The organism is Sphingobacterium siyangense, from assembly GCF_023277505.1.
GTDB classification, from domain to species: domain Bacteria; phylum Bacteroidota; class Bacteroidia; order Sphingobacteriales; family Sphingobacteriaceae; genus Sphingobacterium; species Sphingobacterium siyangense.
Genome location: NZ_CP080574.1, coordinates 6167499 through 6398184 on the forward strand (window position 1 = coordinate 6167499; position 230686 = coordinate 6398184).

General features: G+C 40.3%; 190 protein-coding genes and 2 tRNA genes (2 of these 192 only partly in view). 72 read left to right on the forward strand and 120 right to left on the reverse strand.

Going from position 1 to position 230686, the window contains the following annotated elements; genetic code table 11:
* Positions 1-1440: the 3' portion of a RagB/SusD family nutrient uptake outer membrane protein gene (locus K2F45_RS25830; RefSeq protein ID WP_248932685.1), read on the forward strand. It extends 231 nt beyond the left edge of the window; 1440 of the gene's 1671 nt are visible here — the last part of the coding sequence; the start codon falls outside the window, past its left edge; its stop codon occupies positions 1438-1440.
* Positions 1441-1531: 91 nt separating this feature from the next.
* On the opposite strand, the gene K2F45_RS25835 is transcribed toward K2F45_RS25830, so the two are convergent.
* Positions 1532-1726 (reverse strand): hypothetical protein, encoded by a 195-nt coding sequence (locus tag K2F45_RS25835; protein ID WP_248932686.1) that lies wholly within the window; start codon positions 1724-1726, stop codon positions 1532-1534.
* Between the two features lie 105 nt (positions 1727-1831).
* Between K2F45_RS25835 and K2F45_RS25840 the strand changes: the two genes are divergently transcribed.
* The 4 genes from K2F45_RS25840 to lipB all read left to right on the forward strand — a co-directional run bounded on the left by K2F45_RS25840 (position 1832) and on the right by lipB (position 6835).
* Positions 1832-2257, forward strand: coding sequence for a hypothetical protein (locus K2F45_RS25840; protein ID WP_248932687.1), 426 nt, complete (start codon positions 1832-1834; stop codon positions 2255-2257).
* 65 nt (positions 2258-2322) lie between these two features.
* Positions 2323-4428 carry an ATP-dependent DNA helicase RecG gene (gene recG / locus K2F45_RS25845; protein WP_248932688.1) on the forward strand — a complete coding sequence of 702 codons (2106 nt, stop codon included), beginning with the start codon at positions 2323-2325 and terminating at the stop codon, positions 4426-4428.
* A 460-nt stretch (positions 4429-4888) separates the two neighbouring features.
* The gene (gene hflX, locus K2F45_RS25850; RefSeq protein ID WP_075994499.1) at positions 4889-6079 is read left to right on the forward strand and encodes a GTPase HflX; all 1191 of its coding nucleotides are present in this window, start codon (positions 4889-4891) and stop codon (positions 6077-6079) included.
* 60 nt (positions 6080-6139) lie between these two features.
* Positions 6140-6835 carry a lipoyl(octanoyl) transferase LipB gene (gene lipB / locus K2F45_RS25855; RefSeq protein WP_075995011.1) on the forward strand — a complete coding sequence of 232 codons (696 nt, stop codon included), beginning with the start codon at positions 6140-6142 and terminating at the stop codon, positions 6833-6835.
* 182 nt (positions 6836-7017) lie between these two features.
* On the opposite strand, the gene K2F45_RS25860 is transcribed toward lipB, so the two are convergent.
* The 3 genes from K2F45_RS25860 to K2F45_RS25870 form a co-directional block, all read right to left on the reverse strand.
* A complete protein-coding gene (locus tag K2F45_RS25860) occupies positions 7018-8238 on the reverse strand; it encodes an SH3 domain-containing protein (RefSeq protein ID WP_248932689.1) in 1221 nt (406 codons plus the stop codon).
* 217 nt (positions 8239-8455) lie between these two features.
* Positions 8456-8836, reverse strand: coding sequence for a hypothetical protein (locus K2F45_RS25865; RefSeq protein WP_201667079.1), 381 nt, complete (start codon positions 8834-8836; stop codon positions 8456-8458).
* A gap of 34 nt (positions 8837-8870) precedes the next feature.
* Positions 8871-9284 carry a hypothetical protein gene (locus tag K2F45_RS25870; RefSeq protein ID WP_075994502.1) on the reverse strand — a complete coding sequence of 138 codons (414 nt, stop codon included), beginning with the start codon at positions 9282-9284 and terminating at the stop codon, positions 8871-8873.
* 184 nt (positions 9285-9468) lie between these two features.
* Between K2F45_RS25870 and K2F45_RS25875 the strand changes: the two genes are divergently transcribed.
* A complete protein-coding gene (locus K2F45_RS25875) occupies positions 9469-10740 on the forward strand; it encodes a hypothetical protein (RefSeq protein WP_248932690.1) in 1272 nt (423 codons plus the stop codon).
* A gap of 23 nt (positions 10741-10763) precedes the next feature.
* On the forward strand, positions 10764-12458 hold the full coding sequence (locus K2F45_RS25880; protein WP_248932691.1) for a HEPN domain-containing protein: 1695 nt from the start codon (positions 10764-10766) through the stop codon (positions 12456-12458).
* 43 nt (positions 12459-12501) lie between these two features.
* Here the strand turns inward: K2F45_RS25880 and K2F45_RS25885 are convergent, their stop codons facing one another.
* Positions 12502-13620: an ATP-binding protein gene (locus tag K2F45_RS25885; protein ID WP_248932692.1), complete on the reverse strand. Its 1119-nt coding sequence runs from the start codon at positions 13618-13620 to the stop codon at positions 12502-12504.
* A 353-nt stretch (positions 13621-13973) separates the two neighbouring features.
* Between K2F45_RS25885 and K2F45_RS25890 the strand changes: the two genes are divergently transcribed.
* Together K2F45_RS25890 and K2F45_RS25895 are read left to right on the forward strand one after the other, a co-directional pair.
* Positions 13974-14204, forward strand: coding sequence for a hypothetical protein (locus K2F45_RS25890; RefSeq protein WP_248932693.1), 231 nt, complete (start codon positions 13974-13976; stop codon positions 14202-14204).
* Between the two features lie 25 nt (positions 14205-14229).
* Positions 14230-14778, forward strand: a complete 549-nt coding sequence (locus K2F45_RS25895; protein WP_075994505.1) for a YcxB family protein — start codon at positions 14230-14232, stop codon at positions 14776-14778.
* 19 nt (positions 14779-14797) lie between these two features.
* On the opposite strand, the gene K2F45_RS25900 is transcribed toward K2F45_RS25895, so the two are convergent.
* Together K2F45_RS25900 and K2F45_RS25905 are read right to left on the reverse strand one after the other, a co-directional pair.
* Positions 14798-15436, reverse strand: coding sequence for an NAD-dependent epimerase/dehydratase family protein (locus K2F45_RS25900; RefSeq protein ID WP_248932694.1), 639 nt, complete (start codon positions 15434-15436; stop codon positions 14798-14800).
* A gap of 75 nt (positions 15437-15511) precedes the next feature.
* Positions 15512-17089 (reverse strand): Na+/H+ antiporter, encoded by a 1578-nt coding sequence (locus K2F45_RS25905; RefSeq protein WP_248932695.1) that lies wholly within the window; start codon positions 17087-17089, stop codon positions 15512-15514.
* Positions 17090-17262: 173 nt separating this feature from the next.
* On the opposite strand from K2F45_RS25905, the gene K2F45_RS25910 reads away from it, so the two are divergent.
* Together K2F45_RS25910 and K2F45_RS25915 are read left to right on the forward strand one after the other, a co-directional pair.
* Positions 17263-17634, forward strand: a complete 372-nt coding sequence (locus K2F45_RS25910; protein ID WP_248932696.1) for a hypothetical protein — start codon at positions 17263-17265, stop codon at positions 17632-17634.
* Between the two features lie 2 nt (positions 17635-17636).
* On the forward strand, positions 17637-19052 hold the full coding sequence (locus K2F45_RS25915) for an aminotransferase-like domain-containing protein (protein WP_248932697.1): 1416 nt from the start codon (positions 17637-17639) through the stop codon (positions 19050-19052).
* 232 nt (positions 19053-19284) lie between these two features.
* Here the strand turns inward: K2F45_RS25915 and K2F45_RS25920 are convergent, their stop codons facing one another.
* The 7 genes from K2F45_RS25920 to K2F45_RS25950 form a co-directional block, all read right to left on the reverse strand.
* Complete coding sequence (locus K2F45_RS25920) at positions 19285-20928, reverse strand: PepSY-associated TM helix domain-containing protein (RefSeq protein ID WP_248932698.1); 1644 nt, start codon at positions 20926-20928, stop codon at positions 19285-19287.
* Positions 20929-20934: 6 nt separating this feature from the next.
* On the reverse strand, positions 20935-21213 hold the full coding sequence (locus K2F45_RS25925; protein ID WP_145330364.1) for a hypothetical protein: 279 nt from the start codon (positions 21211-21213) through the stop codon (positions 20935-20937).
* A gap of 10 nt (positions 21214-21223) precedes the next feature.
* The gene (locus K2F45_RS25930) at positions 21224-21556 is read right to left on the reverse strand and encodes a hypothetical protein (RefSeq protein WP_075994512.1); all 333 of its coding nucleotides are present in this window, start codon (positions 21554-21556) and stop codon (positions 21224-21226) included.
* Positions 21557-21585: 29 nt separating this feature from the next.
* Entirely contained in the window at positions 21586-24000 is a 2415-nt protein-coding gene (locus tag K2F45_RS25935) for a TonB-dependent siderophore receptor (RefSeq protein WP_248932699.1), read from the reverse strand.
* 115 nt (positions 24001-24115) lie between these two features.
* Entirely contained in the window at positions 24116-24832 is a 717-nt protein-coding gene (locus K2F45_RS25940) for a DUF4198 domain-containing protein (RefSeq protein WP_248932700.1), read from the reverse strand.
* Between the two features lie 387 nt (positions 24833-25219).
* Positions 25220-26032 (reverse strand): MBL fold metallo-hydrolase, encoded by an 813-nt coding sequence (locus K2F45_RS25945; RefSeq protein WP_075994515.1) that lies wholly within the window; start codon positions 26030-26032, stop codon positions 25220-25222.
* Positions 26033-26108: 76 nt separating this feature from the next.
* A complete protein-coding gene (locus tag K2F45_RS25950) occupies positions 26109-27536 on the reverse strand; it encodes an L-serine ammonia-lyase (protein ID WP_075994516.1) in 1428 nt (475 codons plus the stop codon).
* A gap of 215 nt (positions 27537-27751) precedes the next feature.
* On the opposite strand from K2F45_RS25950, the gene K2F45_RS25955 reads away from it, so the two are divergent.
* Positions 27752-29299: a glycoside hydrolase family 10-like protein gene (locus K2F45_RS25955; protein WP_088163243.1), complete on the forward strand. Its 1548-nt coding sequence runs from the start codon at positions 27752-27754 to the stop codon at positions 29297-29299.
* A 95-nt stretch (positions 29300-29394) separates the two neighbouring features.
* Here the strand turns inward: K2F45_RS25955 and K2F45_RS25960 are convergent, their stop codons facing one another.
* Both K2F45_RS25960 and K2F45_RS25965 read right to left on the reverse strand, forming a co-directional pair.
* Positions 29395-31101, reverse strand: a complete 1707-nt coding sequence (locus tag K2F45_RS25960) for a glycoside hydrolase family 3 protein (protein ID WP_248932701.1) — start codon at positions 31099-31101, stop codon at positions 29395-29397.
* A gap of 497 nt (positions 31102-31598) precedes the next feature.
* Positions 31599-32141 carry a TetR/AcrR family transcriptional regulator gene (locus K2F45_RS25965; protein WP_075994519.1) on the reverse strand — a complete coding sequence of 181 codons (543 nt, stop codon included), beginning with the start codon at positions 32139-32141 and terminating at the stop codon, positions 31599-31601.
* Between the two features lie 218 nt (positions 32142-32359).
* On the opposite strand from K2F45_RS25965, the gene K2F45_RS25970 reads away from it, so the two are divergent.
* Complete coding sequence (locus tag K2F45_RS25970; protein WP_248932702.1) at positions 32360-35098, forward strand: outer membrane beta-barrel protein; 2739 nt, start codon at positions 32360-32362, stop codon at positions 35096-35098.
* A gap of 36 nt (positions 35099-35134) precedes the next feature.
* On the opposite strand, the gene K2F45_RS25975 is transcribed toward K2F45_RS25970, so the two are convergent.
* Both K2F45_RS25975 and K2F45_RS25980 read right to left on the reverse strand, forming a co-directional pair.
* Complete coding sequence (locus K2F45_RS25975; protein WP_075994521.1) at positions 35135-35809, reverse strand: response regulator transcription factor; 675 nt, start codon at positions 35807-35809, stop codon at positions 35135-35137.
* 121 nt (positions 35810-35930) lie between these two features.
* Complete coding sequence (locus tag K2F45_RS25980; RefSeq protein ID WP_075994522.1) at positions 35931-37367, reverse strand: sensor histidine kinase; 1437 nt, start codon at positions 37365-37367, stop codon at positions 35931-35933.
* A 119-nt stretch (positions 37368-37486) separates the two neighbouring features.
* Here K2F45_RS25980 and K2F45_RS25985 point away from each other — a divergent pair, with 119 nt between their 5' ends.
* Both K2F45_RS25985 and K2F45_RS25990 read left to right on the forward strand, forming a co-directional pair.
* Entirely contained in the window at positions 37487-38854 is a 1368-nt protein-coding gene (locus K2F45_RS25985) for a DUF4270 family protein (protein ID WP_075994523.1), read from the forward strand.
* A gap of 3 nt (positions 38855-38857) precedes the next feature.
* A complete protein-coding gene (locus K2F45_RS25990; RefSeq protein ID WP_075994524.1) occupies positions 38858-39880 on the forward strand; it encodes a Kelch repeat-containing protein in 1023 nt (340 codons plus the stop codon).
* Positions 39881-40356: 476 nt separating this feature from the next.
* Here the strand turns inward: K2F45_RS25990 and K2F45_RS25995 are convergent, their stop codons facing one another.
* From K2F45_RS25995 to dnaG, 3 genes are read right to left on the reverse strand one after another with little or no spacing between them, the layout of a single operon-like run.
* Positions 40357-41385 (reverse strand): glutaminyl-peptide cyclotransferase, encoded by a 1029-nt coding sequence (locus tag K2F45_RS25995; RefSeq protein WP_248932703.1) that lies wholly within the window; start codon positions 41383-41385, stop codon positions 40357-40359.
* A gap of 30 nt (positions 41386-41415) precedes the next feature.
* Entirely contained in the window at positions 41416-41772 is a 357-nt protein-coding gene (locus tag K2F45_RS26000; RefSeq protein ID WP_075994526.1) for a YraN family protein, read from the reverse strand.
* 8 nt (positions 41773-41780) lie between these two features.
* Positions 41781-43784: a DNA primase gene (dnaG, locus tag K2F45_RS26005; protein WP_075994527.1), complete on the reverse strand. Its 2004-nt coding sequence runs from the start codon at positions 43782-43784 to the stop codon at positions 41781-41783.
* Between the two features lie 80 nt (positions 43785-43864).
* Between dnaG and K2F45_RS26010 the strand changes: the two genes are divergently transcribed.
* On the forward strand, positions 43865-44338 hold the full coding sequence (locus tag K2F45_RS26010) for a UDP binding domain-containing protein (RefSeq protein WP_232475637.1): 474 nt from the start codon (positions 43865-43867) through the stop codon (positions 44336-44338).
* A 139-nt stretch (positions 44339-44477) separates the two neighbouring features.
* Here the strand turns inward: K2F45_RS26010 and K2F45_RS26015 are convergent, their stop codons facing one another.
* Both K2F45_RS26015 and K2F45_RS26020 read right to left on the reverse strand, forming a co-directional pair.
* Complete coding sequence (locus K2F45_RS26015; RefSeq protein ID WP_228280105.1) at positions 44478-44669, reverse strand: hypothetical protein; 192 nt, start codon at positions 44667-44669, stop codon at positions 44478-44480.
* A 256-nt stretch (positions 44670-44925) separates the two neighbouring features.
* Entirely contained in the window at positions 44926-47037 is a 2112-nt protein-coding gene (locus K2F45_RS26020; protein WP_075994529.1) for a M3 family metallopeptidase, read from the reverse strand.
* 170 nt (positions 47038-47207) lie between these two features.
* On the opposite strand from K2F45_RS26020, the gene K2F45_RS26025 reads away from it, so the two are divergent.
* Positions 47208-48284, forward strand: a complete 1077-nt coding sequence (locus tag K2F45_RS26025; protein WP_075994530.1) for a DUF4407 domain-containing protein — start codon at positions 47208-47210, stop codon at positions 48282-48284.
* A gap of 90 nt (positions 48285-48374) precedes the next feature.
* On the opposite strand, the gene K2F45_RS26030 is transcribed toward K2F45_RS26025, so the two are convergent.
* On the reverse strand, positions 48375-49697 hold the full coding sequence (locus K2F45_RS26030; protein WP_075994531.1) for a DNA recombination protein RmuC: 1323 nt from the start codon (positions 49695-49697) through the stop codon (positions 48375-48377).
* A 205-nt stretch (positions 49698-49902) separates the two neighbouring features.
* Positions 49903-51090, reverse strand: coding sequence for a formimidoylglutamase (locus tag K2F45_RS26035; protein ID WP_075994532.1), 1188 nt, complete (start codon positions 51088-51090; stop codon positions 49903-49905).
* Positions 51091-51279: 189 nt separating this feature from the next.
* Here K2F45_RS26035 and K2F45_RS26040 point away from each other — a divergent pair, with 189 nt between their 5' ends.
* From K2F45_RS26040 to K2F45_RS26060, 5 genes are all read left to right on the forward strand, one after another.
* On the forward strand, positions 51280-52251 hold the full coding sequence (locus K2F45_RS26040) for an NAD-dependent epimerase/dehydratase family protein (protein WP_075994533.1): 972 nt from the start codon (positions 51280-51282) through the stop codon (positions 52249-52251).
* Between the two features lie 109 nt (positions 52252-52360).
* On the forward strand, positions 52361-53653 hold the full coding sequence (locus K2F45_RS26045; protein WP_075994534.1) for an HAD-IB family phosphatase: 1293 nt from the start codon (positions 52361-52363) through the stop codon (positions 53651-53653).
* Between the two features lie 137 nt (positions 53654-53790).
* Positions 53791-54375 carry a hypothetical protein gene (locus K2F45_RS26050; protein ID WP_075994535.1) on the forward strand — a complete coding sequence of 195 codons (585 nt, stop codon included), beginning with the start codon at positions 53791-53793 and terminating at the stop codon, positions 54373-54375.
* A 292-nt stretch (positions 54376-54667) separates the two neighbouring features.
* A complete protein-coding gene (mfd, locus tag K2F45_RS26055; protein WP_248932704.1) occupies positions 54668-58003 on the forward strand; it encodes a transcription-repair coupling factor in 3336 nt (1111 codons plus the stop codon).
* Positions 58004-58204: 201 nt separating this feature from the next.
* Positions 58205-59395, forward strand: a complete 1191-nt coding sequence (locus tag K2F45_RS26060) for a trans-sulfuration enzyme family protein (protein WP_075994537.1) — start codon at positions 58205-58207, stop codon at positions 59393-59395.
* An 89-nt stretch (positions 59396-59484) separates the two neighbouring features.
* On the opposite strand, the gene galK is transcribed toward K2F45_RS26060, so the two are convergent.
* From galK to K2F45_RS26085, 5 genes are all read right to left on the reverse strand, one after another.
* Complete coding sequence (gene galK, locus K2F45_RS26065) at positions 59485-60636, reverse strand: galactokinase (RefSeq protein ID WP_075994538.1); 1152 nt, start codon at positions 60634-60636, stop codon at positions 59485-59487.
* Between the two features lies 1 nt (position 60637).
* On the reverse strand, positions 60638-61687 hold the full coding sequence (locus K2F45_RS26070; protein WP_075994539.1) for a UDP-glucose--hexose-1-phosphate uridylyltransferase: 1050 nt from the start codon (positions 61685-61687) through the stop codon (positions 60638-60640).
* Between the two features lie 68 nt (positions 61688-61755).
* Complete coding sequence (locus K2F45_RS26075) at positions 61756-63030, reverse strand: metallophosphoesterase (protein WP_075994540.1); 1275 nt, start codon at positions 63028-63030, stop codon at positions 61756-61758.
* 12 nt (positions 63031-63042) lie between these two features.
* The gene (gene hemH, locus K2F45_RS26080; protein WP_075994541.1) at positions 63043-64077 is read right to left on the reverse strand and encodes a ferrochelatase; all 1035 of its coding nucleotides are present in this window, start codon (positions 64075-64077) and stop codon (positions 63043-63045) included.
* Between the two features lie 81 nt (positions 64078-64158).
* The gene (locus K2F45_RS26085) at positions 64159-65007 is read right to left on the reverse strand and encodes a 4-hydroxy-3-methylbut-2-enyl diphosphate reductase (protein ID WP_075994542.1); all 849 of its coding nucleotides are present in this window, start codon (positions 65005-65007) and stop codon (positions 64159-64161) included.
* Positions 65008-65292: 285 nt separating this feature from the next.
* Here K2F45_RS26085 and K2F45_RS26090 point away from each other — a divergent pair, with 285 nt between their 5' ends.
* Entirely contained in the window at positions 65293-65712 is a 420-nt protein-coding gene (locus K2F45_RS26090; RefSeq protein WP_075994543.1) for a nucleoside-diphosphate kinase, read from the forward strand.
* A 140-nt stretch (positions 65713-65852) separates the two neighbouring features.
* Here K2F45_RS26090 and ybeY read toward each other — a convergent pair whose 3' ends face one another.
* Positions 65853-66281: an rRNA maturation RNase YbeY gene (gene ybeY, locus K2F45_RS26095; protein WP_075994544.1), complete on the reverse strand. Its 429-nt coding sequence runs from the start codon at positions 66279-66281 to the stop codon at positions 65853-65855.
* 48 nt (positions 66282-66329) lie between these two features.
* Positions 66330-66743: a Holliday junction resolvase RuvX gene (gene ruvX, locus K2F45_RS26100; protein WP_070561409.1), complete on the reverse strand. Its 414-nt coding sequence runs from the start codon at positions 66741-66743 to the stop codon at positions 66330-66332.
* 321 nt (positions 66744-67064) lie between these two features.
* Here ruvX and def point away from each other — a divergent pair, with 321 nt between their 5' ends.
* The gene (def, locus tag K2F45_RS26105) at positions 67065-68291 is read left to right on the forward strand and encodes a peptide deformylase (RefSeq protein WP_248932705.1); all 1227 of its coding nucleotides are present in this window, start codon (positions 67065-67067) and stop codon (positions 68289-68291) included.
* Positions 68292-68418: 127 nt separating this feature from the next.
* Here the strand turns inward: def and K2F45_RS26110 are convergent, their stop codons facing one another.
* Entirely contained in the window at positions 68419-69408 is a 990-nt protein-coding gene (locus tag K2F45_RS26110) for an aspartate-semialdehyde dehydrogenase (RefSeq protein ID WP_088163260.1), read from the reverse strand.
* Between the two features lie 576 nt (positions 69409-69984).
* Between K2F45_RS26110 and K2F45_RS26115 the strand changes: the two genes are divergently transcribed.
* The 10 genes from K2F45_RS26115 to trhO all read left to right on the forward strand — a co-directional run bounded on the left by K2F45_RS26115 (position 69985) and on the right by trhO (position 79414).
* Positions 69985-70932, forward strand: coding sequence for an NAD-dependent epimerase/dehydratase family protein (locus tag K2F45_RS26115; RefSeq protein WP_248932706.1), 948 nt, complete (start codon positions 69985-69987; stop codon positions 70930-70932).
* 2 nt (positions 70933-70934) lie between these two features.
* On the forward strand, positions 70935-71660 hold the full coding sequence (locus K2F45_RS26120; protein ID WP_075994546.1) for a YebC/PmpR family DNA-binding transcriptional regulator: 726 nt from the start codon (positions 70935-70937) through the stop codon (positions 71658-71660).
* A 119-nt stretch (positions 71661-71779) separates the two neighbouring features.
* On the forward strand, positions 71780-73273 hold the full coding sequence (locus K2F45_RS26125) for a hypothetical protein (protein WP_248932707.1): 1494 nt from the start codon (positions 71780-71782) through the stop codon (positions 73271-73273).
* 64 nt (positions 73274-73337) lie between these two features.
* Positions 73338-74081, forward strand: coding sequence for a DeoR/GlpR family DNA-binding transcription regulator (locus tag K2F45_RS26130; RefSeq protein ID WP_046673148.1), 744 nt, complete (start codon positions 73338-73340; stop codon positions 74079-74081).
* Between the two features lie 23 nt (positions 74082-74104).
* Positions 74105-75565 carry a lipopolysaccharide biosynthesis protein gene (locus tag K2F45_RS26135; RefSeq protein WP_075990238.1) on the forward strand — a complete coding sequence of 487 codons (1461 nt, stop codon included), beginning with the start codon at positions 74105-74107 and terminating at the stop codon, positions 75563-75565.
* Positions 75566-76438, forward strand: a complete 873-nt coding sequence (locus K2F45_RS26140; protein WP_075990239.1) for a glycosyltransferase family 2 protein — start codon at positions 75566-75568, stop codon at positions 76436-76438.
* Between the two features lie 3 nt (positions 76439-76441).
* Positions 76442-77356 (forward strand): glycosyltransferase, encoded by a 915-nt coding sequence (locus K2F45_RS26145; protein ID WP_075990240.1) that lies wholly within the window; start codon positions 76442-76444, stop codon positions 77354-77356.
* Positions 77357-77361: 5 nt separating this feature from the next.
* Positions 77362-78117 carry a glycosyltransferase family 2 protein gene (locus K2F45_RS26150; protein WP_075990241.1) on the forward strand — a complete coding sequence of 252 codons (756 nt, stop codon included), beginning with the start codon at positions 77362-77364 and terminating at the stop codon, positions 78115-78117.
* Entirely contained in the window at positions 78117-78332 is a 216-nt protein-coding gene (locus tag K2F45_RS26155; protein ID WP_046673143.1) for a DUF3820 family protein, read from the forward strand. The genes K2F45_RS26150 and K2F45_RS26155 overlap by 1 nt, the downstream gene beginning before the upstream one ends.
* Before the next feature lie 95 nt (positions 78333-78427).
* Complete coding sequence (trhO, locus tag K2F45_RS26160; RefSeq protein WP_075994548.1) at positions 78428-79414, forward strand: oxygen-dependent tRNA uridine(34) hydroxylase TrhO; 987 nt, start codon at positions 78428-78430, stop codon at positions 79412-79414.
* 117 nt (positions 79415-79531) lie between these two features.
* Here the strand turns inward: trhO and K2F45_RS26165 are convergent, their stop codons facing one another.
* From K2F45_RS26165 to trmB, 5 genes are all read right to left on the reverse strand, one after another.
* Complete coding sequence (locus K2F45_RS26165) at positions 79532-80227, reverse strand: DUF937 domain-containing protein (protein WP_075990242.1); 696 nt, start codon at positions 80225-80227, stop codon at positions 79532-79534.
* Between the two features lie 122 nt (positions 80228-80349).
* A complete protein-coding gene (locus K2F45_RS26170) occupies positions 80350-81876 on the reverse strand; it encodes a DUF5689 domain-containing protein (protein WP_075990243.1) in 1527 nt (508 codons plus the stop codon).
* A gap of 28 nt (positions 81877-81904) precedes the next feature.
* Positions 81905-83449 carry a SusD/RagB family nutrient-binding outer membrane lipoprotein gene (locus K2F45_RS26175; RefSeq protein WP_075990244.1) on the reverse strand — a complete coding sequence of 515 codons (1545 nt, stop codon included), beginning with the start codon at positions 83447-83449 and terminating at the stop codon, positions 81905-81907.
* Positions 83450-83461: 12 nt separating this feature from the next.
* Positions 83462-86728: a SusC/RagA family TonB-linked outer membrane protein gene (locus K2F45_RS26180; RefSeq protein WP_248932708.1), complete on the reverse strand. Its 3267-nt coding sequence runs from the start codon at positions 86726-86728 to the stop codon at positions 83462-83464.
* A gap of 633 nt (positions 86729-87361) precedes the next feature.
* Positions 87362-88018 carry a tRNA (guanosine(46)-N7)-methyltransferase TrmB gene (trmB, locus tag K2F45_RS26185; RefSeq protein WP_075990245.1) on the reverse strand — a complete coding sequence of 219 codons (657 nt, stop codon included), beginning with the start codon at positions 88016-88018 and terminating at the stop codon, positions 87362-87364.
* Positions 88019-88219: 201 nt separating this feature from the next.
* On the opposite strand from trmB, the gene fcl reads away from it, so the two are divergent.
* Positions 88220-89161, forward strand: a complete 942-nt coding sequence (fcl, locus tag K2F45_RS26190) for a GDP-L-fucose synthase (RefSeq protein WP_075990246.1) — start codon at positions 88220-88222, stop codon at positions 89159-89161.
* Positions 89162-89177: 16 nt separating this feature from the next.
* Here the strand turns inward: fcl and K2F45_RS26195 are convergent, their stop codons facing one another.
* The 3 genes from K2F45_RS26195 to K2F45_RS26205 form a co-directional block, all read right to left on the reverse strand.
* Positions 89178-89678, reverse strand: coding sequence for a hypothetical protein (locus tag K2F45_RS26195; RefSeq protein ID WP_075990247.1), 501 nt, complete (start codon positions 89676-89678; stop codon positions 89178-89180).
* Positions 89671-90087, reverse strand: coding sequence for a hypothetical protein (locus K2F45_RS26200; RefSeq protein WP_075990248.1), 417 nt, complete (start codon positions 90085-90087; stop codon positions 89671-89673). The genes K2F45_RS26195 and K2F45_RS26200 overlap by 8 nt, the downstream gene beginning before the upstream one ends.
* Positions 90088-90267: 180 nt before the next feature.
* Positions 90268-90537, reverse strand: a complete 270-nt coding sequence (locus K2F45_RS26205) for a YtxH domain-containing protein (protein ID WP_075990249.1) — start codon at positions 90535-90537, stop codon at positions 90268-90270.
* A gap of 234 nt (positions 90538-90771) precedes the next feature.
* Here K2F45_RS26205 and K2F45_RS26210 point away from each other — a divergent pair, with 234 nt between their 5' ends.
* A complete protein-coding gene (locus K2F45_RS26210; protein WP_075990250.1) occupies positions 90772-92316 on the forward strand; it encodes a YifB family Mg chelatase-like AAA ATPase in 1545 nt (514 codons plus the stop codon).
* Here K2F45_RS26210 and K2F45_RS26215 read toward each other — a convergent pair.
* From K2F45_RS26215 to rsfS, 4 genes are read right to left on the reverse strand one after another with little or no spacing between them, the layout of a single operon-like run.
* Positions 92313-92936 (reverse strand): rhomboid family intramembrane serine protease, encoded by a 624-nt coding sequence (locus K2F45_RS26215; RefSeq protein WP_075990251.1) that lies wholly within the window; start codon positions 92934-92936, stop codon positions 92313-92315. The two genes, K2F45_RS26210 and K2F45_RS26215, sit on opposite strands and share 4 nt — an antisense overlap.
* An 8-nt stretch (positions 92937-92944) precedes the next feature.
* Positions 92945-93592, reverse strand: coding sequence for a LutC/YkgG family protein (locus K2F45_RS26220; protein ID WP_248932709.1), 648 nt, complete (start codon positions 93590-93592; stop codon positions 92945-92947).
* 55 nt (positions 93593-93647) lie between these two features.
* Positions 93648-95729: an ATP-dependent zinc metalloprotease FtsH gene (gene ftsH / locus K2F45_RS26225; RefSeq protein ID WP_248932710.1), complete on the reverse strand. Its 2082-nt coding sequence runs from the start codon at positions 95727-95729 to the stop codon at positions 93648-93650.
* Positions 95730-95775: 46 nt separating this feature from the next.
* Positions 95776-96150, reverse strand: a complete 375-nt coding sequence (gene rsfS, locus K2F45_RS26230) for a ribosome silencing factor (protein WP_046673130.1) — start codon at positions 96148-96150, stop codon at positions 95776-95778.
* Between the two features lie 47 nt (positions 96151-96197).
* Here rsfS and K2F45_RS26235 point away from each other — a divergent pair, with 47 nt between their 5' ends.
* The 4 genes from K2F45_RS26235 (at position 96198) to pfkA (ending at position 100538) form a co-directional block, all read left to right on the forward strand.
* On the forward strand, positions 96198-96968 hold the full coding sequence (locus K2F45_RS26235; protein WP_157625806.1) for a biotin--[acetyl-CoA-carboxylase] ligase: 771 nt from the start codon (positions 96198-96200) through the stop codon (positions 96966-96968).
* 156 nt (positions 96969-97124) lie between these two features.
* Positions 97125-97574, forward strand: coding sequence for a protein-disulfide reductase DsbD domain-containing protein (locus K2F45_RS26240; RefSeq protein WP_075990253.1), 450 nt, complete (start codon positions 97125-97127; stop codon positions 97572-97574).
* An 86-nt stretch (positions 97575-97660) separates the two neighbouring features.
* A complete protein-coding gene (locus K2F45_RS26245) occupies positions 97661-99367 on the forward strand; it encodes a protein-disulfide reductase DsbD family protein (RefSeq protein WP_075990254.1) in 1707 nt (568 codons plus the stop codon).
* Between the two features lie 196 nt (positions 99368-99563).
* A complete protein-coding gene (gene pfkA, locus K2F45_RS26250; protein ID WP_075990255.1) occupies positions 99564-100538 on the forward strand; it encodes a 6-phosphofructokinase in 975 nt (324 codons plus the stop codon).
* Between the two features lie 167 nt (positions 100539-100705).
* On the opposite strand, the gene K2F45_RS26255 is transcribed toward pfkA, so the two are convergent.
* From K2F45_RS26255 to K2F45_RS26275, 5 genes are all read right to left on the reverse strand, one after another.
* Positions 100706-101152: a hypothetical protein gene (locus K2F45_RS26255; RefSeq protein ID WP_075990256.1), complete on the reverse strand. Its 447-nt coding sequence runs from the start codon at positions 101150-101152 to the stop codon at positions 100706-100708.
* Positions 101153-101459: 307 nt separating this feature from the next.
* The gene (locus tag K2F45_RS26260) at positions 101460-102599 is read right to left on the reverse strand and encodes a TlpA disulfide reductase family protein (RefSeq protein WP_075990257.1); all 1140 of its coding nucleotides are present in this window, start codon (positions 102597-102599) and stop codon (positions 101460-101462) included.
* A 74-nt stretch (positions 102600-102673) separates the two neighbouring features.
* Positions 102674-103438, reverse strand: a complete 765-nt coding sequence (locus tag K2F45_RS26265) for a TPM domain-containing protein (RefSeq protein ID WP_216640472.1) — start codon at positions 103436-103438, stop codon at positions 102674-102676.
* Between the two features lie 202 nt (positions 103439-103640).
* Positions 103641-104069, reverse strand: coding sequence for a TPM domain-containing protein (locus K2F45_RS26270; protein WP_075990259.1), 429 nt, complete (start codon positions 104067-104069; stop codon positions 103641-103643).
* A gap of 155 nt (positions 104070-104224) precedes the next feature.
* The gene (locus K2F45_RS26275; protein ID WP_046673163.1) at positions 104225-104803 is read right to left on the reverse strand and encodes a LemA family protein; all 579 of its coding nucleotides are present in this window, start codon (positions 104801-104803) and stop codon (positions 104225-104227) included.
* Between the two features lie 165 nt (positions 104804-104968).
* Between K2F45_RS26275 and K2F45_RS26280 the strand changes: the two genes are divergently transcribed.
* Positions 104969-106513, forward strand: a complete 1545-nt coding sequence (locus K2F45_RS26280; RefSeq protein WP_075990260.1) for an NAD(P)/FAD-dependent oxidoreductase — start codon at positions 104969-104971, stop codon at positions 106511-106513.
* Positions 106514-106572: 59 nt separating this feature from the next.
* Positions 106573-106645 (forward strand) — tRNA-Gly (locus K2F45_RS26285).
* Positions 106646-106977: 332 nt separating this feature from the next.
* Here the strand turns inward: K2F45_RS26285 and sufD are convergent.
* From sufD to sufB, 3 genes are all read right to left on the reverse strand, one after another.
* Positions 106978-108285, reverse strand: a complete 1308-nt coding sequence (gene sufD / locus K2F45_RS26290) for a Fe-S cluster assembly protein SufD (protein WP_075990261.1) — start codon at positions 108283-108285, stop codon at positions 106978-106980.
* Positions 108286-108344: 59 nt separating this feature from the next.
* Positions 108345-109103, reverse strand: coding sequence for a Fe-S cluster assembly ATPase SufC (sufC, locus tag K2F45_RS26295; protein WP_046673119.1), 759 nt, complete (start codon positions 109101-109103; stop codon positions 108345-108347).
* Positions 109104-109165: 62 nt separating this feature from the next.
* Positions 109166-110617 (reverse strand): Fe-S cluster assembly protein SufB, encoded by a 1452-nt coding sequence (gene sufB / locus K2F45_RS26300; RefSeq protein ID WP_075990262.1) that lies wholly within the window; start codon positions 110615-110617, stop codon positions 109166-109168.
* A gap of 332 nt (positions 110618-110949) precedes the next feature.
* On the opposite strand from sufB, the gene K2F45_RS26305 reads away from it, so the two are divergent.
* Positions 110950-111420, forward strand: coding sequence for an Lrp/AsnC family transcriptional regulator (locus tag K2F45_RS26305; RefSeq protein ID WP_046673117.1), 471 nt, complete (start codon positions 110950-110952; stop codon positions 111418-111420).
* A 121-nt stretch (positions 111421-111541) separates the two neighbouring features.
* Here the strand turns inward: K2F45_RS26305 and ung are convergent, their stop codons facing one another.
* Entirely contained in the window at positions 111542-112216 is a 675-nt protein-coding gene (gene ung / locus K2F45_RS26310) for a uracil-DNA glycosylase (RefSeq protein WP_075994550.1), read from the reverse strand.
* 223 nt (positions 112217-112439) lie between these two features.
* On the opposite strand from ung, the gene K2F45_RS26315 reads away from it, so the two are divergent.
* Entirely contained in the window at positions 112440-112979 is a 540-nt protein-coding gene (locus K2F45_RS26315) for a tetratricopeptide repeat protein (RefSeq protein WP_075990263.1), read from the forward strand.
* A 63-nt stretch (positions 112980-113042) separates the two neighbouring features.
* On the opposite strand, the gene K2F45_RS26320 is transcribed toward K2F45_RS26315, so the two are convergent.
* Together K2F45_RS26320 and K2F45_RS26325 are read right to left on the reverse strand one after the other, a co-directional pair.
* Complete coding sequence (locus K2F45_RS26320; protein ID WP_075990264.1) at positions 113043-113507, reverse strand: hypothetical protein; 465 nt, start codon at positions 113505-113507, stop codon at positions 113043-113045.
* Between the two features lie 67 nt (positions 113508-113574).
* Positions 113575-114057, reverse strand: coding sequence for a DUF4293 domain-containing protein (locus tag K2F45_RS26325; RefSeq protein ID WP_248932711.1), 483 nt, complete (start codon positions 114055-114057; stop codon positions 113575-113577).
* A 193-nt stretch (positions 114058-114250) separates the two neighbouring features.
* On the opposite strand from K2F45_RS26325, the gene K2F45_RS26330 reads away from it, so the two are divergent.
* On the forward strand, positions 114251-114772 hold the full coding sequence (locus K2F45_RS26330; RefSeq protein WP_075990266.1) for a PglD-related sugar-binding protein: 522 nt from the start codon (positions 114251-114253) through the stop codon (positions 114770-114772).
* On the opposite strand, the gene K2F45_RS26335 is transcribed toward K2F45_RS26330, so the two are convergent.
* From K2F45_RS26335 to K2F45_RS26345, 3 genes are all read right to left on the reverse strand, one after another.
* On the reverse strand, positions 114773-116536 hold the full coding sequence (locus K2F45_RS26335) for an ABC transporter ATP-binding protein (protein ID WP_075990267.1): 1764 nt from the start codon (positions 116534-116536) through the stop codon (positions 114773-114775).
* Positions 116537-116560: 24 nt separating this feature from the next.
* The gene (truA, locus tag K2F45_RS26340; RefSeq protein ID WP_088163283.1) at positions 116561-117316 is read right to left on the reverse strand and encodes a tRNA pseudouridine(38-40) synthase TruA; all 756 of its coding nucleotides are present in this window, start codon (positions 117314-117316) and stop codon (positions 116561-116563) included.
* A gap of 330 nt (positions 117317-117646) precedes the next feature.
* The gene (locus K2F45_RS26345; RefSeq protein ID WP_075990269.1) at positions 117647-118948 is read right to left on the reverse strand and encodes a UDP-N-acetylmuramoyl-tripeptide--D-alanyl-D-alanine ligase; all 1302 of its coding nucleotides are present in this window, start codon (positions 118946-118948) and stop codon (positions 117647-117649) included.
* 314 nt (positions 118949-119262) lie between these two features.
* Here K2F45_RS26345 and K2F45_RS26350 point away from each other — a divergent pair, with 314 nt between their 5' ends.
* The 11 genes from K2F45_RS26350 to K2F45_RS26400 all read left to right on the forward strand — a co-directional run bounded on the left by K2F45_RS26350 (position 119263) and on the right by K2F45_RS26400 (position 134471).
* Positions 119263-120228 (forward strand): pectinesterase family protein, encoded by a 966-nt coding sequence (locus K2F45_RS26350; RefSeq protein ID WP_075990270.1) that lies wholly within the window; start codon positions 119263-119265, stop codon positions 120226-120228.
* 101 nt (positions 120229-120329) lie between these two features.
* Entirely contained in the window at positions 120330-122000 is a 1671-nt protein-coding gene (locus tag K2F45_RS26355) for a glycoside hydrolase family 28 protein (protein ID WP_075990271.1), read from the forward strand.
* Between the two features lie 7 nt (positions 122001-122007).
* Positions 122008-123924 carry a glycoside hydrolase family 88 protein gene (locus K2F45_RS26360; RefSeq protein ID WP_145328780.1) on the forward strand — a complete coding sequence of 639 codons (1917 nt, stop codon included), beginning with the start codon at positions 122008-122010 and terminating at the stop codon, positions 123922-123924.
* A 5-nt stretch (positions 123925-123929) separates the two neighbouring features.
* A complete protein-coding gene (gene pelA, locus K2F45_RS26365) occupies positions 123930-124967 on the forward strand; it encodes a pectate lyase (RefSeq protein ID WP_075994551.1) in 1038 nt (345 codons plus the stop codon).
* A gap of 12 nt (positions 124968-124979) precedes the next feature.
* Entirely contained in the window at positions 124980-126497 is a 1518-nt protein-coding gene (locus tag K2F45_RS26370; RefSeq protein WP_075990273.1) for a tagaturonate reductase, read from the forward strand.
* 12 nt (positions 126498-126509) lie between these two features.
* Positions 126510-128156, forward strand: a complete 1647-nt coding sequence (locus K2F45_RS26375; RefSeq protein ID WP_075990274.1) for a UxaA family hydrolase — start codon at positions 126510-126512, stop codon at positions 128154-128156.
* A gap of 14 nt (positions 128157-128170) precedes the next feature.
* Positions 128171-129571 (forward strand): glucuronate isomerase, encoded by a 1401-nt coding sequence (gene uxaC / locus K2F45_RS26380; RefSeq protein WP_075990275.1) that lies wholly within the window; start codon positions 128171-128173, stop codon positions 129569-129571.
* A gap of 5 nt (positions 129572-129576) precedes the next feature.
* Entirely contained in the window at positions 129577-130602 is a 1026-nt protein-coding gene (locus tag K2F45_RS26385; RefSeq protein WP_237241886.1) for a sugar kinase, read from the forward strand.
* The gene (locus K2F45_RS26390; RefSeq protein WP_075990277.1) at positions 130599-131243 is read left to right on the forward strand and encodes a bifunctional 4-hydroxy-2-oxoglutarate aldolase/2-dehydro-3-deoxy-phosphogluconate aldolase; all 645 of its coding nucleotides are present in this window, start codon (positions 130599-130601) and stop codon (positions 131241-131243) included. The genes K2F45_RS26385 and K2F45_RS26390 overlap by 4 nt, the downstream gene beginning before the upstream one ends.
* A gap of 100 nt (positions 131244-131343) precedes the next feature.
* A complete protein-coding gene (locus tag K2F45_RS26395; protein ID WP_420833015.1) occupies positions 131344-132780 on the forward strand; it encodes an MFS transporter in 1437 nt (478 codons plus the stop codon).
* A 71-nt stretch (positions 132781-132851) separates the two neighbouring features.
* On the forward strand, positions 132852-134471 hold the full coding sequence (locus K2F45_RS26400; RefSeq protein ID WP_075990278.1) for an NADP-dependent glyceraldehyde-3-phosphate dehydrogenase: 1620 nt from the start codon (positions 132852-132854) through the stop codon (positions 134469-134471).
* A 211-nt stretch (positions 134472-134682) separates the two neighbouring features.
* Here K2F45_RS26400 and K2F45_RS26405 read toward each other — a convergent pair whose 3' ends face one another.
* From K2F45_RS26405 to K2F45_RS26420, 4 genes are all read right to left on the reverse strand, one after another.
* Complete coding sequence (locus K2F45_RS26405; RefSeq protein ID WP_075990279.1) at positions 134683-135450, reverse strand: rhamnogalacturonan acetylesterase; 768 nt, start codon at positions 135448-135450, stop codon at positions 134683-134685.
* A gap of 68 nt (positions 135451-135518) precedes the next feature.
* Entirely contained in the window at positions 135519-137075 is a 1557-nt protein-coding gene (locus tag K2F45_RS26410; protein WP_083663416.1) for a DUF4957 domain-containing protein, read from the reverse strand.
* Positions 137076-137090: 15 nt separating this feature from the next.
* Positions 137091-138872 (reverse strand): RagB/SusD family nutrient uptake outer membrane protein, encoded by a 1782-nt coding sequence (locus tag K2F45_RS26415; protein ID WP_088163293.1) that lies wholly within the window; start codon positions 138870-138872, stop codon positions 137091-137093.
* Between the two features lie 4 nt (positions 138873-138876).
* Positions 138877-142071: a SusC/RagA family TonB-linked outer membrane protein gene (locus K2F45_RS26420; protein WP_075990282.1), complete on the reverse strand. Its 3195-nt coding sequence runs from the start codon at positions 142069-142071 to the stop codon at positions 138877-138879.
* Positions 142072-142289: 218 nt separating this feature from the next.
* Here K2F45_RS26420 and K2F45_RS26425 point away from each other — a divergent pair, with 218 nt between their 5' ends.
* Positions 142290-143300, forward strand: coding sequence for a LacI family DNA-binding transcriptional regulator (locus K2F45_RS26425; RefSeq protein WP_248932712.1), 1011 nt, complete (start codon positions 142290-142292; stop codon positions 143298-143300).
* A gap of 60 nt (positions 143301-143360) precedes the next feature.
* Here the strand turns inward: K2F45_RS26425 and K2F45_RS26430 are convergent, their stop codons facing one another.
* From K2F45_RS26430 to K2F45_RS26440, 3 genes are all read right to left on the reverse strand, one after another.
* Complete coding sequence (locus K2F45_RS26430) at positions 143361-145769, reverse strand: TonB-dependent receptor domain-containing protein (protein ID WP_248932713.1); 2409 nt, start codon at positions 145767-145769, stop codon at positions 143361-143363.
* 137 nt (positions 145770-145906) lie between these two features.
* Positions 145907-147577, reverse strand: a complete 1671-nt coding sequence (locus K2F45_RS26435) for a PspC domain-containing protein (RefSeq protein WP_248932714.1) — start codon at positions 147575-147577, stop codon at positions 145907-145909.
* Complete coding sequence (locus tag K2F45_RS26440; protein ID WP_046673104.1) at positions 147570-147941, reverse strand: PadR family transcriptional regulator; 372 nt, start codon at positions 147939-147941, stop codon at positions 147570-147572. Before K2F45_RS26440 ends, K2F45_RS26435 begins: the two co-directional genes overlap by 8 nt.
* A 154-nt stretch (positions 147942-148095) precedes the next feature.
* On the opposite strand from K2F45_RS26440, the gene K2F45_RS26445 reads away from it, so the two are divergent.
* The gene (locus K2F45_RS26445; RefSeq protein WP_083663417.1) at positions 148096-148479 is read left to right on the forward strand and encodes a VanZ family protein; all 384 of its coding nucleotides are present in this window, start codon (positions 148096-148098) and stop codon (positions 148477-148479) included.
* Between the two features lie 164 nt (positions 148480-148643).
* On the opposite strand, the gene K2F45_RS26450 is transcribed toward K2F45_RS26445, so the two are convergent.
* The 6 genes from K2F45_RS26450 to K2F45_RS26475 all read right to left on the reverse strand — a co-directional run bounded on the left by K2F45_RS26450 (position 148644) and on the right by K2F45_RS26475 (position 155711).
* A complete protein-coding gene (locus K2F45_RS26450; protein WP_201669756.1) occupies positions 148644-149342 on the reverse strand; it encodes a ComF family protein in 699 nt (232 codons plus the stop codon).
* Between the two features lie 41 nt (positions 149343-149383).
* Positions 149384-150454 carry a dual-specificity RNA methyltransferase RlmN gene (rlmN, locus tag K2F45_RS26455; protein WP_157625808.1) on the reverse strand — a complete coding sequence of 357 codons (1071 nt, stop codon included), beginning with the start codon at positions 150452-150454 and terminating at the stop codon, positions 149384-149386.
* Between the two features lie 104 nt (positions 150455-150558).
* On the reverse strand, positions 150559-151140 hold the full coding sequence (locus K2F45_RS26460; RefSeq protein WP_075990285.1) for a MiaE family protein: 582 nt from the start codon (positions 151138-151140) through the stop codon (positions 150559-150561).
* Positions 151141-151211: 71 nt separating this feature from the next.
* Positions 151212-152252 carry an Atu2307/SP_0267 family LLM class monooxygenase gene (locus K2F45_RS26465; protein WP_248932715.1) on the reverse strand — a complete coding sequence of 347 codons (1041 nt, stop codon included), beginning with the start codon at positions 152250-152252 and terminating at the stop codon, positions 151212-151214.
* A gap of 174 nt (positions 152253-152426) precedes the next feature.
* Positions 152427-153095: an AcvB/VirJ family lysyl-phosphatidylglycerol hydrolase gene (locus K2F45_RS26470; RefSeq protein WP_075990287.1), complete on the reverse strand. Its 669-nt coding sequence runs from the start codon at positions 153093-153095 to the stop codon at positions 152427-152429.
* A 21-nt stretch (positions 153096-153116) separates the two neighbouring features.
* A complete protein-coding gene (locus tag K2F45_RS26475; protein WP_075990288.1) occupies positions 153117-155711 on the reverse strand; it encodes a phosphatidylglycerol lysyltransferase domain-containing protein in 2595 nt (864 codons plus the stop codon).
* Positions 155712-155836: 125 nt separating this feature from the next.
* On the opposite strand from K2F45_RS26475, the gene K2F45_RS26480 reads away from it, so the two are divergent.
* Positions 155837-157072, forward strand: coding sequence for a glycosyltransferase (locus K2F45_RS26480; RefSeq protein ID WP_075990289.1), 1236 nt, complete (start codon positions 155837-155839; stop codon positions 157070-157072).
* Between the two features lie 4 nt (positions 157073-157076).
* Here the strand turns inward: K2F45_RS26480 and K2F45_RS26485 are convergent, their stop codons facing one another.
* On the reverse strand, positions 157077-158177 hold the full coding sequence (locus K2F45_RS26485; protein ID WP_172840622.1) for an MBL fold metallo-hydrolase: 1101 nt from the start codon (positions 158175-158177) through the stop codon (positions 157077-157079).
* Positions 158178-158185: 8 nt separating this feature from the next.
* Positions 158186-158722, reverse strand: coding sequence for a dCTP deaminase (dcd, locus tag K2F45_RS26490; RefSeq protein WP_046673098.1), 537 nt, complete (start codon positions 158720-158722; stop codon positions 158186-158188).
* 119 nt (positions 158723-158841) lie between these two features.
* On the opposite strand from dcd, the gene K2F45_RS26495 reads away from it, so the two are divergent.
* Both K2F45_RS26495 and K2F45_RS26500 read left to right on the forward strand, forming a co-directional pair.
* Positions 158842-159483: a 4'-phosphopantetheinyl transferase family protein gene (locus K2F45_RS26495; protein ID WP_070561499.1), complete on the forward strand. Its 642-nt coding sequence runs from the start codon at positions 158842-158844 to the stop codon at positions 159481-159483.
* Between the two features lie 110 nt (positions 159484-159593).
* Positions 159594-159665, forward strand: a tRNA-Glu gene (locus K2F45_RS26500).
* A 105-nt stretch (positions 159666-159770) separates the two neighbouring features.
* On the opposite strand, the gene K2F45_RS26505 is transcribed toward K2F45_RS26500, so the two are convergent.
* The 5 genes from K2F45_RS26505 to K2F45_RS26525 form a co-directional block, all read right to left on the reverse strand.
* Positions 159771-161117: an ankyrin repeat domain-containing protein gene (locus tag K2F45_RS26505; RefSeq protein WP_075990291.1), complete on the reverse strand. Its 1347-nt coding sequence runs from the start codon at positions 161115-161117 to the stop codon at positions 159771-159773.
* A 19-nt stretch (positions 161118-161136) separates the two neighbouring features.
* Positions 161137-162333, reverse strand: coding sequence for an ankyrin repeat domain-containing protein (locus tag K2F45_RS26510; protein WP_075990292.1), 1197 nt, complete (start codon positions 162331-162333; stop codon positions 161137-161139).
* Positions 162334-162661: 328 nt separating this feature from the next.
* Positions 162662-165445: a sugar-binding domain-containing protein gene (locus tag K2F45_RS26515; RefSeq protein WP_248932716.1), complete on the reverse strand. Its 2784-nt coding sequence runs from the start codon at positions 165443-165445 to the stop codon at positions 162662-162664.
* Between the two features lie 6 nt (positions 165446-165451).
* A complete protein-coding gene (locus K2F45_RS26520; RefSeq protein WP_248932717.1) occupies positions 165452-168820 on the reverse strand; it encodes a tetratricopeptide repeat protein in 3369 nt (1122 codons plus the stop codon).
* Between the two features lie 54 nt (positions 168821-168874).
* Positions 168875-170251, reverse strand: coding sequence for a sugar porter family MFS transporter (locus K2F45_RS26525; RefSeq protein ID WP_248932718.1), 1377 nt, complete (start codon positions 170249-170251; stop codon positions 168875-168877).
* 129 nt (positions 170252-170380) lie between these two features.
* Here K2F45_RS26525 and K2F45_RS26530 point away from each other — a divergent pair, with 129 nt between their 5' ends.
* Positions 170381-171274, forward strand: coding sequence for an AraC family transcriptional regulator (locus tag K2F45_RS26530; protein ID WP_248932719.1), 894 nt, complete (start codon positions 170381-170383; stop codon positions 171272-171274).
* A 179-nt stretch (positions 171275-171453) separates the two neighbouring features.
* On the opposite strand, the gene K2F45_RS26535 is transcribed toward K2F45_RS26530, so the two are convergent.
* The 24 genes from K2F45_RS26535 to K2F45_RS26650 form a co-directional block, all read right to left on the reverse strand.
* The gene (locus tag K2F45_RS26535) at positions 171454-172233 is read right to left on the reverse strand and encodes an enoyl-CoA hydratase/isomerase family protein (RefSeq protein WP_248932720.1); all 780 of its coding nucleotides are present in this window, start codon (positions 172231-172233) and stop codon (positions 171454-171456) included.
* Between the two features lie 5 nt (positions 172234-172238).
* Entirely contained in the window at positions 172239-174779 is a 2541-nt protein-coding gene (locus K2F45_RS26540) for a DUF5686 family protein (RefSeq protein WP_248932721.1), read from the reverse strand.
* A gap of 126 nt (positions 174780-174905) precedes the next feature.
* The gene (locus K2F45_RS26545; protein ID WP_075990299.1) at positions 174906-176282 is read right to left on the reverse strand and encodes an NADH-quinone oxidoreductase subunit N; all 1377 of its coding nucleotides are present in this window, start codon (positions 176280-176282) and stop codon (positions 174906-174908) included.
* A gap of 17 nt (positions 176283-176299) precedes the next feature.
* Positions 176300-177742, reverse strand: a complete 1443-nt coding sequence (locus K2F45_RS26550) for a complex I subunit 4 family protein (protein WP_075990300.1) — start codon at positions 177740-177742, stop codon at positions 176300-176302.
* Between the two features lie 14 nt (positions 177743-177756).
* The gene (gene nuoL / locus K2F45_RS26555) at positions 177757-179679 is read right to left on the reverse strand and encodes an NADH-quinone oxidoreductase subunit L (RefSeq protein WP_248932722.1); all 1923 of its coding nucleotides are present in this window, start codon (positions 179677-179679) and stop codon (positions 177757-177759) included.
* Between the two features lie 19 nt (positions 179680-179698).
* Entirely contained in the window at positions 179699-180028 is a 330-nt protein-coding gene (gene nuoK, locus K2F45_RS26560; protein WP_046673084.1) for an NADH-quinone oxidoreductase subunit NuoK, read from the reverse strand.
* Positions 180028-180525, reverse strand: a complete 498-nt coding sequence (locus tag K2F45_RS26565) for an NADH-quinone oxidoreductase subunit J family protein (RefSeq protein WP_046673083.1) — start codon at positions 180523-180525, stop codon at positions 180028-180030. The genes nuoK and K2F45_RS26565 overlap by 1 nt, the downstream gene beginning before the upstream one ends.
* Positions 180526-180536: 11 nt before the next feature.
* Positions 180537-181046, reverse strand: coding sequence for a NuoI/complex I 23 kDa subunit family protein (locus tag K2F45_RS26570; RefSeq protein ID WP_070560982.1), 510 nt, complete (start codon positions 181044-181046; stop codon positions 180537-180539).
* A gap of 13 nt (positions 181047-181059) precedes the next feature.
* Positions 181060-182100 carry an NADH-quinone oxidoreductase subunit NuoH gene (gene nuoH / locus K2F45_RS26575; RefSeq protein WP_248932723.1) on the reverse strand — a complete coding sequence of 347 codons (1041 nt, stop codon included), beginning with the start codon at positions 182098-182100 and terminating at the stop codon, positions 181060-181062.
* Between the two features lie 8 nt (positions 182101-182108).
* Positions 182109-183128: an NADH-quinone oxidoreductase subunit G gene (locus tag K2F45_RS26580; protein ID WP_075990303.1), complete on the reverse strand. Its 1020-nt coding sequence runs from the start codon at positions 183126-183128 to the stop codon at positions 182109-182111.
* 30 nt (positions 183129-183158) lie between these two features.
* Positions 183159-184514 carry an NADH-quinone oxidoreductase subunit NuoF gene (gene nuoF / locus K2F45_RS26585; RefSeq protein WP_075990304.1) on the reverse strand — a complete coding sequence of 452 codons (1356 nt, stop codon included), beginning with the start codon at positions 184512-184514 and terminating at the stop codon, positions 183159-183161.
* 1 nt (position 184515) lies between these two features.
* Positions 184516-185037 (reverse strand): NADH-quinone oxidoreductase subunit NuoE family protein, encoded by a 522-nt coding sequence (locus K2F45_RS26590; RefSeq protein WP_075990305.1) that lies wholly within the window; start codon positions 185035-185037, stop codon positions 184516-184518.
* A complete protein-coding gene (locus K2F45_RS26595) occupies positions 185030-186265 on the reverse strand; it encodes an NADH-quinone oxidoreductase subunit D (protein ID WP_075990306.1) in 1236 nt (411 codons plus the stop codon). The genes K2F45_RS26590 and K2F45_RS26595 overlap by 8 nt, the downstream gene beginning before the upstream one ends.
* A gap of 10 nt (positions 186266-186275) precedes the next feature.
* Complete coding sequence (locus K2F45_RS26600; RefSeq protein ID WP_075990307.1) at positions 186276-186773, reverse strand: NADH-quinone oxidoreductase subunit C; 498 nt, start codon at positions 186771-186773, stop codon at positions 186276-186278.
* Entirely contained in the window at positions 186774-187325 is a 552-nt protein-coding gene (locus tag K2F45_RS26605) for an NADH-quinone oxidoreductase subunit B (RefSeq protein ID WP_075990308.1), read from the reverse strand.
* A gap of 60 nt (positions 187326-187385) precedes the next feature.
* On the reverse strand, positions 187386-187760 hold the full coding sequence (locus K2F45_RS26610) for an NADH-quinone oxidoreductase subunit A (RefSeq protein WP_075990309.1): 375 nt from the start codon (positions 187758-187760) through the stop codon (positions 187386-187388).
* A 119-nt stretch (positions 187761-187879) separates the two neighbouring features.
* A complete protein-coding gene (locus K2F45_RS26615) occupies positions 187880-189679 on the reverse strand; it encodes a tetratricopeptide repeat protein (protein WP_075990310.1) in 1800 nt (599 codons plus the stop codon).
* A 25-nt stretch (positions 189680-189704) separates the two neighbouring features.
* Entirely contained in the window at positions 189705-190631 is a 927-nt protein-coding gene (locus K2F45_RS26620) for a PstS family phosphate ABC transporter substrate-binding protein (RefSeq protein ID WP_237241893.1), read from the reverse strand.
* A 330-nt stretch (positions 190632-190961) separates the two neighbouring features.
* A complete protein-coding gene (locus K2F45_RS26625; protein ID WP_075990313.1) occupies positions 190962-191849 on the reverse strand; it encodes an energy transducer TonB in 888 nt (295 codons plus the stop codon).
* A 31-nt stretch (positions 191850-191880) separates the two neighbouring features.
* On the reverse strand, positions 191881-192438 hold the full coding sequence (locus K2F45_RS26630) for an ExbD/TolR family protein (protein ID WP_075990314.1): 558 nt from the start codon (positions 192436-192438) through the stop codon (positions 191881-191883).
* Between the two features lie 24 nt (positions 192439-192462).
* The gene (locus K2F45_RS26635) at positions 192463-193125 is read right to left on the reverse strand and encodes an ExbD/TolR family protein (protein WP_075990315.1); all 663 of its coding nucleotides are present in this window, start codon (positions 193123-193125) and stop codon (positions 192463-192465) included.
* 101 nt (positions 193126-193226) lie between these two features.
* Entirely contained in the window at positions 193227-194051 is an 825-nt protein-coding gene (locus tag K2F45_RS26640) for a MotA/TolQ/ExbB proton channel family protein (protein WP_075990316.1), read from the reverse strand.
* Positions 194052-194484: 433 nt separating this feature from the next.
* Positions 194485-194835 (reverse strand): translation initiation factor, encoded by a 351-nt coding sequence (locus K2F45_RS26645; protein ID WP_075990317.1) that lies wholly within the window; start codon positions 194833-194835, stop codon positions 194485-194487.
* A gap of 4 nt (positions 194836-194839) precedes the next feature.
* Positions 194840-195718, reverse strand: coding sequence for a diacylglycerol/lipid kinase family protein (locus tag K2F45_RS26650; RefSeq protein ID WP_075990318.1), 879 nt, complete (start codon positions 195716-195718; stop codon positions 194840-194842).
* A 304-nt stretch (positions 195719-196022) separates the two neighbouring features.
* Between K2F45_RS26650 and metK the strand changes: the two genes are divergently transcribed.
* Both metK and K2F45_RS26660 read left to right on the forward strand, forming a co-directional pair.
* Positions 196023-197276 carry a methionine adenosyltransferase gene (metK, locus tag K2F45_RS26655; RefSeq protein WP_075990319.1) on the forward strand — a complete coding sequence of 418 codons (1254 nt, stop codon included), beginning with the start codon at positions 196023-196025 and terminating at the stop codon, positions 197274-197276.
* Between the two features lie 172 nt (positions 197277-197448).
* Complete coding sequence (locus tag K2F45_RS26660) at positions 197449-197853, forward strand: Dabb family protein (RefSeq protein ID WP_075990320.1); 405 nt, start codon at positions 197449-197451, stop codon at positions 197851-197853.
* On the opposite strand, the gene K2F45_RS26665 is transcribed toward K2F45_RS26660, so the two are convergent.
* The 6 genes from K2F45_RS26665 to K2F45_RS26690 are packed head-to-tail and all read right to left on the reverse strand — an operon-like array spanning position 197846 to position 204085.
* Positions 197846-199174, reverse strand: coding sequence for a DUF58 domain-containing protein (locus K2F45_RS26665; protein WP_075990321.1), 1329 nt, complete (start codon positions 199172-199174; stop codon positions 197846-197848). The genes K2F45_RS26660 and K2F45_RS26665 overlap by 8 nt on opposite strands.
* Positions 199174-200163: an AAA family ATPase gene (locus K2F45_RS26670; protein ID WP_075990322.1), complete on the reverse strand. Its 990-nt coding sequence runs from the start codon at positions 200161-200163 to the stop codon at positions 199174-199176. Before K2F45_RS26670 ends, K2F45_RS26665 begins: the two co-directional genes overlap by 1 nt.
* Positions 200160-201353 carry a DUF4350 domain-containing protein gene (locus K2F45_RS26675; RefSeq protein ID WP_075990323.1) on the reverse strand — a complete coding sequence of 398 codons (1194 nt, stop codon included), beginning with the start codon at positions 201351-201353 and terminating at the stop codon, positions 200160-200162. The genes K2F45_RS26670 and K2F45_RS26675 overlap by 4 nt, the downstream gene beginning before the upstream one ends.
* Complete coding sequence (locus tag K2F45_RS26680) at positions 201350-202228, reverse strand: DUF4129 domain-containing protein (protein ID WP_075990324.1); 879 nt, start codon at positions 202226-202228, stop codon at positions 201350-201352. Before K2F45_RS26680 ends, K2F45_RS26675 begins: the two co-directional genes overlap by 4 nt.
* Positions 202221-203132: a hypothetical protein gene (locus tag K2F45_RS26685; RefSeq protein WP_075990325.1), complete on the reverse strand. Its 912-nt coding sequence runs from the start codon at positions 203130-203132 to the stop codon at positions 202221-202223. The genes K2F45_RS26680 and K2F45_RS26685 overlap by 8 nt, the downstream gene beginning before the upstream one ends.
* Positions 203123-204085: a stage II sporulation protein M gene (locus K2F45_RS26690; RefSeq protein ID WP_075994555.1), complete on the reverse strand. Its 963-nt coding sequence runs from the start codon at positions 204083-204085 to the stop codon at positions 203123-203125. The genes K2F45_RS26685 and K2F45_RS26690 overlap by 10 nt, the downstream gene beginning before the upstream one ends.
* 114 nt (positions 204086-204199) lie before the next feature.
* On the opposite strand from K2F45_RS26690, the gene K2F45_RS26695 reads away from it, so the two are divergent.
* Positions 204200-204931, forward strand: a complete 732-nt coding sequence (locus K2F45_RS26695; RefSeq protein ID WP_075990326.1) for an RDD family protein — start codon at positions 204200-204202, stop codon at positions 204929-204931.
* 225 nt (positions 204932-205156) lie between these two features.
* Here the strand turns inward: K2F45_RS26695 and K2F45_RS26700 are convergent, their stop codons facing one another.
* From K2F45_RS26700 to K2F45_RS26720, 5 genes are all read right to left on the reverse strand, one after another.
* On the reverse strand, positions 205157-206137 hold the full coding sequence (locus tag K2F45_RS26700; RefSeq protein ID WP_157698357.1) for an IS3 family transposase: 981 nt from the start codon (positions 206135-206137) through the stop codon (positions 205157-205159).
* Complete coding sequence (locus K2F45_RS26705) at positions 206134-206511, reverse strand: hypothetical protein (RefSeq protein ID WP_075993755.1); 378 nt, start codon at positions 206509-206511, stop codon at positions 206134-206136. The genes K2F45_RS26700 and K2F45_RS26705 overlap by 4 nt, the downstream gene beginning before the upstream one ends.
* A gap of 191 nt (positions 206512-206702) precedes the next feature.
* Complete coding sequence (gene fabD / locus K2F45_RS26710) at positions 206703-207593, reverse strand: ACP S-malonyltransferase (protein WP_120335223.1); 891 nt, start codon at positions 207591-207593, stop codon at positions 206703-206705.
* Positions 207594-207813: 220 nt separating this feature from the next.
* Positions 207814-209043 (reverse strand): M16 family metallopeptidase, encoded by a 1230-nt coding sequence (locus tag K2F45_RS26715; RefSeq protein ID WP_248932724.1) that lies wholly within the window; start codon positions 209041-209043, stop codon positions 207814-207816.
* Between the two features lie 227 nt (positions 209044-209270).
* Positions 209271-212108, reverse strand: a complete 2838-nt coding sequence (locus tag K2F45_RS26720; RefSeq protein ID WP_157625812.1) for an outer membrane beta-barrel protein — start codon at positions 212106-212108, stop codon at positions 209271-209273.
* Positions 212109-212377: 269 nt separating this feature from the next.
* On the opposite strand from K2F45_RS26720, the gene K2F45_RS26725 reads away from it, so the two are divergent.
* Complete coding sequence (locus K2F45_RS26725; protein WP_248932725.1) at positions 212378-212974, forward strand: ribonuclease HII; 597 nt, start codon at positions 212378-212380, stop codon at positions 212972-212974.
* A 29-nt stretch (positions 212975-213003) separates the two neighbouring features.
* Here the strand turns inward: K2F45_RS26725 and K2F45_RS26730 are convergent, their stop codons facing one another.
* From K2F45_RS26730 to K2F45_RS26750, 5 genes are all read right to left on the reverse strand, one after another.
* Positions 213004-215484: a YfhO family protein gene (locus K2F45_RS26730; protein ID WP_075990331.1), complete on the reverse strand. Its 2481-nt coding sequence runs from the start codon at positions 215482-215484 to the stop codon at positions 213004-213006.
* A 322-nt stretch (positions 215485-215806) separates the two neighbouring features.
* Positions 215807-216127, reverse strand: coding sequence for a YbjQ family protein (locus tag K2F45_RS26735; protein WP_046673052.1), 321 nt, complete (start codon positions 216125-216127; stop codon positions 215807-215809).
* Between the two features lie 3 nt (positions 216128-216130).
* A complete protein-coding gene (locus tag K2F45_RS26740) occupies positions 216131-216817 on the reverse strand; it encodes a potassium channel family protein (RefSeq protein ID WP_075990332.1) in 687 nt (228 codons plus the stop codon).
* Positions 216818-216927: 110 nt separating this feature from the next.
* Positions 216928-218718 (reverse strand): TrkH family potassium uptake protein, encoded by a 1791-nt coding sequence (locus K2F45_RS26745; protein WP_237241896.1) that lies wholly within the window; start codon positions 218716-218718, stop codon positions 216928-216930.
* A gap of 178 nt (positions 218719-218896) precedes the next feature.
* Complete coding sequence (locus tag K2F45_RS26750) at positions 218897-220792, reverse strand: AsmA family protein (RefSeq protein WP_075990333.1); 1896 nt, start codon at positions 220790-220792, stop codon at positions 218897-218899.
* Between the two features lie 95 nt (positions 220793-220887).
* Here K2F45_RS26750 and K2F45_RS26755 point away from each other — a divergent pair, with 95 nt between their 5' ends.
* Together K2F45_RS26755 and K2F45_RS26760 are read left to right on the forward strand one after the other, a co-directional pair.
* Positions 220888-221925: a hypothetical protein gene (locus K2F45_RS26755; protein WP_075990334.1), complete on the forward strand. Its 1038-nt coding sequence runs from the start codon at positions 220888-220890 to the stop codon at positions 221923-221925.
* A complete protein-coding gene (locus tag K2F45_RS26760) occupies positions 221885-224338 on the forward strand; it encodes a hypothetical protein (RefSeq protein ID WP_248932726.1) in 2454 nt (817 codons plus the stop codon). The genes K2F45_RS26755 and K2F45_RS26760 overlap by 41 nt, the downstream gene beginning before the upstream one ends.
* 89 nt (positions 224339-224427) lie before the next feature.
* Here the strand turns inward: K2F45_RS26760 and rsgA are convergent, their stop codons facing one another.
* On the reverse strand, positions 224428-225348 hold the full coding sequence (gene rsgA / locus K2F45_RS26765; protein WP_075994557.1) for a ribosome small subunit-dependent GTPase A: 921 nt from the start codon (positions 225346-225348) through the stop codon (positions 224428-224430).
* 106 nt (positions 225349-225454) lie between these two features.
* Here rsgA and polA point away from each other — a divergent pair, with 106 nt between their 5' ends.
* The 4 genes from polA to K2F45_RS26785 all read left to right on the forward strand — a co-directional run.
* A complete protein-coding gene (polA, locus tag K2F45_RS26770; protein ID WP_248932727.1) occupies positions 225455-228256 on the forward strand; it encodes a DNA polymerase I in 2802 nt (933 codons plus the stop codon).
* A 4-nt stretch (positions 228257-228260) separates the two neighbouring features.
* A complete protein-coding gene (locus K2F45_RS26775) occupies positions 228261-229391 on the forward strand; it encodes a toxin-antitoxin system YwqK family antitoxin (protein ID WP_075990336.1) in 1131 nt (376 codons plus the stop codon).
* 24 nt (positions 229392-229415) lie between these two features.
* On the forward strand, positions 229416-230069 hold the full coding sequence (locus tag K2F45_RS26780; RefSeq protein WP_075990337.1) for a phosphatidylserine decarboxylase family protein: 654 nt from the start codon (positions 229416-229418) through the stop codon (positions 230067-230069).
* Positions 230070-230132: 63 nt separating this feature from the next.
* Positions 230133-230686: the 5' portion of a sensor histidine kinase gene (locus K2F45_RS26785; protein WP_075990338.1), read on the forward strand. 484 nt of this gene lie beyond the right edge of the window; 554 of the gene's 1038 nt are visible here — the first part of the coding sequence; its start codon is at positions 230133-230135; its stop codon lies beyond the right edge, outside the window.

Sequence of the window (230686 nt, forward strand, 5' to 3'; positions counted from 1 at the left end):
CAGAATCTGAACGCGGATGTATTTTCAGGTTTCTTCATGTCTCCTACGCCTTTTAATAGTGGACAGAACAACCTGAATTATGCCATGGTGAACGGCTGGAATGGAGAACCGTTTAAAGTACTCTATCTGAATGTCATCAAATCCATTGAAAAATTAAAAAGCAATGGACTTGCAGAAACCTATCCTGCATTATGGGGTTCGGCTTTGGTAATCAAAGTAGAAGCTGCCAGCCGGGTGACAGATATCTATGGTCCTATCCCATATAGTAAAGTAGGCACCTCCAATACTGTTCCATACGACAAACAATCCGATGTATATGCTGCTTTCTTCAAAGAGCTTGATGAGGCTGTAACAGCATTGAAATCGTACAAAGCAGATAGTCCAATGGCTGCCAAAATTGACCAGATCGATCTTGTATTTCCGAATACAGATAATCAGGTCAGATTTAAAAATTGGTTGAAAATTGCCAATTCATTGCGCCTTCGTTTAGCGATGCGTTTGGTTAAAATCGATGCAACGTTAGCGAAAACACAGGCTGAGAAAGCATTGGATCCGGCAAATGGTGGTGTCTTGGAAAGCAATAGCGAAAACTTCAAGATCACTGTACCTGCAGATGGAACCTACAGCAATCCACTTTGGTTTATTTCCAAAAACTGGGCCGATACCCGCATCAATGCGACGCTTTCGTCTTATATGACAGGATTGAATGACCCGCGTATCTCCAAATACATGGCACCTGTCATTAAAGATGCAACCACAACAGCTTTCGCCGGTAAATACATTGGAATCCGTACGGGTGCTGATGGTATCGAAAAGGATAAATACCAAAAACTATCCGCTTTGAATACCGAAGGTACAACGCCTACTTTCGTAGCGACAACAGCACCGATATTAATGACTGCTGCTGAGGTTTACTTCCTACGTGCCGAAGCGGCATTGAGAGGTTGGAACAATGCTGGCGGAACAGCGCAATCACTTTATGAAAAAGGAGTGGAAACTTCCTTTACGCAATGGGGTGTAACTTCTGGTTTAAGCACTTACCTAAATGATAATACAAGTAAGGCAGCAGCTTACGAGGATCCGTTCAATGCGAAGAATAATGCAGAATCACCAAGTGCTCTTACAATCAAATGGAATGAGGGCGCTACCAACGAAGAAAAATTGGAACGTATTATCACACAAAAATGGTTGGCGATCTTCCCTGAAGGACAAGAGGCTTGGAGTGAATTCCGCCGTACAGGATATCCACGTCTATTCCCAGTTGTTGTCAACAATAGCGGTGGACTGATCGATACTAAAATACAGATCCGCCGTTTACCGTTCCCACAAAATGAATACAATACAAATGCAGCCGAAGTACAATCTGCAATCTCCTTGTTGGGCGGACCTGACAACGGCGGTACCAGACTTTGGTGGGATGTAAATAAGGGTAATTTCTAATCGAGAAATGATCCGAAATAAATCTTAAACGGGGCTGTCCAAAACGATTGGACAGCCCTGTTTTTATGCAATTAATATCTATCCTCCAGCTTTAACCAAGTCTCTTCTCTTCTCTTCTCTTCTCTTCTCTTCTCTTCTCTTCTCTTCTCTTCTCTTCTCTTCTCTTCTCTTCTCTTCTCTTCTCTTCTCTTCTCTTCTCTTCTCTTCTCTTCTCTTCTCTTCTCTTCTCTTCTCTTCTCTTCTCTTCTCTTCTCTTCTCTTCTCTTCTCTTCTCTTCTCTTCTCACGGCTACTGCGACATACTCCAAGTTCGCTTAACAAAAACTTAATAGAGACCTCCTGTAGCAAAGATCAAAAATTACCCGTTTAGTTAAAAAACCAAGAAGAATATTATGAAAAATCTTTCCATTTTGGGTATAACCACCCTCTTAGCATGTTCCATGTTATTTGTTGTCTGTAAATCGGAATCACATTTAGAAAACCCCTACAAGGACAAAACGGAAAAGGAACTTGAGTCGCTTTCCAATGAGAAGTACAGCAAAATCGTTGCCTTTGCTAGCCCAAAATCATGTACTGACGCTACAGAATGGGAAATGATGGAAATACGGACAATCTGCGGAATAAGTTACCTCCCCTACCACAAATCCGTAGACAAAACAAAATTGCAGAATATGATCAATGACAACAACAAACTGATGGAAATATACCAGCCTATGATGGCTCCCCGAATAAATTGTATACCTTATCGCAAACCATTGAGCGTGATCTGTAAAGAAGGAAAAGCAGACATTAACTATGAAGAACCTGCTTCAAAATAGTTATACCAAGCCAATAAACGGCTCCACAAACGCATAAATTTTCGTAATTTAGCCATTCAAGAAGAATGGCTGAATTAAGTTTAATTACCCCCATAGAATACCTCAAAGGTGTAGGTCCACAAAAAGCAGATGTACTCAAAAAAGAGCTACAGGTGTTTACCATTGGTGATCTATTGACACAGTATCCTTTCCGTTATATCGACCGTACGGAGTTTCATAAAATCCGGAAACTTCATCCTGATATGATGGCTGCACAGGTTCTGGGCCGTCTGGTTTCTTTACAGCTCGTGGGCGAGAAGAAAACGAAACGTCTTGTCGGTTCTTTCAAAGATGAAACCGGCTCCATGGAGCTTGTCTGGTTTCAGTCTATTCCATGGCTTCAAAAATCATTGAAAGTTGGTTCGGCCTATATTATTTATGGCAAGCCAAGCGAATTCAATGGTCAGCTATCCATTACCCATCCCGAAATGGATCTGTATAATCCGCAGGTAAAACAGATCGGCAATATGAGTTTACAGCCGGTTTATTCATCAACAGAGAAACTCAAAAAGTTCAATCTGGATACCAAAGGAATCCAACGCTTACAACAGACTGCATTGGAAACCGTATTTCGCACTATAGGCGAATCCCTTCCTCAGGATGTTCTCACTAAACATGGCCTGATATCGCGACAGCAGGCTTTCGCATCCATACATTTTCCAAGCGATCAAAAGGAGCTTAATCAAGCCATCAAACGCATCAAGTTTGAAGAACTATTCTTTATACAACTCAAGCTGCTCAACAACAAACAGCTCAATACCCAGAAGTTTAGAGGCCAGCGCTTCAATAAAGTCGGTGAAAAATTCAACACATTCTTTAATGAGCGCCTTCCGTTCCCGTTGACAGGAGCACAGAAGCGCGTTGTGAAGGAAATCCGTATCGATACCAATACAGGCGCGCAGATGAACCGTCTGGTGCAGGGTGATGTTGGCTCCGGCAAAACAGTTGTTGCCCTCATGAGTATGCTACTCGCTGTCGACAATGGATTTCAGGCCTGCATGATGGCACCAACAGAAATCCTGGCGACACAGCACTATCATGGACTCAAGCAGCTCGTGGGCGATGACATCGTCAACATCAAGCTACTTACAGGCTCCACAAGCACGAAGGAACGTCGCTTGATCCACCAGGCACTGGAAGATGGCAGCCTGGATATTTTAATTGGCACCCATGCCCTGATCGAGGATAAGGTGCAGTTCAAAAACCTGGGCTTTGTCGTTATTGACGAACAGCATCGCTTTGGCGTAGAACAACGGGCCAAACTTTGGCGAAAGAATGTCATTCCACCGCATATGTTAGTCATGACAGCCACACCTATTCCACGCACACTAGCGATGACCATGTACGGCGACTTGGACATCTCCGTGATAGACGAATTACCTGCTGGGCGTAAACCAATCAAGACTGTTCACTTTTTTGAAAGTTCGCGTTTGCGGATGTTTGGTTTTATGCGCGAGGAGATCGCCAAAGGCAGGCAGGTCTACTTGGTATATCCCCTTATCAAGGAAAGCGAAAAACTGGATCTGATTTATTTAGAAGCAGGCCTTGAGAACTTGCAACGCGAATTTCCACTACCACAATACAAGATCAGTATTGTTCACGGCAAGATGCCCGTAAAAGATAAAGACTTTGAGATGCAACGATTTGTCAAACATGAAACGCAGATTATGGTTGCCACCACCGTTATCGAGGTTGGAGTTAATGTTCCCAATGCCTCGGTCATGGTCATTGAAAATTCCGAACGTTTTGGATTATCCCAGCTGCACCAATTGCGTGGCCGCGTAGGCCGTGGTGCCGAACAGTCTTTCTGTATCCTGATGTCGGGCAATAAGCTGAGCAAAGAAGGACGATTAAGGCTGGATACAATGGTGCGTACCAATGACGGGTTTGAGATTGCGGAAGTCGACCTACAGCTACGTGGTCCGGGCGACATATCAGGCACGCAACAGTCGGGTGTACTTGACCTCAAGATGGCGAACCTAGCGACAGATCAGGCATTGCTTACCGAATGCCGTAACACCGTCATTGCTATCTTCAAAGAAGACCCAACACTACAAAGTGAAAAGAATCATTTGCTGCGAAGCTTCCTGGCAAGAAAATCCGATGGCATTGCCTGGGATAAGATTTCTTAACCGCATGTCATTTTCGAAATAAAAAACGGGGTCAGCAAATCAATCGACAACGTGTTTAAGGGAATAAACAGAGCGCGTTGGAATCTAAAGGCCGCTCTTCAACATAAATAGGATGCGAATTGTTTTTAATTAGCGCTTGAAGACAATTTATCTTTTTTGTAAATAAAACCAAATTTATTTACTTTTGCATCATTATGAACATGATATAGAAAAATATCCCTTCTTTTACTAGGCAAAAGATGGCGACCGAACGCTTACATATTTTGAGTTGCCCTGGTAAGCAAATCACAGGAAATTTATTGGTTAATGGAGAATTATGTCATAATCGGCATCCAAAAACCGGGCTTGCGAGCTCATTGAAAATAATTAAAAAGTGAATGTATAACAAGAGGTAGACACTAGCGCACATTGCAAAGCTTAATGACCTGCCGACTTCACTTGAAAGACTTAATAGTACAAAATGGCCAGATTTAAAATACACGATACAGCTATAAAACCCGAAACAGCCGTCTTGGTGAGTGTCATCACGCCAAGTGTGACGGAGACAAAAGCAAAGGAATACTTGGAGGAACTTGAATTTCTTGTGCAGACTGCCGGTGGCGAGACCAAAGGTATGTTTACACAGAAACTGGGCTTCCCCGATCGCGCTACATTTGTCGGTAGTGGAAAGCTGGAAGAAATAAAAGCATACGTCGAAGCCGAGGAAATCGACATCGTTGTTTTCGACGATGAGCTTTCACCTTCGCAGTTGCGCAATATTGAAAAAGAACTGAAACGCAAGATATTGGACCGCTCCAATCTCATCCTGGACATCTTTGCCCGTCATGCCAAAACAGCACAGGCGAAGACACAGGTGGAATTGGCACAGCTGCAATATCTTTTACCTCGTTTGACCCGTATGTGGACCCACTTGGAACGTCAGCGCGGGGGTATTGGTATGCGTGGTCCGGGTGAGTCACAGATCGAGACCGATAGACGGATCATCCTGGACAAAATTTCCTTGTTCAAAGAACGCCTAAAAGCAATCGACAAGCAAAACGAGACGCAACGAAAAAACCGTGGCGAGATGATCCGTGTAGCTTTGGTAGGTTATACCAATGTCGGAAAATCGACGATCATGAATATGATCTCCAAGTCTGATGTACTGATCGAGAATAAACTTTTCGCTACATTGGATACGACAGTACGTAAAGTTGTTATCGACAACCTTCCTTTTTTGCTTTCAGATACCGTTGGTTTTATCCGCAAACTGCCGCATCACTTGGTGGAATGTTTCAAATCCACATTGGATGAAGTTCGGGAAGCCGATGTCCTGATCCACGTGGTAGACATCTCGCATCCGAATTTTGAAGATCATATCCAGGCGGTAAACGAAACATTGAAGGACCTTAAAGCGCTGGACAAACCGGTGATTACGGTATTTAACAAAATTGACCTTTATAAACCAGCCGTCGAAGAAGGACACGATGGCGAGGAGATCGAGGTAACGTTGGATGATTTCCGTAATTCCTGGATGGCAAAAAATTCAGATCCCGCAATCTTTCTGTCAGCAACAAATAAAACGAATATCGAAGAGTTCAAACAAAAACTTTACGATATCATTGTGAAGATGCACAATGAACGTTATCCATACAATAACTTATTGTATTAATTTTGACAAACAATGCTGTGAATGGACCTTATGTCCATTCACAGCTTAAAAAAACACGAAATGAACAAAGAGGTGCAGTTTCAAGATTGGGGTCTTGTCGATTACCAAGAAGCCTGGGACAGACAAGAATCCATCTTTAAGGGAGTACTGGACATTAAGCACGACAATAGGGTCAACGCGACAGCAACCAGTACCCCGAATTACTTGATCTTTACAGCACATCCCCATGTTTATACCTTGGGGAAAAGCGGGCACGAAGAATACTTGCTGTTAGATGAAAAAGGGCTCGAAGAGAAAGAGGCCAAATTCTACAAGATCAACCGGGGTGGCGACATTACCTATCACGGTCCGGGACAGATTGTCGGTTACCCGATCCTGGATCTCGACAACTTCTTTACCGATATACATCTTTATCTGCGTACACTGGAAGAGGCCATCATACTAACCTGCGCTGATTTCGGTATCGAAGCCGGGAGATATCCCGGGTTTACCGGTGTATGGATAGAGCCCGATAAACCGACCGCACGCAAAATCTGTGCGATGGGGGTTCGCGCTTCACGCTGGGTGACCATGCATGGTTTTGCATTCAATGTCAACACAGACCTCGACTATTTTGGCAATATCATTCCTTGCGGTATCGACGATAAAGATGTAACGTCTTTAAAGCGGGAACTTGGCAAAGAAGTCGATATGGAAGACGTGAAAGAAAAATTGAAAGGACATATTGCAAAACTCTTTGAAATGCAAGTAGTCTAATTTAAGAATTCAATAACATCCAAAGGTCCTTTGAAAGCGGAGTTTTAATTCCCCTTCAAAGGGCCTTGTTTTTTGAGCATCCCTGTTCCTACTCGTTAATAAAATCCTTGCTAACATCACAAACGAACGATATTTTCAAACGCTTGGAAGTCTATACATGAACCCGACACAATTTCGGAGCATTAACAATAATACATGCACTCATAGCTGAACAGTTTCCCATCAACAAATCTGAAAATAAATAACCCGGCATCGCTATTTTGAATATAGTACGTATGTGGTGTTGAAATCCAATCTGCCGAAAGCAGTTCACCAAAGTGGTTTACAAAGTCTTTTTCTGCGTAATTGGCATCCATTCGCTCGTTGCCCATGACAATGTTTTCGCCATCACTAAAAAACAGCTTATACATCGTACCGACCACTTTCCCCTTATAGTTTTCTTCGAAGGCAACGATCATATTCGGCGTTTTATAGTAGTACCGCGGCTCCCAGCCACATTCGGGCATATCGGGGATTTCGGAAACCCGTTGTAAAGCGAGTTGCTTCATCTGCGCATCCGTAATTTTACCGTCCGATAACGACACTCCTTTCCATTCGAAATGGAAATTCAGCGCTTTCAGTTTCTTGGCATAGACTTCGGACTGGAGCTCATTTTGGAATTTATTGGCCAAAAGTAATTCAAAGTCTATATCAACTTTGGGATCTACTATTCCCGTTTGGGCATAGGATTCCTTCCAATAGGTAAGGGCTTGTTTTAATTTGGGATACTTGGTCCAACCGATCTCACGCAGGCGGCCAACTGCTGCCAGCTCTTTCTCCTGGTCCTTTCCTTTTACGGCCAGATATTCTTTTAGCACCTTGTCGTATGTTAGTTCAGACCCCAAAAATTTCATCTGAATATACTCCGGACTTTCATGAAAGTGGTCTCCGATGTAGACCCATCCATCTGTGTAGAGCGGCACATAGTCGATACATACCATTTCATTGAGCCCTGCCCTACGCACAGCGGCACTTGTTGTATTAGGAGCCTTACGCACGCGCAATTGTGACACCTGCACATAGAAATGTGGGCATTGGGCATCTGTTGTTCCACGATAGAAATATTGCTTTGGCTCGCCGGCGGATCTTTTTCCGGACATTGCACTTTTCAAGGGCTGACGGTCAATATAGCCGATATCCCCATTACTCACCTGCACCTTATACTGTGTAGTGGTGGAATCTAGCAGGTAGACAGGAGCCTCGGTCGGGAAAACTCCCAAGAGGTCTTTACTGTTTCCTGCTTCACGGTAAAGGTGCCCCCATGTTGAGGTATACATTGGCCGTTGACCCGCTGGCTGTGCCACTGCATGATGCACAAAACAAGCTAAAAGCAGACAGCATATAACAAATACTTTTTTCGACATAAAATTAATTCTTTAAATACAGGACTAGTGGCCGCTCCATTGCGATCAACCGCAGGGAACGAGACATCTATAAATGCAACAGAAACTCTTACTGGCTGCCGGCCAAACACGCACCGTTGCAATAACGAAATTAAAACAAAAAAGAGGCCAATGAAATCACCGGAATCAGGTATTTTTTGAGGAGGAGATTATTTGGTTTCTAAACTACGCGATATGCCTATTTGCGCTGCAATAAACTCACCTGTCCTTCCAATGACTGGATTGTTTTTTCCTGTGCCTTGACCGTTTGCTCTAAGGCATTGACCAGCTGCCTATAAATTCCGAGGCCTTCGGCAGTGGCAGGAGCTGTTTCGGCAGGTGGAGCACTTACCACATTCCTCTCATCCTTCCGCATCATAGTCCCTTCCCCCATGAGTAACCAAGCTGGACTAATATCGGGATGTTTGGACAGTATAGCTACCATTGCATCCGAGCTGAGTGCAGTATTTTTCTGCCCTCCCTTAAAGTTTGCATAGGAAAGTTGCACATCTTTGAAAAATTCGGTTTTGCTGATCCCTTTGGTTTCAGCAATAAGCAGCACACGTTCCTTTACATTCACCTATAGGTCCCTTTTAAAAATCGTCGATTATTTACTAATTCTTTAAGGATTCGATCTCCCGCTCCAATGAAGACAATAATCTCTCCAAAGACATAATTGTCTTCTCTTGAGATTTAATCGTGATATTTTGTGAAGCTATAACCTGTCTCAAACTATTGATTACAGAGTTCGTAATTCCCTCCAATTCGGGAGTTAAATAAGTTTCCTCTTCTTCTTTTAATACGAGCTTAGGCTTTAGCATCTCGCCTTCACCTTTTAGTAACCACTCGGAAGAATATTGCGGATATTTTTCAACAAGATTTATTAGCCATTTAGATTGTATATCAGTTCCATTGGCAAGCGCACGAGTAAAAACCCCTTTACTGGCCCCTATTGTAGCTTCAAAAGCTGAAACACTCATCCCCTCCCTATCCGCAACAATCTTAATTCTCTTCAAAACAGAACTCATTACCGAAAATTTTAATATAAAATATTTGTTTTACCGAAAAATAGTTCTTAATTTAGTGTCAACGAAGACAATTATAAACTACTTTACAAACCAAAAAATTTATGAAACCAACAAGGCTTTAGATCAGTGCACAGATCGGTATATGCCCAAGTAGCAGTTTCATCAACTAAAAAAATATAATCTGATGAAAAATACGCAAAAGAAACTAAAAGCGAAACATTTTCGCTATTTAACCCAAGAATACATCGATGACCCGATGAAGTATCTTATAGAGTTTTTTGAAAGCGAAACATCCATACCTGACTGGTTAGCAGACCTAAATATGCTAATCAACGCGGCTTCAAACGCAAAGATGAACCCACCGCGTTCCTCTATCGGATATCTTACCAAAAAATTAATTGAACAGGTAGAATTGGCATATGTCATTTTTAGGAAATGTAACCTAAAAACAATAGAACAACCCCTGAAGTTCAACAAAGGCGTTTCAGACCACTGGAGTCAGCTATTAGCAACAGGCTCATCGGCACGTAATATTGATACTGCAGCAGACAGCATTAGCCGTTTTTTTTCATATGAGTCTTTACAACAATGGTACGACATTCTTGATGATTTATGGATAAGTTTAGGAGACAGAGATAACGGCTTTTTAGGCAATAACGGTCATGAAATACTTGCTGTAAAAGAATTCTTACTGTGTCTAGCGGCTTCTCTCGGAAAGATCTATGAAAATAAAATACTTCCAGACTATGTTAAAGAAAATCAAGAAGACATTGCAGATGAGCAGCGCCAACCCCAGCAATCTTTGGACGAAACAGAAGACGAAATACTTCACCCAAAAAAACGCATCATATCGCCTGAATGGCTTGCTTCCCAATCTTATTCCATCTCAGCATTAAAAGATTTCTTTGATAGAGACGATCTAAATGGCTGGCGAGAAGATATCCGATATTGGTACCAAACGGTCATCGACGAAAAAGAATTCTGGTCTGCTGATCATGAAAACAGTAAATTTTCGGGGGCAAATCTACTCTTTAACTATGCCTGTCTTTACGCCTTATTGGAGATGTTATCCAATAAATCTGAGGAATCCTCTAATCTACCAATCGGTATGGACAATTCATTTTCGATATTGCCCGAATGCCAATCAGTTTTGATTAGGCATGCAAAAGCGGAGATTATACTTTATTATGTATCGAATGAAGAACTAGACAATCCATTGTCAGCACTATTGGCAACAGTTAAAACATACGATCAACAAGAATGGAATGAAATCTTGTATGAATGGATCAACTATGGCCTCGCCAAAAACCGATATACCGGCGCCTATTCAGACTACAGTACACGAATTTACCAGACTATGATCAAAATAATAGAACTCGCCTATTTAACAGCTTTTTCTGAAGAGATAGAATCTCTCAATCAAAAACAAACAGCTCTTCTAGAAACAGAAATATAAAGCCCATTTATTCAATCCATATTATGAACACCGATATTAACCCTATTATCGAGGCAATCCTTCGTGCCGTTGCTGTCGATGAAATCTACCATTGGACTTTTGACCACGATAGTAAAAAGTATCAGATGCTACAGATTAATATAGCATCAAATACAGGAATGCGACATTCGGATCCCCGTAGCCTGATTAACAAAATCGTCAAAAACCGCCCATCAGACTTATATATCAAAGTGTGCCTTACGCACGAAGCACAAAAACAACTGGATCTCGGACAGGCTCGCACTTATCTTATCTACCAGCCTGAAAATCGCGTTTATCAAAATCCGGTGCAAGAAATCCCACTGATCTTTCCGAATTATACAGCTATGGAGATTATCGAAAAAACACGAACATATATCGATAAGGAAAAGGGCAAGATTCGATCTTTTATAGATGGCTACAATTTCTATTTCGAGCATAAAAATTATGCACACGCAGCCTTTATGCTACATCAGGCCATCGAACTATCCTTGAAAACCGCAGAACATATCCTTTTAAATGATGATCGAAAATCACATTCGCTTACAGGTAGTATGGGCTACCTTAAAACTTTTGACTCCAAACTGGCGAGACTAATCGACAACAAAGAAGAAAAACAAGCCTTAGCTAAAATCGATGAAGCTTATATTGGTTATCGTTATAATCAAGACTATTTTATCGATGAAGCTGTATTAGAAACAGGCTATCAAATTTTAATAAACACGTTAAACTGGATCTACGATTATTCCAATCTTTTATTCGAAGAAATTAAGTCAAAACTTAACCCAGTCCCAGCAGCTAACAACGAAGTCGAAAATTGCAAAAATAACAATGAAATATACAAACAAAACTATTGTAACGCCAATTATCGAGACCTCATTTTAAATGCTATAGAGCGCTATTGCACTCCTGCGCTGGTAGTATGTTTCGGTTATGATTCTGATCATCACAACTATCAGAATGCGCTCCGAAGAGCAAAAAATGATTGTATCACGCATGCCTACTATATTTTTGTCGCTTATGATATTTTAAGCGCCGAGATCAATAATATAACGCAGCTCATAACGGATTTGCTCCCCAACAATGTATCGCTTACGCTCGCCCCTGAAAACACCACCACTTTCAGCAAACAGCTTTCAAAGGGTCATCCCTTTTTTCTTTCGCTCCTGAAAGCTGGTGACATCTGGTTTCAGAATCCATCAATAGCAAATATCGATCTGGAAAGTATCGTTGCCCCACAGCTTAATCTGGATTATGTACATCAACAGTGGAAGACACGCTATAATAATGCGCGCACATTATATTTACCCTACGAGGAAGACTGGTCGTCAATAAGCATCGAGGCCTCATATTATATGCTATCGCAAGCGTTGGAGCAGGCTTGTCTCGGGGTAATCAATTCCGTCATCCAATACAAACCGCAACGTGTCAACCTGACTTTTCTAATGACACTCTGCAAATTGATAGTCCCTGATGCCTACGCAACATTCTGCCTTGACCATGAGGAACATTTCGCCGCTTTTAAGAATATTACGGAAGCACAGCAGGAATTTAGACATAATGCAAATTACAAAGGAGATCCACTAACAATCATAGAATTGCAACAACGCACAAAAACATTTATCGAAAAATGCAACAATGAGATGGAAATCTATTTTGAGAAAATTTACAGCCAACAGCTGCTCGAACAAGTTGAATAAAAGAGATTAAAACAGAAGCCTGAGCACCATGATTCAAATGCTATCAAAGACCAATAAACGTTCTAAAATTATCCCTTGAGATTACCTGAACATCTGCACTATATGCTTCTACAAAATTTGATGGTATTTTTGCTTTCGCCTTAGGATTCCATTTAAATTCGTAGCCAGTTATTTTACCATCCGCTTCTTCTACGTAATCAATTTCTTGCTGCTGTTTTGTTCGCCAAAAGTACTTATTAACAAAATGCCGGCTATAACTGTTATTTTTTAAGCGTTCTGAAATCAAAAAGTTCTCCCAAAGGGCACCCACATCATCTCTTAATTCAATTGGATTAAAGTTTTGTATCACAGCATTGCGGATTCCGTTGTCATAAAAATATATCTTTCGATTTGTCTTTATTTCATTACGCAGGTTTCGGCTAAAGGATGTCAGGGGAAATATAATGTAAGAAATTTCCAAGAGATGGATATAATTAGACACGGTGTTTTTATCAACTCCTGTCAGCTGGGCAATTTCATTATAACTAACTTCAGATCCGATTTGAAAAGCCAAAGCTTGAAGGATTTTTTCGAGAACTTCTGGCTTTTTTATATTCGCCAAGGCTAAAATATCCCGATATAAATAACTTTGAGAAATCTCATTGAGGACTTCCCGCTCTTCACCGCGGCTAGTTATCGATTCTGGGTAAAATCCATAAACCAATCTAGTTTCCAAATCGCCTGCAGCATTAAGAAAACCAGTATTATTCTCATATTCGGCATAGGAAATAGGAAATAGATTGAACTCTCTCTTACGTCCTGTCAATGGTTCATGTGTATGCGTTTTCAGCTCAAGAGCCGAGGATCCGCTTAGAATAAGCTGCACATCTTTAAATTGATCGTGTATAATTTTTGCCGTTAAACCAATATTTTCGATGCGCTGTGCTTCATCAATAAATACCACTTTAGCTTGACCAATAATTGTTTCAATCTCTTTTGTATTAGGGTTATTTAGATAAGTCCTTATCAAGGGATCATCTCCATCCAAAAACAAATAATCGTCACCAGAGAGTATCTCTTTGATCAGTGTAGTTTTACCTACTTGCCGCGGACCAATTAATAGGATAGTTTTTCCTTTAAAAAGTGCTTGCTCCAAATTATTTTTGATTAATCGCTGTATCATAACCCATTTTATATTCACCAAAAATAATGCTTTTTGGTGAGTATATTCACCAAAAAGCATTACTTTTGGTGAATTGAAATTTTATAAAACTTTTTTTATAAAATCTAATATTGCTTTAAATGCGATTGAAGCCACAAAAAATCCATCAGTTGCAGCCTTTAAGAACTCCGCTAACATTTATCGAAAAGTGTAACAGCGAAATGGAAATCTATTTTGAAAAAATTTACAGCCAAACGCTAGTCAAACAAGTTGAATAGAAAGCATATTACAAAGTAACAAAGCCAATTACAATTATGTCAAATAATTTGCAAATAATCGGAATAATTCCGGTTATTATATAAATATTTAACAAAATGGATATTAAACAGGCTTTAGAAAATTACGCAGAAATACCTATTACGCGACAAATAGCCTTGTCCATTCTTAAGGATTACAAGCGCCCCAACGACAAAATAAATACAGTGAATATGCATAGTGTGAAAGAAGATATTGTAAGATTTATTCCCGATCATACTGTTCTCGATATCTGGAGTCAGGAGTATTTTTCAAAATTAATTCAATACCTCAAATTTGACAGGGCCTAATCCAAAAATTTGATATTTTTATCTTATGAAAGAACTGAAACTAACACTTTCCGAACAAGATCAATTGGAAGCCATACTTTTTAGCATGTCCAAATCTCCACAGATCATCAAAGCCCGTAAAAATGCCCGCTTACTTTTCTTGTTGTTGATGCTGATCCTCGCAGTTCCTTTCTTTTATTATGAAAAATTTCTGGCAATTCTAATTATCCTTGTCGGCCTACTCGCGTTCCTATTTTTTCAAAAATACCTGGGAATATACTATAAGAGATACGGCACCAGATATGTCAGGAGCCAAGAGTTCAAAAACCGCATCGACCTTGTCCATACCATCACTTTTGAAGATGATCATCTGGAAATCAAAAGTGATCAAATGGAAGCTAAATATCAATTCAACCAATTTGAATATATAACGGAAACGTCCTCGGCTTTTTTTATAAAATTAAAAATGGCTGACCAATTATTTTTTCCAAAAAATCAACTATCAGAAATCGCTGAATTCAACGTTTTCCTGCAGCAACTTTGTCAGCGTCTTCAAATAGACTATCGGGAAGAACTAAACTGGAAATGGGCATAACCATAACATCCCGAACGGTTTAAGCCAAAGCGCGAATATCTTTAACCTCCAATATATTCTTAACACCATCTCTTTCCACTGCATGTATCATCGCCCTTCCGACCTCATGCAAGGATAGTACTGCCGAAGGGGCAAAAAACTTGATGATTTTGGCCACAAAAGCAAAGGGATTGGCATGCTTTTGCCCTGCAACAGTCGTCATTGCCCCCGGTCTAAAGTTATACTCCTTTTTGAACGGTAATTTGGCCAGATCATTCTCTGTCTTACCCTTAACCCTAGCCCACATCACCTTGCCTTGCTCCGTGCTATCGGTGCTTCCTCCGGACACATAAATAAAATTGATCTCCGGATTAATTTCCAGCAGGGACTTTGCAAAAGCTAGTGTCGTATCATACGTAATATAACGGTACTTGTCTTCTTTCATTCCTACAGAACTTACACCTGCACAGTAAAAGCAGGCATCATATCCTGCAATCGCATCTCTAAATAGCGAAAGTTTAGTAAAGTCTTCAACCAAAAGTTCCTTCAATTTAGGATGTTGAATTGCCGCGGTACGACGCGAAATGCTCAGCACAGCTGTTACCTTTTCGTTTTGGAGGCATTCCAGCAAAACGCCTTCGCCAACCATTCCGGTGGCTCCTGTTATGATTACTTTCATATTTTATCGTGGCTCCTTTGGAGCCTTTTGTTATACAAGTATTATTCTCGTCGGTCGCTTTACACAACTACATGGTTAGATCCGCCGCAATCGCTCTTCTTCCAAGTCGAGTTGATATAACTGCGAACGAACAATCCCCTCATCAATGGTCGACTCACAGTTTAGCTTCTGAAGATACTCCCGTTGCACATCCAAAAGCTCCATAAATATCACTTTCGTTTTTTCGTTCATCCAGGAATCATCCGCCGCATTCACCTTTTCCTCCCAATGTTTCAAAATACGGTCCATAACATCGCGATTATGCAGCTCTTTCTCATGTTTATCTTTTAGAAATTGGTAAACGTGATGTTTTAACCCTTGCTTCATGCGAGTACGAACCAGCTCTTCGGGCTCTTCTTCAAAAGTTTCAAACAGCCTGGTCCTTTTGATCAAGTAGGGCAAGGTAAGTCCTTGTATCAAGAGCGTGGATAAGATCACCACAAAGGTGATAAATAAGATCAGGTTTCGCTGCGGAACAGCCATACCGTTCATAACAACAGGAATAGATAATGCTGCTGCCAGTGATACAACCCCGCGCATGCCGGTCCAGCCCAACAAAAGGGGTATTAGAAAACGCTGTTTAGGGGACCTTGACCTTGGCGCGACAGCAGGACGGAAAATTAGGGTAGCAATCATTGCCGCATACGAGCTGATGATACGGGCAAGAATCAATACTGCCGTTACCAAAAGACCGTACCCTATAGCTTCCCGCAGCGAAGTTCCATTGGATCGCAGACCGTCTACAATCTCCGGAAGATCCAATCCAATAATAAAAAATACAATACCATTTAAGATAAATACAAAGCTCTCCCAGACACTCAGACCACGTACCCGACTCGTACTATTGAGAAATGTCAACCGCTGACCGGACATCAAAAGGCCTCCAGCAACAACAGCCAACACACCTGAACTATGGAATTGCTCCGCAATCCAATACATAAAGTAGGGTTCAATCAAGGTAAGTGCAATGTCCGACGGTGCATCGGTCGGCAGGCGTTTGTGTGCCTGTATAAAGAACCAACCCAATAATAAGCCAATACCCACGCCACCGACAAGCATCCAGATAAAGGATACCGCTGCTTGTCCCCATATAAATTGCCCCGTCCCAACGGCAATAAGGGCAAAACGGACAATGATCAAGGAAGAAGCATCATTTAATAGACTTTCGCCTTCCAAGATAGCAGAAGTGGCTTTGGGAACTTTAACAAATTTCATAATTGCCCCCGTACTGACGGCATCCGGCGGTGACACAATGCCCCCCAACAGAAAACCCAGTGCTAGTGTAAACCCCGGTATATAATAATTGGCAACCACCGCAACGGAAAGTGCGGTAAAGAATACAACCAAGAAGGCAAAACTCCCTATAATACGCCACCATTTCTTCATCTCCTTAAACGAAATAGACCAAGAGGCCTCGCAGAGCAGTGGTGGTAGAAAAATGAGGAAGATGACATCCGGATCAATCGTCACTACGGGCAAAGTGGGAATAAAACTGATCAATAGCCCCGCCAGAACTAAGAGAATGGGATAGGCTATCCGTAGTTTGGTGGCCCACATTTCGATCAATACGATGATCGCGATCATCGCAATAAATAAAGGAAACAAGCTATGCATACGAGTTCATAATTTATGGATCCAGAGATATCCTTTTCCTAGTGTAAAGATCTCAAATGGAAATTAAAAAAACTCATGGTCATCTTATTTTTTTCTGTACCCTTATTTTAACAGCACTCTGTACCTAAACAGCATCCTGTACCCTTCTTAAATTAGCAAAAAGATTTATTCTTATGGCGACAACTGCAAATCAACCGTATCTGATCAGACAAGTGGATCTTTCTGATTTAGCGCTTATCAAAGAAATACTCAACAAAAAACAACTGGATACAGACTCCATAGGCATGCCTTTTATGGCACTCGATCAATGTAATCAATTAACAGCTTTTTCGTCCGTAACGATCTGCAAAAAAAATCTGTTATCGATCGAAATTACTTATGAAGCGCCTATTTCGGACACGCTCTTCAAAGTATTTACGGACAAAGCACAATCCTTCTTCGAGCACCAGTTGATTGATCTATTTGGTTCGGAAGAAATGCTCAGAAAAGGAATCCATCGATATAACAACTGGTTAAATCAAAACAGAAACAGTAAATTAGCATAAGCATGGAGCAGCAACTGTTATATAAGAAAATAGCCAATATTGTTGAGAGCCAGATCAAAAATGGCTCTTTGGTCTATGGAGATCGTTTACCCTCTGTCCGGAGTGCTCAGAAGCTATACAATGTAAGTTTAAATACAGCAAAAAGCGCCTATATGGAATTAGAGAGTAGATCTCTCATTGAGTCACGACCAAAATCAGGCTATTTCGTTAGTCGGTCGGGGCTTCGTCGGATGGCTATTCCGTCTATTTCCACGTTTAAAATCGACGAAAAGAAACAAGATCCTGCAGCATTGATCGATAAAGTTTTTCACTCCCTGGAAGACAAGGAAATTACACGCTTTTCACTGGGTTTACCCAGTGCATCATTACTTCCGATTCAGAAACTCAATAGATGCATTATAGAGTCGGTTCATGAACTGCATGATTACGGTGATCAATACGGACAGGTACAGGGAAGTCCAAGCTTACGGAAAGAAATTGCCAAATGGTCACTGGTACTTGAAGGAAAAATAAGTGATGAGGATCTTATTATCACCTCGGGAGCCATGAATGCGATCTACAGCTGCCTTCGGGCTGTCACTAAGCCCGGCGACACCATCGCGGTGGAAAGCCCCCTTTATTTTGGTTTTATTCAGGCCTTTCAACTACTGGGGCTCAAAACCATCGAGATCCCGACCCACCCTATTACGGGAATTGAATTAGATGCCCTGAAAAAAGTTATTCATAAAATTGATGTCTGTTGCTTCGTTACCAACTTTAGCAATCCACTGGGCGCGCTCATGCCCGAGGAGCATAAAAAGGAACTGGTCAAACTGCTCGCACACCACCATATTCCATTGATTGAAGACGACCTGTATGGAAACATCTATTTCGGTTCGTCACGGCCCAAGCCATGCAAATATTTTGATGAAGAGGGACTGGTGATGTGGTGCGGATCATTTACCAAAGTGTTGGCGCCAAGTTTTCGAATCGGATGGGTTGAGCCCGGGCAATACAAGGATAAAATCCTAAAACAAAAACTCATACAGACGATTTCGCAGCCCGCAATTTACCAGGAAGCCATTGCCAAGTTCCTACAGATCGGACGTTATGACCACCACCTCAATAGTTTAAGGCAAAAGTTGCACAGCAATTATATCAATTTCAGAAACAGCATTGAGGCCCATTTTCCAGAAAACACAAAAATGTCACAGCCTGAGGGTGGGTTTGTACTTTGGCTAGAGATGGACCCTAAAATAGACTCGACCCTGCTCTACGATTATGCCCTTAGGCAAAAGTTGAGTTTTGCTCCAGGAAGGATGTTTACGCAGCATGATCAGTTTAAGAACTGTATTCGGCTCAACTATGCCGTGGACTGGAACGAAAAGACTGCACAGGATCTGATGCGCCTTGGGCGATTTTTCAAAGCCGTACGCTAAGAAAGCCGTACTCCAAGTAAATCAATCCCAGTCTATTTCATCAACCTGAATGGGAGGAGGAATATCATTGGGGACCTTCTTTGGAAAAATTACCACTTTTCCATCAAGGATCAACATGGCATCAAAGATTTTTCCCAAGCCTTACCCTATAAACGTTCCAAGGGCACCTTGTGGGCGCCCTTGGAATTAAGAAACGAAGTATACTTACTTCGCAGAGAGAAAAGAATCTTTGTTAACGAATAGTCTCAAAGAATTTTTTAGTCTTGTTAAACGCGATTACACCAATAATACCGATCATAAGCCATAGAAAGTCGACGACAAAAATATCCCGCTGTCCATTGCGAAATGTATCCCAAATCCAGTTACCAGTTATAAATCCATTGACAAGCGGAATAAAAAATGCCAATATACTGCCAACCAGCAATGTCTCACGATTGGTTCTTCGGATGCTTCTCCTGATAATATAATACAGTGAAAATACGAGCCAACTATAGAAATACACACGGTAAATAAAATCCTGATTAACCTCTGGGCTCAATTTAATGGCAATAAAAGTCAATGCTGTGACAGGCAGCATCGTCAGACATATTGCCGTGAAGATATTGGCCGCCCAGAAATTGAATTTTCGCTTTCGTGGAATTACGTTGTTTTTGTCACGTGCTACCAGCCAGATTAATATACCAGAGATAATGACCAAACAGCCCATAACTCCTAAAATAAAGTATACCATCTTAAGCGGATAACCGCCATAATCACCGTAATGCAGGCGGTATAAAAGACTGCGGACACCATCGGCATAAGTAGCATCACTGATCGGGGATTTTTCGGCCACAATTTTATTGTCGATAGCTCTCACAGACAATATACCGGATCCAGCAAAGCTCTTATTAAACTGCGGATCCAGCTCCATGACAACATGCATATTGGAATCTGCATAGTTTTTGATCGTAATGCGCTGAAAATCGGATTCAGGCCATTTATATTTTGCCAGATCCAAAAATGGAGCAATCTTAATGTCTGCTTTTAAAGGTTTGTAGGTATAAGGAAAATCGGTCTCGGCACTAACCCCCATCTCCTGATACATTTTTTGTTGATCACCATCATACAACAACTTGCTCAGCGGCAAAGCCAGGACAGAATTAATGATCAAAAACGTACCTGTTACCGCAAAGATAAATTGAAACGGAAAACCGATAACACCCAATGCCGTATGCATATCGGTCCATACCGTTTTCCATTTACTGAACGGTCGGAACACGAAGAAATTTGAGACGATCTTGTCCCAATGCAGCAATAATCCTGTAATAAGAGCAAATAGGAAAATAAAAGCGGTAATTCCAGCAATAAGATAACCAAAGGGAGCTATACCTACCCTAATGGGTACCTGATTGAGCTGAGCCATGAAGTGTAAGCGGAACAGAAATTCGCCCATATCGTAATTTTGCGTATAGTCACCTGACTTCTTATTTGCAAAATTATAGGTAAAGTTCTTTGAATCATCATCTCCACCTCTTCTGCGGCCCTTCTGTTTTGCTGCTTTCTGTTCAGGCGTTACCTTTGCTAGATTTTCTTTGTTGAGGATGCTATCGTTAGATGCACTCAAGCCCACATAGGCTGAGGTCCCTTCCCGGTGCATATAAAACGTGATATCGCGTCCATGCAAATTTGTTTGTCCTTTGAGTGAATCGAGCAAACGATCAAAGTTTTGGTGATCTTCGCGATAGGTCTTATAGGACGTATTATTCTGCCAGGCAGCGATTTCATTCCTAAAAAATGCAAATGATCCCGCAAAAAATATCACATACAGGATGGCGCAAATAATAATGCCACTAATGGTATGCGTATTGAAATAGATATTATAATTTCGGTTATTCATGGTCAATTACATTTTGAAAAAATAAGGCAGCGAAAAAACTGCAGCCAAGAGTAAGTATAGTCCCCATATTTTCCATCCGTTCTTTGCAAGGAAAGCAAACAGTAAGAGTACTGCCCATAGGAGATAGCCCGTGAAGCAAGCCGTGACAACAACATCCTTTTTCTCAAAAATATGTGTGACCAAGACGTGAAAAGAGAGCATGACAACATAACCACCGATAAATCCGGCTGTAATTTTCAGAAATCGCTGAAAGGGCGTACTGAGGTATTTTTTATTAGCAGGCATATTTAATCGGTTAGGAAATCAATAATTCAACACAAAGGCTAAATACATACAATCCCACAATTGGGTATAATTTGAAATAGCGATAAGGATTCAATAGCACCACGAGACACATCATGCACATGAAATAGGCGAAAAATGCAAAAAAGCCCGCGCCAAATCCTTGCATATAGAGAACAGTGCCAAATGGAAAGAGCAGCAGCAATATGCTCAAAGTGCGCACAAACTTAGTTTGTGCGCACAGTTTTTCCAGCCATTGTGGCCTAGGGCCAAATTTCACCTTTTTGCTCGTGTTGTAAAAAAGGTATGCTCCAAAGAGTATAACGATTAGTAATGTACTATACATCGATTCTATAATTTATCGAGATCGTTTATTTAAAACTTATAGGTAACCCCCATACGGAAATTACGTCTAGCTTCTACGATATAGGTGTAATAACTAACACTTTCTGTAACACTCGCATTTTTTGCAGTTGTCGAACCTGAGGTCAGCAACTTCCTGTTATCTAACAAGTTATTTACCATCACAGAAATACTATATTTCCCACTTTGATAGCTGATTCCACCATCCGTTCTTATATAATTCTTAAAGTTACTTTCTTTTGTCGTACCAATAGCACGATCGAACATTCCCTGAACGCTACCTGTTAGCCCCAGTCCTTTCAATGGTCCCTGCTGCAAACGGTAGGTTAACCAAGCATTTGCAGTGTGTTTCGCTGTATTCGGTGTGATATTTCCGATATTTTCTTCTTTTCCATCTTTCGATATTTTGGAATCTGTCAATGCATAGTTGGCATTAACATTTAATCCCTTGACAATTTCACCCGTAATATCGAACTCTATCCCCTTACTTGTCGTTTCGCCAAGGGCGATTTTAAAGAAACTATTACCACCTGCAATTGGATGGTCCAGATCATCTGTTAAAGCATTCTTACGTTTGATCTGGTATGCACTCAACGTAGAAATCCATTTTCCATTACCCCACTCTTTCTTAATACCTGCCTCTAGATCATTACCTCTGACGGGCTTAAAAGCATTTCCTTCCCAATCGGTACCAGCCTGCGGAACAAAAGACTGGTCAAATAATCCATACACACTTGTTGATTTGTCTATGGAATAACTTAATCCAACACGTGGTGTAAATGCTTTATCCGTCCGATCCGCTACAGCCGTTTTCCCTACAGTTTGGGCTATTGTATAACGTAAGCCTAAAGACAAACGTAGTTTTTCTTCCAAAAATGCCATTTCATCATGTACATACAAAGACGAATACGATACCGAGTTAACATAATTTTGTCCCCCTGCCCTTACTTTAATACTTTTGGATCTGTCGGGATTAGGTATTGCCGCTTCCGCGATTCCATAAACAGGATTATAGACATTCAATGGTTTTGTGACCAATGTATCTTTTGCCAGTGCCGAAAAATCACCCCAGAATTTTTTAGTACCAAAGTCAGCACCAGCCAAAATACGATGACGAACGCTACCGGTATATTCTTCTCCTGTAAACGAGAATTGGCCAAATTTGTTTTCCCCTGCTTCATCAGCCATATTATAGGTTCGAGACATGTCACCGTTGGCACGCATCGCACCCACCCACGAACTGGTAGCGATCATTTTAAAATTAAAATAAGCAAGCTGCCCATGGAAATTCCATTTAGAATTTAGTTTTCGATCAAAATATACGTATGCACTATGATCTTTGATTTTATTTGGCGCAAATGAAGGATCTCCTGCAAAAAAATCATTTGAAATACCTGGATCGGCGAATCCTTTTGGCGAAAATGCATAATTACCATTTGACAAGTAGGTAGAACCTTGATAGGTATATTCAAATGTCAATGAAGTTAATGAATCCATCTTGTAAGTCACGACAGGAGCAATCACAATACGGTCACTATAGTTATATTTTGTATAGAAATCCTTCTGTTGACCAGCTACATTCAGACGGTAAAGTAGCTTTCCATCTTTCCGCAATTTACCATCTAAATCAAGAGCAGCACGATACGTACTAAAACTACCTGTATTCAGCGTCACAGATCCCTTGGTATTTCCTGTCGGTTTTTTAGTTACGACATTATAAAACCCGCCAGGTTCACCGTTTGCAAGCATAAAACCCGCAGGCCCCTTTACAAACTCGATCCGCTCAATCATACTCGCGTCTTCGGCTGTAGGTCCCCAAGAAGCTTCGATATTCATCCCGTTACGGAATGCTGGGATCTTAGAGCCACGCATACGTATATTGGCATATTGGTTGTCCCAATGGCCTTGACGTGTAGCCCCGCTAATATTACGCGTAATACCATCCACAATATCAAAAACTTGCTGATCGGCCATTAAATCAGAAGAAATAACCTGTATATTTTGAGGTAACTCTAAGATTGGTGTTTTAAGACGTAACGATCCGGAGATACTGTCAAACTTATAATGCTCATAGTATTTACCATAAACCGCAACTTCGTCGATGGCCTGCGATTGGTCTTTTACGATGATGGGCCCAAGGTTTGTCACCTCATCTTTTGCATTCACCTCCATCGTATGCTTACTATAACCAATCGCCTTAATCTCAATATGATAAGTTTTGGATGAAAGCTTATGAAAAGCGAAATGCCCCTCATTATCGGTACTGGTGGTCGTACCCGTGTTGGTTAATTTTACTGTCGCCCCTGTGATCGGTTCAGATTTTTCATTGATAAGAATTCCCTCAATTATTTTGTTCGTCTGTGCCTGTGCAACAGAGAAAACCGAACTAATCATAGGAATAGCCAGAAAGGATAAAGTTTTATTCATGAATGTAGTGTGGTAGATGTTTTTTATAGTAGATATTCTTTTTTTGCAAGGATCCATTGGTGTTTCCATCGTTTCAGATGGACCCTTTACTATTTTGTCTGCGCTGTATCTGCAGTTATTTGATGGTAATAAAAGTTGTACTTCCCTGCCATGCCGAAGCATAGGGTTTTCCTTCATGTTCACCTGCTGTCTCAGCAAACGTACTTGCTTCCAAAACGTATGGCCCCGACCAAATTGCATCAAATTTCAGGATACCATTCTCGTCCGCAACAAACTCTTTTCCCCAACCAGTAGCCGAAAAAACAGAAACTTTGGCCTGAGGCACAACTTTGCCAAAGCTGGTGATCTTTGCTTGTACGCTTTGTCCTTTTTTTGCGTTAGCCGCACCAAGCAACTCAATCTGCAATGGGCTTTTTACGGCCGTATAATCAAGTGTTGCAGACTTTCCTACGACAACAGGTACTAAGGAAGAAAATTCATACTTCGTTTTGCCGCCGAGATCTTTAGGTGCTTTAACTATTGACAGGAAATAGGTTCCTGCTGCTGTAGGTTGAAATGAACCGCTAAAGTGATCACCTTTATTCGTCAACTGAATCTTGACAGGCTCCTTTCCAGGGGCATGCAACATTAATGAGAAGTCCTTCACGTCGGAGTACCATTTGTCGATCTGATCTCTTTCATTCGTTGCAAACTCACCGTAATATACCTTGACTTCATGGGATTGGTTTAACGTCCCATAAGAAGATGATTCAATCCAAAGGGCATGTGCATGACTGGTATGACTACACAGTAATACCGCAAGAAATGTAAAAAATGAAATTAAAATTTTCATAATATGTTGATTGATGTTTAGTTTTCTTCAACTTATTATGGGAGAATTTGCTGGTTTAAGCGAGCTCTACAACGAATAAAACAATAAAATTCGTTATCTTGCAAGTTCTTCCATATCGTATATCGGGAGTAACTGACACAGCGTGCTGTTTCAGTCACCTACATTCAGTTGCCGCTGTATGTAGATTTACGCCATGTGATAGATTGCCGTCTATTACATGGTGTTTTTGTTTCTCTTTGTCCAAGTAAGCATACCATGAGTTATTTAGACTGATTAAAAACAAAGCAAATATAATAGGAAATCTTTTTAAATCAACTAATTTTTTTATTTTACAGTATTCTTACGCTTTAGTTGAAGACATAAAACGAACAAAAAGAGCATTTTAAACTAGGAAGAGAGTGCAGAAGGAATTGAAAAAGCTGTTACATGATTCTCTAGCACAACTTTCAGGTCGAATAATTCTGTTTCCTGATAGCGTGTTGCTACATGAAGCTGGATACGTTCGCAGTGTGGTTCGAAAGTTTGCTGCACCAGATCGACCGTATTATTCTCACCGGAGAGGTGAGTTAAGATAAGATGTTTAAGGCGATCGGTTTTATAAGCGTTAAACAGTTCGACGGCAACACGATTTGAAAGGTGTCCCCAACCACTGCTGATCCGGTTTTTCAGAAAATACGAATAGCGTCCTGTACGCAACATCTCCTCATCGTAATTTGATTCCAGAAGCAATACATCCGAATGCTGAATAACATGCTGTACATTTTCACAAGGCCGTCCTATATCCGTCAATACCCCGATATTGTATGTTCCATCTGAAACAAGGAAACTACAGGGTTCTTTGGCATCGTGATATTTGGGAATACCATACACCTTGAGACCTCCAATTTCAACGACTTCGTCCGGAGAGATTATATGGACCAAATGGGATGGAAGATGCAATCGGGTACCATCGTAACTCCCCTTGGTGATATAAACCGGTAGATTATATTTTTTGGCAAATACTGATAGGCCTCTGATATGATCAGAATGTTCATGGGTAATGAAAATTGCTTTGATCTGAGTCGGTAAAAGCCCCAGATTGTACATCCGAAGGTGTATATGTTTGCTGTTGATTCCAGCATCTATCAAAATAGCAGAATCATCTTTAGCCACATAATAACAGTTTCCATTACTTCCGGAGGCGATTGCACAATATTTCATTCGTTTACGCTATTTATAAGAATATATCTATTTTACCGCGTCAAAGATACGAAAAACGAGAAAACTCAGACAGTCATTAACATTCCGGCAAACTCAATGGAATATTGACGGCAAGTCCACCGTCTGCTGTTTCTTTATATTTAGCATTCATATCCAAAGCGGTCTCCCACATCGTCTTAACCACAGTATCCAGGCTCACTTTTGCCTTATCTGGGTTCGATTGCAGTGCTAACTGCGCAGCAGTAATTGCCTTAATGGCTCCCATAGTATTACGCTCAATACATGGAATCTGAACCAATCCACCAATTGGATCACATGTTAATCCAAGATGATGTTCCATCGCAATCTCGGCAGCCATCAGAACCTGACGCTGCGATCCACCCAACACTTCTGTCAGCGCTCCGGCAGCCATCGCTGAGGAAACGCCAATCTCCGCTTGACAGCCACCCATTGCAGCAGAGATCGTTGCATTTTTCTTAAAGATCGAACCGATTTCAGATGCTGTAAGAATAAATTGGATAATTTTGTTCTCACGCATTCCGTCGTGGAAAGTAATATAATATTGCAATACAGCCGGGATAACGCCCGAAGCTCCATTGGTAGGCGCTGTAACCACGCGTCCGAAAGAGGCGTTTTCTTCATTTACGGCAAGTGCAAAACAACTTACCCAATCAAGAATATATTGGAAGTTTTGGCCGCCCTCACGAATGGCCGCTATCCAGGACTCGTAATCTTGATAACTGCGTCCCTGCATTAATTTCTTATTTAGTTTGGCTGCTCTACGTTCAACATTTAAGCCCCCAGGTAATGTTCCGCCTGTATGACAGCCCCGGTAGATACATTCGTGTATTGTTTTATAAATATTCAATACGCCTGCTACGGTTTCACTTTCTTCACGCCATGCACATTCATTTTCAAGGACCAGCTCAGAGATTTTCAGCCCTGTTTTCATCGTCCAATGCAAGAGTTCGTGTGCAGTATCCACAGGGAATGGAAGATCTACTTCAGACAGGACGCTTTCCGTATCATTTTCTTGGACCACAAAACCGCCACCTATAGAATAATAAGTTTCGGTAATCGCCCTACCACTGGATAGGAAGGCCTGAAAGGTAACGGCATTGGGATGAAAAGGTAAGCTTTCGGCATATAGAAACAGGAGGTCTTCCTGGTAAGAAAAAGGAATCGTCCGTTCGCCAGCGACTTCCAGTTCACCGACCGCCTTGATATGTTCGACTTTGGGTGTCACTCTATTGACATCAAAGGTAACCGGATCATCTCCACTTAGCCCCAGTAGAACAGCAATATCAGTACCGTGCCCGGCACCGGTTTTTGCCAAAGAACCATATAGCAGAATTTTGACTTGTTCGACTTCATGCAATAGGCCTTTTGACTTGAGCACAGCGGTAAATTGCTGGGCTGCACGCCAAGGTCCTAAGGTATGCGAACTCGAGGGGCCGATACCAATCTTAAACATGTCAAAAACGGATATTTGTTCTTTGCTCATAATCTTTTTTATTGCGGTTAGCTGATCAAGCTATTGCTTTTGTGAAAACCGCATCTAAATTAGTACAAATAAAGTACAATGTTACCTGTATTTGCATTATTATCAATTTGAAAACCAAGCTCAGGTTCTTTTAACAAGTATCCAACAAACATCTTACATTTTTTAGGGAAAAAGTAAGAAATGCTTCCCTATCTTTGTTGGCTATAATTTATAGAATGACGGGAAAAACATATTTATATTCTTTTTTTACCATTGTTATCTGTTTATTTTCGATTAGAACGTATTCCCAACAACTACCTAAGCGGGAGTTTCGTGGAGTGTGGGTTGCAACCATAGGTAATATAGACTGGCCCTCTGTCAAAGCGGGCAATAATGTCGCACTGCAAAAACAGGAGTTTATTGATTTACTGGACCAACACCGCAGCGCGGGGCTGAATGCGATTATTTTGCAGGTGCGTCCTGCTGCCGATGCTTTCTATGCAAAGGGCAGAGAACCCTGGAGTAGATACCTGACCGGAAAACAAGGCCTGCCTCCGTCACCATTTTATGACCCCCTGGAATTTGCGATCACCGAGGCCCACAAAAGAGGGATGGAGCTACATGCCTGGTTCAATCCGTATCGCGCATCAACAACATTAAATCCGGCCCATTTTTCGGATGACCATATTACCAAGCGCCACCCAGAATGGTTCTTCACCTATGCTGGCAAGAAGCTTTTCAACCCAGGTATTCCGGAAGTGCGTAAATATATCATTGATGTGATTATGGATGTAGTCAAAAACTACGATGTAGATGGTATTCATTTCGATGATTACTTTTACCCCTATCCTGATAGTAGAAATACACCGGTACCGGATCAGATTACCTTTGGTCAATATAACAACGGAATCGAGAAAATTGACGACTGGCGACGCAACAATGTCAACGTACTGGTACACGATCTTGGTGTTGCCATCAAAAAGATAAAACCTTATGTAAAATATGGCATTAGCCCCTGTGGCGTATGGGACAACAAAGAAAATAATTCTGCTGGCTCAGATACCCGTGGGCTGAGTGCTTACCGTGAACTATATGCTGATGGTGTAAAATGGATGCAGGAAGGCTGGATAGACTACATCAATCCCCAGATCTACTTTCCTTTCAAAAATCGTGCTGCAGCATATGAGATCTTAGTTGACTGGTGGCAGAAACACACCTATGGCCGTCACTTTTATGTGGGGCATGGGGCTTATCGTGTTACAGAAAATAAAATCGGCTGGACAGACCGCAGCCAAATTCCCAGACAGGTACGCCACTTAAGAGAGGAGCACGACGTGGAAGGAAGTATTTATTTCAGTTCCAAATCACTCACGGACAATCTTGTTGGACTGCAGGATTCCATGCGAAATGACCTATATCGTACACCAGCTTTACCCCCTACAATGCCGTGGTTAGATAGTATCCCACCCAATGCACCTTTCGGTCTTCTGGTTAAAAATTCGGCCAATGGTAAAATGAACACCTTATTTTGGCAAAAACCAGATTTGGCCACTGATGGGGAGTCTGCTTATGGCTACGTGGTCTATCGGTTCAATCTCGATGAAAAAGTGAACATTAAGGATCCTGGAAAAATCATCTTTATCACCTTTGATGGCGATAAGCTTCAATATACGGATGACGATATCAAGCAGCATCAACAGTACAAATATGTCGTTACAGCTATTGATCGCATGAAAAATGAAAGTAAGCCATCAGATAGCAGGAGTGCTAACGAAGAAATTTAGAATTTGACAAAAAAATGCCTCTTCCTAAATGGCTTTGCTAATGCAATGGGACCATTTTCGGAAGAGGCATCCTGTTTGTGTGATTTTATAATACGTTATTTCCCCTGTCCGTATTTAAATTTTTTGTTGATCGTAACCGGAAGTTTTCCTTTCGGCGTATTTTGCCCCAAAATCGTTTTTACTGCTGCTTTCTGCATGAAGGCATCATTTTGATAAGCCAGCAAAATTGTCTTTGCTTTTTTCGTCGCCTCAAAACCATCCAAAGCATAGGCATTGGTAAATAAGGTCAAGATCGATTTTTTCGCAAATTTCTTCATCAAGCTCTGAACATCTTTATTCAATACCATGGTCGGACGTGGACGAAGTCTCGTGTCATGCACGGCGATAATAAATTGTTTATTTTTCTTGATTTCTTTGGTAATACGTTTAATATCATCCTTACTCATGCTGTCTGTGACGAAATACTGTGTTTCATTGGTCAGCGCACTCGCTAATTCATTCTGGAAAGTCTGATTAGCCGTAATTCCGATATTGATAATAGCGGTAGGTAAATCCTTTTTGAATGATTTTATTTTTTCGGTAGAATTTAATGCTGTGATCGCTGCATTTGACAGTTCGTCAATGAGCTGAACCGCTGAGGCACGATGTAAATCATTGTATAGATTCTGTTGTGCTGTGGCCTGATATTTATCTAAACCAAGCCATAATTTGGCGGCCAGCACTCTTTTAACACGCGCATCAATATCTGCCTGTGCTATGCGTCCCTCTTCAATGGCTTTTAGGATCAAGTCGATCGCACGTTTGCTATTCTCCGATACTTCAAGTAAGTCATGTCCTGCGATAATCGCCTGTACGTCGGCTTCTCCATTTGGGAAAAACTTCTTTACGCCTTTCATATCCATTGCATCGGTGACTGCTAGCCCTTTAAAGCCAAGTTCGTTACGTAAAAGGTCCGTAACGACCTTTTTAGAGATGGAAGATGGCATATTAGGTGTATCGTCCAAACTCGGGATATTCATGTGCGCCACCATAACAGCAGGTGCTCCAGCTTTAATAAGTTCTTTGAACGGATACATTTCCAGGGTATCTAAGCGTTTTTTGTCAAAAGGAAGTTGTGGCAAATCATAATGAGAATCCACATCTGTATCTCCATGACCCGGAAAGTGTTTAATGGAAGCTAATATACCGCCATCCACCATACCGTCCATATACGCTTTTGCTTTCTGGGTTACATTATATTTATTATCACCAAAGGAACGGATACCAATTACCGGATTTTTAGGGTTATTGTTGATATCCACATCGGGTGCAAAATTGAAATGCATACCTATACGTTGGAAATCTAAGGCAACCTCACGTCCCATGCGATAGATCAACTGATTATCTTGGACGGCTCCTAAAGTCATCTGATAAGGAAAGGACAATGTTGAATCCGGCATACGCATACCTAATCCCCACTCGCCATCAAAAGTCATCATCAAAGGTACTTTGGACAGGGATTGATAGCGATTGAACATATCGACATGACGTACGGGACCGCCCTGAAAAACAACTAGACCACCCAAATGTTCGTCCTGTATCACCTGAGCTACCGAGTCAATATACTTCTGCCCTAGATTGGTGTGTGCTCTAACCAAAAATAACTGAGCGACTTTTTCTTTTGGCGTCAAGGTATTGAATACCGCATCGACCCATTCATGCTGCGAGTTGATGTATTTCACAAAATCTTTTTTGTCCTGAGCTTTCAAAAAAGAAATTGTTCCGACTAATGCCAATATTCCCAGACCGAGTTTTTTGAACATAAATTAGTTTGTATAATGTATTTAAAATAGAACCACTAAGAACGTTATTATTTTGGATAATATGAAATTGTTTTTGCAACAATTTCATATAAACATGCATAAAACAGCATTTCAATACAACGCACAAGGGGTACTGAAGACTTGTATATTTGAGAAAATAAACTTGCGACCCTAGAGATCTATTGTTTTACATCAAGCGAGGTAAACCGGGGTAGCAAGCCAGGGACTCTTTCAATGTTTGTTCGGTGCTTCTTCGGTACTTGTTCGGAGCTCCTTCGGTGCTGCTTCGGTGCTGCTTCGGTTGCAACCGAAGAAAATACGACTAAGTACCGTTTTATCTTCGCAGAAATAACGTCTTATCGCCGAAGTTGGTATCCACTATGAACAGCTTATTTTGCGACCTATAACGTGTCTATCAGGCCACATTTACTTTCATGAGCAGCGATACATTAAGACCAAAACAGGTTGCAGGAAATAGAATAATTTAAGCATGAACTCTAAATCAGATGATACTTTTTCTCGAGAAAGAGTGTCAACTCCATGGTATTTTCGAGTTCTCCAATGGCCTCTTTTTTCCATAGGGTATCTATGATCAGCAATAAGAATTCTGTCTCAAACTCAGGACTCTCATAGCCCAGCTCTTTAAAAGCACGATGAATAATAGGCTGAACAGGTTTCATAAATTGTTCATGCTGCTGTTTGGAAAACGGGTGATGAGACAAACGCTCCTGCAATCTCCAGAATATGGGTTCTGCACTGACCAACTTGCCCGGGAGGTTTATCATCGTGCGCAGAAATTCCTTTGGTTCACGATAGGTCATCATACCACGGTGATGTGTAAGGACCTTACGATAACCTGATTTAATCAAATAAACCAACAGTGCGTCTTTATTCCCAAAATGTTTAAAGATTAATGCTTCGGAGACTCCTGCATTTTGGGCAATCGTTTTGGTAGAGGTATTCGTATAGCCTTGATCTGAAAAAAGCAACAATGCTTCTTTCATAATACGCTCTTTTCTACTCAAAACACTTTCTTTCATCTTTTATTTTTTTAATCTATATCCGTATATCACTAGATCGTTATACAGATTTGTTCAGTTGATTTTATAATTCTACTGCAAATATATCTAATCTTTCCATTCACTTGGGGTTATTGTAACTAAAATGATAATAATTCGTAACAAATAGTGCCATATTTTTGGGAAATAAAATTATATAACCGTCAACAATACATTAAAACACATTTGTACCTCGACCGATGAAGACCAAACTTTGGACCATTTTGATCTTTTCTATCTGCTTATTATTGGGTACAAACGGGCAAGCCCAACAGTATATTACGGGCAAGTTGCTCGATAATACGACTTCGCAGCCTATCAGAGGTGCAAGCATCACCATTATCGCGGTAAAAGATTCCAGTAAAGTACAGGTTCCTACAGATATTTTGGGCAGGTTCAGCAGTAGCACACTTCCCAATGGAGATTATCTGGTCAGTACACAGCCGATGGGCTACAGCATGGATCTTCGGCGTGTAAAACTAATCGGCCAAACGATCGATCTAACGTTCAAACTCACTAATGCCGAAATTGTACTGGATGAAATTAACATTTCTTCGAGCAGTATACAGGTTAAAGGGGATACACTTGAATTTGACACCAAGAAATATGTCACACAGGATTTTGCAGATGCCGACGAATTGGTCAAACAGATTCCCGGTGTTGAAATTGATGACGATGGCAATGTAAAAGCACAGGGAGAACCTGTCAATAAGATTATTATTGACGGTAGGGAGTTTTTTAGCACCGATCCGAAGGTTGCCTTAAAAAACCTTCCGGCCGATGTGATTGCTAAGATCCAGATTATCGATGACAAAACTGAGCAGGCCAAATTTAGTGGTTTTGACGATGGAAAACGTATGAAAGTGATCAATATCGTCACCAAGCCCGAGAAAAGAAAATCATATTTTGGCAAGCTCTCTGGAGGAGTGAGTCCCGACCAGAAATATGCTATAAATACCCAGGTGACCAAAATGAATCCCAAACGTCAGTATGCTATCGACATCAATACCAACAATGTCAATCAGCCCAACGGCTTTGCTCCACGTGGAAACACAAGAGGACGTACCGGACAGGGAGTGACAACTCGCTTCAACGCCGGGTTCAACTATTTGGATCGTTTTTTCGATGACCGAATGGATTTCAATGCGAATTACACGTACAACTACACGGACAATAATATCCTCAGCCAAAGTAAAACAGAATATACGGCAGGCAACCGGGCCAACCAAATCAACAATCAGGATCAATTAAACAGCACTTACAGCAACAATCATGCACTCTCTATCCGCGCAAACTGGAGGATAGATTCTATTCAAAAACTTGACTTTCAACCTAATTTTTCCTATCAGAATAATGACAGGAATACAAGTTCTACAGGCAATACGTTATTAAATCTTACAGAAATACTTAATAGCTCTGATCGTAGGAACAACAGTTTTGGAGAAAATTTCAACTGGGGAGGAGACCTCACTTACATGCGGAGACTCAACAAACCGGGGCGCACGATCAGTTTTAATTTCAATGGTTCATTTAACAGCAACAAGAGCCATGCTGAAAATTTTGCACTGAATTCCTATTATAAAGACGGGCTATTTAACCGGGTCGATACCGTCAACAACAGGAATTACTCCATTGGTGATAATAATGGTTTTCGCTCAAAGATAGCTTATACCGAGATGTTCGGTACGTATTCACGGCTGCAAGGGAATTATACTTTTCGGAATACTGCGCGCTACTCGGACCGCAAGACCTATGAATTTCTGGTCGAAACAGGTCAGCTAGGTGAATTAAAAAACCGTCTTTCCAATGAATTTCGTAATGATTTTGTTTACCATAGCGGTGGAGTATCCTACTTATTTAACAAAAAAGACAGTATAAGATTTCAGATTGGCTTAGATTATCAGACGGCTTCCCAAGTCAATGATAAATTGTTTCCCATTACACTGACCACAAAAAGCCACTTCAATAGTTTGCTGCCCAATCTAAACTTCCAGTATAATTTCAATAAAGACACGCGGGTTGAGTTTCGGTATAATGCAAAGACGAACACTCCTTCTATCGAGCAATTACAGGATTTTATAGACAATCAAAACCCACTACGCATTAGCTCGGGGAATCCGGATCTAAAGCAAGAATATGACCACAACCTTGTGGTACAATTTAGATCAATCAATAAAGGTTCGGGCAGAAGTTTTACCTCCGACTTTACAGCAGATTTTATTGAGCATAAAATCTCCAATACCATTTTCACCACAGATTCAGCCTTTACGATCACAGCGGATGTTATACTCGGGCCGGGGGGGCAATACATCAGGCCTGAAAATTTCAATGGTGTCTATAACCTCAAATGGCAAAATAGCCTTGGATACCGCTTTGAACCATTGAAACTTAATTTCAACCTAAACAATAACCTCTATTTCAACCAGAATTACACCTTATTGAATCTCGAAAAGGTCAATGCGCAAACCTACGGCCTAAGTCAACGGGTCGGTGTAAACACGGCATTTAGCAAGGATATCATCATCGGATTGGATTACAATGGAAACATCGCCTTTTCCAAGAACTCCGCAAGCGAGAAATCGAATTATTCGGTCTATAAACATACCATTGGCAATTCCATTGCATTGACCTTGTTAAAAACATGGACGCTCAATTCAACATTCAACTACCTTTACAATGGCAGCATTCTGAATTCACCAAGTACAACAAGTTTGTTATGGAATGTCTCTATAGGCAAGAAATTGTTCAAGCGTAGGAATGCCGAAATCAATCTCACGGTTTTTGATCTATTTAATGACAATAAAAACATCAATCAGCAGGTCAGTGATCTTTGGGTACGAGTTTCGCAATCCAACGCCATAACGCGCTATGCCATATTAAGTTTTACCTACCATATCCGGGGACTTGGCGGAAAAGGAGAAATGAAAACCCGTCGTTAATATGCACCATCATCGCCAATCCACGTGGAACACCTCTCAATCGACGGTAAGCATGTAGCCCACTCCTCTGACATTGATAATCTTGATGCGATCATCCTGACTGAGGTATTTCCGGATACGGCTGATGAACACATCCAGACTCCGTCCCGTGAAATACTTATCATGGCTCCAATAGGCTCGCATGATATCCTCCCGCGGTATGACTTTATCTTTTTGTTCATACAGTTTCCGCAGCAGTTCACTTTCGCGGAAAGACAGCTTAAGTACCTCACCCTGATAAGTCAACTGATGTTTTAAGCTATCGAGGCTATAGTCTCCTATCATCAGCTTTTGGCCGAATAACATCTTAGGACTATTTTTCAACAAGGATTCTATCCGCACAACGAGCTCTTCAATCTTAAACGGCTTTTTGACATAATCGTCCCCGCCCAAACGAAATCCCCTCACAACATCCTCTGTCTGCACTTTGGCTGTCAAGAAGATAATGGGCACCTGCGTATCTGATTCGCGTATTTTTGTCGCCAATGTAAAGCCATCCATGACGGGCATCATGACATCGACGACCAAAATATCTGGCCGAGCCGCTGTAAATGCTTCCAAAGCTTCGTGACCATTACTGCAATGGGTAACATGAAATCCATTAGCTTCCAGGCTATCGGCAACGATCATTCCGAGACTTGGCTCGTCTTCTACATATAAAATTTCAATCATAGGGTTGTCATTCAATCAAAATATATTTCGGCCTTGTTTCAAAGACATCTTTCGGATAAATCAGCCTATTTACTGCGCTATAAAAAGCCCTATTTCCGCTCAGAAAAATAAATAATGCTGTTTATTCGTACGGTAATCGGATATTAAAGGTACTTCCTTTTTCCAGTTCACTATCGACGGTAATCTTGCCATCGTGCCTCTTTACCACCTGCTTGACATAAGCAAGCCCCAAACCAAAGCCCTTTACATCGTGCAGATTACCCGAAGGAACCCGAAAGAACATATCAAAAATCTGATTATGGTATTCTGAAGGAATTCCCTTACCATTATCTGTAATACGAATATGGACATTTTCTTTCATTTCCTTTACTTCCACTTCAATATAAACCTGCTGTCCAGCGTATTTTATCGCATTTTCCAACAAATTATTGATCACATTCTTTAGATGGGCTTCGTCGCCATTGATCCTTATTTCACTTGGAACAGCAATAAGCTTAAAGTCCACTTGCTTAATTTTATTCAGCTGAGCAACTTCAATGGCTCCCTTCACCATGGCGACAAGATCGAAGTCAGTACGTTGCAAAACAATGCCCCTTGTTGCATCGATATCCATTTGAAGTACTTTTTCAATCATATTGGATAGATGTTCCAGTTCTTTTTTGGAGATATTCAGATAGCGATTCATCTTTTCCCTATCATCCTGTACACCATACAACTGTATCGCTTCTATGGCTGCCATGACTGTAGATACCGGTGTTTTGAGTTCATGTGTCATGTTATCAACGAAGTTCTTACGCAGCTCGGCCATCTTATTTTGGTTGAGAATGGTTTTCATCAAATAGAAGAACGTCCCGAGCAGCAGTCCAATCAAGAGCAGTGAGATGAGCAGCTGCCAGCTTAAGCTATACAGCAGATACTTCCAATCCTCCTGAAACTTGATCACAAGAAATTCATTTTTTAATGGGTTGACCATCATGGGCCTTGTCCAAGCAAGATTTGCTTCGCGGTACTTACGGCGCGCATCTTTGATTTGATCGTGTGGAATCGTGACAATAGCCATTTCAAATGGTACTGAAATGCTCTTATTGTTCAGGGATTCTTTAAACTTTCTTTCGATTAAATTCAGGTTGGCTTTGTTCATCTCAAAGTCGCGGAACAGAAAGGGCGGAACAATTGCGCCTTGCCCTTCCCGGTCTTTGGGAAACATTTTCTCCCGTCTGTTGTGGATCTCGCGATCAAATCGCTCTGTTTTAGGCCGTTCGGTATTTACACGTTGTAAAGCCTTATCCAATTCAGCAGCGGGCACTAAAGCCGAGAGCTCCCGTTTTACATCTTGGAGGAGGCGATTCCGGTCCGCTTCTGGCCCATCTAACTGCCGATCACCATTGCGCGCTTGGTATGCCTCCTGGACCGCATTGAAGAGCGAACGCTCAGCGGTAGAAAGAAACAGGTCGCGGCGATTTGTGTAACTTCCATAAAGCCAAATCCCCAGTACAACAGTAATTCCTGCCCCTATTAAAACGATCAAACTGATCAGTAATTTAAATCTTCTACCCATAACTAAAACAAATTTAAATTACTAGATTTGCAATCGCTGTGGTAATTAACCATATTTAACAAAATATAACACTGATTAACAGTTCGCATTGATTACTTTTGCACTATTCAAAAATTAATATGATTAAAGACTTTAAGAGACGTAGTATTCAACTTTTACTTCCACTTTTTACATTGGCCGCTTTTGTTGGTTGTAATAAAGACATTTCGCTCTCATTGGATAGTTCAAGAGATGAAACAATCGGTTTAGTACCAATTGATACGGTTTCCGCCAAAGTTTCGACTTATCAATTGGACGATATTCCGACTTCCTCTACTGGAACAATGCTCGTTGGAAAGAACAGCAATGCTGTTACGGGTAGTATGAAGTCTACCGCTTATATGCGTCTTGGAGTGGGAACGATAAGTAATGCTTCTATTCCAGATGACGCTACCTTGGATTCTGTGACCTTGGTATTAACACCTAACAAATACTCTTACGGCGACACAACGAAAGTACAAAAGATATCGGTACACCGTGTTACGGAAGAAATTACGCAAACACAGATTGATTTAACCAAACCAGTTGATGAACGTCCTGTTTTTGTCACTTCAGCGGCAATCTTCAGTAAGCAAAAGTTTGCCTATGAAAATACGCCACTGGCAGAACTATCCTTTAAACCACGTATACAATCAGCAGATTCATTATTCTTTAGATTCAACAGTACCATTAGCAATGAGCTGTTTACGATGATCAAAAATAATGACAACCGGATTCAGAACAGCACAAGCTTTCAGGAGTATTTCAAAGGATTGGCACTTGTTCCTGACAACGGAAACACGGCTTTGATCGGTTTTAAAGACACCGTATTTCTACAAGTTCACTATTCATTCCTGAATAATGAAGGAACGAAATCTGTTGGTAAGCAATATTTTTCCATTGATAACAAGGCCTATCAGTACAATCAAATTGAAGCAGATCGCTCTGCAACAAAGTTTGCGCCAATGAGTTTAAAAAATCCTCAAATTGCGAGTCAACAAACTGATGGAAATGTGTTTTTAGAGGGCTCAACGGGTGTTGTAGCAAAAATTGAATTCCCAACGTTATTAGAATTGGTTAACAATCCATCAATTGCGATTAATAAGGCTGAACTTGTCATTGAAGTCCCTAATGGAGCTTCCAGCATTTTTGATCAGCCTCAGAGTTTGGTCTTAATGGTGGCAAGTAATAATGGAAATCCGATTAGTTTGGTAACTTCACCTTATTCGACAACAACACAACAAGCAACATTAGTGCGAGGAAATGATTTTGGTTCGAATGGAACATATACTTTCAATCTGATTGAATATTTAACAAAAATTAAAACAACAGCATACAATAATACTTCATTATATCTATCTTTACCGACATCGGGTTTGTTTTCAACTGGAAATAGGTTAATATTGGCAAAAGATAATGAGAATGATCCGAAAATTAAATTAAACATCCTTTATACTAAATTTCAATAATTTATGAACAAGAAAAATTGGCTACTCGTTTTATTAGCTTTTGTATTTACAGTTACAACTTTCTCTTCTTGTAAAAAAAGTGACGACAGCGAAGACAAATCAGACGAATGGTTTGCAAAAGCTGCTTTTAAAGGCCCACAAACTTCATCTGCTGCTAGCTTTTTGATAAATAATGTTGCGTATGTTACTACTGGTCTAGCAAGTAATGCTGGTGGTAAGCCATTTCGTGTGAAAGACACGTATGCATATGACGCAGCATCAGATACATGGGCTGAAAAAGCGCCTTTCACAGGTGTTGAGAGAAACGGTGCCATCGGTTTTTCCATTGGTAATATCGGTTATGTTGGTGGTGGAAATGACGGAACAAACAACCTAACAGATTTCTACAAATTTGATCCTACAGCTAATGACGGAAAAGGTGCTTGGTCAAGCATTGCTCCACTTCCTATTGCTTTGTCTAATGCAGTAGCTTTTACTTTAAATGGCGCTGCTTATGTTGGAACAGGTGAAACTGTCGTTAGTGGTGGAACAACAAATACAAATGAGTTCTACAAATATGATCCAGCTGCTAATACTTGGCAAGCAATCAGTGATGCTCCATTTTCAGCGAAAAGAAAAGCAGCTTTCTCTTTTGTTGTCAATAATGTAGCCTATGTAGGTGGTGGTATCTCTAACGGTTCTTACCCAAAAGATTTCTATAAATTTGATGGTAGCAAATGGACTAAATTGAACGATCTAAATAGAGCAGATGATTCATATACTTACGATTTGACTCGTTCAAATGCTTCTGCTTTCGCAATCAATGGTACTCCATTCGTTGTTGGCGGTTACAAAAATGCCGTAATCAACAGCACATGGAAATATAATATTTCTGGTGACTACTGGACAAATGACAACGGCGCTTTCGCTGGTTCAGCACGCCAAGATGCTGTTGGTTTCGCTGTAGGAAACAACGGTTACATCACTACTGGACTTAATGGTTCATCTCGTTTTGACGATACTTGGATGTTTACTCCGATTTATTAATCGAAATAAAATCAATATAAAGAAAGGAATGGAGTTTCAAACTTCATTCCTTTTTTTTGCTTCAAATATTTTGTTTCTATTGGTTAAAAAAGATTTCTAGCTCCCTTTTATGGCTGTCCGCTATATCGAAATAAGTCATCAATAATAGCATACATCCAGCTACTATTTACTAATATAGGGCAACTCTCTTGTTTTTCATTAATTGAGGCGCACCTGACGAGAGATCTGCTCGTCATAATGTTTCTCTCCATGCAGTTTTAAAAGCTTCCGATACAGTTTTAAAGCGATCTGTCTCTGCCCCGGGCCGCCATTATAAAAAAGCTGGAATTGAAAGCCTCACACGATAATATCCATACTTTAAAGAAGAATGGGGGCAATAAAAAAAACCTTGTCAGATAATTCTGACAAGGTTTCCATTTTCTTCGAATGTGCAATACTGTCTGCCTCACAAAGGAGGATCAAGATTTGAAGTTCATTTATTTTTCAACTGTCTTGATCTCGAATAATGTATTCCATAACTTCCCTGTTATAAAGAGACGCTTTCCAACTTGGTCGTAAGCAATTCCATTCAATTCATTGTCATAAGCGGAAGTATGCTCATAGATACCCACAAGATTAATCCGTCCTTCTACCGCTCCTGTTTGCGGATTGATTATAACAATAACATCTTTTTGATAGACATTTGCGTAGACTTTGCCGTCTATATATTCCAGTTCATTAAGTTCATCCACTGGTCCAGCTTCATCGTAAACTCCGATAGCGTTTAGCTCCTTACCGGTCGTTGCATCTAAAAAGAACAATTTATTGGATCCATCAGACTTTATCAAATGCTGCCCGTCGTAGGTCAAGCCCCACCCCTCTTTGCTATTTTCATATTTAAAGGAACTTTCCTTTACAAAAGAGTTTTTATCAAAGACATATCCTTCTCCCTGTTGCCACGTTAACATAAATAATTTATTACCTACCAATGTCATTCCTTCGGCAAAAGTCTTTTCATCAAATTTGATTTCCTTGAGTACTTTACCTGTTTTTAGGTCGACCTTTCTCAAGTTTGACTCACCATAACGGCCATTAGATTCGTAGAGAATGCCATCAGCAAACTGTAGCCCTTGTGTAAAAGCAGTCGTATCGTGCGGGTATTTGTTGACAACCTCAAAACCATAGTTCTTCGCATTTTCAGGTACAACATAAAATGTACTTGAAACAGAATCGGGTTTTCCAGCATTGTATACCAAGGCGGAAATATTGCGTGTGCCATAAGCCATGTCTTTGGTATCTACTGTAATTGCCGTAGTATCAGTTGATGAACCCACATGTTTATCATCGACAAAATAAGCCACAGAGTCCATTGATACTGATTCAAATTTCAATTTCAACTGGACTTGAGCACCTTTTAAAACAGCTTGATTTGCTCCAGGGGATGCAAATTCCAAACTTGATTTTTTTGACTTACAAGAAGCAAAAGCTAGCGCTGCAATTGCCATAAAATAAGTGATTTTTCTCATCTATGTATAATTATTTATAAGTACGTATCCTTAGCTATCCCAAAATGCATCTTTGATATGGGTGAGTACTGTTTTGGGGGATCTTGTTATTGCGACAACATCAAATCTGACTTCACCGACATAACCTGTTTTAAGGATATAAGCCTGTGCTGCACGAATTAGCAATCGCTGTTTTTTGCGATCTACAAATTCGTAGGGTTCGCCGAAATCCGTTCCCGACCGTGTTTTTACTTCAACGAATACCAAGGTATCCCTGTCCACGACAATCAAATCTACTTCTAAATTCTTAAATCGCCAATTTCTTAACACTATTTTATAGCCTTGCTCCACGAGGTATTCCATGGCCATTTGCTCACCCCATTCGCCCGTTTCAAGATGCTTGGCCATATCAAGTATTACTTAACAATCGTATTTCCCAGAAAGCCTCCCAAGAGCCGTTCGGCTTCTTTAAGTTTCTGATATTTAAAAATAAGGACTTCTAGGTTTGCCACATCTTGTTCATGTTTCATTTCTTCACGAATATGATGCATTTCTGCCTCAATCTTACGCTTCTTGATCCGATAGATCGCTGTAACAACAAGTTGTTTTAAATGCTCATATTCTTGCGTTACATAAATTTTACGCTTATCGTCATTCCAATTTTCGCTGAGCGAATATTTGCTGGCAACACTATTAATCGCCAAATCGGATATTGTTGTATCCGAATTCGAATAAAACTGCTTGGCATCTGGAATTTCGTAATTTTCTGCAGCATCTCTATAGACTTTTAAAATATAGGCCGCAGCTTTATCCTTAAATTCGATGTCGCTGATATTTCCCAGTAGCAGTCCTGCAACGGGAATATCCCCATCACCTTCCCAGGTTGCCAGATAATCCCCATAGTTGATTAGAATACGGACAATCTCTCGTTCCTGAAGAATTTCCGAAGTCAGTTGTACCGGTTGTTCGACATTCTCCATAGGAGCTACTCCCCCTCTTTCATCATCTGTCATGAAGAAATCCGGGGGTGGACCATCCATCCCAAAAGGTGGCATCCCTGCATTAGGCGGCGGGCTCTGCGGTTTACGAGCGGCATCCTTATCGGCCTTCTTTGCTCTATTGAGCCTAATCTTGTTGAGTTCTGCCAATAAAATACGCTCTTCGATATCCAAAAGGCTGCTACATTCCCGGATAAAAACAGAAACCTTAATTTCATCGGGAATCAATGCAATACTCTCGACGACATCACGGATTACCGAAGCCCTTTTTATTGGATCGTTATTGGCATCGCGAAGCAGAATATTCGTTTTGTAGAAAATAAAGTCCTGCTGATTGGATTTGACATAATCTTTAAAAGCCGTGGCACCAAACTTTTGAACATAAGAGTCGGGGTCATTACCGTCGGGAAAAAGCAGCACTTTAACGTTTAAGCCTTCTTCGAGCAGCATATCTGTACCGCGTAGGGAGGCTTTGATACCTGCTTCATCCCCATCATAAAGTATGGTCACATTCTTTGTAAATCTGGAAATAAGCTTGATCTGACCTGTTGTCAAAGACGTTCCCGAGGAGGAAACAACATTTTCGACTCCAGCTTGATGTACCGAAAGAACATCGGCATAGCCCTCTACCAAGTAGCAATTATCCTCTTCCATAATTGCTTTTTTTGCAAAATTCAATCCATACAGCACATCGGATTTATGGTAGATTTCGCTTTCGGGAGAGTTTACATATTTGGCGACCTTTTTATCCGTCTTTAGTGTCCGACCACCAAAGCCAATTACACGCCCTGTCAGGTTATGAATCGGAAACATGACCCGGCCACGGAAACGATCATATAAAGATTTATCATCACGTTCAATAGCCAAACCACTTGCAGCCAAATAATCTGGGTGAAAACCAGCTACCTGTGCTTTATCGACCAATGCAGTCCATTCTTCAGGCGAATAGCCCAATTCAAATTTTTTGATGATATCTTCTCGGTAGCCACGCTCCTTGAAATAGTTGAGTCCGATGACCTGACCCATTTCAGTTTTCCAGAGTTGTTCGGCAAAGAATTTACTGGCCCAAGCACTCAGGACATATAGACTTTCCCGTTTATCCTGCGCAGCAAGCTGGGCCGGTGAACGCTCGATTTCTTCAATTTGAATCGAATATTTATCGGCTAAATAACGGATCGCTTCCGGGTAAGAGAACTTTTCCAGTTCCATGACGAATTTAAGGGAATCTCCACCAACACCACAACCAAAACACTTATAGATACCCTTTGCAACTGAAACGTGGAAGGAGGGCGTCTTTTCATGGTGAAAAGGACAATTTCCAATCAGAGAAGTTCCCCGTTTCTTTAAATCAACGAAGTCCCCCACCACCTCTTCTATCCGTGCTGTTTCCAGTACTTTATCAATAACTTCCTGCTTTATCAAACCGTTTCTTTTTTAATGTAAAATTAGAATAAATCTTTTGTATCTCCACTACGAAATGGTATTGGGATCAAGTGATTTTGATGAATGATTATCAAAAACAGCGATTTGCAGATAACATTATCCAAACATTGTATAATACTGTATCGGGCAAAAAGATTGCATTCTTAGGCTGGGCATTCAAAAAAGACACCAATGATACGCGTGAATCTGCAGCGATTTATGTTGCAGATTATCTATTGAGTGAACAAGCTGAAATCACGGTCTATGACCCCAAAGTGTCTGCTGAACGCATCTATGCCGACCTAGATTATCTGAATACGCGCTCTTCGGAAGAAAACCGAGCTTTGGTAAAGGTTGTCAATACCGCCTATGAGGCTTGCAATGATGCACATGCAATTGCAGTATTGACTGAATGGGATGAATTTAAGCATTATGATTGGGCCAAAATTAAGGAGCATATGAAAAAACCTGCATTTGTGTTCGATGGCCGTAAACTATTGAACCGTAAGGAACTTGAAGACCTTGATTTTAAATATTACGCGATAGGCGAGTAATCAATATATAGCTAAAAAGAACCCTCAGCATATAGTCGCATAAGTGTATGCGACTATAACTGAGGGTTTTGTTTGTGCCTGTTGTCAACGCGTAAGGAAAGAGAGATGAAACACAAGCGATGCAACAGGACTTTTTATCTTAATTATTCAGCATTCCATAAAACTCATTCATGTAATAAGATTCTTGGAGTGCATCCCTGAAATTCTGCCATTGTTCTTCATCAAATGAAAATACGATATCTGGATAAGGTGTTTTCATAATCAACCGAAATTCACCATCTGGGAATGTGCTAAAAAAGAGCTCATCACCATTACTTTTCGTAATATTCAAGAAATCGAAGAATTTATTCCTCGTAAATGTCAGTACAAAACTTTGTTGCCAGATATAATATGTTTGACACTTATGGCAAACACTAATATGGGTATCTCCTCTTTGGCTTAGAATTTTTGTGTCACACATACTACCTACATTTATTTAGACTCATTATAAATAATATTCAAATGTAAGAATAGTTTTTAGAATAACAAGTACCTGAACAAAAAAAAGGCGATATATTTCTATATCGCCTTTTTTTAATTAGAGAGCATTAGTTCAAACCTCTCTTTTTCAATAGATATTTTGGATCTGGATCTGCACCTCTAAATGTACGGTACATTTTAGCAGGATCATCAGTACCTCCTTTTTCAAGGATATTTTTACGGAAAGAATCCGCTGTCACTTGATCATACAATGATTTTTCCTTGAAAGCTGCGAAGGCATCTGAATCCAATACTTCAGACCAGATATAGGCATAATAACCTGCAGAATATCCACCAGCGAAGATATGTTGAAAATATGTACTTCTATAGCGCGGAATAATAGCATCAATAATACCTATCTTTTTCATTGCTGTTTTTTCAAAGCCATTAATGTCTTTTGAAATTTCTTTTGTGGTAGCATGATAATCCATGTCTAACAACGCGGCAGAAAGGTATTCAACCGTTGCAAATCCTTGATCAAAGGTACCGGCCTTTTCCATTTTTTGAATCAATGAATCTGGCATTGCTTCTTTGGTCTTATAATGCTTAGCATATGTTCTTAACACCTCTGGATCTGCTGCCCAATTTTCCATCACTTGTGAAGGTAGTTCAACAAAGTCACGGGGTACAGAAGTTCCGGCCATAGAGCGGTATCTCACATTGGAAAGAAGACCATGCAGAGCATGTCCAAACTCATGGAATAAAGTAGTCGCTTCATCAAATGTCAACAAGGCAGGATTTTTTCCCACTGGTTTTGTGAAATTGCATACGATGGAAATTACTGGTGCAACACGTTTGCCATCTTTTGTCGACTGGTTACGGTAAGAAGTCATCCAGGCTCCCCCTCGTTTTGACTCACGTGGGAAGAAATCGGCATATAGCAGACCTAAATGTGAACCGTCTTTGTCTTTAACTTCATACACTTCCACATCTTTATGGTAAGTTGGTACATTGTTTAAGGCTACGAACGTCAAACCATATAATTTATTGGCTACAGCAAACGCACCTTCACGAACTGCAGGAAGACTCAAATAAGGTTTAATTTCGTCCTCATTCAATGCGAAACGTTTTTTGCGAATAATTTCTGTATAATATCTCCAATCGTAAGGGGCCACAGCAAAATTACCTCCTTCAGCCTTTATTTCCTTTGCTATATCTGCTTCTTCACCCTTTGCTTTAGCGAGTGCTGGAGTCCAAAGTTTATTTAACAGTGCATAGACATTGGTCGGATTCTTCGCCATTGATTCCTCTAGTACATAGGCCGCATGTGAAGAATAACCCAATAATTTTGCTTTTTGAAGGCGTAGGTTTACAATTTTTTGAATGATCGCCTTGTTATCGTTGGTGTTATCTTGATTACCGCGTAGCTGATAAGCCTCCCAAAGTTGCTTTCTCAGTTCACGATTTTTTGCATATTGAAGAAAGGGCATAATGGAAGGATTCTGTAAAGTAAACACCCACTTATCCTTCTTTCCTTTTGCTATGGCTTCTTCAGCTGCTGCCGTTTTCAACGATTCAGGCAAGCCTTCCAATTGGCTAGCAGAATCAACGACCAGTGTATAAGCATTGGTTTCAGCAAGCAAATTTTGTCCGAATTGCGTTGTTAATGTTGAAAGCTCAGCATTAATTTTTTTCATTTTTTCCTTATCAGCATCCTTTAAATTCGCTCCGGAACGTACAAAACTCTTATAGGTTTCCTCCAACAGTTTATTGTCCTGTTCGTCTAATCCAAGTGTATTTCGACTGCTCCAAACTGTTTTGATACGGTCAAATAGTTTGGTATTCATCGAAATTTCATCAGAATGACTCGATAAGATGGGAGCCAAATCTTTTGCTATCGCCTGAATACTGTCATTTGTATTGGCACTATTTAGATTATAAAATACAGTAGATACATTCTTCAATAATCCACCTGCATTTTCCAGGGCGACTATCGTATTTTGAAATGTTGCTTTATCCGAATTGTTGACTATCGTGTCAATTTCCAAATTGTGTACTTTTATCGCTTCATCAAAAGCTGGCCTAAAATGCTCTGTTTTAATCTTGTCAAAAGGTGGTACATTAAATGGGGTTTCGTAAGCCAATAAAAGAGGATTATCTGTCATCACTTTTTTTTCCTCACAACCAACAAATGCAGTTGCCACTATCGCAAAAAATGGCAAAAGTTGTCTTTTCTTCATATTATCTGATTATTCCTGATTTTTTTCAAAGATAATAAAATTAGGCAAATGGTCCGCCTTCTTGGAAAGGGGTTGCAGAGGAACATAAAAACAGTCATCGTATTGTAAAACAAAAACTTATTCATAAACCTTGTTAAAAATAATCTGTCAATTTGGGTAAAAATATTTTAATGAGCGATATTAACCGTTTCTTTTGGAGATGTGCGGGGGTACATCAAGAAACTCTTGAAAAATATCCGGAAGAGCATAGTAAGTACACAGCCATAGGTGCTACTATTTTTTTTACGGGATTGTTTGCCAGCCTTTCGGGTGGCTATGCCATGTATTTCGTATTTAGTGGAGGGGCATTTGACTGGCTTTTGGCCATTGTATTTGGCATCATTTGGGGTTTAGCGATATTCAATATGGATCGCTATATTGTACTCAGTATAAATAAATCAAAAAGCGGCCTTATGCAGCTTATGCAGGCTCTTCCTCGAATTTTATTGGCAATTTTGATTGGTTTGGTTATCTCTAGGCCGTTGGAGTTAAAAATCTTCGATAAAGAGATTCGAGAAAACCTCCGTGTACGTTTTCTCGCAGATCAACGCGCTAAAATCGACACGCTCAACAGTACGTTCAATAAGAAATATGCCAATGAAGTTTCGCTTTTAAAAGCGATTACGGTCGAACGTGATTCATTAGAAGCCAGTATTAAAAATGACCGTACAAAATTGAATTACGAGATATTCGGTAACAAAACAACTGAAACATCCGGTGTCATGGGATATGGCCCTTATGCCAAAATGAAAGAAGAAGAGCTGAAGAAAAAAGAGGGCTATTTGGACACTTTACGGAACAAGATAACGACCCAACAAAACGCAATACGTCAGAAACAGAAATTTGAAGGGATATTGGACCAAAAAGTCTTATCCAACGCTTCTTTGGACAGCGCTGTCAATGTCGCTGGTTTTGCAGACCGCAACTCTGCTCTGGGCAATCTAAGGTACGATGCCAATGGAAAGGTCAACGAATCCAATGCAAATGCTGTGTTTTTTATTGCGCTGCTTTTTGTCTTCCTCGAATGTCTTCCGGTAATCGTCAAGCTCTTGGCAGGAAAGGATCCTTATGACAACGAAGTCCAAAACCAAAGGACTATTCATGATTACGAATCAGACAGCAATGTCACTGTTCAAAAAGAAGCTGTAGATCGTTTAAAGGATACGTATGTGGATGTTTCCATCAATAAGCGGATGAAAGAGCTTTAGCAAAACTTTTAGCATAAGTTAGCAGAACAGGCTTTGCTTTGCACGGTTAAAAATTAAAAACGGGCTTACCTTTCGGCAAGCCCGTTTTTGTTAATCTTCCGCATCTAAAAATTTGGAATCGATCTGTTTATTTGCTTTGGCTCCTAAACGTTTTAATTTCTCCACTTTTCCGATAACGTTCCCAGCGCCTGTAGAGAGCTTTTTAGTTGCATCTTCATGGCTTTTTAATGCGCGCTCCAATTGATTTTGCACCTGTTCCATATCGTTCAGAAAGCTCACAAACTTATCGTAAAGGCTCCCCGCTTCTTTCGCTATTTCAATTACATTCCTGGTCTGACGTTCCTGCTTCCAGATACTGGCGATAGTACGCAATGTCGCCAACAATGTCGAAGGGCTAACGATTACAACCTTACGATCCCAAGCATCGCTGAATAGATCCGGTTTTTCAGCGACGGACATACTCAATGCAGATTCGATCGGCATAAACAGCAATACAAATTCTGGCGATTCTATACCATATAACTCGTGATAGTTTTTTGCGGAAAGTTCTTTCACGTGATTTTCCACAGACTGTACATGTTGTTTTGCGAAAATTGCGCGGTCCTCATCCGTCTCAGCATTGACCCAACGTTCGTAGGCAATCAGCGAAACTTTTGAATCTACAATCAGATGTTTATCTTCAGGAAGGTCGATAATCGCGTCGGGTTGCATTCTTCTTCCTTCGGCATCCATCAGAGAGACCTGTAATCTAAATTCGCGATCGCGCATAAGTCCCGAACGCTCTAAAACCCGCTCTAAAATTACCTCGCCCCAATTGCCCTGCTTTTTGGTATCCCCTTTTAATGCCTTGGTTAAGCTATTGGCTTCGTCTTTAATTTTAAGACTCTGTTCGACCAGCTGAAGGACAACTCCCTTTAAAGAATTTCTTTCCGCGGCCTCTTGATTGTAATTTTTATCGACTTTCTCTTCAAACAATTTGATTTTTTCCTTCAATGGATCCAAGATCAAGCCCAGGGAACGATGATTGGTCTCTGTAAACTTTTGTGTCTTCTCTTCCAATATTTTATTGGCAATAACCTGAAACTCATTGTTGAATTGTCGTTTAATCTCTGCGATTTCATTCTTCTGTTCCTGAAATTTATCGAGCTGCGCCTCATAAAAAGAACGTGTACTCTCTAAAGACCGCTCTGCGACCAGAAGATTCTCCCGTTCCTTATCCAATTCATTTTTTAGCATAAGACGTTCTTCCAGCAAACTTTGTTCCCGCTGTTGCGATCTAGCAAGCTCAATTTTTAGTGTTTCAACCTCTTTACTGTACGCAGGACCGGTACTGGTATCGGTATTCTTTTTTAGTACCAATACGATCAAAATGACCAATAACAATACGATTCCCGCAAAGAAAAATATTTCCATGATTTGTATTTTCTGAAGATGGTGTATGCTTACCTGAGCAGGTCTATTTTGCCATCACTGCATTTAACTAAACCTATAACGTCTCAATCTTAATGAATCGGCACCACTAAAAAACAGATAACTCCAATCTGTTATCAGTTTGCACGATGTATTACACACTTCTCTATGGTAAGGCGTAATACCAATGTCCCCACTTAGTGGTACATTATTGTAACTTTTGGTGTGTTTTCCACCATAGATCAGGCATTTCACCTGAAATAGCCAATTGGTAGTCTTCATAACGGCAAGGAACGAGGTAATAGCGTTCATTGACTGATTTAGATCCAAAATAAGGCACTTGAATCCACCAGCGGTCTGATTTTTTACTTTTCACAAAGACCAATTCATGCTCTTCATTTTCCAGTGTCGTGCGATAAATGATATAAGATGATTTGGGGTACAGTGGCGTATCTTGTTTGCGGTTATAGTAACCATCAATAAAGCACCAGATCATTTGGGAGACCAACATAGCCGTCTGCTCCATTGGATCAAATGTTGGATTGAATTCATAAAAACCGATGGAAGAACATTTATCCGACATCCCGGCATAGCGGGCGAGTTGACAAGCTTCATCGCCAAATAAACCATTGGGCATTGCATTGGCATTTCCAGGTGCTTCAGAGGCCCGAATGGCTCCTATGTCAAAACTAATTAAATCCGCTGCTCGGATCAAAGGCTCTGATTGGTCCATTTTACCGGCAATCATACCGACTCGTGTTGCATTAAAAAATAGTTTATCATACATATTGATAGACTCTTTACTTACGAGATAGGTTTGATAGGCTATGGCATTTAAATTGAATAAATAGTCCGGCTGGTGCAAGATAATATGGTTCACATAAGATCGGGAATTCAGGCTTACATTTTCAGCATTTTCCTCATCAAGGTCAAAACGAGCATCTATAATTGCCAGCTCTATCTTTCGCTCTAAGTTTTGATACCCCAAATATTGTGCATAGGTAAGGTCCTGTCCACCACCAATGATAATCGGAAGAATATTTTCTTTGACCAGTTCTTCTACGACAGATTTTAAAGCGATATAGGTATCTTGAATTGTATTACCGGCTTTGATATTTCCCAAATCAACGATATTCATCTTATAATCGCCCTGATATAGCGCATAGAGATGTTTTCGTACTGCATCCGGCGCCTTATCCGTTCCGTTATTATTCATGGATGCACGGTCTTCCTCCACACCGACAATAGCCAATTGAGGCTGTTTATCCACTTCCCAGCTCGGAAAATCTATTTCATAGGCTTGAATAATGTTCCCTAGTTGAGAACTCAAGAACCCATGCTCAGGAGCAAAACCTGTAATTGAAATCGGGCTAAAGAATACGGACAGTGATGACATAAGCTATAATTTGTAAAATTTCCTATTTGTTCTGAAAACGACTGTTTTAATTGGACTGAAAGAATCTACCTTGGCTTTCATGGCGTTTGATACCCGCGAAAGCATGAAGGTTTTCAGGATGCAATTCACACAAATATCCATTTATTAACTAACTTTTGAAAACATTATTTTTAACAGTATCTTTATCAAGTGATATTAATAACTGGAGGAACAGGTTTTTTAGGGTCTACACTAATCAGACAGTTGATAGACCAAGGAATTGACGTCATTGCCATCAAAAGAGCTCAATCGACTATTCCGGCCTCGTTGTTATCGTCTTCGTTGGTCCAATGGATCGACGCTGATATCAACAATTATTTTGAATTAGAAGATGCTCTTGATGGGGTTACTAAAGTATTCCATTGTGCAGCATTGGTTTCCTACCAAAAGAAAGACGCTAAGGCACTCTTTAAAGTGAACGTGGAAGGAACGACAAATCTGGTCAATCTTTGCCTTGAAAAGGGCATTCGCCTACTTCATGTCAGCTCGATCGCAGCTTTAGGGACAAATCGAGACAACCTTCCGGTATCCGAGAAAGACCATTGGGAACACAATTCATTGACATCGAACTATTCGTTATCAAAATATCAGGCGGAGATGGAGGTCTGGCGTGGCATTACCGAAGGTTTAAGTGCAGTTATTGTCAACCCCTCAGTAATTTTAGGTGCTTCGGCAAAAGAGAAAGGCTCTGGAGCTATTTTTTCGATGATCAATAAAGGTCTACGATTTTACCCGAAAGGAAGTGTCGGCGTTGTTGATGTTGAAGATGTAGCTGCGATCATGATTCAATTGATGGGAAGAGATGATATCACGGCTGAGCGCTATATCATCAATCATCTCAATATAAGCAACAAGGATTTGTTGAGCGTGGCGAGTGTATTAATGAACAAGCCTGAACCGACAATCGAAGTTTCCGAAACCTTACTCCAAATTGCCTCTACTGTTTCCAGCATGCTTTCCGTATTTAAAAAATCGGATACGACATTGACAAAGGAAACAGCGGCAGCTTCAAGTGCCAAATTGCAGTATTCCAACGCTAAAATCCAGGAACTTCTAAACCACAGTTATCGACCTTTGGAACAAACGCTAAAGGAAATTGCCGATTTATATAACAAACAGTAAAACTATAACATAACAAACAACCAAACCTTGAAACCGTCGGAAACCTACCGATATCGGAGATCAGCATTCAGCGTTATTGCTCACGATCGTTTCATAAAAAAATAACAAGATGAAAAACTATTACATCATTGATTTTGATAGTACATTTACGCAAGTAGAGGCACTTGATGAACTTGCAAGGATCTCCCTTGAGGACCATCCGGATCGCGAATCTATCTATCACGAAATTGAGCGGTACACCAATCTTGCCATGGAGGGTAAACTATCTTTCCGTGAGGCTTTGGCTGGTCGCGTAAAACTCTTAAATGCCAATAAATCTCATCTGGATAAACTTGTTTCACATCTTAAGAAAAAGGTTTCAACCTCTTTTTCCCGAAATCGTGAATTTTTCAAGAAACACGCCGACACCGCATGGATTGTTTCAGGAGGTTTTAAGGAGTTTATTACTCCTGTTGTTACACCATATCATATCAAGACTGAAAATATCTATGCCAATACATTCAGATTTGATGAAGAAGGTAATATCATCGGTTTTGATGAAGAGAATCCTTTATCAAATGAAGGTGGAAAAGTGCAATTATTAAAACAATTAAATATTGAAGGAAGACTGTTTGGCATTGGTGACGGTTATTCAGATTTTCAACTGAAAGAATCGGGATTGATTGAAAAATTCTTTGCATTTACAGAGAATATCCAACGTAAAAGTGTCACTGAGAAAGCAGACTTCATCACACCTAGTTTTGATGAGTTTTTATATGTAAATGATCTGCCCCGTGCAATATCCTATCCTAAAAACCGTATCCTTTGTTTGATCGTGGGTGATGTACCAGAAATAGCGGCTCATATCTTAAAAAGAGACGGTTTTTCTATCCGCACAAAAGACACCTTCGAAGAAAAGTATGTGAAAGATGTAGGGATGCTTCTATTGGGGGACAATATCGATATCAGTGATGAACAACTGCAACATGCTGACAAATTAAAAACGATCGGATATTTGGGTGATATCAGAGGCCATATCAATAAGGATATCTGCAATGCTAAAGGTATTGTCGTTTTCGATGATAAGAAAAATAAAAAGAAAAATTCCGAGTTTATACCTCGGCGGATGGCCGATTTTATCAACAATGGTGATACTTATTTAAGTCGCAACTTCCCAAATCTGATTTTACCAAAAGTAAAACAGGTAACGAGATTATTGCATATCCACCAAAACGTTCCCGGAATTATGGCGCAGATCAATAAGGTCTATGCCCAAAATAACATCAATATTGTTGCCCAATTTCTAATGACAAAAAGTGATATTGGCTATGCGGTAACAGATATACAAGGTGAATATGATAAAGATCTATTGAAACAACTCAAACAGATCGACAATACAATTAAGTTCAGAATATTGTATTAATAGCAAACAGTCGTAAATATGGGCGGCAGCTATTGCCTGCTTAAATTCCGGCTTATAAAACGAGAAATTTAGTCAGGCACACCGAAAGTGTGCCTGACTTTTCGCTCAACAACTCTTTTTACACTAAAACATAGATTATGTCCTTACATCAAGATGCCGAATTAAAGAAAGCTGTCCTTGACCTACCTCAGAAGGAAAAAGACAAACTCCTTGTACGCCTGATAAGCAAGGACAAAATGCTGATCAAACAATTACATTTCCAATTACTGGAAAATGCGGACGATTTAGAGGAACGTATTGAAAAACTACGAAAGCAACTGGCGCAATTGTTCGATATTGGTTTAAGTCAAATTGGCAATACGCCACAACACAGTCATTTTATTGCACTTAGCAAGCTTGTGAAACAAGCAAGCGGTTTAGTGAATGAACACGAAAAAGTCACCAAGGACAAAATCAGTGAAGTAGAATTTAGATGCTATATCCTGAAGAGAACCATTGCTGATTACGACAGGCTTTTCGACTCCTCTTATCAGTCTGCCGCCCACAAATTGCATAAATATATAACAGGGCGCATAAAGCATGCGGTGGGTAAATACAGTAAACTTCATGAGGACTTTCAGTTTGACTATCGGGAAGATTTTCAAAATACACTGGATGCTTTTGGTAATACAACACTTAAAAGCTATATTAGTGAACAGAAGATTGACCTCGACCTAAATTAGTCATGAGAAATAGCAAAAACCGCGTTAAAATTGGATCCTTTCATGTTACAGCTTACGAGCAATATAAATTAATTTACTTGGCCACATTATTGGTGTTGCTCGCTTTTGCCTACACCTTTTACCTCGCGAAATAAACTCCCGCACAGATCAATCTGTTATAGCTTTTGAGTTCTCCAAAGTCATGCCCTTCTTAACGAGGGATTCGGCCATTTTTTTACCAAAAAAATTAGCACTTCATACCCAATACTTGATACTATTTCGTTAAATTCGCAATTATTCGAAATTTTTGCTCGTGGGAATTCAAGAAATATTAGAAAAATACAGCCAAAGCGAATCTGTCCAGTCGCTCACCAAGGCTATACAATCCAAAAACCCAAAGATTCAGCTGAAAGGGCTTATTGGATCTTCGGATGCGTTCATAGCCGTATCTTCTTACAACTTACAGGAACGTCCAATGGTCTTTATTTTACCAACTCATGAAGACGCTTCTTATTTTTTAAGTGATCTGGAAAGCCTGTTGGATAAGCAGGTTCTTTTTTTCCCTTCGTCTTATCGCAAAGCTTTTGATTTTACACAAACTGACTCTGCCAATGTATTGCAACGTGCGGAGACTTTAAGTTCACTCAACCATACTTCGGAATTACCGAAAATGGTTGTGACTTATCCGGAGGCTATTGCTGAGAAAGTGATCAACCGCAACGATCTGGATAAAAATACGTTGGAAATAACAGAAAACACCGCTCTAAGTATTGATTTCATCAACGAATTTTTGATCGAATATGATTTCGAACGTGTAGACTTTGTGTATGAACCGGGGCAATTTGCGATACGCGGTGGCATTGTAGATATCTTCTCTTTTTCGAATGACCTCCCATACCGTATTGAATTCTTTGGCGATGACATCGAAAGCATACGTACATTTGACATTGAGTCCCAGCTGTCTGTCAAAAAAATCCACAAAGTAACCATTGTACCGAATGTCCAAGCGAAATTCCTGACATCCCAACACATTTCCTTATTGGAATATGTAGATCAGGACGCTACGATCTGGATCAAAGACGCTCAATTTACGTTAGATATTGTAAAAGATGGGTTAAAAAAAGCGGAAAAATTATGGGCGGGGCTAACAGATAAGCAGAAAAAGGATAATCCCGAATGGCATAATCCAGCCTATGAGTTTACAGATGAGAAGAATCTCAATGCCTTATTCTTTGAGTTCCCTATCATCGAATTCGGCAAACAGTTCTTTTATAAAGCTGAGGTAACACTCAAGTTCGATATCCACCCGCAACCTTCGTTCAATAAGGATTTTAATCTCTTAATCCATAATTTCAAGGAGAATGAGGGCCAGCGGATCCAGAATCTGATCTTTTCAGATTCAACCAAACAGGTCGAACGTATCTATACGATTCTAGAAGATCTCGATAAATCAGCGACCTTTATTCCAATTCATAAAGCTTTACGCGAAGGTTTTAGAGACGACAGTTTAAAGTTTGCTTGTTATACTGATCACCAAATATTTGACCGCTATTATAAATATAAACGCAAGAAGGCTTACGAGCGCTCGCAGGCAATTACGCTCAAAGATTTACGGGATCTTAAACCTGGTGACTTCATTACCCATATTGACCACGGTGTCGGCCGCTACGGTGGTTTGGAAAAAGTGGACGTCAACGGTAAATCTCAGGAAATGATCCGCCTGATCTATGCAGACAACGATCTTTTGTATGTGAACATCAACTCCTTAAACCGTATCTCCAAATATTCCGGAAAAGAGGGTACTGTTCCCAAAATGAATAAACTGGGTACCGACGCCTGGGACAAACTCAAAAAGACGACCAAGAAAAAAGTTAAGGATATTGCGCGCGACCTGATCATGCTTTATGCCAAACGAAAGGCCCAGCATGGAAATGCGTTCTCACCGGATAGCTACTTACAGAATGAACTGGAGGCCTCCTTTATCTATGAGGATACACCTGATCAGGAAAAGGCTACTGCCGATGTAAAAAAGGATATGGAATCGCCGCATCCGATGGACCGATTGATCTGTGGGGATGTTGGCTTCGGAAAAACGGAGGTTGCCATCCGTGCAGCCTTCAAAGCTGTAGCAGACAGTAAACAAGTTGCTGTCCTGGTACCGACGACAATTCTTGCATTACAGCACTACCGGACATTTTCGGAGCGCCTAAAGGGCCTTCCATGCACGATCGACTATATTAATCGTTTCAAAACGAGCAAACAGATCAAAGATACCTTAGCCAGGCTCGCTGAAGGAAAAATAGACATTATCATTGGCACCCATCGCCTTGTTAGCAAAGATGTCAAGTTCAAAGATCTTGGTCTAATGATCATTGATGAGGAACAAAAGTTTGGGGTTGCAGTAAAGGAAAAATTGAAGGTCATGCGTGCGAATGTAGACTCACTGACATTGACAGCAACGCCAATTCCAAGAACATTGCACTTTTCATTGATGGGCGCCCGCGATCTGAGTATCATCTCGACCCCACCACCCAACCGGCAGCCTGTACAGACCGAACTCCACGTTTTCAATGAAACACTGATCGGAGAGGCCGTCAGTTACGAACTTGATCGTGGTGGACAGGTATTCTTTATCCATAATCGGGTCGCAGATCTTCCGCAGCTGGGCAATTTGATTCGCAAGCTGGTTCCAGGAGCACGGGTCGGTGTTACACATGGCCAATTGGAGGGTGATGAGCTTGAGGATGTGATGCTTAAGTTTATCAATCACGATTTCGATGTCTTAATCGCAACAACAATTATTGAAGCGGGTCTTGATATTCCAAACGCGAATACGATTATTATTAATCATGCACATATGTTCGGACTGAGTGACCTGCACCAAATGCGGGGTCGGGTCGGTCGCTCTAATAAAAAGGCCTTCTGTTATCTACTGAGTCCACCATTGTCGACTTTAACACCGGAAGCCTATAAACGACTTTCTGCGATAGAAGAATTCTCTGAACTCGGCTCTGGATTTAATGTTGCCATGCGCGATTTGGATATACGTGGCTCGGGAAACCTATTAGGTGGCGAACAGTCGGGATTTATTGCCGAGATCGGTTTCGAGATGTATCATAAAATCTTGGACGAAGCTATTCAGGAACTGAAAGAGGATGAGTTTTCAGCAGTATTCGCTGATGAGAAAGAACGAAAATATGTGTCCTTTACACAGATTGACACCGACCTCGAGGTATTGATCCCGGATGAATATGTAACCAATATCACTGAACGATATAATCTGTATACGGAACTCTCTAAATTGGAAAACGAGCAGCAATTGGCAGCGTTTGAAAAAGAACTTGAAGATCGCTTTGGCCCTATCCCACGAGAAGTCTTTGAATTATTCAATACACTCCGTTTACAGTGGTTTGGCAAAACGATCGGATTCGAAAAAATAGCCTATAAAAAGCATACACTGAAAGGTTATTTTGTCAATAACCCCAAGTCGAGCTACTTTGAATCTGATCAATTCGGCCGAGTACTGTCCTTTGTACAAAGCCATCCGGAGATCAGCAACCTCAAAGAAGTCAAAGGCCAGCTTCGTTTAGCATTAAACAATGTGAATACCATTGGATATGCATTGAGCCTGCTGAGAGAAATGTTGTAAGATATATTGATGCATCCGATATAAATAAAATCTACATATTGAGTAGATTTTATTTATATTTGATATACAAGACAAACCTTCTTCGAGCTGTTAGCACCAACAGTGCTTTCAAACGAGCTAAGGGTTCCTTACGATCAAAGATTCGACAAGATCGAGTTATGGATTCTTAAGGCGATACAAGCATCAATCAATATTATTAGTATGGCTACCAATACCGAAACGATACTCGTCCATGAAGGACAGCAATTCAACCAGACATCTGCAGTAACTACTCCAATCTATCAGACATCCACATACATTGCAGATCCTGACCCAACGGAATACATCAAGGCTGCTACCGAACCGAAACACCCTTATTTTTATCATCGCCATGGCAACCCAACGAATAGCCAAGTAGCGTCCATCCTAGCAAAATTGGAAAAAACGGAGGATGCACTTGTATTTGCAACAGGTATGGCAGCGATCAGTACAGCCATATTGGCCATCGTTAAATCGGGCGATCATATTGTCGCCCAACATGCACATTATTCCGGAACAGCTATTTTCTTTAAAGAGTTCCTAACGGATTATGGCATCACGGTTACGGCTGTGGATCAAACAGATGTTTCAGCTTTTGAAAAGGCTATTCAAACAAATACCAAACTGATTTATATAGAGACTCCATCGAATCCAAACCTCAACATTAGCGATTTAAAAGCACTCGGAGAGCTTGCCAGAAAACATGGAATCCAGAGTATGGTCGATAATACATTTGCCTCCCCTATCAACCAAACACCAACAGATTTTGGAATAGACGTCGTTGTCCACAGCGCCACGAAATATTTGGGCGGACACAGCGACCTCACTGCGGGTATCGTCTGCGGTACGCAGCACTATATCGCCAGCGTATGGAAACGATCCGTCGCTTTGGGAGCATCACTTGCACCGCTTGATTCCTGGTTACTATTACGGGGATTGAAAACATTAAGTCTACGCGTCAAACAGATCAATACAAATGCGCTGAAGCTAGCCGAATTTCTGGATCAACATCCAAAAATAAAAAAAGTCAGTTATCCTGGATTACCCAATCACCCACAACATGAGCTCGCGGCCCAACAAATGAACGGTTTCTCCGGTATGCTTTGCATCGATGTCAACGGTAAAGATGAAGAAGAGGCATTTTTAAATGCACAGAAACTCATCAATGGGCTGCATATATTTATCAACGCGGCCAGTTTGGGAGGGGTCGAATCGCTTATTGTACACCCCGCGAGTATGTGGGGCGGTCATCATACGAAGGAACAGAAAGAAGCTTCCGGAATCACGCTAGGCATGTTGCGCATCTCTGTTGGAATCGAACATGCCGATGATCTAATCGCCGACTTAAAACAGGCATTAGACCAGCTTAACTAGGACTTGTGTAGTAAGTAGTTATCAAAAAAGACAAAAAATAAGGGGAATAGCATGAACATGCTATTCCCCTTACTGTACCTACTTTTTTATCAAAGTACGCGGGTACCATCGGCAATCCTGACCTGAATAACCGAAAGTTCTTTATCAAATTTCTGTTTGTATTCTTTTTCGAGTGTTGGTAAAATTGAAGGTAATACACCTTCTTTGACGATATTGATCGTACAGCCACCGAAACCGCCGCCCATCATTCGGGCACCGATCACCTCAGGAAATTGCTTGACATAATCCACTAAATAATCCAGTTCCGGACAACTGACTTCATACACTTTACTTAATCCCTCGTGGCTCTGAAAAATATACTGTCCAAGCTGAACAACATCTCCTGAACGTAGTGCATCACAAGATTTCTCTACACGTTCATTCTCACGGACCACAAAACTAGCTTTCGCATAAATATCGGCATCTTTATCTTTCACCAATTCATCAAGCATCGCTATGGTTACATCACGTAGGTTCTTGACTTCCGGGTATTTTTCCTGTACCCATGCAGACGCCTGTTCGCATTGTTCACGACGTGTATTGTAAGCTGTAGAAGCTAATGAGTGTTTTACGTTTGTATTCAATAACACAACTTCATAACCCTTAAGATCAAGTGGCACATACTCGAAACCCAAAGTACGGCAATCCAGTTTGATGACATTTTTCTCTTTACCAAAGGCTGAAGCAAACTGATCCATAATACCGCACATCACACCAGCATAGGTATGTTCGGCCTTTTGTGCAATCTGTGGAATATCAAGTCGTTCGACCTGTAAATCGAACAGTTCGCTGAGCGCCAAGGTAACGGCACACTCAACGGCCGCTGAAGACGATAATCCGGCCCCCAATGGTACATCGCCATCGATATACAGGTTGAATCCACCTAGCGTTGCCCCACGTTTCTGATACTGATCAACTACACCGAGAATATAGTTTGGCCAATGTTTTTCTGAGATTGCAATATCCGCTAGTTTTACCTCATGATGTTCTTTATAATCTTCCGCATAAAGCACAATGTTATCATCCGATCGCTTACTTACAGCAACGTATATTGCCTTGTCAATTGCAGCAGGCAATACAAATCCATCGTTATAATCCGTATGTTCTCCAATAATATTAATCCGTCCGGGGGAAGTAACGACAAGAGGTTCCTCCTGGTAGAGTTCTTTAAATTTGTTTACAATTGTATCTTTTGTTATCATCTTATTTAGCTTTATAATGTACTGTCGAACAATTTCGCAACTGTTCTGCGGCAACTTCCGGTGTGATATCACGTTGTGGATTTGCTAGCATCTCATAACCTACCATAAACTTTTTAACGGTAGCAGAACGTAACAATGGTGGATAGAAGTGCATATGCCAATGCCACTCTGGATGATCACCATCATTTACCGGGGCCTGATGCATTCCTGCAGAATAGGGAAAGGATGTTTTGAAGAGATTGTCATATCGCGTCGTCAATAACTTGAGGATAGCGGCAAAATCCGTCTTCTCCTTCTCGTCAAACCCGGCAATGTTTTGGATAGATCGTTTGCTGACAATCATCGTTTCGTAAGGCCAGGCAGCCCAAAAAGGGACTAGAGAAACAAAAGAATCATTTTCGTCAATAATGCGTTCCTCTTTTCTCAACTCCGCTTTAACATAGTCTGACAGGATTGTACGTTGATATTTGTTGAAATATTGCTGTTGCTGAACGCATTCTTTTTGGATTTCTACTGGCAAATGATTTTGTGACCAGATCTGTCCGTGGGGATGTGGGTTACTACAGCCCATAATCGCGCCTTTATTTTCGAAAATTTGAATGTATTTAATCCAGTCAACCTTGGAGAGTTCGACAAATTCCTTTTGCCAAAGATCAACCACCGATTTGATTGCGGCCTGATCCATTTCGGGTAGTGTAAGATCGTGGCGTGGTGTGAATGCAATTACCTTACAGATCCCTCTTTCGGTCTCTGCGACAAATAATTCATCCTCATTAAATTCCTGTTGGCTTGTATCTTTTAATAAAGCCGAGAAATCGTTCACGAAGACAAAACTTTCTTTATAATCTGGATTGACATCACCATCTGCTCGTTTATTTGTCGGACACAAATAGCATTGTGGATCATATTCGGGTCTATTATCCCCGGGGAGATCCTCCACTTGCCCTTGCCATGGTCTTTTACTACGATGCGGAGACACAAGTACTTTTTCCCCGGTAAGAATATTAACACGTGTGTGGGGAGAGTCCCCAAAGTTTAAAGTTGATTGCATGTTATGTATAACTGGTGTACAGAATACACAATTATAGCTATATTAACTCAAAAGTCAAAGGGGATTTTTTAGGCTTTAAACTTTGGGTCATGCGCTTTTAGCAATTCGAATATGGTAATTTCAGGCAGAATTCCAACGCGTCCTGGATAACCCAAAAAACCATAGCCGACATTCACATATAATCGTTTGTTCTGTTGTTCACGATATAGCCCTGCCCATTCCTTATAGATATATTGTACTGGACTCCATTGCAACATCTCGGACCTTACGCCAAATTGCATACCGTGGGTATGTCCGGCAAACATCACATCCACGTCGGTATCCAATACCTGAGCCCGCCAATGCGAGGGGTCGTGAGATAACAGCAACTTAACAGGTTGCTCTTCGGTACCCATTAACGCTTTCTTGATATCACCATGTTTCGGAAAACGGCCTGTCCCCCAATTCTGAACCCCGACAATACAAAGCTCTTCACCGTCAACCTTAATCTTACGATTTTCATCCATTAACAGATCCCAGCCCATGATTTTATGAACATCGATCACATCCTTGAGGTTCTTGCGTTTTGCAGGAGAATCTTCTTTACCATAATAATAGTCACCATAGTCGTGGTTACCTAATGTAGAAAACACACCTAAATCAGATTTCACACGAGCAAAAATATCTTGATAGCCGCGCATTTCAGAAGCTTGGGCATTCACAATATCACCGGTAAAAAAAGTCACATCAGCTTTTTCCTTTAAAAGCATATCAATACCACCGTTGACAGCCTTTTTATTGTAGAAAGATCCCGAGTGCACATCTGAAATCTGCGCGATGGTCATTCCATGGAATGCTTTAGGCAAATTTGGCAAATACAAGGGCACTCTCCTTACACGATAGTCATAGGCTCCTGAAATAATACCCCAGCTCAATGGTATCAAGGGTGAGGCACCAACTAGAATACCAGCTTTGGTCAAAAACTCGGATCGGCTAATTCCTTTAACCGGATTTTCCGGTAAAGGGTCTCCGGCATCTTCAACTAAGTCCTCAATAGATCTCTTTTTTGTAAATAGCCGTTTTAACCACACACCTCCGCGCCTGATATCATCAATCAATAAAATCAAAAAGAAAAATATCTTTGATGCGGCAGTCAGAAAAAAGGCGACTAAAATAACCGACCGTACGATTAAAGGAATACTATATTGTGCTGAAATAAAAACTCCAAATAGCAGTAAAACAGAATAAGACCACCAGAGGATGGAAAATACTTTTGTTTTGGGAAATTTGATTTTCGTTGCGCGAAGGGCAAAGAAAATATAAAAATCCAATATGAGTAATACACACGCGTTTATTAACAACATCTTTTACCTATTTTAATTTTTGGCATTGAGTGCCAATTGTTTTAAAGACTCGATCCATTTGGGATCATCATTAAGACTTTCTACCAAACAAACCTCTTCTCCACCTAAGTGCTTAAATTCATTAGCATATTCCACGCCAATTTCATCAATGGTCTCGATACAATCCGCTACAAAAGCAGGACTGAAAATTAATAACTTCTTATAACCTTTCGCGGCAAGGTCGTGCAACAAATCCGAGGTATATGGCTGTATCCAGGGCTCTTTACCTAACCTGGATTGAAAGCAAAGGGAATATTGTTCTTTTTTTAACCCAAGTTTTGCAGCTATCGTCCGTGTTGTTGCATAACATTGCGAGAGATAGCAGTATGAATTGGCTGTTGTTTTACAGGAATCACAGCCTGATTCAGGGCATTTGAGCTGACCTGTCGGATCCACTTTGCCAAGCTGTCGCACAGGAAGGCCATGATAGCTAAAGACAAAATGGTCAAAACTTTCCAAATCGTGCCTGCGGGCGTGATCTGCATAAGTTTCTGCCATCAAATCGTCTGTACAGAAATTGCTTACGAAACTGATTTCTGGCAGATAATTCCATTTGCGGATTAGCTCCATGACACGATCAATGACCGAGCCCGATGTTGCCGAAGCGTACTGTGGAAATAAAGGGATTACGCGAATGGACTCCAAAAATAAGCCTTCCATATTTTTCAATGCAGCCTCAATCGATGGGTTTTGGTAACGCATCGCTAATTCAACATGGTATTCTTCCCCCAATGCTTCTTGAAGCAGATCACGTTGCAAAATACTGTAATGCATCAAAGGTGATCCCGTTTCTTTATCCCAGATCGTTGCGTATACTTTTGCAGATTTGGGAGCACGTGTACGTGCAATAATTCCCTTCACCAATAAGGTTCGTTGAAAATAGGGAATATCAATGACACGTGGATCCATTAAAAACTCCGTTAAATACTTTTTTACATCTGGAGTAGTGGGACTATCAGGTGTACCCAATTGTACTAAAAGAATACCTTTTTTACCTTTATTGCTCATAGCTTACAAAGCTAAGCAAAAAAGAATGCACTCGGGATCTAAACCGCGGAATTATGAAATATCTGTGACGGGTAATTGTGCCTATAATGCTTCTAAACTTGCTTTTACGTCTTTCATCAACCACATTGGCGTAGAAGTAGCGCCACAGATACCAATACGATCGTTTTCAGCAAAGACCGATGCATCTAATTCAGCTGGATCAGAAATAAAATAACTCGCGGGATTGGCGTTTTGACAAACTTCAAACAGCACCTTTCCATTGGAGGATTTCTTGCCCGATACAAAGACTATCTTATCGTATTGTCTGGCAAAAGCGCCAAGATCCTCGTATCGATTGGAAACTTGTCGACAGATGGTATCATTGGCCTTCACTTCATACCCGCGCTTAATCAGTTCGTCTTTGATGGCATAGAATTTATCTACGCTTTTTGTTGTTTGGCTGTATAGGGTAAATGAGGCCGGCAATTCGACTTGATCCAATTCGGCAATATCCTGAAAAACTAAGGCTTCATTATTTGTCTGCCCCTGCAAACCGATCACTTCAGCATGTCCATGCTTACCAAAGATTAGAATTTTCTCCTCTTGATCGAACGAAGTTTTTATACGGTTCTGCAGTTTGAGCACCACTGGACAAGAGGCATCTATCAGGGTAATGTTGTTTTCCAAAGCAACACGATAAGTTTCGGGAGCTTCACCATGAGCACGGATCAATACCTTTTCATTACGCAAGGTCGGCAGAGCGGCATGATCAATAATACGTAAGCCTTTTGCTTTCAATCGAGCAACTTCCTCATCATTATGAACGATATCCCCCAAACAATAAAGATATCCATCCTCCTCCAAGATCTCCTCCGCCATATCAATAGCGTATACCACCCCAAAGCAAAAGCCTGAGTCTTTATCGATGTCTACTGTTAGATTTAATGCCATAATATCACAAAGTTACATATTCGTATTGAACTTAGATCAATTGTTTTTTTACTTTTCTATAAACGGTCGGACACAATGCCCTGTTACATATCTTCAAAAAACATTGGACCAGGAACATAGGGAAACATCTATTTCAGAATAGGCATAGATTTGGGACGAGAAGGCAATAACTTAGCGATAAGGGTTGCATCAGCCAGTTGGCTTATCAATAATTGTGTCTATATGAAGCCTAATGATATTGCATATGAAAAGCAATTTATCTAATTTTGCAAAAAAATTAAAATAATGGCAACTAACAGAACTTTTACGATGATCAAACCTGACGCAGTAGCGAACGGTCACATCGGTGCAATCTTAAACGATATCATTGCTGGTGGTTTTAAAATCATTGCAATGAAATACATCCAACTTTCTCAAGAGACAGCTGGTGCATTTTATGCAGTACACAAAGAGCGTCCTTTCTATGGTGAGTTGGTAAAATTTATGACTTCAGGTCCTATCGTTGCTGCAATCTTGGAAAAAGATAATGCTGTTGAAGATTTCCGTACGTTGATCGGCGCGACTAATCCTGCTGATGCAGCTGAAGGTACAATCCGCAACAAATATGCTAAATCTATTGACGCAAACGCTATCCATGGATCGGATTCAGATGAGAATGCTGCTATCGAAGGAAACTTCTTCTTCTCTCAATTTGAAAGATTCTAGTCGTTAGAAACAACATAAAAAAAGCGCTTTACAAATTGTAAAGCGCTTTTTTTATGTGCCTCCTTCTCACTCTCGAGTAAAATGGAACCCTCAATCGGTTCACCGAACTGTTGGCCTTAATCAGCGTACGATGGAGTATGTTAAAAGTTTCTTTTACCTAGATACTCATCTTCCTTGGCGGTCATCTTGGCTTTATCTGCCGGCTTTTTATCCGGATAGCCGCACAGGTGCATTACACCATGAATGATAACCCGATGAAGCTCATCACGCACATCAACCTTAAATTTCTCGGCATTCTCCTGAATACGTTCCACGCTGATAAAAATATCGCCAGCGATGGTGTCATCATATTCGGAAGAATCAAAGGTAACGATATCAGTGTAGGTATCGTGATTTAAATACTGCTTATTGATTTCTAGTAAGTAAGCATCCGAGCAAAGGATAAAGCTCAATTCGCCCACACGTTTAAATCCTTCGGATTTGATGGCATCAGCAATCCATTGACGAATCTTTCCTTTTTCCTTTAATTTGAAATCCGTATCCTCGGTAAAAAATAATATGCTCTTCATCCTTCTATTTTTTATTCATTTCTGTTTGACTTATCAGTCGATGTGTATCTAAAAATTACGGCTATCCATGTAGCTTTGCAAAATGATCGTTGCAGACACGGTATCAATCAGTCCTTTTTGTTGACGGTCCTTCTTTTTTTTCCCACTTTGTGCAATCGCTGCAGAAGCCATTTTAGAAGTAAAACGCTCATCTATTTCGGCGACAGCAATCGTGGGGTAAGTCTTCTTCAGTTTCCGAATAAAACCGACAACATGCTGTGCGGATTCAGAGTCTGTCCCATCCAGCTGCCGTGGCTTGCCTACAACAAAGGTTTCCACCTGTTCTGTCTGTAAATAATCAGCTAAGTATGTCCAGATATCCTGCGGATGTACTGTCGTCAATGCTGTAGCAATAATTTGCATTGGATCGGTCACCGCAACCCCTATTCGTTTTGTACCGTAATCAAAGGCCATCAATCTCATGGATATATATTTTTCACAAAAATACAAAGTAGTACTGAGTATTACACAGGAAGATTTAATATTTCAATTGGACTCCGCTTTCTAATACATCCTCTTCTCGTTTTTGATTTTTTAATTTTGATCTTTTACCCAAAAAAACTATAACTTTGATAGACTATTTCACAACGACAAGCCAACTTGCTTTTTGAGGCAATAGATCACCGAATTCGATCTGATCATAGCGGGCCAATAGAATTGCCCTATAGGCACATTGATCAAGGCAACACCAAAGGCGATGCAGCATTTGGCTGTACGAAATCGGAAGAATAAATATTTAAACAAATGAAAAAAACACTTATTGCCAGTTTCCTTTTGGCCTTATGCGTAAATACGCATGCTCAAAGTAAATATGAGCAACAAATTACTGCTCTTCGTGAAAAAAAAGCCTCTGAATTGGCGAAAGAACAATATGGTCCATTGAAATCAGATCAAGTAGCCTTTTTGGATTACTTTCCTATAGATGCGGGGTATAAAGTCAACGCCAAAATTGAAGTTTTGTTTAACGAACCGGTATTCCGCATGCCAACCTACGATGGCACAAGCAACGAGTACAAACGTTACGCCATCATAACCTTTACTCTTCATGGAAAACAACATACGTTGAATGTCTACCAAAGTGTCGCATTATTTCAAAATCCTGCATACAAAAACCATTTATTTTTACCATTTTTAGATTTAACAAATGGTCAGGAAAGCTATAGTGGGGGCCGGTATATTGATTTATCTACAGACGACATTAAAGGAAACAATGTTGAGATAGACTTTAACAAAGCCTATAATCCGTATTGCGCTTATAGCAATGGCTACCGTTGCCCAGTCCCACCAGTTGAGAACAATTTAGAAACAAAAATTATGGCCGGAGAAAAAGCATTTCATAAGTCAAAGAATGAAAGACCAGTCAACCTTAATGCAGGACAGGAGTTCAGTGCTGCCGACAAGAAAATCATTTTATCAGGAGATGAAAATGCAATTCTTCGCGTATTGCAAACAACAGACGATAAAGATCTGAAAGTTTTAAAAGCTACAAGCAGTGATGTCAAATACAACGACCCATTGATTGAGTCACTTTCCAAAAGAATGTTCGCGACTGTACGTGATCCCAATCACCCCGGTGTAGGCATCGCAGCGCCACAAATCGGTATAAATAAAAATCTAATCTGGGTACAGCGGTTTGACAAACCAGATCAACCATTTGAATTTTATGTAAATCCTAAAATTCTATGGCGCTCCAAACTGAAACGTAAAGGCGCCGAAGGCTGTCTTTCTATCCCTAATCGTAAAGAGGATGTATTACGGAGTTATGCTATCCGCCTACAATACATCAATAAAGAGGGTAAAGTTATCGAAGAAAATATCGAGGGTTTTACTGCTGTTATTTTTCAGCACGAAACGGATCATCTTTTCGGCATTCTATTCCCAGATCGGCTGGAAGAGCAAAGCAAAGAAGCCTATGCGCCGTTGAATGACAAGATTGAATTTTCTATCCAACCCACAACGTTGACGCCATAATTTCTAGCCCCTGTATCAAGGGCCAAATCATAAGTATATAAATTGTGATTTGATGATAGGACAAAAAGAGCCCCCATGAACGAATTCGTTCATGGGGGCTCAATATTTATTATGGAATCTACTTGAGTTAGATCAATCCTTTTTCGGCCAATAACTCCGCTACCTGAACTGCATTTGTTGCAGCGCCTTTACGTAAGTTATCTGCTACTACCCACATGTTAAGGGTATTTGGTTGAGATTCATCACGACGGATACGTCCTACAAAAACCTCATCTCTGCCGTGCGCATCCTTTGGCATTGGATATTGTAGTGACGCAGGGTCATCAACAACAATACAGCCACTTTGCGCCGCTAAAGCTGCACGTACATCATTCAAATCAAAGTCGTTTTCAAATTCGATATTCAATGATTCAGAGTGTCCTCCCATAACCGGAATACGCACTGTCGTTGCAGTTACTTTAATAGAGTCATCACGCATGATTTTATTTGTTTCCAAAATCATCTTCATTTCCTCTTTCGTGTATCCATTTTCTTGGAAAACATCAATATGCGGAATAACGTTCAAATCAATCTGATAAGGATAAGCTTTTTCACCATCTTTTCCAGCACGCTCATCCATTAACTGGTTAACGGCCTTAACACCAGTACCTGTTACAGATTGGTAGGTAGAAACTACAACACGTTTGATTTTATATTTATCATGTAATGGCTTTAAAGCCACCACCATTTGTATGGTTGAACAATTCGGGTTTGCAATAATTTTGTCTTCAGCAGATAACACATCGCCATTTACTTCTGGAACAACCAACTTTTTCGTTGGGTCCATACGCCATGCCGAAGAATTGTCGATCACTGTAATTCCAGCTTCAGCAAATTTAGGGGCGAATTCTTTCGAGGTATCACCACCCGCAGAAAATAACGCAACATCAGGTTTCAAAGCAATAGCCTCAGATGGTGTAACCACCTTATACTTCTTTCCCTTGAATTCAATTTCCTTACCCTTACTACGCTCTGAAGCTACTGGAATTAATTCTGTTACTGGGAAATTTCGCGCCGCCAACACGGTTAGCATCTCAGTACCCACAAGGCCTGTTGCGCCGACTACTGCCACTTTCATTTTTGTCTGTGTTTAAATTGTGTATATAAAATTGTTATTTGATTTTGTTTTTAGTTGATTCTCGAAGAATGAATTCTTCAAATTTAAAAAATATTCCCTAATTCCACTATTAAAATAACAAAATATTACTCCCTCTGCTAAAAATATCACAACATTAATAATTTTTCCTCCATAATTGCTAAAAAAGGAATCCGTGCATCCCATAACTATTGCTAAAAATCAGGATTAAAGCAATTCAAAAAAAATAAAAATTTTCGCTGCTTATTCAAAAAAAAAGAACAAACGATTGAAACAGTTTAAAATCTCATAAAAACAGTCCCAAGAGTCTAAAAATTAGCATTTTTTCCCTACTTCCTAAAAGGCCACAAAGTTGATAGATACTGAAAAGCCTTTATATTTGCATCATAAACCGCCATGGTTGAAATTTCATTTTTCATTACATGATGAAACGTAAATTATGTCAGGCTAGATCCTATTATATCGATAGGAAGAAACGAACGAAGCGATTCATTTATATTCTTGAGTATAGATCCTCAATATAGTGAAAGCGGGAGCTTCATAAAATAAAACTTACAAATGAAAGAAAGCATTATTATCATTGGTGCAAATGGCCAGATCGGCACAGAATTAGCTATTGCCTTGCGCAAAAAATTTGGTGCAGAGAATGTTGTAACCACTGACATTAGAGAACCGCAGATTAAAAGCCCTGATGAGAATTTCGAAATCGCTAATGTTCTTGACAAAAGTGGACTCGAGACATTATTTCAACAATATAAACCTACTCAAGTATATCTACTAGCTGCCATGCTTTCGGCTACAGGCGAGAAATACCCTGAAAAGGCTTGGGAATTGAATATGAATGGTTTATTGAATGTTCTTGATCTAGCCGTGAACTATAACGTCTCCAAGATATTCTGGCCAAGCTCTATTGCTGTTTTTGGACCACACTCTCCGAAAACAAATACCGAACAATATTGCGTAATGGATCCCAACACGATTTATGGCATCAGCAAACTTGCAGGTGAGCGTCTCATCGAATGGTATCAAGAACACCGTGGCCTGGATATTCGTAGTGTCCGTTATCCGGGCATCATTTCCTGGAAAACTGAACCAGGAGGTGGAACGACAGATTATGCAGTCGATATTTTTTATGAAGCATTGAAAACCGGGACATACGCCTGTTTCTTATCTGAAAACACAGCATTACCCATGTTATATATGGAGGATGCCATCCGTGGTACACTCGAATTAATGGATGCACCGAAGGAAAGCCTAAGCATTCGCCACAGTTATAACCTTGGTGGTATTACATTTACTCCAAAAGAACTTGCACAAGAAATTAAAAAAATTCTTCCTAATTTTGCAATCTCTTACATCGAGAACGATCCAAGACAACAGATTGCTGATTCATGGCCTGCTAGTCTAGATGATTCTTATGCAAGAAAAGACTGGAACTGGACGCCGGAATTTGACATCCAGAAGTTGACAGTCGACATGATTGAAAATCTTAAAAACAAAATATAACAATGGGAAGAGCTTTCGAATTCAGAAAAGAGCGGAAATTCAAACGCTGGGCCAAAATGGCCGTTCAATTTACACGTTTAGGTAAAGAAATCGCCATGGCGGTTAAAGAAAGCGGCCCTCACCCTGAAACTAACTCGAGACTTCGTACAGCAATACACAATGCCAAGGCAGTAAATATGCCCAAGGATCGTATCGAAGCCGCAATCAAACGTGCTTCAGAAAAAGATTCAAAAGGTTACGAAGAGTATGTATACGAAGGCTATGGCCCGCATGGTGTACCTGTTTTAATTGAAACTGCAACAGATAATACCAACCGCACCGTAGGAAACATCCGTAGCTATTTTACAAAAGCAGGTGGTTCATTGGGGAAAACAGGATCATTGGATTTTATTTTCAATCGTAAATCCATTTTCCGTTTTGCTGCAACAGACGAACTGGACCTCGAAGAACTTGAATTAGAGTTGATCGATGGAGGCTTAGAAGAATTGTACGTAGAAGCTGATGAAGAAGGCAATGATATTGCTGTCGTTCAAACTTCCTTCGAAGACTTTGGTAATATGCAAAAATTACTCGAAGAAAAGGGAATTGAAGTAACATCTGCGAAATTGGAACGTATTGCTTTATCGCATTCAGATATCACGGAAGAACAAGCTGCTGATGTCTTGAAGATGATCGATAAAATCGAAGAAGATGACGATGTTCAAGCAGTTTACCATAACATGGCTTAAGCTATTGAACCTATAAAACAATAAAAAAGAGCGCTAGTCGCTCTTTTTTATTTTAGGCCTCCCAGCTGCGTCAGAAAAATTACTACATTTGTAATAGACTATATTAAACTCATAACAGGATGACTTTTGAAGAATTTTTCATAAAAAAGAAAATTGATTTAAAAGCTTTACAAGCTGCAGATGGAACTTTATTTGAAGAGTTCAAAGCACATTATTCTGCTATGGGGGAAAAGAGTTTTGACCACAGCAAAAAGTTTTGGTTCAACAAGCTCCGAAAAAGCTTCCATCTATCAGAGGAGGAAACTGTTATTGCAAAACCTATTGTAAAGCAGGTTATCGCTGATACAGCGTCCGAGACCTCCAGTATTCATACGGCAAAACCAGCAGGCTTTAAACCGCGATTCAAGGCACCTCCTACAGCCGTAGAAGATGAAGTCAAGGCAACATCCAAAAAGGAAATAACTGATTTAGCGGAATCCACTCCTGATTCAATACCCACAGGATTCAAACCAAGGTTCAAAGCTGGTGTAACCAAAGCTCCTGATGTGGCCGCAAGCACATCTGCATCCGACGAAAAGACCGACGAAGCAACAACAGCCGCTCCAAAACCGACGGGCTTCAAACCGAGGTTCAAAGCTGGAGTAACCAAAGCTCCTGACGCAGCCGCAAGCACATCTGCATCCGAAGAAACGACCGACGAGACAACAAACTCCGCTCCAAAACCCACAGGCTTCAAACCGAGGTTCAAAGCTGGAATCACCAAAGCTCCTGACGCAGCGGCAAGCACATCTGTACCAGAAGAAAAAACCGACGAGGCAACAACATCCGCTCCAAAACCCACAGGCTTCAAACCAAGGTTCAAAGCTGGAATCACCAAAGCTCCTGACGCAGCGGCAAGCACATCTGTACCAGAAGAAAAAACCGACGAGGCAACAACATCCGCTCCAAAACCCACAGGCTTCAAACCAAGGTTCAAAGCTGGAATCACCAAAGCTCCTGACGCAGCGGCAAGCACATCTGTACCAGAAGAAAAAACCGACGAGGCAACAACATCCGCTCCAAAACCCACAGGCTTCAAACCAAGGTTCAAAGCTGGCGTAACCAAAACGGAAACTTCTGAACAGGCACAGCTGCCCGATACGAAAGATGAAATTAAGTTAGATACCAGCGTAAAGGCTGAACCTGAAAGCAACAGCACAGAAACACAGGAACCAGCTGCCAGTAAACCCACAGGCTTCAAACCGAGGTTCAAAGCTGGCGTAACCAAAACGGAAACTTCTGAACAGGCACAGCTGCCCGATACGAAAGACGAAATTAAGTTAGATAACAGCGTAAAAGCTGAACCTGAAAACAGCAGCACAGAAACACAGGAACCAGCTGTCAGTAAACCCACAGGCTTCAAACCGAGGTTCAAAGCTGGCGTAACCAAAACGGAAACTTCTGAACAGGCACAGCTGCCCGATACGAAAGACGAAATTAAGTTAGATACCAGCGTAAAGACCGAACCTGAAAACAGCAGTACAGAAACACAGGAACCCGCTGCCAGTAAACCCACGGGCTTCAAACCGAGATTCAAAGCTGGCATAACAAAAATTGACAAAAAGGAAGAATAATTTTCACTACATTTAGACTGATTTTTTTAATTATTTTTAAATTCCGATTAAAAACCAAAGACCAATGTTAAAGGAAGAAAGACAAGCATTCATTATACATCAGATTAACCTACATAACAAAGTTTTATCGTCAGATCTAAGTGTTCAACTGAATGTGTCTGAAGATACAATTAGACGTGACTTAAACGAACTCGCGGAGAATGGAAAAGTTCTAAAAGTCTATGGTGGGGCATTATCAAAATCTTTTCAATTCCCATTTCAGGATGGAAACGTATATGCCAAGGAGGCAAAAAAAGAAATTGCCAAGAAAGCAAGCACTTTAATCTCCAATGGAATGACTGTTTTAGTCGGAGGCGGGACAACCTTAATTGAATTAGCGAGAACAATACCCGATCATCTTCAGTGTACGTTTTTTACTATAAGTCCATTAGTTGCACTAGAATTGGCCGAAAAGCCAAACCTTGAAGTCATTTTAGTTGGCGGAAAACTTTCACGCAATACAAACATCGTTTCCGGAGCCCAAGTCGCTAATGAATTGGCAGATCTTAAGGTCGATCTTTGTTTGTTGGGAACAAATTCTCTTTCAGTAGAAGATGGGGTGACCGATTCAGACTGGGAGGTGGTACAAATCAAACGTGCGATGATTAAATGCTCAAAAAAAGTGGCTATTTTAAGTATTGCTGAGAAACTAAATTCAGTTCAAAAAATGAAAGTTGTGCCGTTACGTGATATTTCTTATTTGATTACCGATGTCAATCCAACTGATGTTTCCCTAAAAGAATTTGCGAATACAATTGCAATACTTTAATATTGCCGCTCATTTAATTTAGCATGTCATCGCAAACGAAAAATGACTCTTTAAAATCAAAAACAACAAAAGGACTGCTATGGGGTGGTATGGCCAGTATCATCCAGCAGTTTTTGGGCTTCGGCTTCGGCATCCTACTAAACCGTAAGCTAACAGCAGAAGATTATGGTTTAGTAGCTATGATCACCATCTTTTCTGTTCTCGCCTCCGCTTTTCAAGAAAGTGGATTTGTGTATGGAATTGTCAATAAAAAAGAAGTTGAACATAAAGATTATAACGCGGTATTCTGGACAAGTGTAGGAATTGGAACATTTATTTATATTGTTTTATTTTTTGCGGCTCCTCTTATCGCCTTATACTATAATCAACCAGTACTTGTAGAACTTAGCAGATTTACTTTTTTATCCTTTTGGCTAGGTAGCTTTGGTATTGCGCACAATGCTTACCTCTTCCGGAATTTAAAAATCAAAGAAAGAGTCATCACAGGCACCTTTGCGCTTATTGCATCAAATATAGTCGGGGTTTATTTAGCCTATAAGGACTACGCCTATTGGGCATACGCGATCCAAATTGTCTCCTATAGTGGTTTCAATATGCTTGGATTCTGGTATTTTTCCAAATTCAGACCTACTTTCCAGTTCGATTTCCGACCTATTCGCGACATTTTAGGATTCAGCAGTAAAATACTAGTCACCAATATTTTCATCAACATCAACAAGAATATATACGCAGCGATCTTAGGCCGGCATTATACCGCTGAAGAACTGGGATATACCGTGAATCCTAATCGTTGGAGCATCATGGCACAGAATATATTGACCAATATGGTCAATAATGTGACACAGCCCATTTTAAAGGAAATAGAAGATGATAAGGATAGACAAATTCGGGTTTTTCGAAAACTAATTTCCTTTACGGCCTTTTTAGCCTTTCCGATGTTATTTGGTTTAACAACTGTAGCACAAGATTTCATTACTATTGCGATCACCGATAAATGGGCACAAAGTGCCATATTTCTTCAAATATTTTGTATTGGCGCTGCATTTGATTCTGTAAGCAATGTTTTTTCCAACCTCATCATTAGCAAGGGAAAACCCGAAGTTTATATGCGGAATATCATCGTGTTTGGTCTGCTCCAAATCGCTATTCTATTCTTCGGCAAATCATTAGGTCTTGAACTACTCATTGGATTAACCTCAGCATTAAATGCCCTCTGGATATTCGTTTGGTATGCTTCCGCTAAACCTTATATGAATTATTCATTTCGTTATCTTCTGGCAGATATTTTTGCTTATGCATTATTGGCAGCTGCCAGTTGTATTGCAGCTCACTATGCCACCGCAGCTATCGCCAACCTCTATCTACGGTTTGCAAGTACAATTGGAGTGGCTGTATGTGCATATATCATTGTCAATAGAATCTTTAAACCCAGCATTTTGTTGGAATTATTCCACTATTTCCTAACAGTTATCCGAAAAAAATAGATGGCCAAGATTCTCACCATAATCGTCTCTTATAATTTTGAGCCTTGGATCCACAAGTGCTTACCCAGTCTATTGGATTCGAGCTACCCCACAGATATTTTAGTTGTCGACAACAATTCGGGAGACAATACCACACAGATCATAAAAGAAACGTATCCGACAATAAGACTAATAGAAAGTTCCGAAAATCTGGGTTTTGGAAAGGCCAACAACATCGGACTTGACATTGTTTTGAAGGAAGAATATGATTATGCATTTTTAGTCAACCAGGATGCCTGGCTGGATCGGGACTGCATCGCCAACTTAGTGAAAGTAAACGCAGACAATATCGGAATTATCTCGCCTATTCACTACGATGGAACCGAAACAACACTGGACCATGGTTTTGCTTTATATACAAAAAATGCTACTAGCGAAAATTCGCATCGCATTTGCTCTTTCGTCAACGCAGCATTTTGGTTTATCCCCAACCCAGTGATCAGAAAAGTCGGTGGTTTCGCGCCGATCTTTTTCCATTATGGAGAAGATAAGGATTATGCCAATCGCATCAAGTACTACGGGTTAAATATCATTCTCGCCGACAGGGCCAAGGCCTATCACGATAGACAACAGCGTAAAACAGACCGAAAAACCTTTCTGAAAAGCGAATTTGTATATCATTTGACAGAGTATTGCAATATCAATTATACCTTTGTAAGATCTTTTTCGATGGCCGTATTGGCGAGTCTGAAAAAAATGGGAGCTTCAATTTTTAAAGGTCATATTTTTGAAGCAAAAAGCTACTTAAACATTGCTTTTAGATTGCTGGGCAAATCGGGAGCAGTTTATCGTACTCGTCTAAGCAACAAAAAAGCATACAACAAAATCTATTGATAAATGAACAATATTGCTCCAGTCATACTTTTTGTGTACAATCGTCCTGATCATACAATAAGAACACTCTCAGCTTTAGAACAGAACAAGCTTGCAGACCAGACTACGCTTTACATTTATTCGGATGCTGCAAAAAACGAAAAATCTGTTCAAGCTGTTATTGAAGTCCGAAAGATTATCAACCAGTCCTGGAACTTTAAAGAAGTTATTATTGTCGAACGAGCAGAAAATTGGGGTTTGGCGGCCAATGTGATCGACGGAGTTACAAAAGTGGTTAATGCACATGGAAAGATTATTGTTTTGGAGGACGATCTGGAAACTGCTGTATTTGCCCTAGATTATTTCAATCAAGCACTGGAGCGCTATAAAGATCAAGATCAGGTGATGGAGATCAGCGGTTATGGTTATCCACTAAAAGATTTAAATAAACTGCCTGAGACCTTCTTTTTTCGGGTCGCCAATAGTTGGGGCTGGGCAACCTGGGACCGCGCCTGGCAACATTTCAATCCGAATATTGATGAACTTGTATCGGATTTTACGGCCGAGCAGATACATCAATTCAGTATAGAGGGAAAAGAAAACTTCTGGAAACAAGTGCAGGAATTTAAGGCCGGAAAGATCAACTCTTGGGCGATACGCTGGTATGCTTCTGTATTCAAAAAAAATGGGTTAGTTTTGTATCCAAGGAATTCGATGACACAGAATATTGGCAACGATGGTTCGGGTACACATACAGCTGCGGAAGCAACTTATCAGGTTACACTAGCAGAAAGCCCTGTACGGTATTTTCCGACGGAAATTTCAGAAAACAAGCAAGCTTATGAGGCCATCAAGTATTTCTATGCACATCGGAAAGGATCTTTATTCAACCGTGGCATCCGATTCCTGAAGAAGAAAATGAATAAATTCAATATATAAACAACATGTCTGCTCATCCCAAATTTTCGATTATAACTGTCGTTTACAACAATGTGCGTGACATAGAACACACCCTGAAATCTGTTGTCAATCAGAGCTATGATCATATAGAGTATATTGTCATTGATGGACAATCAACTGATGGAACATTAGAGATCATCCAAAAATACAGGGATAAAATCACCGTTCTACTCTCCGAAAAGGATAAGGGGATCTATGATGCAATGAATAAGGGATTAGCCTTAGCAACAGGTGATTATGTTCTTTTTCTAAATTCAGGAGATGAGATCTATGATCTCAACAGCATTGAGAATCTTGCCAAACTGAGCGATGACGCGGATATTCTTTACGGCGAAACTATCCTCGTAGATGACAATCGAAATATTATTGGTGAACGGAGGCACAAAGTTCCGGTTCATTTCGACTGGAAAAGCTTTCGATATGGTATGAATATATGCCATCAGGCCATCTATATCAAGCGGGAAATTGCCGAGCCATACGATCTCAATTATAAATTATGTGCTGATATTGACTGGGTTATTCGTTGTGCCAAAAAGGCTAAAAAAACAGTCAATGCACAGCAATATGTAGCCCGGTATCTTGTGGGCGGGATGTCAAAACAAAGACATAAGGAATCCTTGAAAGAGCGCTTCGCTATTTTCAAACACTACTATGGGACCATTCCCAATTTATTCAATCATGGCATCATCGCACTAAAAGCTATTTGGTACCGTCTTAATTATGGAAAACCCCAAGACTAATGTTAAATCCTGAAATCTTAACCGAGCTTGTTACAGTAAAGATGCCCTTTGGTAAATATCAGGGCTACACGTTATGTAACCTTCCTGAACCCTATCTAGTCTGGTATAACCAAAAAGGCTTTCCAAAGGGAAAGCTAGGCCAGCAATTAGCAACACTCTATGAAATAAAGCTTAATGGCTTGGAATACCTGCTCGAACCTTTAAAGAAAAGGTGACGACGGTCATTTTATTCCACTTATTATTTTTTGTAGCTTTGCACTAAATTTATTTTTAGCATTAAACGCCGTTTGCAGCGGTATCAATGAATATCATGACACAATATCAAACTTTGCTGTACTATTGTTACAGCCCTATCGAGGATGCCGAAAAATTTGCATCAGATCACTTAGAATTTTGTAAATCACTGGATCTAGTCGGTCGTATCATCGTAGCTGATGAAGGTCTTAATGGAACTGTTTCAGGTACTGTAGAGGCCTGTAAAAGCTATATGGATGCCATCTATGCTGATGGTCGTTTCGACAAAACAGAGTTCAAAATTGACGCTGTAAATGAACCGTCATTCATTAAAATGCATTGTCGCTATAAAGCCGAAATCGTTCACTCTGGCTTGAGAGATCCAAAAGAAATTGACCCTAACCGGCAAACCGGTGTGCACCTTGAACCGAAAGATTTCTTAGCCATGAAGGACCAAGAGGATGTGGTTGTATTGGATGTACGCTCAAATTACGAGCACAATGTTGGTCATTTTAAAAATGCTGTCACCCTAGATATTGACAATTTCCGCGAGTTCCCTGAGAAAATCAAAGAGCTTGAACAATATAAAGGAAAAAAAATATTGACATACTGCACAGGGGGTATCAAATGTGAGAAGGCATCTGCTCTTTTGTTAAAAGAAGGCTTCGAGGACGTTTATCAATTACATGGCGGAATTATCAAATACGGGAAGGAAGCTGGTGGCGAAGATTTCGAAGGCCAATGCTATGTCTTTGACAATCGTGTTACAGTTGATGTAAACTCTGTCAACCCATCTGTAGTATCGACTTGTTTTAACTGTGGCAAGCAAACCACTAAAATGATCAACTGTGCCAACCCGACTTGTAATGAACATTTCACACAATGTGATGAGTGCGGCTGGGAGATGGACGGATGCTGCTCAACAGCATGTAAAGAAAACCCCAATAAACGTGAATATGACGGAACAGGATATTATGTAAAAGTACCTCAACCCGTCAATATTGACAAAATCAGCAAAAGAAAACATAAAAATTTCCCGCCGAAAGTATCGGTCGAAGATTAATACGAATTGGACAAAAGTGATGAGGTCGGAAGCTACATACTTCCGACCTCATCACTTTTAAGATCTGCGTCATCTTAGCTTAATCCCGTACTAGCTTTTATCAGGACAAATAATAGCTTACTTTCCAAACATACCGGCTATCGAATCAAGAATATTTCCCTTCGCCTGTCCATCGTTATTTTTATCAAAAAAACTACCTGCCAGCCCGCCCAACATGTCCGTAATATTACTCCCTGCTGCTGGCTGCTCTGTTGTTTGGGCCTGTTCTTCTTGGCCACCGCCTAAAAAGGAACCCAAAATACCGCCCAACATACCACCACCAGCATTTTGTGATGTTCCACCACCTAGTACAGAACCGATTAGGTCACCAATCCCCCCGCCACTCGAAGCCTGCTTTTGTTGTCCTAGATACCCCATTACGATTGGAGCAAGTGTGGCCAGTACGCCTGTCACTTGAGAAGAGCTCAAGCCCGCTTTATCCGCAATATTCTGTGTCACGACTTCGGTATTTTGGCCAAACATATGGTTGACAATTTTATTGCCATCTTCAGATCCATTCTGCTCCGCTCCTCCCTGTCCGAATAGATCACCAATTTTATCGAGTATCCCGCTATTGCTATGCTGATCAATAGCATTGTCAATATTTTCTGCCTGCCCTTTGTTTTTCGCATTGTAGTTCAATGCAGCAATCATCAAAGGAACTGCTGCCGCTACAATCCATTTTGCTTTAGATTCACTGACACCAGTAATTTTTGAAATAGTCTCTATCGCTTTAGAGCCTACTCCGCCTGTAACTAAATCTGTTAAGTTCATAAGTCTTCGTTTATAGTTATATAATGAAGATAATAAAAATATGTTTTAGCTTTACCAATTTTTGGAATACGCTATATCCTATATAATAAATAAAGAGGCCTCAGCCCCTTTATTTATACCATCTATTGTTCAATTTTTGTCGAGAACTCATTTTCGATTTCACTCAGTGCAGAAGCCTTGGTCATTTCGATATTATTCTGAGATCGAGCAGATGTCCATCTTGCTAAAGATGTGTTATACACCCCTCCTAAACTGACAAAATAACCTACATCAGCTGTATTATATTTTAAGAAGATATTATTAGTTCCCGCCATAAAAAAAGGTTGCGACTTTAAGGATAGCGGATCAATAACGTCATAAAAATCATTGTTTGTAATACGGTAACCTTTCGTTCCATCTGTCAAGGCACCACCACCAGAGATATACATAACATCCACAGGTTTTGTTGCTTCTGTCACGTCCGTCGTATTAAACACTGCTATACCAAATGCATTACCACTATTAGCCATGAGTCCGCCAGTTTTGGTCCCAATACCATCGAAACCATCCTTAGCAACATAATCATAATTTACGACCCATTTTGCATTCGAAATATCTGTTGAACTCGATCCATTGATCAATTTATATTTTCCGCCTATATAGAAATACTGGCCTTTTGTAACAGTTCCAGAAGTGATATTCAGCTTATAAGTCCGCATTCCTCCAGTAGCCCAGCCTTTCGCAGGAACACCTGTTGGCGTAGAGGCATTTGCATTATTACTAACAATAACAGCATAAGGAGTTTTCGAAAAATCGATATCTTCAATGGCTAAAAGCTGAATATATTCATAATTTCCATCCCCTCCTTTTACATCGCTAGCGAAACCAGAAATAGCTACAGAGGTATGTTCAATCACCGAACTCAATTCCTGAATATCCGATTCTTTACGCAAAACTTCATAGGGAATGAGCTTACCCTCTGAATCTTGTTTGTTAAAGATCACACCAAAATAATTTGCAAGAACACTTAGATTTCTCTTAGCAAACTTTGCCGATGATTTCGTTTCCAAATTTAAATTACCGAACCCATCATTCAGCATTTTCTGGCCCTCTAAAATGTCTCCAGCAGCAGGTAATGGATTAAAACCGCCTTTTACGATTGCAACCAAAGTACTTTCATATTTATCCGGATTTGCCAAAATATCCTTAGCTGTCACGCGATTATTGGGAATTGGTTTATCCGAAGCGATCTTTACGATATTTGATTCCGCGATGTTTTTCAGCTGAAGAATACCATTTTCCCTGGTTAGTTCGCTCCCAACAATATTAATTTCCAACGAATCCCCTATCACGTAATTTTCAGCAGCCTTTCCCAAAGGTATTGTTATACCACGTAGTTGGTTCAGACGTCTACGATCTTGGATTACTAAATATCCCTCCGGAAAGTTTCCCTCCCGATGGTCGGAAACAACGACACCAGCAATTGTTGTAGATCCATCCAGATTATCTTTATTAATTTGTACAGGCTGTCCTTTATAAATGTTCCTGACGTCAAAAACACCAATATATGAACTAACTACGCCCCCAGGATAATTTCCTTCCTTGCTACAAGAAACAAGTGCCAGCGAGCCCATGAATCCTGCTATTATATAAAAAATATATTTTTTCATTATCTACGCATTAAAATTAAGAACCCAATTATGGTCTTTGCCACCAAACTTTTGTATCAATGGCGTCTTTGCCCTGTGTTTGCACAGCCAACTTATAATTAGTTGGATTTGCCGACTGAACATAGATCGGATAATTTAGTCTTGCCGGCATCTCACCATTATTTTTCAAGCCTGTTCCCTTAGGCAATTTCGGATAACCAGTTCTTCTAAATTCAAACCATTGCTGACAATCTACAAACAATAAGGTATAATACTTCTGTAAATGAATCATTTCCATCTTTTTCTCAAAACTGTAGCTGTCATCCCAATTTATATCGCCATTATTTAAGTAATCTTCAACAGACTCGGTATAAGTAGGCAGCCAAGTTGTGATCCCTTTCACCACCCCATCTTTATAAAGATCTCCCGGTTTATCCGTATAGAAACCTTTTAAAGCCAACTCAGCTTTAATAAATTGCACCTCTGCACAGTTCATAATCATACCTGTCAAAGGCTCATTCATCATCGTTCTAACCGCAATATTATTGACGGTTTGGTCATACGAATAAAAGTAAGATTGTTTTTCCCATCCTTCACCAGGAGCATATCCACTTGGGACCCCTACAAAATTTCCACTCACAGGGGCAATACCCAGTCGATTGACACCATTAGAACCGTAAGTAGGAATATTTATACGCGGATCATTCCATGCAACCAAATTATCAATAAAGAAACTCCCTAAAGAAGGTGTTCTAAAATCCTGTGCTCGCACATCCATAAACGGGGAAACAAAAGGTATAGTTCCAGTCCATTTGAGAATTGCAGAATCATCGTTACTCGTCATAATGGGATAAGTCGACACATTATCAACCAATATGTCGGAAATTTTAGCCTTAACAAAGCTAGCAACCTCTGCGTCCTGTTTACCCGAAACTCTTAGCAATAATCTCAAGAATAAAGAGTTGCCAAATTTCCGCCACTTACTTATATTGCCTGCGTAAATAGGATCATATTCTCCTTTAATCCCAGTGTTTTTTGCTAAAAGCGCATTAGCAGAGTCAAGCTGCCTGAAGAGATCCATGTAAATGTCTTTCTGAGCATCGAATTTTGGCTCAAGAATATCATCACTCTGCCCCTTTAATGCTTCACTATAAGGTATATCGCCGTAAGTATCCGTCAATATAGAGAATATCCATGTTTTCATGATCAATGCAATCCCCCGATAGGACGTATTATCATTCATTCCACCATCCGCAAGCTTATAAATTTCGTTAATATTGTTCAGCTCTGGATATAGTGAATTCCAAGGGCCATCTGCAACAGTATTTCTAATATCATAACGAAAAATACGATATTCTCCATCACCAATATTCACGGTAACCTGCATCAATTCATTATTAAATGAACGATTTCGTGACATATTTGAGGCTACTGCATCCCTAAATGCGGCCTGCATAAATTGATAGGGATAGGCATTTATACTATTGTTGGGGTTTGTATTGATTTCCTGGAAGTTCTTATCACAAGAATGCAGTAATACTGTTAAAGAAAGGAAAAGAACACCTAATCCAAGAAGTTTTATAGATGATTTCATAATGAATTAATATTAAAATCCAACGACTAAATTAACACCGTAAGTTCGTGTAGAAGGGAATTGAGCTATTTCAAAGCCCTTCACGATGTCTGTCCCAGATAATGTTCCAAACTCAGGATCAAAGTTTGGCCAATTAGACCAGATGACCAGATTTCGCCCATATACCCCAACAGATGCTTTTTGCAGTTTTAAACGATTGACAAAAGCTTTGGAAAAAGAGTAATCAAATCGGGCTTCTCTAAATTTGATAAAATTTGTGGAAAAGGTACTACCTTCAGCGTTATCCTGTCCATAATGTGAACGGTAGTACTCGTCGATATCCGTCGCAATGACATCATTTTTTCGATAAGTTCCATCTGCATTTTGAACCACACCATTTCCTATAATTCCACTATAACGTCCGGGCAGCGTATTCTTTGTTTTTCCCTGCTCAGCTAATTTGTAATGGGTCAAAGAATGTGAAACACCACCAAATTGCGCATCAAACAACAGGTTCAATCGAAAACCTTTATATTTAAATTCATGACCTAAACTTACTTTTCCTTTTGGAATGGTATTTCCAAGATAGACAACTTCATCAGTCAATAATGCAACACCGGTATTTGCGTCATAAACGATTTGTCCATCTGGCGATCGCTTATAACCAATGCCATACAAATCGCCCATGGATCCACCAACTTTAGCAACAAGCTGTCCTCCGGCAACAGGTCCAGTTTGCAGGATCATTGAAGAATCCGCTAAAGACATAATTTTATTCTGATTCATGGAAAATGTAGCAAAAACCTTCCAGCTGAATCCATCTTTAATCTTGATCGGCATACCATCTACAGCGAGTTCAATTCCTCTATTTCGTACTTCACCGGCATTCACCATCTTATATCTCGCGCCTGTAGATGCATCAACTACGCGTTGTAGTTGCTGATTAGAAGTATTACTTTGATAAACTGCCAAATCAAAACCAAAACGATCTCTAAACATACGAACCTCCGTACCGAATTCGACCGAACGAGTTCGTAAGGGTTGCAAATAGGGATTTACAATAACCGAAGGTATCTGTAAACCACCTGGATACTGTGGCCCTGAAGTTTCATAGGATGCATCAATCATATAAGGCTTATTTCCCCCATTTCCAACACCTGATACGGAGCCTCTCAATTTTGCATAGTTAATAATACGAGGTAATTTCCATACTTCAGAAGCTATAAAACTTGCATTTAGAGAAGGATATGTAAAATAAGTCCTTTTATCTGGAGCAAGCGCCGAAGCCAATGTACTTGCCCAGTCAACCCTATAAGTCCCATCCACAAATAGAAAATTTTTATAGGCAGCAGTAAATAAACCATAAAAACCATTTCGTTGTTCGTGGCTCTTATAGGGTAGGCTAAGCACCTGACCTTTTGCATTCGCCATTGTATAAACACCGGGGTAGGTTAGCGAATCGGCTCGCATTTCATCTTTATTGTAGCGATTATCGTTCGTACTACCACCAACTGTTGCTGAAACCTTCCAATCTTTATTGATTTCTTTATCATATTTCAATAAGAAATCTAAGGTCGTCTCATGGGAAAATATCGACTGTGTACGGTAGCTACCGAAAGGCATTTTTGCTCCAGCATCATAAGGTCGCTTTTGTTCTCTGTTCTCGTAGGCCATATCCATCGAGCTACGCAACATCAAATTCCAATTTTTATTAAACTGATAGCTTGCCTGAACATTCCCTGTGATTCCATGCCTATTCATCCCATTGATAAATTCTCTAGATATCGCGAATGGATTTTCAGGATAAGAAGAAAATGGATATTTAATCTTCTGTCCTTCTGAACCTTGCACCCAATAATCTTTTAACCAATTCATATCCGCATTGGGTTGCCAAAAAATAAACCAATACATTAGCGACTGATTTCCATATCCAGCTCCGGGTAAATTGTCAGACCATTTATTGGTATAATTTACTTTCGCATTAATTTGCAACTTATCGCTGACCTTAGAGTTTACCGACAAAGCAACTGTGTTACGTTTATATCCTGTATTGGGAACGATCCAAGTATTATTGACGTTTGTTGCCGAGAACCGTGCTGATGTCTTATCCGTTCCACCATCGATACTGACTGAATTAGTAAATGTTTTACCAACATCAAAGAAAGTTTTCAAGTTATCATATGGCTGCCAAAGTGTTCGTTCCGTTCCAACTTTCTGTGTAGCGGGGTCATATTGATAGAAATATTGTCCATCAAATTTAGGTCCATAGGCCGAACTAGTTCCAGATGTACTAGCACCATCCTCTGTTGTACCGTAAGAGTAATAATTCGAGCCTGCTAATCCCTGTCCATACTCATATTGCAAGTCAGGCATGCGGTTAATTGCTTCCAATGAAGTATTCGAATTTACCGTAACACCTATTCCCTTTTTCCCTTTTGCTCCAGACTTCGTTGTAATCATAATAGCACCATTTGCCCCACGTTGCCCATACAAAGCTGCCGCACTCGCCCCTTTTAGTACAGTCACATTCTCTATATCCTCCGGATTGATGTCGTCAATTCCCGAACCGTAATCAGCGGGCATATTGTCGGATCCCGTGCCATATGTACTTTCACCCTGATTAGCCGTTCTACGACCGCTACCATCATTTACAACAACTCCATCTACAACAATTAGAGCTCCTTTATCGCCATTAAGATCAGCTTCCCCTCTCAAGATAATCTTGGTCGAACCAGTAGGGCCTGCATTTGAGCGCATGAGATTCAATCCCGCCACTTTTCCTGATAAAGCGTCACTCCAGTTGTTGGAAAGTGCATCGGTTAATTGTTCTCCTTTTACAACAGTAGTCGCGTATCCTAACTCTTTCTCTTGTCGTTTAATCCCCAATGCAGTAACAACGACCTCTTCAAGTGCCTCAGATGTTGGATTTAACCCGATATGTACGTTGGCTTGAGCTACCTCGTAAGTTCTTGTTTGAGCCTCATAACCAATCATCTGAAAGCGAATTTTCCCACCGATTTCGATATCTACTTCAAAATTCCCGTTCCGATCCGTAGAACCTTTCGTCACTCCTCCTGAAAGTATCGATACTGATGCCAGTGGCTCGTTGGTTTTATTATCTACAACTTTTCCTTTAATTTTAATCTTCCCTTGATTAAAATAATGAAAAACGCCGTGGCCCTGTTCTAATGGAACCGCTGCCCCAGCTACATCCATATTGCAGGCAATCAATAATGCTGCAAATAGCACTTTCGAGGAGGAGTGCCGCAGATTAATTTGGATAGGGTTAATACTAAACATAGTTATTGGTGTAAATTGTTAATTTTCAATTTGGCACAAAAATATATCCCTAACAAAAAGTTTGCTTTAACTTAATGTTTTCTTTTTGTTAACAATTATTTCGAATAGTATTTCTTTTCATCACACTATTACGGTTTCAAATTTTAATAAAATGCTTCGAAGTCCACTTTGGCGGGAATTTAACGCATTAGGCACGCTTTAAAGCGATTTCTCCTTGGTTATTTTTTATTTTCAAATCGAAAATAATTAATAATATTTAAAAAACGAAATAAATCGAAATTATTTAAAGTGCATATCAAAATAAAAAAACGAGAGTGAATACATCCTAAAGGACACATAAGAGGGATAGAAAGACCGGCGAACTGAGGGTTATAAGGAAGTTTTAAGCAAATTTATCAGCTCCTTTAAGCAGCCATTTTAGTACTTCATATAGCTACGATAACTATACTACAACAATACGAGAAGCATACGGCAACTTTCCTGTATAACTACGACAAGAATAGATTCCAATAGCCACAGCTGCCAACTAGGCTAAGAATTGAGCGACCAAAGCTTTACCATCAAAGCTCCTGAAGAAAACAAAAGAGCCCAAACTTTCGCTTGAGCTCTTTATTACAATAGAAATGTAGACACTTAGGCCTTCTCGAAACTCCACTTCACATAGTTAATGTTTTTGTCATGTGCCAAATACTTCCTTTCGTAGTATGTTTTAATGGATAAAACGTCATCCACCAAGTCTGAATGGTAAAGATCCGTCGTTTCTTTATATTTTTTCAAATGCTGTAAATCGATCTGCTCCAGTGTGTAAGCATAGAAACCATCGTTATCTGTTTTCAAATTCATCATCCCCTCGGGTTTCATAATGATTTTATAACGATCTAAAAACTTTGGCCCTGTCAATCGTTTCTTTTCACGACTATCTTGCGGTTGCGGATCCGGAAAGGTAATCCAGATTTCATCAATTTCATTTTCAGCAAAATGTTCAAGGATAGTCTCAATTTGTATCCGAAGAAAAGCAACATTCCGAATCCCATCTTCCAAAGCTGTCTTGGCTCCACGCCAAATACGATTACCTTTAAAATCGATACCGATGAAATTTTTCTCCGGAAACAATCTCGCTAGATTAACAGTATACTCACCTTTACCACAAGCAAGCTCCAAAACAACTGGATTATTGTTACCAAATTGCTTCTCAGCCCATTTTCCTTTATATTCTTTGCCTGCGTCGAGTTGGATTACATTTTCAAAAGTAGCAACTTCAGCAAATTTACGTAGTTTGTCCTTTCCCATTTTTTAATAAATATCCCGCAAAAATAACCTTATATTCCCGCTAAAAAAAATAAATCTGAAGGACAGCACCAATACCGCCAATTGCGGAACAGTCCGAAGTCCGATAGCACACACATGAATGAATAAATCGCCCTCTTAAGGGCGATTTATATTGCATATAAAAAGCAATTTATCTAAGTTTGCAGGAATCAATAACTTATCGTGGAGAAAGACGCTAAAATTTACATAGCAGGCCATCGCGGCATGGTCGGATCGGCAATCCATCGCAAATTATCGGAGCTTGGCTACAACAATATTGTCACACGCACATCTTCCGAATTAGATTTGCGCAACCAGCAAGCGGTCGCTGATTTTTTCGATCAGGAAAAACCTGACTATGTTTTCCTAGCCGCAGCCAAAGTTGGAGGGATCATGGCGAACAACACCTATCGCGCAGATTTTATCTACGAGAATATGGCTATACAGAATAACGTCATCAAATCTTCCTACGATAATAAAGTTAAAAAATTAATGTTCTTAGGTTCAAGCTGTATCTATCCAAAAATGGCACCACAGCCTTTGAACGAAGATATGCTACTTACGGGCACACTGGAACCTACAAATGAGCCCTACGCAATCGCTAAAATCGCCGGAATAAAAATGGCAGAAGCTTTTCGGGATCAGTATGGATGCAATTATATCTCCGTTATGCCAACGAATCTTTACGGAATTAACGACAATTACCATCCGCAAAACTCACATGTCTTACCGGCCTTGATCAGAAGATTTCATGAAGCTAAAATCAATCAACTCCCTGAAGTTATTATCTGGGGAACAGGAACCCCCTTACGGGAATTTCTCTTTTCCGATGACCTGGCAGACGCCTGCGTCTTTTTAATGAACAATTATGATGAGAAACAATTTGTCAACATTGGCATTGGCGAAGATCTAAGCATTAAGGAGCTTGCCGAATTGATTAAAGACGTTATAGGCTACAAGGGCACTATTTCCTTCGACAGTTCCAAACCAGATGGAACACCACGAAAACTCATGGATGTCTCAAAACTACATGCACTGGGTTGGAAACATCAAGTTAACCTCCGGGAAGGCATCCAACTAGCTTATGCGGATTTTTTGGAAAAAGAAGCAAACGCTTCCGAATAAATCCAACACGATCGCATTAGTAGGTTTCGCTATAGGAAGGAATTCCGTACTCGTTAACCTCATCCTTGATAACCGCATTTTCAGCTTGGGCAGCTTTATTTTTTTTCTTTTTGGGACGAATAAACTGCGTTAACTTGCTAAGGAGGCCACTGATTTTATCTTGATTGATCTGGCCGACAGCACGCTCTGACAACAGCAACATCAACGCTTTCTTAAAAACACCGGTATTTTTTAGGAACAACCTATTCATAACAAAAGGCACGCCGATACGTAACGTCTTCGTTAGCCAATCGGAATCTGGATTGCTACTTTTAGAGAACAGCTGCTGGACAATATTTACCCCCGGAATGTTGTCTTTTAATGTATTGAAAAAGCGAATTGGGGCCTCTATTTTATTGTTGAGCAAGGTAAATTGAGTCTTAAGATAGACTTCTTGCTCATTCTTAAGGGCTTTCAAACGGGAAATCTCAGCCTTAAGCTCTTGTAGGTTACGTATTTTAGTATGTTTATTATTCATTTGTAGCCCTTTCTCTATCAAGTTTTTCCTTATGTAGATCTTCTTCTTCCTCCTCAATCTCATCGTTCCATTTAGCCAAAAAACGTCGGATAGAAAGATCCATAAATTTGGACTCTAACATCGGCTCAAAAACCCGTATTAAGATAATAATCACCAAGAAAATACCCGCTGTCGCCAAAAAGCCCAAGGAATAACTCCCCAGTAATTCTCCGAGCCAAAAACCCAGTGCCAGGCATAAAAAAAACAGGACAAATAACGTGAATATCAGCTTTGTCGCATCAACCACAAGGCTAGCGATCAATCGAGAAGAACGCTCAATTGTCTTTAATTTGACAAGCTTAAACTGGGAGTCAATGTACTCTTTGGTTTTTTGAAATGTACCGCTAAGTGAAAATTTTTCTTCTTCCATGCATCTTAAAATTATTCAAGCTATTTCAATGTCTAGTTTATAAAACGAATCCTGTTTCGGCTCAACGCCGGCAACTTTAATTCCCTATACTAAAAGAAAGGTGTTATCGTAAAAATCTATCCTAGAAATAGCCTGATGATATGTATCCTACACCAATTATTCATACGAATAATCTGCGAACTATGCATGTTCGATGATATCATCATCTAGCACTTCTTCGGTCTGATTTAATTTTCCTTTTAATGTAGAAACAATTTTCTCTTTAAAATCATTCAATTGATCGAATTGTTCTTCCGCTCTCTCACGAATAGCATCACTCAAATCGCTTAATGAATCATTGATTTTATCTCTCGTATCCGACCCCTTGTCCGGAGCAAATAAAACTCCCAAAGCTGCACCTGCAGCAAGACCCGCTAACAACGCCAAAGCTACTTTACTTGTGTCATTCATTTCTTTTTCGTTTTAAAGTTCTAATTCTATTACGATGATCTAGTCCTCGTTTATAATACAATTAACAGAGCAAATCGTTTGCCAAACGCGGCTTTTAATCCATTATTTACAAGAAACTATATCTTCCAATATAATCATTTTTTGATAAACTTCGATTGACTTTCAATAATTCACCAAACAATTATTAACCCGTTCAGTTTTTTAGTATCTTTAAATCAACCCATTATAAAAATTATGCTAAATAAAACCTATTGCAGTGCTGTCTATGGAATCAATGCCTGCACCATTACCGTTGAGGTAATCGTATCTACAGGCCTACATTATTATATTGTAGGATTGCCGGACAATGCTGTAAAAGAAAGCTTAAGACGTGTCGAAAGTGCCATTACTTCCTGTCAACTTCACATGCCACGTCAAAAGATTGTTGTCAACTTGGCACCTGCAGACCTTCGTAAAGAAGGTTCCAGTTACGACCTATCAATCGCAATCGGCATATTGGCCTCCTCCGGGCAAATGACAAATGAGCTTCTGGCAGATTATCTCATTTTAGGAGAACTATCATTAGACGGAAGCATTAAGCCCATCCGCGGTATTTTACCCATCACCTTACAAGCCCTGAAAGAAGGCTTTAAAGGGCTTATTTTACCACAAGAGAACGCAAAGGAGGCCGCTATTGTCAGGGGTGTCGATGTTATCGGAGTAGAAAATCTCAACCAAGTTGTTGATTTCCTAAATCATAAGCTGAAAATTGAACCAACAAAAGTTGATATTCAAACTTTCTTTCATACCGATACAGCGAATTACGATGTCGATTTCTCGGATGTTCAAGGACAGGAGAATATTAAAAGGGCCCTGGAAATTGCCGCAGCAGGTGGTCATAATCTTATTTTAATAGGTCCCCCCGGCGCAGGAAAGACTATGTTGGCCAAAAGATTACCGACGATACTTCCACCCCTCAACATGACTGAATCATTGGAAACCACCAAAATACACTCTGTATCTGGAAACCTAAAGACCAAGGAGTCTCTCTTGACTATGCGGCCGTTTCGTTCTCCGCATCATACCATATCCGACGTAGCTATGGTAGGTGGGGGCTCCAATCCGCTGCCTGGTGAGATTTCACTAGCACATCATGGCGTACTGTTTTTGGATGAATTACCGGAATTCAAACGGAGTGTACTCGAGGTCATGCGGCAGCCTCTCGAATCGCGACAGATTACCATATCAAGGGCAAAACTTACGGTAGATTATCCTGCGAGTTTCATGCTGGTAGCCGCCATGAACCCCTGTCCCTGTGGCTATTTCAATCATCCCGAAAAGGAATGCATATGTGGCAGCAACACCGTACAACGGTATTTAAGTAAAATATCGGGACCTCTTTTAGACCGCATCGATCTGCATATTGAGGTGACGCCTGTACTATTTGATCAACTGAGCACAACACGTAAAGCCGAGGACAGCCGTGCTGTGCGAAGTCGGGTCATTCAGACACGAGAAATTCAGAAAGAACGGTTTGATTCTTTTCCAGACGTTCATTGTAATGCGCAAATGAGTACACAATTGACCCGAGAAATATGTCAGGTTGATGAGGCCGGAAGGAAATTACTTAAAACAGCTATTGAACGCCTTAGCTTATCTGCGAGAGCATACGATCGAATACTCAAGGTTGCTCGTACAATTGCTGATATGGAGCTGAGCAAAAACATCGAGAACCATCATCTGGCCGAAGCAATCCAGTACAGAAATTTAGACCGGGAAACCTGGGGCGGAAAATTTTAGAACTGAGCCAGACAATGCTTAATAACCCAAGGAAAACAAATAATCGTCAAGATCACACCTGACAATGCACCAAAGAAATGAGCATCGTGATTTATACCATCTTGTGCTTTTTTTGACGCCCACACACAGTAACCTAAAAACAAAAACGCAAACAGGTAAGCAGGCATCGGTATAATCATCATCACACCAATGGTACTCTTCGGATCGAAAAGAATGTAGCTGAACAAGACGGCACAAATTGCACCTGAAGCACCTAAACTATAGTAACCCGGATTATTTTTTTGCTGAATGATCGTGGGAATATCACTCAGAATTAAACTACCGATATAGATCACCGCAAATAAAATATGTCCGTATTGACTTGCTTCTGCAAGTATACGCTCTAAACCAAAAGCAAAATAGTAGAAGGTAAGCATATTAAACAGCAAATGCCCCCAATCTTTATGGACAAAACCACTGGTAAGGATGGTATATACCTTTCGATTACGTGCGATACTATACGGGTGTAACATCAGTTTGCCGTAAAGTTGCTCATGTGAAAATGTATAGATACTGGTAGCGAGTGTAAAAATGAAAATAATACTCGCAACAGGCATTTCTGTTAGATAAAATAATAGCATAGTAGTTCTTAGAATCGATCCTCTAAAAGTAAAACGTAAAGCTCTTTTGGCCCATGTGCTCCCAAAACCAATCTTTTCTCTATATCAGCCGTTCTTGAGGGGCCGGTAATTGTCGAAATCATTGTCGGGATTTCCTGACCGTAACGCTTCTGCATATAGGCTAAAGCATCCCGTAGATCCCAAACCAATTGCGAAGCTTTAGCAATAACAATGTGAATTGGGGGATATATACTCAACCTACGTCCTGAAGCATTTGCATTACTCACCATCACACTGCCATTGCGTGCAACTAATGCTTCACATGATGTAATACTTGCATTTGCTAATTCAAAATCTTCCGCTGTTTTTAAAAAAGGAAAACCATATGGACTGAGCAGATTTTGAACACCTTGTTCCCAAGCGTATATATTTTTAATATTATTCTCCTCAGTCAATGAAATCAAATTTTCAATCAGACCGATCTCGCCATCACAATACAGAAACTTGCCTCCCGCAGCAGTCAATTCGCGAACAAAAACAATATCCACCAACTCATCCTCTTCTTTATAAAGTGGTGTTTCTTTGAAATTGGGATGTGGATTATCGTTTTTCTGTAGTAATGCCTGACGTACCCGTTTTAACATTACCTCCTTCGCTGTTGCGTTCTTCACGTTCATGGCGCAAATATATATAAATGCAGCGCTAGATGACTCTAGCGCTGCAGCATTCAAATTAATTCAAATTATTTGACGGTGTTTCTGAGCTCTGCCCTTCGCTAGATCGCGCTTCGTCCGGGTGAACATCCAACGGTAGATCTGTCTGTGGAACTCCGCCACCATCAGCACCATTCACAAACTCCTCGTAAGTAGTCTTAGTTTCAAATGGGCGTTTACCTAATATCTCTTCCAAGTCTGATTGAAAAAGTATTTCTTTTTCTAATAGCTTTTCTGCTATTTTAATCAAACCTTCACGTTTGTCCAGCAATAACTGTTTCGTACGTGCATAGACATCACTAATTAAGTTGCGAACCTCTGCATCAATCAACTCTGCCGTTTTGTCAGAATATGGTTTTTGGAAAGATGCCTCAGAACTGTCTCGGAAAGAAACATTTCCAACTTTATCATTCATACCATAGATTGCAATCATCGCATAAGAAAGTTGCGTGATACGCTCTAAGTCATTTTGAGCACCTGTTGAAATTCTTCCAAAAGTAATATCCTCAGCGACACGCCCCCCCATAGTCATACATAAACTGTCTATCAGTTGCTCTGTCGTATATAAGAACTGCTCACGGGGAAGATATTGTGCATAACCCAAAGCAGCAACACCGCGAGGTACAATAGATACTTTCACCAAAGGATCGGCGTGTTCTAAAAACCAGCCTGCAATAGCGTGCCCCGCCTCATGATAAGCAACAATACGTTTTTCTTCCGGAGAGATGATTTTATTCTTCTTCTCAAGACCGCCGATCACACGATCAACGGCATCTTGAAAATCCTGCATATCAATCTCTGGTTTATTTTTACGGGCAGCGATAAGCGCTGCTTCGTTACATACGTTGGCAATCTCAGCTCCTGCAAAGCCTGGTGTCTGCGCCGATAATTTCTTTGCATCGACCTCAGCTGATAACTTCAACGGCTTTAGATGTACTTTAAAAATTTGCTCACGGCCAATTAAATCCGGTTTATCAATAGAAATTTGACGGTCAAAACGTCCCGGACGCAACAACGCTGTATCCAGAACATCAATACGGTTAGTAGCCGCTAAAATAATAACGCCCGAATCAGTACCAAAACCATCCATCTCCACCAATAATTGATTCAATGTATTTTCACGTTCGTCATTACCTCCCATCATCGAGTTTTTACCACGAGCACGACCAATAGCGTCAATCTCATCGATAAAAATAATACATGGAGCTTTCTCTTTCGCTTGCTTAAACAAGTCACGAACACGCGATGCACCTACCCCCACAAACATTTCGACAAAGTCAGATCCGGAAAGTGAGAAAAATGGCACTTGGGCCTCTCCGGCTACAGCTTTAGCCAATAAAGTCTTACCTGTTCCCGGAGGCCCTACAAGCAAAGCTCCCTTCGGAATTTTACCCCCTAGATTGGTATACTTACGTGGATTTTTTAAGAAATCCACAATCTCCATAACTTCCTGTTTTGCCTCCTCAAGACCGGCAACATCATTAAATGTGATATTGATCTGCGATTCTTTATCAAACAGCTGAGCCTTTGATTTACCAATATTAAAGATTGCACCGCCGCCGCCGCCAGCACCGCCGCCCATACGACGCATCAAGAAAATCCAGATTGCGGCCAAGACCAACAATGGCAACATAAACGTGATAAACCAACTTGCCCATGGATTAGAACGATCGTCATAAGTTAATTGGACCTTTGGTGTACCAGGCGCCAAATCTGCTTGCGAAGCAGCTAGCTTTTTCTCCAAAACATCAGGAGAGGCATCCTTAAAAATATATTGTGGTCCCTTATCTTCTTGACCGGATAAACTTGGAAGTGGATCAGCAGTTTTTGTAGCATCCTTAAAACTTGGATTATCTTTCCAGCCCTTTTTCAGATACACCTCAACCTCGACAAGATCATTCTTCTTGTAGGCGACAAGGCGCTCAACAGAGCCCGTATTTAACATGCGTGTCTCAAAATCGCTATAGCTAACTTCCTTAGCCGGGTTCTCTCCTATAACATATTGTAAGGCAAAAAAACCTAACAACACGGCAATCATAAGCCACACAAAATTGAATTTTGGTGGTTTTGGGGTCACCTTACTACTCGGGATTTTTTTCATTATATCGTAATTATATTTTCTTTATAAATTATTTTATTGAAGGCAATTAGGCGCTTTGGAAATGCTGTACTTCTGCATCTCCCCATAAATCCTCGATACCATAATGCGCTCTTTTTTCGGTCTTAAAGATATGTACAACCACATCCACAAAATCCAAAATCAACCATTCTCCATTTGATTGTCCTTCTTTATATTGGGGTTCTTGACCAAATGCCTTATAGACTTCTTCTTCGACACTCTTTGCTATCGCATTCACCTGAATGTTAGAATCTGCATGACAAATCACAAAATAATCGGAAACAGAACTGTGAAGATCTCTTAAATCCAAGCGAACGATCTCGTTTGCTTTCTTTTCTTGCATACCGTAAACGATAATTTCTGATAGACGTTGGGACAATTCTGAACTTTTATTTTTACTCATTAAAAAATGTGATAGTTTTGACTTAATATTTATTTAATACTTTCAGTTTGCAAAATAACAATATTTCGGGACTTATCATCGGTCAAAATACAATATATCTTGACAAAGTCGCCTCTACAAACGATTATCTCAGGGAATTATTGTCAAATTTCAAGCCACTAGCTGAGGGGACTGCCATTTTAGCAGAAGAACAATTTCAGGGTAAGGGGCAGCGGGGAAGCTCCTGGGTCAGTGAACCCGGGAAAAACTTAACGACATCGATCCTCTTAAAGCCTCATTTCCTACCAATAGCACAACAATTTGCACTTTCAGCTACTATTGCCGTTGCAACCGTCAATTGGCTGAAAAGCAAAATCGAGCAGCCTGTTGCCGTAAAATGGCCCAATGATATTTACGTCAATTCAAAGAAAATCACAGGCATTTTAATAGAAAATAAATTAAAAGGCAGTAAAATCGACAGCGCTATTATCGGCATCGGTGTAAATATTAATCAAACTAATTTTGACACAGCAACAACAATAACCTCGCTCGCCTGCCTGACCGATCGACAGGATTACAACAGCAAGGCCCTGGCTCAGGAGTTGTTCCAAGTGATCCAACAGGAGTACCTGACCCTTTATAACGAAGGGGCCGAATATCAGTTAAGCCGCTACAACGCCTTATTGTTTTGGAAAGGTGAAGAAAGACCATTCCTTATCGATGGCATCAAGAAAACCGGCATCATTCAACGGGTATCTGGCGAGGGGAAACTATGCGTTCTTCTGGAAGACACCCTTCGCGAATTTGATATCAAAGAAATTACACATCTTATTACCTAATCTTTACAAAAAAGGCAGAGCCCATTTTAGAATTGTCAAACCTTTGTTCTAAATTTGTCAACAGCGTGATTAAACCTTTATTCACACGAAGCATCAAAGAACAATAACACACTGCAATAATTGTAGCGGAAAAGGAAAAGAACAAATTAAATTCGGATGAAAAAGTTAATACTGTTAATGACTGCAGTAATTTTTGCAGTTACGGGAGCATTCGCTCAGATTCACAAACCTGTAAAATGGACTGTGGCCAGCAAAAAGTTAAATAATAAAGAAGCTGTAGTTTATGTAAAAGCTACAATCCAAAATGGATGGCACATTTATTCACAAAATGTGAAAGATGGCGGGCCAATTCCAACTTCTTTCACCTTCGCCAAAGCTGCTGATTATGCACTGGTCGGTAAAACTGCAGAGCCGAAACCAAAAGTAAAACATGAGGATGTATTTAAGATGGATGTTGGTTATTTTACAAACGAGGTAATTTTCCAACAAAAAGTAACTTTAAACAAAGGAACTGCCACCGTTAAAGGTACTGTAGAATGGCAAGCATGTGATGCATCACAATGTCTTCCTCCAGACGAATATGCTTTTGCTGTGACAATCAAATAGTAAAAATGATTCTACACGGATAAATTAATAAGGCGATTCTCATCGCCTTTTTTTATTTTTGACCATAACATCAGAAATTCATACGCATGTTAAAAAACACATTCATTCTACTTTTAATTGCTTTTTTCAGCCTTTCTTTAACTACAGCAACTTTTGCCTCAGCACAAGATAGTTTAACAAGTACAGAAGGGCTTCAATTTGAATCATCACCGGATACAGCTACTGCTGTTGAAGCGGTACCCGAGGATCTAAATTTTACAGCTTCACCTGACACGATGGTTAGTCAAGATAGCAGTAAAATAGTTCCAACTAAGGCAAACGCTTCCTCAGGGAATCAAGAATCAGGGAAAAAATCACTTTGGAGTATCTTTATTGCTGGATTAGTTGGCGGCTTCGCAGCGCTGCTCATGCCTTGTATATTCCCAATGCTCCCACTTACCGTAAGCTATTTTACAAAACAGGCCGGAAGCCGCGCAAGCGGTATCAGCAAGGCACTTCTATATGGTCTCTTCATCATTGTGATCTATGTCGCTTTAGGAATGATTATTACCATTTCGTTTGGTTCGGATGCGTTGAATGCTTTATCGACAAATGGGGTATTTAATTTCCTATTCTTCCTCTTATTGGTTGTTTTTGCCGCGTCCTTTTTTGGTGCTTTTGAAATCACGTTACCAAGTTCTTTCGTCAATAAAATGGATGCCAAATCCGACAAAGGCGGTCTTGTAGGGCTTTTCTTTATGGCATTCAGCCTTTCACTGGTATCTTTTTCCTGTACTGGCCCCATTATTGGCACCTTATTGGTCGAAGCGGCCTCAAAAGGAGAACGCTTAGGTCCAGCAGTCGGGATGCTCGGTTTTTCTATAGCACTAGCAATTCCTTTTGGCTTATTTGCGATGTTCCCTTCGATGTTAAAATCCCTACCAAAATCTGGCGGCTGGCTAAATTCGGTGAAGGTTGTACTTGGCTTCTTAGAGCTCGCACTAGCGCTGAAATTCTTATCAAATGTAGATTTGGCCTACCATTGGAATTGGTTGGATCGAGAAGTGTTCTTATCGTTATGGATTGCCATTTTTAGTATGATGGGCTTATATCTTATTGGAAAGATCAAGTTTTCACATGACAGCGAATTAAAATTCCTCTCTGTACCGAGAACTATTCTCGCTATCATTGTATTTTCCTTCGTTATCTATATGGTACCGGGACTGTGGGGAGCTCCCCTAAAATCGATTTCAGCCTTCTTGCCACCTTCGGCAACACAGGACTTTGACCTGTCGGCAGGAATAGTAGCCGCTCCTTCACACAATGATGGTAAGGTTAAAAAATATGCGGAGATTTTTCACGAACGTGGTACACCAAAAGGATTTGATCCTTATTATGATTATGAAGAGGCTCTCGCAGCTTCAAAAGAACAGAATAAACCGGTATTAATTGATTTTACAGGCTGGAACTGTGTCAATTGTCGAAAAATGGAGGCAAATGTCTGGACTGATCCCGCGGTTGCCAAACTACTGAAGGAAGAATTTATTATGGCCGAATTGTTTGTCGATGATAAAACAGAATTACCGGCAAACGAACAATTCGTTTCAAAATATAGTGGCAAAAAAATCAAAACTATAGGTAATAAAAACAGTGATTTCCAAGCATCAGCTTTCGACAGTAATTCGCAACCGCTCTATGTCATCGTCGATGCATCAGGAACAGTATTGGTTCCAAAAACGGGCGCAAACTATAATGTCGCAGAATATACTGCATTTTTACAGAGCGGAATTGATGCCTTTAAGGCAAAAAAATAGTCTGTATACGCTGGAGATATCCGTCTGGAATGATACATGATAAAAAGCAATTATTAAATTTGCATTATCTTTAGTTCACGCTTAGATGAATTGCACTTAAAAAAGCTATTGCTTGTTCTTAATAGCGTTATCGGCGACTTCCAATAACGGAAATATAATTGTATATACGCTTAAAAATAGCTAAGTTTGAGTACGTATGAGTAACATTAAAAAAATTGCTGTTTTGACATCTGGAGGAGATGCTCCAGGAATGAATGCTGGTATCCGTGCTGTTGTTAGAGCGGGTATCTACAATAATCTTGAAGTATTTGGCGTACGCAGAGGTTATGATGGTCTAGTTAATGGTGAGATTATCCCCATGGATGCTAAATCTGTAGCCAATATCATACAACGTGGTGGTACTATCCTAAAAACAGCCCGTAGCGAGGCCTTCAAAACTATTGAAGGACGTAAACAGGCGTATGAAAATTTACGCAGCCACGGTATTGATGCCATGGTTGTCATCGGTGGCGATGGTACATTTACCGGTGCATCCAAGTTTATAGAAGAATTCGACTTTCCTATCATTGGGCTTCCGGGCACAATTGATAACGATTTGGCCGGCACAGACTTTACGATTGGTTATGATACAGCCATTAATACCGTTATTCAAGCTGTAGACAAAATTCGCGATACTGCTGAGTCTCATGATAGACTTTTTGTGATCGAAGTGATGGGGCGCGACTCCGGTCTTATCGCCGTTCGTTCTGGTATAAGTACCGGTGCTGAGGCAGTTTTGGTTCCTGAGTTCGAGGTAGACTATGATGCGATCATGAAAAGACTTGACAAATCCCGTAAAAATAAATCATCCCGCATTATTATTGTTGCTGAAGGTGACAAAGAAGGCGGCATGGTTGTTTCGGAAAAAATCAAGGAAAATTTTCCGCATTACGATGTTAGATTATCAATTTTAGGACATATTCAACGTGGCGGAAGCCCAACATGCATGGACCGCGTGCTAGCCAGTAGGCTTGGAGTTGCATCCGTAGAGGCTTTACTACAAGGTCGCAGGGGTGAAATGGCCGGACTGATTTGCAGTGAAGTAAGATTCACTCCTTTTAAGAGCGCCATCAAGCATAACGTAAAAATGAATGAAGACCTACTTCGTATCATTGAAATTCTTTCTTTGTAAGTGATATAAGTTATTCTTAACTAACAATAAAAAAGAGTATACATTGTGATGTATACTCTTTTTTTATGCCTTTCATTGCTAGATTGTCCAAACCCTTTAGGCAAAGGCCTGACACCTAAACTATCATGTGACATAAAGCCACAATAGTACCATATCCGGCACAGTTGTTATTTAAGCAAATTATTGAGGTACTCTTCAGATACCGGAGGTAACTGAATGGCTTGGCCTGCTTTCGCCATCGAGTCAGCAAAATGATTCGTGTTGCTGATCGCCTGTTCGTAGGCCTTCACAACCTGTTCCGATAAGTGCAATACCTTAGGATCTTTGAGATCAACACGGTATTGATTATTTTCCAGTGTAACATGCTGATAAAAACGATATGCAGCAGCTTTTAGTTGGCCCAGCTCCTGTTGCGATAACTGATCGATTCTGGCATTAGGCGGCAGCGTGACATCGATAAAAGTCGTGTCTTTAGCCAATTGATCAATAGCATGATCCAAAGGAATGGCATGCAATGCCTCTAGGTTGACAACGGGAATCCCCTTACCCTGATCGCCACTGCAGGAAGCAAGAACCATCCCCAAGAATATGCCCAAAATTACTGTTTTCTTCATCTATATAATTTTTATTGCCACAATTGCTTTAGAAATCCCATTGCTCAACTTGTTTAAACTCAGGATTCATCATCCCCTAGTTGGATTGTACACGAGGATATAGTAGTTCCAAGTGATCATTCGCGATAGCAGCAGGCGAAGTTAGTGAATTCCCTCCACGTTATCACAGCCGCTAGCGCAGTAACGATGAAAGCGCAGGTTGATCAGGACAGCTATTATTAAATAGAAACCCCTAATTGTAGACCCAGCTCACCTGAGTATAACAATTAGGGGTTATTCAAATGCCTAATGGCAGTTATATACCGATTTATTTTAGCAATTCAGCTAACTTAGCCTCCAAAGCCTCACCTCTTAAATTTGATGCTACAATTTTACCTGAAGGATCGATTAAGAAGTTTTGCGGAATACCACGTACTTCGTACAACTTGACCGGAGCCGATTTCCAACCCTGTAGGTCCGAAACGTGTGGCCATTGTTGTAAATTATCATCATGAATAGCTTTCACCCAAGCATCTTTTTTACCCGGATTGTCCAAAGAAACACCAAACACGGTAAATCCTTTGTCTTTGAATTTATTGAAAGCCGCAACGACATTCGGATTTTCGTGGCGACAAGGACCACACCAGCTTGCCCAAAAATCCAATAAAACATATTTACCTCTTAAAGAAGATAGGGAAATATTCTTTCCTGTTGTGTCTGGCAATGTGAAATCAGGCGCTACCGAACCAACAGCAACTGCTTTCAATTTCTGGATACGCTCAGCCAATTCCTTACCTTTTTCAGAATTTTTCAATTCAGGAGACAATTTCTCAAAAGAAGTCACATATTCATTGACGTTCTCACCGCTGACATTCTCAGACAACAAATCCAACGTGTACCAGCTTTTTGGGTTTTTGTTAATAAATTCAGCATCTGCTTTTTCCATTTTTTCGGAAATCTCACCAGCCTGTTTTTGCAAACCTTCGATGAATTTAGGATCCTGTTTTTGAGTCTCCGAAGCCGCATAATATTGTTGGTTCAACGCCTCGAACGCATCTGTATGAGGTTTCACAAAAGCCTTGTATTGCGTCAGATCATCATTGAGCGCTGTACCCGAGACCGTTGCGTCTTTGAACCCTTTGGTTGCATCGACTTTGATAACTCCTTTAGAAAGATACAGCTGTGCTGTTTCAGGCTGCTTTTGACTATTTCTAAGTTCAGCAAAAGATAAGCCTTCCGGTGAATAGATCATCATACCCTTCGTTGGCGAAGCCACCTGTCCGTTGAACTTAAACTCACCTTTTACAACCGTTGCTGAATCTGTCTGGCGAGTTCCATTGGCAGCATATTGCATAAACACTTTCGCTTTGTCCGACGTCGTGTTTACCTTTCCTGTAACCGTGAAGCTTTCTTGTGCCATTAACAAGGCTGGTAAAAAGCTTAAACCCATTAATATTCCCTTTTTCATAATTATATACTTCCCATAAATGTAAAACATTTCCGTTTCACTGTCGTCCTATTTAACATTATTTAGCAAAGTTGTTACCAACGTCCTGAAGCACCGCCACCGCCAAAATCACCGCCACCGAAACCGCCAAAACCGCCACCTGAGCCGCCGCCGAAGCCACCGCCACCACCTCGGCCGCCACCGCCGCCAAGACCATTCAGCAATGTCCACCAAAAGATATCAGAAGCGCCACGTCCATTCATCACACGGCCGCCTCCACCACCTCCACCGCGGCCACCGCGATTGGAGAAAATAACAATCAAGAATATCACAATAATAATGACAAACATCACCGAACCTGATCCCTTTCCTTTCGGTTGTTTTGGATCAGCTTTGTATTCGCCTTTTGTGTAGGAAATTAGGGAACTGGTCGCATCGTCGACTCCTTTGTAGTAATCCCCCTGACGAAAAGCCGGCTTGATATCATTTTCAATAATACGATATGCAATGGCATCGGGGACAGCCCCTTCTATACCATAACCTGTTTGAATAGTTACCGCACGATCTCCCAGCGCTACCAGCAACAGAATACCGTTATTATACTTTTTATTCCCAATACCCCATTTTTTCGCTAAACGGACTGCATAATCAGAAATGTCATAGCCGCCGGTTGAATTCATCATAACCACAGCAATTTGCGTAGATGCGGAATCCTCAAATGCCAATAGCTTCTGCTCCAATAATTGCTTCTGACTTGCTGTCAATGTGTTTGTATAATCATTGACAAGTCTGTTTGATGTTTCTGGGAAATCTTGACCCAATACTGTGGCTATCGACAGCATACAAAGCAACACAGCCATAGCAGGGATTCGAATCCGAGAAAATAATCTCGATACAAATTTCATCCTATTATTCTCTTTTATTCATTTTTATTTGCCTTAAGCAGTCTTCATGCTCCTAATGGCGTTCGGTGAATCCCAAAGTCGGGTTTATCACAATTTTTATCAATCTATTTGCGAGACAGGCGATAGCAGCTCGGGGTTCTTGCTGGTCACTTAACAATTAACGGTCTCCAAAAACAATATCATTTGGAAGCTCATTGATGTCATCGTGTTCACGCGGAAAGAATTTTGCCAATTGTTTACCCGCATGCTCGATCCCTTTGACCAAGCCCTCAACAATGCGATCCACCCGAAACTCCGCCACCATAAGATCTTTGGTACTGTTCCAAAAATCACTTTCTACACGTTGGTGGATTCCCTTATCGCCAATAATGGAAAATTTATGATCCTCAAGCGCGATATAGATAAGAACACCGTTTTTCAACGTGGTCTTATGCATGCCCAATTTGGAAAAATAATGTGTTGCACGATCATGTACCTCGTCGGGGCAATGATTTTCTACCACTACACGAATCTCACCGGAAGTCTCGTTTTCAGCCACATTAATGGCGTGAACGATCTTCTCTTGTTCTTCAGAATTTAATGCCATAGTCTGTATACGTTTGCACTTCAAAACCAGATTACCAGACGGTTATTCCAGACTCAAAGTATCTAAAACTAGTTAAAACACGATAAAAAAATGGATGATGTGCTTCTACGAAAGCCGCATCATCCATCGTCCTGTTCATTACTAACAATTTACTATTAGAATGATACCGTTGGCGCTTTATCCGAACCCGGGGCTGCAGTAAATGTACCTTTCGCCTTAAATCCGAACATACCCGCCATTAAATTATTCGGGAAGCTACGTACGGTGGTATTGTATTGCTGTACCGCTTCATTGTAAGATCTACGTTCTGTTGAAATACGATTTTCAGTACCTTCCAACTGTGCCTGTAATTCCAAAAAGTTCTGATTTGCCTTCAAATCAGGATAAGCTTCAACCGACGCTAAAAGACGACTCAACGAACCGCTGAATTCATCCTGAACTTTTTGAAACTTGGCAATATTCTCCTCAGACAAATCATCGGCATTAATCGTTACCGAAGTTGCCTTAGCTCTTGCCTCTACAACGGCTGTCAATGTACTTTCTTCGTGCTTTGCCGCTCCTTTTACCGTATTAACCAAATTTGGAACTAGATCCGCACGACGTTGATACGCATTTTCAACTTGTGCCCATTTTCCTTTAACATTCTCATCTTGTGAGACCATCGTATTGTAGCCACAGGAGTTTAATGATACTAATGCAAATAAACCACATAGGGCGACCAAAAATCTTTTAATTTTCATTGTTCAAAGAATTAAATACTATTCAAATTATACGGTTACACTATCAAAGCATATACCAAGCTCTCACTAAGATAAGAATATTTTTATTTCCAAATCTCCAAATAGCCAATAATCATTAACTTTGTCTCGGTTTTGGGATAAAAACCCAGCCCTCATACTATGCAAAAAGAAATCGAAATTGCGATACTTCCAGAAAGGATCGAGGACGAACAGTACATTATACAGCAGGGCATAAAAGCTTTACGCGTTCAACCCCAGCAAATCAAAGGTTATAAAATCCGGAAACGTTCAATTGATGCCCGAAGCAAGCAGGTGGTCTACCGGGCAAGGGTTATCTACTATATCGATGAACTGCCTGTTCCTGAAATCTACGAAAATAATTTCAAGTCTGTCAAAGACGGCAAATCCGTTATTATTATTGGAGCAGGCCCTGCCGGCATATTTGCGGCTATTCGCTGCATTGAGCGTGGGCTCAAACCAATTGTAATCGAACGCGGTAAAAAGGTCCAAGACCGTAGGCGCGATCTCGCAAAGCTGAACCGGGAAGGCATCGTAAATCCCGAATCAAACTACTGTTTTGGTGAAGGTGGGGCCGGAACTTACTCCGATGGGAAACTATATACACGTTCCAATAAAAGAGGTGATGTAGACAAAGTGCTCAATCTTTTTGTCTCCCATGGTGCTACGACAGATATTCTAGTCAATGCACGGCCACATATTGGCACAAATAAACTACCGCATATTATTGAAGCAATGCGTGAGAGTGTTATTGAATTTGGCGGCGAATTTCATTTTGATCAACGTGTCGACGACATTTTAGAATCTTTCGGTCATGTGCGCGGTGTCAAGTTAGCCAGCGGCGAAGAATTTAAGGCCGATCACGTCATCGTAGCAACAGGACACTCTGCACGGGACATTTTTGAGCTTTTTCACCGTAATAACTGGCTGATCGAAGCCAAAGCCTTTGCATTGGGTGTGCGCATCGAACATCCGCAGTCAATCATTGATCAGGCGCAATACCATTGTCAGGTTAGAAGCGAGCATTTACCCCCTGCATATTATAGTTTGGTTGAGCAGGTTAATGACCGTGGGGTATTTTCATTCTGCATGTGCCCAGGTGGCGTTATCGCTCCCTGTGCAACAGATTTAGATGAAATCGTTGTCAACGGATGGTCCCCATCCAAACGAAATAATCCGCACGCCAATTCAGGTACCGTTATTCAGATTAACCTTGAGGACGTTGCCAATGCACATAAGGATCCTTTTGCATTACTTAATTTTCAGAAAGAGATCGAGCGAAAGGCTTTTGCCGTAGGTGGCGGTAAACTTGTTGCTCCCGCACAACGTATGATCGACTTTGTCGAAGGGCGTGTATCGATGGATCTGCCAGAAAACTCCTACAAGCCCGGAACAGCCTCTGCAGATCTCACCGAAGTGCTACCTGCTTTTGTTCACGAAGCATTACGCGGTGCACTGCCAATCTTTGGCAAAAAGATGAAAGGGTATTATACCAATGAAGCCATTTTGGTTGGTGTAGAATCACGCACATCTTCACCTATTCGGATTCCTAGAAATAAAGAAGATTTACAACACCCTCAGGTCAAAGGACTTTACCCTTGTGGTGAGGGTGCAGGTTATGCCGGAGGCATCATTTCAGCGGCTATAGACGGTATTAATTGTGTTGATGCGATCAATTTAAGTTAACATTTTTTGTTTTTTCTCTTGCAGAATACGAATAAATGCCTTACTTTTGTAGCATCAACGCGAAAGTAGCTCAGTTGGTAGAGCACAACCTTGCCAAGGTTGGGGTCGCGAGTTCGAATCTCGTCTTTCGCTCTAAAAAAGCTTCCAAAATTTGGAAGCTTTTTCTGTTTGATAGTACTACCCTTTCTTTTTTTCCAGCCTCCTAATTGGACCATCGAAAAAAGATAATACCCAATATACTAATATAAAGAGGCCCTCCTATCTATTTATCGATAGAGGCTTAACAAGAAAAAAGCGAACACGCTATAAAACCCAAGGTTTATAAGCGTAAATTGTATATAAAGACAAGTACATGGTCGTACAAAACCACAGAAAGATACCACAGATCCAATTGTTTCTATAAAAAATGGCGTTTACCGATACGGTAAACGCCATTTTTTATAGCTATATAATCCTAAATGGATTTAATTTGTTCTTAGGCTTTCTTCCACAAGTTCTTCAACATATTTGCGAACAACCTCATTAGAGAAACGTGTAGTTACGTCAAATGCAAATGCATGTACCAACAGGATACGGGCAGATTCTTCACCAATTCCTCTTGCTCTCAAATAAAATAAGGCCTCATTATCAAACTGACCGATGGTACATCCGTGTGAACATTTTACGTCATCTGCAAAGATCTCCAGTTGCGGTTTGGTATAAACCGCCGAATTGTCTGACATCAACATATTATTGTTCTGCTGAAAAGCATTTGTTTTTTGAGCATCCTCACGCACAAAGATTTTTCCATTGAAAACTGCAACGGATTTGTCCTGTGTAATATTTTTATACCATTCGTAAGACTCACAATGTGGCTTAAGGTGGTCTACGATGGTATGATTATCGACCAATTGATCACCTGCAGTTAAATTGATTCCATATAAATGGCTCTCCACATGCGCTGCATCCAAGCGAACATTGATATTGTTACGGATAAACGAGGCGCCAGGAAAATTACAGTTGTAATTATTATAAAGGCTATCTTTTTCTTGGTATACCTCTGTATGATTAAAGTAACGACTTACAGATTCTGCGAGCTGCAAATAATAATGTTGTACTTTAGCGTTCTCTTTGACGATAATCTCAGAGACCTTATTGTGCACATTATTTGCGGTACCTTCTGCAGTGATAAAGCTTTCGATCAATTCAAGTTCTGCATTTGGCTCGACAACGATCAAATTACGTGTTTGTGCAAAGAAATCCTCTTTTCCTGTAGCGACATGAATAATCTGTATTGGTTTATCAAGTACAACTCCCTTTTTCAAATGGATAAAAACACCATTTGTAAAAGCAGCCGTATTCAATGCGACCATAATATTGTCTGACTTGTCCGCATATTTAGCAAAATGGCTCTCAAATGCAGGCTCTGAAGTGGCTTCATCCATTGGAATAACCGACAGTCCCTTCACATTTTCTAATTCACTTACCGCCAACACATACTGACCGTTCACCAAGATAATGCGGTAAGCATCCAACTGAGGAATCTCCCCTGCACTAAAGTCTAAGCCTTCGATATCCACATCGACATCAAGCGCATAAGGCTTATTGATAATACTGTGGATGTTTGTATATTTCCATTCTTCATTCTTAACGGTGGGAAAGCCTGCTGCTTCGAAACGTTCGAATGCAAGTTGGCGGGCCTCCACGAAAAACGAAGGTTCGTCTGAAACGCCTTGCTCTTTGAAAGCTCCCAACACTTGTTGAAGTAATGATTCTGAAACTAATGTACTCATGTTATTTTTTAATCAAATCGCCAAAATTCTCTTCCAATCCTATTTACTCAGGTAAAAGATTAGGCGTTTTGTGTATCATATTCTTTTAACCAATCGTATCCTTTTTCCTCGAGCTCCAAAGCCAATTCTTTAGGTCCCGATTTCACGATACGGCCATTGTACAATACGTGAACAAAATCTGGAACGATATAATCCAACAAACGTTGGTAGTGTGTAATAACAATAAAAGCATTGTCTTTAGAGCGCAATTGATTCACGCCATTTGCAACGATACGAAGGGCATCGATATCCAAACCAGAATCTGTCTCATCCAAAATAGATAATTTCGGATTCAACATCGCTAATTGAAAAATTTCGTTACGCTTTTTCTCACCACCGGAAAATCCTTCATTTAAAGAGCGGTTAGCCAAATTAGCCGAAAATTCAACCAATTTTTGCTTATCTTTTACCATTTGTAAAAACTCCTTCGCTTCCATTGGAGGAAGGCCTTTATACTCACGAATATCATTTACAGCTGTTTTCAAGAAATTGATATTCGATACGCCCGGAATTTCAACAGGATATTGAAAAGCCAAAAACAGCCCTTCACGTGCACGGTCCTCAGGTGAAAGATCCAATAAATCTACACCGTCCAATAGTGCAGAACCTTCACTTACTTCATAGGATTCACGTCCGGCCAATACATTACCCAATGTACTTTTACCAGCACCATTTGGTCCCATAATCGCATGAACTTCTCCAGCTTTTACTTCTAGGTTTAACCCTTTTAATATTTGTTTGTCTTCTACAGACGCATGTAAATTTTTAATGCTTAACATTTTATTCGTATTGAGTATGGTGTAATGTAGCATCATAAACTACATTCCCAATGATTTTTTATCTATCCTACTGAACCTTCTAATGAAATTGCCAATAATTTTTGAGCCTCTACAGCAAACTCCATTGGCAATTGATTTAATACTTCCTTTGCATACCCGTTGACAATTAAACCAACAGCTTTCTCAGAATCGATACCACGTTGATTCAAATAGAATACTTGGTCTTCACCGATTTTGGAAGTAGTCGCCTCATGCTCTAATTTGGCTGTCTTATTTCTATTTTCGATATAAGGGAATGTATGTGCCCCACATTTATCACCGATCAATAAGGAGTCACATTGGGTAAAGTTACGTGAGTTGTCTGCATTTGGGCCGATTTTCACTAAACCTCTATAACTGTTGTGGCTCTTACCGGCAGAAATACCTTTAGAAATAATTTTAGATTTCGTGTTTTTACCCAAATGAACCATCTTCGTTCCTGTATCAGCTACCTGATAATTACGTGTCATGGCCACAGAGTAAAACTCGCCAATAGAGTTATCACCCTTTAAAATCACACCAGGGTATTTCCATGTAATTGCAGAACCAGTTTCTACCTGTGTCCAGGAGATTTTACTGTTATCACCTTTACAGATTCCACGCTTGGTTACAAAGTTATAAATACCACCTTTTCCATCTTTATCACCAGGGTACCAGTTTTGCACGGTAGAATATTTAATATCAGCATCGCGTTCGGCAATCAATTCTACTACCGCAGCATGCAGCTGGTTTTCATCACGCATAGGTGCAGTACATCCCTCCAAATAAGAAACATAAGCTCCCTCATCTGCAATGATCAACGTGCGTTCAAATTGTCCGGTATTCTGTGCATTGATACGGAAGTAGGTAGATAATTCCATTGGACATCTAACACCTTTTGGAACATAAACAAAGGATCCATCCGAAAATACTGCAGAATTCAACGCTGCATAAATGTTATCCGTCTGTGGAACCACTGTACCCAAATATTTTTTCACCAGGTCAGGATGCTCTTGCACGGCCTCACCAAATGAACAGAAAATAACACCTTGTTCTTTTAATTTCTCACGAAACGTTGTTTTGACAGATACCGAGTCAAAGACAGCATCTACCGCCACAACTCCTGCCAATACTTTTTGCTCATCCAAAGGAATCCCCAGTTTTTCAAAGGTAGCAATCAACTCAGGGTCAACCTCATCCATCGAATTAAGCTGTGGTTTTGCTTTTGGGGCTGCATAATAGGAAATCTCTTGAAAATCAATTTCAGGAGCTTTGAAATTCTGCCAAGTAGGCATTCTTAACGTCAAGAAATGACGGAAAGCTTTTAATCTCCATTCCAATAGCCATTCAGGTTCATTCTTTTTTGCCGAAATAAAACGAACCGTATCCTCAGTAAGGCCTTTGGCTGCAATTTCCATTTCGATATCTGTCGTGAACCCGTATTTATATTCTTCGAGCTCCAGCTCTTTTAACAAATCGTCGTCTTTAGTACTCATATTGCGCTCTCACGGTTTAACTAATTTGGGAGGGCTTCACCTCCGCACCTATCGAACTGCAAAGTTACAATTTCAAAGCCAATAAAACAGCATTTAATAGCACCTTACAAAGGCATTTTTAATAAAAAAATGACATTTATCACTCCATTTCATTAAAATGAGCACATTTCAATCGATTATGACAGTCAAATGATTTTACATCGATTAAAATTATAACTAAACACATACAGTATAACTAAAATCTATTAATCATCAATAATTTTGTATATTTTTAAATTTCCAAATATAATTTTGTATATTTACAAATACTATTGATTATTAAGACTTAAGATATGCCCTTTGCACCGGATAAAACAGATTTAAAAATTCTTAAACTATTACAAGAGAATGGTCGTATAACTAATTTGCAACTCGCATCTAGCATCGGACTATCTCCCGCACCAACTTTAGAGCGTGTACGAAAACTGGAAAACTCTGGCTTCATCAAAAGTTACCATGCTTTTGTAGACGAGGAGAAACTGGGACTTGGAATCAAATCGTTTATCCAGATCTCACTCGATTTCCATACACATAACGCTATCCCTGAGTTTGTTGCTGCTGTCAAAATGATACCCGAGGTAACCGAATGCCACCACGTTACAGGCAATTGTGATTTCATCCTCAAGGTTTACGTAAAAGATATTAAAGCTTATGAAGGTGTCATCATGGAAAAAATCTCCAAAATACCTTTTGTAAAGACATTCCAAACCATGATGATTATGTCAACCAGCAAAAAAGAACCAATTATTCCTTTAGAATATTAGGTAGAATATTAAACGAAGGAATAAGTCGATCAAAAATATCATTACCGGAATCTCGCTTTTGGACGCATTTGCTCCATGCGACGATCACCGGCAATGATGTTTATTTAACGCAAGACAAAACTTAAACCAGGCGCCAATCAATTGGGGCTTTACCGTGTTCCATCAAATATTGGTTTGCACGTGAAAAATGCTTACTACCAAAAAAACCACGATAGACAGATAACGGTGATGGATGAACCGCCGTTAGCACAAGATGCTTCTTCGCATCGATGAGCACACTTTTCTTTTGGGCATAACTTCCCCACAACAGAAATACGACATGTTCACAACGCTCCGAAATGGCATGAATAATACTATCTGTAAAAATCTCCCAACCTTTCTTCTGATGGGAGCCTGCCAGATGCGCCTGCACTGTCAATGTCGCATTTAACAACAGTACACCCTGTTTGGCCCAATAGGTCAAATCGCCAGCACGCGGCTCAACAAAACCGGGTATATCGTCTTGCAATTCCTTAAAGATATTTTTTAAGGATGGCGGCAAAGCAATCCCTTCTGGCACAGAGAAAGACAAGCCGTGCGCCTGCCCATCATTATGGTAAGGATCCTGCCCTAAGATAACTACTTTTACCTGGTCCAATGGCGTCAGCTTAAAAGCATTCATCACCAGATCTGCCGGTGGAAACACTTTCGTTTTCTGACGCTCTTCTTGCACAAAAGTAGACAGCTGTTTCATATAAGGCTGACCAAACAAAGGCTTTAGCACAGGAGCCCAAGAATCATCGTATTGCTTTTCCATACCCCAAACATAAATAAAGTTGCATATAAAGGCAAATTTATCCACATAAGCTCTTCTTAAGGGACTACAGCAAAAAAACACGAGCACATCTTGTTTATCCATATTCTCTTCAGGGGGAAAAACACATTTTTACAAAATAACCACCTGAACGAGTTGCTTAAACGATGAAATTAACGGATATTTGCAGAATTAAATTGAATACAAATATTTTAAACAAAGATTTATGTCAAATCTCGTTAGAATCATTATTTGCAGTGCATTGCTGATCGGAACAGTTGCCTTATTCTGGACTGGAAATTGGGGATGGGGAATCTTAGGTATCCTGATCACGATCTTAGGCTTTGTTACTGTATTTTTCCACGAATATATGCTGATTGCGCAATGGTATATGCGTAAACAAAATATGGCCGCAGCTGAAAAATGGCTACGTAAAATCACCAACTACGAAAAGCAATTGATCCCACAACAGCACGGTTACTACAATATGCTGATCGGACTGATCGAATCACAACGCGCACCTATGCAATCCGAAAAATATTTTAAGAAGGCATTGGCGTTGGGCTTACATATGGATCATAATATCGCTTTAGCAAAATTAAGCCTGGCAGGTGTAGCAATGGCAAAACGCAACAAGCGTGAAGCCGAAAAACTACTTCAAGAAGCGAAAAAAGCAGATAAAAACAAATTATTGGCCGATCAGATCAAAATGATGAAAGACCAAATGGGTATGATGGACAAACAGCAGATCAGATACAATCGATAATATTGAATAATCAAAAAAGCTTCAAAGTATAACTTTGAAGCTTTTTTGCTCAAGAGCCAAAATCTATTTCTTTAATGGAATAGAAACTTCCAAAAACTCCCCCTCTTCCGTGCTACTCTCAAACACCAGTTTAATCAGATCCGGCTTATCCGTTTTCTTCCAATCCTTAACAATGACCTGTATATCCACAGGCTTATCTTCTTCTAGCAAATAGTGCAGATAATTCTGCTTATCTTCAAATTTAACCAAAACATTTCCCATCTGAATCGTTGAAAAGAAATGGGGTTGTTTCTTCTGATCCAACACTTGCGTGGAAAAGGTGTTCATTTTATATTCTCGTGGATCGGTACTATAAGATATCGCAAACAAATTGATCACCAGTTCATTCTTACCCTCATCGAAGTGAAATTCCCGCACATCGAATTGAATATCGTCAAAAACCAGCAATGAATCTGCCGACTGAGCCTTTACAAGCCCACCTCCAAGAAAGAGGATCAAGACAACAACATATCTAAAAAAAACATTCATATCATATTATATTTAAAAAAGCCACGATCTTCGTGGCTTTAACTCGTATTATTTTATTGTCTTAAAATTATGCTCGCAATCGATCGGCAGATCGGATCAACTTTTCATCTTTACGTACTCCACCCATCGCTAACGCACAGAAAATAATCGAAATTGGCAACAAAAAGAAACCTACCCCGATATTCCCGGCACCTAAAAACTGGCTCACGGTGGCAAGATGAGTACTTGCAGACGAGTATAACCAGATTGCAAATAAGATGATCGCCACAATCTCCACCCATATAAGCAAAAGTTGAACTTTACGCTTTTTAAATTTAAATATCGTAAATAGCGGAAGTCCTCCCAATAACACGGTCACCACGGTCTGGAAAATATAACCAAATCCCCCCTCATGTACAGACTGGCCAGCAGCAACACTATACACACCAGTCACCTTCACATTCTTTCCTAAACCCACTAAATCGCTATAATTAACATAGGGAAATAGAAACAAGCCAAATATGACTAATCCTGCTATCAGCAAATAAACAGTTTGGATACGTTGAATCATAGTTTAATTTTTGTATATCAACAAACTTAGATAAATTGATTTTCATATGCAATATAATTGCGACCGAAAAAACAACCAACCCTACAGCTCTATAAACACCAAAACAATCAAACCTGACATTTTGTTGTATTTTTTTACATCATATCAAAGGGCTTCTTTTTAGAAAGCTTTATCTTTGCGAAAAAAAAATACCATGTTATACATATATGGAGCAACCGCTCATGCTAAAACTGCGGTAGATGTAGCAGAAGATTTAGCGATTGAAATTGGTGGTCTTATCGACAAATCGCTACTAATTGAAGATGTATTTGATTATGAGGTTCAACTTCATCATGAATCAAAAGGCACGGAAGAAAATTTCTTTGTCGCAGTCAAGAATCCTGGTCTTCGCCAAAGAATTGTGTCAGAAAACGCAAACTGGAACTTCCAGACCCTCATCCATCCTAAAGCCTACGTATCAAAAAGAGCCGAAATTGGTGAAGGCACCATTATTCTCCCAGGCGCTTCGATCGCTCCAGATGTACAAATAGGCAACCACTGCGTTATTGCCGGTTCCGCCGTTATCGAAAGCAACACCATTATTGAAGATTTTGTCAACATCGGCCCAAATGTCTCAATCGGAGCAAACGTTCTAGTCGGTCGAGGTTCAGAAATTAAAGCAAATACACGTATCGAAGACGAAGAAACTATCCCCAAAGAGAGTATTATCGCTTAATTAAATCCCTGCGGAATGAAACTGTAAGTCGTATAGTTTTTTATAATAACCATCGAAAGATAGCAATTCCTGATGCGTTCCGATTTCCTTGATTTCGCCTTTATCCAACACAATAATCTTGTCCGCCTTCTGAATGGTGGACAAGCGGTGGGCAATAACAATCGATGTTCTTCCTTTCATGAGGTTATCAATTGCATGTTGGATCATTTCTTCCGTTTCGGTATCAACAGAAGAAGTCGCTTCGTCCAAAATAAGAATCCGAGGATCGTGTACCAAAGCCCGTATAAAAGAAATCAATTGTGCCTGCCCCGCAGATAAAGTTGCTCCCCGCTCTTTCACATCATAATCATAGCCCCCAGGAAGTCGCATAATAAAATCATGCGCACCCACCTCCTTTGCTGCTTCGATCACCTGCTCTCTAGATATTGCAGGATCACCTAATGTAATGTTATTGATAACACTATCCGAAAAGAGAAATACATCCTGCAATACCGTCGAAATGGTATTTCTCAGATAATCAAGATCATAATCCCGGATATTACGGCCATCCAGTAGAATTTCGCCCTTATTGATTTCATAAAACCGGCTTAGAATATTGATGGTAGAAGATTTTCCAGCACCAGTAGCCCCAACTAAAGCTAAGGTCTCGCCCGGATTAACATTGAAGTTAACATCTTTCAGAACCCAGTTTTCCTCATTATAAGCAAACCAAACATCGCGAAAAGCAATCTCTCCTTTGATATGTGCGGGTTTCAACGTCCCCAAATTAGGCGTCTTTTCATCGGTATCCAAGACTTCAAAAATACGTTCAGCGCTCACCATGCCCATTTGAAGTGTATTGAACTTGTCAATAAGTTCCCGAATGGGCCTAAAGATCATATTGATATACATGATGAAGGCCACAACTACACCCGGAGAGATCACATCACCCATAATTTGTTTGGAACCAAACCACACCAATAATCCCAAAGCAATGGCCATGATAATTTCCAAAACAGGAAAAAAGATAGAGAAGTACCAATTGGTTCGAATATGTGCATTGCGATGTTGCGCATTAATTTCTTTAAACTTATCCATTTCCTGCTTTTCACGCGCAAAATATTGGATAATCCCGACTCCCGTAATGTGTTCCTGCAAAAAGGTATTTAAATTGGAAACCCATTTCCTCACATCAATAAAAGCAGATTTCATCGCCTCTTTAAACACATAAGTTGCTGCCACCATCAAAGGCATGGGAATTAAAACAATCAATGTTAGCTTCCAATCGGAGTAAAACATCACAACCAGAATAACGACCAGCTGCAATAAATCACCGATAATCTGGATCAAGCCCTCAGAGAAAATATTGGAAAGAGTCTCCAGATCAGAAATGGTACGTGTAATCAGTTTTCCCAATGCCGTACGATCAAAATACTTGAGCCGGAGTTGAACAATGTGGTTAAATACCTGAATCCGGATATCGCGAATGACCGACTGCCCCAAGGTATTTGTCATTAAGGTATGGTAATAACGAATCAAGGTCTGCAGGATAACCAATGCCAACATCGCTATCAGCATGAGGGACAACCCATTGGTATCGAAGTTTAAAATATAGTTATCTAATGTATGCTGAATTAGCATAGGCAAAGCGGGCGCCACAGCGGCCAACAATATCGTTAGAACGACCGATATCCAAAATGACACATGGTAGGGCCGCATATAGCGACTCATGCGTTTCACTAAATTGATATCGTAGGTTTTACCAGTTATTTTATCTTGACTCACGTTAAATTCTATATCTATTAAATTCTATATATAAGGATATGCTACTTCTGTTAAATATAAACCATGTGCGGGAACAGAAACACCCGCTTTTCCGCGGCTTTTACTTTGAATAACATCTTGCATAAATGAAACCGGCTTGCCTTTTATCCCTATTTCCAACGATGTCCCTACAATGGCACGCACCATATTGCGCAAAAAACGATCTGCAGTTATGTGAAAAACCAGATGCTGCTCAGTATGCCATACCCACTCAGCTCTACGAATATCGCAAATATTTGTAAACACCTGCGTATGAGACTTACTAAAGCATTCGAAATCTTGTTTACCCAATAAAAATTGTGCAGCTTCATTCATCTTTTCAACATCCGGACGATCGCGCATAAAACATGAATAGGGATAGATAAAAGGATCTTTATGAAAATGAAGATGGTATTCATATGATCTTTGCGTTGCATCGAAGCGAGCATGTGCTTCGGGCTCCACTTCGATCAAGCGCTTTACGGCCACATCAAAGGGCAATAAGGCATTGAGCGAATGAATGAAACGATCAGCTTTTTGTAGAATACCCACGGGGGCTGCATCGAAATGTGCATACAATTGCTTGGCATGAACACCCGTATCTGTACGGCCAGCTCCAGTTGTTTCAATCGGCTCCCGCAACAGGGTTTCAAGCGCTTTATTCAGCACTTCCTGCACGGAAATTGCATTATTCTGAATTTGCCAACCATGATAAGCCTGTCCAAAATAGGCTATTTCTAAAAAAAAACGTCTTTTATCCATTATATGGAACAAAGGTACGTTTTCCAAATGAGCATCATTTCTCTATAGAACGAATTTCCTCATTTTACTCATTATTTAATCCTTACATGACAAAACTGTTTGTTTTGCACTTCCTTTTCACTCAAATCTGCCTGATGGGTAATTTGGTATTCAGCGGCACCAAAGCCACAGTAAACACCTACTATCTTCGCCCTGCGACCACGGTAAGTCCACCGTGAGTCCACGTTGAGTCCACCTATTTAAGTACATTCAATGCGGGAGCACCATGGTCGCAATATGGTCGCACCCCGAACTTATCCCCTCGTTGTGCATAACACAAAGCTAAAAAGGCTAGAGTAAATCGACCAGATTTTCAAAAGCCATGCCGCGTGAAGCTTTCAATAAAACTGTGGCATCAGTTATCGGCTTTTTGCTGATTGCTTGTTTTGCTTCGGCAGTAGTTTCATAAAACTCTCCACCTTCATACCGATGTGCGAAAAATTCTTTGCCGACAAAAATCTTGCGATCTGCAGGAATAGCTCTTACGTTTTCAACAATTTTTTTATGCTCTTCAAAGGATTCGGCTCCCAATTCAAACATATCACCCAATACAATAGCCTTCTTATCCGCTTCAATAATCCGGATATTATCCAGTGCAGCAGCCATGCTTGTTGCATTGGCATTATAATAATCGCAGATCAGCGTATTGTGGGCCGTTTTCATAATCTGCGAGCGATTATTTGTGGGTGTATAGCCTTCAATGCCCCGATTGATCGCTGCAGAAGAAATGCCAAAATGCAGACCCACTGCAATTGCCGCAAGAAAGTTTTCGGTATTATAAGAGCCTGTTAACTGCGTATCAACTACATAAGATTCGGTCGCCTCCTTCTTTTGCCACTCGATCTGCAAAAGGGGATTTGCTTTAAGAAGCTTTCCAATCACGTCATTATCTTCCGAAAAACCATAAGTAACAATGTTAGCGATCTGGCGAGCGGAAGCCATCTCTTTGAGGTGTGGGTTATCGGCCTGCAAAAATAATACACCTTGATGGTCCTGCAGCCAATCGTATAGCTCACCTTTGGTTTTCTTCACTCCTTCAAAAGATCCAAAACCTTCTAGATGTGCTTTACCAACGTTAGAAATCAAACCATGTGTCGGTTCGGCAATCCCACACAAAAAAGCAATTTCTTCCAGATGGTTTGCCCCCATTTCGATGATTGCCAGCTCAATGGAATCATCTATTGCCAATAATGTTAAGGGAACACCAATATGATTATTCAAATTTCCTTTCGTCGCGTATGCTTTATATTTCTGTGAAACAACGGCATACAGCAATTCCTTCGTAGTCGTTTTTCCATTTGTACCTGTCACACCAATAATTGGTATGTGCAACTGATGTCTGTGGTAATTTGCGAGTTGCTGTAGTGCTTTTAAAACATCATCAACAAGAATATACGCATCTCCTTTTCGGTAGGTCTCTTCATCAATAACAACATATTTAGCGCCCATTTCAAGCGCTTTCTCGGCGAAAGCATTTCCATTGAAATTAGCACCTTTTAAGGCGAAAAAAATACTATCCCTTTCTATTTTACGTGTATCAGTTGTAATATTCGGATACTGTTTATAAATCTGATAGAGTGATTGGATGTCCATGTTGAGAAATTTGTTGAACAAACTTAGAGAAATTGCTTTTTATATGCAATACAATTGAACTCCATATAGACAATTTAGCCCCTTAATCGTTCTGAACATCCTTTTGTGGCTATACAAGCTCAATCAAAGATATCCAAAACACGCAATATTTCAAGATACAAGTGCGCGCTTCATGCCATGGTAGCATGCTAGAATTGTCTTTTCAATCGGTTCACGCAAACGTGACCGATAACGTTTGCGCATTTATTTTGGTGGATTTCCTTTAAGGAAGGCTTTAATATTGGTAATTTCATTGACCAATTAAACAATTTGGAATGCGAACGATCATACTTTCCCTTTTTTTAATTCCTTTTTTTCTTTTTGCTACGGAAGTAAAGAGCTATGATTTTGTCGTGGCCAAAGATGGTACGGGAAATTTCACGACAATTCAAGATGCCATTCATGCTGTCCCAGATTTTCGAAAAAAGGAAACGAAAATATATATCAAAAACGGGACATATCGCGAAAAAATCATCCTCCCGGGGAGCAAGCAGTTTGTTACATTAGTCGGTGAAGATAAATTTAAAACGATTATCAGTTATGACGATTATGCGCAAAAGAAAAATCGTTTTGGTGAGGAAATGGGTACTTCTGGCTCAGCAAGTTTTTATTGCTATGGGGACGATTTTACGGCCATAAACCTTTCTTTCGAAAATGGATCCGGCCCGGTGGGCCAGGCAGTGGCGGCATGGATCTCCGGAGACCGTAATTTGTTTCTCAATTGTCGCTTCTTAGGATTTCAAGACACCTTATACACTTTCGGGAAGGGAACAAGACAGCTTTATTACCAATGCTATATCGAAGGTACTGTAGATTTTATCTTTGGCGGGTCCACGGCCTGGTTTGAAAATTGTGAACTGCACTGCAAAAACAAGGGCTATATTACCGCAGCATCTACGCCCGAACAGGTAGATTTTGGCTATATCTTTAACAACTGCAACATCACGGGAAATAAAGACACAAAGACGTTCTACCTTGGACGCCCTTGGCGACCTTATGCCAAAGTAATTTTCATGCATTGTAATCTTCCCCAATTTATTGACGATAAAGGTTGGCACAACTGGGGCAAAGAGTCAAATGAGAAAACAGCTTATTTCGCAGAATATAAAAACAAAGGCGCAGGCTCAGTGTCACAAAATCGTGTCAAATGGAGTCGCCTATTAACAGATCGAGAGGCCGATAGCCTTAATTTTCAACGTGTATTCAAGGATTGGGTACCAACGCTTACATTTGATCGATAAGTCATGACCGGTAACGATTGCATAAGTTTTTCATCCAAGTTAGGGACAAAGAATGTACAATTGCTTTTACAAATAACCATTTTTAAACCAAAATGTAAAAAATGAATTCGTTTAAAAAGCACTATTCACGTACATTGAAATCCGCTCTTGCATTGCTTCTCGTGCTACCACAGCTGTGTATAGCCCAAGAGCCTGCCCGTCCTATCGTACAACAGGTCGAATTTAAGAAAGACACGTTAAATATCGGCAATTACGGCGCGAAAGGTGACGGTCAATTTCTTAATACGGCTTCAATCAATCAAACTATCCGTAGATGTAGCGAAACTGGTGGCGGTGTTGTACTAATTCCCGCTGGAATTTGGTTGACAGGACCTATTGAAATGCAGAGCAATGTAAACCTGCACCTCAAACGAGATGCCGTACTGCTTTTCACCAAGGACTTCGATCAATATAAGCTTGTTGAATCTAATTGGGAAGGTGAGCCGGCCTGGCGCAATCAAAATCCGATATCGGGCAAGAACCTATATAATATCGCAATTACGGGCGATGGCATTATTGATGGCAATGGAGATGCCTGGAGGATGGTTAAAAAGAACAAACTAACCGCATCGCAATGGAAAAATCTCGTTGCATCGGGTGGCACTGTCGACACCACCAATGAGATCTGGTACCCCTCCGCAAGTTCGCTGAAAGGTTCGCAAGAAAAGAAAGCTGGGGTTATTCGTCCCGGCACAACAATCGATGATTTCAAAGATGTCAAGGATTTTTTAAGACCCAATCTTTTGGTATTCACAGACTGTAAAAAAGTATTGTTAGAAGGAGTAACGATACAAAACTCACCGGCATGGAATATACACCCTTTACTATGTGAAGACCTAACCTTACGCAAGCTCTCGGTTCGTAACCCCTGGTATGGCCAAAATGGCGATGGTGTAGATGTGGAGTCTTGCAAAAATGTCCTCATAGAAGACTGTACATTTGATGTTGGCGATGACGGCATATGCATTAAGTCTGGACGTGATAAAGCTGGGCGTGACCGTGGCAGGCCAACCGAAAATGTCATTATTCGCAATAACGTTGTGTATCATGCACATGGCGGATTTGTAATCGGAAGCGAGATGAGTGGTGGTGCCCGTAATATTTGGGTGGAAGATTGCTCGTTTATTGGGACTGATATCGGACTTCGCTTCAAAACGACAAGAGGTCGTGGAGGAGTTGTAGAAAACATCTTCATCAACAATATCAATATGGTTGATATCCCAGGCGAAGCGATTCTATTTGACATGTATTATGCGGCTGTAGATCCGGTTCCATTGGCAGGAGAAAAGAGGTCTGCTGTAAAAACAGTCACGCTTCCGGTTACAGAAGAAACACCGCAATTCAAAAACTTTTATATCAAAAATATCGCAGCGAAAGGAGCATCAAAAGGAATTTTCTTACGCGGTCTCCCCGAAATGCATATTCAGCAGATCTGGATAGAAAATGCAACCTTGGAGGCCAATAAAGGCATAGAAATCATTGAAGCTTCTCAGGTCAATCTGAAAAATATCACTTTAAAAACGACAGAAAATAATCCGTTGATCGCCATAAGTAATAGCACTGCGATAAATCTAGATCATATCCAAGCATTAGAAGCTCCTGAACTATATATCGAGGTCGCGGGTGAGAAAAGCAGTAATATCCATCTTTCGAAATCCAACACAAGAACTGCCAAGACTGTCAGTCAGTTTACAGCCGGAAGTACGGACAAATCCTTAACAATCAAAAATTAGGCCCCTGATGAGAAAGTTATTTTTAATTCTTTTAAACCTTACAGCACTTGTTCCATTTTCAGGGTTTGGCCAACAAAAGCCTTTTTCCGAACAAATGGCCAACACTGTACTTGAACAGCTCTATCCGGATTCATTATTCAACAGGACCGACAAATTTCCAAAATGGTCATACGATATGGGGGTTATTTTTGAAGGCCTGACAGATGTATGGCGCAATACTGCAGATGCCGATTATTTTAACTATATGCAATCGCGCATGGATGCCTACCTCAGCATTCCGGATTCAATTAAGAACTATCATGCGCAGGATTTTAATATTGACAATATTAAAAATGGTACCACCCTATTAACACTTTACAAAGTAACCGGTAAAGAAAAATATCTGAAGGCCTGCCACCAATTATATGCACAGCTTCAAAAGCATCCGCGCACACATGAAGGTGGATTTTGGCATAAGAAAATTTATCCTTACCAAATGTGGCTAGATGGCTTATATATGGGCCAGCCTTTCTATGCGGAATATGCTAGCCTGATGAATATTCCTGCCGCCTTTGACGATATCGCCAACCAGTTTAGCTACATGGAAAAAAATGCCCGTGACGCGAAAACAGGCCTGCTGTATCATGGCTGGGATGAATCAAAAAAGGAACGCTGGTCGGACCCCAAAACAGGCCTATCGCCACACTTTTGGGCTAGGGGTATGGGTTGGTATGTCATGGCGCTTGTTGATGTATTGGACTATTTCCCAGCGGAGCATCCTCGTAGACAAGAACTCATTGCAATCTTAAACAGAACGTTATCGGCAGTCGTCAAGTACCAAGATGGCAAAACCGGCGTTTGGTATGACATTGTGGACCTGGGTACAAGAAAAGGAAATTACCTGGAATCTTCGGCCTCCAGTATGTTTGTATTTGCATTGGCAAAATCATTACGCAAAGGTTATATCCCGGCTTCATTTCAGCAAAATCTGGATCGGGGCTACCAAGGGCTTGTAAAAGAATTCATCACCCCTGCTGGAGAAAACCGTGTCAATCTCACAAAGACTGTCCAAGTTTCCGGTCTAGGCGGAAAACAATATCGCGATGGTAGTTTCGAATATTACATGAGTGAACCCGTTATTACCAATGATCCCAAGGGAGTCGGTGCTTTTATCCTAGCGGCGTCCGAAGTTGAATTTGGAAAGGAACAAAAAGGAAAAAAAAGACGCACGGTTACATTGGACAATTATTTCAATAACGAATATAAAAAGACTGCATCGGGGGAAATTAAACCCTACCACTATCTTTGGGATGGTGACGACAACAACGGATTTTCCCTATTGGGTAGGGTATTTGAAAAAAATGGCGGTCAATTAAACACATTACGGACAGCACCTACAGTACAGAATCTCTCAAAATCCAACGTCTACATCATCGTAGACCCCGACACGGAGAAAGAAACTGAGCATCCGCATTTTATGAATGAAACCGACGCCCAACAAATTACGCAATGGGTTAAACAGGGCGGAGTACTCGTTCTTTTATTAAATGATAGCGGTAACTGCGAAATCAGCAAATTCAATACCCTCGCACGAAAATTTGGCATCACATTCCATGAGGATAGTCGCAACCGGGTGAAAGGAAATGACTTTCAGACGGGCGCAATTGCTATTCCAAAAGGTAATGCCGTATTTCCGAATACGGCCCAAATATATATCAAGGAAATCTCAACATTACAGGTAAACGCTCCCGCCCAAGCATTGATTCAAGATCATGGGGATACCATCATTGCTACGGCAAAATATGGAAAAGGTACTGTATTTGCCATTGGAGATCCTTGGTTATATAATGAATATACCGATGGAAGAAAGCTCCCTAAGGAATATGAAAACTTTACTGCAGCGAATGATTTAGTGCAATGGTTATTCAAACAGATCAACAACTAGAGACCATGAGAAAGACAATTATGCTGAGTTTCATCGCGGTATCAGTGTTTCATCATTACTGTATTGGACAGACCGTGCCCACCAAAGATTCATTAGCCGAAAAGATGCTTCAGTACCAGCTATCAAATGGAGCATGGCCCAAGCAGTTGTTCGACAAAAGTGTGGTCGATTACAGACTTCCATTAACAAAAGAGCTGTTGCAAAAGGTCAAGAAAACAGCTATTGATCATGCCACACTCGACAACAGTGCAACAACCCGGGAAATAACTGGATTGGTCAAGGCTTTTAAGCTTACTCAGAATAAGGCTTATTTGACTGCCGCAGAAAAAGGTATTGCCTATATTTTATCGGCTCAATATGAGAATGGCGGATTTCCACAGTACTACCCAAATAAATCACTCTATAGAGCTGAGATAACCTACAACGATAATGCAATGATCAATGCATTACTGGTGCTTTACAAAGTCGCCAATAAGCAAGACGGATTTGAGGCTATCAATCCCATATTTGTGTCAAAAGCACAAAAAGCAGTAGAAAAGGGCATAGCCTGTATCCTGAAAACACAGGTCATGCAAGACGGAAAAAGGAGTATCTGGGCTGCGCAATACGATCAGAACACGTTAAAGCCCGCTCAGGCAAGAAAGTTTGAACCTGCCGCATTAAGCACAAGTGAATCTGTTGCCATCGTCCGCTTTCTCATGCTGCAGCCTGCAACGGCTGAAATTAAGCAAGCCATCGAAGATGCAGTACACTGGTTTGAGCAACATGATATCGAAGGTTACCGCTTCGACCGTGTACAAGATAAGCTGACTGGAAAATATCAACGGCAGCTTGTCGCCGATGGGACTTCCACGATTTGGGCGCGATTTTATAATCTCGAAGACAACCGTCCTTTGTTTGGAGATCGGGACGACACAATCAAATACAACTTTGAGGAGGTTTCAGAGGAGCGTAGAAATGGCTATGCCTGGTTCGGCAACTGGCCGGAAAAGCTGATCCAAAAGGAGTATCCAAAGTGGAAAAAACAATACAAAATTCAATAATAAAACGAGCAGATGTTACTGACACAACATACTATACAAACGATGAGCACTGACCTGGTGAATAAACCGACGGCAGCGTCCTTCGCATATCCAGAAAAGATTCTTCAATTTGGCACCGGTGTATTACTCAGAGGCCTCCCGGATTATTTTGTCCATAAAGCAAATCAACAAAACCTGTTTTGCGGCAGAATACTGGTTGTAAAGTCAACAAGCTCGGGCGGTGCTGATGCCTTCGAACAACAGGACAACCTATACACATTATCCATTAAAGGTATAGAAGACGGTGAAGAGATTTCACAATATGAAATCAATAATTCGATTTCCCGTGTATTGGCGGCCAACCAACATTGGTCAGAAATATTAAAAAGCGCCGAAAATCCGGATCTTGAAATTGTCTTCTCCAACACCACCGAAGTCGGCATTGTTATGAGTGAAGACCGCATCAGTGACGCACCACCGGCTTCTTTCCCGGGTAAACTTTTGGCTATTCTCTATCGGAGATTTGTTTACTTCAATGCGGATAAAAACAAGGGCTTAACCGTCGTCCCTAGCGAATTGATTACCGACAATGGAACGAAACTGAAATCAATCATCACAGCCTTGGCTAAGCTGAATGAGCTTCCAGAAGAGTTTATGGACTGGCTTGATACCGCCAATGATTTTTGTAACACGCTAGTCGATCGTATCGTTCCCGGAGCATTGCCGCTAGCGGAATACACGAAAACCTGCGCTTTACTGGGCTACGAAGATCAATTGATGATTATGGCCGAACCCTTTCGCTTATGGGCGATAGAAGCGACTTCTGAACGTATACAACAACGCCTGTCCTTTGCATTGGCAGACCCGAATGTCATGTTGGTTCCATCAATTGAAAAGTATAAGGAAATCAAACTAAGGCTGCTCAATGGAACGCATACTTTAAGTTGTGCCCTTGCCCTTCTTGCGGGCTTCGAAACTGTAAAGGAGGCCATGCAAAATGCTGCATTCAATCAATTTATACGTCTTTTAATGCAGGATGAAATTGGTCCCGCCATTTTAAGCGACACTATTTCAGTCGCGGACATCAACGATTTTTCATCCAAAGTCATCGATCGCTTTGCCAATCCGCATCTGGAACATAAATGGGAATCCATTGCTTTAAATTATAGCTCAAAAATGGCAATGCGCAATATTCCCTTGCTAAAAAAATGGTATACAACACAGCACGAAGCTCCACAACTCTTCGCACTTGGATTTGCGGCTTATCTCTATCTACTAAAATCCACGCTGAACGGTGCTCAGTATGAGCAATTGATTAATGGACGAACAGTTGTGCTTCAGGATGAGTCTGCACCAATATTACATACCGCTTGGTGCAATCCAGATACACTCGTCCATACCGTGCTTTCAGCTACGGATTTATGGGGGACCAATTTAACGGAGTTCCCTCATTTTGAAGAAACAGTCAACCAAAAATTGCAACAGATCATTGAAAAAGGGGCATTAAAGGCACTCGAAATTTCATCAGTTCTTGACAATAAAAAAGTATAAATAGCGCTACAGATGAAAAACAACGTATTAAAGATACATCCCAAAGACAATGTTTTAGTCGCCTTACAAGATCTCAAAAAAGGTGATGCAATTTCTTTTGAGGGTATACAATATATTCTACAGGAAGATATTCCGGCCAAGCATAAATTTTTTATGCAGGATATGCACTTTGGTGACGAAATCTATATGTATGGGGTTCTCGTGGGAAAAGCACAATTTGATATCCCACAGGGAAGCATCATGAATACCGACAACACCAAACATGCAGCTGAACCTTACCATTTTCGGCCTTCACATTATCACTGGGAAAAGCCTGACGTTTCAAAGTTTGAAGGAAGAACTTTCAATGGTTACCTCCGTCCGGACGGTCGTGTAGGCACCGCAAATTACTGGTTATTTATCCCAACCGTTTTCTGCGAAAACCGAAATCTTGATGTTATCAAAGAGGCATTATACAATGAGCTTGGTTATTCAGTCTCTGGAAAATACAAGAATTTCACCCATCAGCTGTTAAAAGCCTATGAAAAGGGAGAAACACTGGATATGACTTCTCTCGGGCAGCTAAACACAATTACGGAGCAATCGGATCGTGTATTCAGAAACGTAGATGGGATCAAATTTTTAAACCATCAGGGGGGCTGTGGTGGAATCCGACAAGATGCTGCCATCTTGAGTAAGTTACTTGCCGCTTATGCCGACCATCCGAATGTCGCCGGTATTACGGTATTGAGTCTGGGCTGCCAAAATTTGCAGCTGAACGATCTCGTCAACGACATTAAGCTGCGTAATCCAGGATTTGACAAACCATTGTACTTATTTGAACAGCAACAATCAAAAAGTGAGGAGCAACTGCTGAAAGAGGCGATACTACAGACTTTTGTGGGGCTGACAGAAATTAATAAACTTGGAAGACAGCCGGTACCATTGAGCAAATTAACCTTGGGGGTAAAATGCGGTGGTAGTGATGGATTCAGTGGTATTTCGGCCAATCCGGCTGTTGGTTATACGGCCGATCTTCTGGTTGCCCTTGGTGGAAAAGTACTGTTGGCTGAATTTCCAGAATTATGTGGTGCCGAGCAAAACTTAATAGACCGCACCATCGATCCGAAGGCTGCCAATAAATTCATTGACCTGATGACCGCCTATAGCAATGCTGCCGAGGCTGTTGGTTCGGGTTTTTATATGAATCCATCTCCAGGCAATATTCGTGATGGACTTATCACTGATGCGATAAAAAGCAATGGTGCCGCGAAAAAGGGAGGAACCTCCCCTGTTGTTGATGTTTTGGACTACACCGAGGAAGCAACAAAACCCGGTCTTAATTTGGTCTGTACCCCCGGAAATGATGTGGAAGCGACCACAGGGAAAGCTGCTGCAGGCGCAACACTTATCTTATTCACAACGGGTTTAGGTACGCCTACAGGCAACCCTATTTGCCCAGTTATCAAAGTAGCAACGAATAATGTCCTAGCAACCAGAATGGCCGACATTATCGATATCAATACCGGCCCTATTATAGACGGTGAGAAATCGATTCAAACCATGGGCGAAGACATTTTAGAATATTGTATCAAAGCAGCTAGTGGTGAAATAGCACCTAAGGCTGTTCAATTAAACCAAGACGATTTCATACCTTGGAAAAGAGGTGTGAGTTTATAAAAATAGAATATTGTATGAAAGCTTTTTTAGACGACAACTTTTTATTAAACACAAAAACAGCAGAACAGCTGTATCACAGCTATTCAAAGCATTTGCCGATCATTGATTATCATAATCACTTGATTCCTGAACAAATCGCTAATAATGTAAAATTCGACAATATTAGTCAAGTGTGGTTACATGGCGATCATTACAAATGGCGGGCCATGCGGACCAATGGTGTCAATGAGCGTTACATTACAGGTGATGCTTCCGATGAGGAAAAATTTATCAAGTGGGCAGAAACTGTTCCTTATACACTACGCAACCCATTACATCACTGGACACACCTCGAATTGCAGCGGTATTTTGGTATCACAGATTTGTTGTCCCCCAAGACAGCTGCCAAGATATACGCCGACACAGGTGCCTTATTACAACAAGATAGCCATTCGGTACGCGGGTTACTGAAAGTGATGAACGTTGAAGTGGTTTGTACCACAGACGATCCTATTGATAACCTCGAGTTTCATCAACAATTTGCAAAGGAAAAAGAATCGTTCAAGATGCTTCCCGCCTTTCGTCCGGATAAAGCGATGAACTCAGATGATATTATTGCATTAAATCAATATATCGATAAACTGGAAGCAGTCAGCGACATGCAGATCAATAGTCTTGGAGATTACTTAAATGCGTTAAAAACAAGACATGATTTCTTCGCTGCCAACGGATGTAAAGTATCGGATCACGGCCTGGAGCAAATCTATGCCGAAGATTATACCGAACAGGAAATCGTGACGATCTTTGAGAAGATTCGTACAAAAAAGGAAATCTCTCCGACCGAAAATCTGAAATTCAAATCTGCGATGTTGATTTATTTTGCAGAATGGGACCATGAAAAAGGCTGGGTTCAACAATATCACTTAGGAGCATTGCGCAACAACAATGCCCGTATGCATCGTTTGATCGGACCTGATACTGGTTGGGATTCGATCGGAGATTTTAGTCAGGCACGTGCATTGTCAAAATTTTTGAATAAATTAGACAATCAAGATAAGCTAACCAAGACCATCTTGTATAATCTCAATCCTGCCGACAATGAACTTATTGCAACCATGATCGGGAATTTCAACGATGGATCAATTAAGGGAAAAATTCAGTTTGGCTCGGCTTGGTGGTTTCTAGACCAAAAAGACGGCATGACAAAACAAATCAACACACTGTCAAATATGGGTTTATTGAGCCGTCTCGTTGGTATGTTGACAGATTCTAGAAGCTTTCTTTCATTTCCAAGGCATGAATATTTCAGAAGATTGTTGTGCGACATCTTCGGACAGGACATTGAAAAGGGAGAGATACCACATGATATCGAATGGGTAGGGAAAATCATAACAGATATCAGCTATAATAACGCAAAAGAATATTTTGAATTTTAATGAACATGCAGGGTAAAGTTTTAAGCTTTGGAGAATTGTTGTTGCGGATCTGCCCCGACATCGAACAAGATTGGATTGAACAACATCAGTTGCCTTTTTACGTCGGCGGGGCCGAGCTGAATGTAGCCACAGCCTTGGCATTGTGGAATGTACCATCATCCTACTTATCTGCAATTCCTCAAAATGCCATCTGTGAAGGTATTGATAGCTACCTGAACCGCAGAAATATAGACACATCAGCGATGCAGTGGACTGGCGAGAGATTGGGTATTTACTATTTGCCAAAAGGAAAAGATCTAAAAAATGCAGGTGTCATTTATGACCGTGCGAACTCCTCCTTTGCAAACCTCAAAGTAGGTAGCATTGACTGGGAAGAGGTCTTTGTCGATGTTAAGTGGTTTCATTTTTCAGCCATCTGTCCTGCAATTAGTCAAGATATTGCTGACCTATGCCTGGAAGCTGTTAAAAAAGCACAAGAGAAGGCAATCTTTGTATCATTGGACCTTAATTACCGCGCTAAACTGTGGAAATATGGAAAGACACCAAAAGAGATTATGCCCGAAATTGCCAAGTATTGTAATTTAATCATGGGGAATATCTGGGCTGCACACCAAATGCTCGGCACACAGCTAGATGATAAGTTCCTAACTTCTTCTTCCGGGTATCAGGAAGAAGATTTACTGGCACAGGCAGATCGTACAAGTAAAGAGATCATTTCCGTGAATCCGATTTGTCAATATGTGGCCAACACCTTTCGTTTTGACTATCAAAGCAAAGGGATCAAGTATTATACCACACTATTTGACAAAGACAGCCTGATTAAATCAACGGAATATACAGCCGAAGAAATTTTGGATAAGGTAGGTAGTGGAGATTGCTTTATGGCAGGGCTGATTTATGGCTTATACTCCAACCTTTCTCCGCAGGAGACCTTAGCGTTTGCAACACTTGCCGCATTCGATAAACTATTCATCGCGAGCGATGCGACAACAAGTACAGTGGAAGACATAAAAAATAGAATGATAGCATGAATTTGAAAGAGATTGTATTAGAGAAAATTATAGCGCAAGGGACACTTCCTTTGTTTTTCCACCACGATAAAGCCGAAAGTATCGAGATTCTGCGAACCCTATATCAGGCAGGTATACGTGTTTTTGAATTTACAAATCGAGGCCCCGAAGCATTGGATGTTTTTGAAAGTTTAGTTGCTGCAAGAAACCTCGACATGCCTGACCTTTATTTAGGTATTGGCACCATCAAGTCAGTTGACGAAGCCCAACAATTTCTACAGATTGGAGCAGATTTTATTGTTTCTCCTATTGTAAATCCGCTAGTCGGTTCCCTTGTACATGAACAGCATAAGCTATGGATTCCGGGCTGTATGACCCCCACAGAAATCTATACCGCACAACAGCAAGAGGCCGCACTTATCAAATTGTTTCCTGCAAATATACTAGGCCCTGCCTTTATGTCGTCGATACGCGAGCTCTTTAAAGGGCAGAAATTTATGCCGACGGGGGGCGTAGAAATCGAAATGGAGAATTTAAAAGCATGGTTCAAATCGGGGGTTTGCGCAGTAGGCATGGGCAGCAAGTTAATTGATCCCAAAGACACAAGCAATTTATTTGAAAACACTAAAAAAGCACTTGAATTTGTCTCAAAAGCACGGTAAAGGTCTTTATATCGTGACTTCAGAAAGATCATACTGAAGAACACTTAATTGACAACAGGCAACAGACACGTATACTAAAAAATAAACTATTAAACCCATTATGATTAACACGGAGAAAAAGGGTAATTACCGTTGGGTGATATGCTCGCTACTATTTTTTGCTACCACAATCAATTACCTGGATCGACAGGTGCTGTCCTTAACCTGGAAAGACTTTATTAGTCCTGAATTTCATTGGACAAATACAGACTATGGCAACATCACCGCATTATTTTCGATCTTTTATGCCATCAGTATGCTTTTTGCAGGTCGCTTTGTGGATTGGATGGATACCAAAAAAGGCTTTTTATGGGCGATCGGAATCTGGTCTATTGGCGCGATATTACATGCATTCTGTGGTATAGCCACTTCAGGTATCGTTGCCGGTGAATGGTTTGTTGGTTTCGAAGGGGCAAAAGAGGCAATTTCTCATGTTAACAACGTGGGTTTAGTAATGAGTGTTAGCGTCAATCTATTTATTTTTGCTCGCTTCGTTTTGGCTGTCGGCGAGGCTGGTAACTTCCCTGCCGCGATTAAAGCTACGGCAGAGTATTTCCCAAAGAAAGACCGTGCCCTATCTACCAGTATTTTCAATTCAGGAGCAACCATTGGAGCATTAGCCGCCCCATTGACCATCCCCGTCATCGCAGCACACTGGGGCTGGGAGATGTCCTTTATCATTATCGGTGCTCTAGGATTTGTTTGGATGGGCTTTTGGATTTTTCTTTATAAAAAGCCACACGAAAACCCGAAAGTAAATGCCGCTGAATTGGCTTACATTCATCAAGATGATCATGAAACAGAACAAACCGGAGTAACCAAACAACCGCGAACTACCATATCGGAATGTTTAAAATACAAGCAAACGTGGGCTTTCGTATTTGGTAAATTCATGACTGATGGTGTTTGGTGGTTCTTCTTATTTTGGATGCCGGCCTATCTCTCTGCTGTATACGATATCAAATCATCAGATACCGAAGGGCAATTGGCTATCTTCGTTTTATATGCCATTACCATGTTGTCTATTTATGGCGGGTGGCTACCAACCTATTTTGTTGACAAAAAAGGAATGAATGCTTATGAGGGCCGTATGAAAGCAATGTTGTTATTTGCTTTTGTACCCTTGGTTGTACTTCTCGCCCAACCCCTAGGTCATATTTCCTATTGGATACCTGTCATTTTGATCGGTTTTGCCGGAGCTGCACACCAATCTTGGTCTGCAAATATTTTTTCGACTATTGGTGATTCTTTTCCCAAACGTGCCATTGCGACTGTTACAGGAATCGGAGGACTTGCAGGGGGGGTAGGAGCCTTTATCATCAACAAAACGTCCGGGTGGTTATTTGATTATGCAAAAGAAACTCAGCTGGTCTTTATGGGCTTTAAAGGAGAAGAGGCGGGATACTTCATTATCTTTTCTTTCTGTGCCATAGCATATTTAATTGCATGGGTTGTAATGAAAACACTAGTACCTAAACTTATTTTAATAAAAAATTAACATATATTGCAAAATTTACAGTATATTAGCAATATCTTTATAAATATCAATCTAAACCATTTTTAAAAACAATGAGCTTAAACTTAGAAAGTATTTTCTACGAGGAGAAAGACATTCCCGCAGAATTTACACTAGACGAACAGGTCGATCAAAGAGAGTTCCTTTCCAATGGAGAAATGATTTCTTGGACGGGTCAAGTAAACGAGGTTTTTTCACCAATCTGTGTGAAGACTAAGGATGGCTTGAAACGTAAGCGCATCGGTAGCTTTCCTGTTTGTACTGAAAAAGAGTCCATGGAAGCCTTGGAAGCTGCTGTAAAAGCATACGACAATGGCCGTGGAGAATGGCCGACAATGAGCGTTGCCGATCGTATTACGTGTGTCGAAAATTTCACACAAAAGATGATCGCCAAAAAGGACATTGTTGTCAAGCTTATTATGTGGGAAATTGGCAAATCCTACGCAGACTCCGTAAAAGAGTTTGATCGCACTGTAGAATACATCTATGCAACGATCGATGCATTGAAAGATATAGACCGCGATTCTTCACGTTTTCAAATCGAACAAGGTATCGTCGCCCAAATCAGAAGATCTCCATTAGGCGTAGTCCTTTGTATGGGACCATTCAACTATCCATTGAATGAGACATTCACGACATTGATTCCAGCGTTGATCATGGGAAATACCATGTTATTCAAACCACCTAAACATGGTACTTTATTACATTATCCTTTATTAGAAGCTTTTAGAACCAGCTTCCCTAAGGGTGTTGTCAATACAATCTATGGTCGTGGCAATAAGATTGTTCCTAGCCTAATGCAATCGGGAAAGATCAATGTCTTGACGTTAATTGGTTCAAGCCGCGTTGCTGATGAACTTAAAAAATTGCATCCAAAAGTGAATCGTCTTCGCGCTATTCTTGGCTTGGACGCAAAAAATGCAGCAATTATAACAAAAGACGCAGATTTGAACCTCGCAGTTTCTGAAACTGTATTGGGATCACTTTCTTTCAATGGTCAACGTTGTACAGCATTAAAAATTATCTATGTACACCGCAGCTTGGCACAAGAGTTCCTGAAACGCCTCTCTGCCGAAGTCGCCAAATTGAAATATGGAATGCCTTGGGAAAAAGGGGTGTCTTTGACGCCACTTCCAGAAGTCAATAAACCTGCTTATTTGACTGAATGCATTGAAGATGCAAAAGCATATGGTGCAAAAGTAGTCAATGAGAATGGTGGTCAAGTTGCAGAATCGTTCTTCTACCCTGCAATTGTTTATCCTGTCAATTCACAGATGAAACTTTACAGAGAGGAACAATTTGGTCCAGTTATCCCAGTCGTTCCTTTTGATGACCTTGAAGAACCTATCGAGTACTTAATCGGATCTTCGCACGGACAACAAGTAAGTATTTTTAGTAATAATGCAGCGGTTGTTTCATCACTTATTGATCCACTGGTCAATCAAGTGAGCCGTGTAAACATCAATTGTCAATGCCAACGCGGCCCAGATACTTTCCCTTTCACAGGTAGAAAGGACAGTGCTGAAGGAACCTTGTCAGTAGTCGATGCTTTACGGTCATTCTCTATACGTTCTCTAGTGGCTACAAAATTCACAGAGGAAAACAAGAAATTGTTAAATGAAATCGTGAGTGAAAATGAATCAAATTTCTTAAGCACGAAATATATTTTCTAGTATACGGCTGATATCAAAAAGCGACATCGAAATAATCGATGTCGCTTTTTTTCTGAAAGTGTCTGATTGTATTGGCTAGAAAGAACCTTCAGTTCGCTTTCATTGCGGTTGGTATCGGCGAAATCATGAAGGCTTTCTATGAAAATCCCTTCCCCAGTCAATCAAATTGATTTGAGTTTACAATTCTTTCTGATTTTATACCGTCTTAAAGTTACTTCAGCACCAGATTATTCTGAATAGTTAACTGCAACTCGCGAATGCCCTCGGCAACAAGCTTTGCCACTTCACTTGCCCCGAAAGTATTCAGATGTGTATCATCTTTCTTTCCCTGCGGATAGTTCCGATCTCCGCTTTCTACATGCAAAAACAATTTTTTACTTCCTTCGTCGCCATAAGACTGTACAAGTTTTGTCGTCTTATCCTCCATATCAATATAGGCTGTTTGCGTATCTGCAGCCACCTTACGGATAATAGCCGGATATTCGCCATGTGTTTTAATGAGCAGGCCATTTTCAAATTTACGTCGTGCGATAGGTGTCAAAAGAATCGGAATTCCTCCCTTTTCTCGCGTTTGCTTGATATAAAAGATCAAATTCTGCTCAAACTCTTCCAAAGAAGTGCCTACATTGGGCTTATCGACTTTTTCGTCATTATGTCCAAACTGGATGAAAACATAATCTCCGCGACGGAGGTTTTCAAAAATAGGTTCCCAATGATTAACAATGCTCCCGTCTTTGCCTATATCTTGTTTAAAGGATTTAGAACTGCGGCCATTTAATGCACGATTGTCGACCTTCACCTGCTGGTCAAACAGCTTAGCAAAAGCCATTCCCCAGCCAGTTTCTGGAAAGGTGCGTTTGTCCTTATTTGCAGCTGTTGAATCGCCAATTATATAAATTGTGAGGGTTTGTTCTTGCTGTAAAGCAAGAAGGAAAATTACCATCACAAAGCCTGAAACAAGTATACTAATTTTTTTCATTGAACTTATAAGAAAGACACACGCCTTCTTAATTAAGCAGAAGGCGTGCGGTAATAACATAAAACATACTATTGACCCCATCTTGGATCACCAATACCATTATCCTTTAATGTTTGGTTTGTTAGTGTAAAGTCTCCTTTGGGGGCATCCTTGAATCCAGGATCCAATAGTGTATAGCCATTAGCACTAACATCATTTTTCACTCCAGAGGCAGAACTGTTATAGAAGTTTACCGCATCAAAGTAATTATTACTTTTGAGTTCGACCAGATTAGTTGCAGACTGATTAGCGGTCATTGCCAGTGATTTCACAATTAAATTTTTAGCGAATGTAATTTCATTCTTCGCTAAACGCACATAGAAGAAACGTTTAGTAGCATCTTGTATGACATTGTAAAAGGTATTATTATTCACTTTGATGATGCTTGTAATAGCCGGATAAGCTGCGGATCCACCTGCGTCCATCCGGATAAATTCCCGGTTCAAGACAGCATTGGAAACTGTATTATTTGTAAATTCAAAAATCCTCGCAATAGCTTTTCTAAAATCAATAAACTCATTTCCATTACCGACGATATTGTCAAAAATATTATTACTCATGCTTACGCTCTCTACCGAAGCATCGAAACTGCCATAAATAATCCCTTTCGGGTAGTTCATCAGCTTACTATCTTCTAGGCGAATACTTCCGAAAGCACCTGCCTGCAATGTAATGACACAGTTTCCCCCCGACTTATTTTCTCCATCAAGTATAAGATCTTTTAATGATAGTGATGCGCCCTTATCCAAATTAAAATAAGCAGATTTTACCAACGGGCGATCGGCGGGTTTCGCACCTTTGATAGCTATCGCTTTATCGATCAGTACATCAGCAGTGAGCGAATAGGTTCCTGGCATTAATGCGAGTACATCCCCTGCTTTGGCAGTTCCGATTACAGCAACGAGATCATCTGTGGGCTGCACAACAACTGCATCCCCCAAGTCAATCAATGTCGTGAATGTCGCTGATCCGCGGATCTTGTTTCCTTTCAATAGTGTCGCGGTGTAGGTTGTTTCTCCTACCAGACCTGTGACTGTTGCTTCCCCTGCAGCAATCTCTTGCGGTGTCACGGGATGGATAATATTCCCTGGGTTAATCGCGATGGCTGTCGCCTCTTCACCTGCGGTCCAATTTAGCAGAACAGAAGTTGCCTGGATTCCCTCCGGGCTAACAGGTTTCATAATCTGTTCTTCGTTGGTCTTAAAGGTAATGGTACTCCATTTGGAATCAGCCACCCCAGTTCCTACAGCCTTGATACGGGCAGAATAGTTTGTTGCTCCATCCAATCCAATAATCGTATAGGGAATCTGATCATTTGTGATCTCTTCAATTATCCTGACAGGACTCCCTTCAAAATTGAGTTCGCCATTAGCAAACAGTTCTATTGTATAACCTTTCGCTTCGGCATTTTTCTTCCAGGTCAATTGAACTCCTGTTTGATTAACGATTCGTGCGCTCACTCCTGTAGGAGAAAAATAACGGTCTGTCGTCAGTTCTGTTAGTTCTTTTACACGATCATCAGAACAGCTTATATTTGCGAATATAAGCCCAAGACCGAGATATAGCAATATATTGATTCTTTTCATTCTTATGCTTATTTTCTATTGAAAACTAAAACCATTATTATTCAACTTACCGTTGCTATTATCCAAAAAATACTGCCAAATAGGCCAAAATTGCTGTGTATTGGGATCGCGGAGGTATAAAGCATCCCAGAAGGTTGCCTGATCACTACTTGCTGCCATCGTCCATTTTTTTGAGGAAGTATATCCTGCCGCAGCGCCCACTGCATCTGTGTCGCCAAAATTTAAGCCATATATTTCCACTTTTTCACCATCAGCTGCTGTCTTGTAGTAGATATTGGCAGGCAATGCCGCATATTTACCCTGTCTATTCTCCAGCTGCTGTAACTTTTGTTTAGCTTCAGCCAACTTGACCCCTAGAAGATTCCAGCGGATCAAATCACCCTTACGCAACATTTCTCCCGTAAACTCCAATGCACGTTCGTTGACGAGGGCATGAAAGAAAACATCCTTACTTGTGGTGATTTGCTGCATATAAGCCGTTACTTTCTCCGGATTGTTTGGATAAGCCCGTTCACGGATCATTTTAAAATAAGGTGCCGCAGCATTTGGGCCATCCAATTCATTTATTGCCTCTGCTGCCATTAAAAGAACATCAGCATAGCGCATATACATCCAATTCAAACCATCATCATTGGTCGAAGTAACCACCCTCGACATCCACTCATAGCGATATTTCCCAAAATACCACTTACCGAGATTTGTTGGTACCTGTACACCACCCGTCCATTCATACGGGACACAGCTTACGTCACGGCGCACGTCTTCTTTCTCGTATTCGTAAAACATAATGGGATTCGGGCCATTTGTCCCGCCCTTATTTTGGCCAGTATACTTATCTGTTGTGGTATGTTTGACACCGAGGTCAAATATGACACGGCCACGCCCTTCACTAAAAGGGATCTCCCATAGTGATTCTAATCCAGCCTGTCCTTTCTCTTGGCATAGTGTCTTAAAAACTTCTTCAAAACCGAGAAGCTTTGCGGCGCCACTATTGATGATATCCAAACATTCTTTTTTTGCCAGCTCATACATCTTTTTCGACTCCAATTCAGGATCATTACTTTTACGAACCCCATCTGCCCGTTGAGAATAACCTCCGGCAGACAAAGCCAAACGAGCACGCAAGCCCTTAGCAAACGCTTTATTGATATGTTCAACATTGGATGTCTTTGCACTTTGGTTCGGCCAAGGCAGATAGTTTTGAGCTTCCTCCAGATCGGCCAGCAACTGCTTGTAAATTACATCACGATCGCTACGCTCGATATAGATTGACGCTGTACTCAATGGTTCGAAGCGAGCTGGTACATCGCCCCATGCTTTAACCAGATCATTATATACCACAGCCCTCAAAGTCAGGATTTCGCCTAGAATATAAGCCATCTCCGGGCGCTGCTCAATATTCCCATAACTACGCAGGCCCCTAATCGCTAAGTTAGCCCGCTCAATACCTTCATAAAATTTAGCCCAGGCATTGTTATCGGTATTCATTTGGGTATTATTCACGTTAGTATTATAATTTGACAATCGTGATTTTTCATCGCCAGGATTCTTCAGACTATTATTGACCTCTGCATCTGTGTTGATACCATAGAAGACCAAATATCTACCCCGATAGGAGTTTGTTTCACCAAAAGATTGAATAATTCCTGCAACAGCCCCTTCCGCGAGATCTTGGTTAGAAAATATAACCGACTCATCCAATGCAGATTTCGACGGTGCTTCCAATATTTTATTACAAGATGATACGGTTCCTGCAAATAATAAAGCCAAGGTTATATGCAATAGTGTTTTTTTCATAAGACTAGAAGTTTAAATTAAGACCTGCTACGAAAGTTCTGCTTTTCGGATAAGCCGAATAATCCACCCCCGGCGTGAGGTTGGTCTTTCTCCGTGTAGATACCTCAGGATCAAAGCCACTATAATTGGTCCAAACCGCGAGATTATATCCGGAAATATATACTCTAAAGTTCCGGATTTTCAACCTATCAGTAAACGCTTTAGGCAGCGTATAACCTATTGTAACAGTTCCCAAGCGCAAAAAGGAGCCATCCTCCACAGCCCAATCGCTGAATACAAATTTACTTGTAAGCGGAGACCAGAGGCTCGTATTTTTATTCATATCGGCCAATTGGTTAGGGTCATTACTGATCGTTCCATCGGGCAGTAAGTTCGTCCAACGTTGCCCTTCTTCCATTACCGTGAGCATATTGCGGTTATTATACTTGCTCGTAGATGTATATTCAATCTTATTGGCATTGTAGATATCGTTTCCATAGCTCCAGTTAAATAATGCTGTCATATCAAAGTTATAAATACGCGTATTGATTGAAAATCCACCGGTATGCAAAGGGTTTGCATCTCCAATAATCGTCTGATCACTTGCATCGATTTTATGATCATCACCAACTAGATCTTTTAATTTCATTGTTCCCGGTCTTATGGTGCCAACGACAGTAGAGGCATCAGCTACGCCATCTTTTAAAATCCATTTTTTTGATGCTGCATCATAGCCTGTAAAATCAGAAACTTCATATCGCCCGTCACTCACGTAACCATACATTTTTCCAACCCGCCCACCAGTCTCTACAACGTAATCCGTTCCAATTTCCGTTGAAGCCCAACCCGAAGCCATTGGAATCGAGGTCAAGGTTCCCAAAGAATTAACTTTCGTTTCATTGAAACTAATATTGCCACTAAAATTGAGATCAAAGTTCTTCTTATTTATTGCGGACCAGTTTAGAGTAAGCTCTATCCCTTTATTTTGGGTTTCACCTAAATTTCGATATTGATCATCATAACCTGATCCGGCAATTGGGAAAAGAATCAAGAGATCTTTTGTTTTATTTTTATACACATCGACCGTTCCCGATAGCTTTTTCTTGAATAAAGTAAAGTCCAAACCTATATTCTTTGAAATGGTCGTTTCCCATTTCAAATCCGGATTAGACATCGTTTTTGACGTAGCCCAATAATTATTATACCCATTGACCCATTCTGTGTTCTTAACTGAAAATATTGGATATATCTGCTCTAATGGAATATTATTATTTCCCGAGGTACCCAAGCTTGCTCTAAGTTTTAAGTCATCAAGCCAAGATTGCGTCTTGTCCATAAATCGCTCTGATGAGATCCGCCAGGCAGCTGCCATGGATGGGAAATACCCCCAATAATTGTCTGCCGAGAACTTGGAGGAACCATCTGCCCGGAAAGTTGCATTAAATAAATACTTCGAGTCAAAGTCATAATTTACCCGGCCAAAAAATGAAAGTAATTTTTCGTCAGCAAACATGTAATTGTTTATCGTACTCGATGCACCTTGCGGCGTTAATTTTCGGGTATCATCCAGTTTAAAGCTGTTCGGAAAACCGTGTGTCGTATTGGTATTTAATGTTTTTTGTGTAAACAAATATTCCTGGCCAACCAGCACACTTAAACTATGTCCTTTAGGAAGGAAATCTTGAAAGTTATAGTTTAATGTATTTGTGGAGCGTATCCCCTGAGTCGACGTATTCAATGAGATAAGAGCAGGCTTATTTTGATCTAAAGCAGCGGGAATATTACGCACATAATACGTCGTTGGACCATAAAACCGATCATTATAGTTGTGATAATCATCAAAGCCAAATTCTGTCCTGAACCGTAGGTTTTTAACAATATCCCAGCTAAATGCAGCATTTAGGTTATACGTTCTCCTTCGTTGCAATTGATCATTATCGACCAAAGACTCTAACGGATTATACAGATTGAATTCATCATCGGTTTCATCACTATTTGTTAGGCCCCCAACAGGAAAGGGAGGATAAATCATGGCGAATTTTAAACGGGAATCTGATGAAGAGGCTTCATTCTGTTCATTCATGCCTCCACCTGAAATGCGAACATCCGAAAATCGCGCACCCAAATCTATGGAAGTATTCTTTGATGGTTTATGGTTTAGTTTAAAATTGACATTTTGTCTCCGAAAACCAGACATTTCCATAATCGCTTTATCTCTCACAAAGGAATGAGAAATTGAATATTTCGTCTTATCACTCCCCCCTGACAAATTAAAATTTTGGTTAAAAGTATTACCGGTCCTTCCAAATATAAGCTCTTGCCAATCATTTGAAGGCACGTCTTTATAGAGGTCAATATCTTGAAAATTACCAAAGTATTTGACATAAGTATCCAGTTTATTTTGCAACAATGCCTGTTCGTACTGCCAGGTTACATAATCGTAGGGAGACAATACATCGAGCTTTTTTGCCAAATTTCGAATTCCGCCAAAAGCGCTATAACTAATTGATGTTTTTCCTGACTTTGCACTTTTGGTGGTTACGATAACAACCCCATTTGCTCCCCGAGAGCCGTATATGGCTGCCGAAGATGCATCTTTTAACACATCGATGGATTCAATATCTGCTGGCGCGATATCTGATATCGAAGACATCGGAAAACCATCCACGATATATAAAGGCGCATTATCTCCTGTAACGGAGCCTCCGCCACGGACGCGGACCTTCATTTCTGCATCTGGGGATCCTTCTGTAGAAGAAATTTGAATCCCAGCCATTCTTCCCGCAATCGCCTCAAGAGCTGAAGATACTGGAGCTTTAGAAATGGTTTCTGCACCTACCGAAGTTACAGCTCCTGTCAGATCTTTCTTTTTGACCGTCCCGTAACCGATGTTTACAGTTACCTCTTCCAATGCATTAGACTGTTCTTCCAAAACAATGTTAAGTGTCTTCTGATTCTCAAGAACTGTTACTTTTTTTGTCTGAAATCCAACATAGGTAAATTGAAGTTCTTGATTGTTACCGGCTATTTCGACACTAAACTTTCCACTTTTGTCCGTCACAGCAACAATTCTTGTTCCTGGCACCGTTACACTCACACCAACCAATCCTTTTTGATCCGTACCAACGACCGTTCCTTGGACTTTTCGGGCTTGAGCGTGTGCATTTAATGTGAATAACGAAGCGCAAATAGCAGTAGATATTACTAAGGCCTTACTCATATTTTTAGGTTTTTAAATTACAATGATTAAATCACTCTTGCAGGAACTGCATCGAAATTTAACTGGTTATCATATAATCAAGTTTACAAGTTATATTTCACTTGTTCATGCAAGTATCATTAAAAAGTTATGCAAACGTTGCCGGCAACGTTTGCACAGGGGAGCTAATTAGGTTTTGTAATTTTTTTTGATTAATATTAGGTTCTATTTTGCCAATTATGAGATTCGAAAACTATACAATCAAAGATATTGCTAAAGCACTTAACTTATCAACGTCCACAATTTCCAGAGCATTAAGAGATAGTTATGAAATAAGTCCTGAAACAAAAAAGATTGTATTGGAATATGCCGAAAAAATCAATTATCGTGCAAATCCCATTGCAAGGAGTTTAAAGGAGCGTCGAAGCCACTCCATTGGTATCATTGTTAGCGAAATAGCCAATAATTTTTTTTCCCAAGTCATAAACGGTGTCGAATCTATTGCCTATGACAAGAATTTTCATATCATCATTTCACAGACACATGAGTCTTCGGAAAGGGAAAGGCTGAATGTTGAGTATCTAACATCCAGAGGCATAGATGGGTTATTAATTGCGTTGTCCTCAGAAACCGAGGATATTTCTTATCTCCACCAATTAAAAGAACGTGGATTTCCAATTGTATTTTTTGATCGGATCCCACAACAGTTCGACACATACAAAGTCATCGTAAACAATCAGCAAGGAGCCTATGATGCCACCCAGCACCTCATAAAACTTGGAAATAAGAAAATTGCACATCTTACAAACTCTAAATCGTTGTCTATAACGAAGGACAGATTAATTGGCTATAAAAAGGCTCTGATGGCTAATCATATTGATTTCGATCCAGATTTGGTTAAATATTGTCAATATGGAGGGCTACATTTGGAAGAGATCGAAAGTGCAATTGAAGAGCTTATCCGGCTTGGTTTTGATGCTATTTTTATCTCTGGTGATAAGTTAACTACAGGATATCTTCATGTCGTGAAAAAAAGAAATTTTGAAGCCTGTAACGATATTGCTATTGCCGGATTTACAAACTCTAATGTTGTCGAACTATTCTCATCTAAAGTAACCGCCATAAGACAACCTGCTTTCGAAATGGGGAAAATCGCTACGGAACTTCTTATCAAATTAATAGAATCGAAATATCCGATTACAGAATTTGAAACGCGTGTATTACCTACCGAGCTAGTCATCAATGACTAAATAAAAAGCCGTAAGCAAAAATATTCCTACGGCCTTTTGAAACAACATAATGGTCAGTAGCTATTGTGCTCTTTCCTTTTCCTCGTTACTTGTATCTTTCTTACGATAGTTATTTTTTAAATTTCCGAATTTATACGAATAAGTCAATCGAACCACACGACGATCTTGGTATTGCCTGATACTGGAGTCAAAATCGCCGAAATTAGTTTTCAGATTCTGATTCCCTGTGTTAAACAAATCGCTCACGGCCAATTTCAAAGAACTACGTTGATCCTTAAATGTCTTTGTCGCTCCAACCTCCATATCCCATCGGGCCTTCATATCGTACACATTATATTTGAAAGGAGAGAAATATCGCAAATTGACATTAGCCGACAGACTTTTCGCTAATTTTAAATTGTGCATCGATGTAGCCTGCAAAAGAAATGACTTCCTTTTCAGCGGATGACCGCTCACCATGCCATCAAAGTTAAAATGGATACCCGTAATATTGTTATTCATGCTCCAAATCTTGGATACCGTAATCGGGATATTCAGATTCAGGTAAGCGGTCAAATTCTTACCTAAATTTTCACGTATAACCCAGGTCTGCTTCAGTACCGAATCTTGTCCCATACTCTCTACAATCGCATCCCGCACATCGTTAATACCCAATGTCACATTATAACGTTGCATCAACGTATAGTTTAATGTGAATTCATTGGAAAATTGCGGATTCAGATAAGGGTTACCACGTTCGAAGGTTAGTTTATCAATGAAATAATCAAAAGGATTCAACTGTCGGTAATTGGGACGTGTGATTTTCCTTGCATAACCTAAGGAAAGAATATGATTCTCATCGAGGGTATATGTCAGATTTGCATTCGGAAAAAGTTTAAAGTAGTTCCGCTTCACCTGCTTATTTAAGGTCAATGAGTTTCCATCAGAAAATGTATATTCTCCTCTCGCACCGACCTTCAGCCCCCATTTTCCTATCGTATTATTATAGTCTATATATCCAGCGGCGATCTGCTCCTTATACACAAAATGATTCGTCCGCTTTTCATTATTGATCCAGGAATTGTTCAAAAAATCTTCAAAGGTTAAGTCGTTATCCGACGTAACATTAGAATATTTAGCCCCCATCTCAAGCTTGGAGACCTTAGATAGCGGTTGTTCATAATCGAGTTTGGCGACATAGATATCGATTCCGATGGGCATTCTACTCCGTTGGATCTCCTCGGGAGTAATCGCATCCAGCTGACCATCAAAATATTGGTTATTATACCCCACGCGTTTACTGCTTTTGAATTTACTCCAATCCAAATCAAGGGTAAGTTTTCTGCCATTCGAATCAATTCTAAACTCATTGTTTAAATTAGCAGAGTACCGATCAAATAACTCTTTGAATTGCGATGTCGAAATCAAAAGCGAATCCAATGTTGTAAAAGACTTTCCTACATTGGTCTTACTATCGTTATCATTGTATTCGATATTATTCGAACCATTAAACTGCACGGTTAATGTATTTCTGGCTGATGTCCTTTGCTCAACACCGAAGCGATAGGAATGATTCTGTTCTTTTTCATCCAATATCGACCTTTGTTTAAAATAGGTCTTTTCCCCTTTATTCTGAATAACACGATCAAGCAGTAGCTTACGGTGGCTTTTCTCATTGGAATATGCATACGATCCAAATACTGTCGTATTATTCTTTTTATAGTTTAAGGATAAGGAGCTATTCCCTCTGAATTTTTCTCCCCGCCCTGCCGTCATGTTAAAGGTTCCGTTAAATCCTTCCATCCGATTTTTCTTGAGGACAATATTTATAGTCCCTACGGCCCCCTCAGCGTCATCTTTTGCTGCCCGGGTGGTGATAACTTCGACGGACTTAATCTGGTTGCCATCCGTACTCTTCAAAAAATTCACCAACTGCTCACCCGACATATAGGTCTGCCGACCATCGATGGTCACTGATACACCAGATTGACCCATCAATTGTAGGTTATTATTGTTATCTAAACTCACTCCAGGAGCGCGCTGTACAATATCTAAGGCATTATTCCCCGCGGCCAAGGGAGAGTTTTCGACATTTAAAACCAGTTTACCAGGCTTGCTTTCAACCATCGGCCGCTTACCCTCTACGGCGACCTCCTGCAATTTTCGTGTGTCCGTGTTCAGCAGGATCGTTGGGACCTTGTAATCTGATTTACTGATATCAAAAACGTTGCTCTTATTGGCCATGTACCCAACCATTTTGACGTCGACATAATAACTTCCAGCTTGGATATCCGAAAATTGGTATTCTCCATTTTCATCTGTAACAACTGCTTTCAAAATAACTGTTGTCTTTGCCTTCATCAGATAAGCAGTTGCAGAAGCCAAAGGCACATTATTTTCCACCAGTACTTTGCCTGTAACTTTCACTTGCGCATAGGCAAAGGAAGCAATTAAAAAATTTAAGAGTAAGAGGTAAAAATATCTTTTCATTCGTTTATAAATAGGTGTAATAGCATTTACTTTTGATGGTACTAAATAGGCTTATCACACGAGGTTCAGTAGTGATTTTCGATGGTTACAGCTTCAATAATTTGTCTTCCGCCTTCAGGCGGAAGACTTGGTTTATGTTATTTCTTTTTTGTCTCTATGGTAACACCATCTTTTTTGACATTAATAATGGTATCTCTGCGGATAACAACAGACGTATCATTTGCGATTACTTCATTGCCCTCAGCATCTGTTTCGTCACTTTCATCTGACTTCTTGGGTGGCAATGCACATTTCAACCCGAGTGACGTGACTACAAACTCGACGTCTTTTACATCCCTTAGGTCTTCTCTATAACGGTCACGACATTCGTAAAATGAAATATCCCTTAATTTATCTTCCAAATTATCATTAATGATCAACTTGGTGCCTACTGGGAGAAACAAGGTAATATTGACTTCTTGATCCCGATAGAGTTCACCTTCATTCAACTGGAACGCATTGTCAAATGTTAATGATGTACTATCTTGTCTCAATGCATAGTTAATTTTACCAGCTCTGTCTGTTGCGACTTTATAGGAATTTCCTTTAGCCGAATACTCATAGCGTACATAAGGTTCCTGTAGAGAATCGATACGTTCGACACGGATACGAATATTACGTCTCAGATAAGTAGAGAGGTTTTCGTTTTTTATACCCAAACCGCTTTTTACACCATTTTTTAAGCGGATTACCCGAATATCATTTTCATTTAAGTAATAAACAGCTTGTTTTTGCAGTGGCTTCTCTTCAACAATCGTACTGGACTCTTTGAATTCCTTTGCTACCGATGTAGCGTAGTAGATAATTGCGCCTATCGACGCCAACCAGACTAAAAATAAGGTGGTTGTCAAATAATTGTTCATTGGTTTTTTCTCGAAGAGAACGCGGAGAAGCAAATAGAACAATCCAGCAAAAGGGATAAAAATGGCCAAGAAACCCGCAATCAAAGCAAAAGGTACATCGCTCGGATTCATGAGATAAAAAGGTCCAGAATCGTCCATGACGTCAGGAATTACGTTCACAATAGCCAGTGCAAAGAAGATAAGTCCAATAATCAACCCGATGAGCGTCAAACCAACAATAATAACAAAGAATACGCCGATGACTTTCACAAAGACCTGCAATAATTTAGCAACACTATCGCCTGTACGGTCCATTCCCCTCGAAAACGAATCCCTTACCCCGCTCATTTCTTCATCGAAAGAACGTTTGAAGTTCTGAATATTCGGTGCCTCCCCACGCATTTCCATCTTATCTGCACGAGTTACAGCGAGCGGCATGACAATCCATAGGATGACATAGACCAATACGCCCGATCCACCGATCACAACAAATAAAGCAAAGAGTAAACGTACCCATTTTGCCTCAATGCCAAAAAAATGTCCAAGTCCACTACATACTCCACTGAAAACTTTGTCATCTGGGTCACGCATCAGCTTCTTCCCCACTTTAAAACCGTCTGCATTTGGCTGACCCTGAAAAGAAGCATAACCATCCTGATCCTCAGATTCAAAATCACTTACGCTTCCCATTTGCTCTATCACAGCATTAACATCGTCCATATTCAGAACTTCTTTGCTGCCCGCCTGAATCTTTTCAGTAAACATCTCAGAAATACGATTTTCGATGTCCTCTAAAATCTCCCGACTATCTTCCGATTGTCCAAAGTGCTTCTTTATATCAATCATGTAGGAGCGAAGCACCTCATAAGCATCCTCTTCAATATGGAAGACGATACTATTTATGTTGATAATTATTGTCTTATTCATCGTTATTGTCTTTAACTGGTTTAGTTGAATCATTGTTTCTACCCACCAATGACGTATTTACAGCAAACACGAGCTCATTCCAGGTAACATCTAGTCGCGAAAGGACTTCTAACCCTTCTTGGGTAATTTCATAATATTTTCTAGGCGGACCTGAAGTCGACTCCTTCCATATATAGCTTAACAGGCCATTGTTTTTTAGACGTGTTAAAAGCGGATATAAGGTTCCTTCCACAACCAATAATTGAGCTTTCTTCAGTTCGCTGATAATATCGGAGGCATAAATTTCTCCTCGAGAAATTATGGATAGGATACAATATTCAAGTATCCCCTTCCTCATTTGGATTTGTGTATTTTCAGCTATCATAACAATACAAAGATATATGTATTTTATGGTACCATGCAATACATAGTACCGTATAAAACAATAAAACTTTATTAAACAACTGATTTACAGGTGAATAATTTTTAAATTCATAATATTTTTATTTCTATCAGGAAATTTTTGGATATTTAACGCCATGATTAAAATCTTATTGGACTATAAGTGGTGTTTTATTTGGGCCATAATAGTTATTATTTTATGCACACTCCCGGGTAACAATTTTGACGCAGTTCCCGCCTATCCAGGTATGGACAAATTAGTCCATTGCGGTATGTTTTTTGTTTTCTGTACGTTGCTTTACAATGGTGTTATCCAGCAATTCAGCGGTAAACCAACCCGCTGGCTTCCGATTTTTATCGTATCTATCCTCGGATTTTTATTTGCTGGACTGACAGAATTACTTCAGCTTTATATTTTTACTTACCGGAGCGGTGATTGGTGGGATTTATTTGCCGACAGCATCGGAATAGGGATGGCCGGGTTTGCCTATCTACTAAACTATGTCAACCGAAGGTCGTAAATACCAGGTTGAGTTCGTCTTGATGATTTCGTTATCATTGAGTGCTTTACCAGATCTATATATTGGGGCTATATATTAGCTACTTCAATTATAGGAATTCGCTCTTATGGTTTGTGAATTTTATTATTTTTAAATGAGCCCATACGCTATGGGTCAGATTGGGCCTAGGCCCTTGCTAAAGTAGCAATAGATACCCGACAGTCAACAGCATCTAAGAGTGTTAATGCCGCGGAAACAATCGTAGCGCCTGTTGTTAACACATCGTCCACCAATAAAATGTGTACATGGGCCGGCAACCCAGTGGCCTGACAATCGAAAATATCACTTACATTTTCGTAACGGTCGAGTCGCCCCTTACCTGTTTGGCTAATTGTCGCTTTCTTTCTTACCAAAATATCTTCACGCAATGGGATTTCCATCGCTCTGGACAAACCTCTTCCAAAGTAAGTGGATTGATTATAGCCTCTTTTTCGGAGTTTGCTCTTGTGTAATGGCACAGGAACAATACAATCGATATTCTGATAGGCCTTTGCTTCTATTAATTTTAAGCCGTATAGATAACCAAAATATTCCGCAAGAAAAGGTTGATTATTGTATTTAATCTGATAAATGAGGTGCTCTACACGGCTATCCTTTTGCATTAACAAAAAAGAACAGGCCTCTTCCACTGGAGCTTTCCCCCAAAGCTGTCTTGCGGTATCATTATCTGAATATTCGTGAAAATTAGTATAAGGCAAATGGAAATCGCATGCTACACAAATAAACTTTTCCTGATATTTTAGCACACAACCGCAACATCCACATTCTCTTGGAAAAAAGATGGATACAAAATCGCTAAAAAGCTTATTTAATTCGGATTTCATCTGGTAAATTCCCCTATTAAAGATAGGAACTATCCTTCAGATTATACCTCGGATTCCTCCTTTTTCTCGTCCTTGATTGCTAATTGTCCACAGGCGGCATCGATATCTTTACCACGGCTACGTCTCACATTCGTGATTATACCTTGACTTTTTAGATAATTTGCAAATACCTCGATTTTATCTGCTTCAGCATTTAAGAAATCGGCCAGTGCGATAGGATTATACTCAATCAGGTTGACCTTACAAGGAACGTGTTTACAGAACTTAGCAAGTTCTTTTGCATCCTCCAATTCGTCATTGAAATTGTTAAAGACAATATATTCAAATGTAATTGGACTTTTTGTCTTCGCATAAAAATATTTGAGGGCTTCTGCCAGAGCTTTTAGTGAGTTCTGCTCATTGATCGGCATAATTTCATTTCGCTTTTTATCATTTGCGGCGTGCAAAGAAAGTGCTAGATTAAAACGTACCTGGTCATCACCCAATTTTTTAATCATTTTTGCGATACCTGCAGTGGAAACAGTGATCCGCTTAGCAGCCATATTTAATCCGTCGGGGGCCGTAATGCGTTCAACCGACTTCATCATATTGGCATAGTTCAACAAAGGCTCACCCATCCCCATATAAACGATATTTGTCAGTGGCTGCCCGTAGTTCTCTTCGGCTTGCTTGCTGATCAGAACGACTTGATCATAGATCTCATCGGCATTGAGGTTCCTCTTACGGTCCATATAGCCTGTTGCACAGAACTTACAGGTCAAGCTACAGCCCACCTGTGAGCTGACACAAGCTGTCATTCGTTCCGGAGCCGGTATCAACACCCCTTCAATGATATTGTTATCATACAGCCAAAAACTACTTTTAATTGTTTTATCTGAGCTGATCTGAGATTCTTTAACTGTAACTGCATTGATCGTAAAATTCGCTTTTAGCTTCTCACGAAGGGACTTACTCAAATTACTCATCTGATCAAAATCTACACAAGATTTTACCCAGAGCCATTCATAAATCTGCTTCGCACGAAAGCCCTGCTCCCCCAACGCTGTAAGTTGATCTTTGATCTGATCCAAAGACAAACTCCTGATATCTATTATTTTACTTTTTTCAATCACGGTACAAAGATAAGAATAAATAAGTGACAAAAAATCCCGTTCTAAGAAATAGAACGGGACAACTGTTATGTATGTGTTTTAAAATAGGTAGGAGCGCGGTCCGATTAGCCATGAATGGCTTCTTTATTTCCGTACGACTGGATTAGCCTCCCTTCAAATTCCAACCACTCCTTCCAACGCTTTTCTACATCGACGTCTACAGTATATTTGCGTGCAAAATTTAAAAATGTTGTATAATGATTTGCTTCAGACACCATTAAATCATGGTAAAACTTTGCAAGATCTTTATCTTGAATATTTTGCGACAGCACTCTAAAACGTTCGCAGCTTCGGGCTTCAATCATTGCCGCGAATAATAAACGGTCAATAAAAGCCATATTTCTACTGCCATCTTTTTTAGAGAATTTCATCAATTGGCCAACATAATCATCTTTTCTTTCACGGCCCAAGGTATAGCCACGTTCTTTGATGATATCAATAACCATCTTAAAATGTTCCATTTCTTCGATAGCAATTGCTGTCAGTTCATGCACTAAATCTTCGTATTCTGAGTTGTTTGTGATTAATGATATTGCATTTGAAGCAGCCTTTTGCTCACACCAGGCATGATCAGTCAAAATTTCTTCTAAATTTCCTTCTGCGATGTTTGCCCATCGCGGATCTGTCAACAACTTTAATCCAAGCATCTTACTCTCTAAAATGATTTACGCCACAAAGGTAGCGAATATCTCAGCGTTAAAAAAATGATAATCGCTCTTTAGGCATCTTTATGAAGAGCCTTTCGAATTTCAGGCGCTATTTTTTCGCCAAAAATCTCAATAGAACGGAGCATCTCTTTATGTCCAGGGGCGCCCACATCCATGTGTGCAGAGAAACGTGTCAATCCGAATTTCTCTTGTATTTGCAAAATTTTATCTACTGCATAGGCAGCATCCCCAACAATTAGATGCCCCCTTGAAGTTCTTCCAAAGTCATATTGTGTACGTTGATATGGAGGCCAACCTCTACTTGCTCCGATACGGTCCATCTGTACCGAATAAATCGGATAGTAATAATCTGCTACCTGAGCGTTGTTGTCGCCAAAGAACGCATGCATGTGCACTCCTACTTGAAAATTAGCCATATCATGTCCATTATCCTCATAAGCTTGACGATACATTTCAAATAAATGATCGAAGCTTTCGTACATGCCGCCGATGATAGCAAACATAACCGGTAAACCCAGTTTTCCTGCACGGATAACAGAAGATGTTGTACCACCTACAGCAACCCAGATCGGCAGTGATCCATTTTTAGGCCGAGGGAAGACTTCTTGATTGATTAAGGGTGCTCTAAAATTTCCTCGCCAAGTAATTGGATTTTGCTTGTTCAATCGTAACAAAAGCTCAAGTTTCTCCTCAAACAATTCGGAATAATCTTTCAGATCATAACCAAATAAAGGGAAGGATTCAATGAAGGATCCTCTTCCAGCCATCAGCTCAGCACGTCCATCAGATAAAAGATCAACTGCTGCGAAATCCTGAAATAATTTAACAGGATCCGCAGAACTCAATACCGAAACTGCACTGCCCAATTTAATATTTTTGGTAACTGTAGAAGCCGCAGCCAAGACAATTTCGGGTGCTGCAACCGCATAATCTGCCCGGTGATGTTCCCCGATTCCAAAGAAATCCAATCCTACTTGATCCATAAGCTTGATCTCCTCAATAATTTCTTTCATTCTATCTTGTGCTGCCTGGATCTGACCTGTAACAGGATCTATCCTCGAGTCACCAAACATTCCAATTCCTAATTCCATAATTGTCTATTTAAATTCTAAATCAAAATTAAGACCTTCTTCATTTAATTAAATTGATGTAGGACAAGAAATCCGATTAGCTTCAGCGCTTTCACCGATTTTGACAAGGTAAAAGGCCTATCGCTACTGTATAACCACCATAAAGGAAAGCTAGCAGACAATAACCCCGCCCAATTAGAAGAGAGCGACCGTATTCTTCGCTACCTGGTCTGCATTCCCACTAAAATGATGGCCCCCGGAGAGGTATTTTTTTGTAAAATTCTTAAGTGTTATTTTTTGTACAGGAAAATCGGCTTCGTCGTCACCGAGAATGACGCCCGTTTTGACTCCATCCATGCGATTGATTTCAGAGATGACATCAAGACTTCGCTTTGTATTACTACGGCCTAAAATATCAGCTATATGGATCTCCAGATCTGTAGACACGGATGGTTCCAAAAGCACAACGCTCTTTACATTTTTTTTAACAACTGGATCCAAGCGGTTAATAATAAAAGGGACCGCATCTGCTCCAAATGAATACCCAACGACGAAAAGACGCATATTCTGCCGTGAGGATAACAAAGTCTTCAAGGTATTAGAAATATCTCCTGCTATCTCATTTGGGCTTTTCTTCTTCCAGAAATAATTTTTTGAATCAAGAGCTGCGACAGTATATCCTGCTCCAGCAATCAGCTCACAAAGCTTGTTAGAGAATGAATTAAATCCACCATCTCCACTCAGATAGAGAACCAGGGGTAGTACAGCTTTATTATTCCAATATTTCATGTCAATCAAACGTTGTTGAGCAAAAGCATGAAATGCTATGCTACCAATTATAAATAAAGTGGCTAATTTTTTCATCTGTATGAGATTTACATGAAGCTATTCATTCGGTTTCATCACTTTGACCAGTGCTATAGGAAGTTGTAAGAGATCAAAATCGTTATCAAATATAAGGTATTTATTTTCCCAAAATGTCGCATACTTCTCTTTAAAATCACGCAGACTATGGTAATGTTTAAAGTTTCCCAATCGTGTTGAGGCAAACTTCATAATCTTTTCAGCGGGACTATCTGTCGCTCCCAAGCCCGTCATTGGCACCATGCCCAAATTTAGATAGACATACTTTTTGGCTTTAGCATATGCAATAAGCTCAACAATCAATGCATCCATACTCCCACCTGGTGCGTCAAGCGATTTTCGGATCATATCATAAGTGCACTCATCTTTAGCATAATCGGGAATAATATTCAGAAAGGCGACAATATTATTTTGCTCATTTTTCAATACAATAATATCTTGCATAATAAGCTCATTTTCATCAAACATTCCTTGCGAAAAAACCATTTCCTTTTTATCAAATTCTTTCAACCATTCATTGGAAATCAATCTTAGCTCGTCTATAATTGCTTTTTCCTGCGGAGCTTTCAACACCTCCGTTGTAAAACCCTTTTTTTGAATTGCATTAAGTCCATTACGTAATGACTTACGGTCTTTTCCTTCTAGCTTGAATGTTTCCAATTCTAATACAGCCTCCTGTCCAATGGTGATTTTTTGCTTACGAAGAGATGAAAAATGAACCAAGCTATTTTCATCAACACGGTAATAAATGGCCTTTAAACCATTCGCATAACAATATTGATCAAATTCCTGAACCAGCTCTTCCTTATCCCCCTGCTCACAGACAGGTTCATCCAATACGATAGCAAATTCATTCGCCAAGCGATAAGCGGTAAATCCCTCCGAGACTTCTGAGAAGAACAGACTCTTATCTTTTCCCAATTTAAAGAAGTCCATCGGAGACTGTCCAAACTCAATTAGTAATTGTTCTGCATGCTCCATTTTGGAGCTACTCGAATCTTCGTCATCAATCAGCCGAGGGCGTGCAAGTGCGTAGATCAATAAGAACCAACAAAATAGTCCCAAAACTTGAGTGATGCGCAAAAATTCTTGACCAAAAACTGTTTGTGGCATCAATTCATCATCTGCAAACAACAGAAAACTCCGTGCCGTATGATATATTGATTGTCCCCATGTAAAGTCTAGCCCGAAATGTTGCTTATCAATGAAGTAAAAACTCAACACATCAAACAGGCATATCGCTATCAGAGCGACAAAAAATGTGATAAACCCAATTCTTACCCAACTAATATTACTCTTGATGCGATATTGTTTATAGCTCATTGCCAATAAAATCAAGGTCAATAAAGCAACCGATGCCTCTTCATAGTCCAATGCCTTAAACACATGTCCAAACAGCGACAAAGCACTAAACACCACGGCGATCCAGAACGCAATACGGAAACCTTTAATCAGGTATGCCGAAGTTACCAATAGTCCTAAGCCCAAAACCAGTACCATAAATTTAGAAGCATGAATTGCTTCTAGCGGCAAATAAAAACGATCTAGTTTCATACGATCAGCCAAAGGTGGTGTCAATACGGAAACAAGATTTACCACGCCTAAGAAAAATATAAGCAACGCCGGTCCAATACGTGCCAGCAATTGCTTACCACGCCATGCAAAGGCAAGGATTCCCAAGAGTAATGGAAGCCAAAATTCGAATGCCCGATAGAGAATTGTAATGCCCAATCCTTCTGCCTGCGAGTAGCCGTACGCTTTAAAAATATACAGCATGGTAAGCTCTACAGCCCCAAGGCCCCGTAGAAAAGGAGAAACAATCATCAATACGACCGAAACAGTATAGGCAATAGCCGCAGCCTCGAAGGAGTGGTCCAAACCAAGAGCATACATACTTACAAAAGCATGGGCAATACCGCAACATTCGACGACCATGGACGCCAACATAGTACCCAACAAATATTTTAGCTTGACTTCCCCTGAAAATATTTCATCGATGTTAGAGGCTACAGCAGGAAACTTTAATTCGACCCAGCGATAAATGCCTTTGTGTGTTCGAAAAGACCAGACCAGCCAAAATACGACAGCCAGGAGCAGTCCCAAAACGACCAATGAGATCCAGGCATCACCAAAATTTTTATTATGCCAGATCGTATACAATATAACAGGTACACCAATCATAAACACCGTCAGTAGTCCGACATAGCCATAAAGCGCCCCTGCTTGGTGAATTTGCGTCGTATTCAAATTTCTTTTCCGCAACTCCGTTGTTGTATATGCCAAAGAACTAATCCCACCCGCAGGAAGAAACACACTGAGTAAATTTCTCTTCAGGAAAAGATCAATGGCGATTCTCAGATTAATAGAAAGGCCGATCGCTTTAAAACTCTGCACATACATCAACCCCTGAAGCACAATATAGACGATGGTAATTCCAACTCCAACTGAAACCCAGGTTAGGTTGGCTGCGCGCAACTGCGGAATAATTGCGGCAAGCTCTTTCCGCTCATTTCTAAAAAATACAAAGGCCAATAAGATAACCAAAACAGCTATTAATTCCTTCCAATAGGTCTTTGGCGAAAAATGTCGAATCCGTTGAGCAATAGTTTTGGTCATATGATCGTTTAATGATGAATAACCTTTAAATATATTATAAACACTAAAATAAAGCTAATCGTTTGAAAATGACTAATTGTTAATTTTTCGTCAATTCTTTTCACATTAATCAGTAATTTTCCTGCATGAAAGAGAAAAAGGTTTTGTTCATCGGACTTGTGTGGCCAGAGCCAACATCTTCAGCGGCGGGTTTTCGCATGATGCAATTAATTGAAACGTTCACTACCCGCTCTTATCACATTACATTTGCTTCGGCTGCTGCGAAGTCACCTTATAGTGCCCCTTTGCAGTCTCTCGGGATACATGAACAAGCAATCGTGCTCAATAGCAATAGCTTTGACGATTTTATTACTCAACTACAGCCCGATATTGTTGTTTTTGATCGTTTTATGGTAGAAGAACAATATGGTTGGCGTGTCGCACAGCATTGTCCCGATGCACTCCGCATACTCGATACGGAAGACTTGCATTTTTTACGCCAGGCGAGACAGGCATCCGTCAAAAATAAAGGTGATTTCTCCTTTCAAGAGTTATTTACGGACACCGCTAAACGTGAAATTGCCTCTATTCTGCGAAGTGATCTCTCCTTGATTATCTCCGAATCCGAAATGAAGATTCTTATCGAAGAATTTCGAATTTCACCCGACATCCTCTATTACCTCCCTTTCCTTGAACACGAGATCAGTTCTACTGAAATTAATCAATGGAAGCCCTTTGAAGAGCGTAAGAACTTACTATTCATCGGAAATTTTATCCATGAGCCGAACTGGCATACGGTTCAATATCTAAAAACACAAATCTGGCCCCAATTACGGAAGATGCTTCCCAAAGTAGAATTGCACATTTATGGTGCCTACGCAACCCAAAAAGTACTCCAGTTAAACAACTCTAAAGAGAATTTCCTGATCAAGGGACGGGCGGAATCTGCTCGCCTTACCATGGAAAACTACCGTGTACTGGTCGCTCCAATTCAATTTGGTGCCGGCGTAAAAGGAAAGTTTATCGACGCCATGCAAACCGGCACACCATCTGTCACCACGACAGTTGGAGCAGAAGCCATGAAGGGTAATTTGGACTGGAATGGTTTTATCGAAGACGATCCCGAAACTTTCTGCCGAAAGACAGTTGAGCTCTACGAAAACGAAGATCTTTGGAAAACGGCCCAAGAACATGGCATCCGTATTATCAACGAACGTTATGAGAAACGAAAGTATCAGGCCGACTTTATGACGAATCTATCTTTGCTAAAAGTGCAGATTGACAGGCACCGCCAACAAAACTTTATTAGTCAGATATTGTTGCACCACACGATGCAGAGCACAAAATATATGTCTTTATGGATTGAGGAAAAAAATAAATAGATCTTTAGTTGACTTCACGCCACCAGGGCGCGTATACTGTATCTAATCTATTAAAATGGATCATTTCCCCTATTTTTGGTGTAAGGAGAGTGATCTGTTCTTTGTTCGCTGTCTCGTAAAATTTCTCCATTGGCTCTTTCCAGTCGTGCATAGCTAACGCGAACTTAGAAGAATGAACGGGCAAAATAACTTGAGCTTTCAGATCCTTCGTTTCAGCAGCCCATTCGTCAGGTAAGGAATGGATATAATGCCAGGCATCGTTATACTGGCCATTTTCCAAGATTGCTAAATCAAATGGACCGAACTGGTCACCTATCTTTTTGAAGTGCTTACCATATCCGCTGTCTCCACCCAAGAAAATAGTGTACTGGGAAGTCTTTAACACAAAGGATGTCCACAAGGTATTATTCCGTGTAAATCTTCGTCCCGAAAAGTGCCTTGCGGGTGTGAAGGTTACCTGAAAATCGGGCGCCAGTTTTATCTGGTCGTACCAATCACCCTCGATGATCTGATCGGCCTTATATCCCCAAGACTCAAAATGCGCCCCCACGCCAAGACCACAAATCACCTGACCGACTTTATCCCTCAATTTCACAACAGTATCATAGTCCAGATGATCGTAATGATCATGAGAGATAAACAAATAGTCAATTTTCGGAAAAACCATCGTCGCATAGTCGACAGACATCTTAAATGCTTTATTACTACCTGGGATAGGAGAAGCATTTTGGCTGAACACCGGATCAACCAATATTAATTTCCCATCTAACTTCATCAGGTAGGAGGAGTGACCAAACCAAATCAGAACGTCATCTGCGGGAAGATGCGCTAAATCGCATTCCATAGCAGGCAATACATTGATCGGTTTCAAGTGGGGATTTTTGTTGAAAAGGAAATCCCACAGCAAAGAGGCCATATTGACATCGCCTTTCAACGACGGCGTTACCTCGAGATTATGAAAAATACCATTTTTAAAATTTGGTGACTGTTTCATCCGCTCCAGTCGAGCTCCTTTGAAACTTCCTCCAAACATTGGATGAACAAAATAATAGAGTACTCCACTGATGAGAACAATCAATAGAGCCCCTAAAATAATCCATCCCATATTCCGCATCAGAAATTATTCTTCCACATCATGGATTCCACCGGACGGATGGTTTTGCCATTGTATTTTGCGTTACCTTTGGTATTATAAAATGTCTCGATATCGCCTTCTACAGCAAAATAGATCAATTGTCCAATAGGCATTCCCGCGTAAACCCGAACAGGTTGGGCAACCGAAATTTCCAAGGTCCAGGTATTACAGAAACCGACGTCACCCTTCCCTGCAGTTGCATGGATATCTATCCCTAAGCGACCAGTGCTCGATTTGCCCTCTAAAAAAGGAACATGCTTATGCGTTTCGGTGTACTCTTGCGTAACGCCTAAATAAAGGGTATTGGGTTCTAATACAAAACCTTCTTCCGGGATTTCAAAATGCTGAATTTCATTGTGTTTCTTGGCATCAAGTACACGGTCTGCATACGTTGCCAAATATTTCCCCAAATGCACATCGTAGGAATTTGTTCCCAAACATTTACGATCAAATGGTTGAATGACAATACTGCCATTTTCAATCTCTTCGAGAATTCTTTTATCAGATAAAATCATGTGTATCAAAATAGCAAAAGCGTCAGGCAATGCTATACAAATTCAAAAATACAGTTCTCCCACTAATTTTACTTCATTTTTCAAAACAAAAATCTGCGATTTGTTTTTTAAATTTGGGTATGAGTCTAGTGTATCTACGTGAAATTGATAATCAAACCAAATTTGCAATTTGGCGAATTGAGGAATCGGACGACGATTTGCTGTCGAAACTTCAATTGGATGAACGTGAAAAAGCAAAATTAGGGTCCTTCAATAAAGGGAAAAGACGGTTACATTGGCTTGCCACCCGTGTGCTATTGCGAACCTTATTAAACACATCCCGCTACATCGAATGTCCTTCGGATGCAAATGGCAAGCCTTATCTCGCTAATTTTCCCCAAAAAATATCACTTTCACACTCATTTGATTACGCTGCAGCAATGATCAGTACAAAAGGTGAAGTTGGTATCGACATGGAAATCATCAAAACAAAAGTAGAGCGCATCCAACATAAGTTTCTAAAACCTGCGGAGCTTGCATTCATCGCCCAGGATGATAGCCGATATGAGCAGCTTTATGCTTGCTGGTGCGCCAAAGAAGCGATTTATAAACTTCAAGGCAATGCAGGGGTCTCCTTCTTGAACAACATGACCATACAACCATTCGAATACCAAACGCAAGGTATATTAAAACTTGAACTCGACAGCGATCAAAACAAGCATATTTATGATGTACATTATGAGAAGTTCAATGAATATATGCTCGCTTACGCTGTAGAATAAGTCCTTTAAAAAAATAATTTTTCTCAATTTCAATGAATTAGCACACAGACAGCACTTTTTTTTTGTGCTTTTTGAAAAAGCTTCTATATTTGCATCATCGAAAACGATATGGCCCGTTCGTCTAGGGGTTAGGACGCAAGATTTTCATTCTTGAAACAGGGGTTCGATTCCCCTACGGGCTACAAAAAGCGACTTCAAAAGAGTCGCTTTTTTAGTTTTTATCTAAGTGCTCAATACCAAATTCAGGAAACAGGCAAACAGATTTTTAAAGGGGCTTTCAATAAAATTTAATTCTTTAAAATTTTCGCTTTTTCCGCGTCAAATTCCTCCTGGCTTATAATTCCCGCGTCCAACAGATCTTTTAAATCAAATAGAGCCTTTTTCTTCATTCCCATATCCACGTTTGATAAGGGTTCAGTGAATACTTTTTTCTCTGGAAGGCCGGGCTCACCTTTTAGGGGATCGGTCTGTGCGCCGGCATCAATCAATAATGCCGTTATTTCATTAAATCCTTGCATATTGGAATAATCTATTGCTTTCTGTTCCAATACATTCGTTATATCTGTAACGGAGCCATTAGATAAGAGATACCGCAACACATCTTTTTTACCATAGGCAGCAGCATAATGAAGCGCAGTATTGCCGGTAGCATCCTGTTTATCAATTGTTGCACCACTGTCTAAAAGTTGTTTGACCAAAGACAGATAACCCATTTTTGTAGCTGTATGCAGTAATGTTTCTCCTGCATAATGAGGTTCAAAACCAAGAATAAAGATACGCCCCCCTGTCCGTTCGATCAACCTTTCCAAATATTTACCGTCCTTTCCATCAAATGAGTCTACAGGACGCGCATAATCTGCAGAGAGGCCTCTTTCTAAAAATAAAGCGAGAAGCTCTTTTTGATTGCTATTACAAACATACCACACAGGAGAAATTCCCTCGGCAGATTCAGCAAAAATATCGCTCCCCTGCTCCAGTAACTTCTGAGCAAGAATACGGTTTCCATTTTTTACTGCGAGCAGCAAGGGACCTTCACTTAAGTCATTCAGAATATTGACAGATGCACCGTTATCCAACAACATATTGACAATAGGAACGGAGCCCAGAACCACCGCCAAATTTAGGGCCGTATTACCCTCCTTGTCAGAGATATCTACACGAGCACCATTTTCAATAAGCCGCTGTACCACTGGCGGATATTTTGCCTGCACAGCCAATAGTAGTGGTGATTCAGCACTATTGTTCAACGCGTTTACGTCTAATCCCTGTGCAATCAGTTTTTCAGCCATTTCCTGTTGCCCTGTTCGAGCTGTAATATGGAGCAAGCTATTTCCCAAAAAGTCGTTGATCAGAATATTAGCATTATTTTCCAATAAATAGACTGCTGTTTGTTTTTGCTTTTGTAACAGGGCAAAATATAAGGGGGTTTCCCCCCGATGATCCTCGTAGTCCACTGTGGCTCCAGCCTCAACCAGCTTTCTCACCAAATCCAAATAACCTCGATGCGCCGCATAATGCAATGCTGTCCGTCCCATTTCATCAGTGTAAGATACATCAACTTGATTTTTCTCCAATAATATTTCCGCTATTTTACGTTTTCCGCTTTCACACGCTATTATAAATGACTGAGACATAACAATTTTTTCTGTTTTTTTATTGTTTTAATAACCATTCGACTGTCTTTACCTTTATATTATCCTCCATAGCATAATCGACAGCTTTTTTATCCATTATATTTTCCAATTGAGGATCGATTCCTTCACCGACAAGATATTTTACTTTTTTATAAAGGTCTCGGGCTCTATTTTCATCGTAATTGAGGTTTACTTGACAAATTTTATGCAATAGTGTATTACCCTCGTTATCCGCATAACTGAGGTCTAGATATCCTCTGTCCATAATTTCCTGTACAACTAGGACTGATTTTTCTGCTAGCCAATCTACGCCTGTTTTTTCTTTCTGATACCAAAGTGATGCAGCTGTCAAATCTGCCCCATGTTCCAAAAGTAAGATCAGCACACTCAGATTAGTCTCGCTATCAGTATGCATCATGCGAAGGAATGCATTGAGTAGGTTTTCTCCTTGTTTATTGACGCTATGAAAATCTGGACTTCCATAATTGAGAAGGGGAACGAGCAGATCTGGATTAAAATGCCTTACTGCTGCATAATAAAATGAACTTTCGCCATGCCAATCCTTTAGCCCTGGATCTGCTCCCGCATTGAGTAATTTAATCACAACATCAGTTTTCAATGTATCAACAGCCATGTGCAGGGCTGTTTTTTGTTCAACATTGCCGATATTCGGGTCTAAACCTTCAACTAACAGCCAGTCTACGAGCTCGCTAATACGTTCATTGGACTGCATACGTAGGCTACAAACTTTAAAAAGCAACGTTTGTCCATACTGATCCATCCGCTGCAGGTCGGCACCTGCCTCAAAAATAAGCTTTAAGAAAGGAATAACCACATTTTCCTGTAATGCATATTCCAATAAAGTAATGCCACCTACTTCTTCGTTGATATCATCTATCTGTGCTAAATAGCCTTTCATCCAAATTAAATGGGCTTCAAGCTGCACTTCGGATGCAATCTGAGGTTTGAATAGCGTATTAATCACGGATGTGCTAAAACGATCATAATCGTATAGATCAGTTGAGATTAGTCCTTTTTTTACAAAATGATCCAAGACTCCATAATGCTGGGCTCTAATCAATTGGCTCACTAAACTATTCAATTCGTAATCGTGAAAGTCAACTCTATTATTTGCTTCTGCAACAATCCGTTCCATCTCCGCGATTTCACCTTTACGTGAAAATTCAGCAAGCGTCCTTAATTCATTATTTGTCATTTTTCACTTCTGTTAGTCTAAAGAAAAGAAATCCGCATGATTAAATTGAAAACGATTTAACTAGAAAAATAGTATAACAGGCACTTGATAGTAACAACAGAATCACCATAAGCCTTTAAACTGCAGGAATATAAAAAAGTTACTCCGGAAAATGGAGTGGCCTTCAACTATATCAGATCGAAAGTTAGTCTATAATTGATTTATGCCAAAGGTCTGTAACAGGATGTATCCTGTCACAGACCTTTGGCATATAATTCTGCAATAGCGGATGAAGTTGAACGATTAGCCTTAGGCTGATGCGTTAAATTTTTCCAAAGCGATCTTCTAACTAATAGATCTCTTTGGGTTCGGATTTTTCTTGCGCTTCTTTGTAGCGCAACACCTGCGATAGAATCGCTGGATTTTCGATCACTTTAGGCCTAAACTTTGTACTGTTCATATACGTTAAGATGGAGCTCAACAGCTGTCTTGCAACGGGCCTGTTGGCTAGATCCGCCTCTAGATCAAACGAAGCGATCATCAGCTTGCCTGATCCTACCGTCCCTTCAAAAAGAGATGCTAATCTTCTATTATTGGCAAAGTTATCAATGAGCTCTACAACTGCATGTCCACCTTTGACCTGATCCGTAATCATCGTAGTTGATTTAATTTGGAGATCCCACCATTGCCAATCTGTATGATTATCTGTTGGGAAATCGGCAAATACAGGATGTTTAGGGTCACAAAGCAAGCCCATTGTACCGGCCTGTTTTGGAAAATGTACCGGACTCCAAAAAACAGGAACGAACTTCCCTTCAATACCGTTTATTTTCTTCCAATCGGGATTTAAAAGTACTTTTTTCCCTTCTTTCAGCAAGTGCATTGCTTCCTCCAATTCGCGCGTATAGCTAACTTCCCCAAAATCAACGGCCACCTTTTGAGGATACACCCAAATATTCCAATGATTTTCGTATGAAGTACCCTCAAGTTTAAGTTGAATCGTCAATTTCTTCGCCTGTCCAATTGTTTGTAATGGTACTTCTAAATGCCCCACATTGCCTTGATGTCCCTTTCCAATGGTTGACTGAAAATGTCCCTGTGCGACTATTTGTCCCGCATCTTTCAGGAACCAACTAATCCCCTGATTCTTCAAAATCTCCTGTCCATAATTACTCACATCTATAGAAGCTTTGAACGTTTCATCGTTGGTATATACAGCTTTCGCAAACTGGAGCAAAGGCACTACTGGAGCGCTAAATTGTCGAAATTCTGCCGCTGAGAGAATATGTTTGCTGTCCCAAAAAGCATCTAATAAGCCCACCAATGCCGTTCCCTGACCAGGGAAATCGTGAAGATCAAGGAGCTGATAACCACTGATACCCGGTGTCTTCAACGCTCTTTCCATCTCCTCTTTGTACAGCATAGCTGCCAATTTTCCTGAGGACATCGTATATGCGCTGGCCTTATGTAATAATCCTTTTTGTTTTAGATCTTCTGCTACAGAAATGAAGTTTAACGGTTTTAAAACACCTTTATATTTTTTGATTTCGGCGAGATTGGGATAGACAGCATATTGTCCAATTTCGTGCGTTACGACCGGAATCGAAATTCCTTCCAAAGAATTGCTGTAGTTTTTATTGAATGTAGGTGCTTCGCTATTAAATACACCTTGTCCCCGCACCCAGCCCCTGGCTGTCCACTGGGTAATCAGATAATCATCATAGGGTTCTTCCTTCACACCATGCCCTTGCTGGAATGTAAAAGAAGTTGCCGTATAAAGATGCCGTTTGTCTTTTTCCTTTACGTATTTTACCAGCGCATTCAGCGCATTGAAATCACCACTCAACTCATTACCCATACTCCAAAAACAAAAGGACGGATGATTTCCATAAGTCTGCATTATTCGATCGGCCTCTTCATAGAGAAAATTCATCACTCCCTCATCTTTACCAAGATTATTCTCCCAGATTGGCAACTCAATTTGAAGATAGAATCCCAATTCGTCAGCAACAGCAAAGGCCGCCTCAGGAGGACACCATGAATGAAACCTCAGATGATTTAACCCCCATTCGCGCGCTGTCACAAAGACTTTTCTCCAACCGGCCTTATCCATCGGCGGATGTCCCGTTAACGGAAAGATACTGCATTCCAATGTTCCCCTCAAAAATAAAGGCTCACCATTGACTTTTAGCATGGTCCCATCTGTAGAAAGCTCACGCATACCTATTGAGGTACTCAATGTTGATACGGCATCTATGGTTTTCAATTCCAGACTGATGTCGTACAAATGCGGTGAAAATTCGCTCCAAAGTTTCAGTTTGTCACCAAGAAGGTAGTTTAGATTGATCGCTGAATCCCCTGGCGACAGCTGAATGGTTCTTTCAACTGGTGTTAGGGACCCCATTTTGTCTTTTACCTTTATTTTCAGTTTACCGACAACGGCCTTTGCAAGTCTATTACGGAGATTGATCTGCAGATTGATTTCCTTTTTCGCTAGATTAGGGCTCGCATACACAGACTTCAGACGCACCGCATCGTAGGCCTGAATAGCAATCTTTCCAAGAATACCATTCCAAATAATTTGGGTGTGATCGGTATAAGCATGCGCCATATCATCAACGCTAATTGGGAGCTTCTTCCTGTTATCTATGCGGATTGTCAACCGATGCTTCTTTCCTGCTTTCAGTAGGGAACTTAAGTCAAACTCATGCGGACTGACAAGGCTACGTTGCTTTTGTACTACTGCTATCCCATCGATCCAAACCATAGACTCCCAAAGAACACGCTCGAGGGTTAAGATCATCTCTTTACCTGCCCAACCTGCCGGGATTGAAAGTTCCCGTGTATACCATGCTGCCCCCACATAACGATGTGTTCGCGTTAGATGCGAAAGCTGAGGTTTGGCAAGAGCAGGTGTCAATGTATTTACGACTCCTAAACCCGCATCATCTGTTGTTCCTGGTAATTTAATCGATGTTTCGAACGATTTACCAGCCCAGCCACGCTCGATACCGACATCTTCGGGATCAAGCCGAACTTTCCACTCTCCTGCAAGATCAAGACGATTTAGTCCATCTGCCCAGACCGTATAACTTTGAAATAGAACGACGAATACAATGATATAGCGATACATACTGAATTAATTCTTTAAAGAAGTTTCACCTAAGAAAGAATACATAATAGCCTGGCTCCCTTGGTGATTGGGTTCCAACTGCTGGACTTGTGCTAAATAATCCATTGCCAAAGCACGATCTCCATTCCCCAAATACCCCAATCCCATGACATACAAACAATGTATTTTATTCTTATGATCCAGATCTTCCTCCCAAATATCCATATCAGGCAAGGAAACTGCAAAATAATCTATTTTGAAGGGCTTGTCAATAAATAACTTTCCATGATCAATTAAACATTGAAAACGTTGTTCAGCTCGCACTGGATCACCAAGCTCATGCCAGGCTAAACCTTGATAAAATATCTTATCTGGTTGTGGATCATTATAGAAAAGGGCCTGCTGGGGTTCATCAGCACCTTCTGTTGCTTTATAGAAATAAACTTTAGCTTCTTCGTCCATCCCCAATAAACGATAGACGAGTCCCTTATAATAGTGAACATCGTTTTCTTCCATTGTAATCAGCTTACCTTCACCAAGGTTATGTGGATAATAATCAAGCGCCTTTAGCAAGGAAAGCGCCTGTTGCGGCTCGTTTTGCAGTATCGATTTTTTGGCCAATTCCAGCTGACATATGGTGTATTGACGAGAGACCTTACCTTCCCCTCCTTCCCAGGGCTTAAACTGCCGGGAAGCAAGCAACGTTTTCGCGCTCTCATATTCACCCAAGAGATTAAACAGGGTGATCCGCTCCAAGAATAGATCATCTCTAAGCATCACCAAATCCGGATATCGATCGAGCAGGGCCAACCTTTCTTTGTAAGAGCGTCCCTCCTTCTTGTAGAGCTGATGAAGCTCCATGAGTAAACGTGCATCAGTTTCATCCAATGAAAATGCGCTCTCCAATAGGGGCAAGGCTTCTTTCTTCTTGTTTATCCGATTATAATAAGCTAAGGCCAAATTACGATAAACGGTAGGAAACTGTCCATCCAATTGGATAGCATGCTCCCAACAGTCAACAGCATCCTGATGCTGTCTTTTACCATACCAAAGATTGCCCAAATAATACGAGGCCTTTGCGTCAGCACTATTTAAAACTAGGGCATGTCGGAGAATTGCAATCTCTTCAAAACGATTTGGAAAACAATAAGTCGGATCCATAACGGCGGCTTGATCACAATACGTTTTTGCCTTGTCATGCAAGCCCAGATGAGTCGCAAAATACCCTAGTGTATAATATACCATAGGGTAAACTAAGGTTACGTCTTCAATAGTTTTTTCAAGGAGTAAAGATGCTTCTTCATACAGACCGGCATGAGCAAAATCCAATGCATATTCTATCGCACTATGAATATTAACGCGCGCTAAATCGAGAATAGGAGAAAATATCGATTCTTCTTGTGTTAACAGGTACCATTCGAATCGACAGCCCATATTAAACGGATCCAATTCCATTGATTCTTGAATCCATGCTAAAGCAGCATCTTTTGCCCCGATTTTTCTTAAAATAGAGGCCTTCAGCTGTCTTCCTTTATGGTGATACCAGTTTCTGCTCAATGACTGATCTATTTTTCCCAAAGCAGCTTTCCAATCACCTCTCTTGGCATCTATTTGTGCCAAGCCAAAATAGCCAGAATCCTTCCACGCGGCATTCCATGTTGCTTTGTAGAAAGCTGCATATGCCCCATTCAGATCCCCAGATAGTTGCAGAGCTACACCAAGGTTGTAGTAAGGTTCTCCATCATAAGGATTGGGATTACGTTCCGTAGCGCGAGCGATCGCGGTCTCAAAATAAGTAATGGACTCCTCTATCTTACCGTTCCGCAACAAGAAAGCGCCCATTGCATTATTACATCTGATGTCGTTCGGTTCACGTCGCAGAGCCTCCTTATAATAATCCAATGGATTATAAGTTGCATGTCGGTACTGCTCCAGATGCTGTCCTGTCAAAAACAATTCTTCGATAGAACAAATGTCTTCGGGCAGCAATGCTGCCTGTGCTGGTTTGGGTATATCTTCAGCATCCTTCGGCTGTTCTTGCTGGTAGACCAATATTTCATGGTTATTTTTATCATACACAGTCAATATGAGTTCGGTTGGTACACTGTCCAATCCAGCAACACTTTGGGTATAAATATTCCGAGGAGAACAAGTCACTTGTTCGTCCAAATAGATTTTACCGGCCGTATTACGTAACAAAACACGTATACTTTCATACCTCCCTGTTGTATACAAGACAATGTGAGCAGTCTGCTCCCTAACCTCCATATTGAGCACCGCATCTTTTGTTGCATTTTTCACCTGTCCGACTTCTGCGTATGGCATAAAATACTGAGACCAGGATTTCACTTCGTAAGGTTGTAACCAAGCAAAATCAGGCTGATTATCTGTATATACACCAGCCATCAATTCAATGTATGGTCCATTTTCATCTGTCAGGTTTCTATCCCAAGCGACACCAAAGTCACCATTTCCCCAGGTCCACTGTTTTTTCCCAGGTGAAATGTGATGGTCAGCCACATGTAACATCCCCGCATTGGTAGCACCAGCCTCATAGCCGCCAACGAAGTTGTATTTCGATTGAATGGCCATATAGGATGTCGGAACAGGAATATTTTTGTATTGTGCAATATCAACACCTCCCGAGTAATCGTACTTGTAATAGGTTCCCGTAGCAATCGGGAAAGAAGAGACCTCTCGCTTTCCATGATCAAAAACGGCATTGACATCGGGAGGGAACACGGAATAATAGTCGTCATTCACAACAACAGCCGGATTGGCCCACCACAGAAAAGTTTGTGGCAATGCTGTCCGGTTATACACCTGAACCTTGATTTCCAGATACGCTTTGTCGGGATGCAAAGTAAATCCCTGCATGGCCTTCATCCGAAACATACGCTCGATTTCGTTGCACCAAACCGTAATACTTCCATCGCTGTTGTGTTCGATTAAATGCTCTGTGGGCATAAATGTAGTCGGTCTATGATGCTGGGGCCAATTAAATTCAATCCCTCCGGAAATCCAAGGACCAGTGAGCCCAACCAAAGCGGGCTTGATAACTTCATTATAGTAAACGAAATGTCGTTCTCGAACTTTATCATAAGCCATATGAACCCGTCCACCTAAAGCTGGAAGAATCATCACCTTGATATATTCATTTTCAAGAAATAGCGCTTGATAGATCTTGTTTCGCTTCTGATCGCTAATTTTCTCTATGATCGGATAGGGATATACTACCCCCGAGCTACCTTGGTATACGCGCTTTTCGGCAAATATGGGATTCTTCTCCATCGTCCCAATCTCGTATGTTGGAATCGCAACCTGCTCCTCCCATGCTTTTACGATCCCTTTCTGGTCAACTGTTGATTTTATGAGGTAACGCGTCAATTCTGTCATTTTCTTAATACGCTAATAGGTTTATATAGGTCGAGTTGATTATCCTAGTGCCAATTATCTTTCAAGTTCTTGTTCAATTTCTTCTAAGCTTTTTCCTTTGGTCTCTTTCAGTCGGCTCCATAGAAACAGATAACCGATAAAACAGACTCCACCATACAGCCAGAATGTACCAGCTGCGCCCAGATTTTGATTCAGTAAAGGAAAAGTATAAGTGAGCACAAAACATGCAATCCATAGTAATGATGTCGCGATCGCCATCGCCTGCGCCCTTACAGCGGTAGGGAATATTTCGGCGATGATTACCCAAGTAACAGGTGCCAAAGTCATCGCATACACCGCAATTCCGGCTAACACAAGAAGAAGCACGAAAATGCCACTGCAATTGAAATAATAACAAGCCCCTAGGGCAATATAAATCACAAAAAGCCCTGCTGATCCGAAGAGCATCAATGCACGGCGACCAATTCGATCGACCAGATACATGCCGATGAATGTAAAAATTACATTGATCACTCCAGTGATAATAATATTGAAAAGCATCCCCGAAACGGTATATCCAGCAGCCGTAAAAATTTCTTGGGCATAATTAAAAATAACATTAATCCCACACCATTGCTGAAAGACCGCAATAAAACTCCCGAGCAACAACAACCGCAGCAACTTGCCCTGGAATAAATTTCTTTTTCGGGCTTTACCCTGATTTAGTTCAGCCGCCTCGGCAATAGATCGTATATTTTCTGCTGCATATTCATCTCCACCCATGCGTAAAAACACACGCTTTGCCTGTTCATGCCTCCCTTTCGTATACAACCAACGGGGGCTTTCGGGAATCAGGAAAAGCAGCACTAAAAAAACGACCGCTGGGATCGCTCCTGCCCAAAACATCCATCTCCACCCCTCATGCCCATTCCAGGTTTCTAGAATAGATTCTCCAGCTAAAATGGGCTTTGCAATGAGCCAATTGACCACTTGCGCTGCAAGTATGCCCAGTACAATGGTTAATTGATTGACCGATACAAATTTTCCCCGACTTTCCGCAGGGGCGATTTCCGCGATATACATCGGAGCCAAATTGGAGGCTACACCAATACCTATCCCGCCCAAAATCCGATAAATAATAAAGGTATCAAGTTCGGACGCCATGCCGGTTCCCAATGCAGAAATTATAAATAAAATTGCGGCTGTATAAATCAGTGGTTTTCGACCATAGCGATCTGCCAGTCCCCCCGAGAGCAATACACCAACAAAGCTTCCCACAATCGCCGAAGACATGGCCCATCCCTGCAATGCAGGATCGGATTCCAAATGAAAATAAGCTTCGTAAAATGGTTTCGCACCTCCAATAACTACCCAATCATATCCAAATAGAAATCCACCAATAGCAGCCACAAAAGTGATCAATAGCAGATAGGTTGTTGCAGTCTTTTGCATAAGAGTTTACATATTTAGATTTACTTAGGTAAAAGTAATGGATTACTTGGGGAGAATCATGTAAGTGAACACGATAAACATGTAAAATATTACTATTTTTATAAGGATAACCAAAAACAAGCTCGATTTATGAAACAAAACCAAGATGTCATCGCTGAAGGATTCAAAGGAGAAAAGGCAATTGTCCTTCCCTATGCCGTATGCAACTACCAGACAGACAATAACATCACAACAAAATTACACATCACACATATCGGCTATTATCCCAATGCAAAAAAACATTATCGCGATCGTCAGGAAGGATGCAAGGAATATATTCTGATTTATTGCGAAAAAGGAAGTGGTTGGATAAAACAGGATGATACAACGCACAACCTCAATAGAAATGATATATATATCATACCGAGAGATAGTGCACATTGCTATGGCGCAAAATCAAATGATCCCTGGAGTATCTATTGGATTCATTTCGCCGGGACAGATGCGGCACTTTTTAAACATATCATGGGTCAAGTCATCCACATAACTGATTCCGACCCAAACAAACATGCCAACCGTATTCAGCTTTTTGAGAGCATCTACAAGAATCTCGAAATGGGATACAGCCCAGAAAATTTGGAGTATACAAGTTTTTGCTTTCAATATTTTTTAGCCTCTATTCAATATCAGGCGCAGTTTAGAGAAAGCAACCGAATTCAAGTAGATAATATCATACAGGACATCATTATATTTATGAAAGACAATCTGGAGAACAATATCAATTTGGAAGAGATTGCCGCACATTTCAACTATTCTAAATCACATCTTATTAACTTGTTCAAGCAGAAAACGTCTTACCCCCCCATGGTGTATTACAATCAACTACGGATGCAAAGAGCTTGCTCTTACTTGCAATTTACGCTACTCAAGATTAAAGAAATCGCATTTAAACTCCACTTTTATGATCCCTTTCATTTTTCAAAAGCGTTTACACGAGAAATGAAAATGTCGCCACAAGAATACCGAAAAAAATATCAAAAATAATGGCAGTTAAACCTTTCAGATCCAGATTCATAAGCCATCCTGACCAATTACCTCTAAACGATTGGTTATAAACGATTGGCTCTCCATCCGAACATCTTTTCTTGGCGCTATCTCATCTCTTCATCGACATTCCAACCTGCCAATGCACAACGTATAGCATTTAACGAAGTATTGCGGCATTATTCAAAATTGGGTGTCCTTTTCGCTAAAAATGCTGAAACACCTTCTTTGAAATCGTCTGTTCCGAACAGATGTCCAAAGGCATCCATTTCCACCTTATTCCCATTCTGTTGTTTATCTTCAGCGGCGTTAATGGCTGCAATAGCATTTGCCACCGCAACACGCGAGCGGGTAAATATCTTTTGGAGTATTTCCTCCGCTCGAGCAATTAGTTTATCCTGTGCGATCACCTCATTGACCAGTCCTAGTTCATAAGCTCGCTGCGCATCAATCATATCGCCCGTTAAAATCATTTGCATAGCCTGTCCTTTTCCGATCAATTTGGGCAAGCGCTGCGTACCTCCGTAACCGGGAATCAGCCCCAAAGAAACCTCCGGAAGTCCCATTTTGGCATTTTCAGAAGCGATACGGATATGGCAAGCTAAAGCCATCTCGAGTCCTCCGCCCAAAGCATATCCATTTATAGCAGCAATAACTGGCTTCGGAGAAGCTTCGATAAGATCCGTAAAAATAATATGTCCTCTTTCACTAAGCCATCGCGCCTGAATTACAGACAGATCCACAAATTCCTTGATATCCGCGCCCGCGGCAAATGCTTTATGTCCAGCGCCGGTCAGGATAATACCCCTTACATGATCATCGGAATTGAAATGTTTGAAGATATCTTGCAATTCATCAAGTGTTTCCTGATTTAGGGCATTCAGTTGCGGTTCGCGATTAATGATAACATAGCCAATACTATCTTTAATGGCATACTTTAAATTTGAATATTGAACCATAATTGCTAAAAATTAAAATGTAAGGATGCCGTAAAAGTATCAGAAGGTACACCTTCACCGCCTTTATAGCTTAATCTCTTTTTATACTCTAATCTAATCAATTTAAAGATATTATCCACCCCCACAAGTCCTTCTACATAAGGTTTGTTACGCACGGCTTTTGTTTGAATAATACCATCTTTGTCCGCTTCAAACTGAATATTTTCGGGCGTAAAAAAGGGATTGTTGGCATCGCTTAACTTTCCATAAAAAGCCTTAAATCCTGCTACTTCACGCCACTTTAACCGTCTGAACAAAGGAATTCTATTAAAAAAGAAACCATTCCAATTGTGGTAATAAGTCAATTTCAAAAACTGGTCTGAAACAAATTCCGAGGTCGCCATCAAGTCAAAATTCACTAACGGTCCTTGCTTATCTTTAGTGACTTCTGGAAGTTCCAGTAAGGTATAAGGCAGGTGTTTCCCCCAAATTCTCCCGCCTGAGAATTCAAAATCAGCCTGTCCTGCTGGCGATAAGAACAATCGTTTGAACACACTGAACCGCAGCGCATCATAGCTATAATCTGCCCCCCAAAATCCTTTCAGGCCTTTATTATATTGCAGGGTAAAAATGGGATATTTATTTTCTACTGTTCCCCTATCGAGATTATGATAAGTAAATTCTTCATTCGGAGCCCAACGCAAAATTAGCTGTAGATCATTTGTATTTACTTGGCGGACTGTATCGGGTGAAGGTAGACTATTGATATAAAACAAATCACCGCGAGGTTGTCTGCGGGTATGTGTAAATGCCGTTCCTACACTAATATGGTTCCCAAATTCGATCAGATGATCGATACGATAGATATCATTAAACTGCCATTTATTAGGCCTGTTTTTTCCAAAAGAACGGAAGAAACCATCTCCTTTTAAAAAACCCAAACCTCGCCCCGGTTCCATAACGTCGTGCTGTACGGTAAAGCGCAAATAATTTGCTGGAAACTGAACAATACGTTCTCCATTTAAAGTAAGTGCCGTACTCAGGTAGTATTTTAGCGCCTTGTCTTTATCACCATAGGCTGTGTATCCTTCAATGTAGGCTTTTTCCGAAAACAAGCGTGTTGTTCGACCACTCATCCTAAAACGATTCCCTTCGTAATTATTACGGCTATAAAGATATTCCAGTGGACCAAACTCAACTTTCCCGGCATTATAATACCCCTTTGCCAATAAATAGCCCAATGCTACTAACTGATTAAAAGAACGCATATTCTGTACCGAATCAACTTTTTGATATGCCCCTACTTCAGCATGGCTTAATGGGCTTGGTCTGACCCCTACTATGGGTACATGCGGTGCGGACTGGAGGAGATACCTTTTTTCAACAGGTACACCAGCAAAATTCTCATTCGAAATAGAATCGGTGCGATGTCCTAAGTATTGGGTTTCCCTGCGCCCATACAATACATCCGACTTGCTCCCGCCAAATAACATTTTCAGGTCTGCATGAACGGGAAACATGCTACCGTTTTTAAATTCGCTATAGCTGAGATCTATCTGCACGTCATTTATCCAATTGATATTTGCAGTACGTCCGATATTCAATGTCGCGCGATGAACCGCATACCTTGTATCATCTGAGATCAGTAGATCACCATAGAAGAGCAGATCAATTTCCGATTTACCTTCAAAATGGAGTTCAATATAATCCTTCCCCTCGATCTTTATCGTATCTTGAATTTTGTACCTATAAAACGCTGTAGCACCGGAAGCAATTGGACTTAAGACTCCTTTGTTCGTGATCTGAATTGTATTATCATAGAGATCAACATCACGGAGTATCGTCTGGAACCGTGTCTGCCAATTATCATTGTTAAAAAAGCGTGGATTTAATTCGGTCTGATTGTGGCTGATGACAATCTTCTTACTACGATCTGGATTATGGGATGAATAGATATTGGCATAGTTTTCTTCCAAATAAAAGGGTGCAATGGTCTGCCCCCTAAAAGCTGTAGAATCGACATTTTCAAAGAGGAATCGGAATGGTTTCGGAAATTTTTTCGCTTTATCCTCAGGATTGACAAAACCAAATTGCGTCTTCTCATATTCGTCAAAACGAATTTCAGGTATACGGGTATAATGATTTTGTGGTCGATGTGCTATCACCTGTTCGATCAGTGCAATAGCTGGATCTTTAGGCTTTTTGTTTTTTCTATTGACCACGACCTCCTCTAATGTATTATTCGAGGCAATTAAATGCACCGTCAACATAGAATCTTGTAACCGACGAACATCCACTGTCCGCCGCTCATACCCCACTGCTCCAAATACAAGCTGTCTGTATTTCTTGATATCTTGAATCTTAAAATACCCAAGGGTATCGCTGCTACCACCGCGATCTTCCCCAAGCCAGTTGATTGAAACCCTTGAAATGCCGTTGCCTGTTTGTGCATCAACGACCTTTCCACGAATAAAGTCCTGTGCAATTACTTGTTCGCAGATAACGAAGAAAAGTAACACACATAAAACATGAATCGAAAAAGATTTAACACACACTTTAAACGCCATCTGCAATTTGATAGGATTTCTTTTTTACAATATACAATTTGTATGCAAGAGTTATACCAATAAAAATAAAAAAAGCACAGCGAAATCGCCATGCTCTAATAAACAACAAGTATTTTAACAGAAACTTTATATTAATTTTAAAAGGCAGTCTGGATATACCCCAATTAAGATGGTAAGCATTACGGCAAGGAATAATACCAATGAATAATTCCACTGCACATTGACACAGGATTCGTCACTGTCTCTAAAGTACATCGCAACGACAACTTTTAAGTAGTAATACACGGCAATGCCTGCATTGATTACCGCCAATACGAGCAAAACAATATGATAATTTTCCATAACAGAAGAAAACATCATAAACTTACCGATAAATCCAGCTGTCAGTGGTATTCCCGCAAGAGAAAGCATGGCTATCGTGATAGCAAATGCGAGCAAAGGATTTCGTTTACCCAAGCCATTAAAAGCTTCAAAATGCTCAGAGCCGGTCGTTTTCTTTACAAGGATCAATCCCGTAAAGGCAACAATGGTTGCCAGCGAATAGGCAAGGCCATAAGCAAAGATACTATTAGCCGAAGTGGCCCCTACTGCTACAATCGCAAATAACATATACCCAGCATGCGAAACACTTGAATAAGCAAGCATACGTTTGAAGGAAGATTGCATTAATGCAGAAATATTTCCAACAAATAAGGTGAGAACAGCGATCACTAAGAAAACCGGAGTCCAAAAATCTTGTAAAGGCAATAGACTATAACTGAATAAACGTAACAATCCGGCGAACGAAGCAACTTTAACGACCGTACTCATATAACTCGTAATCAGTATCGGAGCCCCATCATAAACATCAGGTGTCCAGAAATGAAAGGGAACAGCCCCCACCTTGAACGTCAGTCCCACAATGAGGAGCAATATACCTCCATAAAACAAAGGCGAAATTGCATGCGGGTTATTGACGACATAGTTTTTGATTTCACTTAAATCAAATGATCCGGTAGCACCGTATAATAGGGCAATACCAAACAGCAGAAACCCAGTAGAGAAAGCTCCCATCAAAAAGTACTTTAATGCAGCTTCATTTGATGCTTTGTCTCTTTTACGTATACCGACCAAAATATAAAGCGCTACAGACATAATTTCAATACCTAAAAAAAGCATTGAAAAATTATGATAACTATTCACAAGAACAGCACCTGTGAGAGAGAAAATCAATAATGAATAATACTCCGCAATTTGTCCCTCCTCATCAAAATATCCCTTTGAGATTACAAAGATGCACAAGGTAACTGCGATACATAAGATCGAGAAAGCAATAGCATAATGATCAAAATGAACCATCCCACTAAAAAGAGGTCCGCTGGTAGAAGTCCAGTCATTCCATAAGAAACCAATAGCGACCAAGAAGCCAAGAATAGAAACAGGCAGCAGCATAGATTTCATCTTGAATAAACCAAGGTAAAGGACGACTAATGCTAATATCGAAAGTGTAATTATTGCACCCATACAATTAAATATATCTATTATCTGCCTAAAAATGTACTTAAAACTTCCACAGAACCTGCAGAAAGGTTCAATAGGAAATTAGGGAATATACCAATATAAAGGATCAAGACAGAGACCACTGTCAATACAATAAGTTCCGTTCCTTTTACATCTTCAAATTGTATAGTTCTTTCGGTCGTTTCTCCCAGCATCGTTCCTTGATAAAGCCTAAGGATATAAACTGCACCCAGAATTAAGGTTAAACCCGCAAAAACAGCAAACCAAAATCCATATTGAAAGACCCCTTTCAATAATAAAAACTCACCAATAAATCCATTTGTTAATGGTAACCCCACTGCTCCCATACAAATAATCATAAAGAAGATGGCCAACCGAGGCGCCTTGCTTGCTATTCCACCAAGCTCAGTAAGACGACGTGTCTGTGTGCGTTGCTGTATAATATCCAACACATAAAAAAGTCCTATCACAGAAATACCGTGATTTAACATTTGAATAGTTGCTCCACTCAGGCCATTGGTATTCCATGTAAAGACACCAGCACTAATTAAACCAACGTGGGCTATTGATGAATATGCGATCAATCGCTTCACATCATCTTGTTTAATTGCAATAATGGAAGCATAAACGATCCCAATAACGCATAAGATCATTGCAAAATGTCCGTATAGAGCAACACCTGCTGGTGCGATAGGCAATAGCCAACGCATTAAACCATAAACCCCCATTTTGAGCATGATACCCGCCAATAACATCGTGCCTGCTGCAGGTGCGTTTGTATACGTATTGGGTTGCCAAGTATGAAAAGGAAAAATTGGTATTTTGATGGCGAAAGCAACAAAAAAAGCCCAAAATAACCATCGCTGTGTATTTTCCCCCAAATCTAATGCAATAAATGAAGTCCATTCAAAATCACGATTGGGCACTTGTTGATAGAGATAAAGAATACCGATCAACATCAAAAGGCTACCCAAAAAAGTATAAATAAAGAATTTCAAATTTACGCGAATACGATCTCCTTCACCCCAAAGTGCACAAATAAAATAAATCGGAATCAAGGCAATCTCCCAGCCTACATAAAAAGTAAACGCATCCAAGGCCATAAATACGAGCAATAAGCCCGCTTGCATAAAAGCCATTAAAGCATAAAAGTTTCCTTTATAATCCTTCTTAAAGGTTGTGGCAATAATTAAAGGCATCAGCCCATTCGTCAATAAGATCAACGGCAAGCTAATTCCATCAACGCCGATATGAAAATGAATATGCAATGAAGAAATCCATAGCCAATTTTGTTCAAATTGCATTCCGCCATTTGCGTCAAAAGTACAAAGGAAAGGAATAGTCAAAGCCAAAGACAGTAATGATAAAATCAAGGCAATAGACTTTGCAGCATTGGTCTTTAAGAACGTTAGAATCAATGCGCTTATTAACGGCAATAAAATAAGTAAAAACAAGTTATCCATCGATTATACCAAAATTAAAGACTCAACAATCCATAGATGAAAATGGCAATCACCCCAATTACCATCATCAATAAATAAAAACCAACATTACCATTCTGGAGCAAACGCAATACTTTTCCTGTATCAAATGTTGCTTTCCCAGCACCGCTAACAACACCGTCAATCCCACGTTGATCCACGACATTCGCAAAGAAAGCCGAGAGCCAATTGATCGGACGTACAATGATGCTATCATAAAGTTCATCCACGTAAAACTTATTGTAAGATAAATTCGCCAAGAAACTTCTGGTACCTTCTCCCGCTTCAGGTAACTGTTGTCGTTTAACATACTTATTAAAGGCTAAAGCAACCATAATCAATACCCCAACAACAGAAACGGCCATTAATAAATATTCAGTACTGTGTTCCAAATGATGAGTTGCAGGCATTATTGCTTTTCCCTCTGAGAACACCGGCGCCAGGAAATCCTCAAGCCAATGATTACCACCCAAAACAGCTGGTAAGTTGATCACACCTCCAACCACAGAAAGTATAGCCAATACAATGAGTGGCATGGTCATACTCTTTGGAGATTCATGCAAATGATGTTTTTGCTCTTCCGTACCACGAAATGTTCCAAAAAAGGTCATAAACAGCATCCTAAACATATAGAATGCCGTCATTAATGCGCCAATAAAACCTAAACCCCATAAGACCGGACTAGCGGCAAAAGCCCCCGCCAATATTTCGTCTTTGGAGAAGAAGCCAGAGAATGGCGGAATTCCTGCAATCGCAATTGTCCCCATCAACATCGTCAGATAAGTAATAGGCATTGCTTTCTTCAAGCCGCCCATTTTACGCATATCCTGTTCCTCACTCATACCATGTATAACAGATCCGGCCCCTAAGAATAGTAACGCTTTGAAAAAGGCATGAGTCAATACATGGAAAAACGCTCCAGTAAATGCTCCGACACCGAGGCCAAGAAACATATAGCCCAATTGTGAAACTGTGGAATAAGCCAAGACTTTCTTAATATCATTTTGTGTCAATGCAATCGCAGCAGCTAACAGGGCTGTACAGATAGCTATGACAGAAATGAGCTGCAAGGTAAACGGTGAAAGGATAAACAATACATTGGAACGTGCAATCATATATATACCGGCTGTAACCATCGTCGCCGCATGGATCAGGGCCGACACGGGTGTCGGGCCAGCCATGGCATCTGGCAACCAGGTAAACAAAGGTATCTGCGCCGATTTACCTGTTGCAGCAATAAATAACAAAATGGTAATGCTAACGACTGTGATATCACCAACAGCAAAATTCTTGGCCGCTGGAAATACAGTCGAAAATTCTAAGGAGCCAAAAGTCCCAAGTATTAAAAATACCGCAAGCAGAAAACCTAAATCCCCTATTCTATTCATCACAAATGCTTTTTTTGCTGCATTTGCATACGAACTATTCTTATACCAAAAGCCAATCAATAAATAAGAACATAGTCCTACACCTTCCCAACCGATGAACATGACCAGGTAATTGGATCCCAATACCAATAGCAACATAAAAAAGATAAAGAGATTCAAATAAGCGAAAAACTTACCAAATCCATTATCATGATGCATATAACCAATAGAATAGACATGGATAAGGAAACCAATTCCCGTAACGATTAAGAGCATGATCGCACTTAACGGATCTACCAAAAAGGACAGACCGATCTTGAGATTGCCCACTGCAATCCAATCAAATACATGTTGTTCAACGATGCCTGCTTGTCCAGCTTGTCTCGCTTGGTAAACTTCAGAGAACAGAAGGCAGCTACATACAAAAGAAATAAGCACTACAGCGCTGCCAACAGCGCCTATCATACCTTTGGAAAAGGTATTCCTACCCAATCCATTCACTATAAACCCGATTAAGGGCAAAAGGGGAATCAACCAAACTAATTCACTCATCGTATTTATTTCTTAAGTTCTACCAACGAAGTTTATTTAAGGAATCGATATCCACAGACTTCGTATTCCGATATACCATAATAATAATCGCAAGGCCTACGGCAACTTCTGCCGCCGCCAATGCCATGATAAAGAAGACAAAGACCTGTCCTGACGAATCGCCATGCTGCACTGAAAAAGCAGCTAAAAGAAGGTTCACCGCATTCAGCATCAATTCAATAGACATCATAATAATAATGACGTTACGGCGAATAAGAACACCGATAACACCAATAACGAAAATAATCGCACAAAAAATCAGATAATGATTTATTGGCACCCCCTGCAACTGTTGAACAACTGTTTCCATTAGATTTGTTTAGGTTCTTTCTTAGCTAATAATATTGCTCCAATCATTGCCGTCAATAACAATAATGATGATAACTCAAAAGGAAGCAAAAATTCGTTAAACAACACCTTACCCAGATTCTTAACCAACCCGATTTCTGGATTAACAACAGTCAAGGGATTAGAAATATCAAATACGCGGTATACACCGAAGAAAGTCACCAATAGGCAACAGCCGGCGATAACACCCATAAACTTAACCAAATTGGATTTCATGGGTTCGGTATCCTTATTCAGGTTGAGCAGCATCAATACAAATAAAAACAAAACCATGATGGCTCCCATATATACGATGAAATTCACCACAGCCAAAAACTGTGCATTCAAAAGAATATAATGTATTGTAAACGTAAAAAACGTAATGACCAGATACAGTACACTGTGTACAGGATTTTTTGTAAAAATGGTCAGCAGCGCAAAGAAAATAGACAAGAAGGCTACAAAATAAAATACTGTCATAATTTCCTGGTTTAGCTCTTTAATTTGGTAATATCAAAAGTTGGTTCTACCAATTTATCTTTTCCATAGATAAAATCCTTACGGAGATAATCTGCTGTCACATGCGGTCCATCCAGATAGATCGCTTCTTTCGGACAGGCCTCTTCACATAGACCACAGAAAATACATCGCAACATATTGATTTCATATACTGACGCATACTTTTCCTCGCGGTAAAGATTTTCTTCACCTTTTTTTCGCTCGGCAGCAGTCATTGTAATCGCCTCTGCAGGGCAGGACAAAGCACATAATCCACAGGCTGTACACCGCTCACGCCCTTCCTCATCACGTTTGAGCGAATGTTGCCCCCTGAAGTTTTTCGAATAAGGTCTTATTTCCTCAGGATATTTAATGGTTGGAATTTTCTTAAAAAAATGCCTTAATGTAATGCGTAAACCTTTGATAATAGCGGGAAAGTAGATTCTTTCCGAAAATGTCATCGGTTTTTGTTCAATTACTTTTTTACGATTGGTTAGTTGCATAAAAAGTCCTTTCTTATGAGAAATAAGTATCTTTAATCAATGTAAATACACCTGTAAGTACAATATTGGCAATCGCCAATGGAATCAACATCTTCCAGCCTAGATTCATCAATTGATCGTAGCGGAAACGTGGTAAAGTCCAACGCACCCACATAAAGAAAAAGATAAACAGCAATATTTTAATGAAGAATACAACCACCCCGATGATCGTGATCATATTGGCAGATAATCCCAGATCATTCATAAAAGGGAAATTATATCCGCCAAAATAAAGTGATGCCATCAATGCAGAGGAAACGAACATGTTAATATATTCGGAAAACATGTAGAGTCCCAATTTCATGGAGGAGTACTCTGTATGGTAACCACCGACAAGCTCCGTTTCACATTCTGGCAAATCAAAGGGAACCCGATTACATTCGGCAAAAGCACAGACCATAAAAATGATAAAACCCAACGGCTGTGCCCAGATATTCCAATTGACAAAGCCCGACTGCTGCGCCACGATTTCCTTCAAGGAGAGACTTTGTGTCACCATCAATAAGGCGATAATTGAAAGTCCCATGGCGATCTCATAACTGATGCTCTGCGACGCAGCCCGAATAGCGCCCATAAGTGAGAATTTATTATTGGAAGCCCAGCCTCCCAACATAATACCATATACACCTAATGCGATCACACCAAACATATACAATATTCCAACATTAACGTCGGCCACCTGCAAGGAAACGACCCGTCCCCCAATTTGCAATTCCTGTCCCCAAGGAATAACAGCCGAGCTAATACAGGCCGTAATAATGGCAATAGTAGGCCCTAAGATAAAAAGAACCTTATGTGCACCCGCGGGTATAATTTCCTCCTTAAAGAAGAATTTACCTCCATCACACAGCGGTTGCAAGATACCAAAGAGACCAGCCCGATCAGGACCATATCGATCTTGCATAAAGCCTGCAATTTTACGTTCCGCAAGTGTCGAATACATCGCGATCACCAAGGTGATAACAAAAATAACAGACACCAGTATTAATTTTTCTATGACAAAAGACCACTCCATGTTTGTGATTATTTCAATTTTTCTGTTCTAGCCAACTGTTCGCGATTTTGTTCCTGTAGTAATGGATTCTCCTTAACAACTTTCGGCGGATTAAATAACTCGTAGTGATTGGCAGAAATGACGGAATGTCGGTCTATTTCTGTCGGTTCCTCCAACACCCAATCGCTTGTTTTTTTCTGATCAAAGCGACAGGTATTACAGATAAACTCTTCCACTTCACCAAACTCATCCTTTCGAGCAGTTACCCGAATGACCTCTTCTCCCTTATACCATAAGGTTACCTTACCCGAACATGTCGGACAGTCGCGATGAGCATCGACAGGCTTCGTAAACCATACCCTGTTCTTGAAACGGAAGGTTTTATCGGTCAAAGCGCCCACAGGACATACATCAATAACATTTCCGGAGAAATCATTATCGATTACATTTTCAATATAAGTCGATATCTCGGCATGATCTCCTCGTCCTAAGATACCGTGTACACGCTGGTCGGTCAACTGATTTGCGACATAAACACAACGGTAACATAAGATACAACGGTTCATATGCAATTGGATCTTATCGCCCAGATCAATGCGTTCGAAGGTACGTCGATCGAATTCGTAGCGTGTATGAGCGCTGCCGTGTTCATATCCAAGATCCTGCAATTTACATTCACCAGCCTGATCGCAGATTGGGCAATCTAAGGGATGGTTAATCAATAAGATTTCAACAACACCTTTTCTTGCTTCCACCACCTCTGGCGAAGTAATATTTTGTACTTCCATACCGTCCATCACCGTTGTACGACAAGAAGCCACCAATTTCGGCATCGGTCTTGGATCTTTTTCAGATCCCTTGGAGACTTTTACCAAACAGGTACGGCATTTACCGCCACTCCCCTCCAGTTTGGAGTAGTAACACATTGCCGGAGGGACTATATCGCCGCCGATCTGTCTCGCTGCATTTAATATGCTTGTCCCAGGAGCAACCTCTATCGGTATACCATCGATGGTGACCTTAAACTTTATATCTTCCGCTTCTGCCATGATATGATTAATTTATCGTTACAGCTTCTATTATGATACTATTGGTTGTAAAGGATCAGCATAATGTGCCAGTCCATAATTCCGTGTTTGTGACTCTTCCGGATGCAGGATATGCCATTCAAATTCATCCCTAAAATGTCTTATTGCTGCTGCCACAGGCCATGCTGCAGCATCCCCTAATGGACAGATTGTATTGCCTTCAATTTTCCGCTGCACATCCCACAGCAAATCAATGTCTGACATCGAGCCGTGACCGCTCTCGATCTTATGCAACACCTTCTCCATCCAGCCTGTTCCTTCACGACAAGGCGAACATTGACCACAGCTTTCATGATGATAGAATCGCGCAAAATTCCAGGTATTACGCACCACGCACTGATCCTCATCAAATACGATAAAACCACCTGATCCGAGCATTGTACCAGTTTGGAAGCCACCATCAGCCAATGACTCATAAGTCATCAATCGACTATTTCCAGCAGCAGTTTTCAAGATCAGATTAGCCGGTAAAATAGGCACCGAAGAGCCTCCGGCCACGACAGCCTTCATTCGTTTTCCGTTGGCAATACCACCACAATATTCGTCCGAGTAAATAAATTCTTCAACAGGCAGACCGAGTTCGATCTCGTAGACACCTGGTTTTACAATATTTCCGCTAGCGGAAATTAATTTTGTTCCGGTACTACGCTCTACACCGATCTTAGCATACTCTTCACCACCCAAATTTATAATGGGAACTGTCGTTGCAATAGATTCCACATTATTCACCACTGTCGGGCAGTTGTATAAACCCGCTATCGCCGGAAAAGGGGGTTTAATACGCGGATTACCTCGTTTACCTTCTAAAGACTCTAATAAAGCCGTTTCCTCACCACAGATATACGCTCCACCTCCCGGTTGAACATAGATCTCCAGATCATACCCCGAACCTAAAATATTTTTACCCAAAAACCCTTTTTCCTTGGCTTCAGCAATAGCACGCTCCAAAATTCTGATCTGTGGCATCATCTCTCCACGCACATAGATATACGACGTGTGAGCCCCCAAAGCGAAGCTGGATACAATCATTCCCTCAATGAGTGCATGCGGAATATGTGTCATTAAATAACGGTCTTTGAATGTCCCTGGCTCAGACTCGTCGGCATTACAGACCAAATAGCGTGGCACCCCCTCAGGTTTAGCCAAAAAGGACCATTTCATCCCCGTAGGAAAACCAGCTCCCCCACGGCCACGTAATCCAGACTTCTTAACCTCTTCGACAACATCCTCAGGAGACATTGTCTTTAATACTTTTTCAACAGCAACATAACCACCTTTTTGTCGATAGACCTCAAAGGTATTGATGCCCGGAACATCGATATGAGTCAACAAAAGTTTACGTGCCATATTATTCTGTTTTAGCTTTTAAATTATCAATCAATTCGTCGACTTTATCTTCTGTCAGATTCTCATAGAATGTATATTCAGGGCCAATCTGTAAGACTGGTCCGAAACCACAGGCAGCCAAACATTCTACACCACGCCAAGAGAAAAGCCCATCGCTTGTGACCTGCCCCTCCTTTACACCGAGCTTTTGCTCTAAATGCCCCATAATACGCTCTGCACCGACCAAACAACAAGGCCCGGTACGGCAAATCTCCAGTACGTATTTTCCTTTGGGTTGCAACAGGAACATGGTATAGAAGGTTGCCACCTCATATACCTCAATCGGTAATATATTCAGGTAAACAGCAACCTTATCCATCGCATCTGCGCTGACCCAGCCGTATTCCGCCTGAACCAAATGTAAAATGGGCAATAAGCCCGATTTCTGCTTTCCTTCGGGATAACGGCTTACCACTTCTCCAAACTTGGCTAACAATTCTGGAGAAAACGTTACATTTTCATTATGTTGTTTTACACTAAGCATCTAATTCTCCAGCTATAACGTTAAGACTACTCATATTTATAATAGCATCTGAAATCAGCATTCCTGCACTCATTGGTGCAAACATCTGATAATTGACAAAAGAAGGTCTCCTGAAATGCAGACGATAAGGTGACCGTCCACCATCATGAATCAAATAAAAACCAAGTTCACCATTTGCCCCTTCGACCGCATGATAAACTTCGGCTTTAGGTGTATCCACCTCACCCATGACGATTTTAAAGTGGTAAATTAGAGCTTCCATATTGGTATACACCTGTTCTTTCGGAGGTAAATAGAAATCAGGAACCTCCGCATGGAAGACTCCTTTAGGCTCCTTCTCAATTTTCGCTAATGCCTGTTCAATAATCCGAAGTGATTGCCACATTTCGGCATTGCGAACCATGAAACGATCGTATACATCACCTGTCGTGCCAACAGGCACATCGAAATCAAATTCTTCATACGAGCAATAAGGATTCTGTACACGCACATCGTAATCTACACCTGTCGCACGTAAAATAGGACCAGACCAGCCATAATCCAGGGCATCTTCTGCTGTTACAGCAGCAACACCCGACGTTCGTTCTATAAAAATGCGGTTACGAACAAACAACTCTTCAAACTCTTGCAATACCGGAGGATAGCGTTTCAGAAATTCACGTATTTTCTCAAAGGCTATAGCATTGAAATCACGCTCGAAGCCTCCAATACGACCAATGTTCGTTGTCAGACGAGCGCCACAGATTTCTTCAAAGATTTCATAGATAAACTCGCGTTCCTGCATCACATACAAAAAGCCCGAAAAAGCACCCGTATCTACCCCCAAAATACCATTACAAATAATATGATCCGCAATACGGGCAAGCTCCATGACGATAACACGCATATATTGCACCCGCTTAGGAATCTCTATTTTAAGTAATTTTTCAACGGTCATATGCCAGCCCATATTATTGATTGGAGACGAGCAATAGTTTAGACGATCAGTCAAAGGTGTTATTTGATAAAAAGGTCGATGTTCAGCAATTTTTTCAAATGCGCGGTGAATATAACCGATCGTGGACACGCCACTCACAATACGCTCGCCATCGATTTGTACCACGTTCTGAAATACGCCATGCGTGGCGGGATGCGTGGGACCAATATTCAGGGTAATCAACTCGTCTTGCGGATCGTTGTCTTCGAAGACAGGCTGATTAGATGTTATCTTGCTTATAAATTCGCTCATATCGTATAAATTAACGGCCGAAATACAAATCTTTCTTATCTACGCGATTTGGATCCTCTAAAGGATATTCCTTACGCATTGGAAACACCTCCATATCATCTACATTCAAAATCCTCCTCAAATCGGGATGTCCTATAAAATTGACACCAAAAAAATCAAAAGTCTCACGCTCCATCCAGTTCGCACCTTTCCAAACGACGGTTGCTGTTGGAATCTCAGGATTCGGCCCATACAAAAAGACCTTCACTCGGATTCGGATATTATGAACGAGACTATGAATATGATAAACCACAGCAAACTCCTTTTCTAAATGCGGATAATGTACCGCCGTAATATCCGTGAGATGGATAAACTGCAACTCCTTATTCGATTTCAAGAAACGAAGTACATCAATCACATCTTCCGTATCCACGACAATCGTCAATAAATTGTGTGCATCTTGAATTTCGTTAATCTTTGCCGGAAAATTTCCTTGGAGCTTATCCAATAAAAAACTGTTTTCCATCATCTATTTATTTGTATGTATTCCGTACTTCTCAAGCAGCGCTTTGTATTCGGGTGTATTTCTCCGGTTCAATGATTCATTCTTTACAATATCCTGTAGACGCAACACACCATCCAAAATTGCTTCTGGACGGGGAGGACAACCAGGCACGTACACATCAACCGGTATAATTTCGTCTATTCCTTGTAGCACAGAATACGTATCGAAAATACCCCCACTAGATGCACAGGCCCCTACAGCAATTACCCAGCGCGGCTCGGCCATTTGGACATACACCTGCTTTAACACCGGAGCCATTTTCTTAGCGATGGTACCCATCACCAATAGCATATCTGCCTGACGCGGCGAAAAACTCGGGCGTTCGGCACCAAATCTAGCCAAATCGTAAGTAGAGCCCATCGTAGCCATAAACTCGATACCACAGCAGGATGTGGCGAAGGGTAAAGGCCATAAGGAGTTGGCTCGGGCCAAGCCAATGGCTTTGTCCAAACTTGTCGCAAAAAAACCTGCGCCTTCTACTCCCGGAGGAGCTTCTGCCAATTTTATATCACTCATGAAAAGTCGATTTATAGGTTTAAGTATTGCTGGCCCAAAGGCCAACCATCACGGGAATATCTAATCCCAACTCAATGCTTTTTTCTTGATCACATAGATAAAGCCCAACAAGAGCAGTCCCATGAAAATAAACATCTCGATCAAGCCCTGTAGTCCCATTTCCCGGAAGTTGACTGCCCATGGATACATGAAAATAACTTCAACATCAAATATGACAAACAGGATAGCGACCAAAAAATATTTTATGGAGAAAGGCTGCCTGGCATTTCCGACAACTTCAATTCCCGACTCAAAAGCTCCAAGCTTGTTTTCAGTGCGGACCTTTGGCCCGATAAGATGTGTAATAATTATGGTACTTACCCCAAATCCAACAGCCACTAGAAGCTGTATCAATATAGGCAAGTAGTCGATCGGCATACTATTGGCTTGCTCCATCTCAATTAAAATTTATATTGGTAACTATCTCTAAATATAGAGATTTCAAGGTAAAAATCAAAACAAAAAAGGCGTAGATATTACTATCTACGCCTAATTTAGAATGATTTTATTTAAGCTTATTTCAGGCCCTCTAAGTAACCTTTAACAGCTTCATTTGCCGGATCTATAGCTAATACTTTTTGGAAGCTCTCCTTCGCTTTAGGAAGATCTTGCTTCACGTAATAATAAAGTCCGATATATGTATTTGCATCGATCAAATAATTTTTATTCTTCTCTTGTGCGCCACGTTGATTGATGGTTTCGATCAATTTTTGGAATGGTGCAACGAAATCACCTTTAGGTTGCTCCAAGTTGTCCGCCGTTAAGGCAGCAAAAGCTTTATAATAAAGCGCATTGATCAAATATTTATCTTGTGCTTCTTTATTGTCTGTCGTTTCAATAACAGATAAGAAAGTCTGTGCTTTTTGCAAATCAGCAATTGCTTTATCTCTCAATTCTTGATTAACGACGACTTGTTCTTCATTCTTACTAGCAGCATCTTCCTTTGCACCGATTTGGTAATAAGCTTCTCCAGCATAGTAGTTTGCATCAAACAAATATGTCTTGTTATCTTTATAAGAAGCAACTAGCTCGAATAAAGAGGCTGCTGTCTGCAATTCTTGCTCTTGGTATTTAGCAAATGCCAACTCAGCTGTTTCTCCCAACAATTCTTTGTCTAAATCAATTGCTTTCTTAATATCAGCAATACCCTTTTGAATATTCGCCGTATTCTCTGCTGTCAATACCGGAGCCGCAGTAGCCGTGCTATCTGCACCAGCAGCCGCTGGTTTTGGGCTATTTGCAGCAATCTCAGACATACCTAGATACATATAATCCAATGGAATTACACGATCTTTTTCCATTTTGCTAAACATCTGGTTTAAGTACTCCAATGCTTTCGGATAATCTTTAGCTTTTTGGAAGGCGATATAACCTAAATAACGATAAATTTTTGGATCTACAGAAGGGTTTTGAGCTAATTCTTCAGAAACTACTTTCAAATCGTCGTATTGACGCGCGTAAACCAAGAAATCGGCATAACGGATTTTAGCTTCCAATGAATTATCACCCGCAACTTCCAGGTATTTTTTGTATTGCTCAACACCTTTTTTATTTAACTCGACATATTTCTCGTCAGAAGTACCCGGCAATCTAGACCATTGGTTATATGTTTCAGCCAACTCACGGTAAGTAGGTGCGTATGCCGGAGTTTCTGCAGCAATAGCTTCCAATTGTGTGATAGCCTCATCAAAAGCCTGCGCACCACGTACGATCACAGCCTGTCCAACTTTCGCTTGTACTGAATTTGGATCGATATCAGTCGCTTCACCATAGCTTGTATAAGCCAATGAACCTTCTTTTAAACCACGGTATGCATCACCTAATGCGATAGGAATTGCAACATCTTTTTTGTTTTTTTCTTTCGCTTGCGTTAGGTATTCCAAAGCTTTCGCATAATCGGGCTCCGGCGTTTTTATATATGCACGACCGATTTCCAATAATGGCTCATAATCTTTTTTACCTAATTTGGCGGTTGCCAAAGCGAATTTAGATTCAGCGCTCGCTTTATCCTTTTTCATTAAGTCAACATAGCCCAAACCTACATTGTTGATTGTAGCCTTTGGATCAGCAGCCAAACCTTGGTTGAAAATCGCAGCGGCAGAATCCGCTCTGTCGTTTACCAAATAAATTTGACCCAAATAGAAATAATTATCTCCATTCTTAGGTTGCTTAGTCACTAACTGTTGAAGGATAGTTTTCGCTTTACCATAATTTTCAGCCTCGATGGCTGCTCTAGCATCTTTCAAACTTTGTGCACTTACTGTGCCCACAGATCCCGCCAATAAAAGACTAAATAATAATTTACTGTTTGTCATAATCTATTTTTGTACTATTTATTATCTATTTAATATAACTTTCATCTCTAATAATGATCTCACGTCCAGGCATTGTAGCAGGAACCAATCCAGCTTTCAATACAATACGCTGTCCACGATCTCCTGTCAAAAAGGCACTGAAGCCTAAACCCAAGCCCACATTCGGCTGATAGTTCATAATGTAGACAGGTCTTACAAAAGGATATAAGCCGTCGGCGATAGTCGATTGGGATGGTCTATAAAAACTGACCTTTTTGCCCTCCTTACCAACACTTTCGATGCTCAATGTACGAATTTTCTCCAATAAATTCGAATTTTTTTCTACAGCTTTTAAATACCAATTATAACCAATAACGCCTACTGTATTTACATTCTCGCTCACATATTTCATCACATCTTCACTATCTTTCAAAGCAGAAACAGCTTTCGGATCGATTTTGTTCAATTTGAAATAATCTTTCAAATAGCGCAGTGTGCTTGAATTGGCGTTGTCAAAGATCAGTCGTTGTCCTGCTAAGTTGCCTTCCAACAAAGACTTAACGTCTTTTTGAGGCATTATAGTATCAGCACTGTTACGATTATTGATCAATACAACGGCATCCGACGCCATTTGGAATATTTTAGGTTGAATCCCTCGCTTTTTAAAGTAGCTATCTTCCTCATTTGTCAGCTTGCGCGTCAAAACAACCACATAGGCCGAATCGCCAAGCAATGCATTCACCGCTTTAATTTCAGGACGAGCAATAAGCTCCAAACTCGAATTTGGATAAGAGCTCTCAAACACATCCGCAGATTCTTGGATAATAGGCAACAAAGTTTGATCCACAATGACGGGCAGCTTACCTGTTAAAATATCATCGCCCTCTTTCGCTTGCTTTGTTTTATTTTTGCAGGAAACAAAAATGCCCATACAGATGCCAAGCATCACAAGAACCATTTTATATTTTCTCATATGATACATCATAAAATAAGACAGTTTAATTAAAAAATAGTTTAATTTTTGAAGAGAGAATTGGTTGTAGCCAAAAAGAAGAGGGCAGTTAATTAAAAATTATTTTGCCAAAGCCGTACAAATCGCATAAAAGAATACAGGATCAATACGACACCAAAGATTGTTTTGTAGGTTGGATTAATCTCAATGGGAAAATTGTCCCAGAATATAATAAAAAGGCCCAAAACAAAATAAAAGCCAAACATAAATAGTCCCAAAATAGACAGAAACCGCTTCAGAGGCGATTTCTGTCTATAATTTGAACTATTATTCGAATTAAAATTTGTCATTCTAATTTTGAATGTTCAATCGAATTGGTAAAGTGTACGCTACACGAACTGGACGACCATTTTGAATACCAGGTTTCCATTTCTTCGCTTTCTTAAGCAACCTTACGGCTGCATCACCAGTACCATATTTCAAATCGCGTTTGATATTGATGTCTGTTAAGCTACCATCTTTTTCTACAACGAAAGATACCTCAACGACACCATTTACACCATTTTCAGTTGCAGCAGCTGGATATTCGTAGTTTGAACCAACCCAAGACATAAATGCAGCCATACCACCAATAGGCATTGGTTGAACCTCAATGGCATTAAATGGAAGAATTTCATCTCCATTACCATTTGGATCGCCTTTTGCAGCACCAGTGATCGCGCCATCTTGTTTCTTCGAACCAAATTCACCACGTGCAACAGAAGTACCAGTCGGGCTACCTTTCAAAGTAATACGCGCTGGCGTTTTATTTGGATCTTTCAACTCTTCCTGAGAAGCAACTTCTTCCACAACTTTGTTTGCAGGAGCTACTTTAGGTTCAGGGAAACGAACCAAATCTTCTTTCGGTACATCCATAGCCACTTGTTGAGGTTTTTCTTCCGGTTCTTGTGGAAGCGGCTCCTCTTCTTCAGGCTCTGGTGGTTTGATTTCTTCAAGGTCTTCCAAAGTAACTTCAGTTACTGCAGGAGGAGCCTCAACGGCTTTCTTCGGGAACAGCTTACTTCCATAAACACTAAGGAAACTGGCTATGACTACAATGCCGATAACGACAAAAAGTCCCCTGTTAGTCGCTTTAGGCGCTAGCTTACGAAGCTCATAAGCTCCGTACTCCTTATTGCGGCCTTGAAAAACGACGTCAAGCCATTCTTTCTTAAAAATATCTAATTTTGACCCTATCATCTTATTTTAGTTTTTTGTGTCAATCTAATAACTAATCATTATAGATATTGTCACGTTTTAACACGTCCACTTCCTCTGGAGTAATCTTTCCGATCATATAGCGTTTTACGTCTACAATTTTCATCTCGTCAAGAATGTCAACAAGATTACGTTGTGTACATTTATCACTCGGTCTTATGATTACGATCATGTCTTTACCGCCTGAAACGCGAGGTACATATGCCTTTTTCTCCATCAAAACCTTACGAATCCCATCTGCACCGTAACCAGCAACAGTAGGACCTTCGATCGGACGAGCAACTTGACCATATACCCAAGAGACTTTATTGTCAGAACCCAATAAAATTGTCAGGGAGCGATTATCTGCTGTAAGCAATTCATCGCTTTGTTGCTCCTTAATTTTATTTTTGTCTGGCATAGCCACATCCATCGCTTGCGGTTTATTTAAGGATGTGGTCAACATGAAGAAGGTAATCAACAAGAACGCCAAATCCACCATCGCAGTAAGGTCGACCTTACCGCCATTCTTCTTGGATCTTACTTTCCCGCCTTTGCCTTTTTTACCACTATCCTGATTTAATTCTGCCATTGTTTGTTCTTATTAAATCGTCAATTATTTCTCCTCAGCACGCATGCCTGTTATGAAACTAAATTTGTTTTGCTTTTGATTGCGCAACGTTTCAATAACTAAATTAACCGAAGGATATTTTTCATTCGCATCTGCTTTGATAGCCATCTTTAAAGGTCCTGGATGCACGAAATTTTTATCAGATGCTTCTTTTTCCTTATTTACCTCCTCAGCTGCAAGACGGGCATTTTGAACCCAGTAATACAACTCATTTGAAGTATTCTCTGTACTATCAACCGGGATACCAGTTTGCAGACCTTTCTCTGTACGCTTACTTCCATCCAGGGCCAATAATCCTTTCAATTTAGACATTGGTACACCAAAGTTTTCCATCAATTTGAAACGATCATAATCTTCTTGTGAAAAGCCAACGCCATATTTTGCGGACATTCTTTCTAGTGCTTTTACGCGAACCTGTTGATCAGTCGTACCGAAGAAAACTTTACCTTGATCGCCTATTGTGATCATACCTACATTTGAATCAGGTAACTTATCTTTTGTAGTCGATGCTGGGGTATCCACCGTCAATGCTTCCGGTTGGCGCGCAGTCGCCGTTAAGACGAAGAACGTAAGCAGTAAGAACGATACGTCACACATCGCTGTCATGTCGATCGACGTACTGGCTCTTTTTACTTTTGCTTTACCCATTTTAAATTCTTCTTTTTAAATTAAAAACTCAATCTTCTATCCTATGATGCTTTTGATTTTTGATTTCCATAAAATAAAATCAAAAACTTTCATCATAGTTCTTATTTGTGGTTTGCAGCGTATGTTTGTACGATTGAGAAACCAGCTTCGTCGATAGAGTAAGTTAATTTATCGATTTTTGCAGTAAAGATGTTATACAATACGATAGCGAATGTTGAAGTCGCGATACCAGTTGCTGTATTGATCAAGGCCTCAGAGATACCGTTTGCCAATTTAGCTGAATCTGGAGCACCACCTGTTGCCAATGCCGAGAAGGCTTTGATCATACCTGTTACCGTACCCAATAGACCACATAATGTACCGATAGAAACTAATGTAGCGATAACGTTTAAGTTTTTCTCTAACATTGGCATTTCTAATGCTGTAGTTTCTTCGATTTCTTTTTGAATTGCAATAGCAGCTTTTTCAGTGTTTACTTCAGGATCTGCGGATACTGATTTGTATTTCAATAAACCAGCTTTTACAACATTTGCTACTGAACCTTTTTGTTTGTCACACTCAGCGATCGCTGAATCGATGTTTCCACCATTAATCAATGTTTGAATTTTACGAACGAAGTTTCCTACGTTACCATTACCAGAAGCTTTGTTAATAACGATAAAACGTTCTACTGAGAAAACCCATACCATCAAGAATAAACCAAGCAAAACAGGTACGATAGCCCCAGCATGGTAAACCATTCCTAAGTAGTTACCTGGATTTGGAGCATTTTCAGGATTGTTGTCAACGAAGTTAGTTGGATTGCCCATCACAAATTTCCATACACAGAAACCCACGATGAAACAGATGATGATTGCAGCTTGAGCAAAGAAAGATCCTCCGTTGTTGCTCTCTTGTTTTGCAGCAGTTTTAGGTGCGTTTGCCATTTTTCTAATTTTTAGTTTTTTACTGTTGTTTAAATATATAATGTTGTTTAAATTATATGCACTCTTATTCGCTTTTGAAACCAATTTTGCAAAGCAAATTTAATATTTAATGTCAAATTTAAAATATTCATCTCAAATATATAAAAAAAATCAAATTTGTTTTTTCAAACTGAACACACCATTAATCAGTGTTATTTTTCTCAGCAGTTCCCGTTATATAATCATTATTACTCTATGCTAAATCGCTTATTCGCAATAATTATTTTACAATGAAAGCCATTTTTTTTTTGATATGCAAAAAAATCAAGGATTTTAAACGACAAAAAGTAAGTGATTACTCATGTTTCTGAACAACTAGACATCCTACACTCAAAGCATACTTGCCTAATAGACAATTCATTAGATTTACCACGATTATCCCTGATATACTTGTTTAACCACCAACTAATTTTACGCGATACCCCTCTTTAAGTAACAAATCATAGATCTTTTGTTTAAACTCTCCCTGAATGATGACCTCCCCATCCTTCACTGTCCCTCCCACTCCGCACTTCGTTTTCAACAATTTACCTAAATTCTCCAAGTCTTCCGCTTTTCCAACAAACCCCGTAACCAACGTAACAACTTTCCCCTTCCGCATTTTCCGGTCAAGCTGCACTTTTAAGTTTTGCTGATTTACAGGTAACGTATCTGCTTCCTGAAAAAAATCAGCCAGCTGATAGCTGAAGCTGTCATCTGTTGAATATACAACGCCCTCATAGGACTGTTTCTTATTTTTACTCATGATCTTAACAAATTATCTTTAATGCTTTTGGCATAATAGAAATATCCAATTTATCGCCAAGTTCGATCGGCTCCCCATCCACATGAACCGGTGACACCTTATCAATCTCGATCTGTATGTTCTTTCCAGGAATGATCTCGACATAACTGGATTGATCTGCAGATTTATTAAAAAGATGGAAAATCATCTTTGGCAAAATGTAAAGCGGAAATTTGTGCACGATACAGACATCCAAAATGCCATCGTTAACCGAAGCCTGTGGTGCGATATAGGCATTATTTCCATATTGGGGAGAGTTCGCTACACTGATCATAAACGCTTGCCTTTCGTAAACCTTTCCATCAATCGTTAATTTATAATGGGCAGGTTGGTATTTACTGAGCACATTAAAAACGGACTTCATATAGCCCAAAGGTCCACGAATATTTTCATTGGCAAAATTTTCACTTACAGAGGCATCAAAACCTAAACCCGCGATATTAAAAAATCGTCTATCATTAATTACACCACAATCCACCTCTATCGATTCAAAACGATTAATCCGACGGATAGCAGCAGCTTCATTCATTGGAACCCCCAAGTAGAGCGCCAGGCCGTTACCTGAGCCTTCAGGAATAATCCCCAATGGAATTCCAGATCCCACCAAAGCGGAGCCAAGTTCATTGATCGTGCCATCACCACCGACCGCGATAACTGCATCATAGCCTTCTTTGACCGCTTTCAGCCCAATTTCGTAAGCATGGTTCGGTCTCGCGGTCTGCTGAAAAGTAGGGTCAAACTTCTGCAGATCAAGCACATCTAGCACTTGTTTTTTAAAGGAAGTTTTATTTTTCCCTCCTGAAATAGGATTAATAACAAACAGTATTTGTTTACGTTCTGACATATCCAAAGATAGCGGAAATTACCAATTTCTTAAAATAATGTAATCTTTATACTGATTAACGCACTTCCCTATGCATTTAAAAGTTAAAATATAAATTTGATTTTAAATAATCCTCAAAGTATTGTAGCTTTGTCGCACAAAAAATAGAATGTGGACTGATTTGCGTGCTGTTGCGTTACAAGGCAACGACAAGGAGATTGCAACCACAGTAAAAAAGTGCTAAAAACCCTTCGCTATCACGGCTCTTATCACTTTGCTGTTATTTCATTCTAGCGCAAATCCAATATTAAAAATTACGTAAAGCATGGCTTATTTATTTACGTCAGAATCTGTTTCTGAAGGGCATCCAGACAAAATTGCGGATCAAATTTCAGATGCATTAATAGACAATTTTTTAGCATGGGACGAGGATTCTCGCGTCGCTATTGAAACACTAGTAACCACAGGACAGGTTGTCCTTGCCGGGGAAGTTAAATCAAACATATACCTCGATGTTCAGAAAATAGCCCGTTCGGTGATTCAAAAGATTGGCTACACCAAATCTGAATACATGTTCGAGGCAAACTCCTGTGGCGTTCTTTCGGCGATTCACGAGCAGTCTGCTGATATTAACCAGGGTGTAGACCGCAAGACAAGGCAAGAACAAGGTGCGGGCGACCAAGGTATCATGTTCGGTTATGCAAACAACGAAACTGAAAATTTTATGCCTCTGGCATTGGACCTATCGCATCGCTTACTTTATGAATTGGCCGAGCTACGTCGCGAAAATAACGAAATCAAGTATTTGCGCCCGGACGCAAAATCTCAGGTTACCCTTGAGTATAGCGACGATCACAAACCAAAAAGAATCGAAGCAATCGTAATCTCCACACAACATGACGACTTCGATACGGAACAAGTTATGTTGGATAAAATTACACATGACATCAAAACGATCTTAATTCCTCGTGTTAAAGCACAATTGAAACCAGAACTTCAGTTGTTATTTAACGATGAAATTAAGTTTCATATCAATCCAACTGGAAAATTTGTTATCGGTGGACCTCACGGAGATACAGGACTCACGGGTCGCAAGATCATTGTCGATACCTACGGCGGCCGAGGTGCACATGGTGGAGGGGCTTTCTCAGGAAAAGATCCATCTAAGGTAGACCGTTCAGCGGCATACGCAACGCGCCATATTGCTAAAAACTTAGTGGCTGCAGGTGTTGCAGATGAAATTCTCGTACAGATTTCCTATGCAATTGGTGTAAAAGATCCTATGGGAATCTATGTAAATACCTATGGAACGAGCAAATTAAATTTGACCGATGGTCAGATTGCTGAAAAAATTGCTCATTTGTTTGATATGACTCCCTACGGAATTGAAACGCGTTTGGGTCTGAGAAATCCAATTTATTCAGAAACGGCTGCCTATGGACACATGGGAAGAACACCAAGAAAAGTAACCAAGGAATTCGAAAGCTCAACTGGCGAGAAAAAGCAAATTGAAGTTGAACTTTTTACTTGGGAAAAACTGGATTATATCGATAAAGTGAAAGAAGAGTTTGGTTTGTAAGAGCCTACCATCCATAAAAAAATAAAAGGAAGACATGATGTCTTCCTTTTTTTCTTAGTTAAAAACGCCTATTTTTCATTAACCACAAAAACCCTTCTCTCACGATGAGCGTGATTGTTATTGGTGAATTCACGAAGGTTTTGTATCTTACAGCTTCTAAACCGTTTCAATCATGAAAAGACGCAACTTTCTTCTAGCACCCATGGTGCTCGTAACTGCTCCCACATGGGCAAATACAGTTCAATCGGATGAGAATATCGAATCCAGCACCATTGTACACGTTGTTAATTTTTGGCTAAAAAAAGATCTCAGTGAAAAAGAAAAAAAGAATTTTGTTGGATTTTTTGAGGACCTTCGAAAAATCGACGTCATCAAAACTCTTAATTATGGTGTTCCGGCGCAGACAAACCCGAGACCTGTCGTAGACAACAGCTTTGACTATACATTGATTGTCACTTTCAAAAACCTTAAAGATATTACAACGTACGAGACACATCCGATTCATTTAAAAGCGATCGAAAAATATCAACATCTTTGGACAAAAGTAATGGTCAAAGATACCTCCATCATTAAATAAGGCCACGTGCCTTAATTTCCAAATATTTGTTGATGGAGTTAATGGTCAGGTTTTCGGGCGCTGTATAGATTGTCTGAAACCCATTGCGAATAAGTTCCTGTACGATAAGTTGTTTCTCATAGATAAACTTTTCAGCAATGACCTGGTTGTAAATATCTATTGTCTTTTTCGGCGTACTCTTCGCTAAATCCTCTATTTCTACGTTTTTAAAAACAACAACGACAATAATGTGGCTTCTATTCAACATCGACAGATAATTTATCTGACGTCTTAAGGAATCTAAGGTCTCAAAATTTGTATAGACAAAAATAAGCGAACGTTTATTAATATGTGCATTGGCATAACTATATAATCTTCCAAATTCCGACTCCTCAAATTTGGTCGACACCTGGTATAGTGCTTCCGAAATCTTGTGCATTTGATTATTCCTCTTCTCAGCGGCTATAAATGCATTGATATCCTTTGAAAAGGTTAATAATCCGGCACGGTCCTGCTTTAAGATGGTCGCATTGGAAAGAACGAGTGCTGCATTGATCGAGTAGTCCAATAAGGTAAGACCGTTGAATGGCATACGCATTGCCCGACCTAGATCAATAAAAGAGTAAATTGGCTGAGACTTCTCCTCTTCGTACTGGTTGACCATCAGCTTCTTTACTTTTGCAGATGCCTTCCAGTTCATGTGTCTATAGTCATCCCCCTGCACATACTCTCTAACATGGTCAAATTCCATAGCTGAACCAATCCGTCGAATACGCTTGATCCCCAGTTCATTCAACCGATTACTTGTTGCTAAAAGCTGGTATTTTCGGAGTTGAATATAGGATGGATAACAGGGTATTTCCTGTTCTTGATTGGTAACAAACCTTCTTTTGAAAAATCCAAAACGCTTAACCAAAGCCATACAACGACCAAACTGATAAACACCCCTTTGTGTGGGTCGCAGAGAAAACGAAATTTCCGAGCGCTGAAAGGCCAGCAAACTTGTCGCAAAATCTTTATCCCGAATTTGAAGCTGTACCGGAAACTCCTCCAAAATATCAACTTTTGTCCCAAACGGGTAAAAAGAATTCACAATCAGTCGCATCGGGTTTTCATCGCCATTGGATAATTTTTCAGGATATATCCTTGTGACTTCAATTCGCCCCTTTCCTGAAAACAAGACAATAAAATCAAAGGCCAAAACAGCCAACCATATCCAAAAAACAATCCAAGCCACAATCAATAATCCTTTAACGAAAAAAGAAAATGTAAAGAGTGTTGCTACACCTAATAGGGAATAGAAGAATTGATTTGTTAGGAAAAGCTGCCTTAATTTCTTCATTATCTTGGAATTTCTACAGAATTAATGATTTGGTCGATGACATAAGCGGTGGTAAAGCCTTCCATTTCCCTTTCTGGAGTCAACATGACACGGTGGCCCAATACGGCAGATGCTACCCTCCGAATATCCTCAGGAGTGACAAAGTCTCGCCCTGTCAACGCAGCTGAAGCCTTTGCTGATTCCAACAAAGCAATAGAAGCCCGCGGTGATGCCCCAAGGGTCAAACTTGGATTAGTTCTTGTCTTTATAATAACTTGAGCAATGTAAGTTAACAACTCCTCGTGAACAAAGATAGATTTGATCAATTTCTGGAATTCCAAAATTTCTGCGGCCGAAACTACAGCCTGAACCTGATCCTCTTTATTCTCTGCTTTTTGGGCATGGTGTTCCTTTAATATTTCCAGTTCCTGTTCAAGTTCAGGATAATTCACATTGATCTTAAACAAGAAACGATCGAGCTGAGCTTCCGGCAATCGATAAGTACCTTCGTGTTCGATGGGGTTTTGTGTCGCAAAAACAACAAACGGTCCTGGCAATCGATAGGTCGTTCCATCGACCGACACTTGTTGCTCCGCCATACTTTCAAAAAGTGCGGCTTGTGTCTTTGCCGGAGCACGATTGATTTCATCGATTAAAACAATATTTGCAAAAATAGGTCCCCGACGAAATTCAAATTCATTACTTTTCAAATCGAGTATCGACGATCCCGTTACATCCGAAGGCATTAAATCCGGTGTAAATTGAATCCGCTTGAATTCACTGTGAATAGTTTTGGCAATCAATTTTGCGGATAATGTTTTTGCCACCCCAGGCAAGCCCTCGATCAAAGAATGCCCTGAAGCCAAGATCGAGATTAAGAGCATGTCAATCAATTGATCTTGCCCAACGATTACTTTTTTCACCTCCGACTTTACCTGCGCCATTTTATCGAATAAAACGGACACATCTATTCGGTTTTCAAAAGATATATATTTATCGAAGTCACTCATATCATTTTTGCTTTATGTTTAAACTCTTCTATTGTATCATTAATCAATTTGAGATCAGCCACATCATGTTGTTTAGCATCTTGCATACGAACAATCAGCCTGATTAAAGACTGTGTCTCTGCGAGCGAAACCCCAGACCGCTCGGCCAGTTCCTCACTGAACTCTTCTTCCCGCAACATCAGCGTGTCCAAATGAAAGCGCATCCGAAGATCGTGCAGGAAGTAATCTATTTTTTTTGCGACCATATTACCTGGTGCACCATTTTCATAATATAAAGTAGCGATGGTTCCACAGAACTCCTTCGAGAGATTTGGTTCCGGGCTCACTACCGCCACAGCCCGCTGCTCACGTCTACTTCTAAACACAAGCAAAAGAACTAGTCCTGCTAACAAAACATACCAGGCTTGCCGAAGACCATCATTCATAAGCAATACACGCAATGGAGTCCGATATTGATCCATATTCGCTTTAAAATCATACCAAGCGATGGGCTTATCATTTAGATAAGATAACGACTTAGCAACATAGGCATATTGCGAAGCGGAATTCAGCAAGTAATAGTTCCCAAATAAATCAGGGGTCAGGTGAAGATAAAATGTTCCTTTACCAAATTGAACCGCGATGAAGTTCGGTAACGCAAATTCCTTATAGGTGATCGAGCCCAAAATAGTCGCATTTTTAGGAAGTTTTTTAAATACTTCGCCAAGATCTGATTTACTGTAATGAATTTTATTGTTATCGTTCATCAACCGCACGCGCAACTGACTTTTTATATCTACACCTTTTTTAAAACCATAGAAATTATCTGCTTTCAAACCTAGGGAATCCAACAGATAATTATCAATATCCTCAGCTACAATCATTGCTTTCCCACCCCGGTTTACATAATCAAGTAACTTATCTTCCGCGGCTTCACCCATCGAAAAATAGGAGGTATAAAAAAATAAGTTAGCGTCTGTTTTCTTTGTGCTATCCAGATACTCATACAATGGTCGCTCAATCGTTGTATTCTTTTGATCAATGATATGCTTCAGTTCTTGACGCAATACATAAGCTCCAAAGGGATTTTTATCCTTTGCATCAAAAGTCCGATCCCAGATAATAGGTTTCTTACTTGTTGCATCGATAAGAGCTATTAGCACTAACACAACAGTCAATAATATCAATCCAAATTTTACCGATCCCTTCATTTAATCTGTTTTTGATATTGGTGAAACAATTGCTGATATTGACTAAAATTGTCTTCTGTTAATTCAAATTGACCAAACCAGACATAATCAAATATTCTTGTACATTCAGCAAATCCACGACGGAGCTCCTCGTTTTGAATCTCTTCTGCAAATTCAGCATTTGTTTTGCTCAGCTTCCATTTTATATGATCTGATTGCGCCAGTTTCTGAATATTCAATAGCTGTAAGTATCGGATTCCCAACGCATAATTCCTTTGCGCAATAGCCTCCTGAATGTAAGGTTCTAGGTTGCTATTCATCAGGTTTCGTTCTACATACGCTAAAACGTCAAGTTCACTCTCCTCTTCACTATGTTTAATAAAATATTGTTTTCTGTTGTAGAGCACTTTATAAAGGATAAATGCTAATGCGATAACAGCTAAAAAGGCAAATACATAGCCAAACTCTTCCCGAAATTTATAGGGATTATCTGGCATGATACTTCCTATCCAGTCCGCGAGCCGCGAAAGGATGCGCTGTAATACGCCTACGCGATCCTTAATATTTTCTGAATAAACAAAATCATCGGTCTCGTAACGTTTGATGATATCCTGATAAGGATCCATTTTAAACGAACGTTCTTCGGTATATTTTGGGATTGAATCAAATAATGTGGGATCCCATAGGTCAATTTCATCGTTTTCCGGTTGGCCATTAGGAGCTTTTACGGCTATTGAGTCAATAGCGACAGAATCTGTTCCCACCAAGGTCGAATCTATTCTCACATTGAGCGAATCGATTCTATCACTATTGGAATCCGTATCCCTTGGTTTTGGATCACAAGCATAAAAAATGGATAATAAGGCGATACCAAAAAAAACGAAGAGTCTATTCATCTTTTCCTCCTATCTTTTCGATCATGCCATAAATACGTTCTCCAAATTTGAGGTCCTTGGCCGTTTCATAAATAATACCATTGGCCAAAACCCCAGACATATACAGAAAAAGGGTAAATAACGTGATAAATAAGCCTCCCAATGTCATCAGCAGTTTTCCCCAGGATGAATCAAAAAAGGCGGCATCTATACCTAAGAAATTGAATGATAAAAGCCCCATGATAATCAAAGGAACTATGGAAATCATCATGACCGCCATTTGAAAAATAAAATTTACGATATAGGTCGCGATACCATATTGAATCAATTTTTTGCTCAGCATCACATAGGCATCTGTAAAACAGCTCCCTAGATCCGAATAACCTTCCCGATAAAATAAAAATGAGCAAAATAACCAAATGCCGACCATAGACCCCAAAATACCGATCGCAAAACTCCCGACGAAAGGGATAAAAGCACAAATTGCAGCGACGATGGCCAGGGGAATAAAGACGACAATTAACGCCAATATCATGGCAATTAAAAACATAAAGTATTTCCCGAGGTTTGATCGGAAATTCTTCAGCACCTCCGCGCCCGAAAATGCTGTACTTTTGCGCTCTTTGAGCAGTACAAAATATTCGATAGAAATACCATAAACGTAAAGCCCCAAAGCTACCAGCGCCAAAATGAGTAATCCAGCCCAAGTAAAAGCATCGATATCCTCAAAAGAATCACTGTTGGCAGAGAATGTGATTTTTGTAGACAGAAAATAGTAAACTAAAGCAATCCCTGCTAGAGGTACCGCAGATAAACCAAAAATAGTAGAAACAAAGTGTCTATAGATCAATTTAAAAAGATCTATGAAACTTTGAACAAAGTCCCCTACCTTCCGTTCTTTTTGAAACTCAAAATCTATTTCCATTGAAATCGTTTTGCTAGTCGATAAGGATTAATAACATAAAAATAAAGGATAGCCAGTAAGGATAAAACGATAATCAATAAGCATAACCAAATTGACACATTATAATACCGTGTTACAAAACCTTCCAATGTACCAGCGATAATAAAAAAAGGAATTGTGCTGACGAGAACTTTCATCGCAATCTTTGCTGTGCGGACGAAAGATGTCAAACGTGTAAACGATTTGGGAAATAGAATGCTATTACCGATGGCCAACCCGCATCCTCCAGCCACAATAATTACCGAAATCTCAATAGTGCCATGAATCCAAATCGCTGACATGGCTTTGCCCATAACGCCATACTGGAAAAACATATGGTGAAATGCACCAAGCATAATACCATTGCTAAACAAAACGTAACCTGTTCCTACACTGAAAAATAGTCCAGCAGCAAAGGCCATAAAAGCAACCCGCACATTATTAATCGTAATCCAAATTGCTGACCCAAAGTTACTTCCCTTTCCATATACCGCAGCAGGATCTCCCGCTTTTATGCTTTCTATCGTCGAATCGACATAGTAGTCACCTAAAATAAGCCGAATAAAATCCATATCGTATACAGACGACACAAAACCGATGACCGAAGCCAAAACAAAAATTAAGAATGAATACAGCAAGGGTCGGCGAATCGACCAAATCGCCTGCGGTATCTCTTCATTGATAAAAGATTTAAACTTATTATTGGAAGCTTTCTGATCTTTATAGATTTTCTGATGGACGGTTACCGCCAGTTCGTTCAGATAAGCCTTTACCTTACTTTCGGGATAAAAGGTTTGTGCATACGCCAGATCATTTGTGAGCTCAATGTAATTTGAGGCCAATTCATCTGGATCAACCTGCATATTAATTGATAAATTATTTTCAATTAACGTCCATTTTTCTTTATTTCGTTCTACAAAGGATGCTTCTCTCATTAATTTTTTTAACTGGCATAACCAAATATAGGAAATATCCATGATTGAAAAGCACAAATTAGAGCTAAAATGACCTAGATATGCTATATTACATTAAATTCAACTAATTTGCATATGAATAAGCTTGAGATAAATACGGCACAAAATGTAAAAATCGAATATAATCTTGCCAGTCTTGGCTCAAGAATGATCGCATTTGCAATAGATTATTTTATTATAGTCTGTTATTATTTCTTTTGCTTTTTTCTCTTGGACAGCATAAACATGAACGCAGGAGATCCCTATCTCTTTTATGGGATTATGATGGCATTGACCTTACCTGCATTTTTTTATACTTTGATTACTGAAACAGCTTTCGGAGGCCAAACAGTCGGCAAGAAAATCATGAAAATAAAGGTCGTCAAACTTGACGGCTCACGTGCCAACTTCTATCAATACTTGTCCAGATGGAGCCTATCTATCGTAGATATCTGGATGACGATGGGCGGTGTCGCCATTACGTCGATCGTTTTATCCAAAAATGGACAACGCATTGGAGATATTGCTGGTGAAACTTCTGTTATCAGTCTCAAACCTACCTTAAAATTGAGCGACACAATTTACGAAGAGACATTCGACAACCACCCTATCCTATTTCCACAAGTGATTAAATTGAGCGACAAGGATGCTAACTCAGTCAAAGAGATCTATCAAACAGCTTTTGATAGAAGAGACGTAGGAATTTTAACTGCTTTAGTACAACGCCTGGAAACGGTGATGGAGGTTAAACATCCGGAAAAAATGACCCCCAATGATTTTGTCCTGCAAGTCATGAAAGATCATTACAGTATGTTTAAGGATAAATAGTTTTTAAGCCCATCGTTGATTCTGCATTCTCTCGGTTAAAAAACGGATATCGATCGGAGCTCGTTCGGTGTTTCTTCGCTTTCAACCGAAGAAGTACCGAACGAGCTCCGAACAAGCACCGAAGAAGCACCGAGTGTCTTATACTGAAATAGGTTTATGTCTTATACTGAAATAGGTTTACATTTACCGAACAGATTACTATATAGATTTTACATCCTATTTTTTCTACTGGATTTGGTTGTCATTGTCCGTTTTCTGACTGTTATCGGTTGTCCTTTCCCTAACCACAGTTTCCCTAGTTTTGCTGCGGAACTTTTTTGACTCAGCGTTACGTCTTTGAAACATTTTGGGAACTTTTTGGTTCTGCAATTGCTGATGTGCCTGCTGGGGAGACATCATATTGCAGGACATATGTGGCCTAAAATGATTGTATATATTGACTGCCTTGACCAGCTGTGCAAGTGCCGTTTTGTAGTCTGGAAAGGTCTCAGCCATGCGATATTCGCTTTTTAGGATGCCATTTAGCCTTTCTGCCACGGCATTGTCGTACGGGCTTCCGGATTGTGTCATGCTTATTGTAATCCTATTTTCCTGCAATATAGTGACATAATTTGTACTGCAATACTGGATGCCGCGATCGGAGTGGTGGGTCAGATCGCTCTGTGGATACATTCTATGTGATATTGCCATCCTGAGCGCTGATATACAGGCCTGTGCTGTTGGCCTGTGCGTAAGTTTGTAGCCCACGATCTTTCGGGAATAGGCATCTGTGACCAGGCACAGGTAGATCCATTTGTCCCGGATGCGGATGTAGGTGATGTCACTTACCCATATCTGCTCGGGACGCAGGGCCTGCCTGCGCTGCACAAGGTCGGGCCACTTTTTGAAACGGTGGTCGGACTGGGTGGTGATGGCATACCTGCGTTTGCATTTGACCAAAAGGTCATTTTCGCGCAACAGTCTGAAGAAAGCGTCCCTTCCCAGTCCAACCATCGCACTACCCATTTCTTTGACCAATATGCTGCGGAGTTTAAGGGTACCCATGCGATGGGAGTCCTTCCGAATTTCACGTACCCGCGCCAGCACAAGCCCGCTGCGAACGGAGTATTCCTGTTCTCTGCCCATATATTTATAGTAGGATTGCCTTGTTCTGCCAAATAGTCCACAAAGTCTGGAGACCGAAACATTCTGGTAACACGACTTCATTTCTTGGACGATTTGGCCCCAGACTTTTTTACAAAATCAGCCCCATGGAGCTCCTCCGCTTTTTTGATCAACATCTCCAGGGCAGTAATTTTGAGGTTCGCCTGGAAGAGTTCATCCCTGAGATCCTGCTCATTTTTCACCCCAGTGTCTTCTGGCTCAACAGTCTGGGAAACTTCCAGCTCAAGATTGTTTTCCCACTGCTGGTACCATTTCATAAAATACCGCGGAGTGGCTTCCCCCGGAAGATTGTACTTCTGGGCAAGTTGCGAATAACTCAGCTTGCCCGCAAGGTATTCTCTGGAAACGAGGATCTTGAAGCTATCACTGTAAACTTGCTGTCCCCCTGATTTACGTTTTGTCATACGCTTTTTCATAATATTAAATTTAAGATTTTAATATTCGGTTTTTGTAAACCTTTTTCAGGAATGGACATTACGTCTTATCTAATTTTTACAGGAAATTCTTGATGTGATTTCGATTTTTCGTTCATAAAAAATGCCCTTAAAAAGTCGGACACTTTTTGAGGGCACTGCAAAATAATTCCTTTTTTATACTGAATATTTTGTTACGCGGTCACTGATGCTGCGGAAGTCTGAACTTGACGGTCGACCTTCTTAACCAATCCCTGCAATACATTTCCTGGACCAACTTCTACAAAAGCTGTTGCACCATCGGCCAACATATTTTGTACTGTCTGTGTCCACCGTACAGCGCCAGTTAATTGCGCAATAAGATTTTGCTTGATAACCGCTGGATCTGTCTGTGGTTTGGCATCGATATTTTGATAGATCGGACAGCTAGGCGACAAAATGTCTACAGCTTCTATAGCCGCTTGCAATTCCACTTTGGCAGATTCCATCAATGGTGAGTGAAATGCTCCACCCACGTTTAATTTTAATGCGCGCTTAGCACCAGCCTCGGTCAATAAAGCACAAGCTTTGTCTACACCTTCAATAGATCCCGAAATAACCAATTGCCCAGGACAGTTATAATTTGCAGCTACCACGACATCATCAACCTGAGCACAGATATCTTCCACTATAGCATCTTCCAGACCTAATATCGCAGCCATCGTCGAAGGTTGAAGCTCACATGCCTTTTGCATCGCATTGGCGCGTTGTGCAACCAATTTCAAGCCATCTTCAAAGCTCAATGCACCGGCTGCTACCAAAGCCGAAAACTCACCTAATGAGTGACCTGCAACCATGTCCGGTTGAAAAGACTCTCCCAGCGCTTTCGCCAAAATAACCGAATGCAAGAAAATAGCAGGTTGGGTTACTTTCGTTTGTTTCAACTCCTCGTCTGTACCGGAAAACATGATATCCGTGATGCGGAACCCTAAAATATCGTTAGCCTGTTCGAACAAGGCTTTCGTTTCATCATTTAAATTATACAGGTCTTGCCCCATTCCAACAAATTGGGCCCCTTGACCAGGAAATACATATGCTGTTTTCATCCCTTATATTTTTTATTCATTTATTTGTCTGCTACCATAGGTATTGAATCTGCCTTCGGCAGTCAATGGTTGAGAAGAACGAATTCCCGTAAGCGCAAACTTAGATAAATTGCTTTTTATATGCAATATAAATTCATGTCAGCCAGCTATTATTCCCATCGTCGGCCGATCGATCCAATACCATTCATCTCCTCTTAAGGAATAATGTAGGGCCTTAAATTCAGTCTTCGGGAACAAAACTTAGTGATAACATCTTCTTCGGATCAAATACATCTTGTGCTATTTCCAGCAGCCCTGTATTCGTCAAAACCTGAATTTTTTCAATTACTTCTTCCAATAAGATGACACGATCATAGTCCATCACGTTTTTCGCAGCAGAGATAATCATACTCATACGGTTCTCTTCGGTCAAAGCAATCTGCCCAATAAATTTCTGCTTCGCCTTTTTTACCGCAGTTTCAGATAGCGGTTGCTCGCTCAGCTTCGCAAGTTCTTTAAAGACGAGTTTTTTAGCTTTTTCAACTTTTTCTTCATCAGTACCGAGGTAAATACTAAATAAGCCTGTATCCGAAAAAATAGTATAATTAGATTCAATGGTATAGGCTATTCCGTATTTCTCCCGTATGGAAAGATTCAGGATAGATCCCATTCCCATTCCACCAAGCATATTATTTAAAAGCAGCAGCCCCGTCTTACGGTCATCTCGATAATTATAAGCTAAAGAACCGAGCATATAATGCACCTGATTGATTGGCTTGCCTACGGCAACATGCTGTTCAACAAGCGGTCTGACGTCATTGCGGAGACGTGCTATCGTATTTGAAGGCACCGTTCCAAACACCTTGTGCAACAATCGCTCAACTTCTTTTAGCGTATAATTGCCCGTGATACCAATGACCATTTCATTTGTATCATAATTTGCCCGCATGAAATCGACAATATCACCCTTTTGCAGTGCAAGAAGCTGATCTTCCAGGCCCAAAATATTATGTCCTAAACCCGATCCCTGAAAAACCAGATCTTCAAAATCGTCCACAATAGACTCTTCCGGGCTATCCAGATAAGATGCCATTTCATCTACAATGACAGATTTTTCTTTATCCAATTCTATGTCGGGGAAAGTGGAATGAAAGAAGATATCTTCAAAAAGATCTAACGCACGATTTAAATAAGGCTGAAGAATAGAGGCATGTACACAGGTATACTCCTTCGTCGTATAGGCATTTAAATCTCCGCCTACGGATTCCAAATGATTTATAATCTGTTGTGTAGAGCGTCTTTCAGTACGCTTAAATAAAAGGTGCTCAATAAAATGGGCTACACCATACTTTCCAGCAGACTCGTCCCGAGACCCCGCGTTGATGACCATGCAGACATGTGTAACCGGTAAATTTTGATATTGAAATACTACGCGTATTCCGTTTGAAAGTCTAATAATTTCGTATTCCATGCAGTACAAACTTGCTGTAGCTTCTTTTAGTTTATCTATTTTTTGTGCCCATTAACCTTGACAGTCTTCCCTAAAACAAAAAATATAAAATCTTACATTTTTTGCTACGTTACTCAATCTTCAAAATCGTATGGGCATATGAAGTCTTCACAAAACTAGGCATTTTTAAATGCAAAACGGTCATAGCGAAATCACTATGACCGTTTTTATATCCTACAGGAATCAGATTACATACGCGGAGGTCTCATTCCGCCCGGAAATCTATTCTCTCCTTCTGGATTTCCCATCGCAAATTTCTGGAATTTATAGGTAAACAGAATCATAAAATATCGCCCCAAACGGTTGGTACGGCTATCTGTAATCATAGACTCACTCACCGTTCTTGAAACATTCGTTTGTTGATTTAACAAGTCAAATGCTTGTAGACGTACAGTACCACGTTGTTGACTCAAGAACTTCTGCTCCAAGTAGGTATTTATGACGAAAGGATTTGCATTAATGCCGGCCCCATAACCACTGTTGAATTGTTTGGATAGATCCGCTCCGAAAATGGTTGTTTTTGTTATGTTAACAGAGCCAATCAATGTTGGTGTCCAAGAAGAAACATTCGTCGTACGATTTGTCAATGAATTCTCGGTATGATTAAATTGATAGCGTACCCCCGGATTGATTTCGAGGTTCTCGGAAGGATTATATCTAAACATTAAACCTTGATTTAATACAATATTCCGGGCGATGTTCTTTTGACCTACGTTATCATCTTTCTCTGTGGAAACATATCCAATATTTTTATTGTAAGACACACCCCCCATTAACATAATATTATATGTTTTTTCTTTCAGTGATTTACCATAATGATAGAAAGAACTCACATTAAATGGCTTATCGCTTGTTTCATTCAAATAGCGGGTTTCAGAAACTAACGTTGAATTTGTTTGGCCAGTTTGATAATCCATTAAATCATCAAAATAGCTTTTGCTCAAGCTCACAATCTTGTTGTTAGTCAAACCGGCATTAACGAACGCAAAGAAGTTGTTTCCTTTTTGAAAATCATTCTTACGGAATCTTACATTCAATTGATGGCTAAATTCCGGATTCAGATTGGCGTTACCGATCACAATACTCGTCCGGTTTGTACTCATATCAAACGGCAAGATCTGCGTTACTGAAGGCTCATTCGGTGTTCCCGAATAATTGACAGAGATATTGGACTGTCTCGAAAATTTATACTCAAAACGTGCAATAGGCATCCAGTTCATATTGTTGCGATGAATTGGCACGACTACCCCTGAACTGATCGCATCACCTCTTAATTGAGAAGGCTGAGCAGCAGCTCCAATGGAATAGGTTATTTTATCGCCACTATACAAATAGTTTGCCCCGATTTTATGTGTTGTGAACGAATAATCATAATTATAATCAAAATTCAACTTGGGATCTTCTGCAATAAGGTTTCCATCGCGATCAAACCCTTGTTGTTTATTCGAATTGTCATACTTGTTTTTGTTGAAGTCATAGGTAAACTCTACTTTTCCCTTCTCAGAAACAGGTTCAGTATAATTCACTGAAGCGCCCCCATTCCAACTTTTATTATTTGCTTCTAGAATCGTTTTTTCATAGATCGAATCTAGAGGAGCGTTTGCATTGTTGGGATCAGCCAATAGCCTATCTAAAATGGCATTCTGATCCTTCGTTGTTTTTGCATTATTGAAGTTCATGTTTACAAAAACATTCCTTCCTTTGTCATTAAATTTATGGTTGTACAATCCGCTAATCCCAAATCTCGGTGCAGTAGAATTTGCAACAATATCTTGGGCCTGTGAATTATTAAATACACTACTACGGTAAGTTAGCGAATTAGTACCTGTCGTTACATCACTATTGTCGTAACCAAATTGAGGAGAAATTTTGATATAGTCTTTCGTTGTAGGCTTCCATTCAACATTTGCTTCAAAACGGTGGCTTGCTCCTACTGTATTGGAATTAGATTGAACACTGTCCGTTTGCATGATATTAGGTAGTGTATTTTCCTGAAAGCGCTGCGAGATTGTTGTATTGTTGCTATGGCTATAACTGTAACTACCGTAAACCGTCAATTTATCATTAAAGTCTTTACGGTAATTCAGCCCGATAGAACCGATTTTAGTTAAACCGTCCGATCCGCCAAACATGCCGCCGCCGCGACGGCCGCCACCACCTTGGCCACGACGCGCACCGCCACCTACAGTACTAAAGTCAAATAAGGGTGCATTGGTATTGTTCAAATTTCCCAATACAGAAATTTGTTCACCTTCGCGCATCCCCATCCACATCCCTGTAGCCTGGTAACGATCTTCGGTTCCCACGCCTGCCCGTAAGGTAGTCATATGTCCTGTATTGTATTTTGGGTCAATCTGAATATTTAAGACTTTTTCTGAATCACCCGTTTTATTACCGGTTACATTGGCCATATCGCCATAATCATCGATGACCTGCATCTTTTGGATAATATTTGCCGGTAGATTTTGTGTAGCTGTCTTTACATCTCCACCAAAAAAGTCCTTACCATTTATACGAACCCGCTTAACAGACTCCCCTTGTGCCGTTACATTGCCGTCTTTATCGACTTCGACCCCTTGCAACTTTTTCAAAGCATCCTCTGCAACAGCCCCATCGCGGAGTTTTAGATCTTTCATGGTATATTCGAGGGTATCACTTTTGACAACGACTGTAGGGACTCCATCAACAACAACTTCTTGTAGCATCTGTGAGTTCTGTTGTAAAGTCAAACTTGGAATAATATGCTTTGATTCGCCTTTAGGGATACTAAATTCCTGCTCAAAGCGTTCGAACCCAAGGTTTGAAACCGTAATTTTAAAGGTGTCCGCCTTGACTTTATCAAAGATAAAAATCCCGGCCATATTAGATCCTGTCGTCATGGAATCCAATTTTGACGTTAATTTCACTGTTGCACCGGCGACAATTCGATTCTTGTCGTCCTTCAACATTCCCTGTACGCTCTTCGTCTGGCCATAAACGGTCCATCCCATCAGCATACTAAATAAAAAAAGCACAAAGCCTCTCATAATACGTATTTTTATATTTCTATAATTGATAAATCTTTGACTCTAAAACTATTGCTCAAATTTAATTTGAAACAATATGGCCTAGACAAGAACAAACTTTTATTTTGTTAATGGAAATTATTCCAACGTTTTAATAGTCTAGCGCTCTTAATCTTTACAAAAGAAGACATTATTAGTGTTAATTAGTGTAAACGGTCGATATTCACACAGAAGTTACAATAGATAACTCTAAATTTATTTGTATTTTCGGCTATTTTAAAGAACTGAACATGCTATTATCATATTATCAGGAGCAGTGGATAGAGGCCGGCTGTGACGAAGCGGGAAGAGGTTGTCTGGCAGGGCCAGTTTTCGCTGCAGCAGTGATTTTCCCCACAGACTACCATCACGAGCTTCTTAATGACTCCAAACAACTTAGTGAAAAAAAGAGGATGGCTTTACGTCCCATCATTGAGCGCGAAGCCCTTGCTTATGCCGTTGCGAGCGTTTCAGCAGAAGAAATAGATCGCATAAATATCCACAATGCAAGCTACCTGGCGATGCACAAGGCACTTGATCTCTTAAAGACCAAAGCCGAGTATATTATTGTTGACGGGAATAAGTTTATTCCATATCAGCAAATACCGCATACATGTATCATCAAGGGCGACGGGAAATATCTATCGATTGCCGCAGCTTCGATTCTGGCTAAAACTTACCGGGATGAATACATGGACAACATCGCCTTGGATTATCCCGATTACGACTGGCTCAACAACAAAGGGTATCCGACAGTTAAGCACAGAACAGCTGTATTGGCACACGGCACCACTCCACATCATAGAAAAAGCTTTAGAATAACCGATCCGCAGCTCAAATTATTCTAAAGCTCACACAATAAAAAAAGAAACAGCAACTAAGCCGCTGTTTCTTTTTTATTCCCTCTAAAGGAGAAATATATCGCCGCTCCTATTCCCAATACAAGAACAATAGACGAGATTAATGTCAATAAATTACCAAATTTGTGTGACTCTGGATCAAAAACAAATTCTACCTTATGCGTTCCCGCAGGTAATTGCAGTGCTCTTAGGATATAATCCGCACGAATAATTGGCGTTTCCTTTCCATCCACATAGGCTTTCCATCCTTTATCATAAAATACTTCAGAAAATACAGCAAAGGCATCATTGGCAGCCGTATATTCATATTGCATTTTATCCGGATGGTAAGATGTCAACTTAATCTCCCCTGTCGTTGAAGCATTCGAAGTTTTAGCCTTGATCTCATTTTGATATTGTTGATTCACAAACGCCTCCTTATGTGGATCAAAAGAACTGATTGCTTGCATCTCCTCGGCATTTCCTTTCACAAAACTTACCCGATCCACAAACCAAGCATTTCCTGCAGCTGTACTTCTTCTTACAATACGTTGCGACTGATTCTGAGGATCTGTCGTAATCAAATAACGTACGTTGAACATATCCAACACATCTTCATTAAGGGCACCATTAAATTGATTTTCCAAAATTTCCTGGAAGCGCATTAATTTTGCCGCATGGTATCCTCCTAAAGATTTGTGAAAATAGGATGGACGGGCATCCGAAAATGGGTCCGAAGTCAAGTCAAGAACGCGGTAGCTTGGATCTTTATCCATTAAGATCAATTGATCCACTTCACGTTGTTGGAATACTTGCTGTGCTGTAGCCCCTTTCTCCATAAAAGATTTGTCATTCAAAAAGCGCTTATCTACACTCCATAAATCAAACAAGAATAAGACCAACAATGTCCCCAGTAATACACCTTCGCTCAGTTTCTTCTTTAAAAAGACCCAAACAAATCCAAAAGTTAGTAGAACGATGACAAAGGAACGATAGGCATCTTTGCTTGCGATATCTTTACGATCCAGAACCAACTGGTTTGCCAAGTCCGTCGCAAAGGCCTTGTCGCCTATCTGGTGCTCAAAAGTTGCTACTAAATTGCTATGCTCCGCATTCCTAAAACTTAAAAAGAGATCGGGCATCACGCCAATAAGCAGACAGACGCCACCGACACCAATAAAAGTATACAGCACTTTTTTATCTAAGTTTGGAATCTCCTTCGCCCGTGTCAAAAGCTCATTGACAGCCAGAATTGCCATCATAGGTACTGTAATGGAAACCACAACAAGAATGGATTCAACAGCCCTAAACTTATTGTACATTGGGAAATAGTCAAAGAACAGATCTGATACAAGTGTAAAGTTTTTTCCAAAAGACAAAAGCAATGCTAAAATGGTTGTTGCCAGAATCCACCACTTGAAGCGGTCCTTGACAATAACAAGGCCTAAAACAAATAGGAAGAAAACTCCGGCCCCAAAATACCATGGTCCCGAAGTGAAACGTTTGTCGCCCCAATAGGTTGGCATGCCTTGTGCCATCTGACCAGCTTGAATCTCCGATGCACCTCCTCGTTCCATTAGGAATTTAGCGACATGTGATTTTTCGTCCAATTGTCCGCCAGTTGAACCACCATAGGCATTTGGAATCAAAAAGGTAATGGTTTCACCAATCCCTTGGCTCCACTCATAGGCATATTCTTTATCAAGCCCTTTCTCTTTGCTGTTGTTATTATCAACCTTAGTAATATTGGCATGTCCACGCGTACTTAATTTACTATATTCCCAAGTTGGTAATAAAATTGATGCATTTACCATCAAAGCGATGACCACTGCGATAATCTGCCTACCCGATGCAATAAAAAAACCTTTTAATTGTTTTTGTTTAATTGCATCTACGAAAGTGAAAATCACGTATACCATCAGGACTATCAACAGGTAATAGGTTGTCTGCAAGTGATTTACACGAATCTCCAGCGAAAGAAACAGCGCCAATAATACAGGGCCCCACAATTTACTTCCCCGATAACACATAATAACCGCAGCAATAACGGGTGGAATAAATGCAATTGCATTAGCCCTTGTTATGTGCCCAGCTTCAATATAAATAAAATTATAGGATGTAAACGCAATGGCTATTGCACCAATTGCTGCCAACCAGGGTTTGATCCGTAAGACGCTAAAAAGGAAATAAGCACCCAGCAAATAAAATAGCACCGTATCCATTGGGCTCGGAAAGGCGAACTTAACCGCTTTTAAGAAATAGGTACCAATGTTATTCTCATTTTCTTGCCAAATTTGATAAGTCGGCATCCCGCCAAACATAGAGTTAGTCCATAAGGGCGCTTTACCATCCTTTGCCTTAAAATCAAATAATTCCTTTTGTGCCGCCTGCGCTTGTACCACATCCGACTGCGCCAGCGTTTTTCCTTGCCAAACAGGGGTAAAATAAAAAAACACGAGCACAATGAATATCGCTATAACAATCAAATGTGCCGAATTCGCCTTAAACCAATTTTTCATCCGTATAAATTTGTCATTTAAAGGTGATGAAGCTATCTCATTTATTCAACTCACGCTATATCGTTCATTCACAGCTGGCTTTTTGCTGTATTTATGCACGCATTACACACGATTTTGATAAATTCCGATGATTTCATTTATCCTCTTAGGTTGTTTAAAAGTCTTAAAAGCCAAACTTAGATAAATTTGTTTTTATATACAATTATAATTATCGCTCAGATTGCTGTTAGTGGAAAGTTTATAACAGGTATTCCATCCGATCGATCCATTTCACATCTTTTAAGCACTAAAAAAGCCCTATGTTATTTAGGGCTTTAAGTAATTAAGATCTCATTTTTACGGCCGTTCCCGTCGCGCCTACCATCATCATGCCCCCTGTTCCTACCGTTTGAAAGTCCAGTCGAACGCCAACGACCGCATCAGCACCCAATGCGCGTGCACGGTCTTCAAGTTCACGTAACGCCGCTTCACGTGTTTCCTGGAATGCGCGTTCATAAGAATTGGATCTTCCGCCAAAAAAATCACGAAAGCCCGCCATCATATCTTTGATTGCGTTCGCTCCCAGAACCACTTCGGAAGAGACTATCCCCAAATAACGTTCAATTTGGTGCCCCTCAATAGTACCAGTTGTTGTCAATAACATATTTTATTCTCCTTTTTGAATTAACTTATTAATATTGGATAACTCCCCAAAAACAACCAAAATATCGCCTTCTTCCATGATCGTTTCCGAGGCAGCAATTCCAGAAGCTTCCTTTTGTTCTTTGGTCACACCGTCCTTCTTCGTTTCTGTGATCTTCACAGTGGTCAACACGATAACCTTGTATAAATTGGTCAGGTTCGCTTCACGTAATGTCATGCCCACATAACGAGCAGGCACTTTAGTCTCCACAATGGAATATTTATCCGAAACCTTAAACGAATCGACAATATCAATATTGTCCAAGCGCATCGCCAATCGCTCAGCAGCTTCTTCTTCGGGCATAATATATTCATTGATTTCCATTGCCTCCAAAACAGTCTTTTGTAAATCTGAAACGATACGGCCAATGATACGTTTAACCTTCAACTGTTTTAAGAGGGCTACGGTCATGAGCGAAGCTCCCTCATCCTCTCCAATTGCAACAATGACAGCATGGGCATCTTTAAGGGGTAATGACGATACCGCTTCTCGGTCGGTTGTATCTAGGCATACCGTGTGCGTTATCTTGTCCTTGAGTTGTTCAACGATACTGAGATTTCGGTCTGCCCCAATCACCTCATGTCCGAGCTCAGTAAGATGTACTCCTAAAGAACGTCCAAAATGTCCCAATCCTAAAACAATATACTTCATATCTCAAACTAAAATAAATTTACTGTTATTTCCAAGTTCTCTTTCGATCTACCTGCTCATATTACTCCGATAAGTTCATCAAAAGTTAGTCAATACGCTTGTAGGTCTACCTAAAACAAGATCTTTTCTTCCGGAAATACAATATTTCTCCGTGTTGTATTTTTAATAAAAGCGACCAGCAGAGTCAGCATACCCACACGCCCAACCAGCATCGTTAGGGCAATAATCAATTTTCCGCCCATACTGAGTGATGGTGTAATCCCCAAACTTAACCCACATGTTGTATAGGCTGATAGTGATTCAAAAAGGAGAGCTTTCATACTCTTATCGGGATCTGTAAAAATGAGCACAAAAAAACTGAATCCTACGACGAATAGCGACAACAAAATAATCGCAAAAGCCTTGTTAACAGATTCGCCGGCTATCCTCCTTTTAAAAATCTCAATATATTCTTTTCCCTTAGCCAGAGAAACAATATTCAACAGCGAAACAGCAACGGTAGTTACCTTTACTCCCCCACCAGTAGATCCGGGAGAAGCCCCGACCCACATCAGAATCATAATCAAAAAAACAGTCGGTGGGCCGACAAAACTCAAATCAACACTATTGTAACCTGCTGAACGCGCTGCATTGGCCATAAAGAAGGAAGTTGCCCATTCACCATCGATTCCCCTTTCAAGAGAAAGGGTGTTCCCTCGCTCCAAAAAGTAGAAAAACAAAGTTGCACCTACAATAATAATTGCATTACAAACCAGCACCAATTTAGAATTAAAGCTAAAGCTCCATGCTTTATGCTTATAGTTTTTCTTTGTGATCCATCGGTGATAATAAAGCAATATGGATTCTTTAATATAGGTGTAGAAATTCAATACAATTCCAAAACCCAAACCACCAAGAATGAAAAGCGAAGATAACGCCAGCTGGAATGGGTAATTGAATTTATAGGCTTCATTGGTAATTCCCCCAGATAAGATCGAAAATCCAGCATTACAGAATGAAGAAATAGAATGAAAGATCGAAAAGAAAACCATGCTCCCTAAATTTGGAAAATTAGCACTTTCTAAGGTACTAAAGATCAGTATAGCGCCAAGAAATTCAAACAGCAGCGTAATAAATATCATGGTCAATAGGGTTTTAATGACAGAGGCTACTTTATTTTCACCTAGAATTTCACCAAACATCAATTGATTCTTAAAAGAAAATCCGCCAGAGAAAAAATAGCCAAAAAAACCTGTAAATGTCATAATACCCAATCCGCCAACCTGTATCAGGACAATGACCACAGTTTGTCCGAACATGCTAAAATTGGTTGAAATATCGGCAACAGACAAGCCTGTGATACAAACAGCACTAGTTGCCATAAATAAGGCGTCCACAAAACTTAACGGAGCTTCTACCGTGGTACGGGGCAGCATCAAGAGTACGGTCCCGAGCAAGATAAGAACCAGGAAACTGATGACAAATAATATTGTCGGATTAAAATAAAAATTGTCAAAGAAAAGTGTGCTCTTTGATAGCTCCGCGATAAAAATAAGATAGATTCCTAGATAAACCCACTGTTCTCTTGAAAAAACAGAAAGCGCTCCAAATCCTGCAAAACGGGCAATAAGAATAAATACAAAGTAAATGAGGATAACTAAGCCCGCGTAATGCTCAACAGCAATTTTTTTGAGTGCGTAAATGGAAGACGACTCGCGGAGAGCAATCATGAAAAAGAGGACAAAGAAAAGATAATGAATTGTTTTACCAAGCAATTTCCCCAATGCAGGATCAGTGACATATCCCACATTAAAAATAACGATTGCGGCGCAAATCATGCTCACATAGAACATGATTTTGTCTACAAGCCCATTTTTATATTTGAAAACAAACCGGATAAAACTTAAAATCGAATCTATCATAATGTCTCAAACTAAGATAAATCTGTCAATAAATGCAAATCTATCTCCGTTGTATTTTTTCGCGCGCTAACGAAACCGACAATGAGGATTGATAAATACCGCACATCGCTTCCTCTCCCATTTCTAAAAAATAAGGGCAAAAGCACTAAACGGTAATCTTTCCACGTGAAACGGATCCTCAATTTCCCGTTCCTTCTTTCTCAAGCTCCTTTTCAGCTTTTTCACGGTCACGCTTCCGCTTCTCTTCAATCTTTGCCGCCTCTTTGGCCTCATCTTCTTTTTCTTCCTTCAGCAACTCCTCAGGAGTTTTGTGTTTCTTAAATATACTTGAAATCATTTTCTTGGCTTTGCTGATTCCCCCAACGACTTTTTCAACTTTTCCAGCCGTATTCATCAGCTTAGCCTCCCGCTCTGGACCAAGGCCGACGCATTGTTTAATTCCAACCAACAAAGTCTGCCACATCGCTTTAAAAAACGGATGATTGGGATCCCGACGCTTGTTAATATGCCCCACCGTATATTTACCGTATAAATCCGGATTGCCCGGATTAAATAAAACCTGATTAATCATAAAAGACAGCAGCCCCTTCTTTTCTCGCCGACCATCATCACCTGCCTCTGACAGGATATTAACTTTGAGGTCGTCATAATCCATTTTAAAGGTTCCTTTACTACGGTAATCGTTAGCCCAAATGTCAAATGTAATCTGACTGAGATTGCCCGATTTAACCTCAACATTTAACAATGGACGAATCATTTTATTAACGACTGTTAGATCCATTTTCCCAAGTGTGCCCTTATAGGTGTAGGCTCCAACTTTAGAGGTCATATCAAAAACAAAGTTGGTAGAAAGCTTACCGGCGTTCATAAAATTGCTGCTCAAATTTGCACGCATTAGCTTCTGCTTAAGCAATTTTGTCGAATCATTTGTCACATTCAATAGTGTACCATACGTGTGATCAAAAGTAATGGTTCCGATTTGACTATACTCATCACTCATTTCAGAATACGCAATTCCAATATTATCTAAAATCAAAGAATCAATTCCCAGGCGTGTCGACATTTGCATTAATTTCATATGCGGAGCATTTCCAATCTGACTGGTTGGAGGGCTTTTATAATGCTTATCACTGTAAATCGAAAGTGAACCATTTTTTAAGCGTGCATTTTGTGCGTATATTTTCTTATCCCGGGAAAGCTCGGCAAAATTGAATCCCGTCAAAAGAAGTGTGTCCATTTTCAGCACCATATAGCTTCCACCCTCTCCTTTCTTCCGATAATAAGCCGCCTTATTCAGCGTCGGCTGATAAGCGACTTTAGTCAGCAGGACATTGCGGTTTTTACTATTGATTTTCAACTGATCGAAGTTTACTTTATAAAACCCATCCGGAGTTTTATAGGTAAAACCAGGCACCTCAATATCAATCATTTTCGTATGATAAAAGCGCTGCCTGTCGTGCTCAGAAGTTGAATCGATCAAAACATCATCTATCCGGACCTTGACCTTTTTGACCTCGAAATCTTGATAAACCCCTTTTTGGACTTGCGTATATCTAAAATCGATGTCATTCAAATTGACAGCCCGCACCTGAATTTTTTTCAGATTGTCCTTTATTTTCTCATACAGTGGTTTTTTAGGTCCCCTACTTACCGTATCATTATAACGATGTACCTCATTAATGACATGAATCGTTGGTCTTTCGACAGTGATATCATTCAGAAAAAGTTCCTTATCCATCAACACCCTCCGAATTCCAAAGCTTTTTATTTTCAGCCTATTGATGGAAATTTCGAAACGGTTATCTGGTGCTTTTTTGACCAGCTCCAACTTTTTATAGATGGAACTATCTGACACGAGATGCAGATTGTCTATTGTTATGTTACCTAATAATAGGTTGACGTGGATATCGTCGTATTTAATAGTATACAAATTGTCCGTTGCTTGAGACACCAGCTGTTTGATTTTAGTATCTAAAAGAGGCTTCCACTTATTGCTAAAATACCAAATACCTCCAGCCAATACCAATAGGATAAACGCTACAATACCAAGGATCCATTTGAAAATAGGCTTCATAAAGTCACAATCTCTTTGTAATTTCGTCTTTATTTTATTGAATAACAAACAAAATTAAGCCCATTTTGTTTGAATAACGACTAAATAAAGTGAATATGCTGCGTAAAACACAACTATTTTTATTTCTTGTACCGCTCTCTCTACTTTTTTTAAGTTCCTGCACCAAAACAAAGCATGAAACAGGCTTCTATTTTTGGAAGACAGTATTCCAGTTAGACACCGTAGAAAGCCGCTCTTTAAAGGAAATTGACGCGAAATCTATCTATGTCCGCATCATGGATATTGATTTCGATCCATCTGGTGTACAAGCCGTCCCTATTAGCCCCATTACGTTTTCGCAGCCTGTCCCCAAAGAACAGCAGCTGATTCCTGTAGTATTTGTCAACCAACGTATTTTTGTGGAAATGGATAGCCTGCAGATCAGAGGACTGGCAAATAAAATTGTTCCGTTTGTGACGGCTAAAATACAACAAGCAGGAAAGGAAAAATTTACCGAACTTCAACTGGACTGCGATTGGACAAAGACATCCCGTGATAAATTTTTCTACCTGCTCACCTATTTACAGCAATTGCCGGCCTTAAAAGATGTTGTCGTGAGCTCTACTCTGCGGCTGCATCAAGTCAAAAATACGGTCACCAGCGGAATTCCGCCTGTGAAAAGAGCAATGTTAATGTGTTACAACATGGGAAATCTCAGACAATTTGGCAACCAGAACTCCATTTTAAATCAACAGGACCTCAAGACCTATCTAAGCGGAACATTACGCAACTATCCCATGGAAATGGATCTTGCATTACCGCTATTTCAGTGGTTTGTCGTTTTCAGAAATAATAATTACATCGGTATTTCAAAACATATCAATGAAGAAGATCTCAAAGACTCGTCATTGTTTACCCATAACCCCAATACGAACCTCTATATTTTAACGAAAGATCTCCCAAAAGCAAACCTTAAAAAGGGAGATGTTATACGTTTTGAATCCACAAATCAGGAGGAACTCTTACAAACGGCAAAATTTTTGAAGGGAGAGCTGAAAGGAAAAGAACACCGGATTATTTTTTATCATTTAGATCAAGCTACACTAGCAAACCATGGCAATGCCGAATTACAAAAAATTATTGCTACTTTCTAGCACTACATTAGCTTTCTTCTTTGGGGAGATTGCAACCAATATCGCCTGTGGTCCTGAAGTGGATCCTTACGACAATCAAACGACATATTATCTCCCCAATCTGGAGGACAATGGATTTTCTGCCTTTCAATTTATCCCCTACCAATTTCTTTATACGGAAGAAGCTCCAGTCAAAGAAAGTTTAATCAATGCCGAAACCTGGGCTAAACACCTAGGTTCGCAGGTCAAGGTTAAGGATATCGAACAATTGATGTACAATAGCAACGATGCAACCGCTAATTTAGCGAGCAATCAGCAAAAGTCGGCTTGGACCAACCTTCCCGACTCCATTAGAGGAAATACATTCCTAAGCACGTTGATTGACGGAAAACATGAAGCTGAACGCGCTTATTTTATGTTTACAAAAAAGCAGGAACCTATCACGAATATTCAACATAACTATTGGGATCCGGATACCCGAAATTTCAAAGAAATCACTCAATTTGCTGAACTCGCCGAACAGCAGATCACCAAGTACCCCAAAAATAGCTTTCTCTATATCCGTTATGCTTATCAAGCCGCCCGTTTATATCTATTTGGACAGGAATACGCCAAGAGCATGACGATCTATGAAAAGTACCTGCAATCCGCTAAGGGAGATGAAGCCATCCTCAATTGGGCACTATCCAACTACGCTGGCGCTGTCCGCAAAAATGGCGATGCTGCAAGGGCAGCTTATCTCTTTTCCAAATTATTCACTGCCAGTCCAGAAAGGCGCATCCTCGCTTATGCTAATTTCCATTATATCACAGCCAGTGATGCTGAGATATTTCAATATGCAAAAAATGATGCAGATCGGTTCAATATCAATGCTATCATAGGCTTTGGCACAAGTGACTATGCACTGAAATATCTGAGCGACTGCTATCAGCTCGATCCGGCCAACACCGTAAATGCCGTACTATTGGGACGCGAAGTCAATAAGATAGAAACAGAAATGAACGAGTCTTTTTACCTCAGTAGCGATAATTATAATTACTACAGTAAAAATGACGATAAAGGAAAGGTTAAACTACATCTGGATTCTCTCCGCAATTTTGCCCTAAAACTTTATCGCGACAAAAAATATGTTCAACCCCAATTGGGCCTTATTACTGCTGCCTACCTAAGCTGGATGAATAAGGAAAATACGTTAGCAAAAGAATACCTGTCCGGAATAAAAGAGGCTGACCTCAGTCCAAAATTGATTGATCAGCTTCAAATTACCCGATTGCTCACGCAATTAACTGACTGGCAAAGCAGTAAGCAGCTAGATGAAGTTCAATTGACCAAGACACTATCTTGGTTAGAAGAAAAAGCAAAACTTGATGGTAAGGAAGATATCCGCAAACAAAATTGGGGATATAGTGCTTTTGAATATAGCAACTATAGTTTAATCTGCCGGAATATTCTACAAAATCTTGTCGTAAAACACTATTTAAGTACACAAGATACCGCCATGGCTAGTTTAGCTGCTGTAAAGGCGGATGCCTTTTACAACTATGGCTTTGTGAAAGACTCACTGGAAGATAATATGCAGTGGACAACAATGCACTTCTGGGAAAATAGCCTTACACCTAAAACGCTGTTAAAAATAAGAAATTTACTGTCGGACAATTCCCAACAGAATACCCTATCTAAATTCTTATTGAAGGATATCAAACATTTCAATAAAGATTATCTCACGGAATTATTGGGTACAACCTACCTGCGCGAACTGGATTTCCAAAAAGCAGCAAAAACTTTAGCGGGACTTCCTAAAGACCATAAAATAAAAGAAATTAAAAACTGGTACGATGCGGATGAAAGCGATATTACACCGAATCCATTTATTGTTACTATAAATGATTATCCCAAAAAATATGGTAAAGAGTCCACCACTAAGCTAAAATATGCTGAACGGATGGCACGCTTGGAAAATGCCATAAAAACGGAAAAGAATAACCAGAAAAAAGCCGAGTATTATTTCCAAATGGCCACAGGTATCTATCAGACAAGTACCTATGGAAATGCTTGGTCCCTAGTATCCTATGACTGGTCGTCCACCGACAACCACGCAGCTTCAACACTTCACTGGCAACGAAATTATCTACAGACAAAATCAGCAAAAGAATGGTACAGCAAAGCGCGTACGCTGAGCACAGACAAAGAGTTCAAAGCGAAATGTACCATTATGCTTGCCAAATGCGAGCAGAAAGATTTTGTCTATACCAATGAATCGCGTTGGCAATACTATGATTCGCCATTAAAGAATCCTTTCTATCGTTTTTCGATGCAAAATAAATACTTCAAAGAATTGAGCACACAATATAAGGATACGCCTTTCTTTACAATCGCTTCGCGGGAGTGTACTTATCTCCGTGATTTTTTAAATTTAACACAAGCGATACATTAAGGGCTTCATCCTACCGCGCTTTACAAAAAATAGCGCCTTCTTGATGTAAGAAGACGCTATTTTTTTATAAAGATTAAGATTTATATAGATTAAGATCTACTATCCTCATTATGATATATACTGAGGTAGCTATCGTAGCGCGAACTCTCAATAGAGCCTTCTTCCACAGCCTCCATAATGACACAACCGGGTTCATTGATATGCCGGCAATTATGAAATCGACATTGATTCATCAACGCGCGCATTTCTGGAAAAAAATGGGATAGCTCCTGTTTTTCTATATCGACAATTCCCAACTCACGAATACCAGGCGTATCAATTAGCTTCCCTCCAAAAGGGAGATCGAACATTTCAGCAAAAGTAGTTGTATGCTTTCCTTTGTCGGACCAATCGGAGATTTCACCAGTTTTCAACCCATATTCAGGGACGATTGCATTAATTAACGTTGATTTACCAACCCCGGAATGGCCTGATACCAAGGTTATTTTATCTTTAAGCAGTTGCTTGACAACGTCGATATTTGTACCTGTTAACGCAGAAACTTCGAAACAGGGGTAACCAATATGTTCATAAATAGCTTTATAGTCGGCCAATATCTCCAATCCTTCATCACTAAAAAGATCCAATTTATTGAAAATAATTACCGCAGGAATTCCATATGCCTCTGTTGTTACTAGAAAGCGATCGATAAAACCCAAAGAAGTTGGTGGCGAGGCAAGTGTCACCACTAAAAAAGCCTGATCCAGGTTTGCTCCGATAATTTGAGTTTGCTTGGACAGATTGACGGATTTTCGAATAATATAATTTCGACGAGGTTCCAGTTCGTGAATGACCGCACTTTCCTGATCAGGTTCCACATCAAAATGTACCCAATCACCCACAGCAACAGGATTAGTCGTTTTTATTCCTTTGGTTCGAAACTTTCCTTTGATACGACAGTCGTATCTTTTATCATCTTCACCCAAAACTTGATACCAACTACCTGTCGATTTAGTTACCAGTCCTCTCATAAATCCTGTTGCATTAAATGTGTCATAGTACAAAAATCGGAAAAATTTATTAAACTTACCCTTTGATGAATTTCTTACCTTTGTAAGGAGACTAAAATTCAATTTTGTGAAAAAACTATTTCTTTTAGACGGAATGGCTCTCATATATAGAGCTTATTTTGCTTTGAGCAAAACTCCTCGAATTACCTCAACAGGGTTAAATACAGGAGCAATCATGGGATTTACCAATACATTATTGGATGTATTGAAAAATCAGCAACCTTCCCACATAGCAGTAGTGTTCGACACAGCGGCACCTACCGCTCGACATATTGAATTTGAAGCTTATAAAGCACATCGGGAGAAAATGCCAGAGGACCTTGCTGCCTCTATCCCCTATATAAATCGGTTAATCGAGGGCTTCAATATCCCGATTATCACAATGGATGGATACGAAGCCGATGATATTATCGGAACACTTGCAAAAAAGGCCGAGAAACAGGACTTTCAAATCTATTGCATGACACCCGATAAAGATTTTGGGCAACTTGTGTCTGAAAATATCTTTATCTACAAACCTGCCCGCATGGGTAATGGAGCAGAAGTACAAGGTGTCAAAGAGATTCTCGAAAAATGGGAGATTTCTGATGTTTGCCAGGTCATCGATATCCTCGGTCTTTGGGGCGATGCCGTGGACAATATCCCTGGTATACCTGGTATTGGAGAGAAAACAGCGAAAAAACTTGTTCAGGAATACGGATCTGTCGAAGGCATTATCGCTAACGCGGACCAACTCAAAGGAAAAATGCGCGAAAACGTGGAGAATTTTGCAGAACAAGGGCTCATCTCCAAAAAATTAGCCACTATTTTATTGGATGTACCAATAGAACTCGATGAAAAATCGCTAGAACTGGAAGATCCAAACAAAGAAATCCTTGAACCGCTATTTGCTGAATTAGAATTTCGAACACTTGGAAAACGAGTTTTCGGCGAAGATTTCTCCGTCCTTGACAAGAGCAGCCCTACAAATGGACAAATGGATCTATTTTCGACAACAACAACGACAATTACCACGACCGAAATTGTTACCGAAGTTAGCGTCGAAAATGCAGCAATAAATAACATCCATAATACAGCACATGAGTATGTTTTGGTTGATACAAACGAAAAACAAGTAGCGCTCGCTCAACAGCTTGCTTCTTTGGATAGTTTTTGTTTTGACACAGAAACAACAGGATTAGATGCAAACCTTGCGGACATTGTTGGGTTATCATTTTCTTTTGAGAACGCAAAAGCATATTATGTCCCAACACCTGCCGATCGTGATAGCGCTCAGGCTATAGTCGATATTTTCAAGGGTGCTTTAGAAAACCCAAACATTGAAAAAATAGGACAAAACATCAAGTACGATATTTTATTATTAGCACGCTATGGTGTAAAAGTACAAGGCACCCTTTTTGACACCATGCTTGCACATTATCTGATTGATCCAGATACCCGTCACGGAATGGATGTCCTCGCAGAAAATTACCTAAATTACAGCCCGGTATCAATCACCGAACTTATCGGTGAAAAGGGAAAGAAGCAAGGGAATATGCGCGACGTTGAAGTCGAAAAAATAAAAGAATATGCCGCTGAAGATGCAGACATTACCCTACAGCTAAAAAATATATTTCAACCTCTTCTTGTCGAGACCAACACCATGCAGCTCGCTCAGGATGTGGAATTCCCATTAGTATATATACTCGCCGAAATTGAACGAAACGGTGTAAAAATTGATGTTCCGGCACTTGAAGAATTTTCAAAAACACTGGAGCAGGACATTAAAAATCTCGAGGAAGCTATCTTTGAGAAAGCAGGAGTAAATTTCAATATTGCATCCCCTAAACAATTGGGTGAAGTCTTATTCGATAAACTGCAACTGGATCCTAAAGCTAAAAAAACAAAAACGGGACAATATAAAACAGGTGAAGATGTGTTATTAGCTTTGGCCCATAAATCCGATATCGTCCAAGATATTTTAAACTTTAGGCAAATGCAAAAACTCAAATCAACCTATGTTGATGCACTACCTGAGTTGATAAACCCCGAAACAGGGCTCATTCATACGTCTTACAATCAAGCGGTTGCCGCAACAGGCCGTCTGAGCTCAACGAATCCGAACTTGCAGAATATCCCGATCCGTACCGAACGGGGGAGAGAAGTCAGAAAAGCCTTTATCCCAAGATCTGAAGACAATGTGATCCTCTCTGCCGATTATTCGCAGATTGAACTTCGCCTAATTGCAGAGCTAAGTAAAGATCAAAATATGATGGAAGCGTTTAGCCAAGGTCATGATATCCACCGAGCAACAGCCGCGAAAGTATACAATATGGATTTTGATGCTGTTACTTCTGAACAACGTCGCAACGCGAAAGCAGTTAACTTCGGCATTATATATGGTCAGTCGGCATTTGGCCTTTCTCAAAATCTTGGCATATCACGTAAAGAAGCATCCGATATCATCAATGAATATTTTAACCAATATACAGGGATAAAAAAATACATGAGTGATGCCGTCGAGTTTGCAAAGGAGAATGGTTACGTTGAAACAATTTTAAAACGGAGACGTTATCTGAGAGATATCAATTCCGCAAACATGACCGTTCGCGGATTCGCAGAAAGAAACGCTATCAACGCTCCGATCCAAGGATCAGCAGCAGATTTAATCAAACTTGCCATGATCGCCATTCAAAAGGAAATTGAGCAGCGAGGTTTATCCGGCAAAATGATCATGCAGGTGCATGATGAATTGGTTTTTGACGTACCTAAAGACGAGGTAGCGGTATTCAAAAAAATTATTTTGGATAAAATGTCCAATGCTATAAAAACAAGTGTTCCTTTGATCGTAGAAATTGGAGAAGGCAAAAATTGGCTAGAAGCACATTAAAGTTATGATTAGAAAACTCATCCATATCTTATTATTATTGTGTGTCTGTAGCTTTACAAAGCTACATGCACAAGATGACAAACCTGTATTCTATGAAAAACTAGACCAGGGATTGATTCGCTTTTATTTTGATAAATATTATTATTTAGTTTCAAAAGAGTGTGAGTTTAAAACGATCGAACGTGTGAGCAAATTTGATTTTGCAAAGCAAGTTTTTGATGGAGAGTTCCGCGATTTTGCGCCAAATGGATCGAGAATACTCATTGGTTCCTATAAAGATGGTAAAAAAGAAGGCTTATTCCAAGCCTTTCATCCGAATGGAGTGCTAAAATGGGAAGTAAATTTTCAAAACAACCATCCAACCGGTGATTGGAAATATTACTACCCGGATGGAAAACCCTTATTAACCATTACATATAATGAGCAAGGCTATTTTATCAAAGATTACTGGGACAACAGAGGCAAACAGGAGGTGATAGACGGCGAAGGCAACTATGAATTTTCTATTCCTTTTGAAGGTTTTACGGAGTTCGGTTTTGATTTCTACCTACGCAAAGGAAAGGTAAAAAACGGTAGACCGCAGGGAAACTGGAATACATATTTCTACAATGTAGGTCAGCAAGCAGTTTACGCCATGACACAACGCTTTGCAAATGGTGTACTCACAATGACCTATGACGACAATGGAGATCTAAATAATGAAGATTTCATGTCGCTAAGTATCCTTCCTTATGACTATTTTATACGAGCGGAACTATTTAACGGTAAGTCCTGCAGCTTTGATGATTATTCCAATTTTTATGCATTCCTAACCAAACGTTTTAACGACAATCTCAATAAAACCGGGCTAGACATCACCAAACAGATTAACTTTTCTTACTTAGTGGAAGTAAAGAAAAGCGGAATGGCTAATCTAAAAAGCCTCAAGTTAATATCAGATTCCGGCGACGAGCCTTTCGATGGCATTTTGAGCCGTATTGCAAGAAGTATTGACTTCTATTTCCCTACATATAAAGACAATCAGCCTCAAGACGACCTTATCAGAGTATCTGGCGGAATCACACAGGGTAATGACGGAAAAATCTATACCCATTCAATTAAAATCGAAAGACAAATAGACAATTCGAGTAAATAATTATCTTTGCAGAAATAAATAGATATGAAATTTCATAAAGAAGGATACACCACATTAGCGATCGCTGTACTTTTTATCTTCATTATCAATGCCGTTGCGGATTATTATGACGCTCCGCAATACGCTAAATGGTTTATTTATGCGCTCTCAGCATTCCTATTCATTACAGTTGTTCAGTTTTTCAGAAGTCCCAAAAAAGTGGTTAGCCCGCAGGATGGCGTGATTCTTTGTCCAGCCGATGGAAAAGTTGTTGTTATCGAAGAAACTGAGGAAAACGAGTATTTCCATGATAAGCGGATACAGGTGTCTATATTTATGTCTCCTGTCAATGTGCATGTCAATAGAAACCCAATCAGTGGTTTAGTCACGTTCTTTAAATACCATCCTGGCAAATTTCTAGTGGCTTGGCACCCCAAATCATCTACCGATAACGAAAGAACAACAGTCGTTGTCAAAGATAAGGCTGGACGGGAAGTTCTTTTCCGCCAGATTGCAGGAGCATTAGCGCGCCGCATTGTATGGTATGTAAAAGAAAAAGACGAAGTCGTGCAAGGCAATGAGTTTGGTTTTATCAAATTCGGCTCCCGCGTCGATTTGTTTCTTCCTTTAGGGACTGAAATCAATGTTAACATTGGTGATAAGGTTACTGGAGCAAAAACGATTATCGGAAAATTTTAACAATTTATTAATATCATTATAAGTAACTTAGGCTCCAAATCAGGGGCCTTTTTTATTCTGCAAATGAATTTTAGACAATTACTATTGGCAAACTCCGCAACTGTCGGTATTGCAATATCCACGATCAGCTTTTATTATAAACATGACCTACAGACAGCGTTGATCATTTTCTTTGTTGCTGTGGTAACGAGTTTCCTCCTATTTAACTATCTATTTGAAAAATACATATATCGTAGACTCAATACGATGTATAAATTAATTCATAACCTTAAACTCGGCAAGGATCTTAAGGATGCTATCGGAGAACATGTCAGTGAGGATCCGATTACGGATGCTGAAAACGAAGTCAAAGCATGGGCAAAAGATAAAAAAAACGAGATAGAGCAGTTAAAATCACAAGAAAAATTCCGCAGAGAATTTTTATCCAACATTTCTCATGAATTCAAAACGCCGTTATTTGCTACCCAAGGTTACATTGAAACCCTGCAGGATGGCCTTATGGAAGAAGATATGGAAATGGCCAAGAACTTCTTAGATAAGGCTGCCCGGAATCTGGACCGGCTAAATTACCTGATTCAGGATCTTGATGAGATATCCAAACTGGAATCTGGAAAAAT

Excerpts from the sequence above, each read along its gene's own strand:
- K2F45_RS25840 (WP_248932687.1), top strand. The coding sequence starts at position 1,832 with ATGAAAAATCTTTCCATTTTGGGTATAACCACCCTCTTAGCATGTTCC.
- recG (WP_248932688.1), top strand. The coding sequence starts at position 2,323 with ATGGCTGAATTAAGTTTAATTACCCCCATAGAATACCTCAAAGGTGTA.
- hflX (WP_075994499.1), top strand. The coding sequence starts at position 4,889 with ATGGCCAGATTTAAAATACACGATACAGCTATAAAACCCGAAACAGCC.
- lipB (WP_075995011.1), top strand. The coding sequence starts at position 6,140 with ATGAACAAAGAGGTGCAGTTTCAAGATTGGGGTCTTGTCGATTACCAA.
- K2F45_RS25860 (WP_248932689.1), bottom strand. The coding sequence starts at position 8,238 with ATGTCGAAAAAAGTATTTGTTATATGCTGTCTGCTTTTAGCTTGTTTT.
- K2F45_RS25870 (WP_075994502.1), bottom strand. The coding sequence starts at position 9,284 with ATGAGTTCTGTTTTGAAGAGAATTAAGATTGTTGCGGATAGGGAGGGG.
- K2F45_RS25875 (WP_248932690.1), top strand. The coding sequence starts at position 9,469 with ATGAAAAATACGCAAAAGAAACTAAAAGCGAAACATTTTCGCTATTTA.
- K2F45_RS25880 (WP_248932691.1), top strand. The coding sequence starts at position 10,764 with ATGAACACCGATATTAACCCTATTATCGAGGCAATCCTTCGTGCCGTT.
- K2F45_RS25885 (WP_248932692.1), bottom strand. The coding sequence starts at position 13,620 with ATGATACAGCGATTAATCAAAAATAATTTGGAGCAAGCACTTTTTAAA.
- K2F45_RS25890 (WP_248932693.1), top strand. The coding sequence starts at position 13,974 with ATGGATATTAAACAGGCTTTAGAAAATTACGCAGAAATACCTATTACG.
- K2F45_RS25895 (WP_075994505.1), top strand. The coding sequence starts at position 14,230 with ATGAAAGAACTGAAACTAACACTTTCCGAACAAGATCAATTGGAAGCC.
- K2F45_RS25900 (WP_248932694.1), bottom strand. The coding sequence starts at position 15,436 with ATGAAAGTAATCATAACAGGAGCCACCGGAATGGTTGGCGAAGGCGTT.
- K2F45_RS25905 (WP_248932695.1), bottom strand. The coding sequence starts at position 17,089 with ATGCATAGCTTGTTTCCTTTATTTATTGCGATGATCGCGATCATCGTA.
- K2F45_RS25910 (WP_248932696.1), top strand. The coding sequence starts at position 17,263 with ATGGCGACAACTGCAAATCAACCGTATCTGATCAGACAAGTGGATCTT.
- K2F45_RS25915 (WP_248932697.1), top strand. The coding sequence starts at position 17,637 with ATGGAGCAGCAACTGTTATATAAGAAAATAGCCAATATTGTTGAGAGC.
- K2F45_RS25920 (WP_248932698.1), bottom strand. The coding sequence starts at position 20,928 with ATGAATAACCGAAATTATAATATCTATTTCAATACGCATACCATTAGT.
- K2F45_RS25925 (WP_145330364.1), bottom strand. The coding sequence starts at position 21,213 with ATGCCTGCTAATAAAAAATACCTCAGTACGCCCTTTCAGCGATTTCTG.
- K2F45_RS25930 (WP_075994512.1), bottom strand. The coding sequence starts at position 21,556 with ATGTATAGTACATTACTAATCGTTATACTCTTTGGAGCATACCTTTTT.
- K2F45_RS25935 (WP_248932699.1), bottom strand. The coding sequence starts at position 24,000 with ATGAATAAAACTTTATCCTTTCTGGCTATTCCTATGATTAGTTCGGTT.
- K2F45_RS25940 (WP_248932700.1), bottom strand. The coding sequence starts at position 24,832 with ATGAAAATTTTAATTTCATTTTTTACATTTCTTGCGGTATTACTGTGT.
- K2F45_RS25945 (WP_075994515.1), bottom strand. The coding sequence starts at position 26,032 with ATGAAATATTGTGCAATCGCCTCCGGAAGTAATGGAAACTGTTATTAT.
- K2F45_RS25950 (WP_075994516.1), bottom strand. The coding sequence starts at position 27,536 with ATGAGCAAAGAACAAATATCCGTTTTTGACATGTTTAAGATTGGTATC.
- K2F45_RS25955 (WP_088163243.1), top strand. The coding sequence starts at position 27,752 with ATGACGGGAAAAACATATTTATATTCTTTTTTTACCATTGTTATCTGT.
- K2F45_RS25960 (WP_248932701.1), bottom strand. The coding sequence starts at position 31,101 with ATGTTCAAAAAACTCGGTCTGGGAATATTGGCATTAGTCGGAACAATT.
- K2F45_RS25965 (WP_075994519.1), bottom strand. The coding sequence starts at position 32,141 with ATGAAAGAAAGTGTTTTGAGTAGAAAAGAGCGTATTATGAAAGAAGCA.
- K2F45_RS25970 (WP_248932702.1), top strand. The coding sequence starts at position 32,360 with ATGAAGACCAAACTTTGGACCATTTTGATCTTTTCTATCTGCTTATTA.
- K2F45_RS25975 (WP_075994521.1), bottom strand. The coding sequence starts at position 35,809 with ATGATTGAAATTTTATATGTAGAAGACGAGCCAAGTCTCGGAATGATC.
- K2F45_RS25980 (WP_075994522.1), bottom strand. The coding sequence starts at position 37,367 with ATGGGTAGAAGATTTAAATTACTGATCAGTTTGATCGTTTTAATAGGG.
- K2F45_RS25985 (WP_075994523.1), top strand. The coding sequence starts at position 37,487 with ATGATTAAAGACTTTAAGAGACGTAGTATTCAACTTTTACTTCCACTT.
- K2F45_RS25990 (WP_075994524.1), top strand. The coding sequence starts at position 38,858 with ATGAACAAGAAAAATTGGCTACTCGTTTTATTAGCTTTTGTATTTACA.
- K2F45_RS25995 (WP_248932703.1), bottom strand. The coding sequence starts at position 41,385 with ATGAGAAAAATCACTTATTTTATGGCAATTGCAGCGCTAGCTTTTGCT.
- K2F45_RS26000 (WP_075994526.1), bottom strand. The coding sequence starts at position 41,772 with ATGGCCAAGCATCTTGAAACGGGCGAATGGGGTGAGCAAATGGCCATG.
- K2F45_RS26010 (WP_232475637.1), top strand. The coding sequence starts at position 43,865 with ATGAATGATTATCAAAAACAGCGATTTGCAGATAACATTATCCAAACA.
- K2F45_RS26020 (WP_075994529.1), bottom strand. The coding sequence starts at position 47,037 with ATGAAGAAAAGACAACTTTTGCCATTTTTTGCGATAGTGGCAACTGCA.
- K2F45_RS26025 (WP_075994530.1), top strand. The coding sequence starts at position 47,208 with ATGAGCGATATTAACCGTTTCTTTTGGAGATGTGCGGGGGTACATCAA.
- K2F45_RS26030 (WP_075994531.1), bottom strand. The coding sequence starts at position 49,697 with ATGGAAATATTTTTCTTTGCGGGAATCGTATTGTTATTGGTCATTTTG.
- K2F45_RS26035 (WP_075994532.1), bottom strand. The coding sequence starts at position 51,090 with ATGTCATCACTGTCCGTATTCTTTAGCCCGATTTCAATTACAGGTTTT.
- K2F45_RS26045 (WP_075994534.1), top strand. The coding sequence starts at position 52,361 with ATGAAAAACTATTACATCATTGATTTTGATAGTACATTTACGCAAGTA.
- K2F45_RS26050 (WP_075994535.1), top strand. The coding sequence starts at position 53,791 with ATGTCCTTACATCAAGATGCCGAATTAAAGAAAGCTGTCCTTGACCTA.
- K2F45_RS26060 (WP_075994537.1), top strand. The coding sequence starts at position 58,205 with ATGGCTACCAATACCGAAACGATACTCGTCCATGAAGGACAGCAATTC.
- galK (WP_075994538.1), bottom strand. The coding sequence starts at position 60,636 with ATGATAACAAAAGATACAATTGTAAACAAATTTAAAGAACTCTACCAG.
- K2F45_RS26070 (WP_075994539.1), bottom strand. The coding sequence starts at position 61,687 with ATGCAATCAACTTTAAACTTTGGGGACTCTCCCCACACACGTGTTAAT.
- K2F45_RS26075 (WP_075994540.1), bottom strand. The coding sequence starts at position 63,030 with ATGTTGTTAATAAACGCGTGTGTATTACTCATATTGGATTTTTATATT.
- hemH (WP_075994541.1), bottom strand. The coding sequence starts at position 64,077 with ATGAGCAATAAAGGTAAAAAAGGTATTCTTTTAGTACAATTGGGTACA.
- K2F45_RS26085 (WP_075994542.1), bottom strand. The coding sequence starts at position 65,007 with ATGGCATTAAATCTAACAGTAGACATCGATAAAGACTCAGGCTTTTGC.
- K2F45_RS26090 (WP_075994543.1), top strand. The coding sequence starts at position 65,293 with ATGGCAACTAACAGAACTTTTACGATGATCAAACCTGACGCAGTAGCG.
- ybeY (WP_075994544.1), bottom strand. The coding sequence starts at position 66,281 with ATGAAGAGCATATTATTTTTTACCGAGGATACGGATTTCAAATTAAAG.
- ruvX (WP_070561409.1), bottom strand. The coding sequence starts at position 66,743 with ATGAGATTGATGGCCTTTGATTACGGTACAAAACGAATAGGGGTTGCG.
- def (WP_248932705.1), top strand. The coding sequence starts at position 67,065 with ATGAAAAAAACACTTATTGCCAGTTTCCTTTTGGCCTTATGCGTAAAT.
- K2F45_RS26110 (WP_088163260.1), bottom strand. The coding sequence starts at position 69,408 with ATGAAAGTGGCAGTAGTCGGCGCAACAGGCCTTGTGGGTACTGAGATG.
- K2F45_RS26115 (WP_248932706.1), top strand. The coding sequence starts at position 69,985 with ATGAAAGAAAGCATTATTATCATTGGTGCAAATGGCCAGATCGGCACA.
- K2F45_RS26120 (WP_075994546.1), top strand. The coding sequence starts at position 70,935 with ATGGGAAGAGCTTTCGAATTCAGAAAAGAGCGGAAATTCAAACGCTGG.
- K2F45_RS26125 (WP_248932707.1), top strand. The coding sequence starts at position 71,780 with ATGACTTTTGAAGAATTTTTCATAAAAAAGAAAATTGATTTAAAAGCT.
- K2F45_RS26130 (WP_046673148.1), top strand. The coding sequence starts at position 73,338 with ATGTTAAAGGAAGAAAGACAAGCATTCATTATACATCAGATTAACCTA.
- K2F45_RS26135 (WP_075990238.1), top strand. The coding sequence starts at position 74,105 with ATGTCATCGCAAACGAAAAATGACTCTTTAAAATCAAAAACAACAAAA.
- K2F45_RS26140 (WP_075990239.1), top strand. The coding sequence starts at position 75,566 with ATGGCCAAGATTCTCACCATAATCGTCTCTTATAATTTTGAGCCTTGG.
- K2F45_RS26145 (WP_075990240.1), top strand. The coding sequence starts at position 76,442 with ATGAACAATATTGCTCCAGTCATACTTTTTGTGTACAATCGTCCTGAT.
- K2F45_RS26150 (WP_075990241.1), top strand. The coding sequence starts at position 77,362 with ATGTCTGCTCATCCCAAATTTTCGATTATAACTGTCGTTTACAACAAT.
- K2F45_RS26155 (WP_046673143.1), top strand. The coding sequence starts at position 78,117 with ATGTTAAATCCTGAAATCTTAACCGAGCTTGTTACAGTAAAGATGCCC.
- trhO (WP_075994548.1), top strand. The coding sequence starts at position 78,428 with ATGACACAATATCAAACTTTGCTGTACTATTGTTACAGCCCTATCGAG.
- K2F45_RS26165 (WP_075990242.1), bottom strand. The coding sequence starts at position 80,227 with ATGAACTTAACAGATTTAGTTACAGGCGGAGTAGGCTCTAAAGCGATA.
- K2F45_RS26170 (WP_075990243.1), bottom strand. The coding sequence starts at position 81,876 with ATGAAAAAATATATTTTTTATATAATAGCAGGATTCATGGGCTCGCTG.
- K2F45_RS26175 (WP_075990244.1), bottom strand. The coding sequence starts at position 83,449 with ATGAAATCATCTATAAAACTTCTTGGATTAGGTGTTCTTTTCCTTTCT.
- K2F45_RS26180 (WP_248932708.1), bottom strand. The coding sequence starts at position 86,728 with ATGTTTAGTATTAACCCTATCCAAATTAATCTGCGGCACTCCTCCTCG.
- trmB (WP_075990245.1), bottom strand. The coding sequence starts at position 88,018 with ATGGGAAAGGACAAACTACGTAAATTTGCTGAAGTTGCTACTTTTGAA.
- K2F45_RS26195 (WP_075990247.1), bottom strand. The coding sequence starts at position 89,678 with ATGAATAATAAACATACTAAAATACGTAACCTACAAGAGCTTAAGGCT.
- K2F45_RS26200 (WP_075990248.1), bottom strand. The coding sequence starts at position 90,087 with ATGGAAGAAGAAAAATTTTCACTTAGCGGTACATTTCAAAAAACCAAA.
- K2F45_RS26205 (WP_075990249.1), bottom strand. The coding sequence starts at position 90,537 with ATGAATGACACAAGTAAAGTAGCTTTGGCGTTGTTAGCGGGTCTTGCT.
- K2F45_RS26210 (WP_075990250.1), top strand. The coding sequence starts at position 90,772 with ATGCTAAATAAAACCTATTGCAGTGCTGTCTATGGAATCAATGCCTGC.
- K2F45_RS26215 (WP_075990251.1), bottom strand. The coding sequence starts at position 92,936 with ATGCTATTATTTTATCTAACAGAAATGCCTGTTGCGAGTATTATTTTC.
- K2F45_RS26220 (WP_248932709.1), bottom strand. The coding sequence starts at position 93,592 with ATGAACGTGAAGAACGCAACAGCGAAGGAGGTAATGTTAAAACGGGTA.
- ftsH (WP_248932710.1), bottom strand. The coding sequence starts at position 95,729 with ATGAAAAAAATCCCGAGTAGTAAGGTGACCCCAAAACCACCAAAATTC.
- rsfS (WP_046673130.1), bottom strand. The coding sequence starts at position 96,150 with ATGAGTAAAAATAAAAGTTCAGAATTGTCCCAACGTCTATCAGAAATT.
- K2F45_RS26240 (WP_075990253.1), top strand. The coding sequence starts at position 97,125 with ATGAAAAAGTTAATACTGTTAATGACTGCAGTAATTTTTGCAGTTACG.
- K2F45_RS26245 (WP_075990254.1), top strand. The coding sequence starts at position 97,661 with ATGTTAAAAAACACATTCATTCTACTTTTAATTGCTTTTTTCAGCCTT.
- pfkA (WP_075990255.1), top strand. The coding sequence starts at position 99,564 with ATGAGTAACATTAAAAAAATTGCTGTTTTGACATCTGGAGGAGATGCT.
- K2F45_RS26255 (WP_075990256.1), bottom strand. The coding sequence starts at position 101,152 with ATGAAGAAAACAGTAATTTTGGGCATATTCTTGGGGATGGTTCTTGCT.
- K2F45_RS26260 (WP_075990257.1), bottom strand. The coding sequence starts at position 102,599 with ATGAAAAAGGGAATATTAATGGGTTTAAGCTTTTTACCAGCCTTGTTA.
- K2F45_RS26265 (WP_216640472.1), bottom strand. The coding sequence starts at position 103,438 with ATGGCTGTGTTGCTTTGTATGCTGTCGATAGCCACAGTATTGGGTCAA.
- K2F45_RS26270 (WP_075990259.1), bottom strand. The coding sequence starts at position 104,069 with ATGGCATTAAATTCTGAAGAACAAGAGAAGATCGTTCACGCCATTAAT.
- K2F45_RS26280 (WP_075990260.1), top strand. The coding sequence starts at position 104,969 with ATGCAAAAAGAAATCGAAATTGCGATACTTCCAGAAAGGATCGAGGAC.
- sufD (WP_075990261.1), bottom strand. The coding sequence starts at position 108,285 with ATGAGTACATTAGTTTCAGAATCATTACTTCAACAAGTGTTGGGAGCT.
- sufC (WP_046673119.1), bottom strand. The coding sequence starts at position 109,103 with ATGTTAAGCATTAAAAATTTACATGCGTCTGTAGAAGACAAACAAATA.
- sufB (WP_075990262.1), bottom strand. The coding sequence starts at position 110,617 with ATGAGTACTAAAGACGACGATTTGTTAAAAGAGCTGGAGCTCGAAGAA.
- K2F45_RS26305 (WP_046673117.1), top strand. The coding sequence starts at position 110,950 with ATGCCCTTTGCACCGGATAAAACAGATTTAAAAATTCTTAAACTATTA.
- ung (WP_075994550.1), bottom strand. The coding sequence starts at position 112,216 with ATGGAAAAGCAATACGATGATTCTTGGGCTCCTGTGCTAAAGCCTTTG.
- K2F45_RS26315 (WP_075990263.1), top strand. The coding sequence starts at position 112,440 with ATGTCAAATCTCGTTAGAATCATTATTTGCAGTGCATTGCTGATCGGA.
- K2F45_RS26320 (WP_075990264.1), bottom strand. The coding sequence starts at position 113,507 with ATGAATGTTTTTTTTAGATATGTTGTTGTCTTGATCCTCTTTCTTGGA.
- K2F45_RS26325 (WP_248932711.1), bottom strand. The coding sequence starts at position 114,057 with ATGATTCAACGTATCCAAACTGTTTATTTGCTGATAGCAGGATTAGTC.
- K2F45_RS26330 (WP_075990266.1), top strand. The coding sequence starts at position 114,251 with ATGTTATACATATATGGAGCAACCGCTCATGCTAAAACTGCGGTAGAT.
- truA (WP_088163283.1), bottom strand. The coding sequence starts at position 117,316 with ATGGATAAAAGACGTTTTTTTTTAGAAATAGCCTATTTTGGACAGGCT.
- K2F45_RS26345 (WP_075990269.1), bottom strand. The coding sequence starts at position 118,948 with ATGGACATCCAATCACTCTATCAGATTTATAAACAGTATCCGAATATT.
- K2F45_RS26350 (WP_075990270.1), top strand. The coding sequence starts at position 119,263 with ATGCGAACGATCATACTTTCCCTTTTTTTAATTCCTTTTTTTCTTTTT.
- K2F45_RS26355 (WP_075990271.1), top strand. The coding sequence starts at position 120,330 with ATGAATTCGTTTAAAAAGCACTATTCACGTACATTGAAATCCGCTCTT.
- K2F45_RS26360 (WP_145328780.1), top strand. The coding sequence starts at position 122,008 with ATGAGAAAGTTATTTTTAATTCTTTTAAACCTTACAGCACTTGTTCCA.
- pelA (WP_075994551.1), top strand. The coding sequence starts at position 123,930 with ATGAGAAAGACAATTATGCTGAGTTTCATCGCGGTATCAGTGTTTCAT.
- K2F45_RS26370 (WP_075990273.1), top strand. The coding sequence starts at position 124,980 with ATGTTACTGACACAACATACTATACAAACGATGAGCACTGACCTGGTG.
- K2F45_RS26375 (WP_075990274.1), top strand. The coding sequence starts at position 126,510 with ATGAAAAACAACGTATTAAAGATACATCCCAAAGACAATGTTTTAGTC.
- uxaC (WP_075990275.1), top strand. The coding sequence starts at position 128,171 with ATGAAAGCTTTTTTAGACGACAACTTTTTATTAAACACAAAAACAGCA.
- K2F45_RS26385 (WP_237241886.1), top strand. The coding sequence starts at position 129,577 with ATGCAGGGTAAAGTTTTAAGCTTTGGAGAATTGTTGTTGCGGATCTGC.
- K2F45_RS26390 (WP_075990277.1), top strand. The coding sequence starts at position 130,599 with ATGAATTTGAAAGAGATTGTATTAGAGAAAATTATAGCGCAAGGGACA.
- K2F45_RS26395 (WP_420833015.1), top strand. The coding sequence starts at position 131,344 with ATGATTAACACGGAGAAAAAGGGTAATTACCGTTGGGTGATATGCTCG.
- K2F45_RS26400 (WP_075990278.1), top strand. The coding sequence starts at position 132,852 with ATGAGCTTAAACTTAGAAAGTATTTTCTACGAGGAGAAAGACATTCCC.
- K2F45_RS26405 (WP_075990279.1), bottom strand. The coding sequence starts at position 135,450 with ATGAAAAAAATTAGTATACTTGTTTCAGGCTTTGTGATGGTAATTTTC.
- K2F45_RS26410 (WP_083663416.1), bottom strand. The coding sequence starts at position 137,075 with ATGAAAAGAATCAATATATTGCTATATCTCGGTCTTGGGCTTATATTC.
- K2F45_RS26415 (WP_088163293.1), bottom strand. The coding sequence starts at position 138,872 with ATGAAAAAAACACTATTGCATATAACCTTGGCTTTATTATTTGCAGGA.
- K2F45_RS26420 (WP_075990282.1), bottom strand. The coding sequence starts at position 142,071 with ATGAGTAAGGCCTTAGTAATATCTACTGCTATTTGCGCTTCGTTATTC.
- K2F45_RS26425 (WP_248932712.1), top strand. The coding sequence starts at position 142,290 with ATGAGATTCGAAAACTATACAATCAAAGATATTGCTAAAGCACTTAAC.
- K2F45_RS26430 (WP_248932713.1), bottom strand. The coding sequence starts at position 145,769 with ATGAAAAGATATTTTTACCTCTTACTCTTAAATTTTTTAATTGCTTCC.
- K2F45_RS26435 (WP_248932714.1), bottom strand. The coding sequence starts at position 147,577 with ATGAATAAGACAATAATTATCAACATAAATAGTATCGTCTTCCATATT.
- K2F45_RS26440 (WP_046673104.1), bottom strand. The coding sequence starts at position 147,941 with ATGATAGCTGAAAATACACAAATCCAAATGAGGAAGGGGATACTTGAA.
- K2F45_RS26445 (WP_083663417.1), top strand. The coding sequence starts at position 148,096 with ATGATTAAAATCTTATTGGACTATAAGTGGTGTTTTATTTGGGCCATA.
- K2F45_RS26450 (WP_201669756.1), bottom strand. The coding sequence starts at position 149,342 with ATGAAATCCGAATTAAATAAGCTTTTTAGCGATTTTGTATCCATCTTT.
- K2F45_RS26460 (WP_075990285.1), bottom strand. The coding sequence starts at position 151,140 with ATGCTTGGATTAAAGTTGTTGACAGATCCGCGATGGGCAAACATCGCA.
- K2F45_RS26465 (WP_248932715.1), bottom strand. The coding sequence starts at position 152,252 with ATGGAATTAGGAATTGGAATGTTTGGTGACTCGAGGATAGATCCTGTT.
- K2F45_RS26470 (WP_075990287.1), bottom strand. The coding sequence starts at position 153,095 with ATGAAAAAATTAGCCACTTTATTTATAATTGGTAGCATAGCATTTCAT.
- K2F45_RS26475 (WP_075990288.1), bottom strand. The coding sequence starts at position 155,711 with ATGACCAAAACTATTGCTCAACGGATTCGACATTTTTCGCCAAAGACC.
- K2F45_RS26480 (WP_075990289.1), top strand. The coding sequence starts at position 155,837 with ATGAAAGAGAAAAAGGTTTTGTTCATCGGACTTGTGTGGCCAGAGCCA.
- K2F45_RS26485 (WP_172840622.1), bottom strand. The coding sequence starts at position 158,177 with ATGGGATGGATTATTTTAGGGGCTCTATTGATTGTTCTCATCAGTGGA.
- dcd (WP_046673098.1), bottom strand. The coding sequence starts at position 158,722 with ATGATTTTATCTGATAAAAGAATTCTCGAAGAGATTGAAAATGGCAGT.
- K2F45_RS26495 (WP_070561499.1), top strand. The coding sequence starts at position 158,842 with ATGAGTCTAGTGTATCTACGTGAAATTGATAATCAAACCAAATTTGCA.
- K2F45_RS26505 (WP_075990291.1), bottom strand. The coding sequence starts at position 161,117 with ATGTCTCAGTCATTTATAATAGCGTGTGAAAGCGGAAAACGTAAAATA.
- K2F45_RS26510 (WP_075990292.1), bottom strand. The coding sequence starts at position 162,333 with ATGACAAATAATGAATTAAGGACGCTTGCTGAATTTTCACGTAAAGGT.
- K2F45_RS26515 (WP_248932716.1), bottom strand. The coding sequence starts at position 165,445 with ATGTATCGCTATATCATTGTATTCGTCGTTCTATTTCAAAGTTATACG.
- K2F45_RS26520 (WP_248932717.1), bottom strand. The coding sequence starts at position 168,820 with ATGACAGAATTGACGCGTTACCTCATAAAATCAACAGTTGACCAGAAA.
- K2F45_RS26525 (WP_248932718.1), bottom strand. The coding sequence starts at position 170,251 with ATGCAAAAGACTGCAACAACCTATCTGCTATTGATCACTTTTGTGGCT.
- K2F45_RS26530 (WP_248932719.1), top strand. The coding sequence starts at position 170,381 with ATGAAACAAAACCAAGATGTCATCGCTGAAGGATTCAAAGGAGAAAAG.
- K2F45_RS26535 (WP_248932720.1), bottom strand. The coding sequence starts at position 172,233 with ATGGTTCAATATTCAAATTTAAAGTATGCCATTAAAGATAGTATTGGC.
- K2F45_RS26540 (WP_248932721.1), bottom strand. The coding sequence starts at position 174,779 with ATGGCGTTTAAAGTGTGTGTTAAATCTTTTTCGATTCATGTTTTATGT.
- K2F45_RS26545 (WP_075990299.1), bottom strand. The coding sequence starts at position 176,282 with ATGGGTGCAATAATTACACTTTCGATATTAGCATTAGTCGTCCTTTAC.
- K2F45_RS26550 (WP_075990300.1), bottom strand. The coding sequence starts at position 177,742 with ATGGATAACTTGTTTTTACTTATTTTATTGCCGTTAATAAGCGCATTG.
- nuoL (WP_248932722.1), bottom strand. The coding sequence starts at position 179,679 with ATGAGTGAATTAGTTTGGTTGATTCCCCTTTTGCCCTTAATCGGGTTT.
- nuoK (WP_046673084.1), bottom strand. The coding sequence starts at position 180,028 with ATGGAAACAGTTGTTCAACAGTTGCAGGGGGTGCCAATAAATCATTAT.
- K2F45_RS26565 (WP_046673083.1), bottom strand. The coding sequence starts at position 180,525 with ATGACAGTATTTTATTTTGTAGCCTTCTTGTCTATTTTCTTTGCGCTG.
- K2F45_RS26570 (WP_070560982.1), bottom strand. The coding sequence starts at position 181,046 with ATGCAACTAACCAATCGTAAAAAAGTAATTGAACAAAAACCGATGACA.
- nuoH (WP_248932723.1), bottom strand. The coding sequence starts at position 182,100 with ATGGAGTGGTCTTTTGTCATAGAAAAATTAATACTGGTGTCTGTTATT.
- K2F45_RS26580 (WP_075990303.1), bottom strand. The coding sequence starts at position 183,128 with ATGGCAGAAGCGGAAGATATAAAGTTTAAGGTCACCATCGATGGTATA.
- nuoF (WP_075990304.1), bottom strand. The coding sequence starts at position 184,514 with ATGGCACGTAAACTTTTGTTGACTCATATCGATGTTCCGGGCATCAAT.
- K2F45_RS26590 (WP_075990305.1), bottom strand. The coding sequence starts at position 185,037 with ATGCTTAGTGTAAAACAACATAATGAAAATGTAACGTTTTCTCCAGAA.
- K2F45_RS26595 (WP_075990306.1), bottom strand. The coding sequence starts at position 186,265 with ATGAGCGAATTTATAAGCAAGATAACATCTAATCAGCCTGTCTTCGAA.
- K2F45_RS26600 (WP_075990307.1), bottom strand. The coding sequence starts at position 186,773 with ATGATGGAAAACAGTTTTTTATTGGATAAGCTCCAAGGAAATTTTCCG.
- K2F45_RS26605 (WP_075990308.1), bottom strand. The coding sequence starts at position 187,325 with ATGAGTGATATAAAATTGGCAGAAGCTCCTCCGGGAGTAGAAGGCGCA.
- K2F45_RS26610 (WP_075990309.1), bottom strand. The coding sequence starts at position 187,760 with ATGGAGCAAGCCAATAGTATGCCGATCGACTACTTGCCTATATTGATA.
- K2F45_RS26615 (WP_075990310.1), bottom strand. The coding sequence starts at position 189,679 with ATGACAAACAGTAAATTATTATTTAGTCTTTTATTGGCGGGATCTGTG.
- K2F45_RS26620 (WP_237241893.1), bottom strand. The coding sequence starts at position 190,631 with ATGAGAAAATATAAAATGGTTCTTGTGATGCTTGGCATCTGTATGGGC.
- K2F45_RS26625 (WP_075990313.1), bottom strand. The coding sequence starts at position 191,849 with ATGATAGGGTCAAAATTAGATATTTTTAAGAAAGAATGGCTTGACGTC.
- K2F45_RS26630 (WP_075990314.1), bottom strand. The coding sequence starts at position 192,438 with ATGGCAGAATTAAATCAGGATAGTGGTAAAAAAGGCAAAGGCGGGAAA.
- K2F45_RS26635 (WP_075990315.1), bottom strand. The coding sequence starts at position 193,125 with ATGGGTAAAGCAAAAGTAAAAAGAGCCAGTACGTCGATCGACATGACA.
- K2F45_RS26640 (WP_075990316.1), bottom strand. The coding sequence starts at position 194,051 with ATGGCAAACGCACCTAAAACTGCTGCAAAACAAGAGAGCAACAACGGA.
- K2F45_RS26645 (WP_075990317.1), bottom strand. The coding sequence starts at position 194,835 with ATGAGTAAAAATAAGAAACAGTCCTATGAGGGCGTTGTATATTCAACA.
- K2F45_RS26650 (WP_075990318.1), bottom strand. The coding sequence starts at position 195,718 with ATGTCAGAACGTAAACAAATACTGTTTGTTATTAATCCTATTTCAGGA.
- metK (WP_075990319.1), top strand. The coding sequence starts at position 196,023 with ATGGCTTATTTATTTACGTCAGAATCTGTTTCTGAAGGGCATCCAGAC.
- K2F45_RS26660 (WP_075990320.1), top strand. The coding sequence starts at position 197,449 with ATGAAAAGACGCAACTTTCTTCTAGCACCCATGGTGCTCGTAACTGCT.
- K2F45_RS26665 (WP_075990321.1), bottom strand. The coding sequence starts at position 199,174 with ATGAAGAAATTAAGGCAGCTTTTCCTAACAAATCAATTCTTCTATTCC.
- K2F45_RS26670 (WP_075990322.1), bottom strand. The coding sequence starts at position 200,163 with ATGAGTGACTTCGATAAATATATATCTTTTGAAAACCGAATAGATGTG.
- K2F45_RS26675 (WP_075990323.1), bottom strand. The coding sequence starts at position 201,353 with ATGAAGGGATCGGTAAAATTTGGATTGATATTATTGACTGTTGTGTTA.
- K2F45_RS26680 (WP_075990324.1), bottom strand. The coding sequence starts at position 202,228 with ATGAATAGACTCTTCGTTTTTTTTGGTATCGCCTTATTATCCATTTTT.
- K2F45_RS26685 (WP_075990325.1), bottom strand. The coding sequence starts at position 203,132 with ATGGAAATAGATTTTGAGTTTCAAAAAGAACGGAAGGTAGGGGACTTT.
- K2F45_RS26690 (WP_075994555.1), bottom strand. The coding sequence starts at position 204,085 with ATGAGAGAAGCATCCTTTGTAGAACGAAATAAAGAAAAATGGACGTTA.
- K2F45_RS26695 (WP_075990326.1), top strand. The coding sequence starts at position 204,200 with ATGAATAAGCTTGAGATAAATACGGCACAAAATGTAAAAATCGAATAT.
- K2F45_RS26700 (WP_157698357.1), bottom strand. The coding sequence starts at position 206,137 with ATGAAGTCGTGTTACCAGAATGTTTCGGTCTCCAGACTTTGTGGACTA.
- K2F45_RS26705 (WP_075993755.1), bottom strand. The coding sequence starts at position 206,511 with ATGAAAAAGCGTATGACAAAACGTAAATCAGGGGGACAGCAAGTTTAC.
- fabD (WP_120335223.1), bottom strand. The coding sequence starts at position 207,593 with ATGAAAACAGCATATGTATTTCCTGGTCAAGGGGCCCAATTTGTTGGA.
- K2F45_RS26715 (WP_248932724.1), bottom strand. The coding sequence starts at position 209,043 with ATGGAATACGAAATTATTAGACTTTCAAACGGAATACGCGTAGTATTT.
- K2F45_RS26720 (WP_157625812.1), bottom strand. The coding sequence starts at position 212,108 with ATGAGAGGCTTTGTGCTTTTTTTATTTAGTATGCTGATGGGATGGACC.
- K2F45_RS26725 (WP_248932725.1), top strand. The coding sequence starts at position 212,378 with ATGCTATTATCATATTATCAGGAGCAGTGGATAGAGGCCGGCTGTGAC.
- K2F45_RS26730 (WP_075990331.1), bottom strand. The coding sequence starts at position 215,484 with ATGAAAAATTGGTTTAAGGCGAATTCGGCACATTTGATTGTTATAGCG.
- K2F45_RS26735 (WP_046673052.1), bottom strand. The coding sequence starts at position 216,127 with ATGTTATTGACAACAACTGGTACTATTGAGGGGCACCAAATTGAACGT.
- K2F45_RS26740 (WP_075990332.1), bottom strand. The coding sequence starts at position 216,817 with ATGAAGTATATTGTTTTAGGATTGGGACATTTTGGACGTTCTTTAGGA.
- K2F45_RS26745 (WP_237241896.1), bottom strand. The coding sequence starts at position 218,718 with ATGATAGATTCGATTTTAAGTTTTATCCGGTTTGTTTTCAAATATAAA.
- K2F45_RS26750 (WP_075990333.1), bottom strand. The coding sequence starts at position 220,792 with ATGAAGCCTATTTTCAAATGGATCCTTGGTATTGTAGCGTTTATCCTA.
- K2F45_RS26755 (WP_075990334.1), top strand. The coding sequence starts at position 220,888 with ATGCTGCGTAAAACACAACTATTTTTATTTCTTGTACCGCTCTCTCTA.
- K2F45_RS26760 (WP_248932726.1), top strand. The coding sequence starts at position 221,885 with ATGGCAATGCCGAATTACAAAAAATTATTGCTACTTTCTAGCACTACA.
- rsgA (WP_075994557.1), bottom strand. The coding sequence starts at position 225,348 with ATGAGAGGACTGGTAACTAAATCGACAGGTAGTTGGTATCAAGTTTTG.
- K2F45_RS26775 (WP_075990336.1), top strand. The coding sequence starts at position 228,261 with ATGATTAGAAAACTCATCCATATCTTATTATTATTGTGTGTCTGTAGC.
- K2F45_RS26780 (WP_075990337.1), top strand. The coding sequence starts at position 229,416 with ATGAAATTTCATAAAGAAGGATACACCACATTAGCGATCGCTGTACTT.